This is a genomic window from Shinella sp. OV683, from assembly GCF_057787725.1.
The window spans coordinates 4,370,865-4,601,550 of sequence record NZ_CM173543.1 but is presented as its reverse complement, the minus strand read 5'-3'; the positions used below and the strand labels follow the sequence as shown (position 1 = coordinate 4,601,550).

At 60.3% G+C, this 230,686-nt stretch carries 213 protein-coding genes, 2 pseudogenes and 1 riboswitch (2 of these 216 only partly in view); of the genes and pseudogenes, 153 read left to right on the top strand and 62 right to left on the bottom strand.

What is annotated here, in order from left to right; all coding sequences use genetic code 11:
* The 6 genes from ACXHRN_RS22170 to ACXHRN_RS22145 form a co-directional block, all read left to right on the top strand.
* Positions 1-47, top strand: partial view of a hypothetical protein gene (locus ACXHRN_RS22170; protein WP_488638456.1) — the 3' end only. It extends 190 nt beyond the left edge of the window; the window shows 47 of its 237 coding nt (coding positions 191-237); its start codon lies off the left edge, out of view; it ends in the stop codon at positions 45-47.
* Positions 48-312: 265 nt separating this feature from the next.
* On the top strand, positions 313-516 hold the full coding sequence (locus ACXHRN_RS22165; RefSeq protein WP_488638455.1) for a hypothetical protein: 204 nt from the start codon (positions 313-315) through the stop codon (positions 514-516).
* Positions 517-979: 463 nt separating this feature from the next.
* Positions 980-2,017: a hypothetical protein gene (locus ACXHRN_RS22160; RefSeq protein ID WP_488638454.1), complete on the top strand. Its 1,038-nt coding sequence runs from the start codon at positions 980-982 to the stop codon at positions 2,015-2,017.
* Between the two features lie 296 nt (positions 2,018-2,313).
* The gene (locus ACXHRN_RS22155) at positions 2,314-2,745 is read left to right on the top strand and encodes an integrase core domain-containing protein (RefSeq protein WP_488638453.1); all 432 of its coding nucleotides are present in this window, start codon (positions 2,314-2,316) and stop codon (positions 2,743-2,745) included.
* Positions 2,746-2,811: 66 nt separating this feature from the next.
* The gene (locus ACXHRN_RS22150) at positions 2,812-4,455 is read left to right on the top strand and encodes an AAA family ATPase (protein ID WP_488638452.1); all 1,644 of its coding nucleotides are present in this window, start codon (positions 2,812-2,814) and stop codon (positions 4,453-4,455) included.
* On the top strand, positions 4,452-5,348 hold the full coding sequence (locus ACXHRN_RS22145; RefSeq protein ID WP_488638451.1) for an HNH endonuclease: 897 nt from the start codon (positions 4,452-4,454) through the stop codon (positions 5,346-5,348). Before ACXHRN_RS22150 ends, ACXHRN_RS22145 begins: the two co-directional genes overlap by 4 nt.
* A gap of 54 nt (positions 5,349-5,402) precedes the next feature.
* Here ACXHRN_RS22145 and ACXHRN_RS22140 read toward each other — a convergent pair whose 3' ends face one another.
* Positions 5,403-5,699: a helix-turn-helix domain-containing protein gene (locus ACXHRN_RS22140; protein ID WP_488638450.1), complete on the bottom strand. Its 297-nt coding sequence runs from the start codon at positions 5,697-5,699 to the stop codon at positions 5,403-5,405.
* A 58-nt stretch (positions 5,700-5,757) separates the two neighbouring features.
* Here ACXHRN_RS22140 and ACXHRN_RS22135 point away from each other — a divergent pair.
* From ACXHRN_RS22135 to ACXHRN_RS22100, 8 genes and pseudogenes are all read left to right on the top strand, one after another.
* Positions 5,758-6,140: pseudogene (locus ACXHRN_RS22135) on the top strand (DUF805 domain-containing protein); the annotation flags it as partial.
* 93 nt (positions 6,141-6,233) lie between these two features.
* Positions 6,234-6,422, top strand: a complete 189-nt coding sequence (locus tag ACXHRN_RS22130; protein ID WP_488641982.1) for an SHOCT domain-containing protein — start codon at positions 6,234-6,236, stop codon at positions 6,420-6,422.
* 93 nt (positions 6,423-6,515) lie between these two features.
* The gene (locus ACXHRN_RS22125) at positions 6,516-7,058 is read left to right on the top strand and encodes an SHOCT domain-containing protein (RefSeq protein WP_488638449.1); all 543 of its coding nucleotides are present in this window, start codon (positions 6,516-6,518) and stop codon (positions 7,056-7,058) included.
* Positions 7,055-7,576 (top strand): superinfection immunity protein, encoded by a 522-nt coding sequence (locus ACXHRN_RS22120; RefSeq protein WP_488638448.1) that lies wholly within the window; start codon positions 7,055-7,057, stop codon positions 7,574-7,576. Before ACXHRN_RS22125 ends, ACXHRN_RS22120 begins: the two co-directional genes overlap by 4 nt.
* Positions 7,573-7,752, top strand: coding sequence for a hypothetical protein (locus tag ACXHRN_RS22115; protein ID WP_488638447.1), 180 nt, complete (start codon positions 7,573-7,575; stop codon positions 7,750-7,752). The genes ACXHRN_RS22120 and ACXHRN_RS22115 overlap by 4 nt, the downstream gene beginning before the upstream one ends.
* Before the next feature lie 84 nt (positions 7,753-7,836).
* A complete protein-coding gene (locus ACXHRN_RS22110) occupies positions 7,837-8,424 on the top strand; it encodes a TerC family protein (RefSeq protein ID WP_488638446.1) in 588 nt (195 codons plus the stop codon).
* 142 nt (positions 8,425-8,566) lie between these two features.
* Positions 8,567-10,468, top strand: a complete 1,902-nt coding sequence (locus tag ACXHRN_RS22105) for a DUF262 domain-containing protein (RefSeq protein ID WP_488638445.1) — start codon at positions 8,567-8,569, stop codon at positions 10,466-10,468.
* Positions 10,469-10,653: 185 nt separating this feature from the next.
* The gene (locus tag ACXHRN_RS22100) at positions 10,654-10,950 is read left to right on the top strand and encodes a hypothetical protein (protein WP_488638444.1); all 297 of its coding nucleotides are present in this window, start codon (positions 10,654-10,656) and stop codon (positions 10,948-10,950) included.
* Positions 10,951-11,034: 84 nt separating this feature from the next.
* Here the strand turns inward: ACXHRN_RS22100 and ACXHRN_RS22095 are convergent, their stop codons facing one another.
* From ACXHRN_RS22095 to ACXHRN_RS22085, 3 genes are all read right to left on the bottom strand, one after another.
* Positions 11,035-11,904 (bottom strand): hypothetical protein, encoded by an 870-nt coding sequence (locus ACXHRN_RS22095; protein ID WP_488638443.1) that lies wholly within the window; start codon positions 11,902-11,904, stop codon positions 11,035-11,037.
* A 126-nt stretch (positions 11,905-12,030) separates the two neighbouring features.
* On the bottom strand, positions 12,031-13,032 hold the full coding sequence (locus tag ACXHRN_RS22090) for a hypothetical protein (RefSeq protein ID WP_488638442.1): 1,002 nt from the start codon (positions 13,030-13,032) through the stop codon (positions 12,031-12,033).
* Positions 13,033-13,044: 12 nt separating this feature from the next.
* The gene (locus ACXHRN_RS22085) at positions 13,045-13,389 is read right to left on the bottom strand and encodes a helix-turn-helix domain-containing protein (RefSeq protein ID WP_488638441.1); all 345 of its coding nucleotides are present in this window, start codon (positions 13,387-13,389) and stop codon (positions 13,045-13,047) included.
* 94 nt (positions 13,390-13,483) lie between these two features.
* Between ACXHRN_RS22085 and ACXHRN_RS22080 the strand changes: the two genes are divergently transcribed.
* Positions 13,484-13,831 carry a hypothetical protein gene (locus ACXHRN_RS22080; protein WP_488638440.1) on the top strand — a complete coding sequence of 116 codons (348 nt, stop codon included), beginning with the start codon at positions 13,484-13,486 and terminating at the stop codon, positions 13,829-13,831.
* On the opposite strand, the gene ACXHRN_RS22075 is transcribed toward ACXHRN_RS22080, so the two are convergent.
* Positions 13,828-15,033 carry a site-specific integrase gene (locus ACXHRN_RS22075; protein WP_488638439.1) on the bottom strand — a complete coding sequence of 402 codons (1,206 nt, stop codon included), beginning with the start codon at positions 15,031-15,033 and terminating at the stop codon, positions 13,828-13,830. The two genes, ACXHRN_RS22080 and ACXHRN_RS22075, sit on opposite strands and share 4 nt — an antisense overlap.
* Positions 15,034-15,388: 355 nt before the next feature.
* Here ACXHRN_RS22075 and recQ point away from each other — a divergent pair, with 355 nt between their 5' ends.
* Positions 15,389-17,263: a DNA helicase RecQ gene (gene recQ / locus ACXHRN_RS22070; RefSeq protein ID WP_488638438.1), complete on the top strand. Its 1,875-nt coding sequence runs from the start codon at positions 15,389-15,391 to the stop codon at positions 17,261-17,263.
* Between the two features lie 27 nt (positions 17,264-17,290).
* On the opposite strand, the gene ACXHRN_RS22065 is transcribed toward recQ, so the two are convergent.
* Positions 17,291-18,313: an LLM class flavin-dependent oxidoreductase gene (locus ACXHRN_RS22065; RefSeq protein ID WP_488638437.1), complete on the bottom strand. Its 1,023-nt coding sequence runs from the start codon at positions 18,311-18,313 to the stop codon at positions 17,291-17,293.
* Between the two features lie 96 nt (positions 18,314-18,409).
* Positions 18,410-18,616, bottom strand: coding sequence for a hypothetical protein (locus ACXHRN_RS22060; RefSeq protein ID WP_488641981.1), 207 nt, complete (start codon positions 18,614-18,616; stop codon positions 18,410-18,412).
* A gap of 316 nt (positions 18,617-18,932) precedes the next feature.
* Between ACXHRN_RS22060 and ACXHRN_RS22055 the strand changes: the two genes are divergently transcribed.
* The 3 genes from ACXHRN_RS22055 to ACXHRN_RS22045 all read left to right on the top strand — a co-directional run bounded on the left by ACXHRN_RS22055 (position 18,933) and on the right by ACXHRN_RS22045 (position 21,379).
* Positions 18,933-19,079, top strand: coding sequence for a DUF1127 domain-containing protein (locus tag ACXHRN_RS22055; RefSeq protein ID WP_488638436.1), 147 nt, complete (start codon positions 18,933-18,935; stop codon positions 19,077-19,079).
* Between the two features lie 730 nt (positions 19,080-19,809).
* Positions 19,810-20,508, top strand: a complete 699-nt coding sequence (locus tag ACXHRN_RS22050) for a FadR/GntR family transcriptional regulator (protein WP_488638435.1) — start codon at positions 19,810-19,812, stop codon at positions 20,506-20,508.
* A gap of 46 nt (positions 20,509-20,554) precedes the next feature.
* Positions 20,555-21,379: an inositol monophosphatase family protein gene (locus tag ACXHRN_RS22045; RefSeq protein WP_488638434.1), complete on the top strand. Its 825-nt coding sequence runs from the start codon at positions 20,555-20,557 to the stop codon at positions 21,377-21,379.
* A gap of 5 nt (positions 21,380-21,384) precedes the next feature.
* Here ACXHRN_RS22045 and ACXHRN_RS22040 read toward each other — a convergent pair whose 3' ends face one another.
* Complete coding sequence (locus tag ACXHRN_RS22040; RefSeq protein WP_488638433.1) at positions 21,385-22,164, bottom strand: SDR family NAD(P)-dependent oxidoreductase; 780 nt, start codon at positions 22,162-22,164, stop codon at positions 21,385-21,387.
* A 343-nt stretch (positions 22,165-22,507) separates the two neighbouring features.
* Here ACXHRN_RS22040 and ACXHRN_RS22035 point away from each other — a divergent pair, with 343 nt between their 5' ends.
* Entirely contained in the window at positions 22,508-24,601 is a 2,094-nt protein-coding gene (locus ACXHRN_RS22035; RefSeq protein ID WP_488638432.1) for a calcium-binding protein, read from the top strand.
* Between the two features lie 273 nt (positions 24,602-24,874).
* Here the strand turns inward: ACXHRN_RS22035 and ACXHRN_RS22030 are convergent, their stop codons facing one another.
* Positions 24,875-26,275: an MFS transporter gene (locus tag ACXHRN_RS22030; RefSeq protein ID WP_488638431.1), complete on the bottom strand. Its 1,401-nt coding sequence runs from the start codon at positions 26,273-26,275 to the stop codon at positions 24,875-24,877.
* A 119-nt stretch (positions 26,276-26,394) separates the two neighbouring features.
* Between ACXHRN_RS22030 and ACXHRN_RS22025 the strand changes: the two genes are divergently transcribed.
* The 4 genes from ACXHRN_RS22025 (at position 26,395) to ACXHRN_RS22010 (ending at position 28,979) form a co-directional block, all read left to right on the top strand.
* Positions 26,395-27,354 (top strand): LysR family transcriptional regulator, encoded by a 960-nt coding sequence (locus ACXHRN_RS22025; RefSeq protein WP_488638430.1) that lies wholly within the window; start codon positions 26,395-26,397, stop codon positions 27,352-27,354.
* Between the two features lie 246 nt (positions 27,355-27,600).
* On the top strand, positions 27,601-27,855 hold the full coding sequence (locus ACXHRN_RS22020; RefSeq protein WP_488638429.1) for a hypothetical protein: 255 nt from the start codon (positions 27,601-27,603) through the stop codon (positions 27,853-27,855).
* Entirely contained in the window at positions 27,852-28,064 is a 213-nt protein-coding gene (locus tag ACXHRN_RS22015; protein WP_488638428.1) for a hypothetical protein, read from the top strand. The genes ACXHRN_RS22020 and ACXHRN_RS22015 overlap by 4 nt, the downstream gene beginning before the upstream one ends.
* A 273-nt stretch (positions 28,065-28,337) precedes the next feature.
* Complete coding sequence (locus tag ACXHRN_RS22010; RefSeq protein WP_488638427.1) at positions 28,338-28,979, top strand: transglutaminase-like cysteine peptidase; 642 nt, start codon at positions 28,338-28,340, stop codon at positions 28,977-28,979.
* A 49-nt stretch (positions 28,980-29,028) separates the two neighbouring features.
* Here ACXHRN_RS22010 and ACXHRN_RS22005 read toward each other — a convergent pair whose 3' ends face one another.
* Entirely contained in the window at positions 29,029-29,331 is a 303-nt protein-coding gene (locus tag ACXHRN_RS22005; protein ID WP_488641980.1) for a winged helix-turn-helix domain-containing protein, read from the bottom strand.
* Between ACXHRN_RS22005 and ACXHRN_RS22000 the strand changes: the two genes are divergently transcribed.
* Positions 29,257-29,535 (top strand): hypothetical protein, encoded by a 279-nt coding sequence (locus ACXHRN_RS22000; protein ID WP_488642040.1) that lies wholly within the window; start codon positions 29,257-29,259, stop codon positions 29,533-29,535. The genes ACXHRN_RS22005 and ACXHRN_RS22000 overlap by 75 nt on opposite strands.
* 539 nt (positions 29,536-30,074) lie before the next feature.
* On the opposite strand, the gene ACXHRN_RS21995 is transcribed toward ACXHRN_RS22000, so the two are convergent.
* Positions 30,075-31,031 carry a LysR substrate-binding domain-containing protein gene (locus ACXHRN_RS21995; RefSeq protein ID WP_488638426.1) on the bottom strand — a complete coding sequence of 319 codons (957 nt, stop codon included), beginning with the start codon at positions 31,029-31,031 and terminating at the stop codon, positions 30,075-30,077.
* A 138-nt stretch (positions 31,032-31,169) separates the two neighbouring features.
* Here ACXHRN_RS21995 and ACXHRN_RS21990 point away from each other — a divergent pair, with 138 nt between their 5' ends.
* The 9 genes from ACXHRN_RS21990 (at position 31,170) to ACXHRN_RS21950 (ending at position 41,736) form a co-directional block, all read left to right on the top strand.
* Positions 31,170-32,567, top strand: a complete 1,398-nt coding sequence (locus ACXHRN_RS21990) for an amidase (RefSeq protein ID WP_488638425.1) — start codon at positions 31,170-31,172, stop codon at positions 32,565-32,567.
* A gap of 51 nt (positions 32,568-32,618) precedes the next feature.
* Positions 32,619-33,917, top strand: a complete 1,299-nt coding sequence (locus ACXHRN_RS21985; RefSeq protein WP_488638424.1) for an ABC transporter substrate-binding protein — start codon at positions 32,619-32,621, stop codon at positions 33,915-33,917.
* A gap of 85 nt (positions 33,918-34,002) precedes the next feature.
* Positions 34,003-34,803, top strand: coding sequence for an ABC transporter ATP-binding protein (locus ACXHRN_RS21980; RefSeq protein ID WP_488638423.1), 801 nt, complete (start codon positions 34,003-34,005; stop codon positions 34,801-34,803).
* Positions 34,800-35,525, top strand: a complete 726-nt coding sequence (locus tag ACXHRN_RS21975) for an ABC transporter ATP-binding protein (protein ID WP_488638422.1) — start codon at positions 34,800-34,802, stop codon at positions 35,523-35,525. Before ACXHRN_RS21980 ends, ACXHRN_RS21975 begins: the two co-directional genes overlap by 4 nt.
* A gap of 5 nt (positions 35,526-35,530) precedes the next feature.
* Complete coding sequence (locus ACXHRN_RS21970; RefSeq protein WP_488638421.1) at positions 35,531-36,418, top strand: branched-chain amino acid ABC transporter permease; 888 nt, start codon at positions 35,531-35,533, stop codon at positions 36,416-36,418.
* Between the two features lie 10 nt (positions 36,419-36,428).
* Positions 36,429-37,496: a branched-chain amino acid ABC transporter permease gene (locus tag ACXHRN_RS21965; protein WP_488638420.1), complete on the top strand. Its 1,068-nt coding sequence runs from the start codon at positions 36,429-36,431 to the stop codon at positions 37,494-37,496.
* Positions 37,497-37,505: 9 nt separating this feature from the next.
* A complete protein-coding gene (locus ACXHRN_RS21960) occupies positions 37,506-39,089 on the top strand; it encodes a GMC family oxidoreductase (protein ID WP_488638419.1) in 1,584 nt (527 codons plus the stop codon).
* A gap of 11 nt (positions 39,090-39,100) precedes the next feature.
* Positions 39,101-40,606, top strand: a complete 1,506-nt coding sequence (locus ACXHRN_RS21955; protein ID WP_488638418.1) for an aldehyde dehydrogenase — start codon at positions 39,101-39,103, stop codon at positions 40,604-40,606.
* A 26-nt stretch (positions 40,607-40,632) separates the two neighbouring features.
* Positions 40,633-41,736 carry a class II histone deacetylase gene (locus tag ACXHRN_RS21950; protein WP_488638417.1) on the top strand — a complete coding sequence of 368 codons (1,104 nt, stop codon included), beginning with the start codon at positions 40,633-40,635 and terminating at the stop codon, positions 41,734-41,736.
* A gap of 138 nt (positions 41,737-41,874) precedes the next feature.
* Here the strand turns inward: ACXHRN_RS21950 and ACXHRN_RS21945 are convergent, their stop codons facing one another.
* Both ACXHRN_RS21945 and ACXHRN_RS21940 read right to left on the bottom strand, forming a co-directional pair.
* Positions 41,875-42,474: a polysaccharide deacetylase family protein gene (locus ACXHRN_RS21945; RefSeq protein ID WP_488638416.1), complete on the bottom strand. Its 600-nt coding sequence runs from the start codon at positions 42,472-42,474 to the stop codon at positions 41,875-41,877.
* Positions 42,475-42,555: 81 nt separating this feature from the next.
* Positions 42,556-48,186, bottom strand: coding sequence for a hypothetical protein (locus tag ACXHRN_RS21940; RefSeq protein ID WP_488638415.1), 5,631 nt, complete (start codon positions 48,184-48,186; stop codon positions 42,556-42,558).
* A 1,984-nt stretch (positions 48,187-50,170) separates the two neighbouring features.
* On the opposite strand from ACXHRN_RS21940, the gene ACXHRN_RS21935 reads away from it, so the two are divergent.
* From ACXHRN_RS21935 to ACXHRN_RS21905, 7 genes are read left to right on the top strand one after another with little or no spacing between them, the layout of a single operon-like run.
* Positions 50,171-51,871 carry an ABC transporter substrate-binding protein gene (locus ACXHRN_RS21935; protein ID WP_488638414.1) on the top strand — a complete coding sequence of 567 codons (1,701 nt, stop codon included), beginning with the start codon at positions 50,171-50,173 and terminating at the stop codon, positions 51,869-51,871.
* 25 nt (positions 51,872-51,896) lie between these two features.
* Complete coding sequence (locus ACXHRN_RS21930; protein ID WP_488638413.1) at positions 51,897-52,880, top strand: ABC transporter permease; 984 nt, start codon at positions 51,897-51,899, stop codon at positions 52,878-52,880.
* Positions 52,877-53,779 carry an ABC transporter permease gene (locus tag ACXHRN_RS21925; protein WP_488638412.1) on the top strand — a complete coding sequence of 301 codons (903 nt, stop codon included), beginning with the start codon at positions 52,877-52,879 and terminating at the stop codon, positions 53,777-53,779. Before ACXHRN_RS21930 ends, ACXHRN_RS21925 begins: the two co-directional genes overlap by 4 nt.
* Positions 53,776-54,591, top strand: coding sequence for an ABC transporter ATP-binding protein (locus ACXHRN_RS21920; protein WP_488638411.1), 816 nt, complete (start codon positions 53,776-53,778; stop codon positions 54,589-54,591). The genes ACXHRN_RS21925 and ACXHRN_RS21920 overlap by 4 nt, the downstream gene beginning before the upstream one ends.
* A complete protein-coding gene (locus ACXHRN_RS21915; RefSeq protein ID WP_488638410.1) occupies positions 54,588-55,517 on the top strand; it encodes an ABC transporter ATP-binding protein in 930 nt (309 codons plus the stop codon). The genes ACXHRN_RS21920 and ACXHRN_RS21915 overlap by 4 nt, the downstream gene beginning before the upstream one ends.
* Positions 55,518-55,528: 11 nt before the next feature.
* Positions 55,529-55,999 (top strand): GNAT family N-acetyltransferase, encoded by a 471-nt coding sequence (locus tag ACXHRN_RS21910; RefSeq protein ID WP_488638409.1) that lies wholly within the window; start codon positions 55,529-55,531, stop codon positions 55,997-55,999.
* Between the two features lie 20 nt (positions 56,000-56,019).
* Entirely contained in the window at positions 56,020-58,035 is a 2,016-nt protein-coding gene (locus tag ACXHRN_RS21905; RefSeq protein ID WP_488638408.1) for a beta-N-acetylhexosaminidase, read from the top strand.
* Positions 58,036-58,038: 3 nt separating this feature from the next.
* Here ACXHRN_RS21905 and ACXHRN_RS21900 read toward each other — a convergent pair whose 3' ends face one another.
* The gene (locus ACXHRN_RS21900) at positions 58,039-59,235 is read right to left on the bottom strand and encodes an ROK family transcriptional regulator (RefSeq protein ID WP_488638407.1); all 1,197 of its coding nucleotides are present in this window, start codon (positions 59,233-59,235) and stop codon (positions 58,039-58,041) included.
* 58 nt (positions 59,236-59,293) lie between these two features.
* Here ACXHRN_RS21900 and ACXHRN_RS21895 point away from each other — a divergent pair, with 58 nt between their 5' ends.
* Positions 59,294-59,716 (top strand): FCD domain-containing protein, encoded by a 423-nt coding sequence (locus ACXHRN_RS21895; RefSeq protein WP_488641979.1) that lies wholly within the window; start codon positions 59,294-59,296, stop codon positions 59,714-59,716.
* Between the two features lie 22 nt (positions 59,717-59,738).
* On the opposite strand, the gene ACXHRN_RS21890 is transcribed toward ACXHRN_RS21895, so the two are convergent.
* The 7 genes from ACXHRN_RS21890 to ACXHRN_RS21860 form a co-directional block, all read right to left on the bottom strand.
* Entirely contained in the window at positions 59,739-60,332 is a 594-nt protein-coding gene (locus ACXHRN_RS21890; protein ID WP_488638406.1) for a DJ-1/PfpI family protein, read from the bottom strand.
* Positions 60,333-60,452: 120 nt separating this feature from the next.
* Positions 60,453-60,863 (bottom strand): carboxymuconolactone decarboxylase family protein, encoded by a 411-nt coding sequence (locus ACXHRN_RS21885; RefSeq protein WP_488638405.1) that lies wholly within the window; start codon positions 60,861-60,863, stop codon positions 60,453-60,455.
* A 24-nt stretch (positions 60,864-60,887) separates the two neighbouring features.
* Positions 60,888-62,402 (bottom strand): sugar ABC transporter ATP-binding protein, encoded by a 1,515-nt coding sequence (locus ACXHRN_RS21880; protein WP_488638404.1) that lies wholly within the window; start codon positions 62,400-62,402, stop codon positions 60,888-60,890.
* Complete coding sequence (locus tag ACXHRN_RS21875) at positions 62,402-63,451, bottom strand: NHL repeat-containing protein (protein ID WP_488638403.1); 1,050 nt, start codon at positions 63,449-63,451, stop codon at positions 62,402-62,404. Before ACXHRN_RS21875 ends, ACXHRN_RS21880 begins: the two co-directional genes overlap by 1 nt.
* On the bottom strand, positions 63,448-65,571 hold the full coding sequence (locus ACXHRN_RS21870; RefSeq protein ID WP_488638402.1) for an ABC transporter permease: 2,124 nt from the start codon (positions 65,569-65,571) through the stop codon (positions 63,448-63,450). Before ACXHRN_RS21870 ends, ACXHRN_RS21875 begins: the two co-directional genes overlap by 4 nt.
* Before the next feature lie 263 nt (positions 65,572-65,834).
* On the bottom strand, positions 65,835-66,860 hold the full coding sequence (locus ACXHRN_RS21865; protein WP_488638401.1) for a sugar ABC transporter substrate-binding protein: 1,026 nt from the start codon (positions 66,858-66,860) through the stop codon (positions 65,835-65,837).
* Between the two features lie 43 nt (positions 66,861-66,903).
* Complete coding sequence (locus ACXHRN_RS21860; protein WP_488638400.1) at positions 66,904-67,890, bottom strand: ABC transporter permease; 987 nt, start codon at positions 67,888-67,890, stop codon at positions 66,904-66,906.
* 357 nt (positions 67,891-68,247) lie between these two features.
* On the opposite strand from ACXHRN_RS21860, the gene ACXHRN_RS21855 reads away from it, so the two are divergent.
* The 6 genes from ACXHRN_RS21855 to ACXHRN_RS21830 all read left to right on the top strand — a co-directional run bounded on the left by ACXHRN_RS21855 (position 68,248) and on the right by ACXHRN_RS21830 (position 75,319).
* A complete protein-coding gene (locus ACXHRN_RS21855; protein WP_488638399.1) occupies positions 68,248-69,189 on the top strand; it encodes a MurR/RpiR family transcriptional regulator in 942 nt (313 codons plus the stop codon).
* Positions 69,190-69,193: 4 nt separating this feature from the next.
* A complete protein-coding gene (locus tag ACXHRN_RS21850) occupies positions 69,194-69,841 on the top strand; it encodes a cysteine hydrolase family protein (RefSeq protein ID WP_488641978.1) in 648 nt (215 codons plus the stop codon).
* Positions 69,838-71,160: a type I glutamate--ammonia ligase gene (locus ACXHRN_RS21845; protein WP_488638398.1), complete on the top strand. Its 1,323-nt coding sequence runs from the start codon at positions 69,838-69,840 to the stop codon at positions 71,158-71,160. Before ACXHRN_RS21850 ends, ACXHRN_RS21845 begins: the two co-directional genes overlap by 4 nt.
* A gap of 11 nt (positions 71,161-71,171) precedes the next feature.
* A complete protein-coding gene (locus ACXHRN_RS21840; protein WP_488638397.1) occupies positions 71,172-71,903 on the top strand; it encodes an N-formylglutamate amidohydrolase in 732 nt (243 codons plus the stop codon).
* A 33-nt stretch (positions 71,904-71,936) separates the two neighbouring features.
* Positions 71,937-73,529: a gamma-glutamyltransferase gene (ggt, locus tag ACXHRN_RS21835; RefSeq protein ID WP_488638396.1), complete on the top strand. Its 1,593-nt coding sequence runs from the start codon at positions 71,937-71,939 to the stop codon at positions 73,527-73,529.
* A gap of 83 nt (positions 73,530-73,612) precedes the next feature.
* Positions 73,613-75,319 carry a dihydroxyacetone kinase family protein gene (locus ACXHRN_RS21830; RefSeq protein WP_488638395.1) on the top strand — a complete coding sequence of 569 codons (1,707 nt, stop codon included), beginning with the start codon at positions 73,613-73,615 and terminating at the stop codon, positions 75,317-75,319.
* A 7-nt stretch (positions 75,320-75,326) separates the two neighbouring features.
* Here the strand turns inward: ACXHRN_RS21830 and ACXHRN_RS21825 are convergent, their stop codons facing one another.
* Positions 75,327-75,890: a cupin domain-containing protein gene (locus tag ACXHRN_RS21825; RefSeq protein ID WP_488641977.1), complete on the bottom strand. Its 564-nt coding sequence runs from the start codon at positions 75,888-75,890 to the stop codon at positions 75,327-75,329.
* Between the two features lie 188 nt (positions 75,891-76,078).
* On the opposite strand from ACXHRN_RS21825, the gene ACXHRN_RS21820 reads away from it, so the two are divergent.
* The 24 genes from ACXHRN_RS21820 to add all read left to right on the top strand — a co-directional run bounded on the left by ACXHRN_RS21820 (position 76,079) and on the right by add (position 100,390).
* Positions 76,079-77,500: an LLM class flavin-dependent oxidoreductase gene (locus ACXHRN_RS21820; RefSeq protein ID WP_488638394.1), complete on the top strand. Its 1,422-nt coding sequence runs from the start codon at positions 76,079-76,081 to the stop codon at positions 77,498-77,500.
* Positions 77,500-78,267 (top strand): ABC transporter ATP-binding protein, encoded by a 768-nt coding sequence (locus ACXHRN_RS21815; RefSeq protein WP_488638393.1) that lies wholly within the window; start codon positions 77,500-77,502, stop codon positions 78,265-78,267. Before ACXHRN_RS21820 ends, ACXHRN_RS21815 begins: the two co-directional genes overlap by 1 nt.
* A 7-nt stretch (positions 78,268-78,274) precedes the next feature.
* Positions 78,275-79,156 (top strand): branched-chain amino acid ABC transporter permease, encoded by an 882-nt coding sequence (locus ACXHRN_RS21810; RefSeq protein WP_488641976.1) that lies wholly within the window; start codon positions 78,275-78,277, stop codon positions 79,154-79,156.
* A gap of 26 nt (positions 79,157-79,182) precedes the next feature.
* On the top strand, positions 79,183-80,214 hold the full coding sequence (locus tag ACXHRN_RS21805) for a branched-chain amino acid ABC transporter permease (protein ID WP_488641975.1): 1,032 nt from the start codon (positions 79,183-79,185) through the stop codon (positions 80,212-80,214).
* Positions 80,215-80,312: 98 nt separating this feature from the next.
* Positions 80,313-81,653 carry an ABC transporter substrate-binding protein gene (locus tag ACXHRN_RS21800; protein WP_488638392.1) on the top strand — a complete coding sequence of 447 codons (1,341 nt, stop codon included), beginning with the start codon at positions 80,313-80,315 and terminating at the stop codon, positions 81,651-81,653.
* Positions 81,654-81,681: 28 nt separating this feature from the next.
* Positions 81,682-82,452 carry an ABC transporter ATP-binding protein gene (locus ACXHRN_RS21795; protein ID WP_488638391.1) on the top strand — a complete coding sequence of 257 codons (771 nt, stop codon included), beginning with the start codon at positions 81,682-81,684 and terminating at the stop codon, positions 82,450-82,452.
* Between the two features lie 46 nt (positions 82,453-82,498).
* On the top strand, positions 82,499-83,728 hold the full coding sequence (locus ACXHRN_RS21790; protein WP_488638390.1) for an acyl-CoA dehydrogenase family protein: 1,230 nt from the start codon (positions 82,499-82,501) through the stop codon (positions 83,726-83,728).
* Between the two features lie 11 nt (positions 83,729-83,739).
* Complete coding sequence (locus ACXHRN_RS21785) at positions 83,740-84,798, top strand: methionine ABC transporter ATP-binding protein (RefSeq protein WP_488638389.1); 1,059 nt, start codon at positions 83,740-83,742, stop codon at positions 84,796-84,798.
* On the top strand, positions 84,788-85,447 hold the full coding sequence (locus ACXHRN_RS21780; protein ID WP_488638388.1) for a methionine ABC transporter permease: 660 nt from the start codon (positions 84,788-84,790) through the stop codon (positions 85,445-85,447). The genes ACXHRN_RS21785 and ACXHRN_RS21780 overlap by 11 nt, the downstream gene beginning before the upstream one ends.
* Before the next feature lie 26 nt (positions 85,448-85,473).
* On the top strand, positions 85,474-86,286 hold the full coding sequence (locus tag ACXHRN_RS21775; RefSeq protein ID WP_488638387.1) for a MetQ/NlpA family ABC transporter substrate-binding protein: 813 nt from the start codon (positions 85,474-85,476) through the stop codon (positions 86,284-86,286).
* 83 nt (positions 86,287-86,369) lie between these two features.
* Positions 86,370-87,623, top strand: a complete 1,254-nt coding sequence (locus tag ACXHRN_RS21770; RefSeq protein ID WP_488638386.1) for an SfnB family sulfur acquisition oxidoreductase — start codon at positions 86,370-86,372, stop codon at positions 87,621-87,623.
* 232 nt (positions 87,624-87,855) lie between these two features.
* Positions 87,856-88,320: a YbhB/YbcL family Raf kinase inhibitor-like protein gene (locus ACXHRN_RS21765; protein WP_488641974.1), complete on the top strand. Its 465-nt coding sequence runs from the start codon at positions 87,856-87,858 to the stop codon at positions 88,318-88,320.
* A gap of 183 nt (positions 88,321-88,503) precedes the next feature.
* Positions 88,504-89,163 carry a phosphoribosyltransferase gene (locus ACXHRN_RS21760; protein WP_488638385.1) on the top strand — a complete coding sequence of 220 codons (660 nt, stop codon included), beginning with the start codon at positions 88,504-88,506 and terminating at the stop codon, positions 89,161-89,163.
* Between the two features lie 201 nt (positions 89,164-89,364).
* Entirely contained in the window at positions 89,365-90,579 is a 1,215-nt protein-coding gene (locus tag ACXHRN_RS21755; RefSeq protein ID WP_488638384.1) for an SfnB family sulfur acquisition oxidoreductase, read from the top strand.
* 179 nt (positions 90,580-90,758) lie between these two features.
* Positions 90,759-91,640: a helix-turn-helix domain-containing protein gene (locus ACXHRN_RS21750; RefSeq protein WP_488638383.1), complete on the top strand. Its 882-nt coding sequence runs from the start codon at positions 90,759-90,761 to the stop codon at positions 91,638-91,640.
* Positions 91,641-91,809: 169 nt separating this feature from the next.
* Positions 91,810-92,253, top strand: coding sequence for an SRPBCC family protein (locus ACXHRN_RS21745; RefSeq protein WP_488638382.1), 444 nt, complete (start codon positions 91,810-91,812; stop codon positions 92,251-92,253).
* Positions 92,254-92,263: 10 nt separating this feature from the next.
* A complete protein-coding gene (locus tag ACXHRN_RS21740; RefSeq protein WP_488638381.1) occupies positions 92,264-93,067 on the top strand; it encodes an FAD binding domain-containing protein in 804 nt (267 codons plus the stop codon).
* Positions 93,068-93,271: 204 nt separating this feature from the next.
* Positions 93,272-93,754, top strand: coding sequence for a (2Fe-2S)-binding protein (locus ACXHRN_RS21735; protein WP_488638380.1), 483 nt, complete (start codon positions 93,272-93,274; stop codon positions 93,752-93,754).
* A gap of 9 nt (positions 93,755-93,763) precedes the next feature.
* Entirely contained in the window at positions 93,764-95,131 is a 1,368-nt protein-coding gene (locus tag ACXHRN_RS21730) for a xanthine dehydrogenase family protein molybdopterin-binding subunit (RefSeq protein ID WP_488641973.1), read from the top strand.
* A gap of 4 nt (positions 95,132-95,135) precedes the next feature.
* Positions 95,136-96,143, top strand: coding sequence for a xanthine dehydrogenase family protein molybdopterin-binding subunit (locus tag ACXHRN_RS21725; protein WP_488638379.1), 1,008 nt, complete (start codon positions 95,136-95,138; stop codon positions 96,141-96,143).
* Between the two features lie 259 nt (positions 96,144-96,402).
* The gene (locus tag ACXHRN_RS21720; protein WP_488638378.1) at positions 96,403-97,278 is read left to right on the top strand and encodes an AAA family ATPase; all 876 of its coding nucleotides are present in this window, start codon (positions 96,403-96,405) and stop codon (positions 97,276-97,278) included.
* Positions 97,275-98,432, top strand: a complete 1,158-nt coding sequence (locus ACXHRN_RS21715; RefSeq protein ID WP_488638377.1) for a vWA domain-containing protein — start codon at positions 97,275-97,277, stop codon at positions 98,430-98,432. Before ACXHRN_RS21720 ends, ACXHRN_RS21715 begins: the two co-directional genes overlap by 4 nt.
* Complete coding sequence (locus ACXHRN_RS21710; protein WP_488638376.1) at positions 98,416-99,303, top strand: amidohydrolase family protein; 888 nt, start codon at positions 98,416-98,418, stop codon at positions 99,301-99,303. The genes ACXHRN_RS21715 and ACXHRN_RS21710 overlap by 17 nt, the downstream gene beginning before the upstream one ends.
* A gap of 55 nt (positions 99,304-99,358) precedes the next feature.
* Complete coding sequence (add, locus tag ACXHRN_RS21705) at positions 99,359-100,390, top strand: adenosine deaminase (RefSeq protein ID WP_488638375.1); 1,032 nt, start codon at positions 99,359-99,361, stop codon at positions 100,388-100,390.
* Positions 100,391-100,437: 47 nt separating this feature from the next.
* Here the strand turns inward: add and ACXHRN_RS21700 are convergent, their stop codons facing one another.
* Positions 100,438-100,842 (bottom strand): VOC family protein, encoded by a 405-nt coding sequence (locus ACXHRN_RS21700; protein WP_488641972.1) that lies wholly within the window; start codon positions 100,840-100,842, stop codon positions 100,438-100,440.
* Positions 100,843-101,048: 206 nt separating this feature from the next.
* On the opposite strand from ACXHRN_RS21700, the gene ACXHRN_RS21695 reads away from it, so the two are divergent.
* The 10 genes from ACXHRN_RS21695 to metH all read left to right on the top strand — a co-directional run bounded on the left by ACXHRN_RS21695 (position 101,049) and on the right by metH (position 115,729).
* Positions 101,049-102,008 (top strand): AraC family transcriptional regulator, encoded by a 960-nt coding sequence (locus ACXHRN_RS21695; RefSeq protein WP_488638374.1) that lies wholly within the window; start codon positions 101,049-101,051, stop codon positions 102,006-102,008.
* 110 nt (positions 102,009-102,118) lie between these two features.
* Entirely contained in the window at positions 102,119-102,892 is a 774-nt protein-coding gene (locus ACXHRN_RS21690) for a tryptophan synthase subunit alpha (protein ID WP_488638373.1), read from the top strand.
* The gene (locus ACXHRN_RS21685) at positions 102,885-104,366 is read left to right on the top strand and encodes a xylulokinase (RefSeq protein WP_488638372.1); all 1,482 of its coding nucleotides are present in this window, start codon (positions 102,885-102,887) and stop codon (positions 104,364-104,366) included. Before ACXHRN_RS21690 ends, ACXHRN_RS21685 begins: the two co-directional genes overlap by 8 nt.
* A gap of 40 nt (positions 104,367-104,406) precedes the next feature.
* Complete coding sequence (locus ACXHRN_RS21680; RefSeq protein WP_488638371.1) at positions 104,407-105,321, top strand: sugar ABC transporter substrate-binding protein; 915 nt, start codon at positions 104,407-104,409, stop codon at positions 105,319-105,321.
* Between the two features lie 24 nt (positions 105,322-105,345).
* A complete protein-coding gene (locus ACXHRN_RS21675) occupies positions 105,346-106,860 on the top strand; it encodes a sugar ABC transporter ATP-binding protein (protein WP_488638370.1) in 1,515 nt (504 codons plus the stop codon).
* Positions 106,857-107,789: an ABC transporter permease gene (locus tag ACXHRN_RS21670; protein WP_488638369.1), complete on the top strand. Its 933-nt coding sequence runs from the start codon at positions 106,857-106,859 to the stop codon at positions 107,787-107,789. Before ACXHRN_RS21675 ends, ACXHRN_RS21670 begins: the two co-directional genes overlap by 4 nt.
* An 8-nt stretch (positions 107,790-107,797) precedes the next feature.
* A complete protein-coding gene (gene trpB, locus ACXHRN_RS21665) occupies positions 107,798-108,985 on the top strand; it encodes a tryptophan synthase subunit beta (protein ID WP_488638368.1) in 1,188 nt (395 codons plus the stop codon).
* Positions 108,986-108,987: 2 nt separating this feature from the next.
* Positions 108,988-109,824 (top strand): tryptophan synthase subunit alpha, encoded by an 837-nt coding sequence (gene trpA / locus ACXHRN_RS21660; protein ID WP_488638367.1) that lies wholly within the window; start codon positions 108,988-108,990, stop codon positions 109,822-109,824.
* Positions 109,825-110,229: 405 nt separating this feature from the next.
* Complete coding sequence (locus ACXHRN_RS21655) at positions 110,230-111,777, top strand: calcium-binding protein (protein ID WP_488638366.1); 1,548 nt, start codon at positions 110,230-110,232, stop codon at positions 111,775-111,777.
* Positions 111,778-111,946: 169 nt separating this feature from the next.
* Positions 111,947-115,729: a methionine synthase gene (metH, locus tag ACXHRN_RS21650; protein WP_488638365.1), complete on the top strand. Its 3,783-nt coding sequence runs from the start codon at positions 111,947-111,949 to the stop codon at positions 115,727-115,729.
* 284 nt (positions 115,730-116,013) lie between these two features.
* Here metH and ACXHRN_RS21645 read toward each other — a convergent pair whose 3' ends face one another.
* The gene (locus ACXHRN_RS21645) at positions 116,014-116,451 is read right to left on the bottom strand and encodes an OsmC family peroxiredoxin (RefSeq protein WP_488638364.1); all 438 of its coding nucleotides are present in this window, start codon (positions 116,449-116,451) and stop codon (positions 116,014-116,016) included.
* A 164-nt stretch (positions 116,452-116,615) separates the two neighbouring features.
* Positions 116,616-116,817, top strand: a riboswitch (cobalamin riboswitch).
* A 125-nt stretch (positions 116,818-116,942) separates the two neighbouring features.
* Here ACXHRN_RS21645 and ACXHRN_RS21640 point away from each other — a divergent pair.
* The 11 genes from ACXHRN_RS21640 to ACXHRN_RS21590 all read left to right on the top strand — a co-directional run bounded on the left by ACXHRN_RS21640 (position 116,943) and on the right by ACXHRN_RS21590 (position 128,229).
* Positions 116,943-118,190: an aromatic ring-hydroxylating oxygenase subunit alpha gene (locus ACXHRN_RS21640; protein WP_488638363.1), complete on the top strand. Its 1,248-nt coding sequence runs from the start codon at positions 116,943-116,945 to the stop codon at positions 118,188-118,190.
* Positions 118,191-118,206: 16 nt separating this feature from the next.
* Entirely contained in the window at positions 118,207-119,313 is a 1,107-nt protein-coding gene (locus ACXHRN_RS21635; RefSeq protein ID WP_488638362.1) for an FAD-binding oxidoreductase, read from the top strand.
* 3 nt (positions 119,314-119,316) lie between these two features.
* Entirely contained in the window at positions 119,317-119,559 is a 243-nt protein-coding gene (locus ACXHRN_RS21630) for a hypothetical protein (RefSeq protein WP_488638361.1), read from the top strand.
* 204 nt (positions 119,560-119,763) lie between these two features.
* Positions 119,764-120,360 (top strand): FMN reductase, encoded by a 597-nt coding sequence (gene msuE, locus ACXHRN_RS21625; RefSeq protein ID WP_488638360.1) that lies wholly within the window; start codon positions 119,764-119,766, stop codon positions 120,358-120,360.
* A 25-nt stretch (positions 120,361-120,385) separates the two neighbouring features.
* A complete protein-coding gene (gene sfnG, locus ACXHRN_RS21620; protein ID WP_488638359.1) occupies positions 120,386-121,495 on the top strand; it encodes a dimethylsulfone monooxygenase SfnG in 1,110 nt (369 codons plus the stop codon).
* 91 nt (positions 121,496-121,586) lie between these two features.
* On the top strand, positions 121,587-122,501 hold the full coding sequence (locus tag ACXHRN_RS21615; protein ID WP_488638358.1) for an ABC transporter ATP-binding protein: 915 nt from the start codon (positions 121,587-121,589) through the stop codon (positions 122,499-122,501).
* Positions 122,501-123,397, top strand: coding sequence for a branched-chain amino acid ABC transporter permease (locus ACXHRN_RS21610; RefSeq protein WP_488638357.1), 897 nt, complete (start codon positions 122,501-122,503; stop codon positions 123,395-123,397). The genes ACXHRN_RS21615 and ACXHRN_RS21610 overlap by 1 nt, the downstream gene beginning before the upstream one ends.
* 3 nt (positions 123,398-123,400) lie before the next feature.
* Positions 123,401-124,447: a branched-chain amino acid ABC transporter permease gene (locus ACXHRN_RS21605; protein ID WP_488638356.1), complete on the top strand. Its 1,047-nt coding sequence runs from the start codon at positions 123,401-123,403 to the stop codon at positions 124,445-124,447.
* Between the two features lie 62 nt (positions 124,448-124,509).
* Positions 124,510-125,847, top strand: a complete 1,338-nt coding sequence (locus ACXHRN_RS21600; RefSeq protein ID WP_488638355.1) for an ABC transporter substrate-binding protein — start codon at positions 124,510-124,512, stop codon at positions 125,845-125,847.
* 338 nt (positions 125,848-126,185) lie between these two features.
* Positions 126,186-126,962, top strand: a complete 777-nt coding sequence (locus ACXHRN_RS21595) for an ABC transporter ATP-binding protein (RefSeq protein WP_488638354.1) — start codon at positions 126,186-126,188, stop codon at positions 126,960-126,962.
* Between the two features lie 25 nt (positions 126,963-126,987).
* Positions 126,988-128,229 (top strand): SfnB family sulfur acquisition oxidoreductase, encoded by a 1,242-nt coding sequence (locus ACXHRN_RS21590; protein WP_488638353.1) that lies wholly within the window; start codon positions 126,988-126,990, stop codon positions 128,227-128,229.
* Positions 128,230-128,283: 54 nt separating this feature from the next.
* Here ACXHRN_RS21590 and ACXHRN_RS21585 read toward each other — a convergent pair whose 3' ends face one another.
* Both ACXHRN_RS21585 and ACXHRN_RS21580 read right to left on the bottom strand, forming a co-directional pair.
* Complete coding sequence (locus tag ACXHRN_RS21585) at positions 128,284-129,147, bottom strand: alpha/beta fold hydrolase (RefSeq protein WP_488638352.1); 864 nt, start codon at positions 129,145-129,147, stop codon at positions 128,284-128,286.
* 110 nt (positions 129,148-129,257) lie between these two features.
* Positions 129,258-130,190, bottom strand: a complete 933-nt coding sequence (locus ACXHRN_RS21580; protein ID WP_488638351.1) for a LysR family transcriptional regulator — start codon at positions 130,188-130,190, stop codon at positions 129,258-129,260.
* Positions 130,191-130,289: 99 nt separating this feature from the next.
* Here ACXHRN_RS21580 and ACXHRN_RS21575 point away from each other — a divergent pair, with 99 nt between their 5' ends.
* The 6 genes from ACXHRN_RS21575 (at position 130,290) to ACXHRN_RS21550 (ending at position 134,977) form a co-directional block, all read left to right on the top strand.
* Positions 130,290-131,477, top strand: coding sequence for an acyl-CoA dehydrogenase (locus ACXHRN_RS21575; protein WP_488638350.1), 1,188 nt, complete (start codon positions 130,290-130,292; stop codon positions 131,475-131,477).
* Between the two features lie 235 nt (positions 131,478-131,712).
* Positions 131,713-133,008 (top strand): bifunctional sulfur transferase/dioxygenase Blh, encoded by a 1,296-nt coding sequence (gene blh, locus ACXHRN_RS21570; RefSeq protein ID WP_488638349.1) that lies wholly within the window; start codon positions 131,713-131,715, stop codon positions 133,006-133,008.
* A gap of 4 nt (positions 133,009-133,012) precedes the next feature.
* Complete coding sequence (gene bigR, locus ACXHRN_RS21565; RefSeq protein WP_488638348.1) at positions 133,013-133,351, top strand: sulfite-sensing transcriptional repressor BigR; 339 nt, start codon at positions 133,013-133,015, stop codon at positions 133,349-133,351.
* A complete protein-coding gene (locus ACXHRN_RS21560; protein ID WP_488638347.1) occupies positions 133,348-133,758 on the top strand; it encodes a YeeE/YedE family protein in 411 nt (136 codons plus the stop codon). Before bigR ends, ACXHRN_RS21560 begins: the two co-directional genes overlap by 4 nt.
* Entirely contained in the window at positions 133,755-134,186 is a 432-nt protein-coding gene (locus ACXHRN_RS21555) for a DUF6691 family protein (protein WP_488638346.1), read from the top strand. Before ACXHRN_RS21560 ends, ACXHRN_RS21555 begins: the two co-directional genes overlap by 4 nt.
* Positions 134,183-134,977, top strand: a complete 795-nt coding sequence (locus ACXHRN_RS21550) for a sulfite exporter TauE/SafE family protein (RefSeq protein ID WP_488638345.1) — start codon at positions 134,183-134,185, stop codon at positions 134,975-134,977. Before ACXHRN_RS21555 ends, ACXHRN_RS21550 begins: the two co-directional genes overlap by 4 nt.
* Before the next feature lie 231 nt (positions 134,978-135,208).
* On the opposite strand, the gene ACXHRN_RS21545 is transcribed toward ACXHRN_RS21550, so the two are convergent.
* From ACXHRN_RS21545 to ACXHRN_RS21520, 6 genes are all read right to left on the bottom strand, one after another.
* Entirely contained in the window at positions 135,209-136,945 is a 1,737-nt protein-coding gene (locus ACXHRN_RS21545; RefSeq protein ID WP_488638344.1) for a hydantoinase B/oxoprolinase family protein, read from the bottom strand.
* Positions 136,942-139,017, bottom strand: coding sequence for a hydantoinase/oxoprolinase family protein (locus ACXHRN_RS21540; RefSeq protein WP_488638343.1), 2,076 nt, complete (start codon positions 139,015-139,017; stop codon positions 136,942-136,944). The genes ACXHRN_RS21545 and ACXHRN_RS21540 overlap by 4 nt, the downstream gene beginning before the upstream one ends.
* A gap of 77 nt (positions 139,018-139,094) precedes the next feature.
* Positions 139,095-139,679 (bottom strand): amino acid synthesis family protein, encoded by a 585-nt coding sequence (locus ACXHRN_RS21535; RefSeq protein ID WP_488638342.1) that lies wholly within the window; start codon positions 139,677-139,679, stop codon positions 139,095-139,097.
* On the bottom strand, positions 139,676-140,260 hold the full coding sequence (locus tag ACXHRN_RS21530; protein WP_488638341.1) for an amino acid synthesis family protein: 585 nt from the start codon (positions 140,258-140,260) through the stop codon (positions 139,676-139,678). The genes ACXHRN_RS21535 and ACXHRN_RS21530 overlap by 4 nt, the downstream gene beginning before the upstream one ends.
* Positions 140,253-141,191: a UPF0280 family protein gene (locus ACXHRN_RS21525; RefSeq protein WP_488638340.1), complete on the bottom strand. Its 939-nt coding sequence runs from the start codon at positions 141,189-141,191 to the stop codon at positions 140,253-140,255. The genes ACXHRN_RS21530 and ACXHRN_RS21525 overlap by 8 nt, the downstream gene beginning before the upstream one ends.
* Positions 141,192-141,216: 25 nt before the next feature.
* Positions 141,217-142,707 (bottom strand): 6-hydroxynicotinate reductase, encoded by a 1,491-nt coding sequence (locus ACXHRN_RS21520; RefSeq protein WP_488638339.1) that lies wholly within the window; start codon positions 142,705-142,707, stop codon positions 141,217-141,219.
* Between the two features lie 257 nt (positions 142,708-142,964).
* Between ACXHRN_RS21520 and ACXHRN_RS21515 the strand changes: the two genes are divergently transcribed.
* The 4 genes from ACXHRN_RS21515 (at position 142,965) to moeB (ending at position 148,492) form a co-directional block, all read left to right on the top strand.
* On the top strand, positions 142,965-143,435 hold the full coding sequence (locus ACXHRN_RS21515; protein ID WP_488638338.1) for a MarR family winged helix-turn-helix transcriptional regulator: 471 nt from the start codon (positions 142,965-142,967) through the stop codon (positions 143,433-143,435).
* A gap of 203 nt (positions 143,436-143,638) precedes the next feature.
* Complete coding sequence (locus ACXHRN_RS21510) at positions 143,639-144,136, top strand: (2Fe-2S)-binding protein (RefSeq protein WP_488638337.1); 498 nt, start codon at positions 143,639-143,641, stop codon at positions 144,134-144,136.
* Positions 144,133-147,681 (top strand): molybdopterin cofactor-binding domain-containing protein, encoded by a 3,549-nt coding sequence (locus ACXHRN_RS21505; RefSeq protein WP_488638336.1) that lies wholly within the window; start codon positions 144,133-144,135, stop codon positions 147,679-147,681. The genes ACXHRN_RS21510 and ACXHRN_RS21505 overlap by 4 nt, the downstream gene beginning before the upstream one ends.
* A 49-nt stretch (positions 147,682-147,730) precedes the next feature.
* Positions 147,731-148,492, top strand: coding sequence for a molybdopterin-synthase adenylyltransferase MoeB (gene moeB / locus ACXHRN_RS21500; RefSeq protein WP_488638335.1), 762 nt, complete (start codon positions 147,731-147,733; stop codon positions 148,490-148,492).
* 168 nt (positions 148,493-148,660) lie between these two features.
* Here the strand turns inward: moeB and ACXHRN_RS21495 are convergent, their stop codons facing one another.
* Positions 148,661-149,665: a 2-hydroxyacid dehydrogenase gene (locus tag ACXHRN_RS21495; protein ID WP_488638334.1), complete on the bottom strand. Its 1,005-nt coding sequence runs from the start codon at positions 149,663-149,665 to the stop codon at positions 148,661-148,663.
* Positions 149,666-149,821: 156 nt separating this feature from the next.
* Here ACXHRN_RS21495 and ACXHRN_RS21490 point away from each other — a divergent pair, with 156 nt between their 5' ends.
* Positions 149,822-150,364 (top strand): SH3 domain-containing protein, encoded by a 543-nt coding sequence (locus tag ACXHRN_RS21490; RefSeq protein ID WP_488641971.1) that lies wholly within the window; start codon positions 149,822-149,824, stop codon positions 150,362-150,364.
* Here the strand turns inward: ACXHRN_RS21490 and ACXHRN_RS21485 are convergent.
* Positions 150,354-151,349: an adenosine kinase gene (locus ACXHRN_RS21485; RefSeq protein WP_488638333.1), complete on the bottom strand. Its 996-nt coding sequence runs from the start codon at positions 151,347-151,349 to the stop codon at positions 150,354-150,356. The two genes, ACXHRN_RS21490 and ACXHRN_RS21485, sit on opposite strands and share 11 nt — an antisense overlap.
* A 223-nt stretch (positions 151,350-151,572) precedes the next feature.
* Between ACXHRN_RS21485 and ACXHRN_RS21480 the strand changes: the two genes are divergently transcribed.
* Both ACXHRN_RS21480 and ACXHRN_RS21475 read left to right on the top strand, forming a co-directional pair.
* The gene (locus tag ACXHRN_RS21480) at positions 151,573-152,490 is read left to right on the top strand and encodes a DMT family transporter (protein WP_488638332.1); all 918 of its coding nucleotides are present in this window, start codon (positions 151,573-151,575) and stop codon (positions 152,488-152,490) included.
* A 97-nt stretch (positions 152,491-152,587) separates the two neighbouring features.
* On the top strand, positions 152,588-154,120 hold the full coding sequence (locus tag ACXHRN_RS21475; RefSeq protein WP_488638331.1) for a UxaA family hydrolase: 1,533 nt from the start codon (positions 152,588-152,590) through the stop codon (positions 154,118-154,120).
* Between the two features lie 187 nt (positions 154,121-154,307).
* Here ACXHRN_RS21475 and ACXHRN_RS21470 read toward each other — a convergent pair whose 3' ends face one another.
* From ACXHRN_RS21470 to ACXHRN_RS21440, 7 genes are all read right to left on the bottom strand, one after another.
* On the bottom strand, positions 154,308-154,574 hold the full coding sequence (locus ACXHRN_RS21470; RefSeq protein WP_488638330.1) for a hypothetical protein: 267 nt from the start codon (positions 154,572-154,574) through the stop codon (positions 154,308-154,310).
* A gap of 31 nt (positions 154,575-154,605) precedes the next feature.
* Positions 154,606-155,619 carry a GntR family transcriptional regulator gene (locus ACXHRN_RS21465; protein ID WP_488638329.1) on the bottom strand — a complete coding sequence of 338 codons (1,014 nt, stop codon included), beginning with the start codon at positions 155,617-155,619 and terminating at the stop codon, positions 154,606-154,608.
* Between the two features lie 66 nt (positions 155,620-155,685).
* On the bottom strand, positions 155,686-156,600 hold the full coding sequence (locus ACXHRN_RS21460) for an SMP-30/gluconolactonase/LRE family protein (RefSeq protein WP_488638328.1): 915 nt from the start codon (positions 156,598-156,600) through the stop codon (positions 155,686-155,688).
* Between the two features lie 30 nt (positions 156,601-156,630).
* Complete coding sequence (locus tag ACXHRN_RS21455) at positions 156,631-157,581, bottom strand: ABC transporter permease (protein WP_488638327.1); 951 nt, start codon at positions 157,579-157,581, stop codon at positions 156,631-156,633.
* Positions 157,578-158,522, bottom strand: a complete 945-nt coding sequence (locus ACXHRN_RS21450; RefSeq protein WP_488638326.1) for an ABC transporter permease — start codon at positions 158,520-158,522, stop codon at positions 157,578-157,580. The genes ACXHRN_RS21455 and ACXHRN_RS21450 overlap by 4 nt, the downstream gene beginning before the upstream one ends.
* On the bottom strand, positions 158,519-159,985 hold the full coding sequence (locus ACXHRN_RS21445) for an ATP-binding cassette domain-containing protein (RefSeq protein ID WP_488638325.1): 1,467 nt from the start codon (positions 159,983-159,985) through the stop codon (positions 158,519-158,521). The genes ACXHRN_RS21450 and ACXHRN_RS21445 overlap by 4 nt, the downstream gene beginning before the upstream one ends.
* A 95-nt stretch (positions 159,986-160,080) precedes the next feature.
* The gene (locus ACXHRN_RS21440; protein ID WP_488638324.1) at positions 160,081-161,097 is read right to left on the bottom strand and encodes a substrate-binding domain-containing protein; all 1,017 of its coding nucleotides are present in this window, start codon (positions 161,095-161,097) and stop codon (positions 160,081-160,083) included.
* A 269-nt stretch (positions 161,098-161,366) separates the two neighbouring features.
* Here ACXHRN_RS21440 and ACXHRN_RS21435 point away from each other — a divergent pair, with 269 nt between their 5' ends.
* Positions 161,367-162,590 (top strand): GAF domain-containing sensor histidine kinase, encoded by a 1,224-nt coding sequence (locus ACXHRN_RS21435; RefSeq protein ID WP_488638323.1) that lies wholly within the window; start codon positions 161,367-161,369, stop codon positions 162,588-162,590.
* Positions 162,587-163,309 carry a response regulator gene (locus ACXHRN_RS21430; RefSeq protein ID WP_488638322.1) on the top strand — a complete coding sequence of 241 codons (723 nt, stop codon included), beginning with the start codon at positions 162,587-162,589 and terminating at the stop codon, positions 163,307-163,309. The genes ACXHRN_RS21435 and ACXHRN_RS21430 overlap by 4 nt, the downstream gene beginning before the upstream one ends.
* Before the next feature lie 93 nt (positions 163,310-163,402).
* Here ACXHRN_RS21430 and ACXHRN_RS21425 read toward each other — a convergent pair whose 3' ends face one another.
* Complete coding sequence (locus ACXHRN_RS21425) at positions 163,403-164,020, bottom strand: hypothetical protein (RefSeq protein ID WP_488638321.1); 618 nt, start codon at positions 164,018-164,020, stop codon at positions 163,403-163,405.
* Between the two features lie 297 nt (positions 164,021-164,317).
* On the bottom strand, positions 164,318-166,855 hold the full coding sequence (locus tag ACXHRN_RS21420) for a DNA translocase FtsK (RefSeq protein WP_488638320.1): 2,538 nt from the start codon (positions 166,853-166,855) through the stop codon (positions 164,318-164,320).
* A 325-nt stretch (positions 166,856-167,180) separates the two neighbouring features.
* Here ACXHRN_RS21420 and ACXHRN_RS21415 point away from each other — a divergent pair, with 325 nt between their 5' ends.
* The 9 genes from ACXHRN_RS21415 to ACXHRN_RS21375 all read left to right on the top strand — a co-directional run bounded on the left by ACXHRN_RS21415 (position 167,181) and on the right by ACXHRN_RS21375 (position 176,102).
* The gene (locus ACXHRN_RS21415) at positions 167,181-168,065 is read left to right on the top strand and encodes a glycine betaine ABC transporter substrate-binding protein (protein ID WP_488638319.1); all 885 of its coding nucleotides are present in this window, start codon (positions 167,181-167,183) and stop codon (positions 168,063-168,065) included.
* A 79-nt stretch (positions 168,066-168,144) separates the two neighbouring features.
* Positions 168,145-168,762: an ABC transporter permease gene (locus ACXHRN_RS21410; protein WP_488638318.1), complete on the top strand. Its 618-nt coding sequence runs from the start codon at positions 168,145-168,147 to the stop codon at positions 168,760-168,762.
* A 10-nt stretch (positions 168,763-168,772) separates the two neighbouring features.
* Positions 168,773-169,414: an ABC transporter permease gene (locus ACXHRN_RS21405; RefSeq protein WP_488638317.1), complete on the top strand. Its 642-nt coding sequence runs from the start codon at positions 168,773-168,775 to the stop codon at positions 169,412-169,414.
* On the top strand, positions 169,411-170,343 hold the full coding sequence (locus ACXHRN_RS21400; RefSeq protein ID WP_488638316.1) for an ABC transporter ATP-binding protein: 933 nt from the start codon (positions 169,411-169,413) through the stop codon (positions 170,341-170,343). The genes ACXHRN_RS21405 and ACXHRN_RS21400 overlap by 4 nt, the downstream gene beginning before the upstream one ends.
* 50 nt (positions 170,344-170,393) lie before the next feature.
* Complete coding sequence (locus ACXHRN_RS21395) at positions 170,394-171,338, top strand: LLM class flavin-dependent oxidoreductase (RefSeq protein WP_488638315.1); 945 nt, start codon at positions 170,394-170,396, stop codon at positions 171,336-171,338.
* A complete protein-coding gene (locus ACXHRN_RS21390) occupies positions 171,335-172,654 on the top strand; it encodes an LLM class flavin-dependent oxidoreductase (protein WP_488638314.1) in 1,320 nt (439 codons plus the stop codon). Before ACXHRN_RS21395 ends, ACXHRN_RS21390 begins: the two co-directional genes overlap by 4 nt.
* A 24-nt stretch (positions 172,655-172,678) precedes the next feature.
* Complete coding sequence (locus tag ACXHRN_RS21385) at positions 172,679-173,680, top strand: ornithine cyclodeaminase family protein (protein ID WP_488638313.1); 1,002 nt, start codon at positions 172,679-172,681, stop codon at positions 173,678-173,680.
* Positions 173,677-175,152 carry an HAL/PAL/TAL family ammonia-lyase gene (locus ACXHRN_RS21380; protein WP_488638312.1) on the top strand — a complete coding sequence of 492 codons (1,476 nt, stop codon included), beginning with the start codon at positions 173,677-173,679 and terminating at the stop codon, positions 175,150-175,152. The genes ACXHRN_RS21385 and ACXHRN_RS21380 overlap by 4 nt, the downstream gene beginning before the upstream one ends.
* Before the next feature lie 65 nt (positions 175,153-175,217).
* Entirely contained in the window at positions 175,218-176,102 is an 885-nt protein-coding gene (locus tag ACXHRN_RS21375; RefSeq protein WP_488638311.1) for an NAD(P)-dependent oxidoreductase, read from the top strand.
* Between the two features lie 15 nt (positions 176,103-176,117).
* Here the strand turns inward: ACXHRN_RS21375 and ACXHRN_RS21370 are convergent, their stop codons facing one another.
* Complete coding sequence (locus ACXHRN_RS21370) at positions 176,118-176,519, bottom strand: YybH family protein (RefSeq protein ID WP_488638310.1); 402 nt, start codon at positions 176,517-176,519, stop codon at positions 176,118-176,120.
* A gap of 19 nt (positions 176,520-176,538) precedes the next feature.
* Positions 176,539-177,162, bottom strand: coding sequence for a TetR/AcrR family transcriptional regulator (locus ACXHRN_RS21365; RefSeq protein ID WP_488638309.1), 624 nt, complete (start codon positions 177,160-177,162; stop codon positions 176,539-176,541).
* A 114-nt stretch (positions 177,163-177,276) separates the two neighbouring features.
* Between ACXHRN_RS21365 and ACXHRN_RS21360 the strand changes: the two genes are divergently transcribed.
* The 12 genes from ACXHRN_RS21360 to ACXHRN_RS21305 all read left to right on the top strand — a co-directional run bounded on the left by ACXHRN_RS21360 (position 177,277) and on the right by ACXHRN_RS21305 (position 189,051).
* Entirely contained in the window at positions 177,277-178,359 is a 1,083-nt protein-coding gene (locus ACXHRN_RS21360) for an ABC transporter substrate-binding protein (RefSeq protein ID WP_488638308.1), read from the top strand.
* Positions 178,360-178,643: 284 nt separating this feature from the next.
* On the top strand, positions 178,644-179,507 hold the full coding sequence (locus ACXHRN_RS21355; RefSeq protein ID WP_488638307.1) for an ABC transporter permease: 864 nt from the start codon (positions 178,644-178,646) through the stop codon (positions 179,505-179,507).
* Between the two features lies 1 nt (position 179,508).
* The gene (locus tag ACXHRN_RS21350; RefSeq protein WP_488638306.1) at positions 179,509-180,297 is read left to right on the top strand and encodes an ABC transporter permease; all 789 of its coding nucleotides are present in this window, start codon (positions 179,509-179,511) and stop codon (positions 180,295-180,297) included.
* On the top strand, positions 180,294-181,376 hold the full coding sequence (locus ACXHRN_RS21345) for an ABC transporter ATP-binding protein (protein WP_488638305.1): 1,083 nt from the start codon (positions 180,294-180,296) through the stop codon (positions 181,374-181,376). Before ACXHRN_RS21350 ends, ACXHRN_RS21345 begins: the two co-directional genes overlap by 4 nt.
* Before the next feature lie 10 nt (positions 181,377-181,386).
* Positions 181,387-182,118, top strand: coding sequence for an MBL fold metallo-hydrolase (locus tag ACXHRN_RS21340; protein WP_488638304.1), 732 nt, complete (start codon positions 181,387-181,389; stop codon positions 182,116-182,118).
* Positions 182,119-182,221: 103 nt separating this feature from the next.
* Positions 182,222-182,956, top strand: a complete 735-nt coding sequence (locus ACXHRN_RS21335; RefSeq protein WP_488638303.1) for a GntR family transcriptional regulator — start codon at positions 182,222-182,224, stop codon at positions 182,954-182,956.
* Between the two features lie 9 nt (positions 182,957-182,965).
* Positions 182,966-183,985 carry an ADP-ribosylglycohydrolase family protein gene (locus ACXHRN_RS21330; protein WP_488641970.1) on the top strand — a complete coding sequence of 340 codons (1,020 nt, stop codon included), beginning with the start codon at positions 182,966-182,968 and terminating at the stop codon, positions 183,983-183,985.
* Positions 183,978-184,928: a PfkB family carbohydrate kinase gene (locus ACXHRN_RS21325; protein WP_488638302.1), complete on the top strand. Its 951-nt coding sequence runs from the start codon at positions 183,978-183,980 to the stop codon at positions 184,926-184,928. The genes ACXHRN_RS21330 and ACXHRN_RS21325 overlap by 8 nt, the downstream gene beginning before the upstream one ends.
* 55 nt (positions 184,929-184,983) lie before the next feature.
* A complete protein-coding gene (locus ACXHRN_RS21320; protein ID WP_488641969.1) occupies positions 184,984-186,036 on the top strand; it encodes an ABC transporter substrate-binding protein in 1,053 nt (350 codons plus the stop codon).
* A 302-nt stretch (positions 186,037-186,338) separates the two neighbouring features.
* Positions 186,339-187,208, top strand: a complete 870-nt coding sequence (locus tag ACXHRN_RS21315; RefSeq protein WP_488638301.1) for an ABC transporter permease — start codon at positions 186,339-186,341, stop codon at positions 187,206-187,208.
* Positions 187,205-187,996: an ABC transporter permease gene (locus ACXHRN_RS21310; RefSeq protein WP_488638300.1), complete on the top strand. Its 792-nt coding sequence runs from the start codon at positions 187,205-187,207 to the stop codon at positions 187,994-187,996. The genes ACXHRN_RS21315 and ACXHRN_RS21310 overlap by 4 nt, the downstream gene beginning before the upstream one ends.
* Entirely contained in the window at positions 187,996-189,051 is a 1,056-nt protein-coding gene (locus ACXHRN_RS21305) for an ABC transporter ATP-binding protein (RefSeq protein WP_488638299.1), read from the top strand. Before ACXHRN_RS21310 ends, ACXHRN_RS21305 begins: the two co-directional genes overlap by 1 nt.
* A gap of 99 nt (positions 189,052-189,150) precedes the next feature.
* On the opposite strand, the gene ACXHRN_RS21300 is transcribed toward ACXHRN_RS21305, so the two are convergent.
* The 3 genes from ACXHRN_RS21300 to ACXHRN_RS21290 all read right to left on the bottom strand — a co-directional run bounded on the left by ACXHRN_RS21300 (position 189,151) and on the right by ACXHRN_RS21290 (position 192,061).
* On the bottom strand, positions 189,151-190,011 hold the full coding sequence (locus ACXHRN_RS21300) for an EamA family transporter (protein ID WP_488638298.1): 861 nt from the start codon (positions 190,009-190,011) through the stop codon (positions 189,151-189,153).
* Between the two features lie 89 nt (positions 190,012-190,100).
* Complete coding sequence (locus ACXHRN_RS21295; RefSeq protein WP_488638297.1) at positions 190,101-190,955, bottom strand: MurR/RpiR family transcriptional regulator; 855 nt, start codon at positions 190,953-190,955, stop codon at positions 190,101-190,103.
* A gap of 56 nt (positions 190,956-191,011) precedes the next feature.
* Positions 191,012-192,061, bottom strand: coding sequence for a polyamine ABC transporter substrate-binding protein (locus ACXHRN_RS21290; RefSeq protein ID WP_488638296.1), 1,050 nt, complete (start codon positions 192,059-192,061; stop codon positions 191,012-191,014).
* Between the two features lie 166 nt (positions 192,062-192,227).
* On the opposite strand from ACXHRN_RS21290, the gene ACXHRN_RS21285 reads away from it, so the two are divergent.
* The 5 genes from ACXHRN_RS21285 (at position 192,228) to ACXHRN_RS21265 (ending at position 196,996) form a co-directional block, all read left to right on the top strand.
* Positions 192,228-193,319 (top strand): ABC transporter ATP-binding protein, encoded by a 1,092-nt coding sequence (locus tag ACXHRN_RS21285; RefSeq protein ID WP_488638295.1) that lies wholly within the window; start codon positions 192,228-192,230, stop codon positions 193,317-193,319.
* A complete protein-coding gene (locus ACXHRN_RS21280) occupies positions 193,316-194,212 on the top strand; it encodes an ABC transporter permease (protein ID WP_488638294.1) in 897 nt (298 codons plus the stop codon). The genes ACXHRN_RS21285 and ACXHRN_RS21280 overlap by 4 nt, the downstream gene beginning before the upstream one ends.
* 10 nt (positions 194,213-194,222) lie before the next feature.
* Complete coding sequence (locus ACXHRN_RS21275; protein WP_488638293.1) at positions 194,223-195,053, top strand: ABC transporter permease; 831 nt, start codon at positions 194,223-194,225, stop codon at positions 195,051-195,053.
* A 1-nt stretch (position 195,054) separates the two neighbouring features.
* Positions 195,055-196,188: a DmpA family aminopeptidase gene (locus tag ACXHRN_RS21270; protein ID WP_488638292.1), complete on the top strand. Its 1,134-nt coding sequence runs from the start codon at positions 195,055-195,057 to the stop codon at positions 196,186-196,188.
* A gap of 223 nt (positions 196,189-196,411) precedes the next feature.
* Entirely contained in the window at positions 196,412-196,996 is a 585-nt protein-coding gene (locus tag ACXHRN_RS21265) for a TetR/AcrR family transcriptional regulator (RefSeq protein ID WP_488638291.1), read from the top strand.
* Positions 196,997-197,002: 6 nt separating this feature from the next.
* On the opposite strand, the gene ACXHRN_RS21260 is transcribed toward ACXHRN_RS21265, so the two are convergent.
* From ACXHRN_RS21260 to ACXHRN_RS21250, 3 genes are all read right to left on the bottom strand, one after another.
* The gene (locus tag ACXHRN_RS21260) at positions 197,003-197,533 is read right to left on the bottom strand and encodes a gluconokinase (RefSeq protein ID WP_488638290.1); all 531 of its coding nucleotides are present in this window, start codon (positions 197,531-197,533) and stop codon (positions 197,003-197,005) included.
* Positions 197,502-198,263 carry an SDR family oxidoreductase gene (locus ACXHRN_RS21255; RefSeq protein ID WP_488638289.1) on the bottom strand — a complete coding sequence of 254 codons (762 nt, stop codon included), beginning with the start codon at positions 198,261-198,263 and terminating at the stop codon, positions 197,502-197,504. The genes ACXHRN_RS21260 and ACXHRN_RS21255 overlap by 32 nt, the downstream gene beginning before the upstream one ends.
* Before the next feature lie 168 nt (positions 198,264-198,431).
* Positions 198,432-199,241: a helix-turn-helix transcriptional regulator gene (locus ACXHRN_RS21250; RefSeq protein ID WP_488638288.1), complete on the bottom strand. Its 810-nt coding sequence runs from the start codon at positions 199,239-199,241 to the stop codon at positions 198,432-198,434.
* Between the two features lie 179 nt (positions 199,242-199,420).
* Between ACXHRN_RS21250 and ACXHRN_RS21245 the strand changes: the two genes are divergently transcribed.
* The 5 genes from ACXHRN_RS21245 to ACXHRN_RS21225 all read left to right on the top strand — a co-directional run bounded on the left by ACXHRN_RS21245 (position 199,421) and on the right by ACXHRN_RS21225 (position 204,382).
* The gene (locus tag ACXHRN_RS21245; protein ID WP_488638287.1) at positions 199,421-200,548 is read left to right on the top strand and encodes an ABC transporter ATP-binding protein; all 1,128 of its coding nucleotides are present in this window, start codon (positions 199,421-199,423) and stop codon (positions 200,546-200,548) included.
* Entirely contained in the window at positions 200,545-201,702 is a 1,158-nt protein-coding gene (locus tag ACXHRN_RS21240) for an ABC transporter substrate-binding protein (RefSeq protein WP_488638286.1), read from the top strand. Before ACXHRN_RS21245 ends, ACXHRN_RS21240 begins: the two co-directional genes overlap by 4 nt.
* Positions 201,703-201,931: 229 nt before the next feature.
* The gene (locus tag ACXHRN_RS21235; RefSeq protein WP_488638285.1) at positions 201,932-202,798 is read left to right on the top strand and encodes an ABC transporter permease; all 867 of its coding nucleotides are present in this window, start codon (positions 201,932-201,934) and stop codon (positions 202,796-202,798) included.
* Positions 202,795-203,619, top strand: a complete 825-nt coding sequence (locus ACXHRN_RS21230) for an ABC transporter permease (protein ID WP_488638284.1) — start codon at positions 202,795-202,797, stop codon at positions 203,617-203,619. The genes ACXHRN_RS21235 and ACXHRN_RS21230 overlap by 4 nt, the downstream gene beginning before the upstream one ends.
* A 1-nt stretch (position 203,620) precedes the next feature.
* Positions 203,621-204,382 (top strand): SDR family NAD(P)-dependent oxidoreductase, encoded by a 762-nt coding sequence (locus tag ACXHRN_RS21225; RefSeq protein ID WP_488638283.1) that lies wholly within the window; start codon positions 203,621-203,623, stop codon positions 204,380-204,382.
* A 9-nt stretch (positions 204,383-204,391) separates the two neighbouring features.
* On the opposite strand, the gene ACXHRN_RS21220 is transcribed toward ACXHRN_RS21225, so the two are convergent.
* Complete coding sequence (locus ACXHRN_RS21220) at positions 204,392-205,411, bottom strand: Ldh family oxidoreductase (RefSeq protein WP_488638282.1); 1,020 nt, start codon at positions 205,409-205,411, stop codon at positions 204,392-204,394.
* Between the two features lie 77 nt (positions 205,412-205,488).
* Positions 205,489-206,418: a dihydrodipicolinate synthase family protein gene (locus ACXHRN_RS21215; RefSeq protein ID WP_488638281.1), complete on the bottom strand. Its 930-nt coding sequence runs from the start codon at positions 206,416-206,418 to the stop codon at positions 205,489-205,491.
* A gap of 119 nt (positions 206,419-206,537) precedes the next feature.
* Between ACXHRN_RS21215 and ACXHRN_RS21210 the strand changes: the two genes are divergently transcribed.
* From ACXHRN_RS21210 to ACXHRN_RS21175, 8 genes are all read left to right on the top strand, one after another.
* Complete coding sequence (locus ACXHRN_RS21210) at positions 206,538-207,230, top strand: GntR family transcriptional regulator (RefSeq protein WP_488638280.1); 693 nt, start codon at positions 206,538-206,540, stop codon at positions 207,228-207,230.
* Positions 207,231-207,275: 45 nt separating this feature from the next.
* Positions 207,276-208,310, top strand: coding sequence for a trans-3-hydroxy-L-proline dehydratase (locus tag ACXHRN_RS21205; protein ID WP_488638279.1), 1,035 nt, complete (start codon positions 207,276-207,278; stop codon positions 208,308-208,310).
* A gap of 232 nt (positions 208,311-208,542) precedes the next feature.
* Complete coding sequence (locus ACXHRN_RS21200; protein WP_488638278.1) at positions 208,543-208,929, top strand: ester cyclase; 387 nt, start codon at positions 208,543-208,545, stop codon at positions 208,927-208,929.
* Between the two features lie 152 nt (positions 208,930-209,081).
* Positions 209,082-209,690, top strand: a complete 609-nt coding sequence (locus ACXHRN_RS21195) for a TetR/AcrR family transcriptional regulator (protein ID WP_488638277.1) — start codon at positions 209,082-209,084, stop codon at positions 209,688-209,690.
* Between the two features lie 48 nt (positions 209,691-209,738).
* On the top strand, positions 209,739-210,869 hold the full coding sequence (locus ACXHRN_RS21190) for an efflux RND transporter periplasmic adaptor subunit (RefSeq protein WP_488638276.1): 1,131 nt from the start codon (positions 209,739-209,741) through the stop codon (positions 210,867-210,869).
* A gap of 30 nt (positions 210,870-210,899) precedes the next feature.
* On the top strand, positions 210,900-214,049 hold the full coding sequence (locus ACXHRN_RS21185; protein WP_488638275.1) for an efflux RND transporter permease subunit: 3,150 nt from the start codon (positions 210,900-210,902) through the stop codon (positions 214,047-214,049).
* Positions 214,050-214,109: 60 nt separating this feature from the next.
* Positions 214,110-214,628: an antitoxin Xre/MbcA/ParS toxin-binding domain-containing protein gene (locus ACXHRN_RS21180; protein ID WP_488638274.1), complete on the top strand. Its 519-nt coding sequence runs from the start codon at positions 214,110-214,112 to the stop codon at positions 214,626-214,628.
* Complete coding sequence (locus tag ACXHRN_RS21175) at positions 214,625-215,290, top strand: RES family NAD+ phosphorylase (RefSeq protein ID WP_488638273.1); 666 nt, start codon at positions 214,625-214,627, stop codon at positions 215,288-215,290. The genes ACXHRN_RS21180 and ACXHRN_RS21175 overlap by 4 nt, the downstream gene beginning before the upstream one ends.
* A 42-nt stretch (positions 215,291-215,332) precedes the next feature.
* On the opposite strand, the gene ACXHRN_RS21170 is transcribed toward ACXHRN_RS21175, so the two are convergent.
* Entirely contained in the window at positions 215,333-216,364 is a 1,032-nt protein-coding gene (locus ACXHRN_RS21170; protein WP_488638272.1) for an SAM-dependent methyltransferase, read from the bottom strand.
* An 18-nt stretch (positions 216,365-216,382) separates the two neighbouring features.
* A pseudogene (locus ACXHRN_RS21165) lies at positions 216,383-216,644 on the bottom strand (DUF1295 domain-containing protein); the annotation flags it as partial.
* A 267-nt stretch (positions 216,645-216,911) separates the two neighbouring features.
* Here ACXHRN_RS21165 and ACXHRN_RS21160 point away from each other — a divergent pair.
* Positions 216,912-217,922 carry an alpha/beta hydrolase gene (locus ACXHRN_RS21160; protein ID WP_488638271.1) on the top strand — a complete coding sequence of 337 codons (1,011 nt, stop codon included), beginning with the start codon at positions 216,912-216,914 and terminating at the stop codon, positions 217,920-217,922.
* A 370-nt stretch (positions 217,923-218,292) separates the two neighbouring features.
* Here the strand turns inward: ACXHRN_RS21160 and ACXHRN_RS21155 are convergent, their stop codons facing one another.
* Genes ACXHRN_RS21155 through ACXHRN_RS21140 form a run of 4 tightly spaced genes read right to left on the bottom strand, consistent with a single transcriptional unit; the run spans position 218,293 to position 223,313 of the window.
* Positions 218,293-219,930, bottom strand: a complete 1,638-nt coding sequence (locus ACXHRN_RS21155) for an ABC transporter ATP-binding protein (protein WP_488638270.1) — start codon at positions 219,928-219,930, stop codon at positions 218,293-218,295.
* A complete protein-coding gene (locus ACXHRN_RS21150; RefSeq protein ID WP_488641968.1) occupies positions 219,923-220,750 on the bottom strand; it encodes an ABC transporter permease in 828 nt (275 codons plus the stop codon). Before ACXHRN_RS21150 ends, ACXHRN_RS21155 begins: the two co-directional genes overlap by 8 nt.
* Positions 220,751-220,756: 6 nt before the next feature.
* Positions 220,757-221,716: an ABC transporter permease gene (locus tag ACXHRN_RS21145; protein WP_488638269.1), complete on the bottom strand. Its 960-nt coding sequence runs from the start codon at positions 221,714-221,716 to the stop codon at positions 220,757-220,759.
* 13 nt (positions 221,717-221,729) lie between these two features.
* Positions 221,730-223,313, bottom strand: a complete 1,584-nt coding sequence (locus ACXHRN_RS21140; RefSeq protein ID WP_488638268.1) for an ABC transporter substrate-binding protein — start codon at positions 223,311-223,313, stop codon at positions 221,730-221,732.
* Between the two features lie 244 nt (positions 223,314-223,557).
* On the opposite strand from ACXHRN_RS21140, the gene ACXHRN_RS21135 reads away from it, so the two are divergent.
* The 4 genes from ACXHRN_RS21135 to ACXHRN_RS21120 all read left to right on the top strand — a co-directional run bounded on the left by ACXHRN_RS21135 (position 223,558) and on the right by ACXHRN_RS21120 (position 229,048).
* Positions 223,558-224,262, top strand: coding sequence for a Crp/Fnr family transcriptional regulator (locus ACXHRN_RS21135; RefSeq protein ID WP_488638267.1), 705 nt, complete (start codon positions 223,558-223,560; stop codon positions 224,260-224,262).
* A gap of 87 nt (positions 224,263-224,349) precedes the next feature.
* Positions 224,350-226,218 carry a CHASE2 domain-containing protein gene (locus tag ACXHRN_RS21130; protein ID WP_488638266.1) on the top strand — a complete coding sequence of 623 codons (1,869 nt, stop codon included), beginning with the start codon at positions 224,350-224,352 and terminating at the stop codon, positions 226,216-226,218.
* Positions 226,219-226,421: 203 nt separating this feature from the next.
* Entirely contained in the window at positions 226,422-228,731 is a 2,310-nt protein-coding gene (locus tag ACXHRN_RS21125) for an FdhF/YdeP family oxidoreductase (RefSeq protein WP_488638265.1), read from the top strand.
* Positions 228,728-229,048: a hypothetical protein gene (locus ACXHRN_RS21120; RefSeq protein WP_488638264.1), complete on the top strand. Its 321-nt coding sequence runs from the start codon at positions 228,728-228,730 to the stop codon at positions 229,046-229,048. The genes ACXHRN_RS21125 and ACXHRN_RS21120 overlap by 4 nt, the downstream gene beginning before the upstream one ends.
* Here the strand turns inward: ACXHRN_RS21120 and ACXHRN_RS21115 are convergent.
* From ACXHRN_RS21115 to ACXHRN_RS21105, 3 genes are read right to left on the bottom strand one after another with little or no spacing between them, the layout of a single operon-like run.
* The gene (locus ACXHRN_RS21115) at positions 229,002-229,301 is read right to left on the bottom strand and encodes a type II toxin-antitoxin system RelE/ParE family toxin (RefSeq protein WP_488638263.1); all 300 of its coding nucleotides are present in this window, start codon (positions 229,299-229,301) and stop codon (positions 229,002-229,004) included. The two genes, ACXHRN_RS21120 and ACXHRN_RS21115, sit on opposite strands and share 47 nt — an antisense overlap.
* On the bottom strand, positions 229,298-229,558 hold the full coding sequence (locus ACXHRN_RS21110; RefSeq protein ID WP_488638262.1) for a type II toxin-antitoxin system ParD family antitoxin: 261 nt from the start codon (positions 229,556-229,558) through the stop codon (positions 229,298-229,300). Before ACXHRN_RS21110 ends, ACXHRN_RS21115 begins: the two co-directional genes overlap by 4 nt.
* 60 nt (positions 229,559-229,618) lie before the next feature.
* Positions 229,619-230,215, bottom strand: a complete 597-nt coding sequence (locus tag ACXHRN_RS21105) for a DNA-3-methyladenine glycosylase family protein (protein ID WP_488638261.1) — start codon at positions 230,213-230,215, stop codon at positions 229,619-229,621.
* 141 nt (positions 230,216-230,356) lie between these two features.
* On the opposite strand from ACXHRN_RS21105, the gene ACXHRN_RS21100 reads away from it, so the two are divergent.
* Positions 230,357-230,686: the 5' portion of a glycosyltransferase gene (locus tag ACXHRN_RS21100; RefSeq protein WP_488638260.1), read on the top strand. It continues 807 nt past the right edge of the window; the window shows 330 of its 1,137 coding nt (coding positions 1-330); its start codon is at positions 230,357-230,359; its stop codon lies off the right edge, out of view.

The following is a 230,686-nucleotide window of genomic DNA, read 5'->3' as shown; positions in this document are numbered from 1 at the left end:
CCGTGACGGTTTATGTCCGTCGCAATGATAATGAAAACGGAGTGTAGATCGCGATGAACGGCATAGCGTGGTTTCTTTTGCTTCAATCGGGATTTTACGCCGATGGAAACGTCTCCAGTACGGCTCCAGAGTGAACCCGTGGAATGTCATGACGTATCAGGAGTGCGTTGACCTTCAAAAGGAGAAGGGTGGCCAGTGCATCGCGCAAGAGACTTCCTTCTGGACGCCGCGGTAGACTGCATTTTCAACTTCCGGGACTCTTTTCCCCGCGAATCCCAATGCGTAGAATCCTCCTCTTTTGGAGGATCTTGCATGTCGGCTATGGATGACCTCGAACGCTACATACCTGCGCTCCCCGTAGAAATGCAGGAGGCTGCAGGCAAGATGCTGGAACTGTGCCGCTCCCGCCCGGATGAGGACAGCGGGAACATGACGGCGGAAACCATGCTGAACGCTATTAAGTGGATAGTCTCCATGAAAGGGGGGAGCATGGAGGGGCCGGACACGCTGCAATAGGTTCTGGACATTTTGTCCACTGGCGCCCACGGGACTCCGCAGGGATATCTCAGCGGCCTGTGAAGCTTAACAGAAGATATATAGAGCATTGAGGGGACTCGGTGTCACCCTTGCGCACCCCCTGATTCTGGCGCAATCTGCGAAGCAGCAAGCAGCCTTTCACGTTTTCTTTTTGGTGAAAGGTGTGGCTATGCTCTTGACCTTTCTTGTGGGTGGGGCGGGCTACTTGACGGGGCGGACGATGGGTTTTTGGTAGGCCGCATAGGGGAGCAAAAATGGAATTTCGTGACGACGCGATGATCAAAGTTCTGGCGCCGCTCGCCTTCCGGGCTGCCGACAAGTTTTTCAAGTTCACGTCGTGGATGATAATTGGGACTAGCGCTGTTCGGGCAGGCCTTTTTGCCTTTCCGCACGCGACCCGGAAGATTTTAAGATACCCCCGCAATATCATACGGCGTCGCGGGTGATTCAGGTGATCCTTGGCTTTGGGCTGCTGTTCCTCATGGGCTCGCCGCTCCTTTATCTTGATACCGTGTCGACAATCTCGTGGCGATTAAGTGAGGGCCGCTCCGTGGTAATGAATGAGGTGGTGGACGAAGACGTAGCTGAAGCCGAGGAAACAGAAGTTGGGGTGAATAGCCTCGTCTGGATAACCTCGCTGCGAGAGGCTGAGCAAGGGGTCACCAATCGTATCCTCGAAGATTTAGTCCCTCACCTTGAAGGGCTTGGCGTCGGCTTCACCCGGTTCGAGCCCGAGTCCCGTGACGATCTCTACGACTTCCTCAACACGCTGCGGGTGAAGGCTGAGGGGACATTCCGCCCGATCATCCACCTCGATATGCATGGGCATGCCGACAATGGCCTGCATATCGTTGCCAGTGGCGAAAACGCACCATGGGCTGAGGTTGTTGAGCGCTTCCGTGAGATTAACGTAGCAACCAGTAATAGCCTCTGTGTGATATCGCTGGCCTGTTTCGGCTTCCACATCGTCAAAGACCTCGATATCACCAAGCCTACGCCATTCTATGCCCTTGTCGCTTCCGACCGGGAGATAGCAGCCGGCGACATCGAAGAGCGGGCTGTAAGATTCTATCAGCGGGTTTTCGAAGTGCAGGACTTGGGGCCTGTCTGCTATGAAATCTGGGAGGGTTCGCCGCGCCTATGGCTGGCTGAAAAATACCTATTCGAGCTGCTGGTCAACTACGTGATCAAGACCACTAAGGGCAAGTTCGCCCGGGAGCGCCGGGAGCGGGTTCTGACCTATGCGCGGCAAATGGGCCTACCAGCACACGAGATGAAGGCATACCGCCGCTTCGTAAAGGCGAACCTGAAGCCCCGTCCGAACCTCATTCACACCTATGGGAAACGCTTCTTCATCGACCGACCGATTGTATTCACTCTTAAGCAGGTTAAAGACGTGGCTGCGATGTTCGAAAGGAAGATAATGAACGTTCGCCCTCGGCCGGGTCAAGAGCCCTATTTCATGCTTGACAGGCACTAAAAAAGCCCCTCTCGGGGCTCGATGTCGCCAATACTGGTGGGTGACGTGCGAGTTAGACTCGAAGAAGTTGCCAGCTTGAGGATTAGCCCCCCTTGTTCAAAGCCCATGACGATCCCGCCAATGGCAATTGCGACGGCTGCGAGAAATACAAACATATTCAATATCCTTTTGTTGATTATTCACCAAGTAGGCTGCGCTCGTGAGGTATCCGAGACGCTGCGAAGCCACGATTCGAGATGCTTTTGAGTCCGGAACGCGACCGGCGGAGGATGACCGACCTCTTCCATGAATGCCGCATGATCAACACGTCCCTGCGTTACAAACCCGCGTGCAGACGTCAGGGCGCTACAAGCCTCCTCCATCCCTTTTTCTTCCTTTCCCTGCCGCTTCATTCGTTACTGGTCGTAAAAAGCGAGAAAATTCAGCCGCCTAATAGGGTGCACGGTTTCGGCTTCTGTCAAGCCAACGGCCTTACACCAGCGAGTCACTCATGGCACTTATCGCCAAATGCCATGAGTGAGATCTCGCGCGAAACGCTGTTCTCGTCGCTGACGCAGGCGGACATCACGGCATGGAACGGGGATTACAATCGAACCAGACCGCATTCATCGTTCAGAAATATCACGCCCTGCGAATTCGTAATGAAAATGGCTATGGAAAAACAGGCCGCACGACGCCAGATTGAAAACCAAAGACTCTCCCGAAATCTGGGGGAACTTGGATCTTAAGTCATTATCCATTTCCCAACTTGCAAACCCACGCGTACTTCTTGACTAGCCACTAGGAGAAGTTCCGTGCAGTTCGAAATCTATCCGCCGTCTAGGAAGCACCCAAGTTCAATAGCTGGCCGAGTAGCACTACAGCAGGACAATTGGGACGACTACAGTTTCAAAACCACGTATGGCCTTTATTATCAGCCCTCCAAGAGCCTAGATATTCTTTACGTTGGTGGAGTTAAGATACTGAAGCTCGGGCAAGAGGGATCAGAGCCCCTCCAGATTAGCGACCCCTTTGAGCGGCTTGATGATCAATGGTGTTCGGTTGGCGCTGATCTTGATTACTACGAGCGGCTTTCAAATATTAATGAAGGCGACCGTGACGAGATCTTAACAGCGCTCCGCGACGTCGTGGCCAGCCCTTCTCTCATTCCAGAGTTTCAAAATCAACGCGGATGGCGGACTTCCCTGTTCCGAGACAACGCGAGTTGGGAGCGCTTTCTTGATGATGCCGCCGCCGTTTACAACAAGGACTTTTCAAAATTAGCTAATCTGGAAACATCATTCTCGTTCAAACCGAACGATGACTCGGACGTTCTGACGTTCGCTTTCTCTGCTCCGCCCGTCATGGGCTACTACGGAAAAATGCGAGCGCTGGGCCCAAGTGGCAAAGAAGTCTTGTTGCCGCAGCGTATTATCGCGCTGATCGGGCGTAACGGTTCCGGCAAAAGCACACTACTTTCGCGGCTTTCACACGTTGCATTTGCATCCGGCTCAGCCCGCGAACAGAAGTCAATACGCAGCCTCGGCGTATTTGAACCGCCCGAGATCAACTTCTCCCGCATTATTACGATCTCCTACAGCGCCTTCGACAGCTTTGATGTTCCCGGGTTTGAAGGAAGGGACCGTGTTCAAATTGCCAAGGACATTGCTGTAGGGCAAGGCCGGTTCGCATACTGTGGCCTGCGTGATATTTCCGCCGAGACAGATGAACGCGAGAACGCTGACGTAAACGAAAATTCCTCGCAATCTGCTGCGCAAACGATCACGCGCCTCAAATCGATCGAGGCGCTCGCCCTTGAGTTCGAGCGTTATGTCACAATGATTAATAGCGGTGGTCGCCGTGCGCTTTTTCTTGCAGCTCTGGAACCACTGCTTTCTGAACCGTCATTTGCGCAGCGTGGTGACGACGGCGAAGCAGACTTCATCATCAATAATCCGAAGAGTTCGTTCCTACGCTGGAGCACAGGCCACAAGATTGCGTTGCATGTCGTTGCCTCGCTTACCGCGCGCGCGGCGCGAAAGTCGCTCGTTCTCTTTGACGAGCCTGAAATGCATCTTCATCCGCCACTCACCGCAGCTTTGATGCAGGCGATCAGAATCATTCTCGAAGAAGTCAACGCATTCTGTGTCGTCGCGACACATTCGCCGGTTGTTATTCAAGAGACGCTTGCACGCCACGTGCGCGTCGTGACGCGAGCCGGCGATACGCTTCACTTTAAGCAGCCTAGGCTCGAAACTTTCGGTGAGAACGTCGGCATTCTAACCTATGACATTTTCGGGCTTGTGGCGTCGGCCACTGACTTCCACGAGGTGCTCGATCTACTCGTCGAGGGTGGCTTTGACCTCGAGGCAATCGACAATCTTTTCACGCCAGCGTTGAGCGGGCAAGCTCGCGGTTACGTGCTTTCGAAACTCGCAGGACGTGCTAAGCAAAAATGAAAAACCTTCCGAAACCCTCGAAAGCGACTGCGGAAAACGACCTCAGAACGGTTCTTCACACCTATAATTGGAAGGGCGAGGTTAGAGGATACGAGCCAACTGATGCCGAGATTGATGCCGTCCTTGCGATCTATGATTTGTATGACCAAGCTTTTGGAATGCCTTCCGATGCGCTGAAAGGACCGGATCTCAATGCAGGATTGAACGGAGCCATCAGGCATGCATATCCACAGACCTACGAAAACGGCAAAATCCCTCACATTCGAGAGGCCGCGTTCGAGAAGGTCGACCTTTGCCCGATCTGCGGTATCGATCCTCCTGTCGAGCTTGATCATCATCTGCCTAAGGCGATTTTCAAGCCGCTTACGCTATATGCGTGGAATCTCATTCCGTTGTGCGAAGCTTGTAATGGGGACAAGCTGGCCGACGACGCTGGTAAGTTCGTCCACTCCTACTTTGACATATTACCTGACGTACAGTTTCTTCAGGTTGAGATTTCAATAGAGAGTGGAGGGCTCATCACCAAATATTCAATCGACGGCAATGCGGAGATAGCCGCCCCTCTGCTCGCCAAACTTGAATTCCAAATGAAAGCTCTATCGCTCAACGACAGGTTTCAGAAGGATGTGAACACCTATATCGTAGCCCACACGACCGGCCTACATATGGCCGCTGAATTTAATGGTAAGGTTGGGGTTCGGTATTATCTTGAAAAGCAAGCTACTGTCGAAACCGTCGCGTTCTATCGCAACCATTGGCGCCCAGTGCTTTTGAGCGCGCTTGCAAGCCATGAAGAGTTCTGTGAAGGCGGTTTCAGAACAGTCCTGCCGGATGGGCAGATTACAGCTGTTGCCGATAACCTCCTCACAAAGGAACCGGCAGAGTTAGTCTAGCTAGCCGGCGCCTCATCAATGCCAGCAGTTCATCGTTTGTGGCCGCGAAAGTCGCTAACGATCGGTGATGGCCTTAGATATCGGATCATGATTTTTCCATTTCCGCCCCGCCCTCATCGGCGGTGGTGGTGTTTCGCCTTTTTCGGGTTCAATCAGGAGGGCTGCTATAGGTACTTCAAGGGCCTTGGCGATCACCTCCAACGTGGAAATCGTGACATTCTCCGATCCCCGTTCGACCTTGCCGATATAGGTCCGGTCGATGTTTGATTCCAACGCCAAACGCTCTTGCGACCACCCCTTCGGCACCCGCAGTTTCCTCAAATTCCATCCGATGATTTTCTTGGCATCCATGCCGCCAAGAAACGTATTCTAGCCTTGACAATCGACCGTCTGATACGCCCATATTAAAATGAGGGAGCGCACGGGCGTCGTTGATCTCGATCGATCTGAGATCGCAGTTAGCACCCAAAAGTTGAGCGATATTTTTGGGAGAATGCCTGCGATGGGCTATTTTGATGCGTGGCGCCGATATTTCCGATTTTCCGGGCGCTCCACGCGATCGCAATATTGGTATTTTCAATTGGTCTTCGCGTCTCTGATCATTAGCGCGAAGATCATCGATGCCAATTCGGGCTGGTCAATCGATGAAACAGGAGAGGCCGTGAGCCGCTGGTTGGTTTGGTTTTGCTCACGCATATTGTGCCGGTGGTCAGCGTGACGGTTCGACGCCTGCATGACACCGACAAAAGCGGATGGTATGTGTCGTTACTAGCTACGCCCGCAATCGCATTTTTCCTCGCCATCCTATACGGTTGTCAGTCTCCGACACCCGGAACCAACCGATTCGGTCCACCTCCCCAACGACAAATACGAAATCCCGAAAGCGTGCTTTCGGACAGTAAGAGCGCATTTGCTGGCAGTGCAGAGATTGAATTCGAGAAAATTGCTCGTACTCAACTCCCTGACCCCGCTACGCTGTTGCATCACTTAAAAGCACTGCGGGACGATGGAATTATTTCGGATGAGGAGTTTGTGCGATTGAAGAAACCACTTCTCGATCAACTGCTGGGATGAATATCGTCAGACAAATTTACGACAACCCGGAGCGAGAGCGAAATCTGCTCTCGCTGGACAACAAAATTTTGTAAAAATGAATGGATGGACAAAATGACCGAGATTCTTGGTGTTGCATTGGATTTTCTAGTATATGCGTCTGAGTTCATCGGGGAAATGCTTGCGATGTGGATGTTTGGTTACGCCGTTTCCAAACTCGTGATTCGCGCGACTCCAATTAAGGATAGCACTATAGCATTTGCGGTAGGCATGGCGATCATGTCTCTCGTAGCTGGTTTGATCAGCAGCGCGGCGTCAGGGGAAACGTTCCTTCAAAAATGGATTTCATATTCGTGCGCAGGAGCCGCGGTGCTGGGCTTGTATCTTGTATTCATTTTGTTCCCTTTGCACCTCTGGACAATTTACGCGAGTTTTCCCCCAACATCAGGACCAAACAGGTATGGACCGGCGGCTCCGGCTCCGGTGCGCCAAAGAAAAGTCGACAAGCCCAATCAGCCCGTCGTTGTCGCACAACCGACAAGTTCTGGCGTGGATCTGGAAAAGCTCGAGAAGCTGGCGTCGCTTCGCGCAGCGGGTGCGATTGACGATCAAGAGTTTCAATCTTTGAAGGCCGGTATTATCGGTGGTGGTGTATGATGTTTATCGCCAGATTACCTTTCATGAGTTTGCGGCATTGGACCTTCAAAGTGCAGTTTGTAGCCGCTTGGCTCTACGGGCCTTCAGCCTATGCACAAACGCCTCAAAATACGGGGCAGGACGACACCGGCATCGTCGTCCTCCTACTCATCATCCTGATCGTGTATTTTATCCCGACTATCGTCGCCTTCAGCCGCAAACACCCAAACCGATGGATCATTGGCGTGATCAACATGGTATTCGGTGGCACCGGTTTGGGGTGGTTGGGCTCACTCGTCTGGGCCCTCAACGCGATTCACAAAAGTGGAGAAGGCAGCAATGGCGGTGAAAGCGGCCTTAACCTGTTTGTCAATGATACGACGAAGGTCGAGGTGACGCAAATTCCGACTGCGGTCCAAACTCAGGACGCCGCGTCGGATCAATTGCAAAAACTAAAAGCACTGCACGAACAGGGTATTCTCGCAGACGACGAATTTGCGCGGTTGAAAAAGCCACTTCTGGAAGCGCTGCTCAAATGACCAACGCATTCGTTGGGCCATCGCCGGTTTCCACGACGAGGCTCAACAACATCGCATCGCCCGACAAATCCATCACCGCCATCCATCATGCCAAATCTCCAGCTGTCGCCGAACACTTTTTGGCAGAAAGGCAGAAACCTCAATGGTCACAAACACGCAAAACCAATGGGATGTAGGCGGCGCATACTAACATCACTACGTCCACGATCTTGATGATCGACGCTTGCGTAGTCATGTTCAGGCAAAACAGGAGAAAATATATGATTTCATATGTAAACTTGGCAGCGTTTCTGCAGGTCAGTTTGATTGACATATTTCTTTGCTACCCCCTAATTTTCGGGGTTTCCGTGATATTCATTTGGATACCAAATATCGCAACCAAGAAAACAATCCTGTCTTCTTGTTTATTTACATCGGTTGCGAAAATGCTTCTGGTGGGCTCGGGTAGCGTCCTGCTTTCCGTTGTCGGATTCATGCTTCTGATGAGCTTGGCCACTCTCGTCGTCGCATGGATTCAAATCCACCGGCTTGCCGTTCACTCTCCTGACGAAACACAAATTTCGGCAAGGCGAGGGGTGATCGAAATATCCGCCGCAGGCGTCGGCATGTCATTCGCCTCGGTCTTGGCGCTGGCAGGGGCGTCAAGCCATCATATGCCGGCGCTTATTCTAGGCGTGTTTCTCTCGACGGCGATTATGATCCTTGCCGGTTATCTCCTCGGATTACTCCACAACCGTGTCCGTTGGACCGCTTGGATTGCGGCACTCCTCTTCATGCTTTTTGCATTGCGGGATGTCTATGAGGGCATCAACGAGATCGTCGGATATTCACTGCCCAAGCTTCCATAATAGCCGACCGTGAGCGTCAGGCGTGGCACCAAAACACAGGTTGCAAATAGTCGGGGAAACTACACCTTTTTCGTTGCAGAAAAGAGCCTCAAGAATAAAGCTCCGTCGAACCTTTTGCTTCAAATCTGGGGGCACGCGCGGAATGAAGCCTGATAAAATGTCTATTCATGACCTTTTCCATCGAGAACGCCGCTATACCGTTCCATTATATCAACGCGCCTATGTCTGGAACGAAGATGACCAATGGCAACCACTATGGGATGACATCGAGCGCCAAGCCGATGCCTGCCTTGCAGCGGAGAATGGTGTGCCACGCCGCGCCCATTTCCTTGGGGCCGTGGTGCTCAATGTGCAGAAAATCGTAGGCAGCGCGGTAGCCCGGTCGGAAGTCATCGATGGACAGCAGCGCCTTACAACACTTCAGATTTTCGTAGCGGCCTTGCGCGATTTCGCTGACGAGATCCAGTCCAGCTCTTTCAACAAAATAAAACGCCTTACGGTCAACGAAGACGAAAAGCCCGGCGCGGAGAGTAGCTTCAAGGTTTGGCCGACGAATGCAGACCGGCCTATGTTCCGATCGATCATGATGGCGGGCAGCACGGCAGCTCTCTTAAAACAACACGGTTTGGCCTCAAAGGACGAGCCGCCTCGGCTGATCGGCGCCTATATGTATTTTCGACGCCAGATCGAAAGCTATGCGGGAGGAGATGATCCAGAGAAAAGAGAGCAGCGCATTTGGGGGCTTTTGCAAGCTTTGAGAACGGGCCTGCAGCTTGTTGTAATCGAGCTTGAGGAAAACGACGATCCGCAGATCATATTCGAAACCCTAAATGCGCGAGGACAACCACTTCTCCCGTCCGACCTCATACGCAACACGATCTTTCATCAGGCGTCGGCGGACGCCGCACACGGCAGTAATCCGCATTATGCTGACGAATTATACGAGACGTACTGGCGGCCTTTCGACAATGACAGGACGAAAACCCCGGTTAATGGTGAAGACAGGTATTGGCATATCCCGGAGCGCCAAGGCCGACTCACCCGACCGCGTATCGACCTGTTCATCTTCCATTTCCTAGTGATGCAGACTGCCCGAGAGCTTTCCATAGGGCATATTTTTCAGGAATTTAGAGATTGGCGCGATCAATCGGATCAGACGCTAGAGGAGTTCCTCGGTGAGCTGAAACATTTTTCTGGAATTTTCAAGGATCTAATCTCACCATCTGGGACGGATCAGCTTTCTATTTTCGCAAGAAGGCTTCGCTCTCTAGATACTAGTACGGTATATCCACTTCTTCTTTTTATTGTCGGCTTGCCATCTGAAAAACTATCTCGCGTTGACAGGGATACAATACTTTCCGACATCGAAAGTTGGATGATCCGGCGGTTCGTGTGCCAGCTCACCAATAAGAATTACAACAAGTTTTTCGTGTCTATGCTTTCGAAGGTTCGCGACATAGTTTTCGCAAAGACACCTACGGATGATGAGGGCTCAATCGGCGGGAAGCTCGTTTCCGCTGTGCGCGAAGAGCTTAAACGGTCTCACGATGTTACGACGCGCTGGCCAGATGACAGTGAATTTGAAAAAGGATGGTTGAACAATGCTGTCTACGTGAAGTCACGCCCAGATCGCGCAGTCATGCTGCTGACGGCTATCGACAATGCTATGCGTACCAATAAGAATGACTACAAACACGCCCCGGAAAATTCGAGCGTAGAACATCTTCTGCCCCAGAATGGCAGCGTAATAGATTACCCCTATCCCCCGGAGCCAACCCAGCCCGATGGTCTTACGGCTTCCGCGAGAAGGCAGAATGCGATTCACGCCGTTGGAAACCTGACACTGGTCACGCAGCCTCTCAATTCTTTGCTCAGTAATGGACCTTTCTCGAAGAAGCGACCCGCGATCGCGCAGAATAGTGAACTTCGCTTAAACATTCGCTTCCAAAATCCCAATGCGACGCAATGGCTTGAACCAGACATATCGGCGAGAGGAAGAGAGATGTTTTCGTATGCAAAGGGTGTCTGGTCGTTTTCCAAATAAATATCACGCGCAAGAGACGACTTCACTCAGAGGACGAAGAACGATTTAGCCTTGCGAGCGAGCTATTTATGCTCGTTTTGCAAGCGCTCGGCGGTTGGCCCGAGTGATGAGGGACCGGACGCCGTAACGATGATCGGGGTTGCGGCGCATATTAGCGCTTCCGCAACCAACGCCGAGGCCGCCTGATGGCGACGATCACCCATGTCTTCAGCATCGAATATACCGCGAAAATGCTCGATGAGGATTGCGAACTGCTTCGGGCGATCGTCCGCAACGATGACAATCTCAGCTACGGCAACATCATCAGCGTCTACATCGGAGAAGACGAGGCGATAACTGCTCTCACCGATGACGGGATCGATGAACTCAGTCAAATGCTCTCTGACGCTCGTCGTTCAGCCGCCAAATGGAACGACTTCCTCCAAGACTTCGTCGACGACGAAGAACTCATCGCGCGCATCAAGGCAAAACTCCTGCGGTGACAATCGGACGGTTACCGCTAACCGTCGGGCTGCGTATTCCAGCGAAGCCGGGCGGTATCGCCAATTCCGAAGCCGTACCGCTAGCTATCCACCAGTCGGCATCAAATCATTCGCCGTGAGCAAGTTGTGCGCTCGTTTTAGGATCGCCTTCCTTAGCTTCTCGCCTCTGCCCCCTGCGATCATCAATTCATTAATGGTTCTCTTGCCGAGAGCTTTATAAATTTCGACGGCTTCGCCTTGCCGCAGGGCCCGCTTTTTGACCAACGTCTTGCCAGTCGGCAGCCGTACAATTTCGCCAGTTTCGCGGTCTACGACATCAGCCCTACGTGGGACGATGCGGTAACTGTTGACCGCGTGCTTCAACATGTACACTACCTGCTCGATGATCGTTTCGCCCTCGACTTTCTTGAAATGGAATGGCTTGCCGTCGGGGCGCAACGTAGTGTGATGTCCGTTTGTTGCCGCTCTGATGTCACGTAAGGCGTCACGCCCGATACCCCAAACAATAGCGTGGCAGTGCCAAGACAGCATGTTCGAATCTGCCGCATTGATTGCTTGCATGTTGGTAAAGTAGCCGGCTTCGATCGCTCCAAGGAAATCGAAGTCCGAGAAAGTGTCTGCCGCCCAATCTCGGATGCGCTTGGTGTCAAATTTCGTACCGTCCTTTATGCTGGTAACGTGGTCAGAAAACGCGACTGTCACGAAATAGCAAGTTCGCTTTTTCGCGCCGAATCTCGATTTAAGAACCTCGGTAGAGGCGACTGCCACGGCCTTACGTGCCGCCATGTTCGTTGCGTAAAGTAACGATGGTCGATCGTCGAACACGATCGACTTAATACGATCATTCACGGTTCTTCCGCGTTTGGTGTGAAAATAGGCGATCATCGTGGCCCTGAAGTCATCGTGAATGCGTATATACTCATCGATATCTCGAATTGGCTTTCTCTTGGGCATAGGTTCTCCATGTCATCACCACATCCGTATAATAGGAAAGGATGTGGTGATGAGTGTAAGGGGATATTGAGGATGGGATATGTTAGGTATCAGGAGGGATATTAGGTATTTAAAGGATACTTAACATTATCCTGAAACCTCGATAAGCTTGATTTGTATTCCAAGCCCCACTGCGTCATCTACGCTGATCTCCGCAACGGCGCTCCTTCCAATGAGTGAGGAAAGCTTATCGATCAGATGGCGTGGGACGGCCATGCTTGTTGCTAGGAACGGGCCTTCTTCATCACGCCGATGACCAGATGAGATAGATGAGCTAACTTCACGATCCGTCGTGGGGTCCAAGGGACCAGCGGCATTGTCGTCTGGCGGTGCCGCATCCAAATCTTCAGGCCGGTGCCTAGACATCGCCTCAAGCCCACCACGCGCCTCAATCTCAGCAATCAAGCTCGCTGCTGGCACGTGCGCGTTGAATAATGGACTCAAGGCCCTTGAGTATTTGTTAGCACGCTGGTTCCCTTCAGTTGTGACCATGCCGTAAACGAACCGGATTAGGTAGTGCAGGGCTCGTTCAGGGTTTTCATAGCTTGGAGGGTTCTTTCTGCCTTGCCAGTCTGGGGCTGATGTGAACAATCCCCATTGAATCTCATCAACCCGCCACGCTTCAGCGATGGTGTAGAGCTTTTGAAGAATGACGTAGATCGAAGTCCGATAGCCAATTTCCACGTTGTCTGCGACGTTTCTGATATGCTGAACTGTTGGGAATGTCGGGGCCTCGCTCATGAGGGTCGCCAATTGTGATTCCAAAGCTCCATCTGAAGGGCCAACACGTGGAAGGTATTCAGACAGATATCCTGAAGGGCAAGGGATACGGAAGTCGTTCAAGAACGATATGACGTCGCCTGCCCATGCGGCCGCGTTCGCGTCCGAAACATGGTCTGGTAGGCCGTGGAGTTGAATTGTGCGTAATAGCGCCGGGCGCAACCGGACCGCCTCGCGCCGTTCGAACAACTGATGATGGCGTGTGAATAGATGGCTCCTCGTAGACGCTTTCAGATCTAAAGTATGAACCAGACGGCCCGTATTATCGAGGACTTCGACCGATCGGTTTCGCGGATAAATGCTATTCATGGAGTACTCCAATTAGGCGGGTCGCTGAGAAGTGGATGTTCTTTGGGTGGCTTGCAGAAAAGAGGTCAGATCCGAGCGACGGTAGACCACCTTGGAACCATGTTTCTGAAACGGAGGGCCGCCAGTTCCCTTCCATCTCCACATCGCCAAAGTTTTGGGCGCGACGCCGAGGTATTTCGCTGCATCTTTTGCCCCGAATACGACTTGTTCGGGGGAGCTATTCGGTAGGCGGCTGATCAGGACGTCGGTCAGAACTGGGTCATCTAGTTCGAGATCCAGAGAGCTTGCTATCCGGAGTAATGCTTGCACCACTTTCTGGCGCCGTCGAATGGACGACTTCCCTCTTAGTTTTTTCATGTATGTTCTCCTTTTTTCGGTCACAGATAGGCCTCTCCGGAGATGAGTATTTCGTCTCCGGTTCTTAGATTTTCTGTTGTTTTTCAGTTGCTTAGTGCAGAAAAGATATAGCAAATTTCGCGACTTCTGTCATTCGCGAGATGTCTCGATTTTTCCAAATCTCAAACGTCGTAAAATCGAAAATAAAGGAAATGAGATTCAAGGGCTTACAAGGGCTTTTTTCAACGCAGCTGTTTTCCAAATTAAAACAATTACTTGCGCCAGAAAAAATGAGAACGGGCGAGCTAAAAAAATCAATAAAAACAATGATGTACTCATGAGTGCTAAAAAAAATTATACAGCCTATACAAGAATTCAAAACTTTGCTGAAAAATACACCGAATCGCTGCGGCCGAGTGAATTTACCAAGTCGGACGGTTGTAAAGACAGGGGAGCCGCTTAGGGCTTTTTCAGATGTTCATTCAGTTTCGATGACACAGAATCGGCGGTATCATGGAGCGGGTCGGCCGCCAAATGGGCATAGCGTTGGGTGGTCTGCGTTTGTGTATGACCTAATAATTTGCCCACGATATAGAGACTATTTCCCGACGAAACAGCAGAGCTTGCGAAATTATGGCGGAGGTCGTGCAGCCGGAGATCAGTCAGTTCCGCTGCCTCCCTTATCTTGGCCCATACCTTCTGGATGCTAATGGGTGTCATCCCTCCGGCGGCCGATGGAAAGACCAACTCGGAGCCACACACTTTGGGCAACAACTTCAGAAGTTCCATGGCTGCGGAACCTAGTAGAAGAGCCTTCTTGCCGGTCTTGCTATCCGGCAATTTTGCTAGGTTGTGATCGAAGTCAAGCCATTCCCAACGCAGAGTCAGCGCTTCATGGCGCCTGCATCCGGTCAAAATCAGAAACCGAATAGCAGCCACGACGTATGGACTTACACCGGCTTTTTCTGCATTCGAGAGAGCAGTTCCGAGACGATCCAATTCAGAGGCGGTGAGGTAGCGTTCGTGCTTCTCGAGCTTGTAGTGCTTAATGCCCTTGGCGGGATTGTCCGTTCGATGTCCCTCGTTCACCGCAAACGTTAGAATGGACGACAACAATGCTAGGGTGCGGTTTGCCGCCCCTTTGCCCCCGGTGACGATTGCCCGCCCCCGGGGCCGCGTCTTTACATCTGCTGCGGTCTTTCCCTTTGCGATGGAAACCTGAAATTTCTGGATATCTGCCCGAGTGAGGTCGATAACCTTTGATTTTCCTAAGAGGGGGGCAATATGCCGTTTTATGAGGCCGTTCTCAAAATCGATCGTTGATTGCTTTTTTTGTGATGTGCCCCGCTCGAGATAGTCTTCAATGAGCTGGTTCAGGAGGATCGCTTCTTGCCGGGCTTTTTTGGCAGTGCGCGGATCATTACCTTTACTCACCTCGGCAAGCAGTTGGACCGCTGCGTCCTTAGCCTGATCCAAAGACCACGGCCGGCCATACTCGCCAATGGTAAAGCGTCTCGCAACTCCCTCAATGCGCGCTTGGACAATAAAGTTCTTCTTGCCGCCCTTCGTCACCTTAACGCCGAACCCGGTCAAACCTTCGTCGAAGTAGAAGTTGTCTCTTGACGAGGGTGCGAGTTGGTCGAGAAAACGCTTGGTAATTTTCATGTCGATGGTGTCTCCGGCGAATATATAGTACTCGCACAGTACTCAGACTTGCGAGAACTCGCAAGTCTTTGAGGTCGGCAGAGCGAAAAATTATCGTTTAAAATCAGTGCAAACTGTGTCGAAAGAGATCAGCAGAGATACTGCACCGTAACATTCGTAATGATGGGGTCGCAGGTTCGAGTCCTGCAAGCGGCACCATATTTCCCTAATGCCTAGCGCTGCATCATCGAAGCACTCGATCACATCTTGGACATCACCCCGGCGCAAGAGGTTAATGTCCGAGCCGCTTGGGCAGGCACTCGCGGCGGCAGCTGGACATGTGCCATAATGCGGGTCTTCTCATGAAAGCGATTCCATGCCGCAGACCCAAAACCGCACCGATCCCCTGTTCGACAACGCCCTATCAGACAACAATGGTCCGAAAAATCCGCTTGCTATCCTGAAGCAGGTCTACGGTTATTCGGCCTTCCGGGGCAAGCAGGCTGCCGTGGTCAGCCAGGTCGTCGCGGGCGGCGATGCTGTGGTTTTGTTCCCGACCGGTGCCGGCAAGTCGCTGTGCTTCCAGATTCCGGCGCTCTGCCGCGACGGTGTCGGTATCGTTGTCTCGCCGTTGATCGCGTTGATGCGCGACCAGGTGGAAGCGCTGAAGCAGCTAGGCGTCCGCGCTGCCGCGCTCAATTCGTCCCTAACGCGCGAAGAGTTCGTCGATGTTCGGCGGGCCATTGCCAATGGCGATCTCGATCTTCTCTATGTGACGCCGGAGCGCATCGTTACATCCGCCTTCAAGGACATGATCGGCGATGCCCGGATCGCGCTGTTTGCTATCGACGAGGCGCATTGCGTGTCCCAGTGGGGCCACGATTTTCGGCCGGAATATCGTGAGCTCGGCCATCTCGCCGAGGCCTATCCCGGCGTGCCGCGGATCGCGTTGACGGCGACGGCCGATCCGCATACCCGCGAAGACATCATCGACAAGTTGGCACTTCGTTCGGCCGAGGTCTTTACGACCTCCTTTGACCGACCGAACATCGCCTATGAGATCGTCGAGCGCGACCAGCCGCGCCAACAGCTGCTGCGCTTTCTCGAACGCCACAAGGGTTCCAGCGGCATCGTCTATTGCCTGTCGCGCGCCAAGGTGGAGGACACCGCCGAATGGCTCAACGCCCAGGGGGTGCGCGCACTCGCCTATCACGCCGGCATGGATCGCGCCCTTCGTGACGCCAACCAGGATGCTTTCCTGAAGGAAGAGGATCTTTGCCTGGTTGCCACCGTCGCCTTCGGCATGGGCATCGACAAGCCGAATGTCCGCTATGTCGCCCATCTCGACCTGCCGGGTTCGGTCGAGGCCTACTATCAGGAAACCGGCCGCGCCGGGCGTGACGGACTGCCGTCCGATGTCTGGATGGCCTATGGCATGGCGGATGTCATCCAGCGCGGACGGATGATCGACGGCGGCACGTCAGGTGACGATATCAAGCGTGTCGAACGCGCCAAGCTCAACGCCCTGCTCGCCATCTGCGAGACACCCGGCTGCCGCCGGCAGGCGATCCTCGCCCATTTCGGCGAGGCGCATCAAGGTGGCTGTGGCAACTGCGACACCTGTCTCAAGCCGGTCGAGACCTGGGACGGCACGGATGCCGCCATCAAGGCGCTCGCGGCGATCTACCGCACCGGCGAACGCTTCGGCACCGGCCATCTCATCGACGTGCTGCTCGGCAACGAGAATGAGAAAACCACCCGCTTCGGCCATGCCGGCATGCCGGTGTTCGGGGCCGGAAAGGATATCCCGTCCAAGACGTGGCAATCGGTCTACCGCCAGCTTCTGGCGGCTGGGCTCGTCAGCGTAGATCATGAGGCGTTCGGCGCGCTGAAGCTGGAGCCTGAGGCCCGCGCCGTCTTCAAGCGCGAACGCGAGGTTCGCTTCCGCAAGGACCGCCCGACGACGGGCAAGGCCTCGAGATCGGCCTCGTCGAGTTCTGCAAGCGCCAGATCGGCACTCGAAGGTTCCGACATGGAGCTTTTCGAAGCGCTCCGCGCCGCGCGAACCGCCATCGCCAAGGAGCTTTCGGTCCCGCCCTATGTCGTCTTTCCCGACACCACGCTGGTTGCTTTCGCCACCGATCGGCCGATGAGCCGCGACGCGCTGCTCGGCGTCTCAGGCGTTGGGCAGTCAAAGCTGGAGCGTTATGGGGATATCTTCTTGAAAGTGATCCACGCACATCAGCGATAAATGCACCGGCGCGCCTTTGGAAGCGCGTCAGCGCCAGCCGAGGCCGGGAGCGACATGGGTCAGGATCGCCTCGATGACATGCGCGTTATAGTCGACGCCGAGCTGGTTGGGCACGGTCAACAGCAGAGTGTCAGCCTCGGCAATGGCCTCGTCCTTTGCCAGTTGCTCGATGAGAGCATCCGGCTCGGCTGAATAGCTGCGGCCAAAGATGGCGCGGGTCTTCGCGTCGATGAATCCGATCTGGTCTTCGCCCTCATTTCCGCGGCCGAAATAGGCGCGGTCGCGGTCGTCGACCAGTGCAAAGATGCTGCGGCTGACCGATACCCGCGGCTCGCGCTCGTGGCCGGCCGTCTTCCACGCTTCCCGGTAAGCCCTGATCTGGTCGGCCTGCTGGACATGGAACGGCAGACCGGTTTCGTCATCCTTGAGCGTGGAACTCTGCAGGTTCATCCCCAGTTTTGCTGCCCAAACGGCTGTCGCGTTCGAGCTGGCGCCCCACCAGATGCGATCGCGCAGGCCCGCGGAATGCGGCTCAAGGCGCAGCAGCCCGGGCGGATTGGGAAACATCGGTCGTGGATTGGGTTGCGCAAAGCCCTCGCCGCGCAATACATCGAGCAGCGCCTCGGCATGACGTCGGCCCATATCGGCATCGCTGCCACCCTCGGCTGGTTCGTAGCCGAAGTAGCGCCAGCCGTCGATCACCTGCTCGGGAGAGCCGCGACTGATGCCGAGTTGCAGGCGCCCGCCGGCAATCAGGTCGGCAGCACCGGCATCCTCGGCCATGTAAAGCGGGTTCTCATAGCGCATGTCGATGACTGCCGTGCCGATCTCGATACGGCTGGTTTTCGCGCCGGCGGCGGCCAGCAGCGGGAACGGCGAGGCGAGCTGGCGAGCGAAGTGATGCACCCGGAAATACGCCCCATCGGCGCCGAGTTCCTCGGCAGCGACGGCGAGATCGATCGACTGCAGAAGTGCGTCCGATGCCGAGCGCGTCTGCGACTGCGTCGAGGGCGTCCAGTGCCCGAACGATAGAAAGCCGATCTTCTTCATGGTGATACAACGCTCAGATATGTGTGTGTTTACGCTTCATGGCACAATTCCGGCTTTGGATACAGCAGGGAATCCGTGCTTGAAAGCACTTCCGATTTATTCCGCGATTAGGCCGTCAAACACTTCAAGCATCGCATCGTCAATTGCTTTGCCGAGGTCGGATGCGGTGGTCGCCAGTGCATCCTCATTCATGTCGCGCGCCGCAATGGCGAAGGCGGCACCCTCAATCGTGATGATCTCCTGCGCACGCTGAATTGCCCAAAGTGCAAATTCACTCCGGCTGCCGATCTCGGTCGTCTCCATTTTTCTTCTCCTGATTTGCTTTTGTGATTGGCTTATATCCGACTTGGCTGTCGAACAAAGCCGTTCCAGACGCGATCCTGCATCGTGGTAATCCTTGTTATCTGCGCATGGAAATCTCTGCGGCATTCAACTGCTCCTGAGCCTGAACAAACCTTCCGTCGATTCAAATCAACCACCTATGCATCCATTGCATGGGTGGCATGAGGAGTTACGACTTTTACGGGATGGTCGCGTCGTCTATATACCAATCATCGAAACGACGCCGGAGCCAAACAAAGGTTGCTGACGTCAGACAGCCCTCAGAAAGGGGATTATCATGAACGTCGCCCGCTCTTTCACCAACTGGGTGAAATTCCGTCAAACCGTTGCCGAACTTGGCCGCATGTCCAGCCGCGAACTGCAGGACCTCGGCATCGAACGGGCCGATATCCGCCGCGTAGCCCAGGCTTCAGTCGCTCTCTAACAGCGACATCTCTGCCAAGCATTTGCAAACGTCCGCCTCGTCAGCGGGCGTTTTTTGCGTTGAGGGACAGGCTTGAACATTAGTTGTATTTAATACTTGTGGCGACCAATGGTTGACAGGTCAGAATTCCACGTACATGAAGGATTGTTCACCAGATCAGAGTTGCAAGGAACAATTATGGTTCGGAAGTTTCTTTTAAGTGCCGTCGTCTCGGTCAGCGCTTTTGTGTTTGCAGGGTCGGCATACGCCGAGGTCCTGAAGGGCATATGCACAGTGTCGGCATCCGCTCACGGCGGAAAAAGATTCGCAACGTTGAAATGCTCCAAGGCATCCGAACCCGGCGATTACACGATCAGGTCAACAATCTGGGAGAAAGACGATCGTGCAGCCTATGGAAAATTGGCCCGCTTCGCAGGACGCCGGTTTGCCTGCAATTTGACCCAGGGTGGCACAGTAAGAGACGGTTGGATGGAAAGCACCCATTATCAGCTAACGAACTGCAAGTAGCCAGGCGAATTGCTTTCGCTCGGCTGCAAAAGGCCTCGCGGCGCATTCGTCCGCTTATCATCACACATCCCTGTCTCTAGTCGATGATCCTCACCCTCTCCAAGCCAGCAATTGACAGCGCGGGGATTATTCATATTATTAATACTAATAATGAGTCCCACAGAGGGTGGCCGGCAATATGCTTTTACAGGGTCCGCGAGCAAAAGGCTCCGCAGGAATTAGCTTGCATGCGAAGCTGTTGGACCAGCTTGGACAATCCATTGTGCGGGCTGAGCTGGCGCCCGGCGACCCCTTGCCGAATGCTGACGACTGGAGTGCCGCTCACGGCGTCAGCCGCACCGTCCTGCGTGAAGTGATCAAGGTTCTCGCCGGCAAGGGAATGGTCGAGTCCCGCCCAAAGATCGGCACGCGCATTCGCGACCGTAGCGACTGGAATTTCCTCGACCCGGATGTGCTGGCATGGCGCTATGGCACGACGACGGATTTCAATGAGGCGCGCTCTCTGTTCGAGCTGAGGCGGGCGATCGAGCCGATGGCCGGCAGCCTTGCTGCACAGCGCGCCGATAAGGCCGAGATCGCAAAGCTCGAGCAACTCTATGGGAAAATGGAGCTGTATGTCGACGACAACGATCGCTTCGCGGAAGCCGATCTCGCCTTCCATCAAGCCATCATGCGCATGACCGGCAACGAGCTCTTCGGTTCGCTGGCGGCGCTGACCGAAACGGCAATGCTGATCAGCTTCAGACTGTCGGATGACAACCCTTATGGCCAGCGGCCCTCCCTGCCGCTGCATCGGCGTGTCTGCGATTGCATAGCGGCTCGCGATCCGGCCGGGACGAGTGCGGCGCTGATCGAGCTGCTGGATCTGGCGGAGGCCGACGTCAATCGCTCTCTGGCCGCCCGGCGCAAGCCGCGTGAATAGACTTGCTTCGCGGTTCTGACGCAAACTCCAGTTGGGAAAATGGCCGATGACGCCGGTTGAAGTTGCCGCCCGATACGAGTTTGCGCAAAGATTGGCTCAGGGTGCCGGACAGATCGCGGCGAGCTATTTTCGCAAGCCCACGGCCTTGAACATACGCGAGAAGGGGCTTCACGACCTGGTGACCGAGGCCGATCTTGCGATCGATCGCTTTCTCGCCGACGAGATCGGGCGCGCTTTTCCCGCCGATGGGACCGTCACGGAGGAGTCGGGCGGAGAGTGGACGGAAAGCGTCTGGGTGATCGATCCCCTGGACGGCACGCAGAATTTCGCCCGGGGATTAGGCCATTTCGCCATCTCGATCGCCTTCCATCAAGCGGGTAAGACAGAGATCGGCGTCGTCTACAACCCCGTTTCCGGTGAGATGTTTGCAGCCCGCCGTGGTTTCGGCGCTTTTTGCAACGGTGAGCCCATTGCTGTGCGTCCGACCGCATCACCTCGGGAAGCGGTCATCGATGCCGGCTATTCCAGCCAGCGGCCGGTCGCCGACTACATTGCCTTGCTGTCGCGCCTGACCGGCGCCTCCTACGGCTTCCTCCAGAACGGATCGGCAGCCATGGGGCTGGCGCATGTCGCCAGCGGTCGCATCGACGGCTATTGCGAACTTTTCCTCAACAGCTGGGACGTGCTGGCCGGTGCGTTGCTGGTGGAAGAGGCGGGCGGATGGGTCAGCGATTTCACAGCTGATGACGGCTTGCGGCGCGGCAACGCCATTCTGGCTTGCGCTCCGCTGTTAAGAGGCTCGCTGCAGGCCTTGACGGAGATCGGCCGAGCGGGCCAGCCGGAAACGGTTGCCTCGCCACTCGCGATCTGAAAAGCTTAAACCCAGCCACCGTCGACGATGAACTGCTGGCTGGTGCACATCCGGCTGTCGTCGGCGGCCAGAAACAGCGCCATTCGGGCGATGTCGTCCGGCTGCAGGCGTTGTGGCAGGCACTGCCGCTCCTCGATCTGGCGTTCGCCCGCAGGCGTCAGCCAAAGCCGCATCTGCCTCTCGGTCATCACCCAGCCGGGGACGAGGCAATTGACGCGGATATTGTGCGGGCCGAATTCGCGGGCAAGGGCCCTGGTCATGCCGTAGATGGCTGCCTTTGCCGTGACGTAGGCTGGACAGTCTGCATCGCCTACCATCCAGGTGATGGAGCCAAAATTGACGATCGAGCCGCCGCCCGCGTTCTTCATGTGGGGTAGCACGGCCTGCGCGGCAAAGAACTGGTGGCGCAGGTTCACGGCCATGCGGTCGTCCCAATAAGCGACGTCGATATCTTCCGTTTGATGCCGATCGTCATTGCCGGCATTGTTGCACAGCGCCTCGATGGGGCCGTTTTGGCGGCACGCCTCTGCGATTGCCGCCCGCAGTGCCTCTACGTCTCGCAAATCGCATGGAATGAATAGAGGTGCCGGAGCGCCGGCAGCCCTGACGGATTCGACAACCGCACGCGACGCCTCTTCCGCAATATCGACGAAGGCCACCCGGCTGCCCTGCAGGCAGAAATGACGCACCAGGCTTTCGCCGATTCCGCTGCCCCCTCCCGTGACCAAAACGCTGCGCCCTGCAAGGCTTGGATAGGTGGCGTAGTTTTGCGGATCTGCGGGCATGGCTGCGGTCCTCGTTGCATTGTCCTCCGGTTCTTAGCTGCCGTGTTTGACAGTTCTTCCATCGCTCCCCGCCATGACCGTCAGTGCTTGTGCACATGTCGCTTTCGAAAGCTGAAATCGGCGATAATCTATATAGTATGAATAATATGAACATTGTCATTCCGCTGTCATTGTCGGTGATTAACAAATCCCGGACATCGACGGCTGGACCTCAGCGACAGGACGCCCGCATTGGCTGCGGGAGCCCGCCCGGGAGCAACCGCCTGAGACAAACATTTCACCGCCGCGCCAAACAGGCCGGGCATATCTCTCAAATTGTACGCCTTGAACAAGGAGCGATTAAATGACCACTTGTCCCAGCGAAACACTCTCCGGAACATCCAGTTGGATCGTGGAAAGCTATGCCGATTTCCGTTACCTGGACACGAACACGTCCGGCCTTCGGTTCAGCCAGGGCCTAGTGTGGAATGAAGACGCCGGCGAGTGGATTTCTTCGTGGCAATACGGCCTTGCGCGCCTGGATTCGAACTTCCAGTTCATGCAGACCACGGGTTCGGTGGACACCTCGACCTTGAGCATTACCAGCGGCATCCCGCAGGTGCTGGCCGATATGGGCCTCGATCACATCGGCGATATCGATTACTACAACGGCAAGCTGTACATCTCCCTCGACAATTCTGAAGTCGATTACCAGACCGGCTATGTCGCGGTCTTCAACGCCAGCGACCTGAGCTATACCGGCACATTGTACGAGCTGGTCGGCGCTCCGAGCAACCCGCACAACGACGTCGCAAGCTGGGTCGCCATCGATGCCGAAGCCGGGCTTGGCTATGGCAAGGAATACCAGATGGGCAATACGATCAACATCTACAGCCTTGAGGACTGGAGCTTCCAGGGCACGCTCGAGATGGACCAGAGCCTGAAGAGCATTCAGGGCGCCAAGGTCCTGGACGGCATGATGTATATGTCCTCCGACAATAACACGCGGTCGGTCTACAGCGTTGATATGACGACCGGCCACGTCACTGAGCTTTTCCAATTGCCCGGTGTGGCCGGCACCGACATGGAGACCGAAGGCCTGGAGGTCCGCAAGAACGCCGACGGCCAGGTGGAGATAACGGTTGAACTGATCGTAGACCCCGAAGGCGACATCTACGCCGACACCTATACGCGGGTGTTCACCTATGTCCTGAGCGAAGGTTCGAGCGTACCGCTGACCCATACCTGGACCGTCAACTCAGCCGGCGACACCACCAATGCCAACGATCTGTCCCTGACCCTGCGCGAAGCCATCGCCAAGGCGGACGCCGGCGACACCATCACCTTCGACGCCTCGCTGGCCGGCGATACGATTACCCTCGGTGACGTGGAGCTCGCACTGTCGAAGAACATCACCATCGAGGGCGATCTCGACGGCGACGGCAAGAGCGACATCACCATCAGCACCAGCGGAACGTCCCCCGTGTTCCACGTTACCGGCGGCACGACGATCCTCAACGGGCTCCTTGTCACCAACTCCGAAGAAAGCGATGGCAGCAGCGTCGTGGTTGACGCCGACGGGGCGCTCACCTTCACCAACGGTGCGACGACAGATCTCCAGACTCGTGGCGACGACATTCTAACCGGCGCAAACGGCTTCGATGCCATCCATGGCGGCGCTGGAGACGACATCATCCAGGGCCTTCGCGGCAAGGACCTGCTCTACGGCGAGGCCGGCAACGACCTGCTCATCGGCGGTGCGGGCGGCGACACGATGGTCGGCGGCGCCGGCGACGACACCTATATCGTCTCCGAGGACGGCGACGTTGTCACGGAACTCAAGGATGGCGGTACCGATCTCGTCAAGGCCTCATCCAGCTACGCGCTGGGTGACGCCGTCGAGAACCTGACCCTGATGGGAACAGGCGACCTCAACGGCACCGGCAATGGCCTTGCCAATGCGCTGACAGGCAACGCGGGCGCCAACACGCTCTCCGGCCTCGCCGGCAATGACAAGCTGATGGGTTGGGCAGGTGACGACACGCTGAATGGCGGGTCTGGTGGTGACACGCTGAATGGCGGCGATGGCGACGACACGCTCAACGGCGGCGCCGGCAAGGACGCCTTGTCGGGTGGCGCGGGTGCGGACCGTTTCGTCTTTGCGTTTGGCGACACATCTGCGTCGAAGTCCAAGGCCGACACGATATTCGACCTGCAGGGCAACAAGGGCGACATGATCGATCTGCATCTGATTGATGCCAAGGAAAGCAAGGCTGGCGACCAGGCGTTCAGCTTCATCGGCACCGACACGTTCTCCGGGCATGCGGGTGAATTGCGCTACGAAAAGGCCGGCGGCGAGACCTACATTTATGGCGACACCGACGGCGACAAGAAAATCGACTTCGCCATCCATCTCGATGATGCCATGAACCTCAAGGCCGATTATTTCGTGCTTTAAATCTCGGCATGAAGGTCCTTGCGCTGGACCATGCCTTGTCGATGACCGCCAACCGGGCAAAGGTCGTTGCTAGCGATTGAGGATGATGAAAACACCCCGTCCGGCCAGCCGGATGGGGTGTTTCGTCAGTGCTATTGAGGAAACCTGAGATGGAATCCTGCGAGGAACGTCGTCGCGTTTTCAACCACGCGGATTGCAAACCACCACCGCTTCGTGATCGAAAGCGTCATCATGCGGGAAGCCCGCGCCAGGATAGACGCGGGCGAGAGTTGCCTACTCTGCAGCCTGATAGGCGGTCGAACGGCGCGTTTGGCGTCTTGGCCCGAGGGCGGCCAGCAGGGTGATAAGGATCGCAAGCAGTGAGACGAAGGTGATCGCCGCGACGTAGGGATCCCATCCGAAACGGCCCGACGCACCGAAGATCGCCGACGTGGCCGCAAGCACGATGCCGCCGCCGATCTGGAAGGCGGCGAAAAGCAAGCCAGAGGCCAGGCCTGACTTGTCGTCCTCGACATCCGAAAGTGCAGCGACCTGCACGCTTGGGTAAGTCATTGCATAGCCGATGCCAAGCGGGATCTGCGACAACGCGACCAGCAGGAAGGGATTGACGTGGCCGAGCGCAGTCACCCAGAAGATATAGCTTGCAGCTTGCAATGCCACGCCGAGCGTCATGAGACCTGTCGCTCCACGGTTTTGGGCAATGGTCGCGAAGCGTGGCGCCAGAAACATCACGGCAACGCCTCCGAAGGCGAAGCAAAAGCCAGTGACGAAGGCCGACCAGCCAAAGACATTCTGGTAATAGAGCGTTGCGATGAACTGGAAGCCGACATAAGCGCCCTGGAACAGCGCGGCGATTGCATTGGCATGGCTGAGTTTGGCCCTGCGGAACATGGAGAGAGGCACCATCGGCTCGGCGTGCTTTGCTTCGACTGCCAGGAACAGCAGGATCAGCACGAGCGCGGAAACAAGCGCGCCCCAGGTTGCAAACGCCTGCCAGCCTTCGGCTGCCGCATTTGTGATGCCGAAGACGAACAGCAGCAGGCCCGGCGTAATCGTCAGCGCGCCGGCCCAGTCAAACTTGGCGCGCGGCCCTGTCCGCCGCACATCGCTTGGCAACGCGAAAAAGGCGACCGCGAGCGCCAGAACAGCGACCGGCGCGCCCATGACGAGGGTCGCGCGCCAGCTGAAAACGGTCGCGGCGCCACCGAGAACCATGCCGAGCACGAAGCCTGTGGCACCGGTGGAGGCGAAGACGCCGAGTGCTTTTGCCCGCGCTTCTCCTTCTCCGAATACCGAAAGTAGCAGCGCCAATGCCGCCGGTGCCGTGAATGCCGCCGCAATGCCCTTGACCAGCCGTGCGGCAATCAATGTCGGGCCGCTGTCGACGAAGCCACCGGCAATGCTGGCGACCGCAAAGACGCCGAGTGACCAGAGGAAGACACGCTTGTGTCCGAACAGATCGGCGACGCGACCGCCGAGCAGCAGGAAGCCGCCATAGCCGAGCACATAGGCGCTGACAGCCCATTGCAGCGACGTGGCCTTCATCCCCAGTTCTGCCTGGATGGCTGGCAGTGCGACGCCGATCGTCGAAACGTCCATGGCGTCAAGGAAGTTGGCGGCGCAGAGCAGTAGCAACGCTAGCCCGGCGCCTTTTCTGGATTGAGATTTTGTCATTGAATCGTTCCTTTCTCAGCCGCATCCCGCTTGGGAGAGCGAGGCGGCAGGGAACGAGAAAATGTACACCGAACAATCATATTGCAAATTGATAGTAGCCATGCCAGATATTGCTGACGATGATGAATGATGCGACCCTTCGAAAAATAGACCTGAACCTGCTGCTTGCATTCTCCGTGTTGATGCAGGAGCGCAATGTCAGCCGAGCCGCCGAGCGGCTGCTGCTTGGCCAGCCCGGCTTGTCAGCCGCACTCAGGCGCTTGCGCGACGCGCTTGGCGACGAATTGTTCGTCCGGGTGGGACGCGGTCTTCAACCGACGCCCAGGGCTTTGGCCATTGCTCCGGCAATCGAGGATGCGCTTTCCGGCCTAGAACGCGCGATCCGGCCGCCTGCGGCCTTTGATCCCGCAACCTGGGAAGGCGAATTTCGCATCGGCATGTGCGACAATCTGGAATCAGCATTCTTTGGCCCGCTTGTTGCCCGTCTGCGTGAGCACGCGCCTAAAGCCCGGCTGGTCAGCATCGCTTCCGACAAGCGCGATTCGGCACGCCGGCTCGACGAAGGCGCCTTTGATATCAGCGTTTCAGTGCATGACGAGCCGGCGTCTTGGCATATCCGTACACTGCTGTTCAACCAATGTTCGGTCTGCGTTTATGACCCTCGGCAATTGACGCTCAAAATGCCGCTCAGTCTGGATGATTTTGTCAATGCACCGCATGTGGCGATATCATTCGAAGGCTATTCCATGACCAGCATCGATGTTGCGCTCGGCCTGATCGGCCGCAGCCGGCAGGTCGTGGCGACGGTACCCCGTTATTCAGCCGTTCCACCGGCCCTGCGGGCCTTGCCGGCAATCGCCACGGTGCCGGAGTCGATAGGACGCTGCATGGCACAGTTGCATGGCCTGACGGTTTCCGTTCCACCTCTCGAATTGCCCGCCGACCCGATTTCGATGCTTTACAGAAGAGTGGACAAGGCCGATAGTCGCGCCATCTGGTTCCGCCGCCTCTTTGTCGATGTAGCGGCTGACGCGCTCAAGGCATCGGGTTGCCTGGTGGGAATTGACAAGGCTGCGTGATGCCGTCGGCGACGGATCCTGCAATTCTACAACAGCTGCGAGACTCTGCGGATCACAGGCGTTGGCGTCATTGAGAGCATCGCACTTCGGTGTCTTCTAGCGAGGTAGGCGTCGCGACGCCGCTTGGCCGAACGCTCGCTGCTGTCCCGCAGGGGGCTGATTTAAGCCGTCAGGTAGCCGAAGGGGCCGGCGAGTACAGATGTCTCGGCCGGCCTGCTGAGACGCGATCGACGACACGATGTCGCCATGATCGCAAAAGTCACAAGCGGTCTCAACCGCTTTGCCATCTATTTATCCACACAACCAGGGAGCGCAAGTCTCATTCCGGGACATTGTTGTGCTGTGCTGAACTGGGCGTTCTGCTTGGTTGTGGCCGATCTCAATAAACGACGTTTACAAAGACTTAAGCATGCTGGCGGAGGGCGTAAAGGAGTTCTTAACAATCACATTTGTGGCGCCAATAATGGCCTCACAGATGCAACCGAGGAACGATTCGGATGAACAACCTTCGCTCAGCAGCAATCGTCATCGCCGGTGATTCAACGCTTTCCGACAATGTAATACATTTGGCCCTGTCCCGTATTCGCGAGCAATTGCACGATAATGCGCTGAGCACCAACCTACTTCCGTTGCACGCCTATCGGACAAAGCGGGTGCTCGAAATTGCTGCCACCATGCGTACCCGTGCGAATGCGACTGAGCGCCCATAGAGTGCGGCGGCATGGCCAGCCACCCTGATCTCGCACTGGTCCACGCATCGCCGCTTCTATCCGGCGCTTGTCCGGTCTCACCGTGGGAATGGCCGTTGCGACCAATCCGCAAAGGTTTTCGCCCTTAGACAGACAGCCCCGCCGCAGGGTCGGGCACCAGTGTTTTTTAAGTTAGCAATAGCTTATAAGCTGGCGGAGGGATTCGCGTCCAGCTGTCATTCGTCGAATCTTTCACCCGGTTGCAATGATTGGCAACGAACAGGACACGCCGGTATGCGGGCTATTTTGACGCCTGGATACGCTCACGCCTGTCTTGCCAAGCGAGATGTTGTTTTGCAGGAAAAGCTCACAGGCAAGCGCAGGCACTTAATTGGTTTTGTGGCTGTCGTATTCTCACTTGTCGCATGGGACAGCATTTCCGCTCCCGTCAATGACGACGCTGGTTACATGACCCCAAGGCGTCGCGTGGTTGCGCCGTTTGCCCACGTCGTCTTCTGCACTCGTCACCCCGCAGAATGCAAGTCGAGCGATGCCGCGCCGATGATTACGCTCGATGAGCAGACAGTGCGGAAACTCGAAACCGTCAATTTGGCTGTCAATCGCTCGATCAGGAGCGTCGACGAACCAGTGGACGATTGGGAGATCAACGTGCAGTCCGGCGATTGCGAGGACTACGCTCTTACGAAACGCAACCATTTGATTGCAATGGGTTTGTCCCCGCGTGCGCTGCGCATTGCCGTCGCACTGACATTCGCGGGAATAGGCCACGCGGTTCTCGTGATCCGAACTGATCGCGGTGACATCGTGCTCGACAATCGCACGAACCAGATAAAGCACTGGAGCAGAGTCGATCTCCACTGGCGGATGATCCACTCGGGCGAAAATCCGCGGATATGGTACGAGCTTCCCGATTAACCGAGGTGGGAACCTGACGCCATTTCCCGTCTTTCGCGTCTGGCCGTGATTACGGCTTGGGAATCCGCACGCCTCTTATCGGATCGAGAAAGCGTATTGAGGCCGCGAGATAGGCCTCCGCCATCAATGCGCGGGGAATGCTTGAGCGAGACGAGCGTTCCGAGGCGAACAGATAACCCCGTTTCGGCACATTGACCACGATCCTTGCGTCAAGATCGTCGATCGATCGCCGGACATCTTTAATGGTTTGCACCAGGGCATCGTCGGTGACGATCATATGACCCCATACATTTTCGAGAATCTCGTCTTTGGAGATAACCCGGTCAGAATTTGCGGCAAGGAAAGCCAGCAAAGCAAAGGACTTTGCTCGTATGGGAACGATCTCGCCGTTTCGCTCCAATACCCTTCTTTGGAAATCGAGCGTAAACCCGGAAAAGCGCACAAGGTCAGTGGTCATGGCGCAACAAAGCCTCCAATTCGGAAAGACGATCAAGAAAGCAAGGGAGCGCCTGGTTCTTTTCGACCAATCCCGTCAACTGGAGGGATGCAGATCTGACCCACATGTCAGCGGATGAAATCCGTTTAACGCTCGGTGCAACAGGTATATTTCAGTACTGTTTCAGTCGAATGTCGTTTTTCGTAGGGCATCCAGAATTGCACTTATCCAGCAGTTCCTGCGCCGCAGGTTGCCTCTTTCAAATTTGCAAGATTGCTCTGAGGCTCTCTGACTCCAAACCTGCTCGCCGCCAGGATTGCGGGGCGGCAGTCGAAAATCGCGGCACTGCGACTGCTTCACGAGATCCCCCGTCAGCATCCGATTGCGGCGCTCGCTCGGAGGCAAAAATTCGTAAGTCGTTGATAATTAAGCAATGCGACACGCTTCCACCTCAAGTGGCGGCAGTTCCGTGAACGACCGGGCGGGCTTATCAACAAGGCCTGGACCTGTAGCGCATTGGTCGCTTATGCCCTTCACGTTGAGCAGCGGGACATTCAAATCAGCGCCCTTTCTACCTGCGCCAATATCGAGGCAGCCGACTGCGAGGACATGCGCACGCTGCGTTGGGAGACTGTTTCATCTGAATGGCGGCACGGCAGTCATTGCCAAAGCAACGACCGCTCCTTCTCCGGAAGCGTGACCGAAAAGCCCGACGGCCCGACCTCCTCGAAGAAGCGTTTGAAGATCTCGATGAAGAGGCGCACGAACAGCGGCTTGGCGTTGCCGTAGAGATCGATGACGATCACCGAGGGCGGCGGAAGCTCGTCGAGGATCGGCCGGCGGGCGATGGCCTGCCCATCCGCCGTTGCCCTGCCGATCGGCCGCATGTTCAGGATCGACATGCCGAAACCGGATGCGACTGCCGAGCGCACCGTTTCGTATGAGCGGGTGTGAAAGCGTACTTCGGGCCGCTTTGCCAGAATATCGAACAGTGTCAGCAGATAGGTTGCGGTCTGCGGCATATCGAGCAGGATGAATGGCCGCGTCGAAATCTCCGAAAGCCAGACCGCATCCTTCTCCGCAAGAGGATCGTCGACGTGTAGCACGGCATGCGCCGGCACCTTGCAGATGCGGGTGATACTGCCGGTATGGATCGGTCCGATATCATAGAGAATGGCCAGATCGATCAGCCCTTCCGCGAGCCAGGCCTGCAACTGGACCTGATCGCCCTCCAGCAGGTCGATCTCGACATCGCCGACGCTGTCCACATATTTGCGCAGCATCTCGGGCATGAACAGCGCGCCGAACGGCTCGAAACAGCCAATGCGCAGCACCTTCGGGACACGGTCTGTCAGGTCGCCGATGGCACGGTTGAACTCGGTGGCCGCCGACAGCATGACGCGCGCCGCGCTGACAAAACGTTCGCCTGCCGGCGTGATCTGCACCCCGCGCGCGGGGCGGCGTTCAAAAATGCGGGCACCCATCTCTCCCTCCGCGAGCGTGATCGCGGCGAGGATGGAAGATTGCGAAATATAGAGTGATTTCGCCGCCGCCTGGACGCTGCCGAGACGTGCGACCTCGCAGACATAACGCAGCTGGCGGACGGTCAAATTCATGGGAAACCTCAAACTTCCAGAAAATGTATAAAGTTACATAAAAGAATACATTTTATAGAAGCGCAAGAACACTCCACACTCTTGTCCAGACAACCTGCCGACAGATGCAGGTGGGAACTAAAATCGGGATCATCAGGAATGCCATTGAAAATGCCTCTGGAAGGGGCGGCGGACGCGTGCCTTTTGAGCGCCGCCGAACTCGCATCCGCCTATCGCCGGCGCACGATTTCGCCCGTTGAAGTCGCGACCGCCGCGATGGATCGCGCCGAAGAGACCAATGCGAAGTTCAATGCCTTCACATTCGTGGACCGCAAGGGCGCGCTCGCAGCCGCGGCAGCGTCCGAACGTCGCTGGCGGGATGGCGCACCTCTGTCCGAGGTCGACGGCGTGCCGACCACGCTCAAGGATATCGTTTGGGTCAATGGATGGAGCGTCCGCTACGGCAGCAAGACCACCGTCGTCCGGCCCTATGAGCAAGACGCGCCATCCGTGGCGTTGCTGCGCAACGCCGGCACGGTATTCATCGGGCAAACGACGACGCCGGAATTCGGATGGAAGGCGATCACCGACAACGCCTTGTTCGGCATTACCCGCAATCCCTGGAATGCCGACAAGACGCCGGGCGGATCGTCAGGTGGTGCGGCGGTTGCGGCAGCCGTCGGGGCTGGGGTCTTTCATCTCGGCACGGATGGCGGCGGCTCGATCCGTATCCCCGCATCGTTCACCGGCATCGTGGGGCTGAAGCCGACCTTCGGTCGTGTGCCGGCCTATCCGGCAAGCCCGTTCGGCACGGTTGCGCATGTCGGGCCGATGACACGCAGTGCCGCCGATGCGAGCGCAATGCTGAAGGCCATGTCGGGTCGCGATATCAGCGACTGGGCACAGGGGGCAGGCGAGCTTGCTGCATTGGATGAGGCGCCAGTCGATCTGGCGGGCAAGCGCGTCGGCTATTGGTCCATGCCTGCGGCAGGTAACCTTGACCCCGGGATCGAAGCCGTTGTCTCCAAGGCTGTTGTCAGGTTGACAGCGGCTGGAGCAATCGTTGAACCGATCGCACTGCCCGGAGACGATCTTCTCGATCTCTTCCACCATCATTGGTTTACGGGTACGGCCGCGCGTCTGTCGCAGATTCCGCTCTCCGAATATGGCTTGCTCGATCCGGGGCTGGTTGAGGTCGGGCGCGCAGGGGCTGCCATCACGTCGACGGCGCTGGTTGCGGCCCAGATGCGGCGAGCAGAGTTCGGCGCCGCCATGGATCGGCTGCTGGTGGACTACGATTTCATCGTTTCACCGGGAGCAGCCTTGCCGGCATTCAACGCTGGTCTCGAAGTGCCGGAAGGCAGCGAATTCAAGCGCTGGACGGAATGGGCAGGCTTCAGCTTCCCGATCAATCTTAGCCAGCAGCCGGCCTGCGTCATTCCATGCGGACTGACCGTGGATGGATTGCCAGTCGGTTTCCAGATCATCGGAGCGCGTGGCGAAGATGCCCGCGTTCTTTCTGCCGCCGCGAGCCTGGAGGTGCTGTTTTCCGGGTAAGCACAGACTGACGCATGACGACCACAAACAAACATAAGAGGGGTAACCGTTATGATAAACAGACGTGCAATGCTTCAAGGGGTTCTGGGAGCCGGCGCAGCCGGTGGAGCACTTCTTGCCGATATGAACAATACGGCGCAAGCGCAGGATGCGACGCCGATTCCTGTGGGGTCGGCGCTGCCGATGTCCGGCTTTGCCGCCGCCGACGGTATCGAATTCAAGAACGGTCTTGAACTGGCGGCAGAAGAGATCAACGCTGCCGGCGGTATTCTCGGCCGGCCGATCGAGCTTCACATCGAAGACACCAAGGAAATGGGCGCCGACCTCGTCACCCAGTCCATGCAGCGGCTGATCGACCGCTATAACACGCCGGTGCTGATCAACGGCTACAATCTCGGCACCAACATGGCCGAGATGGATGTCGCCGCCGACAACGACATCATCATGATGCATTACAACACGCTGATCTCCCATAATGAGAAGTTCAAGACCGATCCGGAGCGCTATTACGGCTCGTTCCAGGGCGACCCGCCGGAATACTGGTACGGACCCGGCTGCCTGAACTTCCTCAAGACGCTTTCCGAAAGCGGCAAGTGGAAGGCCCCGAACAAGAAGATCGCCATCATTCCCTCGGCCAACGAATATTCGATCGTCATCGCCAATGCGATCCGTGACAAGGCCAAGGAGTACGGCTTCGAAGTCAGCCTGTTCGAGACCGTGCCGTTCCCGACCAACCAATGGGGTCCGACGCTTGCCAAGTTGCGCCAGGATCCGCCAGCGGCCATTCTGGTCACCCACTTCCTGCCGCAGGACCTTGCGCAGTTCATGGTGCAGTTCCTGGCCCAGCCGATCAACAGCCTGGTCTACATGCAGTATGGCCCGTCGCTGCCGGCCTTCCGCGAAATCGGCGGCGAAGCGATCAACGGCGTCGTCTATTCGACGGTGGTTGGCTGCCTGCCGGACGATTTCTCCAAGCCGTTCCGTGAAGCCTATCGCGCCAAGTTCGGCCCGAAGTCGGCTTACATCACAGGTTCGCAGACCTACGACGGTCTGTGGATGTGGGCGTTGGCAGCGGCGATTGCCGGAGGGCCAGGCGAGCCCTTCAAGAAGGAGCAGGTCCAGAAGGTCGCCTCCGTCATGCGCCGCAACGTCTATCGCGGTGTCAATGGCACCTATCGTGCCGACCCGGCCGGCCAGTCGGCCTATTGCTACCCGACCCAGGTCGCAGACCCGTCGCTCGGCATGCCACACCAGTTCCTGCAGCATCAGGATTACAAAACCGACCCGAAGCTCATCGCGCCGGTCCTCTACGCGACGGATGAATTCATCCTGCCGCCGTGGATCAAGTAATCTCAGGCTGACGGCCGGGAACTGCATGTCATTGCTATGGCGCTGGCCCGTCTCCGGCCAGTGCTCGGCAACAAGGAGCGGGATAATGGGTGACGAGAACGGTACTCTTCTCGATTGCAGCGACGTCGTGAAGCGTTTTGGATCGCTGGCGGCGGTGGATGGCCTTTCGATGACCGTCAATCCGGGCGAGATCGTCGGCATCGGCGGGCCGAACGGCGCCGGCAAGACGACGTTCTTCGACGTCGTGACCGGCATCACACCGGCGACCGAAGGGCGCATGCTCTTCGATGGCAACGATATCAGTGGGCTCGGCGCCGATCGGATCTGCCAGCTCGGTATCGCGCGCACATTCCAGCTCAACGCCGCTTTCGATAGCCTGACCGTGCGCGAGAATATCGACATTGCCGCCTATTTTGGACGCCACAAGCGGCCGGTCCCCGGCTTCCGGTTTGGCAAGGATGTGCGGGAGCAGACGGAAGAGGCGCTGGCTTTTGTCGGCCTTTCCGACAAGGCGGACGAGACGGTGGCGCAGCTGCCGGTGCTGGATCGCAAGCTCTTGATGATAGCCGGCGCAATCGCCACCAAGCCAAAGCTTCTGTTTCTCGACGAACCTGTCGGTGGACTCAACACCACGGAGATCGACCATATCATGGATCTCGTGGTTCGCCTGAAGGGCGACGGGCTGACGGTGGTGCTGATCGAGCACGTCATGCGCTTCCTGCTAGCGCTGTCCAGCCGGGTTATCATCATGCATCACGGCAAGAAGATCTTCGAGGGATTGCCCAATCAGGTGGCCGAAGATCCGGTCGTCGTGGAAACCTATCTCGGCGAAGGGACACAGAAGCGGCTGAAGACCTACTTTGCCGAAGGGGAGGCGCATTCGTGAGCGCAGCCCAGAAACCTCCCGTTCTCAGCCTCAACAATGTTGTCTCTGGCTACAACGAACTGAAAGTCCTCAAGGGCGTGTCTTTCGATGTCTTGGCTGGCGAGTTCGTCACCGTCGTTGGGCCGAACGGCCACGGCAAGTCGACGCTCCTGAAGACGATTTCCGGCCTCGTGCCGCTGCGCGGCGGCTCGATCAGCATCAACGGCCAATCGATCGTCGGCAAGCCGCATGCTGTGGCCGCACTGGGCGTCGCCCATGTGCCGCAGGGTGACATGCTCTTCCCGGAGATGAGCGTGCTCGAAAACCTGCTGATGGGCGCCTATCTGGCGCCAAACAAGGTAGAGATCGCCCGGCGGCTTGAAGAAGTCTTCACGCTTCTGCCGAAGTTGGCTGATCGCCGCCATCAGATCGCCTCGACCCTGTCGGGCGGCGAACGCCGCATGGCCGGTATAGGCCGTGGCCTGATGATGGGTGGCGCGATCCTGTTGATCGACGAGCCTTCGCTTGGCCTCGCGCCGCTGATCATCGAACAGATCTATGGCGTGATTTCAGAGCTTAGCAAGGCAGGGCGGACGATCCTGCTGGTCGAGGAAAATCCGGCCCGCGTCGCTGATCTCGCCGATCGCCTGCATCTGCTCGACGATGGCGAAATCATCTGGTCCGGTCCGCCGGCCGAACTTCTTGCCCGCGACGAACTGCTCGCAACCTATCTCGGAGGCTGACCGGCATGCTCGATATTCTGATGTCCATCATCGTCGCCGGCCTGACCACGGGCGCGCTCTATGCGCTGGCAACCGTCGGCCTGTCGCTGGTCTGGGGTTCCATGGGAATGCTCAACATGGCGCATGCCGCCATGCTGACGCTCGGGGGCTATGCTGCTTTCACGGCCTGTACCGCCATGGGATTGCCGATCGCCTTTGGCTTCGTCGCGGCGATCCTGATCGGCGCCATAGCCGGCGGATTGCTCTATTTTCTCATCGTCCGCAATCTCTTGAAAAACGACAAGGCGACCTTCGAGTCCAACGTGATGATCGCCACCGTCGGCATCGGTATCGCGCTCGAAAACGCGATCCTTCTCACCTATGGCGGCCAGCCGCTGAAGCAGCCGATTTCGATGGCGGGGTCTTTTTCGCTGGGGCCACTTAATTTTCCCTACCAGAATTTGGTGATCATCGCCGTCGTCGTCGTGCTGATGGTGCTGCTGGGACTTCTTCTCGCCAGAACCCGGATGGGGCGGGCGATCCGGGCCACAGCGCAGAACAGGGATGCCGCTCAGCTGATGGGCGTTGCCGTCAACCGCGTCTATCTGCAGGTGCTGGTCCTGTCGGGGGCGCTTGCCGGCGTCTGCGGTGTTATGGTCAGCTCGATGACTCAGCTGTCGCCGCCGCTCGGCAACGATCCTATGCTCAAGGCCTTTATCATGTGTGTGGTGGCCGGGCTCGGTAACCTGCCGGGTGCGGTCGCCGCCGCCTTCGGGCTGGCGCTGCTGGAAGCCTTTATCCAATATGTCGCCGGTGCGCGCTGGGGTTTTCCGTCGCTACTGTTCGTTGTCATCGCCGTGCTGATCTGGCGGCCATCCGGCCTGTTCGGTCGCGCACAAATCCGCCGTATGTGAGGAGCTCAAGGTGACAAAAGCAACAAGCTCCAAGGGCATTTCCGGCTCCACGAAACTCGACATGGCGATCTCGCTTCTGCTGATCGCCCTGGCCATCGCACTGCCCTTCTTCGTCGACAGCCGCTACGTCCTCGGTCAGGTGGTGCTCGCGCTGTTTTATGCCACCATCGCCTCGCAGTGGAACCTGCTGTTCGGCTTTTCCGGCATCTTCTCGCTGGCGCAGATGGCGATCTTCGCGTTCGGCGGCTACGTCACGGCGATGCTCTGCTTCTATTTCGGCTGGAATGTCTGGGCAGCACTGGTGCCCGGCGCGCTTGCCGCGATGGTTTTTTCGCTGATCGTCGGGCTCGCCTGCCTGCGGCTCACGGGCGTCTATGTGGCGCTGCTGACGCTGGCGATCGCTCAGACCATGTATCTGCTTATCGTCACCGACACCGAATGCTTTATCATGGTCGGCTCGATCTGCCGGCAGTTCACGGGTGGCGCGGTTGGCTTTGCGCGCTTTGGTGATCTCGGAACGCGGGCGCTGCTGAAAGGGCACTGGCTGGTCGGCAACTACGCCATCATCGCCATACTCTTCGCCGTGACCATGCTGTTTACCTATGCGGTGGTCAAAAGCCCGATCGGCCTGGCCTTCCGGGCGCTCAAGGACAATCCCGGCTACGCGGTCGCGCGTGGCGTCAATCGCTTTCAGGCGCAGCTTCTGGTGTTCGGCATCTCGGCTTTCTTCACCGGGTTGGCCGGCGGCTTCTATGCTGCGCATTTCCAGGCGATCGGTCCGGGAATGCTGTCGATGTCGCAGCTGATGTTCATCATCGCCATTGCCGTGGTAGGCGGTGTCGGCACTTTCTGGGGCCCACTGGTCGGCACCATCGTGCTGGTCGCGGCCGATGAGCTGATGCGCGAGGCGGGCGAGTTCCGCACCTTCGGGCTCGGCATCATCATCGCCGTGTCCATCGTGCTGATGCCCAAGGGATTGGTCGGTCGCGTCAGCGATCTCGTCGGCTGGATCCGCAGGCGCAGAAATTCAGACCCGAAGACGAAACTTGCACAAAGCCCGGCACCGGCCGGGGAATAAGGGGTAGATATGTTCGACACCATCATCATTGGCGCCGGCTCGGCCGGCAGCGTGCTCGCCAATCGCCTGAGCGCTGATCCCAACCGCAAGGTGCTGGTTCTCGAGGCTGGTCGCGCAGCCCCCGTCGCGTCGGACATTCCGTCGGACTGGGTGACGATGTTCAACACCGCGGCCGATTGGGGCTACTATACCGAGCCGCAAGCCGGTTGCCGCGGGCGACGCATCTTCTGGCCGCGCGGCAAGATGATCGGCGGTTCCGGTGCCTTGAATGCGATGATCTATATCCGTGGCCTGCCGTCGGACTACGACGCCTGGGAAGCCATGGGTTGCACCGGCTGGGGCTGGAAGGATGTCTTTCCGGTGTTCCTCGCCTCCGAGGGCAATGCCGACATCAAGGACAGCCCCTATCACGGCAATGACGGCCCGCTGCATATCGGCAATGTCCCCTATGTCGACAAATACGAACTGATGTGGATCGAGGCGGCCAAGGCTGCCGGCCATGCCTACAATCCGGATTACAACGGCGAAACGCAGGAAGGCGTCGGCCTCTTCCAGTTCACCATCAAGGATGGCGAGCGCTGGGGCACGTCCAAGGCTTATCTCCGCCCGGCGCTGGAACGCCCCAACCTGACGCTGACATCCGGCGTATTGGTCACCGGCCTGATCATTGAGGGCAGCCGTGTCAAGGGTGTTCGATATCTCGTCGATGGCGTGCCGGAGATCGCCTATGCCGATTGCGAGGTCGTGCTGTCGTCCGGTGCCATCGGCTCATGCCAGCTGCTGATGCTCTCCGGCGTCGGTCCTGCCGCCGAACTCGAAGAGGTTGGGGTCAAGGTCGCGCATGACTTGCCGGGCGTCGGCAAGGATCTGCAGGATCATCTCAATATCCCGGTCAGCTTCTACACCAAGGAAGAACTGGGCATCGGCGCCTGGACCGACGAAATCATCAATGACAGTTTTGCCGAGTGGCAGGACAAGCGCACCGGCATCCGCACCTCGCCATGGGTTGCCTCGGGCGGGCATGTCTGCACGCGGCCGGGCGTCGAGCCCGACCTGCAGCTCTATGGCGCGATAAGCCCGCATCGCGACTATGCCCGCTTCCTCGGTGGCCAGTCCGGCATCACCGGACACAGCACCTTGCAGCGTCCCAACAGCCGCGGCGAGATCAAACTGCGCTCGGCCAATCCGATCGAACATCCGGCGATCGATCCGAAATATTTCAGCAGCGACCCCACCGGCCTCGATCTCGCAACCATGATCGCCGGCGTGCGCATCAACCGCAATATCATTGCCCAATCGCCGATCAAGGACCTGATTGCCTACGAACTCTCGCCCAGCGCCGAATGCCGGACCGACGAGGAAATCGGCAATTATGTCCGTGGCCACATGACGACGCTCTATCACCCGTCGAGCACCTGCCGCATGGGCACGGACGCCAAAGCGGTGACCGATCCCGCGACGCTGAAGGTGCATGGTCTCGAAGGTATCCATGTCGCCGATGCCTCGGTCATTCCCAAGATGGTGTCCGGCAATCTCAACGCGCCGACGATCATGGTCGCCGAGCGGGCCGCGCAGATGATCTTGGCTGGTTAAGGAGAATCGAAATGAACATCGCTCAATCCGCAGGAAACTGGCACGAAAAGGCTGGCAAGCTCGCCATCGAGACCAGGCTGTTCATCGATGGCGCGTTCCGGGAAGCCGCGTCCGGCGCCAAGTTCGACACCATCAATCCATCCAATGACAGCGTTATCGCGACCATCTCGCGTGGCGATGACGCCGATATCGACCTTGCGGTGGCTGCGGCGCGCAAGTCGTTTAAATCGGGTGCATGGTCGCGGCTTGCCCCGCGCGCCCGCATGGCGGTGATGCTGCGCTTTGCCGACCTGATCGAGGCGCATGCGCATGAATTCGCGCTGCTCGACACGATCGACATGGGCAAGCCGATCCAGGAAATGCTGACGGTCGATATTCCGCTGGCGCTGACCTGCCTGCGCTTTACCGCCGAATGTATTGACAAGATGGAAGGCACTGTCGGTGCGACCTCCAATGAGGTACTGAGCTATGTGCTGCGCCAGCCGCTCGGCGTTGTCGGCTGCATCGTGCCGTGGAACTATCCATTGCTGATGACGATGTGGAAGATCGCTCCGGCGCTGGCGGCCGGCAATTCCGTCGTGCTGAAACCCGCCGAGCAATCGCCGCTCAGCGCGCTGCTTCTGGCGCGCCTGTTCATGGAGGCCGGCGGCCCCGCTGGTGTGCTGAACGTCGTCAACGGCTTTGGCGCCGAAGCCGGCAAGGCGCTGGCGCTGCACAACGATGTCGACAAGATCGCCTTTACCGGTTCGGCCGAAGTCGGCAAGCTGATGCTGATCTATGCCGGCCAGTCCAACATGAAGAAGGTCGGCACAGAATGCGGCGGCAAGTCCCCGCATGTGGTGATGGCGGATTCCGAAAACCTGCAGACCGCCGCGTGGTGGGCGGCGATGGGTATTTTCGGCAATCAGGGCGAGGTCTGCTGCGCGGGCTCGCGGATCATTGTCGAAAAGTCGATTGTTCCGGATTTTCTCGATGCATTGAAAGCGCAGGCCAAGGCCGGCTACATCCCCGGCGACCCGCTCGATAATGCAACGACGATGGGCCCGCTGGTGGCCCGCGAACAGCAGAAGCGGGTTCTGGATTATATCGAGATCGGCAAGCAGTCGGGCGCCGATTGCATCCTCGGTGGCCGCGTGCCGGAGGGGCTTGAAAATGGCGCCTATGTCGCGCCGACCATCTTCGCCGGCGTCGGCAACGACATGCGCATCGCTCGCGAGGAAATCTTCGGGCCGGTTGCCACCGTCATTCCGGTGTCCGGCTATGACGAGGCGGTGGCCGTCGCCAACGACACAAATTTTGGTCTCGCGGCGGGCATCTGGACCAGCGATCTCGGCAAGGCGCATCGCTTCGCCAGGGATGTCGAGGCCGGCATGGTCTATGTCAACAGCTACATGAACGGCGACATGCAGCTGCCCTTCGGCGGCTGGAAGGAGTCCGGCAATGGCCGCGACAAATGCATGGATGCGATCCTCTCCTACACGCAGAGCAAGGGCGTGTGGGTGACGATCGGCAATTGAAAAGACGAAAACAGGGAGTAGATGCGGTGAAGACTGGCTGGAATTTCCATGAACTCTATCTCTGGCACGATACCGGGGCGGCAGCGCAATTCTTCCCGGCCGGGCTGACGGTCGAACCCGGCGAGCACGCGGAAAATGCCGCGACCAAGCGTCGTTTCAAGAACCTGATGGAGGTCTCGGGGCTGACCGACCAACTCATCAAGATCAACTCGACGCCGGTGACCGAGGACGATCTCGCCCGTTTCCACACCCGCGATTATGTCCGTAGCATCAAGGCGCAAAGCGACGACCGGGGAGGGGATGCCAGCTATCTCACACCGTTCGGACGCGGTAGCTACGAGATTGCCTGCCTGGCGGCGGGCGGTACGTTTGCTGTCATGGATGCCGTCCTGAGCGGCGAACTCGACAACGGCTATGCGCTTGTTCGGCCGCCGGGGCACCACGCCGAAAGTGACAAGGGCATGGGCTTCTGCCTGTTCGGCAATATCCCCGTCGCAATCATGAAGGCCCGTACGAAACATCAGTTCGAGCGCGTGGCGACGGTCGATTGGGACGTGCATCACGGCAACGGCACGCAGGCCGCGTTTTACGCCGATCGCGGCGTCTTGACGATTTCGCTTCATCAGGAGCGGCTCTATCCGCATGACAGCGGCGACCGTGAGGAGCGCGGGACGGGCGCCGGCGAAGGCTACAATATCAATGTGCCGCTGCCGGCCGGCAGTGGTCATGGCGCGTACATCGCGGCATTCGAACAAGTGGTGCTGCCGGCGCTCACGGCCTACAAGCCGGACCTGATCGTGGTGCCCTCGGGCTTCGACGCGTCTGGCGCAGACCCGCTCGGCCGCATGATGCTCCACAGCGATACCTATCGCGAAATGACGGGGATGTTGATGGAGGCTGCGGATGCCCTGTGCGGCGGTCGCTTGATGATGTCGCATGAGGGCGGCTATTCCGCGTCTTACGTGCCCTATTGCGGGCTGGCGGTCATGGAACAGATGTCCGGCATCAAGACCCACATCGACGATCCATTCCTGCCGGTCTTCCAGAATTACCATGGACAACAGATCCAGCCGCACCAGCAGGCGGCGATTTCGGCGGCCGGTGAGTTGTTGTCAGGTCTCGGCCGGTGAAGTCGTGGCCGACTTGATCTGACGTTCCGAACCGGTAAACGCGCCCTTGCAGCCTCTCGACAGGAGACAGCAGCGCCAAGCCGCATAACCATCGTCAGAAGGCGGGGCGGAGGACGCTCGCCGCATTCCGGCGACCGTTCAAACACCCGCTTCCCCGATGAAATTTATCTCCGGCAAGGATGATGGTGCGCCAAAAACAGTGTCCGGAAGCTTGCGTATTTCGTCGATGAATTCCTGCACATGGTCGGCCGTCGATTGCCATATGTCATGGTTGAGAACCACAGCTGTGTCTCCGGCAGCCTTGATGCCCTTGATGCCCAGCGGAATCCAGACCTTCGAATCCTTGCTGAGATAGTCCTGGGTATCGACATTCCATTTGAAAATGCCGAATCCCATCTCGCCCGCCACCTGTCGGACAGTGGCATCAAGTTCCCCTTGGGGAGGACGGAACCATTTTTTATAGGTGGACAATTGACTGAGCTGGGCATCCGCCTTCGATATTTCGTCGCGGATCTGGCTTGCAGGAAGTCCCTTCACCACCCTATGAGTATAGGTATGGTTGCCAATCAGGTGGCCATCCTGCGCAACTTTTTTGGCGGTCGCCATGTTCTTCTCCGCTATGTCCCCCACCATGAAAAATGTGGCCTGAATATTGTTGTCCTTGAGACATTTCAGAACTGTTGGGGTTTTCGCCGGATTCGGGCCATCGTCGAAAGTGAGCCAGACTGTGCGTGTCATGTTGCCTATGCCTTTCTTTGGTGTTGAGGCCGGTTTGAAACAGCTGCTGTTGCGATGAAACAGCCTTGTCTGACCGTCTCCCTAGAGATTGAACGGTTTCATGAAATCGGCCGTTTTCTCGCAAATCTGCCCGCCCCCGGGACGGTCGATTTTCACAAGGCCGGCAAAGGCCACCCCAGGTTTTATGCGCGTGCGGGCAGCAAATGCCCATTCGAACAGTGCGCGTCTGCGGACATGACCCCGCGCCAGATCCCTCACCAAATCTACGAACTCGATGCGCTGCGGCAGCGGCGCCGATGCCGTGAGAACAGGTGTCGCCGTGAAAGCCTTCGAGTTGGTTTTGTCATCGAGTTGGTCAAGGGTTACGACGACAAACACCGACGACGGCGGCGCGACGACCGGCTCGGCTACGATTCCGACGGAGACCGAGATTGAATTGACGGGCGCACCGCTGTCATCAATTTCTGACACGTTCAGCACGATGCGGTCACTCGCCCTGATTTCGACGTCTTTTCCGCCCTTGGCGCTGACCAGGGCTTTGATAGCGATGGCGTAGGCAACACCACTTTGCAGCCCCGCGAGTGATTCCACGCCTCTTAAAGCCAATGACAGTTGCAAAGGCTCAGCCGTACCTGCGCCTTCGCGAACGAGCGTAATCGTCAGCGTCCGCGCCTCCGCTTTGTCATCGAAGGGTGGCGCGTCCTTATTTTCTTTCGCCGGCAGGTCGAAGGCCACATTTCGCCTCCCGAACACGAGGTGGATCGTCTCGCCCGCATCATATTCAAAACGATCGACTGCAAGGCATGTTGTCCCGTGGGCATCGATTCTTTCTGCTGATAGCGCCGGCCCAGCCAACTCCCGGTCATAGGCAGGATCGCCAAACATCACCGTCGCTGTTTCAATCGGCAACCAAGGGCGCCTGGTTGGGATTAAGGGCAGCGGCAAGGCAAGTGTGATGGGTGGCCCGCCGACGAGTTTTCCAACCGGTGAGCTTGCGAGGGCAAATGGTTTGTCCGGCTCAGCGCCTTGTTTGCCACCGGTGCCAAACCGCAGCAAAAGCCGCGCATCGGTGTCGGCATCCGCCTGCGCAAGCGCAACCCGCAGTGATTCTCGTGCACCGCCAGCCAGTGACATCAAGAACAGCGTGATGGTGTCGCTATCCGTCGCCGTGTACACCGCCTGCTCGAAGGCAACGGTGGTGTCTCCGACAATCAGCTCGCAACGCGGCTCGTTCTCTCTCAGCAATCCGAGCAGCATCAGCCTCGTGGCAAGCGGCTCAGTTCCCTTGGGCATATTGTCTGATGGGCGCTTAAAGGAAAGATCGATGGTACCCCTGAAATCCGGACCAAGCCGGCCGAGTGCCGGACTTGCAACTGATACGATGATGGCAATCGACTCACCGGAGTCGAGACTATAGCGTATCGTGGTGCCGGGTCCGCGCGTCAGCACGAGCGGCGCCAACTGCGTTGTCTCGTCAGCCGTAGGCACGGGAATGCGAATATTCTCGCCGATATAGGTGCGCCTGCGCTCAGCAAGATTGTTGGTCTTGGGAAGACCGGTTGACCTGGGAGCACGGCCTTGCGTCCAAGTAACAGGAGCGCGGTCTGCCGGGGTGCCAAAGCGCGCGACTTGTGAGTCAAAAGCCAACGCCTTTTCAGCTCTGACGATGACACCGGCATGTTCCATGACCAGCACACCCGGTCTCACGCCCGTGGAGATCACCTCGTACTGTCCGGGCAACATGGCCGCACCCGGAATTGGCGTTTCGCCCGAAGCGGGCGGGACAGGCGCCCGGACACGTGGCGGCACTGGAATAAGCGCACGGTCTGACGGCGATCGAGTCTTCGTCGCACCTTCTCGCTCGAACAGGACGTGTTGGCCGATAGCGAGGAACATTTGTTCTGTGGGACTGTGCAAACCCGTATCACGATGCAAAGCCCTGACATGCCCACCGAAGCTGCGCGCCCGTCCGGCCCACGCCACCGTGGCATCCTGAAGCGGCTGCTCGTCACCGATCGAAAGCGTGTGTACCTTTGTTGACCCGACCTGGGAGGCTTGCGGCCAGCCAAGCGCGGGCGAAGCATAGACGGCGGTCTTCACATTGCGCAGCGGTTTGACTTGTGCGCCGCCGGCCGCCGCTGGCGCGCCAACAACACCGCTAAACTGGTCGTGGCAGCTAAAGCCGTTGTCAACGGAGCGGACGCGCGCCAAAACGATCGCAAGCGGCTCAGCAACGCGCTCGGCGGCCAGGATGCCGAGCGGTCTGGCGCTTCCGGCGTCATCTCGATCAATACCTGCAACCGAAACCGGCATGACAAACGCCTGCTTGCGGCCAAGGATGCAGAGATCGTAGTTTCTTGTCTCATCCGTATCAGGGGTTCCGCCTGTACTCAGCTGCGCGGTGAAGCGCGCGAGCCGCCCTTCATTCCCGACAGCGAGTAATGTCGCTGCGTCGATACCGACGCCGTCAGCCGCTTTGGGAATCGCTGAAGCATAGGCGATCGCGTTCAATGCCATGATGGCCTGCCAGAAAACCGGCGTTTGAAGGATCGTTTTGGCATCGATTTTGCCGATGATGTTTTCACCAAATGCCCTGTCGACTGCCCGTGTCGCTTCCTTCACGCGGTCTCCGAATCGCGTCTGTAGCGCGCTTTGAACCTCTGCGATCGTGCCCCTGCCAAACGAGAAATTGATCGGCAACGCATCATCAAGTTCACTTGGCAATCCGGCGGCGATGTCGAAGGCCGCGAGCGCAAAGCGCTTGTCGCCTGAAGGAAGCTGCGTGAAAGTGCTGAACGGCGTCAGCTTTGCGGCAGCGACCGGCACGATCCAGGGAAGTGCGAAGACGAGTCCGCGACGCAGTCCGCCGCCGGATTGCGATGTCGTGACTTCGAGCGTGGCGCTTCCAAAAATAGCAAGCTGCTTGCTCGCCGCAGCCTGTCTAACGACCTGCGTTAGCACGTAGTCCAGCGGTCCGCTTTCGGTGATGCCGGCACTGACGAATCTGGAGCTATCACTGTGATAACCTGGCGAAAAGGCATAGGTGGCATCCTTGCCCAGGTTTTCTTTCAGCACAGCGAGGTCTGCGATTGCGACGTCATCGATGCTTGTCCATGCGAACGCTGTTTCATTTTCTTTCTTAAGGGCATGCTGAGTGAAAGCTTTCGCCCGCAATGCCTTTCCGAGAACCCAGTCTGCACCGGCCCGATTGAGAAACTCGATGGGAATTTCCAAATCCAGGATCTTGGATGTGACGTGGTGCTTGAGAACGGCAGGCTTCAAAAGCGGTTTCTCGCCCTGCTTCGGTTGGCCTTTGAAGTAGCCGTCGAGATAGGGCTTTATCGATGCCTCATCGACGTCGGGCCACCCGATCGAGCATTCGCGCGCTGTCTCGGGCAGCGAGATAACCAGTTGATCCCTGGCCGTCTTGTCTTTCTTGTCGTCCGTGGAAGGATGGATTGCCCGGTAGTTCAGGACGCTATTATCGAGGTCGTTGGCGGAGTAGGTCGCATTGAACTCGCAATAGGCTGCAGTGATATCTATCGAGGCGTCATTGCCGGATGAAGTCTCGAATGCCAACGCAAGGGCACCTTCAAGCTTCGAAACCTCCAGCGGCAGCCCACGAATGACCTCGAACGTTGAACTCTTGCCGAACACGCCTGCACTCAGCACGCCGGAGGCATGATCGACTATCAGGCCCCTCCAGTCGGCGGCGAGCTTCCAGGCAAGGATCGAGATACTTCCATCGAGACCGATCTGAATGGGGAAATTGGCAATGGTCGTGCCATCTGGTCTCGGTGTGCCGAGCCCTATCGTTCCGCCGATTTCGACAGTCGGCTGGATGCCGAGGGCGCAGGAAAAACTCGTCAAACTCAGACGGGGCGTTGTGTTCGTATCCTTTCCAAGGGCCGTCGTGATCGTCCATACCGCATCACTATCGGTCGCGACCGTGGCGATGGCAGCCTTGATCCTGCTGCCAAACAGACGCGTGCTGAGCGATCCTGCGGCATTCCTGGGTGCGAGTTTCCCATCCTTGATCTCGAGAATCAACTCGACACTAGCCCAACAAGGCGACTTTTCCGATCCAAGAATGGGGCTCGAATGCGCTTCAAAATCCAGAATGATTGCGGCCGTGGTTGGATTGGTTGGTTTCGGATCGACGATCTTGTCTGCGAAGACGTTTCTGACCGCGCTGGGCTTCAATACGCCATCCTTCATCACATAGGTAACGGCTATCGGGTTACCGGTTTCATAGCTCGCTTCTTGTCCAAAGGGAGTATGCAAATCTGAAGCCGCGCTGGTCGCCAAGGTCACGGAATAGGCGATGATCGCTCCCACCGCATCGCCCGTGCCGGTATCGATATCCAGTCCAAGCAGGCGCAACGGGCGCAACCTCAGCGGTCCAAATTGGAGATCGAAAGCCGGCGTTACCTTTCCGTCGAGTTCCTCAAAAAGCCTCCACTCATAAACGGCCTTTGGCAGGATCTGCCGTTCGAATACTTTCTGGTCCGGACCAGGGGCATTCTCGGGCGTGCCGTCAGGAGCAAAGGTGTAGAGCTTATTCTTCAAGTCCATCGGCAGATCGCGAACTTCCAGCGAAATGGCCGATCCATGGTTGGACAGTTTGATCGGCGCATTGGTGGTGAGGAGCCAGCGCGGCACCTGGGTCCCTACGACTGCCCTGAATATTGACGGGCGCGTCGTGAATTTCGTTTCGACGGTCGGGTCCGCCGCCAGACCGAAACCGCGTGTATCCATGCGGTACTGGTGGCCACCGCTCGAGTAATCGTAGGGCTTGACCGCAAAGCCCGTCACCTCGATCGAACCATCCTTGTCCTCAACGATATACTTGTCATCAGCCGCGGCGGGCAGCGTGAAGGTTCTGTGCTTGTCGGCAAGAGCTGCTTCGCCCGCAAATCCGTCGCCGAGTTGGTATTGGCCCAGTGGCAACCCGTCCACATCGGCAACGACCTCGAAATTCGTCTGCCATGCAAATGGCTCCACGAGAGCATCGACCAATGTGGATTTCCAATCGGTGGCACGGTGCGATTGTGTCCCGGCGAGCTTCAGCCGGCGAGCGGAATCGTTCCATGTGCCCTGTAGGGCGTCCATATCAAGCGCTGTTACGATGGGCTCGGCGTTCAAAGTGCCTGAGGCGGCCACGCGGCTCGGCGCTTGCGCAGCGTGGAATTCATCCAGCAATGGCAGGTCGAAACGGAGAGAGGCGTCCCAGGCGGTTGCCGGCTTTATGTCCTCCGTGGAGAATTCTATGCCCGGCAAAGTCACCGCCACCATCGGCATATCGCGCGGGCTGTCCAGTCCCCAGCCACGTTTCGCAGAGGTTCCGCCGGTTATGCCAGCGACCTTTGGCAGCGGCATGTCGTCGAAATCAAGCGATATGCTGACGGGTTTGCCATCAGCCATCTTGTAGATTGTGGGCACAAGATCACGCGTCAGTGATGGTGACGTCGCATTGCGGGCCGTTCGCGTCATGTTCATCGCAGCAACAAGCGCCATGGCTTCGAAGCTGGCTGGTCCCCAATGAACGATGCTTCGGCCTTCTAACGCTGGAACAACGATCTGGACGTCGCCGACGGCGTCGTCCGCGATCTTTGCGGTTGCTCTCCAGTCGGATGCAATGGGCGGGGAATTGCCGAAAGTAACCGGCAGGGAGGATAGCGAGATCGGCCCTGCGGCCAGCGTCGGCAGCACTTCCTCAGCCGTGGGCGATCTCTCCGCGCTCCACAGCACACCGTCGAGGACGCCGATCGCATTGCCGAATTGCGCGACGATGGACGAGATCTTGTCGTTTTCGAAAGCAACGCTGATCGCCGTGTGACCCGCATCATCGACGAGAATGGCCGGTCCGCACGTACCCTAATAACCGGCAAGTCCAACTCGAACGGAAAGTCCTCGGAAATCGAAGTCAGGTCGAGGGGAATGTCTCGCCCGCGTGTGATTGCGGTCGGTGTCAGGGTTCCAGCGAGTGCAAGTCCGCCAGCATCAAGAGTGATGGCAAGACCGGCAATCCCACCCAGATCTTGTCCATCGTAGGTAATCGTTCCAACGCCGGGCGTCGTTGTTGCAATCGTCAGCGTGCCTGATTGGACCTGCGCAGCAATCACCGGAACGGTGGACCAGTTGACTTTGACATTTGGAGATCCAGCCGGAAAAGGGTTCTTGAACGCAAAATCGAGCAGATCGTCCAGCGGCCCGAAAGGGAAGCCGGAAATTGCCAGGCTCGGCATCCAGATTGGCGGCAGCGAGATTTTCGGGAAGGGAACCGCGTTGAGCCTCGGCAGACTGATGGACGGCGTGAGTTTGAACAGTTGATCGGAATAGGGCGCGTCGATGTCCGCGAGCGTTATGGCAACCGTAAGGTTGATCTCTCCAGCCACCGTGAAAAGTGGGTTTGTGACGATCAGCGCGGCCTGAAAAGAGCCGGTCAACAGGGTCTTGTCGGTCTTGCCTGAGTCCAGAAGATCCTGCAGCGCGTCGCCATTTAGCGCGAGTGTCGCCCTGGCCTTGCCGGTTCCACCAACGCCGGTCACACCGAAGAAGCCTTGCGATGTCAAATCAACGCTCATCGAGCCGAACGCCGCAGCCAGCTTGCCGCGCTCCTGCTGGATCAACGTGATAGCATTGCGGATTTCTTCCTTCAGTGCAGCCGTCGCGCCTTGATTGGCGCTGCTCTCGATTTGCGCCAGATCCGCTTCGATTTCGCTTCGATTTCTAAGGCGAATATTTCCGGTACTTCCCGTCAAGAATACGCCTGGCAGCGTGAATTTGCCCATTGCCAGGGTTGCAGCGTAGTGAAGGGAGGTGAGGCCTAATTCGTCAGCATCGAACTGCTGGTCGAATAGACTGCCTTTCAAGCCTATTTTTTCAAGTAGCCGCTTGATTGCCCCTGATGCGCCGCCTTCTGGAACAGCAGCAAGGCTGCCTGACAATTTCAGGACAAGTGAACTCGACTGAACCAGCGTGACCGATTCCATGAGGTGCCCCACTACGGCGCGCTGTGCAACGTGGCCGTGTTGCACATTAAGGATGCTATTGATTCAAAATGCAATCAAATTTTTGCAGACAGGCAGGTCTTTGACTATTATTCACAAGGATTCGCCTGGGTTTCAGTCATTTATTCTTATCTCTCTGCCTGAATAGCAGTCGTATCACAGGTGATAAGCCTTTGAATAATATATAATCAATATGCATAAATGTAACGTCGTTGCTTCAGCGGGATTTGATACCTAAAAATGCAAGAAAGCAGAAAACTATGCGTGATTTACACGTGTTATTTGGCCGGTTGTATCGAATTATTATTGAAATTAAGAAAGAAAGCCAACGGTTTCATTGCGTTCCCTGGAGCGATTTAATCTCGAATTTCGTCTGCGGTTGCCGCAAAATACAACCATGAAGTTTAGTAGATAGAAAATCCGGCTGCTAGGCTGTCGATGCGACGAGCATCCTCAAAACGCCGTACCCTTGCCGCGTCAGGAATGGCTGACGGCTTTCACGATTTGAGCGGGCACTTATCGGCGCGCCCGTCATCTCTGATTGAACTTCACGCCCACCGGGGTCGCCAAAACAGAGCGAACAACAGATTTTTGTCGAGCCCGGATTGACCGCCGCTGAAAATCAATGTTTGATTAAATCAATTTGATTGACTCTATAAGATCAAAACGAAGAGGGGAATAAAATGAGCATGAAAACAAATGGTTACGCCGCGGTTACCCGACGCACGCTGCTTCTGGCGGCTACCGCGGTCGGTGCATCACTGGCTTATGGCGGCGCGTTCAGTGTCGCTGCCAAGGCCGAATCCGTACTCTCGATGCATATCGAGGAGCAGACCAGCTGGGTGAGGAACTTCAACCCGTTCGATCTCGGCGGCCGCCGCCAGAGCACCTTGGACTTCATCTACGAGCCGCTGGTTATTTTTAACGCCGACGATGGCGGCAAACCAATTTTCCGCCTCGCGACGGCTTTCAAATTTTCCGACGATCTCAAGTCCATCACCTACACGATGCGCCCCGGCGTGAAATGGTCCGACGGCAAGCCGCTGACCTCAGCGGATGTGAAGTACACAATCGACCTGATGCTCAAAAATCCGGCCACTGACACAGCCGGCGTCGGCGAGACCGTTGCATCGGTGGAGGCCCCGACACCTGAGGAAGTCAAGATCAACCTCAAGGATATCAATTCTGAATTTCCGGCATCGCTTGCCGATCTGGCTGTCGTGCCCGAGCATATCTGGAAAGACGTCGCTGATCCGATCGCATTCAAGAACGAAAATCCTGTTGGCTCCGGGCCGATGACCGAGATCCGCCGTTTTACGCCGCAGGTCTATGAGCAATGCCGCAATCCCAATTACTGGGATGCCGCCTCGCTGCATGTCGATTGCCTGAAGCTGCCGCAGATCGCCGGCAACGACCAGATGCTTGCCCTTTTGCCCGAAGGCACGATGGACTGGATCGGCTCGTTCCTGCCCGAGATCGACAAGACTTTCGTGGCTCTCGACCCCGAACACAACGGCTATTGGCAGCCACCGGCCGAGACGGTTGCTTTCCAGATGAACCTGAAAAGCAAGAATGCCGGCAATGCCGAGGCCTTTAACGACCTGAATTTCCGGCGCGCTTTCAGCCTGGCGATGGACAGGACCTCGATGGTCGATATTGCCAGCTTTGGCTATCCGAAGGTCAATCTTCACGCCAGCGGCCTGCCGCCGCGCTTCGAAGCTTGGCGCAACACGGCTGCCGAAGGTCCAAAGGATGAATGGATGGGCTTTGACGTCGCCAAGGCCAACAAGATCCTCGACGATGCCGGCTACAAGAAAGGTGCCGACGACTTGAGGACCACGCCGACCGGCAAGCCGATCGCGTTTACGATCGTCATTCCGAACGGCTGGACCGACTGGATCGACACAGCCCAGATTGCTGCGGAAGGCCTGCGGGCCTCCGGCATCAACGCATCCGTGGGCACGCCGGAATATGAACAGTGGCAGAAGCAACTGCTCGACGGCAGTTTCGACGTTGCGCTGCAATCACGCGGCGACGGCTCGACACCGTTCCGTGGCTATTATCAATCGATGTCGACGGCGTTTGCCGGCCGCGTTCCTACGGCTCCGTCGCGTTACTCCAATCCCAAGCTCGATGCGATTTTCAACGCCTACCGCAAGGCAACGGCTGACGCGGACCGCAAAAAGCTGTTCGATGAGGTTCAAGTCATCGTCGCCGACGACATGCCAATGGTCCCAGTGTTCAATGGCCCGACCTGGTATCAATATTCGACCAAGCGGTTCACCGGTTGGGTGACCTCGAAAGAGCCGGTGATGAACCCGGAAAACCACGACAACAACCGTATGCGCCTGATACATTTGTTGCGTCTGAAGCCCGTGCAATAAGCAACGGCCGAAGGAAGCAAACGGAATGTATATTTCCCCCAGACGCCTTGGCGTCTACGCGGCCGCGCTTGTGTTCGCGATCGTCATGAACTTCACGATTCCCCGGCTCATGCCGGGGACTCCCGTGGATGCGATGATTGCACAGTTAGGATCGCGCGCGACACCCGCCGCGATCGAGGCGATCAAGGCGCGGTTCGGCGCGGTCGACATGTCGATCTCCGGCCAGTTCATCGATTATGTCAAGGGACTTGCGACGCTCGATCTCGGCGTCTCGGTCAAGTACTATCCACAGACCGTGGTCGAAGTGCTCAGCCGCTCGACGCTGTGGACCCTGTTCCTGGTCACCACCGCCATCATCTTTTCCCTCTGCGTCGGCACGACGCTGGGCGCCATCGCCGCATGGCGGCGCGGCGGTCGGTTCGACACGATCGTTTCGCCGCTATCGGTGGTGATGATCGCCGTTCCGCCGGTGATCGTCGCACTGACGACGCTGTTCGTGTTCGGCGTGTCACTGCGCTGGTTTCCGGTCGGCTATGCCTACGATCCCAGCCTCGATCCCGGCCTGAATTTTACCTTCGCAAGCAGCGTGTTCTTTCATGCCATCATGCCGGTGCTGACATTGTCTCCCTATCTGATCGGCGAGTTCCAGACCACCATGCGGTCGTCGATGATTTCGGTGCTCGGCGAGGACTATGTGACCATGGGCAGGGCCAAGGGGCTGAGGGCCAGCACAGTGATGTTCAGCTACGGCGCGCGCAACGCCATGCTGCCGGTCCTCACAAATCTGGCACTGATGCTCGGCGCCGTCTTCGGCGGGTCGATCGTCACCGAAATCGTCTTCAATTATCCCGGTCTCGGCCTGACACTGTTTACCGCCAGCGTCGCGCGTGACTACCCCGTCATTCAGGGACAGCTTCTGCTGATGACACTGGCGACCCTAGGTGCCAACCTTCTCGTCGATATCGTCTACGGTCTCGTCGACCCCAGATTGCGGGATGCTGCCGAATGATGTCGGGTCTCAAAATTCTCCTGCAGCAGAAGAAGGCGGTCGCCGGCATGGTGATCATCTGCGCACTCTGCCTCATGGCCATCTTCGCCCCGATCATCGCGTCCGGTGCCCCGGGTGCCCGCGTCGGTCGCTCGCATCAGCCGCCAACCGTCGAGCACGTTTTCGGGACGACCAAGATGGGCCGCGACGTCTACACCCAGTTCGTGTGGGGTTCGCGGACGTCGATTTCGGTGGGCTTTGCCACGGGCATCGCCATCACCCTCATCGGCACGGCGATAGGGCTGATCTCCGGCTATGTCGGCGGCCGCACCGACGCACTGCTCGATCTCGCCACCAACGCAGTGCTGGTGATACCCAACATACCGCTGCTGATATTACTGGCCTCGTTTGCCGGCACGGTCGGGCCGCTGTCGATCATGACCATTATCGCCCTGACCTCATGGCCGTGGGGTGCGCGCATGACGCGGTCACAGACCTTGGCGCTGCGCAACCGTGATTTCGTCACTGCCGCAAAAATGATCGGCGAACCGCGCTGGCGCATCATCTTCGTCGAATTGCTGCCCAACCTTCTGCCGCTGATCGGCATCAACCTCGTCGGCAGTATCATCTATGCGATCGTCGCCCAGACGACGCTGGAATATCTCGGCTTCGGCGACCCCTTGTTGGTCAGTTGGGGGACGATGCTCTACAATGCCCAGAATTCCTCGGCGATCATCCTCGGTGCCTGGTGGGATATCGGTGCGCCCGCCGCAGGCATCGCGCTGATCGGCCTTGGCCTTGCACTGGTGAATTTCACCTTCGACGAGATTGCCAATCCGCAATTGCGCTCGGGCCCGGCGCTTAGCCGCTGGCTCCGGCTCAGCCGCGCCCGCAACCGCAATCTGGGGGCCGTGCGATGAGTGACGACCTGCTGCAAATCCGCAATCTCGATGTCGACTACCTCCTGGACAAGGGCGAGTTCCGGGCCGTCAAGAATGTCTCCTTCAATATCGGCCGGGGCGAGTTGTTCGGCCTCGCAGGCGAATCCGGCTGCGGCAAGAGCACTATCGCCTATGCGATCACGCGGCTTGCCAAGGCGCCGGCCTGGGTCGCGGGCGGAGAGATCATTCTCGACGGTCAGGACCTGCTGAAACTGCCGGAAGGCGAGATGCAGAAGGTCCGATGGAAACGGGTCGGCATGGTGTTCCAGAGCGCCATGAATTCGCTCAACCCGCTGATGCGGGTCGAGGCCCAATTTCACGATGTGCTCCACCGGCACGCGGGTTGCTCCCGAAGCCAATCGCGAGAAACGGCGGAGGCGATGTTCCAGCTGGTCGGCATTCCCGTCAGCCGGGTTTCTGATTATCCGCACCAATTCAGCGGCGGCATGCGCCAGCGCATCGTCATCGCCATCTGCCTGGCGCTCAGGCCTGAGCTGATCATCATGGACGAACCGACGACGGCGCTCGATGTCGTGGTTCAACGCGAAATCCTCGAACAGGTCATCGACTTGCAACGCACCTACGGCTTCTCGGTGCTGTTCATCACCCATGACTTGCACCTGATGGCGCAGCTTTGTCATCGGATCGGGGTGATGCTGAAAGGTGAATTGGTCGAAGTCGGCGATGTCCGGCAGGTCAGCCAATCGCCCGCGCACGAATATACAAGGAAGCTCTGGAATGCCATTCCGCAGCTTCCGACCCGGCCCCGCCTGACCGGAGAGATAGCATGAGCGTCGCTCCCCACTTTCCTGTCGTTGACGCCGAGCCGATCATCCAGCTTGAAGGTATCGAGCGTCGCTTCGGTCCCGTTCAGGCGTTGCGCGGCATTTCTCTGTCACTGACCCCGGGCAAAGCCCTCGCTCTGGTCGGTGAATCCGGCTGCGGCAAGACCACCTGTGCCCGCATCATTGCCCGGATGGATCAGCCCACGGCGGGCCACCTTCGTTTTCGCGGGCGGGAGTTCACCTCAATCGGCACGACGAGTGACGAGCGCGCCTATCGCCGCGATGTCCAGATGGTGTTCCAGGATCCGTTCTCCTCGCTCAATCCTGTGTTCTCGATCGAGCATCATCTGTCGCGGCCGGTCATCCTGCACGGCCATGCGATAGGAAAGGCTGACATCTCCGACGCAGTTTCCGAGCTGCTCGCAAATGTCGGCCTCGACCCTGCTTTAACCCGCAGAAAGTTCCCGCACGAACTGTCCGGCGGCCAGCGGCAACGCGTCAACATCGCCCGGGCGCTGGCCGTGCGGCCGAGCGTGCTGGTCGCCGACGAGCCGACATCGATGCTCGATGTGTCGATCCGGCTGGGCGTGCTGGAACTTCTCGCACGCATCAAGCGCGAACAGAGCCTGGCACTGCTCTATATCACCCACGATATCGCCACGGCGGCCCATGTCGCGGAGGAGATCGTTGTGATGTTTGCCGGCCAGATGGTGGAATGGGGCGACACCAATGCCGTCATCGGCGAGGCCCGCCATCCCTATACGCAACTGCTGCTATCGGCTGTCCCCGATGGCAGCCGTCCCTTCGTCATCGGTGAAAGCGCGCGCTTCCTCGAGCAGGCAGAGAAAGTCCGCGCGCTGAGCCGTCCGACCTCGGCCGGGGTCGCACAGGTCGGACCGAACCATTTCGTCCGCGCGCTCGCGGCCAGCTAAAGGAATTCATCATGGATTATCTCGTCAATCTCTCGCACGTCGGCCCTGACGCCGCCCTCGTAGACAAGATGAAGACAGCTGGCGTCACCATCCGCAGGGCGCTCGCTCCGGAAGCCATGCTCGTGACCAGATGGGTCGCCGAGAAATTCGGCGAGGGCTGGGCAAGCGAAACAGCCATCGCCCTGACACGCCAGCCGCCGACATGCTTCATCGCCACGCGCGACCAGAAGCTCATCGGCTTTGCCTGCCACGAATCCATAGCCCGGAGCTTCTTCGGTCCAACAGGCGTCGAGAAGGAAGCACGCGGTCTAGGCATCGGTCACGCGCTGTTGCTCGCCTGCCTGCTCGATTTGAAGACGATGGGCTACGGCTACTCGATCATCGGCGATGTCGGCCCCTCCGCGTTCTACGAAAAAACAGTCGGCGCCATGCCGATCCCCAATTCCGCACCCGGCGTCTATGCCGGCCTGCTCAAAGTCTGACCCCGTTCAAAGAGAATATCATGTCGACAATGCTCCCCTCTGCCTTGCAGCTCGAGACGTCGTGGAGGCCAGCCTCGGACGACCGCGCGCCGGCCTATGCGCTGAGCCTGAAAAACCTGTCATCGCAGCCGCTCTCTCGCTTCAGCCTATGCGTCAGCGGCCCCGGCCGCGTCGATCCCTCGGTCCAGATCGACGGTGGCACGGTCAGCGAGAGGCTGTCGAATTTCACCGAATTCCTGCCGCCGGAGGATTTCGTGCTGGCGACCGGCGAAACGTGGACGATCTCGGTCCATGCCCTGAGCTGGCCGTTTCGCCATTGGACGGATGGCGCCCGAAGTGCCTATGTCGCATTCGACGACGGCAGTACCCTGTCGCTCCAAACGACGCCGACACGGCTTTTCGGCAGCAATGTCGCACCGAAGCGGGGAGCGGAAACTTATCCCGTGCCTCAAACGCCACCGGCGCCCCTGTCGATCGTGCCATGGCCGAACCACGTCTCCATATCCGGCGGCCGTCCTGTGCCGGCGGGCCTTGCGCTCAGCGCTGTCGATCCCAAGGCCAAAGCTGCCGCGGATGCTTTCACTGATTTGACCGAACAGTTGTTTGCCGTCGAAGGCATCGTGCGTGGCGCGTCCGAAGGTGGACTGCCGGTCACCCTCCGGTTGACAGACGGCCATGCAGCGGAAGCCTACGAATTGGTCTTCTCTCCCGAAGCGGTGACGATATCGGGCAGTACGCAGACGGGATTGTTATATGGTCTGGTCACCCTTGGCCAGATCTGGCGGGGCGCGCGCTTCTACCCGCACGCCTACAGTTTTCCGCGCACTGGTGAAATCCGCGACGAACCGGCGATGGGCTGGCGCGGCCTTCATCTCGACGTGGCCCGCCAGTTCTACGGCGAGGCCGAAATCAAGAAGCTCCTCGCCATCCTGGCATGGAACAAGCTCAACCGTTTCCATTGGCATCTGTCGGATGACGAGGCGTGGCGTGTCGAGATCGACGCCTACCCTGCGCTCACCGAGATCGGCGCCTGGCGGGGCCACGGACTGGCGGTGCCGCCGCTGCTTGGCACGGGTCCCGAAAGAAGCGGCGGCTATTACACCAAGGCCACCATCCGCGAGATCGTTGCTCATGGACAGGAATTCGGTATCGAGATCGTGCCGGAAATCGACGTTCCCGGCCATTGCTTCGCCATGCAAAAGGCCATTCCCGAACTTCGCGATCCCGACGAGATCGGCAGCTATTATTCGGTGCAGGGCTTCCCAGACAACTGCGTCAATCCCGCCCGCGAACAGACCTACCAAATTCTCCAAACCATCCTGCTCGAATTGATCGAACTGTTTCCGTTCAAGACCATTCATATCGGTGCCGACGAGGTGCCTTTGGGCGCATGGTCCGGATCGCCGGAGGCATTGGCGAAACTGCGCGAGATCGGCGGCGAGGCGATGGCCGAGGCCCATGCCAAGCGCCTCAACGTCATCACCAACACCCACGGCGCCGACGACATCAATGGATCGGGCACCGCTATCCTCCAGGCCCTCTTCCTTGAGAGAGTCCAGAAGTTCCTGGCCGCGCAAGGCTGCATCACCGGCGGATGGGAAGAGGCCGCGCACGGCAATGTCATCGACAAATCCAGGAGCTATCTCTGCGGCTGGCGCAATGTCGAAATCTCGGCAGCGTTGGCAGGTGAAGGCTACGACATGGTCGTCTGCCCCGGTCAGGCCTATTATCTCGACATGGCCAATAGCCCCGATTGGGACGAGCCCGGCGCCTGCTGGGCCGGATGGTCCGCGCCGGAAATGACCTACAATTTCGATCCGACGGAAGGCTGGAGCGACGCGCAGAAACAGAAGCTGCGCGGCATACAGGCCTGCATCTGGTCGGAGGCCATGACGGACCGCGCCGTCTTCGACCGGCTGGTTTTCCCACGCCTTTCCGCTATCGCCGAAAGCGCCTGGACACAGCCGGAAGACAAGTCGTGGGACCGCTTCAAGGCGGCCGCCGGCCTGATGCCGGTGCTCTACGACTATCCCTGAAACCTAACCGACGGGCTTTTGCAGCACATCGAATTGCGGGTTGGTCTCTGAAAAGACCGGCAATGCCGCGGCGCCCAGTATCGCCGTATCCTTGCCGGTCGCCCCCACCATGATGCGCGGTATGATCCGCTCCGCGGTCGGGTTGACCGGGGTGTAAAGCGGTTCCAGCCGCCGGGCCAGGCTCTTCAGCAGCGGCGGCGGCATCGGTCCTCCAAGCACGACGGTCTGGGGATCGAAGGCGAGTTCGAGAAAGTCGATCGTCTGCCGCATCGGTTCAACCGCAGCATCCAGCCAGCCATCCAGCGCTGAACCGATTGTATTGATCGGGTCGTCGCTCTCCGCTGCGGAGTATTTTTCCGGCGGGCGGATTCCCAGATGTTCGTAGGCGGAGCCAAGCGACACATATCTGTCAAGGCAGCCGCGCTTGCCGCACGGACATGCCAGTCCATTGGGGACGACGATGATGTGTCCGATTTCGCCGGCATTGTTTCGGCTGCCTCGGTAGAGGTGCCCATCCAGGAACATGCCGGCCCCGATGCCTCCGCCGAGGAAGAGATAAATAAAGCTGCTGAGGCCGCGGGCAACGCCATAGAGCCGTTCGCCTATGGCCGCGGCTGTTGCATCGTTTTCCACCAGCACCGGCACCCCAACCAGACGCCGCAACTCCGCCGCCACCGGAAAGTCCTGCCATCCCTGCAAAGCAATCGGCGTCAGCGAGGTTACCCCTTCCGTTGCGTAGCGCCCTGCCATGGCAATGCCAACCCCGAGAAGGCGATGACGGTCGAAGCGATAGCTGCGCTGCAACTCTTCGGTAATTTCGGCGAGGATGGGAATTGCCTCTGCCGGTGTCGGCCGGTCGATCGGCCGCAGGATCCTGGCCCGCACGGTTCCGGAGAGATCCGTCAGCACACCGGCGGCGTGGTCGCGTTCCAGTTCGAGGCCGATCGAATAGGCGCCGTTTGGATTGATGGAATACGGGATGATCGGCTGTCCCCGTGCCAGCCGCTGCTGGGCGTCAGCCTGCAACAGCTTCGAACTCTCCAGTTCCTCGACGATGTTGGACACCGTTTGCGCCGTGAGCGCTGTCAGGCGGGCAATCGCCGCGCGCGACAAGGGGCCATTGGTCCTTATTGCCTCGATCACGACGCGTCGATTGTGGGATTTCGCCTGCGCGAGATTTGTGCCTGAAATTGATTTCATGTCTCGACTTATACATCGGATCGGTTAGCGCGGGAATTCGTGCTTTTGCCTATATCGCATAAGCGGTTACGGCGACGATAGCCAGTATGCCGGTCACGCAAATATCAAACGGTCGGGTAGCGCCTTGGCTGCACGGTCGGCCGCCTATGGCGCCACAGATCTCGAGGCGGCCAGCCGTGCCAATCGCGACTTCCACTTCCGGATTCTGCAATATGCCGACATGCCCTACGTCGAGTCCATCTGTGAGAATATGTGGACTCTGATGGGCCCGTTTCTCAGGACATTCCACGAGGAAATCCCGGTGCGGCAACTGACGGCCAGCAACCACAGGCACTTCCAGTTTATCGAAGCGCTAAAGCAGCGCAATCCGGAAGCTGCCCGCGAGGCCATGCAGCAGGATATCAAATGGAGCGATGTGCTGGTGACGGCCCAGGAGAAAGCGGCCTTCGAAGAAGCGAAGGCCAGCCGGGCGCGTAAGTAACGCCGCTTGACCGCCGATAATGCTAGCTATGTCTGATCTCGGTGCCGAGTACTTTGAGACATTCGCGGATGAAGGCGGCAAGACCTGTCCAACCCTTGGCAGAAACCATCGTGCCATCGACATAGGCTTCGGTCGGCGACACATCGATATAGGTTCCTCCGGCAAGCTCGACTTCCGGCGCGCAGGCGCCAAGTGCTGCCACCTTCTTGCCTCTGACGACGCCATCGACAGCGATCAAAATCTGCACACCGTGGCAGATGGTGAAGATCGGTTTTTTCGCATCGTGAAAATGGCGGACGATGCCCTGCACGCGCTTGTCGGTTCGAATGTATTCAGGCCCGCGGCCACCGGCGCAATAAACCGCATCATATTGCCCGGGATTTGATTCCGCTTCCGAGAAAGTCTTGTTGATGGTGAAGTAGTGGCCCATTTTTTCGGTATAGGTCTGATCGCCCTCGAAATCGTGCAATGACGTCTTGATCAGATCGCCGGCCTTTTTGTCCGGGCAAATGACATGGACGGTGTGGCCCACGGCCTCCATGGCCTGCTGATAGACGAAGATTTCGTATTCTTCGGTGAATTCCCCCGTAAGCATCAATATTTTCTTGCCTGGCATGTACTATCCCTCCTCCTGGATCTCAAAAATTTACTGGCTATAAAGTGCCTCCACACTTTATGCTCAAGAGATACTGTCTTCCGTCGAGCGATGGAAGCAATTCTTCAGGCGCTATATTTCTCAGCCCTTCACCTCGAACTCCTGATCCACAGGGATCTGCATTGCGGTGACCAGATGGTTGGTCTGTGCCGCAAGCCCGATCACGGCGAAAAGCTCGGCATGCTGCGCGTCGGTCATGCCGCGCGCCCTGGCGGCGGCGGTGTGCGAATGGACGCAATAGGAGCAGCCATTGGCGGTCGACACGGCGATGTAGATCATCTCGCGCACCAGCGGATCGAGCGCGCCTTCCACCGCCATCACTGCTTTCAGGCCTTCCCACGTGCGTTTCAGCAGCGGCGGGTCATTGGCAAGCCCGCGCCAGAAATTGTTGATGAAATCGGATTTGCGCGTCGTGCGGATATCGTCGAACACGGCCTTGGCGGTGGGAATGGCGTCGACCTCGGCCTCGGTCAGCAGTTTCACGGTTGCCATGGCTATTCCTCCTTGTGCCGGTTGTCAGTGAACAGCGGCATACATGATCTTTTCTTCAGTCGACTCGGTCGGCGAGAACTCCTCGACAATGCGCCCCTGCCGGCAGACTAGGATACGGTCGGACAGGTTCATGATCTCCGGCAGATAGGAGGAGATCACCACCACTGCCAGCCCCTGGTCGGCAAGGCCATTGATGATCTGGTGGATTTCGGCGATCGCCCCGACATCGACGCCGCGGGTCGGCTCATCGAAAATCACGATGAGCGGCTTCTGCACCAGCCCCTTGCCGATCACCACCTTTTGCTGGTTGCCGCCGGATAGCTCGACGACGCGGGCATTGTCGTTGATGGCGCGGATGTTCAGCATTTTGCTCCACTCGGCCGACACCGCATGCATTTCCTTCATGCTGATGATGGCGCTCTTTTCGCGCCCGGCCGACAGCAGGCCGGAGAACATGTTCTCGGCAATCGACATGGTCTCGAAGAAGCCCTCGCTCTTGCGGTCCTCGGTGACATAGACAATGCCGTCGTTCACCGCCTCGCGCGGCACGGTGTAGCGCACCGGTTTGTCGTCGAGCTCTATCGTGCCGCCGCGATTGAAGTCGCGCTTGTAGATGCCGGACACCACCTTGAACGTCTCGGTGCGGCCCGAGCCGATCAGCCCGAAGACGCCGGTGATCTGGCCCTCGAAGATCGAGAACGAATTGTTGCGCACGACATTGCTCATCGAAATATCCTGCACCGACAGGACCTTTTTGCCGGGCTTGCGCAACGTCGCCTCGTTGCGTTGACGGTAAAGCTCGCCCGACAGCGTGCGGCCGACCATGGCGGATATGATTTTCTCGCGGTCGAAATCCTTTGTCTCGCCCGAGGCCACCAACTCGCCGTCGCGCAGAATGGTAATCCGGTCCGAGAGCAGCAACGCCTCCTCCAGCGCATGACTGATGAAGACGATCGACACGCCGCGCGCCTTGAGGCGTCGGACCAGCGCGAAGAAGTGGCGTTTTTCTTCCGGCGTCAGCGTCGCGGTCGGCTCATCGAAAATGATGATCTCGGCGTTGTGATGCACGGCGCGGGCGATCTCCACCATCTGCCGCTTGGCAGCGCCCAAAGTTTCGACCATCGCCGTCGGATCGACCGGGAAATTCAGCGATTGCAGGAATTGCTGCGCCGCGATGTAGATGCCGCGCAGCCGGTTGAGAAAGCCTTCGGACCCGAGATAAAGGTTTTGCGCCACCGTCATGGACGGCACGAGGCTGGTTTCCTGGAACACCATGGCGATACCGGCATCGAGTGCCGCATGCGGCGTCGCGTAGGCGATTTCCGCGCCGTGATGAAACATCTTGCCCGAGGTCATGTCGACCACGCCGGCAATGATCTTCGTTAGCGTTGACTTACCAGCGCCGTTTTCGCCAAGCAGGGCATGGATCTCGCCCTTGCGCAGATCGAAGCTGACATTCTTGACGGCCGGCACGCCGCGATAGGCCTTGGTGACGTTTTCAAGCCGGACGATGACATCGCCGATAGCGGTGGTCTCCATCAGAATGCCTCCACAAGATCGATCGCTAGGATGCAATCGCCACCCCTCGAGGCGACCAGCAATTTGCCGTCAATTTCGATAGCGCTTGTTGTGCCGTGACGGGTGCCATTGGCACGGCTATGGACGCTTGAAACCGGCCACAACGACGCATCGAGCTTGACCGCCATGCCGTAGGACCGTGTCGGCGACCACGGCTTGTGTACGCCCATCGAGCGGATCGCCCCGCATTGTAGCGGTTCCAGAAAGCTGCGGCTCGAGGCGAGCGAAGGCGCGATCCAGAACTCGCGCTGCACGCTGTCGATCATGTCCTGCCGATAATGGGTTTCCTGTAGCACGAATTCGATCAGCCGGTTGCGCGGCGCAAATATCGACAGCCACGCCCCGCCATCGGCAGCTGGCGACAGACGGGAAGGGTAACCCGGCAGATGGTCGATCACCACCTTTCGGTCACCCGAATTGCCGATGCCGACAAGACGATGACGCCAGCTTTCGCTGACCACCACGCCATCAGCCTCGACATGAAGGCCGTAGGGAAAGGCGAGTCCATTGGCGATTTCGCGGAAGCTTGAAGCACCCCCGTCGCGTTTCCAGATGCTGCCGGAGGAACCTTTCTGCATCAGGTCGGCAGCCCAGGCGGAAGGCGAATGATGCGCCGAGCCATTGGCCAGCCAAAGCGCGCCATCCGGACCGAAGGCCAGCGCCGTGATGCAACGAATGGAGGGCGGCAGTTCTATTTCGCGGCCAGCGACCGACAGCTTGCCGGTGTCAAGACCAACGGCTATCTCGCCCGAAGGAGATATCGCGAGCGCGGTCACCGGCGATTGATAGGTTTCGACAACGACAGGCTCGTTCCCAGCCACGATCGAGAACACGGCGTTGCCACTGGACGCCAGCAGCCCGCCATTGCGGACTAGGAGACTATCGACTTCGGAGAGATCGGCAACCACGTCCGCATCATCCAGCACTGTGTTCGGACGAAACGCCCCATCAAGCGGCGGAATGGTCACGGCCTTGCCGCGAAAGAGATCGAGGATCGGATCAAAGATCATTTCGACGCTCCCCAATAGGAGACCGAACCGGTCCAGGTGGGATCTGCATCCGGCAATTTATAGCGGCCGACGCGATTGTTGAGGATGCCGCCGACGAACAGGTAGCCCTTGTGCTCGCGCATCGAGGTCACCGAGGGATGGGAGACGCCGGTCATGTCGCCGAGCGTGCCGATGATCTGGCCGGTCTCGTTGAATTTTACCACGCCGCCGGTATTGATGTTGGGGAACAGCCATTCGTCCTGCGGCAGGCGCCGCGTCATGCGTTTGCGCATGTCGGGGTGGCGCAGCGACAGGTCGAAACTCGGCGTGCGCATGCCGAGCCAAGCCATCCAGTAGCCGCCATCCGAAGCGCGGTTGATATTGTCGGGGTAGCCCGGCATGTCCTTGATGACGCATTCGGCCGTGCCGGCCTTCGGACCTTCCAGCCAGTAGCGATGCACGCGGCAGGCCCAGCTCTCGGCAAAGAACAGCGACCTGCCGTCATGGGCCATGCAGACGCCGTTGGCATAGCGATAGCCGTCGAGCAGGGTCGTGGTCGAGCCGTCCTTGGGATCGTAGACCAGCAGGCGGCCGGTGGCGCGGTTTTCGATCGAATCCAGCGCCCAGTCATGCGCGTCGTAACGCTTGGTGGAATCGGTGAAATAGATCCGGCCATCCGGCGCGATGTCACAATCGTTGGGGTCGCGCAGGCGGGCGTCATCGACCACGGAGGTCCAGGAGCGCGATGTTTCAGCCGACAGTTTCACCACCTCGCGGTCCGGAGAGATCGAGTAAAGCCCCATGGCGCCGACGCAGCTTATCAGGTTGCCTGTCTTGTCGAACGCCAGCCCCAACGGAAAACCGCCGACATGGGCAAAGACCTCCGACTTGACGTAGTCCGGCGCGAAGAACCGGACGATCTCACCATGCCTTGTGCCCGCATAAAGATGGTCGTCCCGGTCGAGGATGACGTCTTCGGGACCTTCGAGTTCGCCCAGCCCGATATAGTCTGTCTTCGACAGCGCATTGTTGAGGGCATAGGGCGTGCCCGAGCCCGGTTCGGCCGATTGCGTCTCGCCCATCTTGAGATAGACGGGGGCGACATAGACCTCGTTAAGCACCTTGTGACGGTTCTTCAGCCAGCGGATGTCGATGGTGACGGCCACCGCCAGCATCAGGCCGAGCACCATCTGGTTGGTGCCGGTGCCGTAACCTAGCCGGATCAGGCCGTTGGTCATGACCAGCACGATAATCGCGCCCATCAGCCCCTTGACCACCGAGCCGCGCCCGCCGCCGAGCGAATTGCCGCCGACCACAGCCGCCGTCAGAGCGAGGATTTCGAGATTGAGCCCGGTGCCAGGTCCTGCGCCCGACAGGCGGCAGGCAAACAGGAAGCCGGCGATCGACGCGCAGAAGCCGGAAAACACATAGGTCATGAACACGGTCTGCCGCACCTTGATGCCGGCATTGTGGGCCGAGCGCCGCGAACCGCCGACGGCAAGCACATGCCAGCCAGGCCGCGACCGAGTCAACGCGATATGGGTGACGATCGCAAACACGATCGCCGTCAGCACCGACGCGGAAATGCCGAGGAAGGTGCCGTCGCCGATGAAATCCCAGATATCCGACATCGCCATGGACATCTGGATCTGGGCGGCGAAATTGACCACGAGGATATCGTAGACGGCGCGGCCGATGATGAAAGTCACCAGCGTGGTGAGGAAAGCGCGCAGGCGCAGGTAGCCGACGAGATAGCCGTTGATGGCGCCGCAGGCGATGCCGGTGGCGATGCAGGCGGCGAGTGCCACCCACACCGGCAGGTCGAAGATGAAGAACACCGAAACGCCGGCAAAGCAGGCCAGAGCAAAGATGGAGCCGACCGAAAGGTCGATGCCGCCGCCGAGCATGACGACCGTCAGCCCGGTGACGACAATCGAGAACTCACCGAGCTGGCGGGTGGAATCCTGCAAGGACGTGAGCTTGAAGAAGCCGGGAATGGCGGTGCCGAAGCTCGCAACCACGATCACCAATGCGAGAAACGGGATTGCATTGTCCGTCCAGCGCTTGGTCAGGATCTCGCCGACCAGATGATCGGGGATCAGATTGTAGCGCCATGCCTGCAAGCGTTCACGAAATGTCATCTGCCGTATTTTCCGCGTCGGATTTAATTTGCTGAGGCAGGTGATGCCCTGCCTCGTTGGTCGCAAGCCCCCTCATCCGACCCTTCGGGCCACCTTCTCCTCGCTGGGGAGAAGAGGGAGCTTGCTTTGATGCCTCCCGACCCTCACCGCCTCGACGAGGCTCAAGAGTTTCAGCAGTGGATCAACGAATTACCTCTTCTCCCCAACGGGGAGAAGGTGGCCCGAAGGGTCGGATGAGGGGGCGCTCCGCATACAAGCTTTAGCTACTTCGCAGCCGCCTCAGCCTGCAGTGCCTTCAGGTCCCAGCAGCTGTCGGGCTTCAGGTCTGCCTTTGTGGTCGCCTTTTCGAGCGTGTAGATGAAGGTCTTGGAGGCGCCGGCCGGCTGGCCGCTCTGCAGCAGGAACTTGACGATGGCGTTGATATCGCCGGATTGCCTGTGCAATTCGGTCATGACGACGGCGCCATAGGTGCCATCGGCGAGGCGGTCGCAATCGGCTGCCTTTTCGCCGCCGCCGGTGGTTACCAGGAACACTTTGTCCTGCAGCTTGGCGTCGCGGATTGCGGCAGCTGCGCCGGTCGCGTCACCATCCCAGAAATCGATGATGCCGCACAGGTCCGGATGCTGCTGCAACATAGTGGTGGTCACGTTGCGCGAGGTCGTGGCATCCCAGTTGGAATCGGGCTTGGCGGCAACTGTGAAGTCCGGGTTCTTGGCCAGAACCTTCATGATGCCTGCATATTGATAAAGGCTCGAGGCATTGACCTGGTCGCCCTGAACGAGGCCGATCTTCTTCGACGAGTTCGGACCGCAGCCCTTGATCACCGCTTCGGCTTCAAGCTGGCCGAGGCGGTCCCAATCCGAGCCGACAAACGCATCGGCGGGGAAGTTGGCGGGATTGTCGATCAGCACCACGTAGGTGCCGGCGGCCTGCGCCTTTTTCAGCAGCCGTGCATAAGAGTTGAGGTCAGGCGAATGAACGATCAGCACGTTCGGGCGCGTATCGGACGAAATGGCTTCGGTGATTGCCTGGGCGCCGGCTTCAACGCTCCAGTTCGGATCGCGGGTCTCGAACGTGCCGCCGAAGGTCTCGACTTCCTTCTTGATGTAATGGGCCCAACCCTGCGCCAGGTCAAAGCCCATGGCCATCGGCACCAGCATCACACGCTTGCCTTTCAGCGCCGCCGAATAGGCCGCGGGGCCCGGGTCTTCCTGCGCCATCGGCGCGGTCGCAAACATGGAGATAGAGAGCGTGGCTGCGGCAGCAGCGAATACCTTCACATATTTCATGGCGTTTTCCCTGTTTTGGTTGGGCGTGATTGTTTCAGAGCAGTCAGATGTCTCCCTGTTGCGCGGTCTGCTCGTCGCGCGGATTGAGCACGCCGTCGATGATGATCGCGGCGAGTAGAATCGTCGACTTGATGAGGTTCTGGTAAATCAGCGGAATATCGATGATGGTCATGGCGTTGAGCATGATGCCGATCAAAGCTGCGCCGAACAGCACGTTGCGGACACTGCCCTTGCCGCCCGACAGGCCGATGCCGCCGATGACCGCCACCAGCACGATGTCGTAGAGCAGCGTCGAATTGACCACGCGAGTGTTGATAGAATGCAGGCTGGCGGCTGTCAGCAGGCCGGCCACGAAAGCGATCAGAGCCGAGATCACATAACGTAGCACCAGCATTGGCCGCACCGGCATGCCGACATTGCGCGCCGCCACCGGATTGTCGCCGGCGTAATAGACGTAGCGGCCCCATTTGGTGAAGCGCAGGAACAGGAAGATCAGGAATGCCAGCGCCAGGAAGATGAACACTTCGACCGGAATGTTGAAATAGCGCACGCCGCCGAACAGTTCGACCCAATGGCCGGGCGGCACCGGCACCGCATCCTGGGCAATCAGCTGAGAGCGCACATAGCCGAACACGAACGAGCCGCTGGCGAGCGTCACGAAAATCGCCGGCACATCGGCATAGGCGACGAGAAAGCCGTTGAGCACGCCAATGAACAGCACGCCGGCCAGCACGATCGCCAGCGCGTAGATATCAGGCGTGCCGTCATTGAGCAGCTGCAGGTACCAGGCGACCGACATCGCCATGATCGCCACCGCAGAGAGATCAATGCCTCGGCCGATAATGACGATCGCCATGCCGAGCGCGAGAATGCCGAGCACGGACACCGAGCGCACGATCGAGACGATGTTTTCGGAGGTAAAGAAGCCCGGCAATGCGATCGAGGCAGCGATGAAGATCAGCACTGCTATGGCGAAGACGATCTTCTCCTGACTCAGAGTCCGGATATTGCCCCAATTCCTACCGCTCATATGGCCCAGACGTCCCTTGCTGATAGTAGGTCCATTCTGCACACCCGGAGAGAAGGCTGTCGACGCTCGATCTTGTCAATTTCTATAGCGTCTCTAGATCTTTGTTCCCCGGCCGATCGAAACCCAAGTCGTTTATTCCCGAGCAGCAAAATCCGAAAAAAACAGGCAGCCACAGAAGCGTCAAAAATCCAACGTCCTCAAAGCGATGCGATGCTGTTCCCGGCAGTCTCTGCTGCATTGCGCAAAAGTTAAATCCAGATTCATCTTTCTGTCAACAATTCTTCACGATTGACGAGAAAAGATTTATCTGTAAGTTTTTCTTCATGAATGCGATCCCTGTTTTTGAGGAGGTGAGGTGTGAGCCTGAGGGACCTGTTGCTGCGTAGCGGCCTTTCCCTGACGCCGTCTGAGGAAAAGATCGTGCACGTGCTGCTTGCCGATTATCCAACGGCCGGGTTCGGCACGGCGACCGCGTTGGCCAAGCGGGCGGGGGTCAGCGATCCAACCGTTGTCAGGCTGGCCGTCAAGCTCGGTTTTCAGGGTTATCCGGATTTTCAGTCCAGGCTATTGGCCGAAGTCGAGGCCCGGCTACACTCGCCCTTGCTGATGATGGAAAGCAAGCTGCACGGCGGTCAGGCCGATCAGCAAGAGCCAACGAGCGCCTATCTGCGCTCAGTCATTGCAGGGCTGGAAAAAGCCGTTCTCACGACACCGGCGGCGACCTACGATCGGGCGGCGAAGCTGGTAACCGACCCGAAGGCGCGGCTGACGCTGCTCGGCGGGCGCTTCAGCCGGCATCTTGCAGGCATGCTTGGCGGCTATCTCATCCAGCTCAGGGCCGACGTCCGCGATCTCGGCGTTTTGTCGCCGCAGGCCTTCGATCTGTTGGTTGATATGGACCGGCGCGACGTGCTCGTCGTTTTCGATTACCGGCGCTACCAGAACGATGTCGTGGAGTTTGCCCGCCAGGCCGCGGCGCGTGGGGTGCGCATCGCGCTATTTACCGATCCATGGCTGTCGCCGATTGCCGAATTTGCGGAAGTGACGATCACCAGCCCCATCGAGGCCGCATCACCCTATGACACCCTGGCACCGGCGCTGGCGCAGATGGAGGCCTTCGTGGCCCATATCCTCGCCGGCATGAACGAGACCATACGCAACCGCATCGAACGGCTGGAGGACATTCGCCGCGCCAATGCGGTGACCCTGGACCACGAGACCATCGACGACAAATCCGGGACGACGATCCGCGATTTTCCCGGTCCCAAAACAAGTAAGCCAGCCAGCAAGCAAGGATGAGATGATGACGCAGACCCTCCTCAGGCGCGATGCGCCCTATGCTCCAGGCGAAACCGCCCTGCTGCTGGTCGACATGCAGCGGATCTGGCTGGAGCCGGGTCTCGATCCCTCCCATCCAGAGCGCGGCCCGGATCACTATTTCTACAGGCAGACCGCTTCGGTCACCATTCCCAACAACGAGCGGCTGCTGGCAGCGGCCCGCGCCAATGGCATCGAGGTGATCCATACCATCATCCAAAGTCTGACCGAGGATGGCCGCGATTGTTCGCTCGACCACAAGCTGACGCCGATCCATATCGCGCCCTCGCGTCCGGAAGGCCTGCCACCCAAGAATCTCGGCCCCGTCGGCGATGAGATCCTGATCCCCAAGACTTCGTCGGGCGTCTTCAACTCGACCAATATCGACTACGTCCTCAAGAATCTCGGCATCCGCTATCTCATCATCACCGGCATCATGACCGACCAGTGCGTTGACATGGCGGTGCGCGATGCTGCCGATCGAGGCTACTACGTCACCTGTGTCTCGGATGCCTGCTGCGCTGCCTCGCAGGAGCGCCACGACGGCGCTTTGAAAGCCTTCGGTGGCTATTGCTGGGTCGCCGACACTGACACCGTGGCTGGTCGCATGAGCGCGGTGAGCAAAGCCGCATGAGTGAACTCTATGAACCGCTCACCGGCATTGTCACCACCGATATTTCGGCGGTTACGCGTGGACGCTTTGTGGCTACCAGCCGGATCGAAAAGATGCGCGAGACCGGCATCGGCTGGCTGCAGGCCAATGTGTCGCTGACACCCTTCAATTCGATCGCTGATCCCAATCCCTGGGGCTCGTCGGGCGATTTGCGCCTGCTGCCGGATCTCGATGCGCGGTTCCGCACTGAGAATACAGGCTCGGCAACTGCGTTCGACCTGGTGCCCGGCAATCTGGTCGAGCTTGACGGCACGCCGTGGTCCTGTTGTACGCGAACGATGCTGCGCAACGCGCTGGCTGACCTCAAGGCGGCAACCGGGCTTACTCTGCTTGCCGCCGTCGAGCAGGAGTTCCAGATTTTTGGCGCCGATTTGCCGCCCGCTCATGTCCTGTCCTTCGAAGGCTTGCGGCGCGCCGATCCATTCGCCGCCCAGCTCATGGGGGCGTTGAGCGAGGCCGGCGTTTCGCCTGAGGTGATCATCTCGGAATTCGGCCTCGACCAATTCGAGGTGACGCATGCGCCTTGCGATGCGCTCGCCGCCGCCGACCGCGCTGTCGCCATCCGCGAGATCACCCGCGAGATCGCCCGCAATCGCGGTTGGAAGGCGAGCTTTGCCCCGAAGACTGCGCCAAACTCGGTCGGCAATGGCGTGCATATCCATTTCAGCCTGCTCGATGCGCAGGGCGAACCGGTGACCTACGACAGGAATGGCACTGCCGGGCTGTCTGCGGCTGCGGGCGCGTTTTGTGCAGGCGTGCTCAGTCACCTGCCAGCGATCACGGTGCTGACCGCTTCGAGCGTCTCATCCTATTATCGCCTCAAGCCGCACAACTGGAGTTCGTCTTATACCTGGCTCGGAGACAAGGACCGCGAGGCGACGCTTCGCATCTGCCCGACGGTGACGATCGGCGGCCGCGATCCGGCGCGCGCCTTCAATATCGAATACCGGGCAGCCGACGCCACCGCCAATCCTTATCTGGCCCTGGCGGCGATCATCCGCGCCGGGCTTGAGGGATTGCGGCAAAGCCTGCCGGCGCCCCCCATCGTGTCGGGTGACCCTTCCGTCATGAGCGAGGAGGAGCTGAAATCCAACGGCCTCGTACGGTTACCCGAAACGCTGCCCGCAGCGCTCGATGCACTCAGATCCGACGAGACCGTCACCGGCTGGTTTTCACCCGTCTTCATCGAGTCGTTCTGTGGCGTGAAGGCCGAAGAGATGAAGGCACTCGACGGCCTTGACGAGGCCGCGATCTGCGAGCGTTACAGGCAAGTCTATTGAGGGCGCCTGACATGGAGTGGCCGCCGGCGGTCGAGGTGCTGAACGAACATGGCACGTCCGACATCGTGCTGATTTGCGAGCATGCGTCCAACCACATGCCGTCAGAGTTCAATGGGCTGGGCCTGCCTTCTCACGAACTGACACGCCACATTGCCTGGGATATCGGTGCCGAAGCCGTGGCGCGCGGGTTGTCGGCTCGGCTTGACGCGCCTTGTTTTCTCGGCACCTATTCACGCCTGCTGATCGACCTGAACCGCCCGATCGACAGCCCGACCAGCATCCCGGTCCGCTCGGAAAGCACGGATATTCCCGGCAACGCAGATCTTTCCGATCCCGAGCGGCAACGCCGCATCGACGTGATGTTCACGCCCTTTCATGATTGTGTCAGCCGCTATCTCAACGGGCGCAATAAGCGGGGATCGAAGACAAGAATCGTCGCTATCCATTCGTTCACACCAATATTTCTCGGAGAGGCTCGGCCCTGGCATGCCGGTATCCTCTTTAATCGCTCCAGGCATTTCGCAGAACACGTGATCGCACACCTGGCCGAAGACAAGACGCTCAACATCGGTGCCAATGTGCCCTATGTGATCGATCGCATCAGCGACTATGCCATCCCGGTGCATGGGGAGGATCGCGGCCATCCCGCCATTCTGGTCGAAATCCGCAACGATCTTATCGCTTCGGAAAAGGGGATTGCGGAATGGATCGAGCGGCTTGCGGTTGCGCTCTCCCACCCCTAAACATGGCTGTCCGAGATGCTGGGAGGAGTGACCATGCGCGATTTCGAGAAACCTTCCAGATCCGCCGTTGTCGCCCGCGATGCAATGGCGGCAACCTCGCACCCCTCCGCGACACTCGTGGCGATCCAGATCATGGCTGCGGGAGGCAACGCCCTGGACGCGGCAATTGCCGCCTGCGCCGTGCAATGTGTGGTCGAGCCGGGCTCGACCGGCATCGGCGGCGATTGCTTCGCGCTTTTATCTCGCAACGGCTCGGCCGATATCATCGCCTATAACGGCTCGGGCCGGACACCAGCGGCGTTGACGCAAGGCTGGTTTGCCGAGCGCGGCCTGACCGAGATCGAGCGGCATTCCCCCGCGCCCGTGACCATCCCTGGTGCCATCGACGCTTGGACACGCCTGCATGCCGATCATGGCCGCATGCCATTCGCAGAAATTCTGGCTCCCGCGATCCGGTTTGCCGAGCATGGCTATGCTATCTCGCCACGCGTGCATCGCGACTGGTCTCTGAAGGAGCAATTGCTGTCTTCGGACCCCACTGCCAAGCGCATCTTTCTGCCCAACGGCCGTGCGCCAGCGATCGGCGAAGTGCATCGCCAGCCGGAACTGGCCGAGACGCTGAAAGGCATCGCCGCGCGGGGGCGGGACGCTTTCTACACCGGTGCTGTCGCCGAGGACATCGTCTCCTATCTGCGAAGCCTTGGCGGACTGCACACGCTGGATGATTTCGTCACTGCGCACGGTGAATATGTCACCCCGATCAAGACGGCGTTTCGCGACCATGACGTTTACGAATGCCCGCCTAACGGCCAGGGCGTTATCGCGCTGATGATCCTGAATATTCTCTCGCGCTTCGAGGCCAAGGGCGATCCGCAATCGGCCGATCGACTGCATATCGAAATCGAAGCGACGCGGCTTGCCTATGCGGCGCGCGATTCGCTTCTGGCCGATCCGGCCAAAGCTCATGTGCCGGTCGATTATCTCCTGTCGGACGGGTTGGCTGACCGGCTGGCCGGCATGATCGACCTCAAGCGAGCGATAACCGATCTGCCGCCCTTCCAGGCGCCATTGCATCGCGACACGGTCTATATCTCGGTGGTCGACAAGGATCGCAATTGCGTCAGCTTCATCAACTCGATTTTCGATAGCTTCGGCACCGGTCTTGTCGCGCCGAAATCCGGCGTGATCCTGCACAATCGCGGCCAGAGCTTCTCGCTCGAGCCCGACCATCCCAATGTCGTCGCGCCGGGCAAGCGCCCGCTGCATACGATCATTCCTGGAATGCTGGTCAAGGACGGTCGCGCGGTCATGCCGTTTGGCGTGATGGGTGGCCATTATCAGGCGATGGGCCATGCTCATTTCCTGTCAAAGGTGCTCGACTACGGGCTGGACGTGCAGCAGGCGATCGACCTGCCACGGCTCATGCCCGTCTCGGGAACCATGGATGTGGAGGCCGAACGCACATTGGACCCGAACACAGCAGCTGAACTGGAGCGACGCGGCTTCCGCATCGTCTCGTCGGAAGGGCCCATCGGTGGAGCACAGGCCATCCATATCGATTGGCACAACGGCACGCTGAGGGGCGGTTCCGAGCCGCGCAAGGACGGCTGCGCCATCGGTCTTTAGTCGGGTAACCAGCTTCCCAAGCCCGCTTGCTTATGGATATCATGCAGCTGATAGACGCCCAGACCGCACGAGGATGCTAGCAATTGACCAGGATATTCGACGCAGCCGAAGACTTTGCCACGACAGCGCTCGCCGGTTTCGCCGAGATCTATGCCAGCCACGTGCGGCTGGTGAAGGGCGGCGTGGTGCGGGCCGCAAAGGCGCCCAGGGGCAAGGTCTCGGTGGTCGTCGGTGGCGGTTCCGGGCACTATCCCGCCTTTGCCGGCTATGTCGGTCCAGGCATGGCCGATGCGGCAGTCGCCGGTGACATCTTTGCCTCGCCATCCACCGCGGGCGTCGCGCGAGTCTGCCGCCATGCCGATCACGGCGGCGGCATCCTGCTTGGCTTCGGCAATTATGCCGGCGATGTCCTGAATTTCGGCGTGGCCGCGGAGCGCTTGCGCGCCGAAGGCATTGACGTGCGCATCGTGCCGGTGACCGACGACGTCGCCAGCGCGCCGGTCGAAACGCCGGCACTTCGTCGTGGCATCGCTGGCGATCTCGTCGTCTTCAAGGTCGCCGGGGCTGCGGCAGAGGCCGGGCTTTCGCTGGATGAAGTCGAGCGTGTGACACGCCACGCCAATGCGCGCACCGTATCCTTCGGCGTTGCCTTTGATGGCTGCACGCTGCCGGGTGCCACAAATCCATTGTTTACCGTGCCCAAGGGCCAGATGGCGCTCGGTCTCGGCATCCATGGCGAGCCGGGGATCAAGGAGGAGGCTGTCGTCACCGCCCATGAGCTGGCAAAGCTGTTGACCGGCAAGCTGCTTGCCGAACGCCCCGAGGGAACGATCCGCGTCGCTGCACTGCTGAATGGGCTGGGCGCCACCAAATACGAGGAACTGTTCGTGCTCTGGACGTCGGTCTCGGCGATCCTCAGAAATGCCGGGCTGGAGATCGTCGCGCCAGAATGCGGGGAATATGTCACCAGCCTCGACATGGCCGGCTGCTCGCTGACGTTGATGTGGCTCGACCACGAACTTGACACCTATTGGACTGCGGCCTGCGACACGCCCGTCTTGCGCCGGGGTAGGGCCATCGACACGGAACCCGCGACCGATGCTCTTGCGGATGATGAAGGTCCGCTCAGCTACCCCACAGCCAGCGAGGCCTCCCGGCAAAGCGCCAAATGCATCGGCACCCTGATCGCTGCCATTGCTGGAATGCTCAGGGACGCGGAGGCTGAACTTGGACAACTCGACGCGATCGCCGGTGATGGAGATCACGGCATGGGCATGCGGCGTGGATCGACTGCAGCGCTGGACGCTGCAAACGCCGCCATTTTAGCGGGTGCCGGCGCGGCGAGCACGCTGGCCGCCGCGGGCGATGCCTGGGCAGACCGTGCCGGTGGCACATCCGGGGCGCTTTGGGGGCTGATGCTGCGCGCCTGGAGCAATGCGCTGTCTGACAACGATGCGATTGGCGATGCCGCTGTGGTCAGTGGCGCAAAGCTGGCGCTCGAGGGTGTCGCAAGGCTGGGTCGCGCTAGGCTGGGCGACAAGACGCTGGTCGATGCGCTGGTGCCGTTCGTCGATACGCTCGAAGCATCCCACAAGTCGGGTAACTCGCTGGCCGCCGCCTGGAGTGCTGCGGCGGACGCTGCCGCCAGCGCCGCTGCGGCGACATCAGTGCTTTCGCCGAAACTTGGCCGCGCGCGGCCATTGGCGGAAAAGAGCATCGGTCATGCCGATCCCGGTGCCACGTCGCTTGCGATGGTCGCCAAGATCGGCGCAGCATTCCTGGCGAAGTGAGCAGGCGTTATTTGCTGTCGGGATGCTTGTGGATAGGATCGACCCAGTAGACCGATTCCGGCTTCTCCACCGGATCGACATCGGTGATGTTGACCACGACCGCCGTGTCGTCCGAGCGAACCAGCACGCATTCCAGCGGTGAGTCGGGATCAGCATTGATCTCCTGGTGCGGCACATAGGGCGGCACGAAGATGAAGTCGCCCGCATCTGCCTCGGCGACGTATTCCAGCCGGTCACCCCACCGCATCCGCGCCTTGCCGCGTACGACGTAGATGACGCTTTCAAGTGCGCCGTGATGATGCACGCCGGTCTTGGCGTTCGGCTGGATGGTCACGGTGCCAGCCCAAATCTTTTGGGCCCCGACGCGGGCATGATTGATCGCCGCCTGGCGATACATGCCCGGCGTTTGCGGCGTGTTATCGTCGAGCTGGTTGCCCTTGATGACACGTACGCCATTGTGCTTCCAGTATTCACTGTCGTGGTGGTGGTCGCCGTCCTGATGATCGGTGAGGGGGGCTGCCGAGCTGAATGTCCCGGCATCATCGCGGCGCAGAACCCGGTCGCGATGCATTCGGTCGAAGCGTTCCGACACGTTTTCGCGTGGTACCCTTCCCCCTTGCGGCCCGCATCCTAAACATTCGCCCTTTCGCGGAAATTTATTTCTCTATATAATACATATAAAATATCGATTAACTGTTGCGAGACCCCGGCAACGACTAGCTTTGCGTCGTTCGGCCAACAGGTAATTCGGAGCACATAATGACCAGGCAAATCCGTTTCAACGCTTTCGATATGAACTGCGTCGGCCATCAATCCCCAGGCCTCTGGAAGCATCCTCGCGACAAGTCCTGGAAATACAAGGATCTGGACTATTGGCAGGATCTTGCTCGCACCCTGGAACGCGGCATCTTCGATGGTATCTTCATTGCTGACGTCATCGGCTATTACGATGTCTACAAGGGCTCGAACTATCACGCCATCGAGCAGGCGACGCAGATCCCGGTCAATGATCCCTTGCAGCTCGCAGCACCCATCGCGCTCGCCACCGAACATCTCGGCATTGGCATCACCGCCTCCACCTCGTTCGAACATCCCTACACATTTGCCCGGCGGCTGGCGACGGCTGACCATCACACCAAGGGGCGCGTCGGCTGGAACATCGTTACTTCCTATCTCGAAAGCGGCGCCAAGAACATCGGCCAGGGCGGCTTGAAGAGCCATGACAACCGCTACGAAGTCGCCGCCGAATACGTCGAAGTCCTCTACAAGCTGTTTGAAGGCAGTTGGGAGGAGGGCGCGGTGCAACGCGATCCGATCCGCGGCATCTTCACCGATCCGACCAAGGTCCATGAGATCGGCCACAAGGGCAAGTTCTTCGAGGTGCCGGGCTATCATCTCTCCGAGCCTTCGCCGCAGCGCACGCCGGTCCTCTATCAGGCAGGCGCTTCGGGTCCCGGCAAGGCATTTGCGGCGGCGCATGCCGAATGCGTCTTTGTCGGCGCCCCGACCAAATCGTTGCTCAAGGCCTATGTTTCGGAGATCCGCGCCAAGGCAGCCGCTGCGGGCCGCGATCCGAAAAAGGTGCTGATCTACAATCTCACCACCCTGATCATCGACGAAACAGACGAGAAGGCGCAGAAGCGTTTCGAGGAATATCAGAGCTACACATCCTATGACGGCTCGCTTGTATTCATGTCGGGTTGGAGCGGCATCGATTTCGGCCAATATGCGCCGACCGACGACATCAAGAAGGTCGAGACCAATGCCATCGTCTCGATGGTCGAGCACTTCGCCGGCAAGGACAAGGCCTGGACGGTGGAGGAACTGGCCAAGTGGGGCGGCATCGGTGGTGTCGGTCCGGTTTTCGTCGGTTCGCCCAGCACCATCGCCGATATCCTGCAGGAATGGGCCGAGGAGACAGATGTTGACGGTTTCAACCTTGCCTATGCGGTGACCCCGGAAAGCTTCGAAGCGGCCGTCGATCTGCTCGTGCCGGAACTGCAGAAGCGTGGCGTCTACCCCACGGCCTACAAGCCGGGTACCCTGCGCGAAAAGCTGTTCGGCGAAGGACCGTACCTCCCCAGCAATCACCCTGCGGACCAGTATCGCGACATTGAAGCCGTCAAACGTCGCGATGCCGAACGAGCATCGGCACCACATCTGAAAACGGTTGGCGCGTGATGAGCGGCTTGCTAGAGCTTCACGATGTCTCCCTGTCCTTCAAGGGCGTGCGCGCGCTGAACGCGCTGAGCTTCAGCGTCGCCAAGGGTGAAATCTGCGCCCTGATCGGCCCGAATGGTGCCGGCAAGAGTTCGCTGCTCAATGTCATCAACGGCGTCTATCGCGCCGATTCCGGCGATGTCGTGTTTGACGGATTGCGCTTCGAGGCGATCCATCCGCAGAAGGCGGCTTTCCTCGGCATCGGCCGGACGTTCCAGCACAACGCGCTGTTCCGACGCTTGTCGGTACGTGAAAACGTGCTGGCCGGCCTCTCCCGCCATGGCACGGCAAGCTTCGTCGAAAACATCTTCCGGCTGGGTCGCGATGGCGAAGAGCGCCGCGCCTTTCTCGCGCGTGCCGAACGGATCATCTCCTTTCTCGGTCTTGATCGCCATGTGGATAAGATCGTCTCGACGTTGCCCTATGGGCTGCAGAAGCGCGTCGATCTCGCCCGCGCGCTGGTGGCGGAACCAAAGCTTCTGCTGCTCGACGAGCCCATGGCCGGGATGAACCAGGAAGAGAAGGAAGAGATGAGCCGCGTGATCCGCGAGGTCAATCGCGCCTTCGGCACCACGGTCGTGCTGATCGAGCACGATGTCGGCATCGTCCTCAGCCTGGCAAGCCATGTCGTCGTGCTCGATTACGGCCGCAAGGTTGCCGATGGCGCACCCGACGAGGTGCGCAGCAATCCCGATGTCATCGCCGCCTATCTCGGCACGGTTCACTGAGGAACTCATGTCCTATTTCTTCGAAACGCTGGTCAGCGGCCTGTTTGCGGGGGTGATGTATTCGCTCGTCGCGATCGGCTTCGTGCTGATCTACAAGGCATCCGGGGTCTTCAACTTCGCCCAGGGCGCGATGCTGCTGTTTTCGGCGCTGACCTTCGTCACCCTGATCGAAAAAGGCATGCCCTTCGCGCTGGCCTTCATCGTCACATCGCTGGTGATGGTCGTCATGGCGGTGCTGATAGAATGGCTGGTGTTGCGGCCGCTTAGAAACCGCGATGCGCTGACTTTGTTTATGGCGACCTTGGGTCTCAGCTTCGTCATCGAAGGCTTTGCCCAACTGCTGATGGGCATGGACGTCCATATGCTCGATCTGGGCATACCCGACATCGCCATGCAGGTCGGCGGCATCTATGTCAGCCAGTTCGACATCATTGCCTCGCTGATCGCACTGACGCTCGTCGCCGTGCTGGCCGTGGTGTTCAACAAGACGCGGATGGGCATTTCACTCCGCGCTGTCGCCGACGACACGCTTGCCGCCCAGTCGATCGGTATCCGCCTGCCGGTGATCTGGCGCATCGTCTGGAGCGTGGCGGGCGTCGTTGCCCTGGTCGCCGGCCTGGTCTGGGGCTCACGTCAGGGCGTGCAGTATTCGCTTTCGCTGGTGACCTTGAAGGCGCTGCCGGTGCTGATCATCGGCGGCTTCTCCTCCATCCCCGGCGCCATCATCGGCGGCTTGCTGGTCGGCGCGACCGAGGCTCTTGCCGACATCTATATCGGCCCGCTGGTCAATGGCAGCGTCTCCACCTGGTTTGCCTACATTCTCGCCGTCGCCTTCCTGCTCATCCGTCCTGCCGGCCTGTTCGGCGACCGTGAAATCGAAAGGGTCTGATCATAACCACGCTTCAGGAACCCGCCCTGTCTGCGCCGATCCGTCAGCCCGTCGGGCTCAGCGCAATCGCTCTCATCCTCGGTCTGGTCGCTGCTTTCGCTGTACCAACTGTTGCCGATGATTACTGGCTGAGCTCGATCATCATCCCGACAGTGATCATGGGGTTGGCCGGCATCGGCCTCAATCTTCTTCAGGGTTATACCGGGCTCGTCTCCCTCGGTTCGGCTGCCTTCATGTCGATCGGCGCATTCTCGACCTATAATCTGCTGCTGCGCGCGCCCTTCCTGCCCCTGCCGGTGGTTCTGATCATAGCGGGCCTGATTGCGGCGATTGCCGGCGTGATCTTCGGGCTGCCGTCGCTCCGCATCAAGGGCTTCTACCTCGGTGCTTCGACGCTCGGTGCGCAGTTCTTCTTCGAATGGCTGTTCACCAATTTCAGCTGGTTTTCCAACGACAGCCAGTCGCTGACCATCTCGGCTCCGCGACTGCAGATCCTGGGTTACGACCTGCAGTCGGCCGCCGGCCGCTATTATCTGGTGATCGCAACCACGGCATTGCTGATCGCGCTCGCCTTCGCCGTCGTCAAAAGCCGAGTCGGGCGAGAATTCATGGCCATCCGCGACATGGATACGGCAGCCTCCGTGATCGGCATCCGCGTTGCACGCCGCAAGCTGCTTTCCTTCGGCATCAGCTCGTTCTTCCTCGGCATCACCGGTGCGCTCTGGGCGTTCGCCTATCTCGGCACGTCGGATGCACATGCCTTCAATCTCGATAAGTCGTTCCAGATCCTGTTCATCGTCATCATCGGTGGCGTGGCGACGATCTTTGGAAACTTCCTCGGCGCCGCCTTCATCGTGCTGACGCCGATCCTGCTCGATCGGCTGTCGCTGGTGATCGACCTGTCGGTCCTTGGAGACCAGGGCGCGCTTGCCAACCTGCAACGCATCATTTTCGGCACAATCATCATCGTACTGCTGATCAAGGAACCTGATGGCTTGTCCAGGCTGATCCGGCGCGGGGTGGAAGCACTTCGCCCCAAGGCCAAGTCATCCGGCTGAACCGCCAGACAAGGCGGAACGCCTCGGCGCCGGGTATTCCGCCTCCTCCCAAGCATCCGGCGCCACTTTTTTGAAACCACGCACACAGGGGGTGCACAATGTCACTGTTTACCAAGACCATGACGCTCGCGGCTGCGGCCACGATGGCTGTCACGTTGATGAGCAGCCCATCCTTCGCCGAAGACGGCACGGGCCAGCAGCTCTATCCGCTGTTTACCTACCGCACCGGACCCTATGCACCGTCGTTCATTCCGTTCGGCGCCGGCAATATCGACTATCTCCGCTACATCAACGAAGTCGAAGGCGGCGTTGATGGCGTCAAGATCCTGGTTCAGGAATGCGAGACGGCCTACACGATCGAGCGCGGCATCGAATGCTACGAGCGCTACAAGAACGGCTATAATGGCGCGCTGACTGCAGCCATCTATCCGCATTCGAGCGGCCTCGACGTCGCGCTGACCGACAAGGCGCGCATCGACAAGATCTCGATCGTCAGCCCGGGCGGCGGCCAGAACATCGCCACCGACGGTCGCGTCTTTCCGTACCAGTATCCGCTGGTGTTCGACTACTGGAGCGAAGCCCAGATCATCGTCGATTACATCGCCCAGCAGGCTGGCGGTTATGAGAAGCTCAAGGGTGTGAAGATCGCCACGCTCTATCATGACTCCGGCTACGGCCGTGACACGATCGAGCCGCTCGGCATCCTCGCCAAGAAGTATGGTTTCGAGGACATCCAGATCCCGGTTCCACATCCCGGCGAACAGCAGCAGGCGCAATGGCAGCAGATCCGCCGTGCGGGCGCCGACTGGGTGTTCCTGCGTGGCTGGGGCGTCATGACGCCTGTGGCGATCAAGACCGCCGCCCGTGTCGGCTTCCCCGCTGACCGGATCATCGGCGATATCTGGAGCGGATCGGAAGACGATGCACGCCCGGCAGGACCTGCCGCCAAGGGCTACCTCGCCGTCTCCGTCTTTCCGCCGGGCACCGACTACGGCATCATCAAGACGCTGAAGAAGGACATTATCGACACAGGCAAGTCCGACCTCAAGGACAATTCGAAGTTCGGCACGGTCTACTATAATTACGGCGTGATCGAAGCCATCACCTTCGTCGAGGCTCTGCGCACCGGCCATAAGAAATTTGGCAACCGGCCATTGACCGCTGCCGAAGGCCAGTGGGCGCTCGAAAATCTCAACATCGACCAGAAGCGTATCGCCGAGCTGGGTGCCGAGGGTCTCATCAGCCCGCTGAAGACCTCGATCGACAATCACAAGGGCGAAACCATCGCTGCCAAGATCATCCAGTGGAATGGTCAGTCCTGGGACACCAAGACCGACTGGATCAAGGCCGATGCCTCGCTGTTTGCCGACGTGATCAAGGCCAAGGCTGCTGCCTACGCCAAGGAAAAGGGCATCCAGCCCCGCGAAGCGCAGAACTAACATCGACCAGTACAGACAGGATCGTACCATGACCATTCCGGCAAAAGGCTTCCTCGATATCCAGAATATGGAAGCACTCTATGGTCAGGCGATCCTGGCTGTCCGTGACGTGTCGCTAAAAGTCGAGCAGGGCAAGATCGTTGCCCTGCTCGGTGCCAATGGCGCGGGCAAGACAACCACCCTGAAGGCGGTTTCCAACCTGCTGGGGCCTGAACGCGGCAAGGTCAGTCGCGGCAGCATCCTCTGGCAGGGCGAGCCAGTCAGCGGCCTCTCGGCCTCGCGGCTTGTCGCCAAGGGCGTGGTCCAGGTGCTCGAAGGCCGCCATTGCTTTCCGCAATTGACCGTCGAGGAAAATATCCTCTCGGGCGGTTTCGTCCGCAAGCCGAGCCGGGCAGATCTCCAGCGCGATGTCGAGCAGATCTACACCTGGTTTCCGCGTCTCAAGGAGAAGCGCAAGGTCAAGACTGGCCTGACCTCCGGCGGCGAACAACAGATGGTCGCCATCGGCCGCGCGCTGATGACCAAGCCCAGTCTCGTATTGCTGGACGAACCCTCGATGGGTTTGGCACCCATCATCGTGCAGGAAATCTTCGAGATCATCCGCACGCTCAATTCAGAGCAGGGCGTCAGCTTCCTGCTCGCCGAACAGAACGCCAATCTGGCGCTCCGCTATGCCGACTACGGCTACATCCTCGAAAACGGTCGCGTTGTCCTCTCGGGAACGGCCGAGGAACTCCGCGCCCGCGAGGACGTCCATGACTTCTATCTCGGCGGTGCCAACGCCGCCAAACCGCACTGACCGCCCCGCGCAACGGAGCGGATTCTAACTCCAAGGAAATGCATAGATGACACAGATCGATTTGGCCTGGGGCGCTGGTCCCAGCGCGCGCTACGAGGAACTGGCTGCACGCTTTCGGCCGATATTTGCGGAGATTTCGACCGGCGCGATCGAGCGGGAATTGACCCGCACCTTGCCGGTGGCCGAGATCGTCAAGTTGAAAAAGGCTGGCCTCGGCGCGCTGCGTGTTCCCGAGGCGGAAGGTGGTTTCGGCGCAACGCTTCCGGAACTCGCCAACATCCTGATCGAGCTCTCCGAAGCCGATTCCAATATCACCCAGGCGCTGCGTGGCCATTTCGGATTTGTCGAGGATATCGTCAGCAAACCAGGCGGCGAGGCCCGCAGGCGTTGGGCTGAGCGCATCGCGCGTGGTGAGATCGCCGGCAACGCCTGGACCGAAATCGGCAATGCCAAGCAGGACGCCTTCTCGACACGTCTTTCGAAGAAGGACGGCAAGCTGGTCGTCAACGGCACCAAATATTACACCACCGGCTCGCTTTATGCCGACTGGATCGATGTCGGCGCCACGGGCCTCGAAGGCGAGGGAGTCGGCATCCAGGTTCGCCGGGATCATCCGGGCGTCAACGTCATCGACGACTGGGACGGTTTTGGCCAGACCCTGACCGCAAGCGGCACAACGACCTTCACTGACGTTTCCGTCGATCCCGACGACGTCGTGATCGATGAAGCAAAGTTCCGCTATGGCGCTGCGTTCTACCAGATCGTCCATCTCGCCACATTGGCTGGTATCGGCCGGGCGATCGCCAACGAAACAGCCGCTGCCGTTGCTGCGCGTACGCGCAATTATACAAACGCCGCCGGTCCACGGGCGAGTCAGGATCCGCAGGTGCTGCAGGTGATAGGCCGCATCCGCAGCAACGCCTATGCTGCTGGCGCCATCGTCCTGCAGGTCGCGCAAGCCATCGAGCGCGCCCATCAGGCGCATTTCGCCGGCGACGCCGATGCGGAGGAAAAAGCCAACGCCATCGCCGAACTCGAGACATCGCAGGCCGTGACGGTCGTCACCAACCTGATCCTCGAAGCATCGACAGTCATCTTCGACGCTCTGGGGGCATCCTCGACGAGGAAGCCGATCGGCCTTGATCGCCACTGGCGCAATGCCCGGACGCTGTCGTCGCACAATCCGCGCATCTACAAGGATCGCATCATCGGCGATTATGCGGTCAACGGCACGCCGCCGCCCTATCAGTGGCGTATCGGCCAGGCTCCGGGCTGAGCGGCGAGGCGATGATCAGGCTCGAAAACATCACCAAGAGCTTTCCAACCAAGGGCGGGGCCGTTCAGGCCCTTTCCGGGATCAGTCTGGCTATCGGGCAGGGCGAGATTTTCGGCATCATCGGTTCCTCCGGTGCCGGCAAGTCGACGCTGGTGCGGTTGATCAACCTGCTGGAACGGCCGAGCGGCGGTGACGTTCATGTCGATGGCACCCGTGTCACCCATTTCAAGGGCACGCAACTGCGCGCTCTTCGCCGCAAGATCGGCATGGTCTTCCAGCATTTCAACCTTCTGAATGCCCGCACTGCGGCCGCCAACGTCGCCTATCCATTGGAGCTTGCCGGCCTTCACGACCGGCAGGAGATCGATCGTCGGGTCGCCAGGCTGCTGGAGCGCGTCGGTCTGACGACGCATGCCGACAAGTATCCGCGCCAGCTTTCGGGCGGCCAGAAACAGCGCGTTGGCATTGCGCGTGCTCTGGCCTCGGACCCCTCGGTACTATTGTGCGACGAGGCGACAAGTGCGCTCGATCCACAGACGACGATTTCGGTGCTCGATCTGCTTCAGGAGATCAATCGCGATCTCGGCGTAACGATCGTCATCATCACCCATGAGATGGATGTCATCCGCCGCGCCTGCGACAAGGTCGCGGTGCTCGATCACGGCAAGATCGTCGAGACCGGACCGGTGGCAGATGTCTTCCTGCATCCAGGCCATGAGGCAACGATTAATCTTCTGCGCGAGGCCGAACCGGATCAGGCCGTGGCAACGGACAAGCCCGTTGTGGTACAGGCGGCCCGGCTTGTGCGGCTGACGCTTCTGGGCAAGACGGCGCATGAACCGATCCTTGGCCAGATCGCCCGCGACCATCAGGTCGACTATGCGATCCTCTCCGGACGCGTCGGTCATATCCGCCAGACGCCCTATGCCCAGTTCACGATTTCGCTTTCCGGGCGCGATATCGGAGGCGCCATTGCCAGTCTTGAGGCCAGCGGCGTGACCGTCGAGTTGATCGACGGGGCGAGTTCGCCGGCCCATCTCCAGGCGGGGAGGCTTGCCCGTGTCGTTTGAAAATATCTATTGGGGCGATATCTCGGCAGCACTCCTGCAGACGCTGGCCATGGTCAGCGGCGCGCTGGTTCTCACCGTGCTGCTCGGGCTGCCGCTCGGCATCCTGCTGTTTCTGACCGGTCGGCGGCAACTGTTCGACCAGCCGCTCGCCTATGGCGCGCTGTCGGTCGTCATCGGCGTCATCCGCTCGGTGCCGTTCATCATCCTGCTGATCGTGCTGATGCCCGTCACGGTGATTGTCACCGGCACTTCGCTCGGCATTCGCGGGGTGATCTTTCCCCTGGTCATCGGCACCGCGCCCTTTTTCGCGCGCCTTGTCGAGACCGCGTTGCGTGACGTCGATCGCGGCATCATCGAGGCGAGCGAAGCCATGGGCGCCACTACGTTGCAGACCATCCTGCGGGCGGTGTTGCCCGAAGCTCTGCCGAGCCTTGTCGCCGCCGTCACGGTCACGGCCATCGTGCTGGTCGACTACACCGCCATGTCCGGCGCCATCGGCGGCGGCGGCCTCGGCGACCTCGCCATCCGCTACGGCTATCAGCGGTTCCAGACGGAAATCATGCTGGTCTGCGTGGCAGTTCTGGTGGTGCTCGTTCAGCTCATCCAGGCGAGCGGCAACCATCTCGTCACCCGCTTTTCAAGAAAATAAACAATAAACCTAAGGAGAAACACCCTATGAACATCCTCAAGTCCATTACGCTCGCGGCCACCTTCGCGCTCGGCCTGACCCATGGCGCATGGTCTGCCGAAAAGCTCGTGGTTGGCGCCACAGCCATTCCGCACGCGGAAATCCTGGAATTCGTCAAGCCCATCGTCGCCAAGGAAGGCCTCGATCTCGATATCCGCGTCTTCACTGACTACATCCAGCCCAATGCACAGCTGGTATCCGGCGAACTCGACGCCAATTACTACCAGTATCGGCCGTTCCTCAACGATTACAACAAGCAGCGCGGCACCAATCTCGTGCCGATCGTGCCGGTGCATATCGAGCCCTTCGTTGCCTATTCCACAAAGATCACGGCGATCGACCAGCTTGCCGATGGCGCGACCGTGGCGATCCCCAACGATCCGGTCAATGGCGGTCGCGGCCTTTTGCTGCTTCAAAAGCTAGGCCTGATCAAGGTGAAGGGCAAGGGCGTGCTGACTTCGCCCGACGACACGCTGCCGACCATCAAGGATATCGTCGAGAACCCCAAGAACCTCAAGATCGTCGAGCTTGAATCCGCCATGCTGCCGCGTGCGCTCAGCGAGGTCGATCTGGGTGCGCTTAACGGCAACTACGTCTTCGAGGCCAAGCTCGACATCAGCAAGGCGCTGCTCGCCGACCGTGGTCAGGATGGTTACAACGTCTGGAGCGAATATCTCGTCACCCGTCCGGAAACCAAGGATGATCCGCGCATTAAGATCCTTGCCAAGGCGTTGAACAGCGACGAGACGCGCAACTTCATCAAGGAACATTACAAAGGCCAGATCATCGCGGCCTTCTGATCGCCTCGAAATCCAGCTTCAAATTTCGGCGGCAGGCCCACACCCGCCGTCATTTGCCTATCCTGCCGAGGAGAAAATCGATCATGAGCACCACCGCGACCGCAGCCGCCGTCCCCCTGGCCGGAGAGCCCGGCTGGCTCCCGCTAAAGCCGTCCAGCCCCGCCCATATTATTACGACGGACGCCGAAGCGATCGACATTGCCGAACGGCTGAAGCCACTGTTTGCCGCCGGTGCCAGGGAACGCGACCGCAACAGGCTGCTGCCGTTTGAGGAAGTCGATCTTTTCTCCCAAAGCGGTCTCTGGGGTATCACCATCCCCAGGGCTTATGGCGGCGCAGGGGTATCGCAGGTCACGCTGGCCAGGGTGTTTGCGACACTTGCCTCCGGCGATCCCTCGCTGACCCAGATCGCCCAGAACAGTTTCGAGATCATCGATGTCATCCGACTGACGGGCAGCGAAGCGCAGAAGCAGGATCTGTTCGGCAAGGTGCTGGCGGGCTATCGACTCGGCAACGCCTTCTCTGAGTTCAAGGGCAAGAATGTCGAGGCATTCGAGACCAGGATCGTGCGCGATCGCGACCACTACACAGTCAGTGGCCAGAAGTTCTATTCGACCGGTGCGCTCTTTGCCCATCTCGTGCCGATCGTGGCGCTTGACGAGGAAGGTCATGTCGTCGTTGCCGTCGCCGACCGCGAAGCACAGGGATTGACCGTTGTCAATGACTGGTCGGCCTTTGGCCAGCGCACCACGGCCAGCGGCACGGTCGAGCTCGACAATGTCAGGATCGAGCCGTCGCGGCTGTTGCCCGCCCATATCGTCTATGAAAACCAAAGTGCCGTCGGTCCGCAGAGCCAGCTGATTCATGCCGCCATCGACGCCGGCATAGCCCGTGGCGCGCTTGAAACCACGATTGACTTGGTGAAGAACCACGCGCGTCCATGGATCGACAGCGGGCAGGATCGCGCCTCGGACGATCCGTACACGATCGCTACCGTCGGTGACATCGCCATACGCCTGCATGCTGCCGAAGCATTGCTTGACCGCGCTGGCCGCCAACTCGATACCACGATCGCCAACCCGACGACCGAAACGATCGGTCTTGCCAAGATCGCCGTTGCCGAAGCCAAGGTGTTGACCACTGACGTTGCACTTCTCGCCGCCTCGAAGCTATTTGAATTGGCGGGCACGCGCTCAACACTCGGCGAGCATAATCTCGACCGCTTCTGGCGGGATGCCCGCACACATACGTTGCATGATCCGGTGCGCTGGAAGTATCACGCTGTGGGCCAGTACTATCTCAACGGCATCGAGCCGCCGCTGCATTCCTGGATCTAGAGCCTCCGGTCTATCGCAAGCGCGCCCGTTGGCCTCCGGAACTTCCGGCTCTGTCCATCCGTGGACTTGAAGCGCCAACGTCCATTTATTAAATATTAGAAATATCGCGATTTGCGGGAACATCTCTTGTTCCCAGCTGTTTTTCCTTCGCCCGGCGAGAATCTGAAAAGCGGGCGTTGCAAGGGTTCGGACAGGCAAGCGGAAAATTTCAAACAAAACGGTTAGAGGAGGCATCTCGATGAATCTCGTTAGCCCCGCCTTCGCGGAAGGCGCTCAAATACCGCAGAAATTCTCTCGACTGGGCGACAATGTTTTCCCGCCGCTGAAATGGAGCGGGGCGCCAGTCGAGGCTCGCAGCTATGTGCTGATGGTAGAGGATCCCGATGCGCCGAGCGGTACGTTCCGTCATTGCGGTGTCTTCAACATTCCCGCCGACTGGACCGAGTTGCCCGAAAGCGCCGATACGATGTCCGGCGCTGCACCACGCTTTGCCGAAAATGATTTCGGCAACATTCACTACGATGGCCCGCAGCCGCCAAAGGGCCATGGCGTCCACCACTACCATTTCCGCATTGCGGCGCTGGATGTTCCCGATCTCAGCGTACCGGCATCCGCCGGCGTCGAGGCGATGTGGCGCGAGGCCAAGAAACACACGCTTTCCCAGGCATCGCTGATGGGAACCTTCGAAGTCCACTGATCATCGAAGAGCAAGGGAGACTGTCATGCACGCAAAATCTGCAGCGCAGCAGACCCGCAAGGACAAGCCCGAACACAAATCGAAGCACTGAGACGTGCTGAACGCGCGCCGGGAGGCAGGCATGACACTATTGGACTTCCGGCCTCGGGGTGCTCGGGAAACCAGTGCTTTCGGGCGGTGACGATGCAAGCCGGGCCCGAATTTGTCGATCGTGCCGACGCGGGTCGGCAGCTCGCGGAAGCGATCGCGAGCTCTGGCCCTCTGGAAAATCCCATCGTGCTGGCGTTGCCGCGCGGCGGCGTACCGGTTGCTCACGAGATTGCCTTGCGCCTCGACGCACCCCTGGACCTTCTTTTCGTGCGCAAGATCGGCGCACCCGGCTATCCGGAATATGGCATCGGCGCGGTGGTCGACAGCCGGCATCGCGAAACGGTTGTCAACGAAGACATGCTGCACGACAGCGGCGCGACCTTGGACTACGTCAAGGAGGAGGCGAAGCGGCAGTTCCTGGAGATCGACCGCTTGCGAGGACTCTATCTCGCTGACCGCAAGCCGCTCGAGCTTTCCGGTAGAAACGTCATTCTCACCGATGACGGTATTGCCACTGGTGGCACCGTGCGTGCTGGGTTGAAGGGGCTACGCGGCGCGGGAGTGGAGAGCATCGTGCTCGCGGTGCCCGTTGCGCCCCATGCAGTGATCGATATGCTGCGTGCGGAAGTCGATCGCCTCGTTTGCCTTCATGCACTCGCTCATTTCCGGGCGGTGAGCATTCACTATGAGAAATTCCCTCAAGTCAGGGATGATGAAGTCGTAGCACTTCTGAGCGATATCGACGCACGCTGAGACGTTGACGCGGGGTCGACCCTATGTTTGCGTTGCGCCGCTCCGCAATTGTGATCGCATTCCATATTGGCCTCTGTTCGCCGAAAAGTTTCCTGCCATTGTTCGCGACATTGGACAATCGGTGCTGTCATTTCCAAAATATCTATATAAATTATCGATTATATGTTTTAGTTGCGCCTCAATCCGACACGAAGGATAGTCATGTCCAACATATCAACGCTACAAAAACCCGCAATATCCGCCGACCGGATTGCCACAGAGGCCGAGGCGCTGATCGTCGCCCGGGCGCTTGCCACCGAGTTCGCCAAGCGCGCCGCCGAGCGCGATCGCGATCGCCTGCTGCCGCACGAGGAGCTGGCCACGCTCGCCAAATCGGGCTTGCTGGCGATCACCGTGCCGGTCGCCTATGGCGGTATCGATGTCTCCAATTCGGTGCTCGCCGAGGTCACGGCCATTCTCTCGGAAGCAGACAGCTCGATCGGCCAGATCCCGCAGAACCATTTTTACATTCTCGAGGCCCTGCGGATCGACGGCACCGAAGCGCAGAGGAAGTTCTTCTTCGGCCGCGCACTGGCGGGCGACAAGTTCGGCAATGCGCTTTCCGAGATTGGCACCAAGACGGTCGGCCATTACAACACGAAGATTACGCCGGATGGCGCGGGTTTCCGGATCAATGGCAAGAAATTCTACTCGACCGGCGTCCTGTTTGCCGACTGGATTGTCGTCTTCGCCAACGATGCCGACGACAAGCTCACCATGTCTTTCGTACCCAAGGGCACCGAGGGTATCGAGATCGTCGACGACTGGGACGGCATCGGCCAGCGCACCACCGGCAGCGGCACGACGCTGATCAACAACGTCTATGTCCAGGCAGACTCTGTCGTGCATCATCACAAGGGTTTCGAGCGACCCAGCACGATCGGCTCTGTCGGCCAGATCATCCATGCCGGCGTCGATCTCGGGATTGCGCGTGCCGCACTCAGCGACACCGTCGAATTCGTCAAGACCAAGGCCCGCCCCTGGACGGATTCGGGTGTCGAGCGTGCGTCGGACGATCCGCTGACCATCACGCGCATCGGCCAGCTGGCGATCCGCATCGATGCGGCGACCGCACTGCTCGATCAGGCCGGCCGCAAGGTCGACCTTGCCCAGGTCAGCCCGGTCGAGGACAATGTCGTCGCAGCAACGATTGCGGTCGCCGGCGCCAAGGTGCTGACCACCGAGATCGCCATCGAAGCCACCAACACGCTGTTCGAACTTGCCGGCACGCAAGCGGCGCGCCAGGGGCTGAACTTCGACCGTCATTGGCGCAATGCCCGTACCCACACGCTGCATGATCCCGTCCGCTGGAAGTATCATGTGGTTGGAAACTATGTGCTCAACGGCGTAACGCCGCCGCGCAACGGCGCTCTCTAGCCCCTGCGGACGCCGTACCAATCGATCAGTCTGAAATTCCGGTCTCCAACATGCTGCAGCCGGTTCGTGCTGCAGCAACCGGGTTGACGAGAGCGGGGACTGGTCGCACACTTCTCTTGCGAATGACGGCAGGCGGTGACGCATGCCGAAACGGGAGGTCTCATTCGCAGGAGGAACAGATGACGGAATCCATCCGGCTCTTTCGCGGCAGCTTCGGGCACGTCTCGATTCTGAATGTCTGCAGCAATCTGGTGACGCATGCGCATCCGGAAGTGCACATGATACTCTGGCTGTCCGGTTCGCCCGGACGGATGACGGTGGGCGACGAGACCATCGATCTTGATCCCTGGTCAGCAGTGGCGATCAATTCGTTCCAGCCGCATAGCCATGTCTTTGCCGACAACGAGGAGCCAGGCAGCTTCCTGGCATTCTACATCGACATGCCATGGCTGGCAGAACGCCGCAGGATCCCTGCCGGCGCGCCGGTCTTTGCCGGACCGCTGATCCCGCTTGAAGGCTGGCTGATCGAGATCGGCGTTGCCATTGCCAACCGGCTTTGCGATTCCGTCGAGGACTACGATCTGCTGGCTTACGAGATCGAGCGCTACATCGACTGTCTGATCGATGCCGCCGATGCGCAGAAACCGATCAATGTTGCCAGTCAGCGCGCCGGTCGCGATTACCGCATCCGCAAGGCAATCGCGCTGATGGAGGCCAATGTCGGCGAACGAATCTGCTTTGATCAGGTCGCCCGCAGTGTTGGCCTGTCGCGGCCGCATTTCTTCGCGCTCTTCAAGGAGCATATGCATCTGACGCCGAACGTCTTCTGGAACACGCTGAGGATTGCCGAAGCGGTGCGCTGTCTTCGTGCGTCCGATGAGCCGTTGATATCGGTCGCCTGCAATCTCGGATTTTCGACCCAGGGCAACTTCTCACGCTTCTTTCGCGAGCACACCGGCGTGCGGCCGACAATCTATCGCTCGGCGATCTCCGAAGGTCTTGCCGCCTTGCCAGCCCAGCGTGTTGGCCGCGACGGCGCAGAAAACGGGCTCTGTCGCTGATCTCAGCTTTTTCAGACTGGTCGATAAGCAAAAGCCGGGCATTGCGATATGCTCAATTTCATAGAATCCCGCTTCAGGGATTGGCATTGCAACAACTCATCGGCGCTTGATCCGCTCGCGATATCGCGTGCGCAATTGGAGATCTGTGCGCCAAATTTGGAGTCAGCCCATGGTCACCGCTACCGTATCCTCCGTCATTGCCGCGCCTATCGAAAAAGTCTGGGAGAAGATCCGCGACTTCAACGGTTTGCCGACCTGGCATCCGCGCATGGTGGAAAGCGAAATCGAAGGCGGCTTGCCAGCCGACCAGATTGGCTGCGTCAGGAAATTCAAGCTGGTGAGCGGCGTGACGATCCGCGAAAAACTGCTGGCGTTTTCCGATGCGGATCATCTTGTCAGCTACAGCATCCTTGAAACGCCGCAGCCGATCACCAATCACAAGGCGACGCTCAAGTTGACGCGGATCACCGATGGTGACCAGACATTCGCGGAATGGACCGCGACCTTCGATGCACCGCCTGCGGAAGCAGATGCGGTGGCGGCTGGCATGGGCACCAACGTCTTTCAGGGCGGCTTCAACGCCTTGAAGGGTATTTTGGTCGGTAACGGTTGAGGACACGGTCATGGGATTGAGCCTCAAGACTTACTCCACACTCGCAGAAGCCGAGACGGCAGTGAAGGCTGACGCCGCGGCGCGCTATCTCGGCGGCGGCACGCTGGTGGTTCGCGATGCCAATGAGGGCGACATATCCTTTTCGACTTACATAAGGTCAACCGATTCAGCGCTTTTCGAAATCTCGGTCGGCGCCGGAAAAGTACGCATCGGTTCCGGTGTCACGATGTCTGCCATTGCCAGGCATCCGAGCCTGGGTTTCCTTGCACCGGCAGCAAAAGCGGTCGGTGGCCCGGCGATCCGCAACATGGCGACGGTCGGCGGCAATCTCTTTGCGCCTGCGCCTTATGGCGATTTCGGTGTTGCACTGCTGGCGCTCGATGCCTCAGCGGAGATCGGCCCGGGGAATGCGCCGATTGCGGATTTCTTTGCCGCCCGCGACGGCGCGCTGACGAACTCGCTCGTCAAGTCCGTTAGTGTTTACTTACCGAAAGAGTGCAGCTTTCGCTTCATGAAAGCCGCGCGTGTCAGGCCGAAGGGCGTCTCGGTGGTCACCATAGCTGCTGATATCGAGGAGCAAGACGGCGTGATAGCCAGGGCGCGCGTTGCCTATGGTTGCATGGCAGATCGGCCGATCCGCGCACATGCGGTCGAGGTAGCGCTCATTGGCAAGCCGCGCACGAGAGAGGGCATCGCCAGTGCCCTGGCGGTCGCGACCGAAGGGACGGCGCCGGTGACGGATGCGATTGCCAGTGCCTGGTATCGGACCGAAGTGCTGCCGGTCCATCTCGGACGGTTGTTGCTCGGCGGATAGTGAAGCGTCCTCTTCTCCCCTTGGGGAGAAGGTGGCCCGAAGGGCTCAGCGCAACAAGTTGCGCGGGGATGAGGGGTTCTCACCCTGGTTAAAACCCCTCATCGCCTCGCATGCGCTCGGCACTTCTCCCCAAGGGGAGAAGAGGGAGCAACAAATGCTGCGCTCGGCAGCAAAGCAATTCGGACTGGGTTACGGGAGGATGCGATGACCAAGGTTCCGGTACAATTTGTGCTCAACGGGCTGGAAAAGGCGGAATTCGTCGAGAGCGGCACCACGCTGCTTGAAGCGCTTCGCGACAAGATCGGCGACCTCTCGGTCAAGGCAGGCTGCAGGCAGGGCACCTGTGGCAGTTGCGCGGTGATTGTCGATGGCGATCTGCATGTCTCCTGCCTGACCCTCGCCGAGACCTGTGGAGGGTGCGAGATCCAGACGACGGCCGGACTGGCGGATGCTGGCGTCCTCCATCCTCTCCAGTTGGCTTTCACCGAGCATTTCGCCACCCAATGCGGCTTCTGCACCCCGGGCATGATCATGGCGGCTAAGGTGCTGCTAGACAACAATTCGCAACCCTCGCGTGACGATGTCATCGAGGCGATCTCGGGCAACATCTGTCGCTGCACCGGCTATGAGCCTATCATTCAGGCGATCCTCGCGGCGTCGCGCGCGAACTCGCTGAGCGCGGCATAGGAGAGCATGATGGAACTCCGCAAGCAATATTTCGCCAATGAGCGCAAGGACGATCTGCACGAGATTGGCCAACCGCGCCTGCGCTCCGATGCGCTCGGCCACGTCACCGGCACGTCAATTTATTTTGCCGACCACATCCTGCCGCGTCTGCTGCATCTGAAAATGGTGCGCAGTCCGCACCACCATGCCCGCATCAGGAGCATCGACCTGTCGGAAGCCGAAAGGCATCCGGGTGTCGTGCGCATCCTGACGGCAGCGGACGTGCCCCACAATGTCTATACGATCCTGACGCTGATCCAGGTCGGCCCGGAAGACGAGACGGTGCTCGCTACCGACAAGGTGCGGTGGAAGGGCGAGGCCATTGTTGCCATCCTCGCCGAGACCGAGCGCGCCGCCCACGAGGCCGTCGCCAAGGTCAAGGTCGATTACGAAGTGCTGGTGCCGGTGCTCAGCATCGACGATGCGCTCGCCCCCGGTGCCCCTGTCGTCAACGAATATCACGGCCAGAACTATTATCGCTATGACAGCGGCATGGCTCGCAAGGTGCGGTTCGGCGATGTCGAGCAGGGCTTTGCCCAGGCCGATCACATCCTCGAACAGACCTATTCCTCCGGCCCGATCGAGCACGCGCCGACCGAAACGACCGGCTGTCTGGTGGTGCCCGAGGGTAATGGTCGCTTCACCTGCTACACCAACACCCAGGCAATGTTCTTCACGCTCGACAACACGTCGATCATCCTGCAGATGGAAGGCGCCAAGCTGCACATGGTCGGGGGCACTGTCGGCGGCGGTTTTGGCGGCAAGGTCGATGTCATCGTCGAGCCGATTGCCATTCTCGGCGCCAAGCTCACCGGCCGGCCGATCTCCTTCATCTACAGCCGTGAAGAGGAGATGCAGATTTCCTCGCCGCGCGCCGCCGAAAAACTGGTGATCAAGGATGGCGTGATGAACGATGGCCGCATCGTCGCCCGCTATGCCAAGGCCTATATCGATGCCGGCGCCTATTCCCGCCATTCGCCCTATGGTGCGCAGAAATCGGCGGCCCACTTTCCGGGGCCCTACACGATCCCGAATGTCTGGGTGGACAGCCACTGCGTCTACACCAACCGCACGCCGTCGAGCGCCATGCGCGGCTTCGGCGTGACGATCGGCGATTTTGCGCTTGAGGTGCAAATGGACAAGCTGGCGCGGCTGATCGGCATGGACCCGCTGGAATTCCGCTTCATCAACGCCTATCGCGACGGCGACATGAAGGCGCATCGCCAGCCCACTGAGGGTGCCGCGCTGATCGAATGCATGCAGGAGGCGTCACGCGTCGCCAACTGGCCGGTGGCGGAGAAGTACTTCAAGCTGTCGTCCGCAACGAGGGAGGGGTGAGATCATGGCGCTCAAGCGAGGCCGCGGCGTCGCCGCGATCAACTACCCCACTGGCATGAACCTCGGGGGCGACCCCACCCAGGCGCTCGTCCACTCGACCCCCACCGGCAATTTCATGGTATCGTTGTCGTCTGTCGATCTCGGCCAGGGCATGAAGCAGATCATGGCGCAGATCTGCGCCGAGACGATCGGCGTGCCGACCGACCGCGTCATTGTCGATACCGCCGACACTGATACCGGCCCGCATTGCATGGGCACATTCGCCTCTCGCGGCACCCACCGCGCCGGCAACGCCGTGATCCAGGCTGCGAAAGAAGCACGGCAGGTGATGCTGGAGGTCGCGGCCGAAGAGCTTGAAGTGAATGCCTCCGACCTCGACACCGACGGCCAGGGCAACATTCACGTCAAGGGCGCCCCACAGCGTTCGATCTCGATCTTCGACACTGCCCTTTCCGCGCATTTCAAGCGCGGTCGCTCGATCTCCGGGCGTGGCATGTTCCTGATCCCGCGCTCTTATCCGGACATGGAAACCGGGGCGATGAAGCCATCCACTTGCTATGCCCATGCCTGCACGGTGGCGGATGTCGAGGTCGACGACGAGACGGGCGAGGTCAACGTATTGGCGGTCAAAAACGTCTTCGAGATCGGCCGGGCGCTGAACCCCAAGATGGTCGAGCAGCAGCTGGTCGGCGGCTCGTGGATGGGTATCAGCCACGCGCTCTACGAGACCACAGAACCCTATTATCCCAGCCGCGAGCATGGAGGGCGCGATTTCAACGAATACCTGATGCCCGGACCGGGCGATCTCGCCGAAACCGAGATCTATGTGCTGGAGCGGCCGGCCGCGGACGGTCCCTATGGTGCCAAGGGACCGGGCGAAATGTGCGCGAACCCGCAGATCCCGGCGGTCGCCAACGCCATCTTCGACGCCGTCGGCGTGCGCATCGACACGCTGCCGATCACGCCCGAGCGCATATTGCGGGCGCTGAAAGCGCGCGATCAGGCGACGTAATGGGAAGAAAGGGCAATCGCATATGGAATTGTTGGCGAGGTAATGGCTTGCTCCCTCTTCTCCCCTTGGGGAGAAGGTGGCCCGCAGGGCTCAGCGCAACAAGTTGCGCCGGGATGAGGGGTTGCGCGAAGCGCCGAAGGTGTTTCTGAAAACCCCTCATCGCCTCGCAAATGCTCGGCACTTCTCCCCAAGGGGAGAAGAGGACGTTCGCGGCAACAGGCAGAGTTCCATATGCAATTGCCCTGAGTAAGGAGCCGATATGGCCCATGCCTTGACCGAGATCGCATCGCCGGAAGCGCTGGCCGACAGGCTGGCCGCGCGCCGTTATATCGCCGACGAGGGTTTGGCGACGGCGGTGTTTCTCGCCATCCATCTAGGCAAGCCGCTGCTGCTGGAGGGTGCGCCCGGTGTCGGCAAGACGGAGGCTGCCAAGGCAATATCGGCTATCCTCGGCCGCGATCTCATCCGCCTGCAATGCTACGAGGGGATCGACGCGCAACATGCGCTTTATGAATGGAATTACCAGCGCCAGCTGCTGGCCATCCGGCAGGCGGGGGAGCGCGAGGTCGATATCTATGCCGACCGCTTCCTGATCGCGCGGCCGCTGCTGCAATCGCTGCAGGCGCCGGGCCAGACCGTGTTGCTGATCGACGAGATCGACCGCTCCGACCATGAGTTCGAGGCGTTGCTGCTGGAGTATCTCTCGGATTTCCAGATCACCATTCCCGAGCGCGGCACGATCAGCGCAGCTGTCCGGCCGATCGTCATCCTCACCTCCAACCGCACCCGCGAAATTGCCGAGGCGCTGCGCCGCCGGTGCGTCTATCACTGGATCGCCTATCCCGACGCGGCACGAGAAGCCGCGATCATCATGGCCCGCGCCGGCGACGTGGCCGAACGCACCGCCCGTGCCGTGGCCCGCGCCGTCAACGCCATCCGCGCCCGGCCGCTCGCCAAGCCGCCCGGCATTTCCGAAGCCGTGGAATGGGCGAATGCCGCAACTGTGCTGGAGAAGGGCGGTAGTCCGTGGCCGGAAGCGTTCCGCCGGGCGATCGGCGTGCTGATCAAGGACGAGGAGGATCTCACTTATCTTGCACCCGAACTGGATGGGATTGTAGAGGAAGCGCTGGCATGAGCGCGGCCATCCACTTGCCACGGGCGGCAAAGCCCTTCCTGGAGTTTGCCCGCGAACTGCGCGCGCAACAATTCGCAGTCGCCCCGGAGCAGATCAGGTCGTTCCTCTCGGCGGTATCTCTGCTTGGCCCAAGAAGCATCGAGGATATAAGGCAGGCAGGACTCGCGACGCTCGCGCCGCCACCCGGTCGCCACGGTGCCTATGATGCGGTGTTCAGGGCGGTGTTTCTGGGCGATACGCCGAGCATCGCCGAAGGCGGCGAGGAGGACGAGGAAATCCGCGTCAAGGACAGCGGCGTTCAGCAGCAGCGGGAAGAGAGTCTGAGACAGGAAAAAGGCGGCGCCCTGACGTCGGCGATCGAGCAACTCTCCCTGCGCGATTTCGAAGCGCTGTCCGTCGAAGACAGGCTCTCGCAGTTTCGCCGCGATCTTCCGCAGGCCTTGCCGGTGCGGCGTTCGTTCCGCAGTAACCGCGCCAAGTCTCGTGGCCAGATCGATCTCCGCCGCTCGCTGCGCGAAATCGTCCAGTCCGATGGCGACGTGCCCCGCCCCCTGCTGCGCAAACGGCAGGCGGTGCCGCGGCGGATCGTTGTTCTGATCGACATATCGGGCTCGATGAAGCTGCATACGCAGGATTACCTTAAGCTTGCCCACGCCGTGGTGCAGGCAACTGGCAATGCCGAGATCTTTACCTTCGGAACGCGACTGACGCGCATCACCCGCGCGCTCCGCATCCGCGACGGGGACATGGCACTTGCCGCAGCCGCCAAGGGCGTTGATGATTGGGACGGCGGCACCCGCATTGGCCCTGCGCTGCTCGCCTTCCTTGCCGTGCCGCGTTATGCGGCGATGGCGCGGGGAGCGGCCGTGGTGATCCTGTCGGATGGGCTTGAGCGCGGGGATCACGCCGACATGGAGCGGGCGCTGCGGCGGCTTTCGGCACGCGCCTTCCGGCTGTCGCTGTGCACACCGCTGGCCGGCGATGTCCGGTTCCGGCCCGAAACATCGGCGCTCAAAGCCGTGCTGCCGCTACTCGATGATCTCACCGACGGTTCCTCTATCGAGCGGCTGACATGTTTCATTCTCTCGCTCGGAAGGGCCGCGCCGCCCGCTGAGACGATCTGGCGGAGGCAGCCCAATGAGCACGATCGTTGACTCCCACTTTCATATCTGGCGGCAGAAGGATCTGCCCTGGCTGAACGGCCCGATGGTGCCGCGTATCTTCGGCCCGTATGAGCCGGTGCGAAGGGATTATCCGATCGAGGAATATCTCGGGGACCTGCAAGGTCTTGGTATCGACAAGGCGGTGTATGTGCAGACCAATTGGGCCAAGGCCGATTTCGAAAAGGAGGTCGCCTGGGTCAGCGATACCGCCAGGGAGGTCGGTTGGCCGCATGCCATCGTCGGCTATACCGATTTTACCGTCGATGATATCAGGCCGCAACTTGACCGGCTCAAGACTTATCCGTTGCTACGCGGCGTGCGCATGCAACTCCACTGGCATCAGGTGCCGGAATATCGCTTCGCGCCGGACGCCAGGCAGGTCATCGATCCGGTGGTTCGAAGGAATATCGCGCGGCTCAAGGATTATGGCCTCGCTTTCGATTTGCAGCTGTTTCCGGACCAGATGGCGGATGGCGCCGAACTGGTGGCGGAGAATCCGCAAACGGAGTTCGTCATGACCCATGCCGGCATGCTCGTCGACACACAGCCCGCGACGGTCGAGGCCTGGCGCAACGGCTTGCGGCACTTCGCCGGCATGAAGAATTTTTCGGCCAAGCTCTCCGGCCTCGGCACCTTCGTCCATCGCAACGATCCGGCGCTGATTTCGCTTATCGTCGACAATGCGGTGGAGATTCTCGGGAGCGATCACCTGATGTTCGGCTCGAATTTCCCGATCGAAAAGCTCTGGACCGACTATCCGACATTGTTTGCCACGCACAAGGTGGCTGCTGAAAAGCATGGCGCCGGCAAGGCAGCGGATATGCTGGGCGGCACGGCCACGCGGGTTTATCGTCCCGCATAGCGCTTGCACTTTTTTGCCAACTGCGACAGCTTGGGTAAAAACAGGGGGACCCGTCATGTCGCTCGAAACCTTCGTCAGGAAGCTGCCCAAGACCGAACTGCATCTGCATCTCGAAGGCGCGGTCGCACCCGGCACGCTGGCCGATCTCGCCAAAGCCAACGGCGTCGAGTTACCGCCGCACACCGATCCGTTCGAGCTTTTCAAGTTCGACGACCTGCCTTCCTTCCTCAAGGTCTACGATCTGGTTTGCGCCTCGATCCGTACCGCGCCGGATTTCCAGCGCACGACATTCGAGGCGCTGGAACGCTGCGCCAGAGGTGGCGCCCGCTATGTCGAGCTGTTCTTCTCGCCGCATGCGCATCTCGCCCACGGCGTGAAATATCCCACGATGCTCGAAGGCATCATTGCCGGGTTCAGGCAGGCTGAAAAGCAGTATGGCGTGAAGGCCAACCTCATCCCCGCCCATAGCCGCGAGCTCGGTCCCAAAGAGGGCGAGAAGTTCGTCGACATGGTGCTCGCCGATCGCATCCCTGAAGTCGTCGGTATCGGCCTCGACTACAACGAGGCACCGTTCCCGCCCGCGCCATTCAAGCAAATGTACGCCCGCGCTCGCGCCAACGGTCTCAACGTCACGGCCCATGCCGGCGAAAGCGGCCCGGCGGAAAATGTCCGCGACAGCATCGACATCCTGCATGTCAGCCGCATCGACCACGGCTATCACGTTACCGACGATCCGCAGTTGGTGGAGCAATGCCTGATATCGCAGATATGCTTCACTTGTTGCCCGAGCACGACGCTATACACCACGGTGTGGCGGGATCTTGCTTCACCCGATCACGCGATCCGCAAGATGATCGAGGCAGGTCTCAACGTCACGATCCATTCGGACGATCCGACGATGTTTGCCACCACGCTCGATCATGAATATCTGCTGGTCGCGCAAAATTTCGGCCTGTCACCGCAGACGCTCAAGCAGATGGCGCTGGCCGGCGTGGCTTCGTCCTGGCTCGACGACGCGACCAAACAGGCGATGATCGCCGAATGGTCCGCCGAGATCGATAGCCTGATCGCCAGCGAATTGGCCTGAGGCAGGACGCGCCGGCAGCGTTTGCCGCCGGCGGTCACTTCAATGGCTCACTTCACCGGCGCGTTCATCGACCAGAGCACGCCGAATGGGTCGCGGACCTGGCCGAACCGATCACCCCAGAACATCACCTGCACGGGCGAGACAACCTCGCAGCCGGCCTTCACCGCGCGGTCGAACCAGAAGTCGATGTCATCGAGAATGAGCTGCAGCGTATAGCCCTGCGGCGCCTCGAGCGAATGGCCGTATTCCGGATAGGCGTCGCACAGCATCAGCGAACTGCCGTTGACATAGAGATGCAGATGCATGGTGCGGCCCTGTTCGTCGCGTGGCACGCAGAAGGCTTCCTCGGCGCCAAAGGCGGCCTTGTAGAATTCGCCGGCCTTGCCGGTATCGATAGTGAGATAGGGCACGAGGCCGCCTTTGGCGGCGGGCATGGCTTGCTGGGTGTTCATGGCAGCTTCGTTCACGGTAGATCTCCTCAACGCTCGAATAACTGGCCTTTTTCCTGTTGGCCTGACCCAAGGACGAGGCAGAAGATGTCATCCCGACAACCCCGCGAAAAATATTCTGGGCCATCGGCAGCCACCGCGAGGGGCTTGCGCCTGGGCTGGCCTTGGGAAATACTCCCGCGTCGCCTCGGGAGGCAGTGGAATTGAACATGGAGCAGGCACAGCAGCGCATTCGCCAGACGAGCTCGACAGAGTTCGCCGACGCCGAAGCGCATCTGTCGATGTCCTATTGCGACCATCATCTAGAGCCCGGACCCAATCGGTCGGCGCTGGATTTTCGCCACGCGTCGCTGGCTCTCGATCGTTCCGGTTTCAACCTGCTGCAATATGGCGAGGAAGTCTCGATCGCCTCGAGCTTCGAGAATTTCTACATGCTGGAAATGCCGGTAGCAGGCGGCGTGGACATCCATTTCGGCGCCGAAACACTTCAGTCAGGCGCTGGCGTGGCACTGCTGCTCTCGCCCGGCCCACGCTTTGTCTCGCGCTGGCGGGCAGGTACCCGGCAGATGATGCTGCAGATTGACCGGGTAGCCCTGGAAGAGCGTTTTGCCGCCCTGGCGCGCCGCCCGCGCGCCGAACATCCGATCTTCAACCCGGTGATATCATTGAACTCCGCCCATGGGCGCTACATCAAATCGGCCTTTTCCGGATTGGCCGAGGCGCTCGCCGATCCCCAGGTCGCGGCACAGGACGATCTCGAAGCGGTCGTGCCCGCACTGATCGACGAACTGCTGCAGAATATCGCCTATCGCCAGGGCGCGTCGATCGTGCCCGAGCGGCTTCATGCGACGCCGCGCCAGGTGAAGCTGGCCATCGATCTCTTCAAGGCGCGCTATGCCGAACGGTTGATGATGCCGGCAGTCGCCCGCGAGATCGGCATTTCCGAGCGGGCCCTTTATGAGGGCTTCCAGCGTTACTACCAGCGCGCGCCTTATGACATCCTGACCCGTATCCGCATGGAAACCGCCCGCCGGCTGATGAGGCAGGATGGGCTTTCGGCAGCGGAGGCGGCGCATCGTGTCGGTGTGCGCCATCTCGGTCGATTCTCCGCGACCTACCGCGAGGTCTTCGGCATTCTGCCCTCGCAGGACGCCGCCCTGCCGCACTGAGCTGGCCTCCACTATCCACATCCTGCAGAATTCAAATCGTCCGTGCCTGTAGCCGGATGACAGTTCTGTGACGCGCTACTAACACTATGTCGAATTCTTCGGAGTGAGACATGCAGTTCAGTGCGAACAGACAGGGCAGCGGTGCGCGGGCGGTTTCGTCCCGGCCATGGCTTGCCTGTTATTTTCCGGTCGGCGATCCCAGGGTGGCCGTCGATCTTCTCGATGTCTATGCCGGCGAGGGTGTCGATGTCATCGAGCTTGGACTGTCGTCGCCCGACCCTTACCTCGACGGTCCTGACGTCAGGAATTCCATGGCGCGCGCCGACCGCGGATCTGCGAGGACAGATCTCGATTCTATCGTGCAACGACTGGATGGCCAGTCCACGCGTCCTGCAATGCTGTTGATGACCTATGCCGATGCAGGCCATCCCGCGCGATCCAATCCGGATTTCTGGTCGAGCCTCGATGGCCTGCTGGTGGTCGCATCCGCTGCCGATCCAATCCGGATCGAACTGGAAGCCGGCGCGCGCGCAGAAGGCGTCGCCGTTTCGACTTTTACGCCGTTGCCACTAACCCCTGCCGACATGGAAGCTGCAAGATCAGCCGATTACTACGTGATGCTGCAAGCCGCCGAAGGCGTTACTGGCCCGCGCGACACGGTAGACAGCGAAGGCAAATCTCGGATCGAGATGCTTCGCCAAGCTGGTGTCGAAACCCCGATCCTGCTCGGCTTCGGCATTTCCAACGGTGATCAGGCGCGTGCGGCAATCGATCTCGGCGCTGATGGTGTGGTGGTCGGTTCCGAAGTGTTGCGCGCCGCATTGGATGGCCGCGAACGGCTGACCTCTCTGCTTCGCGATCTGCGGAGGGGCCTCGATGGCTGAGGGTAACCTGATCATCGGCTTCGACATCGGCACGACTTCGGTCAAGGCTGGACTGTTCGACATGAACGGCACGGTCGTCGATCACTGGGGCCGTTCTTATCCGACCGAGCGACCCGGCGGCGGGCTGGTCGAACAGGATCCGCAACATTGGCTGGATGGCGTTCGCGATGCGATCGATGCGTTGCTGGTCGGGCGCGATGCTGCGTCGATAGCAGCCGTCGGTCTTTGTAGCCAGGTCAATACCGACGTATTCGTCGATGCCGGCGGTAGGCCGCTGGCCCCGGCTATCGTCTGGCAGGATGTGCGGGCAGCGGCCGCCGCAGCCGCAATCGATGCGAGGATCACACCACAGGACAAGCAGGCCTGGTGGGGTGCCGAAATGCCGATCGGCGCCAGCCATGTGCTTGCCAAGATGGCCTGGTTTGCCGAGCACCATCCCGATCTCTGGGAAAAGACGGCCTATGTCTTCTCGCCCAAGGATTTCTGTCTCTTTCACCTGACCGGCAATGCGGTCGCCGACCCCATTGCCGCCTTCGGCCATGTTGGGCTGGACCATGCCTATGTCACGGATCTGGTCGCCCGCGTGCCGGGTGCCGCCGAGCGATTGCCGCCACTGCGGGCGATGATCGCACTTGCCGGGGAGATGCGGCTGGGCTCGTCAAACCGTAAGGTGCCCGTGGTCACGGGCACGATGGATGCCTGGGGCAACCTCTTCGGTTCGGGCGTTTTTCGCGCCGGCCAGGGCATGTATGTCAGCGGCACCAGCGAGATCCTGGCGCTGGCCGGCGCAAACCGTATTGGGGCGCCAGGCGTCGTGACCTTCCCGACCGTCGATGGACTGGTGGTCAATGCCGGCCCGACCCAGAGTGGCGGCGACTCGCTGCGCTGGTGGGGGAATGCGACCGGCACCGAACCGTTGGATGTGCCGAAACTGGCTGAAGGTGCCGACCGTCACGACCGGCCGATCCTGTTCTTGCCGCAGCTGGAAGGTGAGCGTGCTCCTCTCTGGGATTCGGAAATCCGTGGTGCCTTCATCGGCCTCGACAGCCGCACGGCGGGGCCGGAATTCGCGCTTGCCGTTCTGGAAGGTGTCGCACTCTCCGCCCGGCATCTGCTCGGGTCGTTGATCGAGGCCGCTGGCTACCGGCCCGATCGCCTTCTCTATGGCGGCGGCGGCTCGCGTTCCGATCTCTGGAGCCAGATCCGCGCCGATTGCCTCGGCATTCCGCTGCATCGCTTCGCCTTTGCCGATGTCGGCTGCCTTGGTGCCGCGATCATGGCTGCCGTCGGCATTGGTGCGTTTCAGACCATTGCCGATGCCGTACCGGCCATGACCAGCGTCGAGCGGATTTTCGAGCCAGACCCCAGCATGCAGCCACGCTATGACGCGATGTTCGACGCCTATATCAGCGCAATCAATGCGCTACGCCCCATCGGCCTGATCCGTACGGACGGGCTGGTTCCAGGAAAATAAGAAAACCAGTGAAACCACCATCCAGTTGAGGAGCAGGAAAATGAGACTTTCAATGATATCAGCGGCCATCGCCGCGCTACTATCGACCACCGCATCGGCATGGGCGACCGACGTGTCGATCCTGACGCCCTATATCAGCTCGATCCCGACCAACGAGATGGCGCAGGCCTTCAAGGCCGATGGTGAAAAGCGCGGCTGGAAGGTGACCATCATCGACACCCGCAACGATTTCGGCCAGCTCGCCTCGCGCATCGAGGACACGGTCAATGCCAAGGCCAGCGCGATCGTGCTGATCTCGACCGATCCCGCGCAGGTGCAGGATCAGGTGGCGCTCGCCCACAAGGCCGGCATCCCGGTGATCTCGCTCGACGGCGCCAAGAACGCTGACGTCGCCGTCAATGTCACCTCCAACAATTTCGATCTCGGCGTCCAGCTGTCGGAAACCCTGATCAAGGCGATCGGCGGCAAGGGCAACATCGTCAAGTTCTACCACTCGGCTCATCCCGGCGTGCATCAGCGCGAACTCGGACTCGACGAAGTGCTGAAGAAACATCCTGATGTGAAGATCATCGCCGATCACTTCGTCAAGGTTCCAGGGCCGGTCGATGATGGCCGCATCGCCATGGAAAACATCCTTCGCCAGCATGGCGACGAGATCGACGGCGTCTGGGCGGCCTTCGACGATCCCGGCATCGGCGCGGAACTGGCGACTGACTCCGAGAAGCCGGATTCCACGCTGATCATCATGGGCATCGACGGCAATGCGCAGGCGGTCGACATGATCAAGTCCTGCACTCATTACAAGGCGACGCTGCGCCAGGATTTCCCGAAGATGGCGAGCGTTGGCGCTGAGCAGCTCGAAAAGATCCTCGCTGGTGGCAAGCCTGAGAAGGATGAGATCTATGTCCCCGCCGTGCCGATCACGCCGGAATCGCTCGGCGTGAAGTGCCCGTAAGCGCGTACTGAAGGGACAAGTCCGATGCTACTGGAAATCCGTGCACTGGAAAAACGCTTCAGCGGGGCGAGGGCGCTTGCTGGCGCCGATCTCTCGGTGGAAGCCGGCTCCGTGCACGGGCTTCTGGGGGAGAATGGCGCAGGCAAGTCGACGCTGATCAAGTCGCTCTCGGGGCTTGTAACGCCCGATTCCGGCGAGATCCGTATTGATGGCAAGGCCGAGGCGATTACCAGCGTCCGGCATGCCGAGGATCTCGGCTTTCGCTTCATTCATCAGGAGCTCAGCCTCGTGCCGCATTTCACGGCCGTCGAGAACGCCTTTGTCGGCCGGCCCTATCCCAAGCGCGGACCGTTCATCGACCGCGCGGCAATGCATGCGAAAGTCGCGGCCACCGCGCGCGATATTGCGCCGGACCTGCCGCTCGATATTCCCGTCGGCCGCATGGCGACCGGCCAGAAACAGCTTGTCGAGATCATCCGGGCGCTGATGAACGAACCAGCGCGTCTTGTCGTCATGGACGAGCCGACGGCGTCCCTGTCCGATGGCGAGGCCGAGCGCCTGCACAAGGCCGTCAAGGCGCTGTCTGCCCGCGGGGTTGCCGTCGTCTTCATCTCCCATCGCCTCGATGAGGTGCTGGACATCTGCGATCGCTACACGGTGCTGCGCAACGGCGCCACAACGGGCACGGGTGCCATTGCCGATGTCACCCGCAGCGATCTGGTGAAATTGATGTCGGGGCATGACGAAATTCGTGGCGGCAGGGCTGCCACGATCACCGGCGGCAAGCCGGTACTCGACGTGCGGGACCTGCCTTTTGGCCGACGCGGTTCCAAGGTCTCGCTTGAGGTGCGCGAAGGTGAGGTCGTGGGTCTCTACGGTCTTGTCGGCGCCGGCCGTTCCTCCTTCATGACGGCCTTGTGGGGTTCGCGGACCACGGAAGGAGGAACGGTTTCCATCGATGGCGCGACAATGCGCTCGGGCGATATCGGCGCCCGCATTGCTGCTGGCGGTGCCTATGTGCCGGAGGACCGGCGCGGCGAGGGGTTGATCACCGTTCGCAGCATCGCCGAAAACCTGGCGATCACCAATCTCGCCTCGGTGCGGTCCTCGCCCGGCCTGCCGCTGACCAGCAGCAGGCAACTGGCGGCCCGCGCGCTCGATATCAAGCAGCAGCTGTCGATCAAGATGGGCTCGCCCTGGGCGCATCCGCTGACGCTGTCTGGCGGCAATCAGCAGAAGCTGCTGTTCGGCCGCTGGTTCGGTGGCAAGATCCGCCTGCTGATCCTTGACGAACCCTCCCGTGGCGTCGATGTCGGGGCCAAGGCCGAGATCCACACCATCGTCCGCCGGCTCGCCTCCGAAGGCGTGGCTGTGCTGATGACCACAAGCGACATGGATGAACTGCTGACGCTGGCAAACCGCGTTCTCGTGCTGGCCAATGGCGAGTTCACCGCCGAACTCACAGGCGAAGAGCTTTCGCCACAGCGCATCGTTGCCGCAGCCTTTTACCAAGACAAACAGAAAGAGCCTCTCGCATGACCGGCCTTGCCAGGAAATATGGCACGCTGATCGCCCTGATCGCGATCGTCGTCGTCTTCTCTATCGCTTCGCCGGGCGCATTCGGCACGCCGAGCAACCTGATCAACATCACCCAGCAGATGTCGCTGCTGGCCATCGTCGCGATTGGCGCGACGATGGTGATGGCGGTTGGCGAGTTCGACCTCTCCACCGCAGCCCTGGTCTCCTTCGGCGGCATCTGCATTGTCTTTCTCTTCAAGCTCGGTGTGCCCGGGCCAGTCGCCTGTCTCCTCGTGCTGGCTGCGGCCGCTGTCTTCGGCGCGATATCCGGCTATATCGTCGCTAAGTTTGAAGTGCTGTCCTTTATCGCAACACTGGCGGCCGGCACCATCATCGGCGGTGTCACCTTCTGGCTCTCCGATGGCGCGACCCTGTTCGGCGACATCCCCAACGGTTTCCGCGATCTGGCGCGCGGTCACACCTTTGGCATTCCGACACTGACATGGTGGCTGATCGGTGTTGCTGTTGTCGTCTGGCTGCTGCTCGACAAGGTCGAATTCGGACGCAGGCTCTATGCCATCGGCGGCAACCGTGAAGCCTCACGCCTCGCCGGTGTCCGCATCGTGCCCAACACCATGGTCGCCTTCATCCTTTCGGCCATGCTGGCAGCATTGGTCGGAATGTTGCTCACGGGCCGCATCGGCAGCGCCAATCCCACCGGCGGCGGCGGATACCTGCTGTCGGCCTATGCCGCAGTCTTCCTCGGCATGACCGCCTTCCGCGAGGGCGAGGCCAACGTGCCGGGCACGCTGGTGGGCGCAGCCATCATCGCCGTCATCGGCAATGGCCTGACCATCCTCGGCGTCTCGACATTCCTGCAGGACATCATCACCGGCACGATCATCCTCGCAGCCGTGCTCGTCCGTCGCATCGGCAAGCAGGGAGCATAGAGGTGGGCGTGCAAAATCTAACCGCTGCAAAGTCAAAGCCGGGCCGCTATGGGGCTTTCGGTGGCCAGTTCGTGGCGCCGGTGTTGCTACCGGTGCTCGACAGGCTGGAAGCGGCCTTCAACAACGCTTGGGCCGATCCAGCCTTTCATGCCGCCTTTGACGATTTGCTGCAGCGTTTCGTCGGCCGGCCGACGCCGATTTTCGAGGCGAGCCGACTGATCGCGCCGGAGCGCGGAGCGCGCATTTTCCTCAAGCGCGACGACCTCACCTTCAACGGCGGCAACTACGCCAATTCCGCGCTCGGCCAGTGCCTGCTTGCGCAGCGCATGGGGCTCGCCAGCGTGGTCACCGACACTGGCTCCGGACAGAACGGCATCGCCACTGCAGCCGTTGCCGCCCGCTTCTCGATGCCCTGCACTATCTATATGGGCGCCAAGGATGCCACCCAGCAGCCGGCGGCGGTCAAGAAGATGCGTGCCTTCGGCGCCGATCTGCGCGTGGTCGAAGACGCTGATCGGACCCTGCACGCCGCAACATCGGCAGCCATCCGCCACTGGATGGGGTTCAGCACCAGCACCGCCTATGTCGCCGGTGCGCCAATCGGAGCGCATCCCTATCCGCAGATGGTAGGCGCCTTCCAGGCGGTGATTGGCCGCGAAACCCGCCTGCAGATGATCGAGTCCGGCATGCTCCCGGCAGCCATCGTCTCGGCAGTCGGTGGTGGTTCGTCGACCATAGGAATATTTTCCGCATTCGGGAGCGACCCGCAAATCCGATTAATCGCAGTCGAGGCCGGAGGTTCTGGCGAGGCAGGCGCGGTGCATTCCGCGCGGCTGGCGCACGGCCGGCACGGCATTTTCCATGGCGCAGAGACGCTGGTGCTATGCGACGAAAACGGCCAGATATTGCCGACCGGCTCGATCGCGCCGGGGCTGGCCTATCCGGGGTCGGCGCCGGAACTCGCAAATCTGGTTGCCTCGGGTCGCGCCGAGACGGTATCGATCAACGATAAAGCCGCCCGCGACGCCGTGCGCCATCTGGCCGAACGCGAAGGCATTCTCGTGTCGCTCGAGGCTGGCCATGCGGTTGCAGCCGCTGAGACGATAGCGCTCGCTTTGCAGCCGTCCGAGGTCGTCGTGGTCATGGTGCCGTCATCAGGCGACAAGGACCTCGACATCATCTGGCCGGAGGCATGACGATGGCGAACAAGCAAGCGAGCCGCATCGATGCCATGTTCGACCGACTGGCTGCCCAGAAGCGCAAGGCGTTCGTGACCTTCACGGTGGCGTCCGATCCGTCCTTCGAAGAGAGCCTGGAACGCCTCAAGGCCTTTGCTGCCTCGGGCATCGATCTCATCGAGATCGGTCATCCCTATTCCGATCCGATCCTTGATGGCGCGACGATCCAGAAGGCCAACCGCCGCGGTCTGGCGGCGGGTGGCAACCTGTCGCGAACGCTCGATCTCGTCGCCGCCTTTCGCGAGCATGACAATGTCACCCCGGTCATCCTGATGGGCTATGCCAATCCGATTGCGGTGATGGGCTACGAAGTCTTCGCAGAACGGGCAGCGAAGGCAGGTATCGATGGCGTGATCGCGGCCGATTTTCCGATCCGCGAGGCCGGCAGCCTGCTCGCCGCCTTCGCCCAGCACGGGCTTGTGATGATCCCGCTTGCGGCGCCCACGCTGTCGCCCGAGGACTTCACGGTCGAAAAGCCGGGGATCGGCGGCTTTCTCTATTGTATTCCGGTGGCGGGGCCGACCGGCGGACCGTCAGCATCGCTGGAAGCGATCGCCGAAGCCGTGGAGCGCTGCCGCGCAGTATCGAGCCTGCCTGTCATGGTTGGCTTCGGCGTCAAGACGCCGGAAATGGCGGCGGGTGTCGCCACGATCGCCGACGGCGTCATCGTGGCCACCTCACTCATCGATCATTTCGAGACGCTGAGATCGGAATTGCCGGCGGATGCGTTCGAGGATGCATTGACTGCCGCCATTGTGGAGTATCGCGCTGCGATCGATGCGGCGACTGCCGGTTAAGACAGGTTCCCTCCCACCAAGGCTGAAGATTCCCCTCCCCAACCCCTCCCCACAAGGGGGAGGGGCTTGTCTGCTGCAGCCACTTGCTCAATCACAACATTTCAAGATTCACAGAGTTTACATTCGGGATTGTGAGCCGGCTGAGGCTTGGCCCCCCTTGTGGGGAGGGGACTTAACCTCCCTGTCATAATGAACCGCAAACGATCACGCCCTGTCATCTGGCTGTCATCAAACTGTCAAGACCACGTCATTTTCCCTGTCGATAAAGCCGTCACGCATCTGCTGGGATCATAAATCCGCGGCCTGCGACATTGCTTCGCCATTAGCCGGGCATGCCCGGACAATCCATTGTTTCGGTCGTTTGCGCTTTTCGCGCCCGCCGAGCCGCCATGTTGGGAGAAGATCATGACCACCATCACCACGCCGGTTTTTGTCACCGGCACCGATACCTACACGATCGCAGTTGACGACATCCTTGATGTCACGGGCGATGATGCCATCACCTGGTCTGGTACCGACACCGCCGTCACCGTCATCAACAACGGTACGATCAGCGATTCGGCCGACCAGTCGCTGATCTCGGTCGCGGGCACCACCGGCACACTGACCTTCACCAACAATCTCGGCGCGCTGGTCGACATCGAGATGAAGTTCAAGAACCTGGGCACCGGCGCGACCGTGACGGTCGAAAACTACGGCCTGATGAGTGGCCGCGACAACAATGCACTGGAACTCTCGACGGCTGGCGCCACTTTCATCGTCAACAATTATTCCACCGGCGTGATGACCCAGGACGATGCCAGCAAGGACATCATCAAGGACGCCTCCAACCTGACGCTCAACAACTGGGGCAAGATCATCGTTTCCGGCGATGAATACGATGCCAATGGCGACCCCAGCGAGACCGGCGGCGACGGCATCGATCTCGGCGAAGGTACCAGCAACAGCATTCACAATTATGCTGGTGCCATCATTGAGGGATCGCGCCACGGCATCACAGCCGATATCGGCATGACAATCGTCAACGACCTTGGTGGCAAGATCGTCGGCCGCAACGGCGCCGGCCTGAACTTCGACAACGATGCCACCAGCACGCTGACCGTCACCAATTACGGCACGATCCTCGGCGAATCCAAGACATACGCGGACAGCGACGGCGACGCGGTCGATGCCGATGGTCTGCTCGATCTCGACAATTACGGCTTTATCGGCGGTATGGGTGCCAATGGCGAACATGACGGCGGCACCAACCATTCCGAGGCCATTGCGGTCGGTGGCGGCACGATCAACAACTTTGCCGGCGGCACGATCTTCAGCGTCCAGCGCGGCATCCAGGTCGATGACAGCGCTGAGGGCAACGCCCTAGCTGCAACGACGATCTTCAATGCCGGCATCATCCAGGCGACTGACGAAGCGATCAAGATCGTTGGCGACTGGGCTGACACGCTGACCAACAAGGGCACGATCATTGGCGACATCGTCATGGGCGGCGGCAACGACACTGTGACGTTCAAGGCTGGCTCGAACGTCATCGGCGATGTCATGCTCGGTGATGGCGCCGACACCTTCAAGGGTTCGAGCGCAGCCGAGAACGTCTATGGCGGTGCAGGCATCGACAGCCTGACCGGTGGCGCTGGTGCCGACACCTTCTTCTTTGCGCTCGGCGACACCGGCAAGACGAATGCCAAGGCCGACACGATCTTCGACTTCAATGGCAAGTCGGGCGATACGATCGATCTCTCGGACATCGATGCCAATATCAGCAAAGGCGGAGACCAGGCATTCAAGTTCATCGGCGATGCCGCTTTCCATGACAAGGCCGGCGAGCTGCGCATCGTCATGGAAAAGAGCGACACCTGGATCTACGGCGACACCGATGGCAACGGCAAAGCCGACTTCGCCATCCATCTCGACGATGCAGTCGCCCTGAAGGCCGGCTACTTCGACCTCTAAGCTCCGACGAGTGCCTTGCTCGTTCCCTTGCCGCCGTTGGTTCGCCAACGGCGGCTTTTTTCGTTGCGCGTATCTGCGAATTCAGCTTGGCGCAAATTGAATAGTTGTCACCGCAACGAAAATAATATAAACACATAACGATATCTTTATGTGAATACGGGAGTGCGCCATGTCGGCTGCGTTGAACGAGCTTTTCGACAAGACCCCAAACAAGCAAACCCTCAATGCCCGTGACGCGCTGATGTCGGCAGCGCGCGAGCGTATTCTCATTCTCGATGGCGCGATGGGCACCCAGATCCAGGGTCTCGGCTATGCCGAAGATCACTTTCGCGGTGAGCGCTTCGGCGGCTGCGCCTGCCACCAGCAGGGCAACAATGATCTGCTGATTCTCACCCAGCCCGCTGCGATCGAGGAGATTCATTTCCAGTACGCACTCGCTGGCGCCGACATCATCGAGACCAACACCTTTTCTTCGACCTCCATCGCCCAGGCCGACTACGGCATGCAGGACATGGTCTATGAGCTGAATCGCGATGGCGCCCGGCTGGTTCGGCGGGCGGCAATTCGCGCCGAGGCGATCGACGGCAAGCGCCGCTTCGTGGCCGGCGCGCTCGGTCCGACCAACCGTACGGCCTCCATGTCCCCGGATGTCAACAATCCCGGCTATCGCGCGGTCACCTTCGACGATCTCCGCATCGCCTATGGCGAGCAGCTGCGCGGCCTGATCGATGGCGGCGCCGACCTCATCCTGATCGAGACGATCTTCGATACGCTGAATGCCAAGGCGGCAATCTTCGCCTGCAAGGAGATCTTTGCGGAAAAGGGCGTCGACCTGCCGGTGATGATCTCCGGCACCATTACCGATCTCTCCGGGCGCACGCTGTCGGGCCAGACCCCGACGGCCTTCTGGCATTCGGTGCGCCACGCGAACCCCTTTACGATTGGCCTGAATTGCGCGCTCGGTGCCAACGCAATGCGTGCGCATCTGGACGAACTCTCCATTGTCGCTGACACATTGACCTGCGCCTATCCCAATGCCGGCCTGCCGAATGCGTTCGGCCAATACGACGAAAGCCCGGAATTCATGGCCGCGCAGATCGAGGAATTCGCTCGCGACGGCCTCGTCAACATCGTCGGCGGTTGCTGCGGTTCGACGCCCGATCACATCAGAGCGATTGCGGCGGCGGTGGCCAAATATCCACCGCGCCAGGTTCCCGAGCATGGGCCGCTGATGCGGCTGTCTGGCCTCGAGCCTTTCACGCTGACCAAGGAAATTCCGTTCGTCAATGTCGGCGAGCGCACGAACGTCACCGGCTCGGCCAAGTTCCGCAAGCTGGTCACGGCGGGCGACTATGCTGCAGCACTCGACGTCGCGCGCGATCAGGTCGCCAACGGTGCCCAGATCATCGACATCAACATGGACGAGGGCCTGATCGATTCCAAGCAGGCGATGGTCGAATACCTCAACCTCATCGCCGCCGAACCCGATATCGCCGTCGTTCCCGTCATGATCGACAGCTCCAAATGGGAAGTGATCGAGGCCGGCCTGAAATGCGTTCAGGGCAAGCCGTTGGTCAATTCGATCTCGATGAAGGAGGGCGAGGAAGCGTTCCTGCACCATGCCAGATTGGTCCGGGCCTATGGCGCGGCCGTCGTGGTCATGGCCTTCGACGAGCAGGGCCAGGCCGACACCCATGCCCGCAAGGTCGAGATCTGCACCCGGGCCTACAAGCTGCTGACCGAAGAGGCCGGTTTCCCGCCCGAAGACATCATCTTCGACCCCAACATCTTCGCCGTCGCCACCGGCATCGAGGAGCACAATAATTACGGCGTCGATTTCATCAATGCGACGCGCGATATCACCGCCACGCTGCCGCATGTGCATATCTCCGGCGGCGTCTCGAACCTCTCCTTTTCGTTCCGCGGCAACGAGCCGGTGCGTGAGGCGATGCATGCCGTGTTCCTCTACCATTGCATCCAGGCTGGGATGGATATGGGCATCGTCAATGCCGGTCAGCTGGCGGTCTATGAATCCATCGATCCGGAACTGCGCGAGGCTTGCGAGGACGTGGTGCTCAACCGCAATTCCAACGCCACCGAGCGCATGCTGGAACTTGCCGAGCGCTACAAGGGCACGGCCGGCAAGGAGGCCAAGGAAAAGGATCTGAAATGGCGTGAATGGCCGGTCGAGAAGCGGCTAGGACACGCGCTGGTCAACGGCATCACCGAATTCATCGACCTCGATACCGAGGAGGCCCGCCAAAATGTCGAGCGTCCGCTGCATGTCATCGAAGGGCCGCTGATGGCCGGCATGAATGTCGTCGGCGACCTCTTCGGCGCGGGCAAGATGTTCCTGCCGCAGGTGGTCAAATCGGCGAGGGTCATGAAACAGGCGGTGGCGGTACTGCTGCCTTACATGGAGGCGGAGAAGCTTGCCAATGCCGCCAACGGAATCATCGGCGAGCGTGAGACCGCCGGCAAGATCCTGATGGCTACAGTCAAGGGCGACGTCCACGACATCGGCAAGAACATCGTCGGCGTCGTGCTCGCCTGCAACAATTACGAGATCATCGATCTCGGCGTCATGGTGCCGGCGGCGAAGATTCTGCAGATCGCGAAGGACGAGAAGGTCGATATTATCGGCCTTTCCGGCCTGATCACGCCCTCGCTCGACGAGATGGTGCATGTCGCCTCCGAGATGGAACGGCAGGGTTTTGACATCCCCCTGCTGATCGGCGGCGCGACCACCAGCCGCGTGCACACGGCGGTAAAGATCAATCCGCGCTATGAGGCGGGGCAGACGGTCTATGTCACCGATGCGTCGCGCGCCGTGGGCGTCGTCTCCAGCCTGCTGAGCGCAGAGATGAAGCCCGGCTATGTCGAAACCATCCAGGCCGAATATCGCAAGGTGGCCGATGCCCATCACAAGGCGGAGTCCGCCAAGCAGCGCGTCTCGCTTACGGCCGCGCGCGCCAATGCCCACAAAATCGACTGGACCCACTATACGCCGCCCAAGCCCTCGTTCCTCGGCACGAAAACCTTCGATGGCTGGGATCTCGCCGATCTCGCGCGCTATATCGACTGGACGCCGTTCTTCCAGACCTGGGAGCTTAAAGGCCGCTATCCCGCCATCCTCGAAGATGAAAAGCAGGGTGCTGCAGCCCGGCAACTGTTTGATGACGCGCAGGCGATGCTGAAGCAGATCATCGAGGAGAAATGGTTCGCGCCCAGGGCCGTGATCGGTTTCTGGCCTGCCAATGCTGTTGGCGACGACGTCAGGCTGTTCACGGATGAAACGAGAGCCGAGGAATTGGCGACCTTCTTCACACTCCGACAGCAACTGACCAAGCGTGACGGCAAGGCCAATGTCGCGCTTGCCGATTTCGTCGCACCGGTGTCTTCCGGCAAGGCCGATTATCTCGGCGGTTTCGTGGTCACGGCCGGCATCGAGGAAGTGGCCATTGCCGAACGCTTCGAGCGCGCCAACGACGACTATTCGTCGATTCTGGTCAAGGCGCTCGCCGACCGCTTCGCCGAGGCGTTCGCCGAGCGCATGCACGAAGTTGTGCGCAAGGAGTTTTGGGGCTATGCGGCTGACGAAACGTTCCAGCCCGAAGACCTGATCGGCGAGCCTTATCAGGGCATTCGTCCGGCGCCGGGCTATCCCGCGCAGCCCGATCACACCGAAAAGGCGACGCTGTTCGAGCTGCTGGATGCTGAAAACGCGGCCGGCGTCAGCCTGACGGAGAGTTATGCGATGTGGCCGGGATCCTCGGTCTCGGGCATCTACCTCAGCCATCCCGAAAGCTACTATTTCGGCGTCGCCAAGGTCGAGCGGGACCAGGTCGAGGACTATGCCGCCCGCAAGAACATGCCGATAGCTGATGTCGAGCGCTGGCTTGGGCCCGTGCTGAATTATGTGCCGGCTCCTGTGGCGCTGGCTGCGGAGTGAGAGCGATACGTTGGCAGGGGAATTTACCCCTCACCAACTCCGGCCAAGGGTTCGCTACGCTTACCCGGCCTTCGTATCCTCCCCCACAAGGGGAGAGGTAGGCTCGCGAAACTGTCTTGCCTCAAGCAAGGGCGAAGCTTGTGGCACGCTACCTCTCCCCCTGTGGGAGAGGATAGCAAGTCCGTGAGAGGCGAAGCCGATCACTGGACGCGCTTGGTGAGGGGTGAAATGCGGCAACGATAAGGGGCGATAGATTGTCCCTCGGTTCGCAGCCTTTTCAAAACTCACCCCAGCTTGGCATCCAGCCCGACCTGGATTGCGCCGAGCGCCCGCGACACCGGGCAGCCGGCCTTGGCTTTGTCGGCCAGTTCCTTGAACTTTGCCTCGTCTATGCCCGGCACGGTGCCGACAAGCGTGATGTTGCTCGACTTGATCGACATGCCGCCGCTTGCATCCGGCTCCAACGAGACGGTGGCCGTCGCGTCGAGCTTCGTCGCCGGCGTGCCGTTTTCGGCCAGGAAATGCGAGAGCTGCATGGCAAAGCAGCCGGCATGCGCAGCCGCGATCAGCTCTTCGGGGTTGGTGCCGGACTGGCCGGATTCATCGACGAATCGACCCTTGAACGAGTAGGGCAGGCTGGAAAGTGCGCCGCTGAGCGAGCTTAGGGTGCCACTGCCTTCGGTGAGAGTGCCCTGCCAGATTGCCTGTGCGGTTCTTTTCATGACGTCCTCCATTGGGTTTGATGGGCGGTAAAGCCGACGAAACATAACGCATAAGTTGGCAAATTGGTTGGGCCTCGCGCCAGCTATTTTCGCATTCTATAATTTTGTTTCCACGGCGCCATCTCGATGTCGCAAATGCACCGCCGATGTCGCAATGCCTATGGTCATATCAACGTCATCGAGGTGCTGGGCGGGTTGGATCCGCTCGGAGAATTGGGAAGCCGGTGTAATTCCGGCGCTGCCCCCGCAACGGTAGCGAAGTGTGCTTGCAACGGGAGTCCACTGGGTGAAAACCTGGGAAGGAGTTGCAAGGGTCCGGCCGGACCACTTCGGAGCCCGGAAACCAGCCTCGGATTTTGAACTCGACTGATCGCGGTGGGCGGTCAAGAGACGGATGACCTGTGACTGCCGGATGTCTGTCCGGCCTGTTTGCGGGCGCTCGTTTCCCTCAAGTCCACCATGCCCAGTCCTTGCAATAACGAGGACCGACCATGGACATTCCATCCGAAATGCTCTCGCGGCTCAGAGCCCGCAAACCCGGCTACAGCCTTGATCAGCCCTTCTATATCGATCCGGCCTATCATCAGATGGACCTCGAGCAGATCTGGTACAAGGACTGGCTGTTCATCGGCCACGATTGCGAGATCCCCAATGCCGGCAACTATATGACGGTGCAGGTGGGCGCCTATCCGGTGGTCATCGTCCGCGGCAATGACGGCAAGATCAATGCGCTTCACAATTCCTGTCGCCATCGCGGCAGTCGCGTCTGCCAGGAGCATCGGGGTTCGACTGCAAAGCTTGTCTGCCCCTATCACCAGTGGACCTACGAGCTCGACGGACAGCTGCTCTATGCCCGCCAGATGGGCGACAATTTCGACACGTCGAATTTCAGCCTCAAGCCCGTGGCCTGCGAGAACGCCGGCGGCTACATCTTCATCTGTCTTGCCGACGAGCCGATGGATTTCGCGCCGTTTGCCAAGACGATGGAACCCTATTTCCTGCCGCATCGCCTGCGCGACGCCAAGATCGCCTTCGAGAGCACGATCATCGAAAAGGGCAACTGGAAGCTCGTCTGGGAAAACAACCGCGAATGCTACCATTGCGCCGGCAACCATCCCGAGCTTTGCAAGACCTTCCCCGAGGCGCCCAGCGTCACTGGCGTCAATGGCGCTGCCGAAGATCCGGAAATCGCTGCGCATTGGGAGAAATGCGAGGCCGCCGGCCTGCCGAGCGCCTTCGTGATCGACGATCGCGGCCAGTTCCGCACGACGCGTGTTCCGCTGCTGCGCGATGCGATCAGCTACACGATCTCGGGCCGCAAGGCCGTGCAGATGCGGCTGTCCGACCAGGTCAACATGGATCGCATCGGCTCGTTGTTGCTGTATCACTATCCCACGACATGGAACCATGTGCTGAGCGACCACGCCATCACCTTCCGGGTCATGCCGATCAGCGCCACCGAAACGGCTGTGACCACCAAGTGGCTGGTCCACAAGGATGCAGTTGAAGGCATTGACTATCGCCTCGAAGAACTGACCCATGTCTGGACCGAGACCAACGACCAGGATCGCCAGATCGTCGAGGAAAACGCTTTCGGCATCCATTCGCCGGCTTACCAGCCCGGCCCTTATTCGGAAGTGCATGAAGGCGGCGTCGCCCAGTTCGTCGAGTGGTATTCGAGCTTCATGGAAGACCGCCTCGCCGGCTTGGGCAAGCCCGCCCTGCGCTCCGTCGCCTGATCGATAGGAGATGGCGATGAACGTGATGAGCACCGTTTCGGCACCGACGCATCTCGATGAGATGCAGCCCTGGAATTCTGCCCGCCAGATGCTGGTTTGCACCGGCGTCATCGACGAGGCGCCTGACGTCAAGACCTTCACCTTCGCGGTGGAGGGCGGCGGCTGGTTCCGCTACATGCCGGGGCAGTTCATCACGGTGGAACTCAGGGCCAAAGGCGGCGACCTGCATCGCACCTACACGATCTCGTCTTCGCCCTCGCGGCCCTATGCCATCGCCATCACCGTCAAGGCGCAGCCGAATAGCATCGGCACGCGCTGGATGTTCGACAACGTCCGGGCCGGTAGCCGCGTACGCGCCTATGGACCGAGCGGGCATTTCACCCTGGGCCGCAGTCCCGCCAGGAAATATCTGTTCGTCTCGGCCGGCTCGGGCATCACGCCTGGCATGTCGATGCTGCGCTGGCTTGCCGATTGTGCACCGGGCACCGACGTCACGTTCATCAACTCCTCGCGTCGGCCGGAGGACATCATCTTCAGAGGCGAGCTCGAACATCTCGCCACCCGCATGCCCAACCTCAAGCTCGGCTTCCTGCCTGAGACGCGGTCGGGCGTCACGCCCTGGGCTGGCCTGATGGGACGCATCGACATCCAGAAGCTCGCGATGCTGGCACCCGACTTCATCGGCCGGGAGATCTTCTGCTGTGGTCCCGACCCCTTCATGAAGGCGGTGAGTAACATCGTGCGCGCCGAAGGCTTCGACATGGGCCGCTATCATCAGGAAAGCTTTGGCGCCACCGCACTCACAGAGACCGCGCAGAAGCCCGCCAATGACGATGCGGTCGAAGGCGAGGAGATCGGCCTTCGGCATTCCGTCAGCTTCCTCGGCTCTGGCGAACAAGCGCTTTGCGCGCCGGGGCAGACGGTTCTGCAGACGGCTCGAGCGGTCGGAGTGCGAATCCCGGCAGCGTGCGAATCCGGTCTCTGCGGCACCTGCAAGGTCAGGAAACGTTCCGGCGAGGTGGAGATGAACCACAATGGCGGCATCTTCGATCGTGAGATCGAGGACGGCTACATCCTCGCCTGCTGCTCGCGACCGCTGACCGCGGTCGAAATCGAGGCGTAGAGCATGGATGTGGCGGCAGACCAGCTGGATAGTCACAAGTCGGCGTCCTCCGAGGATCTGTTTCTCGCCTGGTTCTTGCGACTGCCGCATAACGCCGATGTCGCCCAGGCCGCGCGCAGTGAAATCGTGGGGCTCAATCGCCTCGAACATATCTGCGAGACCACGCTTCGCCTCAGAACCATGCTGGAGCAGGCAAGCCATTTTCCATCGCAGGCCCGGCCTTCCCGCCGCCGGTTGCAGCACTGAAATGTGTAAACCTCTGGTCTGAATGGCATTTTTTGACCACAGGTCGCTGCGCGACGGAATGCGCTCTTTCGGTAATTTTTTTCTTTAAAGCCAAATTTCCGCAACAAAGGTCCCGTCATCCCCGGGTCGGCTGGAATATTTTCGTTTGCCAATAAAATCTATTAAATATATGTATTATGTGAATTTGAAACTGGAACCGCATTGATGCAGCGCCTTAAGATCCTGGGTATCTCCGGAAATGTCCGCACGCCGTCGCGCACTGCATCATTGGTGGATGCAATTTTGCTGGCGATCGAAAACCGCTTCGGGATCGAGACGCGCAAGATCGATTTGATCGATGCCGCTCCTGTCCTTTTCAAAGCGTTGCGCTCGGACCAATTGGACAATGCAGGCAAGGAAATCGTCGCGGCAGTCGAAAGCGCCGACATTCTCGTGGTCGGTTCCCCTGTCTATCGCGCCTCCTACTCGGGCGCGCTCAAGCATCTCTTCGATCTCGTGCATTTCGAGTCGCTGATCGGCAAGCCGGTGATTCTCGCCGCAACCGGCGGCACCCCGCTGCATGGGCTGGTGACCGAGCATCAGCTCCGGCCACTGTTCGGTTTCTTCAAGGCGCTGACGCTGCCCACCGCCGTCTATGCACTCGAGAGCGACTTCGACGCCTATGCAGTCAAGAATCCCGAAATCGCCAAGCGCATCGAAGCCGCAGTGCGGGAACTCGACGCCATCGTGCCAGCAACGCCGGGCCTGATCGCCCAGGCCAATTCGGAAGGCCCGGTTGGGCAAACGCGTCTCCGGGCGTGAACTTTAAGTGTGGATGGAGAAAGCTATGACGCAGCTCAAGAAAGAACCGTTGAAATTTGCCTACTGGGTGCCGAATGTCTCCGGCGGGCTGGTAATCAGCTCGATCGAACAGCGCACCAGCTGGGATATCGACTATAACCGCAAGCTGGCGCAGATCGCCGAGGCCTCGGGCTTTGACTATGCGCTCAGCCAGATTCGTTTCACCGCCGGCTACGGAGCCGACAATCAGCATGAATCGGTGTCCTTCTCGCATGCCTTGCTGGCCGCGACGGAAACACTCCGCGTCATCGCCGCCGTTTTGCCGGGTCCGTGGACGCCGGCGCTGCTCGCCAAGCAGATCGCCACCATCAGCCAGCTCACCAATGGCCGCGTCGACATCAATGTCGTGTCCGGCTGGTTCCGGGGCGAGTTTGCCGCCATCGGTGAGCCTTGGCTCGACCATGACGAGCGCTACCGCCGCTCGGAGGAATTCATCCGCGCCGTTCGAGGCATCTGGAGCGAGGACAACTTCAACCTGCGCGGCGACTTCTATCGTTTCACCGATTACACGATGCGCCCGAAGCCGCTCGGCGACCTGCCGCAGGTCTTCCAGGGTGGCTCGTCCCGCGCCGCGCGAGACATGGCCTCGCGCGTCTCCGACTGGTACTTCACCAACGGCAACACACCGGAAGGCTTGCAAGCCCAGGTCGATGATATCCGCACCAAGGAGAAGCAGTTCGGCAAGCCCTGGAAGACGAAGATCGGCATCAATGCCTTCGGCATCGTCCGCTCCTCTGAAAAGGAAGCGCAGGAATTGCTGGCCGAGATCATCGACAAGGCCATTCCCGATGCGGTCAAGGGCTTCCATCATGAAGTCCAGAATGCCGGTAATGCTTCGCCTGAGAAGGAAGGCAATTGGGCGAAATCCACCTTCCAGGATCTCGTCCAGTACAATGACGGTTTCCGCTCCAACCTGATCGGCACACCCGAACAGGTGGCCGAGCGCGTCATCGGCCTCAAGAATGCTGGTGCAGACCTGATCCTGCTTGGCTTCCTGCACTTCCAGGAAGAGGTGGAGTATTTCGGCAAGCACGTCATCCCGCTGATCCGCGAATTGGAAGCCGAGGAAGAACGGACGCTGGCCGCAGCCGAGTAACAGAGTTTCCGACAGGAATTGAAAAGGTGGTTCGCGCGCCTGCGCGAACTGCGACGGCGGAGCCTTGCTCCGAGCGATGTGGGAGAACGAAATGCTGGACGCGCATTACACATTTTCGGCCCTCGATGGCACGGCGACGCTGCGCGAATATCCTTCGCTGCCGCATGCCGAGCCGAGAGCTCGGACGGTCGAGAAGGCCGAGGCGGTCATTCTTCAGGAACGACCAGTCCTGGCGCTTGAGGACATCACGATTTCCTTCGGCGGTGTAACGGCGCTGTCGAATGTCGATCTCGCCGTCAAATCCGGCGAGATCCGCGCCATTATCGGCCCGAACGGTGCCGGCAAGAGTTCGCTCGTTAATATCATGTGCGGGCTTTACCAGCCGGATTCTGGCCGCGTTCACATCAATGGCCGCAGCTTTCGTCAGGTGCCGGCGCAGAAAGCCGCTCGCCTGGGCATCGCGCGCACATTCCAGAATCTGGCGCTGTTCAAGGGGCTGACGGTTCTCGACAACATCATGTCCGGCCTGGCCTTCGCTCGTCGTTCAACCTTCCTTGGCCAGGCCATCGGCATAGGCCGCGCTCGCCGCGAAGAAAGAGAGGCGCGGGAACGTGCCGAACAGATCATCGAGTTCCTCCATCTTGGCGATGTCGCAGAAAAGCTTGCTGGCGCGCTGCCCTATGGCCTGCAGAAGCGGGTCGAACTCGCCCGGGCGCTGGTTCCCAATCCGCAGATCCTGCTGCTCGATGAGCCGATGGCCGGCATGACCGCCACCGAAAAGCAGGAGATGGCCGGCTTCGTCCGCGCCGCCCGCGAAAGCTACGGCACGACCGTCATCCTGATCGAACATGATATCGGCGTGGTCATGGGCCTCTCCGACAGCATCGCCGTGCTCGATTACGGCCGAAAGATCGCCGACGGCACGCCGGATCAGGTCCGCAACGACCAGGCCGTCATCGACGCCTATCTCGGCATCGACCGCGAGCATGAAGAGGATGACCTCTGATGGCCGATTTCGACTATCTTTTCTTCCTCGAAGTGCTCACCGGCGGCCTGCTGTCCGGCGTCATGTATTCGCTGGTCGCGATCGGCTTCGTGCTGATCTACAAGACCTCGGGCGTGCTGAACTTCGCCCAGGGCGCCATGCTGCTGTTTGCAGCGCTGACCTTCGTCTGCCTGGTCGAGCGCGGCGTGCCCTTTGCGCTGTCGCTGATCATCACCTTCGGCATCATGGTGCTGATGGGCATTGCGGTCGAGCGGACGGTGCTTCGGCCCCTGGTCAACAAGCCGCCGATCACGCTGTTCATGGCCACGCTGGGCCTCTCCTACATGATCGAGGGCGCTGCGCAGCTGATATGGGGAACCCAGGTGCATGGGCTCGACCTCGGCATCGAGGATGTGCCCTTCGAATTCTACGGCATCTTCATCTCGAAATTCGACCTCTTCGCTTCAGGCGTGGCGGCGGTCATGGTCGCCGGATTGACGTTGTTCTTCCGCTACACCCGCGTCGGCCTCAGCTTCCGAGCGGTCGCTGACGACCAGTTTGCGGCCCTTGCCGTCGGTCTCCGCCTGCCACGCATCTGGGCGACTGTCTGGGCGGCGTCGGGCTTGGTGGCGCTGGTGGCGGGGCTGCTGTGGGGCGCGCGTCTCGGGGTTCAGTTCTCGCTCTCGCTTGTCGTGCTCAAGGCGCTGCCGGTTCTGGTGCTGGGCGGCTTTGACTCGATTGCGGGCGCCATCGTCGGCGGCCTGATCATCGGTGCGTCGGAAAAGCTCGCCGAGGTCTATATCGGCGAATATTTCGGCGGCGGCATCGAAGGCTGGTTCGCCTATGTGCTGGCGCTTGCTTTCCTGCTCATCCGTCCTTCGGGCCTGTTCGGCCAGAAGCTCGTGGAAAGGGTCTGACCGATGGCCATAGTCGTTTCCACATCCGTCGAACCGCAGAAGCTGCCGACCTGGCTGCTGCCGGCTGGCGTGCTCGCCATCGCCTTCGGTATCGTTCCGTTCTTCTCGTCGAGCTACCTGATCGAGGCGATCCTGCTGCCTTTCCTGGCGCTTTCGCTGGCTGGCGTCGGGCTAAACCTCCTGACGGGCTATGCCGGCCAGGTTTCGCTCGGCAGCGCTGCCTTCATGGCCGTCGGCGCTTTCGCAGCCTTCAATTTCAACCTGCGCATCGATGGCTTGCCGTTGATTATCAGCATCATCGCGGCCGGTGTCGTCGCCGCCGGTGTCGGCATCATCTTCGGCTTGCCGAGCCTGCGGCTGCGCGGCTTCTATCTCGCCGTCTCGACACTCGCCGCGCAGTTCTTCGTGCAATGGGCGCTGACCAAGTTCGGCTGGTTCTCCAACGACAATCCGTCCGGCGTCATCGATGCCCCGGCACTGATTGTCGCCGGCGTCGATTTCTCCGGCTCGATCGGCCGCTATATCTTCGCGCTTAGCGTCGTCACCGTACTCACCTACCTCTCCTGGCGCATCGTCACCTCGCAGACCGGGCGCAATTTCATCGCCATCCGTGACAACGAGACGGCCGCCAAGGTCATCGGCATCCCGGTGCTGCGGACCAAGTTGCTCGCCTTCGCACTGTCCTCGTTCATCATCGGGGTGGCCGGAGTGCTCTGGGCCTTCGCCTATCTGCGCACCGTCGAGCCGGCGGGCTTCAACCTCGATCGCTCGTTCCAGATCCTGTTCATCGTCATCATCGGTGGACTGGCGACCATTCGCGGCGCCTTCTTCGGTGCGGCCCTGATCGTGGTCTTCCCGGTGGTGCTGTCGCGGATCGGCTCTTTCCTGCTGGGTGATCTCTTCGACTCCGGCGTGCTGGATATGAGCCAGCGCATCGTTCTCGGGGCACTCATCATTGCATTCCTGATCCTCGAGCCGGATGGCCTGGCTGCTCTGGGCAGCCGTGCCGTCCGGTGGGTCAGGGTCAGACTGGGCGGCGTGGCCGCTTAGAGGACACGCATTCATCAATTCAATCGGCCGGGGTGTCCGGTCCACTACCAAGGAGCATGCCGATGCCTACACTGAAAACCACGTTGAGAACGGCCGCGGCCGCGCTCGCTCTCACCTCCGCTGCGAGCCTCGCGCCCGCCCATGCGGACGAGCAGTACTTTCCGCTCCAGAGCTATCGCGTCGGGCCTTATGCTGCCGGCGGTACGGGGTTCTTCGGCGGGTTCATCGACTATATGAACCTGATCAACACTCGCGACGGCGGCGTCAATGGTGTCAAGCTCACCTGGGACGAGTGCGAAACCCAGTATGAAGTCGAGCGTGGCGTCGAATGCTACGAGCGCCAGAAGAGCCATCCGGCCGCCGCAGCCTGGAATCCGCTGTCCGTCGGTATCGCCTATGCGATGATCGATCGCATCTCGGCCGACAAGGTGCCGTTGATCACCGTCAACCACGGCCGCACGGACTCCACTGACGGTCGCGTCTTCCCTTATGTCTTCCCGCTGCTGCTCAACCCGTACAGCGAGACCTCGGGCATCATCAACTATCTCGCCTCCAAGGAAGGCGGCCTGGAGAAGCTCAAGGACAAGAAGATCGTCGTGCTCTATCACGGCTCGCCTTATGGCAAGGAAACCATTCCGATCTATGAACTGCTTGCCAAAAAATATGGCTTCACCGTCCAGCAGATCGAAGTGCCGCATCCCGGCAACGAACAGCAGTCGCAATGGCTGACCATCCGTCGTGCAAAGCCTGACTACGTCGTTCTGCGTGGTTGGGGCGTGATGAACCCTGTGGCCCTGAAGACCGCCCAGAAGGTCGGTTTCCCCGCCACCAAGATCGTCGGCAATGTCTGGTCGAATTCGGAAGAGGACGTAATCCCGGCCGGCGAAGCGGCGATCGGCTACACCGCCATCACCACCCAGACATCGGGCGCCGAGTATCCGGTCGTCAAGGAGATCGTCAAGACGCTCTATGACAACGGCAAGGGCAACCTTGAGGACAAGAAGCGTATCGGCTCGGTCTACCACAATCTCGGCATCGTCAACGGCATTCTCAACGTCGAGGCAATCCGCATCGCCCAGGCGAAATTCGGCAAGCGCACCCTGACAGGCGATGAAGTCCGCTGGGGCTTCGAGCACCTCAAGCTCGACGAAGCCAAGGTCGCCGCGCTCGGCGCCAAGGATCTGTTCCACTCCATCAACGTCACTTGGGACAACCATGAAGGCGATGGCTACGTGACCTTCCAGCAGTGGGACGGCAAGAAGTGGAACGTTGCTTCCGATTGGATCGCACCGGACTGGAAGCTGCTGCGCCCAATCATCGAAAAGTCCGCCGAGGCCTATGCCAAGGAAAAGAACATCAAGCTGCGCACGGCGGAAGATGCCGAGCAGGCGACGAACTGATTGGCGTCGGGCGGTTACCCCCTCACCAAGCGCGTCCAGCGATCGGCTTCTCCTCTCGCGGACTTGCTATCCTCTCCCACAAGGGGAGAGGCAAGGATGAGGGATCGCCGCGAGTTTACCTCTCCCCTTGTGGGAGAGGATACGCAGGCCGGGTAAGCGTAGCGAACCCATGGCCGAAGTTGGTGAGGGGTAATCTCACACCACATAAACAAGATGGCCATCAACTGGTCATTCACCCTAAGGCCTGAAAGGGCCTGAGGCATGCGGGGTCCCGTCACCCACACTTCGCGCTCCCGCATGCCGACTTTTTTCGCCGCTCCGGTGGCATGGAGACCACAATGTCGAATGAGATCCTGCTGGAAGCACAATCCGTCTACGCGACCTACTCCCAGACGATCAAGGCGCTGAATGGGGTGAGCTTCGCTCTTCGCCGTGGCGAGATCCTGGCGCTGCTGGGTTCCAACGGCGCCGGTAAATCGACGACGCTGAAGGCCGTATCCAATCTGCTGCCGGCCGAGCGCGGCCAGGTGACATCGGGCCAGATCATCTTCGAGGGTCGTGACGTTCGCAGCTCAAGCCCGGCAGAGCTGGTGCGCGCCGGCCTCGTGCAGGTGCTGGAAGGACGTCACTGCTTCAAGAGCCTGTCGGTCGAAGAGAACCTGGTATCTGGTGGTCTCGGTCGCAGTTCCTCCCGGCGCGAAATCGCCGATGATCTTGAAAAGGTCTATGTGACATTCCCGCGCCTCAAGCAGAAGCGCCACACATCCTCGGGCCTCACCTCGGGTGGCGAGCAGCAGATGACCGCGATAGGCCGCGCCCTGATGTCACGCCCGCGCCTGCTGGTACTCGACGAGCCCTCGATGGGGCTGGCGCCACTGATCATCAAGGACATTTTCCTGTCGCTCAAGCGATTGAATGCGGCTGAGGGACTGTCCATCCTTGTCGCGGAACAGAATTCGACGGTCGCGCTGAAATATGCCGATCACGCCACCGTCATCGAAAACGGCGTGGCCGTGCTGTCGGGCCCGGCATCGGAATTGCGCCAGCGCGCCGACATCAAGGCTTTCTATCTCGGTGAGGCCGCAGCCCTCGCCACCGACAGGCCCGCAGCCTGAACCAGTTTTCCATGGGAGAAACGACATGAATATCCTCGCCAAGAACACCAGCGTCGTCGGCGTGCCGGCGGTGGAGCGTCCTTCCGAGTCGGCGCACATCATCAAGTCGGATGCCGAGGCGATTGCCATCGCTCACAAGCTGGCGGCGGAGTTCATCAAGGACTCCGCCCAGCGCGACCGCGAACGGATCTGGCCGCAAGCAGAGCTTGATGCCTTCTCGCAGAGCGGCCTTTGGTCGATCAATGTGCCGAAGGAATTCGGCGGCCCGGAAGTCTCCTATGCGACGCTTGCAAAAGTGGTCGAGATCATCTCGGAAGCGGATTCGTCGATCGGCCAGATTTCCCAGAACCACCTGGGCGTCGTCGCTGCCATTCGCACGGTCTCCGACAAGGCGCAGCAGAAGCTGCTGTTCGGCGAGGTGCTCAAGGGCACTCGCTTCGGCAACGCGTTTTCGGAATTTGGCTCCAAGCGCGCCGCTGATTTCGAGACCAAGTTCACCGATCACGGCGACCATGTTGTTGTCAACGGCCAGAAATTCTATTCTTCTGGAGCGCTGCTCGCCCATAAGGTGCCGATCGTCGCGCTCGATGATCAGGGTCGCGCCTGGTATGCGATCGCCGACCGCGATGCGCCGGGACTGACGGTGGTCGACGACTGGTCGAGCTTCGGCCAGCGCACCACGCTTTCCGGCACCGTCATCCTCGACAATGTCAAGGTCGACAAGGCATGGGTCGTGCCAGGCTACAAGGGCTACGACAAGCCGACGGCCGACGGCGCCATCTTCCAGATCATCCAGGTGGCAGTCGATACCGGCATTGCCTCTGCCGCGATCAAGGAAACCGTCGACTTCGTCCGCACCAAGTCGCGCGCCTGGGTCGATAGCGGCGTCGATAACGCCTGGGATGATCCCTACACGATCCAGGCTGTCGGCACCCTGAACCTTCGGCTGCATGCGGCGCAGGCGCTGTTGGAGAAGGCAGGCTACGCCATCGACCGTGCCGTCGCCAACCCGACCGCCGAGACAGTCGCCGAAGCCCAGATCATCACCGCCGAAGCCAAGATCCTGTCGACCGAGATCGCCATCGAGGCCACCAACAAGCTGTTCGAACTCGCGGGTACGCGTTCGACCCTCGCCGAACACAATCTCGATCGCCATTGGCGCAATGCCCGGACACACACGTTGCATGATCCGGTGCGCTGGAAATACTCCATCCTTGGCAAGTACTACCTCAACGGCGAGAAGCCACCGCTCCACGCCTGGAGTTAAGCGAAAGAAGGGGCTGCGACCTGGCAGCCCCTTCACGACTTCATCTCTCCTCATTTATTGAAACATACCCTTCGGCGTCTCGCCCTTCAGGAACGGTTCGATAAAGCCCATCAGCAGGTCGGTCTGGTCGATGACTGCGGTGTGCGAGGTGGCGGGCAACACGGCGAGTCGCGAGGCGGGCAGGGGCTTGCCCATATCACCCATCTCGCCGCCGCCGAGCAGACGGAACAGTTTGACCGTATGTTCAAGCGTCGCGACATCCGAGTCCCCTGAGATGATCAGGATGGGCATCTTCAGCTTCTTGACGTCTGCTTCCCAGGCCATCGGCTCCTTTTCCAACGCGATCAGCTTGCGCACCAGTTCCGGGAATCCATCGGGATTGGCGGCGAGCTTCTTATATTCCTGCGCAAACGGCATGTTGACGAACATCTCTACGCTCATCTGCGGAATGAAGGCCCTCATTGCCGGCTGCCAGCCCGTTTCGTCATAGGCGACCGATGCTAGGATGAGTTTGTTGATCTTCTCGGGATGCCTGATCGCCAGTTGCAGGCCGGCGGCGGCACCCATCGAATAGCCGAACACATCGGCTTTCTTGACGCCGACCGCGTCCATGAAGGCAGCGACGTCATCGGCAAGATTGGGGTAGGTGATGGGTCGGTCGATATCCGTGGTGCGGCCATGGCCTTGGAATTCGAGCGCATAGACCTTGTGGTGCTCCGCGAGCCTGGGGATGATCGCCCCCATCGCCGGGATGTTCATATAGGCGCCGTGCAGCACGATCAGCGGCTCGCCCTGGCCGGAAACCTCATAGTACATCTCCATGCCATTGACCTTTACCCGGTTACCCACCGGTTGAGACTGGGCGAAGGCCGGACCGGCAACAAGCATGGCCATGACAATCAACAAGCGACGAAACATGAATTCCTCTCCTCTTTTTCAGCGCGGCCTGTGCCGGCGATGACTGAAAGACGAACAACATCTGCCGATGCCGACAATGCCTCAGCATGTTTTTTCTGGTGGCGAAAAGACTACCAGGCGATGACGCTGTCGGTGCTGCCCTCTGCTTCGAATGCCTCAGCCTCCTCCATCAGCCAATTAGAAAAGGCCATGACGGGTGGGTAGGACACTTTGCGCAGTGGCCGGACGAGATAATAGGCGCTCAGGCTTTCGACCGGATGATCGTAAGCGCGCACCAGCTGTCCGCTCTTCAATTCTGACGCTATGAGGAAGAGTGGCATCAGCGCCACGCCAAGGCCGGCAATGCAGGCCTGCGCGACGTTGGAAAACTGCTCGAACCGCATGCCGCCGGCAAGCCTTGCCTCAATGCCGAGGCTCGCAAACCAGTGTTCCCATGCGCCCGGCCGCGAGGCAAGATTGATCAGTGGCAGCGACAACAATCGTTCAGGTGAACGCACCGGATTGGCGCGCAGAAATTCCGGGCTGCAGACCGGCGCCACCATTTCCTGCATCAGCAGGTCGCATTTCGCATCCGGCCAGTCCGGCCGGCCGACATGGATCGCCGCGTCGATCTCCTCCGCCTCGAAATCGACGCGGCCAATGCGGGTGGCAAAATTGATGATGATATCGGGGTTTTCACGCACGAAGCCGGGCATGCGCGGCATCAGCCAGCGCGTCCCGAAGGTTGGCGGGATGGCAAGGCTGAGCGAATTGGCCGGCCCCTTGGCCATGGCCTCCAGCGTCAGCGTGCGGATACGGCCCAGCACCTCTTCTATGCCTTTTGCGTATTCCCGGCCGGTCGCGGTCAGGCTCACGCCACGGCTGTTGCGGTCGAAAAGCGCGATGCCAACCTGGTCCTCCAGACCAGCGATTTGCCGGCTGATCGCACCCTGCGTCAAGGAAAGCTCGGCAGCCGCAGCCGAAAAGCTGCCCAGCCGCGCTACCGCGTCGAAGGCGGTGAGCGAGGAGATCGAAGGCAAGAGACGGCGCTGGATGGATGACATGGGGTATTACTAAACCTCATGGCGGCATGAGTAAATATGGTTTGTCTTGCCCTGCCATCGGGTCCATAAATGCACAACACTTCTCCAAAGGATCCCGCCATGAGCAAGCCCGCCGCCTTTACCTGGAACGACCCTTTCCTGCTGGACGACCAGCTCACCGAAGAAGAGCGGATGATCCGCGACTCCGCCGCGGCCTTCGCCGAGGCTGAGCTGCTGCCGCGCGTCAGCGAGGCTTATCTCAACGAGCACACGGATGCCGAACTGTTTCGCCTGATGGGCAAGGCCGGCCTGCTCGGCGTCACCCTGCCGGAAAAATACGGTGCTGCCGCTGCCAACTACGTCGCCTACGGACTTGTTGCCCGCGAAGTCGAGCGCATTGACTCCGGCTATCGCTCGATGATGAGCGTGCAGTCGTCGCTGGTTATGTATCCGATATATGCCTATGGCTCCGAAGAGCAGAAGGACAAGTACCTGCCGGGTCTCGTCTCGGGCGAGTTGATCGGCTGCTTCGGTCTCACCGAGCCGGATGCCGGCTCCGACCCCGGCGGCATGAAGACCCGCGCCGAGAAGATCGCGGGCGGTTATCGCCTGCGCGGTTCCAAGATGTGGATCTCCAACGCACCGATTGCCGATGTCTTCGTCGTCTGGGCGAAGTCCGAAGCCCATGACGGCAAGATCCGTGGCTTCATTCTTGAAAAGGGCATGAAGGGTCTTTCGGCCCCGAAGATCGGCGGCAAGCTGTCGCTGCGCGCCTCGATCACCGGCGAAATCGTCATGGACGGCGTCGAAGTTACCGAAGATGCGTTGCTTCCGAACGTATCGGGCCTCGCAGGCCCATTCGGCTGCCTCAACCGCGCCCGCTACGGCATTTCCTGGGGCGTGCTGGGTGCTGCCGAAGATTGCTGGTTCCGCGCCCGCCAATACGGCCTCGATCGCATCCAGTTCGGCAAGCCGCTCGCTGGCACCCAGCTCTTCCAGAAGAAGCTCGCCGACATGCAGACGGAAATCACGCTCGGCCTGCAGGGTAGCTTGCGCGTCGGCCGCCTGATGGACGAGCACAAGTTCGCGCCGGAAATGATCTCGATCATGAAGCGCAACAATTGCGGCAAGGCGCTCGACATCGCCCGCCAGGCCCGCGACATGCACGGCGGCAACGGTATCCAGATCGAATACCACGTCATGCGCCACGCCCAGAACCTCGAAACGGTCAATACCTATGAAGGCACGCATGATGTGCATGCGCTGATCCTGGGCCGCGCGCAGACGGGGATACAGGCGTTTTTCTGAGAAGGTTAGCTGGGTAAATTGATGGGACCGGCCCGGTGGAAATCGGGCCGGCTTTTTGTTGGCTCTTGCCTCTGATTTTCACTCACACGTTCATGTCTGCTTTGCGCCGCCAAAAGGAGACGCGGGTACGCGGAAGTCCGATTGCACGCGCTTGTCGTTGAAAATGGTCGCGCCGCCCCTTGACCATCTATTATTATATATTATATAATAATGTATATTGAAGTAGGAGAAGACGATGTCCCTCACTCGGATAACAGATCAGTTTTGGGTCAGCGCACAGCCAAACGTGGATGAGTTCGACCAGTTTCGCGGCCAAGGTTTCAAAACTTTAATCAACGTGCGACCCGACGGCGAAGACGCCGACCAGCCCGGTAACGCCATGGAGAAGAATTCAGCACATCGCGCCGGAATGGAGTACGCCTTCATTCCGGTCACTGGTCCATCTATCACCGAAGCCGATGTGTGCGCCTTCCAGAAGGCTGTCGCCGATGCGGAGGGCAAAGTGCTGGCCCACTGCAAGTCTGGCACCAGAGCGTTGCTTCTCCACGTCATCGGCGAAGTCCTGGATGGACGCATGGAACTGCGCGACGTGGCGGAATTCGGCCGGGAGAACGGCTTCGATCTTTCAGCGGCCGAAAAATGGCTTGCACGGCGCCACTCTACGAGGCCCGAGGTAAAAGGCTTCTTCGATCCCCGCACATGGAGCGTCCAATACGTGGTTTCGGACCCCGCCACGGGCAAATGCGCGATTGTCGATCCGGTTTTGGACTTCGACGAAAAATCCGGAGCAACGGCAACGAAGAATGCTGACGCCATCCTCGAATATGTCTCGGCGAAAGGACTGCAAGTTAAGTGGATTCTCGACACCCATCCGCATGCGGATCATTTCTCCGCCGCCCAGTACCTAAAATCGAAGACAGGCGCGCCGACCGCGATCGGCGAACGCGTGGTGGATGTCCAGAAACTATGGAAGGGCATCTATAACTGGCCGTCTCTGGCGACGGATGGTTCTCAGTGGGACAAGCTGTTCGCCCATGGCGAGGAGTTCACGGTAGGGTCGATCAGAGGACGCGTGATGTTCTCGCCGGGGCACACGTTGGCGTCGGTGACCTATGTGATCGGCGACGCGGCCTTCGTCCACGATACGATCTTCCAATCCGACAGCGGCACGGCTCGCGCCGATTTCCCGGGTGGAAACGCATCCGAACTCTGGAACTCGATCCAGGCGATCCTTGCGCTCCCGGACGAGACGCGACTGTTCACCGGGCACGACTATCAACCGGACGGACGAAAGCCCAGATGGGAAAGTACCGTCACCGAACAGAAGCGGCAGAACCAGCACATTGCCGGGCGCGATGCCGCGAGCTTCGTCAAGATCAGGACCGAGCGCGACAGGACGCTACCTATGCCGAAGCTCATCCTGCACTCGTTGCAAGTTAACATCCGCGGCGGGCGGCTACCGGAGCCGGAGGACAACGGAAAGCGATACCTCAAGATACCTCTGGACGCCTTGGACGGCGCAGCTTGGTGACGACATGAACCGCACGAAAGCAAACAAGCGCTTGGTGGACCTCACCGACCTGCAAGATAGGGCGTCGGAGGTCTCAGAACTTCTGAAGACACTCGCCCACCCGATGCGGCTAATGATCGTCTGCACTCTCATTCAGGGAGAACATTCGGTCGGCGAACTCGAAGAGAAACTCGACATCCACCAGCCCAATCTTTCGCAGCAATTGACTGTGCTGCGGGAGGCGGAGATCGTCGAAACCCGCCGGGAAGGCAAGCAGATTTACTACAAATTGACGGCACAGAAGGCTGAGCGACTCGTTGGCGCGCTCTACGACATCTTCTGTGCCCCCGGAGATACGGAATGACTGAATTTCTCCCATCCTTGGTGGGCGGCATGCTCATCGGCCTCTCGGCGTCGATGCTCCTGCTCCTCAACGGCCGGATCGCTGGTATCAGCGGCATCGTCGGGAAACTGGTGCAGGGCTCGCATGTCGGCACGAACGCCGTCTTCGTAGCCGGGCTCATCTTCGGACCGATCGTCTATAGCCTTGTGGCGGGCGAGCCGCCTGATTCTACGATCACCGCGTCATGGCCGCTGCTTATTCTCGCAGGCCTGTTTGTCGGCTTCGGCTCCCGCATGGGGTCCGGCTGCACCAGCGGCCATGGCGTTCTCGGCCTCGCCCGCCTATCGCTGCGCTCCTTCGTGGCCGTTGTTACCTTCCTGACCGCTGGCGTCGTAACCGTCAGTCTTATCAGAGGGGTTTTGTCATGAGGAACAGTGTTCCAAGACTGGCGACGGCCCTGGTTTCCGGTTTGATATTCGGACTGGGTCTGTCGCTCTCAGGCATGCTGAACCCCGTGCGCGTGCAAGGTTTCCTCGACGTATTCGGCGCATGGGACCCGAGCTTAGCTTTCGTTCTCGGCGGCGCGGTTATCGTCGCTTTCCTCGGCGTCGTCGTCTCCGGTCGTCTTTCGAGGCCAGCTTTCGATGACGAGTTTCATCTGCCTGGAACGCGGAGGATCGATCGGCGTCTCGTGGCTGGTTCCGCTCTGTTCGGCGTCGGTTGGGGTATTGCAGGGTTCTGTCCCGGCCCGGCGATCTCAGCGCTCGCACTGGGAAAGATGGAGGTCGTTGTTTTCGTGCTCGCGATGGTGGTCGGAATGATCGCCCATGACAGGTGGTCGAGGCAAGTCACATGAGCACAAGCTTCATTGCCGCCGTCGGCTCGGGCGGTCTGGTCGGTTTCGTGCTGGGTCTGCTCGGCGGGGGCGGCTCGATCCTTGCCACCCCTCTACTGCTGTACGTCGTGGGGGTCACCCAGCCGCATATCGCGATCGGAACAGGGGCGCTTGCGGTGTCGGTAAATGCGTTCGCAAACCTCGCCTCTCACGCGATGAAGGGCAAGATTTGGTGGCGCTGCGCCTTGGTGTTCGCCACCATTGGATCGATCGGAGCGCTCGCCGGGTCGTCACTGGGCAAGGCCACAGATGGCTCACATCTGCTGTTCTTCTTCGGCCTCGTGATGGTCGGGGTTGCGACCCTGATGCTGCGCGGACAGAAGGCCGCGCAAGCCGCGTCGCGGCCCGTTGATGCAAAGATGTGCCTGACCACCACTGCCGTTGCGCTTGTGTCCGGTCTCGCATCCGGGTTCTTCGGCATAGGCGGAGGGTTCCTGATAGTGCCGGGCCTGATGGCAGCCACCGGCATGCCGATGATCAGCGCTATCGGGTCCTCGCTGCTCGCAGTGGGCGCGTTCGGGTTGGCCACCGCATTCAACTATGCGACGTCGGGATTGGTCGACTGGGTATTGGCGGCGCAGTTCATCGGAGGTGGTGTGGTCGGAGGTGGTGCAGGTATGCTCCTCGCGACGAGGCTCGCGGTTTACAAGAACCTGCTCAACAGGCTCTTCGCGATGCTGATTTATGCTGTCGCCGCGTACATCCTTTATGAGAGCGGTTCTGTGTTGTTGGGCGCGATGCGCCTTTCCTAGGAAACCCCACGAGCCCACCTCGACGGGTCGGTGGCTCTTCCGTTGAGCTCACCTTGTGGACCCTTTCTCCGAGACTAAGGGAATCAATTGACGCGCCTCTTTAGTCGTCATGGCAACTTCAAGCCAACGCCAATTTTTTTCTCACCCCTTCATCCCCGCCCTTTCCACCTGGTTTATAATGCTACACACATCTCCCCATCGGGCCGAAGGTTCTGAAGCCGGGCGTCGGGCCTATTGGCCCCGCAACCCCTCCGTCCCGACCACATCCACTTGCCCCTCGGCCCCAATCGCCACCCCGAACAGCGCCTTCGCCTGCTCGGCCGTATACCGCTCCAGTCGCACGTCTTCCGCCACAGCGGCCGGATCTCGCGTCATCGGGTCGCCATAGCCACCACCGCCTGGGGTGCCGACGCGCACACGGTCACCGGGCTTGAGTGGAATGTCCTGCGCCTTGGAGAGATGTTCCGGCACCATCGCCTTGCCGTTCTGCCAGACGACAACCGAATTCGGTTTGCCATCCCGCCCTCCGAGCGCGCCCGGAGGGCCGAAGCGGCCGTGATCCATCACGAAGCTCGCGGTTGCCTCGCCGCGGCGGAGTTCCACCTCGTAATCCAGCCCAAATCCGCCGCGATGCCGGCCGGCGCCGCCCGATCCCTCGCGCAGCGCATAGCGGTGGTAGAGCACCGGAAACTGCTGTTCCATGATCTCGACCGGCGGGGCCTTGGAAATACCTATGGTCGAGCAACCATTGGCCAGCCCGTCATGGTCGGCATTGCCGCCATAGCCGCCGCCGGAAATCTGGTACATGACGAAGCCGCGATTGCGCTCCGGATCGTGGCCGCCAAGCGCGAAATTGCCCGAGCTGCCGGCTGGAGATGCGGTCACCCGGTCGGGCAGCGCCTCCACCAGTGCGGCAAACACGGCTTCGGCTATACGCTGGCTGACCTCGGCAGCGCAGCCCGACACCGGGCGCGGATATTGCGCATCGAGGAAGGTGCCGACCGGTGTCTTGACCCTGAGCGGCTCGAAGGCGCCGGCACTGATCGGCACATCCGGGAAGATATGGCGCATGGCAAGGTAGACCGACGATAGCGTCGTCGCCAGCACCGAATTCATCGGCCCGATGCAGGGTTTCGACGAACCGGTGAAGTCGAAATCCAGCAATCCGTCCTTGGCATGGATGGCCAGGCGGATCTCCAAGGGCTCGTTGACCACACCGTCGCTGTCGACATAGGCGACGGAATTGTAGGTGCCGTCCGGGATCAGCTTGCAATTGGCGCGCATCTGCTCGCTGGCCCGCTTGCGCAACTCTTCGATGGCTTCCTTCACGGTCAGGTCGCCATAGCGATCGAGAATGCGGGTGAGCCGCCTTTCGCCCACCAGCAGCGCCGCCGCCTGTGCCTTGACATCGCCGATGCGCTGGTCGGCGACGCGGATATTCGAGCAGATGATCGCGTAGATTTCCTCGTCGAGCAGGCCCTGTTTGAAGAGCCTGACGGGCGGAAGCCGCAGCCCTTCCTGCTCGACCGAAGTCGCCGACGCCGAAAATCCACCCGGCACCGCGCCGCCGGTATCTGGCCAGTGGCCGGTATTGGAAAGCCAGCAGTAGATTTCGCCGTCGCGATAGACGGGCATGGCAAAGCGCACATCCATCAGATGCGTGCCGCCGAGATAGGGGTCGTTGACGATATAGATATCGCCCGGCTTGGGTGCGGCAGCCTTCCCAGTGGCGATCATCTCGATCAGCACCCGCGTCGAATATTGCATCGTGCCGACAAAGACCGGCAGGCCGGTCGACCCCTGCGCGATCAATGCACCGTCGACGGCCGAATAAATGCCGTCCGAACGGTCGTTTGCCTCGGCTATGACGGGCGAGAAGGCGGCACGCGAGAACGAGAGATCCATCTCGTCGCAGACCTGCTGCAGGCCGGACTGGATGACGGACAGCGTGATCGGGTCGAGGCTCATGCGACGTCTCCCAGTGTGATGATGATATTGCCGTCATGGTCTTGGCGTGCGATGTCCCCGGGCTCGATGATGATCGTTGTGTCCATCTGCTCGACGATGGCCGGACCGGTGATTTCAGCGGTGGCCGGCAAGTGATCGCGCCAATAGACCGGCGTCTCGTGCCACGCCCCGAACCACACCTGGCGGCTGCCGGTCTGTGCCTCGCCAAGCGTCGCCCTGCGGCCCTTGGGATCGATCAGAACAGACAGGTCGATCTCGGCGCGGCGGCCGATCACCGATGTATTGACGTTGACCAGATTGGCCCTGATTTCCTTGAGCTCGACATGGAAGCGGTTGAAATAGGCTTCCTCGAAACGGGTCTGCAATTCGGCAAGCGTTGGCATTGGACCGGGCAGGGGAACCCGCAGCAGGTGTGTCTGGCCGATGAACTGCATGTCGACCGAACAGATCTCGCGGATTTCCCGGATGGCCACGGCTTCCTTGCCGATCAGCCGTCGGCCCTCTTCGGACTGATGGGCAAACAGCGCATGTACGGCATCGATATCGACAGAAGCCAGCGGCCGGTTGACCGTGTTGACGAAATCGTGCCTGAGGTCGGCCACCACGCAACCCAGCGCGTTGGTGATGCCCGGCCGCGACGGCGCCAGCACCTTGGGAATGCCGAGTTCGCGGGCGATGGCCGATGCATGCAGCGGCCCCGCGCCGCCGAAGGCGAACAGCGCAAAATCGCGAGGGTCTTCACCCAGGCTGACCGACACCATCCGCACCGCATCCGACATGCGGGCGTTGGCAATGCGGATCACCGCATCCGCCGCGCCGATCGCATCCAGCCCAAGCTTGTCGCCGAGTTCGGATTTGAAGATCGTCTTGATGTCATCGAGCGACATGCCGCCTGGTACCGAGTTCAGCCGTGCCGGCTTGAGCCTACCAAGAATGAGATTGGCGTCCGAGATCGTTGGCCGCATGCCGCCGCGACCATAACAGATCGGGCCGGGCGAGGCGCCCGCACTTTCCGGACCCACCTGCAGCAGCCCGGCTGATGTGACCTTGGCGATCGAGCCGCCGCCGGCACCGACCGTGCGCACATCGACCATCGGCACATGGATCGGCATCGCATATTCGATTTCGATCTCGTTGGAGACGGCGGGCTCGGCATTGCGGATCAGCGCCACGTCGGTGGAGGTGCCGCCCATGTCGTAGGTTATAAGGTTCGGGATGCCGGCACGACGGCCGGTATAGGCCGCTGCCATGACACCGGACGCGGGACCGGACATCACGGTCTTCGCCGCTTCTTTGGCCACATGTCGGGCCGACACCATGCCACCATTGCCGTTCATCACCAGCACGTCATGGCGATAGCCGCGCGACGCCAGCTGGTCGGCGAGCCGCTCGACATAGCGGCGCAGCAGCGGCTGCACCGAGGCGTTGACGGCGGCAGTCACGCCGCGTTCGAATTCCCGGCTTTCGGACAGCAGTGCATGGCCGAGGGTGATATTTTCGTTTGGCCAGATCTCGCGGGCGATTTCCTCGGCGCGCAGTTCATGCGCGGGGTTGGCGTAGGCGTGCAGAAAATGGATGACCAGCGCTTCGCAATCCTTCGCGATCAGGGCCGTCACCGCAGCGCGCAAAGCTTCCTCGTCCAGCGCGGTCAGAACCTTGCCGGAGGCATCCATGCGCTCAGGCACTTCAAGGCGCAGGTCGCGCGGGATGATCGGCTTGAACTCGCCCTTCATGCCATAGGGCTGCGGCCTCGTGCGGCGGCCAAGCTCCAGCACATCGCGAAAACCCATCGTGGTGATCAGCCCGGTCTTGCAGAGATTGCGCTCCAGCACGGCATTTGTCGTGGTGGTGGTGCCGTGGACGATCAAGTCGAGTGCGGCAATATCGGCCTCGGCGGCATCGAGGGCGTTGAGTACGCCGGTGGCTTGGTTATCCAGCGTCGTCGGGGTCTTGGCGAGGCGCACAGTGCCATGAACAGCGTCGAACAACACGAGATCGGTGAATGTGCCACCGACATCTATGCCTGCCACCTGGCTCTGCGAAGGAGCATTTTCCATGGAGGTTTCAGGCATGTCAACGTCCCCGCATTATTGTTTGTGTACAAACGAATTTGACGACGAATATGGCCGCTGTCAAGCGGAGAGATGGCCTACCGTAAGCCGTCCTTGCCCTCGATCTCGCTGGCCTTCAACCCGCCAACACGCGCCAATGGCCGGCCCGATGTGGTCACGGCCACAGCCACCATGATCTCGCCCGCGCGCGGGCTATCGTTCAGCCAGACATCCATGCCGTCGAAATGGCTGCGCACATAGGCTGCGTCCTTGTGGCCGAGCGGAATGTCGAGCATCTGGCCTAGCCCGCCACGGCGCTTGGAAGAAGGCACCAGCGCAGCGCCATGCTCCACAGCCTCGCGCAATGGCTTTCCCATCGAGGGATGCAGGATCGCGGCGGCGTGTTCGAGTTCGCCGTCTTCGCCGACCATCGCAGATTTGCCGTAGCTCTCGGTCTCGCTCGGGTAGACGCCCAGTGCCTCGACGCATCTCCGGCCCAACAGCGCTCCGAGTTCCGCGCCGATCTCCATCAATCCGCTGAGATCCTCGACATAGAGTCCGGCATACGGATTGCGGATCACCGCAACGGCGGCCGCTTTTCGCGTCGGCGGGCTGATCGCCCGGCCCATTTCGCTATGGACCTCTTCGACGAAGACGGCGAGCTTGCGGATTTCCGCCTTCACCGCAGCCCGTCCTCGCCCTTGATGGCGTCGGCGCTCAGGCCGCCGACGCGGGCATGGATGCGCGCGCCGGTGGTCATGACAAGCGTTACCACGATCTCGTCGGCGCGCGGTGCATCCGGCACGCCAACTTCCATTCCGTCGAAATGACTGCGCACATAGGAGGCGTTGATATGGGTGACGGGGACATCCAGCCGCGTACCGGGACCACCGACCTTCTTGGTCGAGGGCACGATCGCCTTGGCGTCGCCGAGCGCTTCGCGCATCGCGTAGCCGCCCGGAACGTGCCAGAGCGCACCGTGCTCAAGCTCGCCGGCCTGGCCGACGATGGCGCCCTTGCCGTAACCTTGTATATCGTTCTTGTCGCCGCCCAGCGCTGCGATCAGGCGATTGGCCATGTCGAGGCCGAGCGGCTCGAGATCCTTCATGAAGGGAGAAATCTCTTCGTGATACTGGCCTGCGAAGGGGTTCTCGATCACCGCCAGCACCGCGCCACGCTTCAGCGGCTTGTCGGCCACGGGGCCGCCCTCATGCAGGATTTCCTCGACAATGGTCAGGAATTTGCGGACCTTGGGCTCAGGCATGGCGTCTTGTCTCCAGATATGGGTCGGCAATCTCGCCGGAATGAATTTCGACATCAGCGATGGGCGCAGCAACGACGCGTCCCTGATTTTTGAGGAAGATCGCTGCCTTCTGGATCAGCCCGCCGATACGCAGCCGCTCGGCTTCGTCGACGCCGCGTTCGAGCGCGATACCGATGTCCCGATCCGTCAGAGTTCCACAGCTGCGAACCACCAGCCGCTTGCCGAGATCGCTGTCATCGACCACATCGCAGGCGCGTGCCCGAACAACCGCCGGATGGCCGGGAAGATCGACCGCATTGGCGACGATCGTCGCTGCAGCATCAGCTTCGGCGGCATTGCGGGCGAGAATGGTGACGGAATCAGCAATCCCCATCGACAGGCTGCGGCCGCCACGTCCGGACGTGGCGATGCCACGCGTCGGACTCTTCCAATCCACCGAGAAACTGCCGAGTTCGGTGCGATCTTCCCGCGACATGCCGATATGGAACTCGGCAGCGTCGTCGAGGTGAATAGCGATATCGCCGCCATTGTTGACATAGATACGCCTCGGCCGGTTCTCTGATGTAAAGCCCTCCAGCATCGCTGCCAGCACTTCATCTGCAACGGCGCCGGCAACGGCGGCCATCGGCGTGATGAAATGCGTGTCGGCATAAGGCAGCACCGCCGCCATCATTCGCCGCGCGGTCGATCCGTCGGGCTGGTGGCTATCCGGATGCGCCTGGCTTTTCAGCAGGGGCAGTTCGGACACCAGTTCTTCGAGAATGGTCTTGAAACGACGATTTGCCAGCGCGAAAGCATGCGTCCGCTGGTAGGCTTCCAATTCGAGCGAAATCGCTCCGTCAACGCCGATCATCAGATCGATAGGGCCGTGCTGCAAATGCAGCCGGCCGTTCCTGTCTCCATCGAGATAGTTGCCTACGGGACCGGTCATCGGTCGAACACTTCCTGCATCCGGGTCACGCACCCCATCTGAAATTCTTCTCGGCCATCGGCCACGCTCCGCTTTGCGGCGCGACCTTGCGTTCGGCCACTTCGATTGCCTGCTCGATTGGCACGATCGCTTCCATATGTCCACCGAGCGCACGATAGTCCTCCATGCGCATGGTGAACTCTATGGGTGCAACGATTGCTGGCGTCGGCACATAACCGAAAGAGTTGGATGGCATCTGCGTGACATCGGCCATGACCGTGATGCCGCCACCGGGCCAGACATAAGCGGGCGCGCCGCCGCAGGATACATGGGTCAGCGCGTCCTTGACCGAGCGCGTCAGGCGCACCGGATTGGTGGTGACCCCAGCGCGAAGGCTGCCGCCGGCGCCGCCGATAAACAGCACGGAGGCCAACGCCGGCTCGCAATTTTCGGCGATGATATCAACAGATTCCTGCAGCTTGGCCGGCAGGATGGTCTGCAGTTCGGGCCGCAGGTTCTCGTCGAGGATATAGTAGGCGTATTGTTCGCCGGTGGTCGACACCATCAACATGCGCAGGCCGGGATAGGCGGTCTTGGGATCGAAGTCGTTGAGGATGGTCAGCGGGTCGCTGATGTTGGTGCCGCCCCAGCCGGTACCGGGTTCGGCGACCTGAAAATAGCGGCCGGGCGTCGAGCGGCGGCCCTTGATCTTGATGCCGGTGCCGGCAATGTCCAGCAGCTTGCCGGCCTGGTGCTCGGAAAGCACGCCGGTGATGTGGTCATCGACCACGACGACTTCGTCGACGTGATTGAGCCACTGCTTGGCGAACATGCCGATCGTCGCCGAGCCGCAGCCGACCCGCATGCGCGTCTCTTCGGCGTCGTTGATGATGGGTGCCTTGCCTGCCTGTACAACGATTTTTGCCCCACCGTCGATCGCAAGCTCGACGGCTTCGCTATTACAGAGTTTTAGGATCGTATCGCAGGTGAGGCGGCCCTCCTTCTTGGAGCCGCCGGTGAGGTGATGCACACCGCCGACCGACAGCATCTGCGAACCATACTCGCCGGTCGTCACATGGCCCACCGGTTCGCCGTCGACGCGGATCACGGCCGTTTCGTGCCCAAGAAAGCGGTCGGTATCGATCTTTATCTTGGCACCGCAATAGCTGAAGATGCCCTCAGTGACCACGGTCACCATGTCGACGCCGTTCGCTTTCTGCGAAACGATGAAGGGCGCAGGCTTGTAGTCGGGATAGGTGGTACCGGCGCCAACCGCGGTAATGAACTGGCTCTTGGACCGGACGAGATCGCCGTCCCAGTTGTCCTCGCCGCCATCCGGCATGAAGGGCACGACCTTGCCGCCCGCAGAGACGCTGTTTTCAATGATCGTCAGGGGATCGACGCGGATCAGCTCGCCGTTTTCATTGGCATAGCGATCGCAGGCGCCGGCTCTGCCGTCGGCGATGTAACACATCACGGGACAGGCATCGCAACGGATCTTGCCGTTGACTGCGCTTTCGACTTGCTGCTTTACCATGCGGAGCCTCCTGTCATGGACTGCGGCGTCGTGGCGGCAAACGAATATGTTCGCTGCGCTCGCTTATTCATTCGCATACGAACAAGTATTCGCCCAAGATCCGCCTCTGTCAAGCGGTCGCCCGCAAAATCGCGAGAATGGGGCTTGTGCCGGACACCTGCCCCATGAAATCACGCTTGCACGAATTCGGGGTTGCCCATCTGCTTGCATGTTTATACCCTTTGCAAAACACGCGGCAAGGCCGAACGGGAATTGGCATGACATTGACGACGGGCAACGAACAGGAGACCGAGACCACCACGGACGATGGTGGTGCGCCCACTTACCGCGTCGATCAGCAGGTGGGCTTTTTTCTGCGCCAGGCAAACCAGCGGCACGTGTCGATCTTCACAGGCATGATGGGTGACAGGCTGACGACCACCCAATGGGCTGCTTTGATGAAGCTCAGCGAGATCCAGCCCTGCTCGCAAAACCAGCTCGGCCGCGAGACGGCAATGGATGTCGCCACCATCAAGGGCGTGATCGACCGGCTTGTCGCACGCGATTTTGTGGCCACAGAGCCCGATCCAAATGATGGCAGAAGGCTGGTGCTCTCGGTCACAGAAGAAGGCTTGGCCGCGATCGAACGCAACATCGACACCGCCCGCGCAGTCACCGAAGAGACGCTTTCTCCGCTGAGTTCGGCCGAACGGATGATGTTGATCGAGCTGTTGGTGAAGATCAGCTGAGCCAAAAGCACGACGTTTTGATGCTGTTGCTTTAAACCCAAAATTCGTTTGCATGCCAATGGATCTTGAATAAGATGGGCGGCAATGAGTGCTCGAAAAAAGAAGCATAAGGGGAACGTGACATGCGACGTGCCGAGGCTGTGGTTCCCGGCAACGGCGGCATTCTGCGTCAAGCTGGCGTCTGACGTGGGGCAGCTTTGAGCATGGCCACGCGCGCGATTTCGCTTGATGTCAATGGCAGCCAATACGCCGTCGAGGCTGCGGCCGACACGCCGCTGCTCTATATCCTCCGCAATGATCTCGGTTTGAATGGCCCTAAATTCGGCTGCGGTCTGGGTGAATGCGGTGCTTGTGCCGTGCTTGTCGAGGGCAGGGCGGTCCGGTCCTGCACCACCAAGGTCGGTGCCGTCGAAGGTCGGGCGGTGACGACGCTGGAAGGTCTCGGCTCGACGCAGCATCCCCATCCGGTGCAACAGGCTTTCATCGATATGCAGGCGGCCCAATGCGGCTATTGTATCAACGGCATGATCATCGCCACGGTCTCGCTCATCAATCGTGCGCCCGATCCCGATGAAGCTGCCATCCGCAAGGCGCTGAGCCGGCATCTCTGTCGCTGCGGCACGCATATGGAAATCCTGGCCGCTGTGCGCCATGCCGTCGGGCTGATGCGGGATACCAGCCAGGCGGAGCCGGCTGCATGAGTGCTCCGCAGGATATTTCTCGCGACAGTTGGCTGGAAGCGTCCGATGTGTTGCTGGTGATTCGCCGCGGCTCGGACAACAATCCGGAAATCCATCTGGCCATTGATGGCCAGGGCAAGGTCACGGCCTTCAACGGCCACGTTGATCTGGGCACCGGCATCCGCACAGCGCTTGCGCAGATCGCTGCCGAAGAACTCGACGTTCCCTTCGAGGCGGTTACCATGGTGCTTGGTACGACGACGGTCACACCCGACCAGGGCGCGACAATCGCCAGCGAAACAATTCAGGTGACGGCCAAGCCACTCAGGCTCGCAGCCGCTACCGCCAGGCATTATCTGCTCGGCCGCGCGGCCGAATTGCTCGATGTCCCGGTCGTTGAGCTCAGTGTCGAAAGTGGCATTATTCACCACGCGACGGCGAAGTCCATCGGCTATGGCGAGTTGGTCAAAGGCCAGCACGATCGTATCGAGATCGACCCGGAAGTATCACCGAAGCGCGTTCGCGATTACCGCATCGTCGGCCAATCCCAGAAGCGCAACGATATCGCGGCCAAGACCACCGGCGAATGGACCTATGTGCATGACGTTCGCATTGCCGGGATGCTGCATGGCCGCGTCATTCGGCCGCCCTATGTCGGCTACGATCATGGCGAGATGGTTGGCCAGAGCCTGATCTCTGTCGATGAGAGTTCAGTCGCAGATATAACCGGGCTGGTGGGCGTCGTCGTTGCTGGCGATTTCATCGGAGTTGTCGCGACGCGCGAGGAGAATGCCATCGAGGCGGCCAGGCGGCTCAAGGTTTTGTGGCACGAGCAGCCCGCGCGGCCGGACCTCAACCGGCCCGAGGAGGCGCTGCGCAACAACCCATCGACCGCGCGCGTTCTCGCCAACACCGGTGACGTCGAGTCAGCGCTTGCCGGCGCCTCGCCCGAAATGCAGCGGACATATGTCTGGCCGTATCAGATGCATGGCTCGATCGGCCCCTCCTGCGCGGTGGCGGACTGGAGCGAGGAGCGGCTGGTCGTCTGGTCCGGCACGCAAAATCCCTATCCCATGCGGCGCGATCTGGCGCTGCTGCTCGATATGCCGGAGGAGCGGATCGAGGTCGAGCGGCTGGAGGCGGCCGGTTGCTATGGCCGCAACTGTGCCGATGATGTCACGGCAGATGCAGCACTTCTGTCGCGCGCGGTCGGCAAGCCCGTGCGCGTGCAATTGACCCGCGAGCAGGAGCATGGCTGGGAGCCGAAGGGCGCGGCTCAGGTCATCGATGTGCGCGGCGGGCTCGATCTCGAAGGCGGTCCGGCAGGCTATGATTTCGAGACGCGTTATCCCTCCAATCTTGCGCCGACGCTGGCGCTGATCCTCACCGGACGCGTCACCGGTCCGCCGATGACGACAGAAATGGGCGACCGCACGGCCATCCCACCTTATGCCTTCGGCAATATGCGGGTGACTGTCCACGACATGCCGCCGATCGCCCGCGCTTCATGGCTTCGCGGCGTCTCGGCGATGCCGAATTCTTTTGCACATGAGAGTTTTATCGATGAGTTGGCCTTTGCCGCCGGCGTCGATCCGGTGGAATATCGGCTGCGCTATCTCACCGATACCAGGGCGATCGATCTGGTCCGGGCCGTCACCGAGAAAGCCAAGTGGACGCCACGCACCAAGTGGGGCACCTCGGGCGGCGAGGGTGATCTGCTTTATGGTCGCGGCTTTGCCTATGCGCTCTATGTGCATGGCAAGTTTCCGGGCACGCCGGCCGCGTGGTCGGCATGGGTCGCTGACGTCGCGGTCAATACCCGGACCGGCGAGATCGCGGTAACCCGCATCACGGTGGGCCAGGATAGTGGGCTGATGATCAATCCGGATGGCGTGCGCCATCAGATCCACGGCAATGTTATCCAGTCGGTCAGCCGGGTGCTGAAGGAAAAGATCGATTTTTCCGACACTGCGGTCGAAAGCGCCGAATGGGGCGGCTACCCGATCCTCAGCTTCGAAGAGGTGCCCGAGATCGACGTGCTGATGCTGCCGCGACCGGACGAGGAGCCGCGCGGCGTCGGCGAATCCGCCTCGGTGCCGAGCGCTGCAGCCATCGCCAATGCGGTCTATGACGCCATCGGCATCCGCTTCCGGGAGTTGCCACTGACGCCGGATCGTGTGCTGGCGGCGCTGGAGGGCCGGCAATACCAGCGCACATTACCGCCGGCAGGAGGTATCCGCAAATCTCGACGCTGGTGGCAACTCGGTCTTGGCGCAGTCGGCCTTGCTGGCATCGCCGCCGGTGGATTGGCCGTCATATCGCCATGGCGCGGTGCCTATCCACAGATCCCACGACCGGACCCGGCCGTGTTCAGTGCCGCCACTATCGAACGCGGCCGCCTGGCCGCCGCGGCAGGCGCGTGCAACACCTGCCACGTGGGCGCCGATGGTGCGGCCTTTGCCGGTGGCCGTGCATTCGAGACCCCGTTTGGGACGATCCACGCGACCAATATCAGCCCGGATCCGGAAACCGGCATTGGCAACTGGTCCTATCCGGCCTTCGAGCGGGCCATGCGCCAGGGCATTGCCCGCAATGGCCGCCATCTCTATCCGGTCCATCCCTATACGTCGTTCACCCATGCCGAGGATGCTGACCTTCAGGCGCTCTACGCCTACCTGATGAACGGCACGCCGGTGGCCAACAATCCGCCGAAGAATGAGCTGTCCTTCCCTTTCAACATCCGCTCGCTGATGGCTGGCTGGAATACGCTGTTCCTGCGCGCCGAGCCTGTGGCGCAGAATGTGACCAAGAGCGAAGCGTGGAATCGCGGCGCCTACCTGGTTGAAAGCCTGGGCCACTGTTCGGCCTGTCACAACGAGCGCAACGCGCTGGGCGCGGAACTGACAGGCAAGGCGCATCTCGCCGGAGGTTTTGCCGACGGCTGGGAAGCACCGGCGATCCTGGGTCAAGGTAAAGGACCGGTCGGCTGGAGCGAGGCGGCACTGTTCGACTATCTGCGCCACGGCCATTCGCCCGATCACGGCAGCGCCGGTGGACCGATGGCGGCGATGGTGGAGTCCCTGTCAGCACTTCCGGATGAGGATATCCGCGCCATGGCAACGTATCTCGCCAATGGAACAGTCACCGAAGAAATCGTCGCCACACAGAAAAATGCTGCGCTTACCGCCGCAAATGCTGCAATCCCGAATGCAGCAAAAATCTCGCCGGAGGGCGCACGATTGTTCGAAGGTGCGTGCTCGTCATGCCACGAGGATGGCTCGCTGCTGCCGAGCCTGGCACTGAACACGAATATCCACAGCGACCGCCCCGACAATCTCCTGCAAGCCGTACTGACGGGAATGGATGCACCCGCCGCGTTGGCGGCGAAGGCTGAGGGCAATGATCTCGAAATCATGTCGATGCCGGCCTTTGCACAAAGCTTCAGCGACCGCCAACTTGCCGACCTTGCCAGCTATGTCCGGGCTCGTTTTGCGCCAAGCAAGCAGGCATGGAGCGGTCTGCAGGACGCCGCCGCGGTGGTTCGTGCCTCGCCGGCATCACATTGAATTCGGATGGCCTCTTCAATCCTGTGCTGCCGCTTGCTACATCCATTACATGACCGATGACGCACCGCTCTCCTCGCCGGAAATCTCGCGCTACATGCGCCACATCCTGCTGCCCGAAATCGGCGGCCCCGGCCAGCAACGGCTGAAGGCGGCGCGCGTGCTGGTAATCGGCGCCGGCGGGCTTGGTTCGCCCGTGATCGAATATCTCGCCGGTGCTGGGGTCGGCACGATCGGCATTGCTGATGACGATGTCGTGTCGATTTCCAATCTGCAACGGCAGATGATCCACACAACGGACTCCGTCGGTCGGAAGAAAATTGACAGCGCCGCCGCGCGGGTCTCCGCCCTCAATCCGCATATAAAGGTCGTCGCGCACGACATGCGCTTCGACACCGCCAACGCTGCCGACCTGCTTTCCAGCTATGATCTGCTCATCGACGGTTCCGACAATTTCGCCACCCGCTATGCCGCCGCCGATGCTGCCGAAGCCGCCCGGATCCCGCTGGTCACCGGTGCCGTCGGCCGCTTCGATGGCTCGCTGACAGTATTGAAACCCTATGAGGCTGGCCCGGATGGAAAACTCTGGCCGCGCTACCGCGATCTCTTCCCCGAGATCCCCCCCGACGGCATGCTGCCCGTGTGCGCCGAAACCGGCGTGGTCGGCGCGCTGACAGGTGTCATTGGTACGTTGATGGCGATGGAAGCGATCAAGCTGATCACCGGCGCCGGCGAACCCCTGCTCGGCCGGTTGATGATGTATGATGCACTGGCGGCACGGTTCGACGTGATTAAGTATAAGCGCAGGGGTTGATGAAGACCCCTCCCCAACCCCTCCCCACAAGGGGGAGGGGCAACCTGCAGCAGCCTCAAAGCCAAACAATTGCCTCCAGAAATTCGAGGACTTTGTTTGAGCCAAGACGTCAACGCGAGTTAACCCCTCCCCCTTGTGGGGAGGGGTTGGGGAGGGGTCTTTCGATCTTTAATCCCGCCCCGGCAACACCCTGTCCGGTGGGCGGTGGCCATCGAAATAAGTGCGGATGTTGATGATCACCTTTTCGCCCATGTCGATGCGGCCCTCGATCGTCGCCGAACTCATATGCGGCAACAGCACCACCTTGTTCTCATGTGCGAGCTTCAGCAGTTTCGGACTCACCAGCGGCTCGTTTTCAAACACGTCGAGCCCGGCGCCAGCGATCTTGCCCTCGCGGATGTATTTGATCAGCGTCGTCTCGTCGATCACCCCGCCGCGCGAGGTGTTGACGATATAGCTCGTCGGCTGCATCAGCGCCAACCGTCTGGCTGACAGCAGGTGGAAGGTGGCGGGCGTCGATGGGCAATTGACCGAGACGATGTCGACGCGAGCCAGCATCTGGTCGAGGCTGTCCCAATAGGTGGCTTCGAGCTGTGCCTCGGTTGCAGCGCTGACGCGATGGCGATTGTGGTAGTGGATCGACAGGCCGAAGGCCTTGGCGCGGCGGGCAACCGCACTGCCGATGCGGCCCATACCAATGATGCCGAGTCGCTTGCCCCAGATGCGATGTCCGAGCATCCAGGTGGGCGACCAGCCCTCCCAGTCACCCTTGTTGTCGGTCAGCACGCGTGCACCCTCAGCGAGTCGGCGCGGCACGGCCAGAATCAGCGCCATCGCCATGTCGGCGGTGTCCTCGGTCAGCACGCCGGGCGTGTTGGTGACGGTGATACCTTTCTTGGCAGCGGCCTCGACATCGACGTGGTCGATACCGTTGGAGAAGCTTGAGATCAGTTTGAGTTGAGGCCCCGCCTGCTCGATCAGGGCTGCATCGATCCGGTCGGTCACCGTTGGCACCAACACATCGACCCGCTTGATGGCGGCGATCAGCTCATCACGGCTGCGCGGCGCATCGGTGATGTTGAGCTCCGCATCGAACAGCTCGCGCATCCGCGTCTCGACGACGTCGGGTAGCTTGCGGGTGATATAGACGGTCGGTTTTTTCTTTGAAGTCATCCATCCCACCGCATTTGTTGACTGCACGTTAACCAAGATGAGCGACACTCCCCCGGTAAGTATATTCTTAATCAGACGCGCAACCGAAAACAATCGCTTCCTTGATCCCTCCACGTGGCAAGCGATGGTCTCGCGGCTGACAGGGGACCCATGATGATGTCGCCATACAAAAAAATTTCCACGCTTGGCCTGGCAGCTCTCGTGCTGCTGTCGCCTCTCGCCAGCACAGAGGTTTTTGCCCAGGCGACCAAGGGGCCTACAGGCCTGCCATTGCCGCGTTTCGTGTCGCTGAAATCAAAGAAGATCAATCTGCGTGTCGGCCCGGGCAAGGACTACGCCGTCTCCTGGCGTTTCCTCAAATCCGGCCTGCCGGTCGAGGTCATCCAGGAATATGACAACTGGCGCCGCATCCGCGATGCCGATGGCACGGAAGGCTGGGTGTTCCACTCGATGCTGTCGGGCGATCGCAGCGCACTGGCCGCCCCATGGATGAAGGGCAAGGGCGAAGGTGTCTTCGTCAACATGCGTGCCGATTCCCGCGACACCGGCACGGTCGTTGCCCGGCTGCAGCCGGGCGTCGTCGTCAAGATCGATGAGTGCAATGGCAGCTGGTGCCATGCCGAAGCGTCCGGTGCGGAGGGATGGCTGAGCCAGGCCGAGATCTGGGGCGCCTATCCCGGCGAGGCCTTTACAAAATAAAGCCAGCCTCGACTGCGGCCTGCTTCAGCGATGTCTGCACACGCGGACCGATCTGCTGGATCACCAGGCCCGCCGCCAGGCTGCCGAAACGGCCGCAATCGGCAAGCTCGAAACCATGCGTATAGCCAAACAGGAAGCCGGCAGCATAAAGGTCGCCGGCGCCCGTCGTGTCGACGACCTGCTCGACCTTCAGTGGCTTGACCGGAATACGACGGCCCTCATGCAGGATTACCGAGCCCTCTTCGCTCATCGTGACGGCGGCAAGCGCGCAATCCTGGGCGAGCAGGTCCAACGCCGTGTTGAAATCGGAGGTCTGGTAAAGCGCCAGTACTTCAGCGCGGTTGGCAAAGACGATATCGACAGTCTTTGAACGCATCAGCTCAAGGAACTCATCGCGGTAACGGTCGACGCAAAAACTGTCCGACATCGTCATCGACATCTGCCGGCCGTTTTCATGGGCGATGCGGGCGCATTCACGGATCGCCTGCTTGGCGCGCGGCGGATCCCAGAGATAGCCTTCGAAATACGTGACCTTGGAATCGGCGACCACGGATGGCTCCACATCTTCGATGCTGAGCTCGATGCAGGCGCCAAGATAGGTGTTCATCGAGCGCTCGCCGTCCGGCGTGACGAAGATCATCGAACGCGCCGTCGGCGGAAAGCCCTCAAGCGGCCTGGTTGCGAAATGAACGCCCTGGGCGCGCATGTCGTGGGTGAAGATCGAACCCAGCTGGTCCGCCGAGACCTTGCCGAAATAGGCGCCCTTGCCGCCGAAGCTCGCAACGCCCGAAGCAGTGTTGCCGGCACTGCCGCCAGAAGCCTCGATTGCCGGTCCCATGCGGGAATAAAGCAGCTCGGCGCGTTCTGCGTCGATCAGGTTCATCGCGCCCTTGGTGATGGTATTGTCGACGAGGAAATCTTCCTCGCAGCGCGCGATGATATCGACAATCGCGTTACCGATTGTCAGGACGTCGTATTTCGTCATTTCCAAGCCTTGGCATGATTTTTTTCGCTCCAGCTATGGCGTATTTCGCTGGCGCGGAAAAGGCTGAAATGCAGGGAATCTGCCGATATTCAGGGAATTTCTGAGCCGCGATTGGCTGTTACGGGCATCTGCGAACGCTCGATGCTTCAAATAATCTGCCAAACCGATTGCCAATCGCACCAAATCACCTCAAGAGCGGAAGCCAATCCAATCAAGGTCTACCATGTCCGCCCCCGCCTCCCAGCCATCCGCCGTATCGACAGCCACAGGCACAGCGGTTCTCGCCATGCTGCTTGGCATGCTGCTGTTTTCGCTCAATGACACGATCGGAAAATGGATGGTGACGACTTACTCGGTCGGCCAACTGCTGTTCCTGCGCAGCTTGGTTGCGGTCATCGTGCTCTTGCCATTCATGTGGCGGATCGGTCTGAAGCAGGTGCTGTTCGTGGAGCGGCCGGTCCTGCAGATCATCAGGGTCATTCTTTCCACCGCAGAGGTTTACGCCTTCTATTTCGCCGTGTCCTATCTGCCGCTTGCCGATGTGATGACGTTCTGGCTCGCCGCGCCGATCTATATTGCGGCCCTTTCCCCGTTCTTTCTCGGCGAGCATGTAGGCTGGCGGCGCTGGACGGCAATCGTAATCGGCTTTCTCGGTGTTCTCATCGCGTTGAAACCATCGAGCGCCATGTTCACGCTACCAGCAGTGATTTCGATTTTCGGCACCATGGCGTTCACCATCATGCTGATGCTGGGGCGTTCGCTGCGGAAGACTCCCGGCAGCGTGCTGGTGTTCTGGCAGATGGCTGCTGCCACGATCGCAGGGCTTTGCACGACGCCGTTCCAGTGGGTGACACCCACGTCGGTCGATCTGTCGCTGATGGCCGTTCTCGGCGTCGTCGCCATGCTGGCGCATGTGCTGATGACCTATTCGATGAAAAACGCGCCCGCTGCCAGCGTCGCACCCCTGCAATATACGCTGCTGTTCTGGGCAATCGTGTTCGGCTGGCTGGTGTTCGGCGATATCCCATCGGTGCCGGTGATAATCGGCGCAGCCCTGATCGTCGCATCGGGCCTTTATATTTTCTTCCGGGAGCGGGCGCTCAAGAAGACCGAATCGGTCCTCCCGGCCGTCCCCGAATAATTTGCAGCTTTCGTTGCAGCGGATAGAATTGGGCTTGACCCCGAAGGCAAAAGGTAATTTGTCCTTTGCGTGCAATAGTCATTTTAAAGGCGCCGCAATGACCGAAATGAATTCACCCGCCATCCTCCTTAATCCGATCGATGATGTCGCCGTGGCGCGCCGATCGATCCAGAAGGGTGGCGCGACCGGCATCGGCGAGCTCAATGCCATCGATCATATCGGCCGCGGCCACAAGGTGGCCCTGAAACCGATCAAGGCAGGGCAGGAAGTCCATAAATTCGGCCAGGTCATCGGCATCGCCACATCGGATATTTCGCCCGGCCAGCACATCCACCTGCACAATCTGCAGATGATCGAATCCGCGCACGAGCATCATTTCGCCACCGGCAGCAAGGACGAGCACCTGCTCCCCGTTGCCGAGCGCCGCACCTTCATGGGCTATGATCGCGGCCCAGGCGGCGTGGGCACGCGTAATTATATCGGCATCATTTCCTCGGTGAACTGTTCCGCCACGGTGTCGCGCTACATCGCCGAGCATTTCAATCGCTCCGGCGGGCTGGACGGTTTCGACAATGTCGATGGCGTCGTGGCGCTGACGCATGGCGGCGGCTGCGCAATCAATTCAAAGTCCGAGGGGTACCGCATCCTCACCCGCACCATCCAGGGCTATGCGCGCCATCCGAACTTCGGTGGCATCCTGATGATCGGGCTCGGCTGCGAGACCAACCAGATCGCGCCGATCCTTGAGCATTACAAGCTGGCCGAAGGCGCGCTATTGAAGACGATGACCATCCAGCAGACCGGCGGTACACGCAAGACGATCGAGGCTGCACAGCAGATCATTCGCGAGATGCTGCCGGTGGTCAACGCCGTCAAGCGCACCGAACAGCCGCTGTCGACGCTCAAGCTGGCGCTCGAATGTGGTGGATCGGATGGCTATTCCGGCATCTCGGCCAACCCGGCATTGGGCGTTGCATCTGACATGCTGGTCCGCCACGGTGGCACCTCGGTGCTGGCCGAGACGCCTGAAATCTATGGTGCCGAGCATCTGCTGACCCGCCGTGCGGTCACTCCGGCGGTCGCCGAAAAACTGATGTCGCGCATCGATTGGTGGCGCGATTACACCGCCCGCAACGGCGATGAACTCAACAATAATCCCTCCTATGGCAACAAGCAGGGCGGACTGACGACCATCCTCGAGAAGTCGCTGGGCGCCGTCGCCAAGGGCGGCACGATGCCGCTCAAGGCCGTCTACGAATATGCGGAGATGGTCACCGAGAAGGGCTTCGTCTTCATGGATACGCCGGGTTATGACCCTGCGGCGGTAACCGGCCAGGTTGCGGGCGGCTGCAATGTCATCTGTTTCACCACCGGCCGTGGCTCTGTCTCGGGCTTCAAGCCGGCGCCGTGCATCAAGATCGCCACCAATACCGAGATGTACGAGCATATGGACGAGGACATGGACATCAATTGCGGCGGCATCGTCACCGGTGACGACACGATCGAGGCTGCCGGCAAGCGGATCTTCGAGGACATCATCGCGGTGGCCTCCGGCAAGAAGACCGTCAGCGAAGTCTACGACTACGGCGACAACGAATTCGTGCCATGGCAGGTCGGCGCGATTACGTGACCAGCGACTGCGGCTGAACACTCCGGTGTTCCTAGCTGTCTGATGACGCCGCCGCTTACTCCCTCTTCTCCCCAGCGGGGAGAAGTGCCGAGCAAAGCGAGGCGATGAGGGGGTAAGCTCCGAGCAAGAGCGCCCCCTCATCCGGCCTTCGGCCACCTTCTCCCCGCTGGGGAGAAGAGGGAGATCCTCACCCCGCACATGGAAACGCCGCCTTCAAATTCGCCGGCGCATCGGCGGAGCAGGACGCTTTGGAAAGCGTAGCCTTACATTTTGGTGACAGCGCGCCGGCATTCTTGATGAAGCAGGCAAGGGGCCGTCCTCCGCCGGGGATCACGCCTTTGCAAAGCGTCGTGAAATCCCCTTTGCAGGCAGCGCGCACTTCAGGCGGCACGTCGGCGGCCATCGCCGCGGACGGCAACATAAGTGAAAAAAGAATAGCTGCATGAAACTTCATAGTCGGCCTCCGCTTGGAATGAACCTGCTGCTTACTTCCCCTCGACGATATAGTCACAAGGCACCGGTTTCTGCGAAATCCGCACCTCGGCGGCACGCGCAGCCACGCTTGGCATGGAATTGCTGATATGGGCGCGCATGGCCGTTCGGGCGGCATTCAAGTCACCCCTCTGAACGGCTTCAAGAATGCCGATATGCTCGCCGAGGAACGGCTCAGACGCCGGCATTTTCACCTGGAAACCCAGCACATGCTTGCTGAGCGTCAGCACGGCATGGGTCCGCTTCAAGGCGCTCAACATCTCACCATTGCCACAGGCACCAACTGCTCGGACGTGCAGGTCCACTTCGAGCTCATAAAGCTGGCCGGTGCTGACGTCCGGATAGAGAGCGAGCGCCTCCTTCAGCCGTTCGAGCATGCCGCCAATATCGGCTTTGTCCAGGCGGCTGGTCGCTTCGGCGATGGCTTCCGGCTCGATAAGCCCGCGCAACTGGTAAAGATTGCGGATCCTCACATCGTCGAGTGGTACGATCGACCATCTGAGTTGCTCGTCTTTCTCGACGATCCCGAGCGACTCAAGCCGGATCAGCGCATCTCGCGCCACAGTCCGGCCGACCTTGTAATGGCGTGCCATCTCGATCTCGTTGATCCGATAGCGTCCGAAGAACGAGTGGAAGACGACGCGTTTTTCGACGTCCTCATAGAGGGTCTGCCAACCGAAGCTCGTGCGTACGGGCTTTGTCTCGCCAGCAAACTCTCCCGGTGGCCGATTGCGATCCACTGTTGTGCCGGGTGCGCCGACGACGTAGCCGCGCCCGTCGAAACGACTGACGACATCGTCTTTTTCCAAGAGCTTCAGCGCCTGTCGCACTGGCGCACGGCTGCAACCGAATTGGGTGGCGAGCGGGCCTTCGAGCAACACCGTCCCAGCCGCGATTCGACCGGCCGCGATCGCCTCGCCCAACCGCGCAGCGATCTCGAGATAGCGCTTGGTCTTTTCAGGGCCGCGCGCATCCTGCGCGCCTGCCGCCGCCTGCCAGATATTCATCCCCATCCCTCTGCCTGCACTTCTATAAACCGGAATGCGGCTCAAGTGAAAGGCAGTGGAGCGGGATCAGCAATATTGCGCACCCGTGGTCGCCAGATAGACCGCATAGAGCGATTTCGTCGCCGTTATGAACAGGCGATTGCGGCGCGGGCCACCAAAGGTCACGTTCGACACCGTCTGCGGCACGAGGATCTTGCCGAGCAGCGTGCCGTCCGGGGCAAAGCAATGCACGCCGTTGGCGGCACTGGTCCAGATATTGCCATCGATGTCGACACGGAAGCCATCGGGCAGTCCGGCATCGACGTTGCAGAACACGCGCCCATTGGCGAGGCTCTTGCCGTCCACGACATCGAAGACGCGGATGTGGCGCGGCCAGTTCGCGTCATGGCTCGAGGCGGAATCGGCGATATAGAGCTTGGACTCATCCGGCGAGAAGGCTAGGCCGTTCGGCTGGCCGAAATCGTCACAGACCACGGTCAGCTCGCCTGTCTTTGCATCGAGCCGATAAACGTTGCGCGTCGCCTGTTCGGGCTCGGATTTGAAGCCCTCATAGTTCGAAAGGATGCCGTAGCTGGGATCGCTAAACCAGACGCTGTCATCGGACTTGACGATGACATCGTTGGGTGAGTTCAATCGCTTGCCCTGGTAGGAGTCGGCAAGAACGGTCAGCCTGCCGTCGATCTCGGTGCGCACGACACGACGGCCGCCATGCTGGCAGGATACCAGGCGGCCCTGCCGGTCGCGGGTATTGCCGTTGGTGAATTGCGACGCCGTACGGAACACCGATACATCGCCGTCCTGCGAGTAGCGCATCATGCGCTCGTTTGGGATGTCGCTCCAGATCAGGCAGTTGAGGTCGGCAAACCACACCGGCCCTTCGGCCCAGCGGCAACCGGAATAGAGTTCGTCCAGAGCAGCACTGCCGACCGTCAGGTATCGGAACCGCGGATCATGGATTTCATAGATCGATTTATCCGTCATGATGTTTCCTCCCCAAGGCTTCTTGTTGAATTATCGCGCGTCACGCGGCTTGCCGCGTGCCACGAGGATCACCGCAATGATGATCAGGCCGGTCAGCACCAGTCTTATGCCGGCACCGAATCCATAGGTGTTGAGCATCGAGACAACAAGGAACATGAACAGCGACGCGCCCCAAATTCCCGGCACGTTGGAATTGCCGCCCGCCACCGCCGAACCGCCGATCACGACAACCGCAATCGACATTAGCAGGTATTCCGCCCCCATGTTCAAGGCTGCGCCGCCTGAAAAGCTCGCAAACAGATAGCCGCAGACCGAAGCCAGCACGGCACACAGCACATAGGTGACGAAGCGCACGCCGTCGACCGGAATGCCGGCCATGCGGGCGGCGAACAGGCTTTGGCCGATAGCCGAGATCCAGCGACCGTAAATGCTCTTTTCCAGGAGCAGCCATGCGGCGGCCGCGATCAGCAGCGCGACGATGGCAACATTGGGTATGCCGAACACATCAGACGTGGTGAAGCTGGCAAGCGCATCCGGTGGCTTGATCCTCAGGCCTCTGTTATACCAGATGGCGGTAGACTGGACGATAAAGCTCATCGACAGCGTCGCAATGATCGGTGGGATGCGCAGGATCTTGATCAGCGCGTAATTGCCGATGCCGACCGCAATGCCGATCGCTATGGCGATCAGCAGCCCCGGAATGATCATCGCCTCGTTGCCGTCCATGATCTTGAGCGCGATCGTGCCGGCGAGTGTCATGGTCGCAGGTACGGAAAGGTCGATATTGCCGGGACCCAGCGTGATGACGAACATCTGGCCGATGCCGACCACAACGGAGAAAGCCGCAAAGGTCAGCGCCGCCTGTGACAGGCCTGCCGAGCTTGCTCCGCCCGTAAACAGTACGGTGATGACCCATACGATCAGGACGGCAAGATAGGACCAGAGCCACGGTTTGGCGGCAAGCGCGCGAAGCGGGTTCATCGGGCTTTCTCCCGCTTTTCGGCGCGATTCAGTAGCAGGCGCAGACCGAGCACGATAATCAGGATCGCACCCTGCGCGCCGATCTGCCAGTCAGGCGATATCCGCAGGAAGGAGAGGAAGGAGCCCGCGAGTGTCAGCGTCAGCGCGCCGATGACGGCGCCCACCGGCGATACGCGCCCGCCGACGAACTCGCCGCCCCCAAGAATGACACCGGCAATCGATAGCAACGTGTAGCGCAGCGCAATGTTGGCATCGGCCGAGGTCGTCAGCCCGACGAGCAGGATGCCGGCGAGGATCGCGAGGAAGGCGGCGCTGGCATAAGCACCGGCGCGGATCGCCAGCACCGACCAGCCCGCACGTTCCACCGAGCGGACATTGCCCCCGACGCCCCGCACCAGCACCCCGAAGGTCGTGCGCATCACGACGAAATGGGCAATCACGGCGATGATGAGCGAGGCGATGATCGCCATCGGCACTAGCGGCGGCTTCGACGTCATCAGCCAGCGCGCCAATTCCGGTGCGGTGCCACCCGGTGCAGGCAGGATCAGCACGGCCAACCCACCCCAGACGAAGCTCATGCCGAGTGTAACTACGATCGACGGCAGGTCGCGCAGATGAATGACGACACCGAGACCGGCATAGACCAGTATCGAACCGAGCAGCATGGCTATGCCGATCAGCGGGTCGGTCTGCAGCCAGGTTGCCGCGACGCAGGCCGCGAAGCTGACATAGGTGCCGATGGAGAGATCGAGGTCATTGACGGCGATGATCATCATCTGGGCGATGGTCGCGAGCGCGATCGGCACCGCCAGATTGAAGAGCAGATTTAGCCCGACATAGCTCATGGCACGTGGTTGAAGATAGAATACCGCAGCCAGCAGCACGGCCAGCGATAGGGCTGGCACGATCTGGCGGATGGTGTTGGCGGAAATGCCCGTCATGCGGCCTCTCCCTCGAATGAAGCTGCCAGCACATTCTCCTCGGTCACGTCTTCCCCCGTGAGTTCCGTGACGATCGCGCCATCGCGAAAGACGTAGACGCGATCGCAAAGCCGGATCTCGTCCATTTCGGTGGAATACCAGATAAAGGTCCGGCCGCCGGCCGCCTCGCTGCGCAGGATGGAATAGACCTCTTGCTTGGTGCCGACGTCAACGCCACGCATGGGATCGTCCATCAGCACCAGCGATGCCGTGGTTGCAAGCGCCCGCGCAAACAGCACCTTCTGCTGGTTCCCGCCCGAAAGCGACAGGATGGGATTGTCCATATCGGGCGTACGGATCTCGATGCGTTTCTTCCAGTCGGCGCCGAGCGTTTCCTCGCTGGTCGAGTTCACCAGGCTTGCCTTGGACAGCCCACTGAGCGAGGCGACCGAAAGATTGCGCAGAATGCTCCAAAGCGCGAAGGTGCCGTTGAGGCTGCGGTCACCGGCGACGAAGGCGACGTTCCTGTCGCGGCCGGGGAACCAGTCACTGGATAGGCCGCGGTAGAGGTCGAGCAGCATCTCGGTCTGGCCATGGCCGCCGAGGCCGGCGAGCCCGATGACTTCGCCCTTGTAAGCCTTGAACTCCAGCCCATGGCCGCGACGCGGTGGTGCTTTGAGGAGCGGCTTCGCGCCGGCCGCATTGGCCGCGCGTGCCTGTCTGCTCTGCTCGCGCACAACGCTGCCCATTGCTTCGACCAGGCTCTTGGTGCCGAAGCCGGCCGCCGGACGGCTGGCCACCACCTTGCCATCCTTCATCACGATGATGCGGTCCGACGTCGACAGGATCTCGCCGAGAATATGCGAGATCAGCAGCACCGAGCCGCCGGTGGCGACGAATTTTCTGACATAATCCATCAACTGCTTTGCAAGGCCGGCATCAAGCGATGAGGTCGGCTCATCAAGGATGACCAGCCTTGGTGCTTCCGTGACGGTGGCAAAGGTGATGGCAATTTCCACCATCTGCCGCTCGGCGATCGACAACTCGCCCACCGTGCTCCTGGCGTCGATGTGATGGCCTGGAAAGACTTCGCCGAGCTTGGCCCGGATGATGCCGAGTGCCTTGGTGCGCCAGTTCCAGCCCCTGAGCTCGGAATGCATGATGCGGGTGTTTTCCACCACTGTCAGGTTGGGCGACAGCGACAGTTCCTGGAACACGCAGCGGACGCCGCTGGCGCGCGCAAGGGCGATGCCATGACCACCATGGCCGCCGCCATTATAGCGGACGTTGCCCTCATGGGCGGTCAGCCCGCCATTGATCACATTGACGATGGTGGATTTGCCGGCGCCGTTATGGCCGACGAGGCCGACACATTCGCCGGGCATGATAGCCAGATCGACGCCGTCGAGCGCCTTGACGGCACCGAAATGCACCTTCACGCCTTCGGCGGCAACAACGGCTGGCTTTTGCGCAATATCTGTCATGAAATCAGTATGACGCCCGCAACAGGAACTGGACAAGGAAATACCGTCCGGCGGCGCGGTCTGCCGCCGGACGGTTCATGTGGGAAAGCCTTCGCTTACTTGGCGCCTTCAATCACCTTCTGGGCGTCTTCCAGCGAGTATTCGACATTGGCGACGCCACCCTTCTGGGTATTGGCGAGGTTGGTCTCGAGATTGTCCTGATCGATGCGCAGGAACGGCACGACGAGGTCCTTCTTGACTTCCTTGCCGTCCAGCACCTGCTGGGCAACCCAGAAGGCCAGAGTGGAGACGCCCGGCGCGATCGAGACGGACATGGTCTCGTACTTGTTGGCGTCCTTCTCCTTCTTCCACCATTGCAGTTCATCTTCGCGGTTGCCCATGACGATGGTCGGCGTCGGGCGCTTGGCGGCCTGGAAAGCCTGCGCGGCCCCATAGCCGTCACCACCCTGGGTCACCACGGCAGCGATCTCGGGCAGGCTTGGGAGGATGCCTGCCACGGCGCGCTGTGCGACGTCTTGCGCCCAGTCGCCATGCACGGAGCCGACGATCTTGAACTGCGGGTATTTCTTGACGCCTTCGTGGATGCCTTCGGAAATCGCGTCATCGACGAACACGCCGGCGAGGCCACGGATTTCCAAGAGGTTGCCGCCCTTCGGCAGCTTGTTGGCGAGATATTCGACTTCACTGAAGCCCATCGCCTTGAAATCGACGGCGATGCGGTAAGCGCAGGGTTCGGTCACGATACCGTCGAACGAAACGACGACGATACCGGCGTCACAGGCTTCCTTGACCGCACCGTTGAGCGCGGTGGGCGACGCGGCGTTGATGACGATGGCGTCATAGCCCTGCAGGATCATGTTCTGGATCTGCGCAGCCTGCTCCGTCGCCTGGTTTTCAGCCGTGGTGAAGGGGTCGGCTGCGGCAACGACGCCAGCCTTGACGGCTTCCTTGGTCACCTTGTCCCAGCTGGTCAGCATGGCCTGGCGCCAGGAGTTGCCGGCATAATTGTTGGAAAGGGCAATCTTCTTGCCGGAAGTCTCTGCGGATGCGGTAAGCGGCATGGCGGCGCAGACGAGTGCAGCCGACGCCAGGAGTATCGTCCTGATCTTCATTGTCTCTCTCCCTTTGGACCGGCCTCTCCAAGGCCGGCTTCGGCACCGTTCCTCCACGGCGACGAATTTGTTGTTGCACTGAGGGTCTTGCGCTCAGTAAAAGTATGATGGATGAGATCGTTCGGGATGTATAGGCGGTTCGCGGCACTCGCATTGCGGGTTGCCGCACAAAAAATGCGGGATCCCGCAAGACGCGGCGCCTGGCTTTTCGATTAAATAGCATTCGAGGGGTCAGCGTCGCCGCCCTTCCGCGTGGGAGGACGCGACAGATGCTCAACCAGCCATCGCTGCTCAGCCAATACCTGACGATTTCGCGCCTGCTTGCCGGGCAGCTGGATTTCCATTCCGTCATCCGCGCCGTGGCGGCGGAAGTCAAGCACATCATTCCGCATGACCACATGGATGTCTGCATTATCACGCTCGATGGGAAATACCACACCGCCCATGAGAGCGGCTTCGAGACGGATTGGGGCACCAGCGCTCCGGCCCCGATCTCGGGCAGTCCGATACGCCCGGTGCTGTATGGCGAAGTCGAGACCATGCTGACCGATGACGCCTGCACCGACCCGCGCTTTCTCTACGAAGGTGCCTTTTCCGGCCCGATCACCGATCACAATCTCCGCGCCCGGCTGCATGTACCGCTCAAGGTGCAGGGTGAGATCATCGGGGCGCTCAGCTGCTCCAGCCACGAGGTGGGGATTTACACCGAACAAGATGTCGACAAGGCCCGGTCGATCGCCGATCTGCTCGCGCCGTATTTCTTCGCATTGCGCGCCGCCGAACAGGCCAAGCGCTCGGCCATCGTCGAGGCCGAGGCCCGCGCCCGCGAAGAAGGTTTGCGACTTGGTGCGTTGAAGCTTACTGAGGCGCTGGAAGCTGAGCGACAACGCATCGGCATGGACCTGCATGACCAGACGCTCGCAGACCTGACCAGGCTGGCCCGCCGGCTTGAGCGGTTGACGCATACACCCGATGTGACGGGCGAAACGCTGGAACCACTATTCCGCAGCCTGCAGCATTCGATGCACGATCTCCGCCAGATCATCGAGGAGGCACGACCTGCCGTACTCCAGCTTTTCGGCTTTGCGCAGGCGGTGGAGAACCATCTCGACCGCTCGGTGCGCGACAGCGGGCTGACAATCGACTGGCGCATTGCCGACGACACGTCCGGCGCCATTGACGGGCTGGAACAGCCGGTTGCCACGGCACTGTTCCGCATCGCCCAGGAGGCGATCAACAATGCCATCCGCCACGCGCATGCCAGCCGCATCGTCGTCCGGTTGAGGTCGAGTGCCAAGACCGTCGGCATCGAAGTGCTGGACGACGGCATCGGCATTCCATCGACCACCCGGCGTCCCGGCGGCGGCATCGACAATATGCGAACGCGTGCCCGGCTCATCTCGGCGCGGTTTGAAATCGGCAAGAACAAGGAGGGCAGCGGCACGTCGATCAGCGTCACGTTGCCCCATAATGCGCAAGGAATCGAGAAATGAAGGTGCTGATTGTCGAGGACGATCCGCTACACCGTTCCTATCTCAACGAAGCGGTGCATGCGGCGCTGCCGGAATGCGAGTCCGTGATCGAGGCGGAAAATGGCGTGGCTGGCGAAAAGCTCGCCCGCGAACATAAATCGGCACATGTGGTGATGGACCTGCAGATGAGCCCGCGCAACGGCATCGAGGCCGCACGCACCATCTGGAAGGAACGGCCGGACACCCGCATCCTGTTCTGGTCCAACTATGCCGACGAAGCCTATGTGCGCGGCGTCTCGCGCATCGTTCCGGAAGGCGCGGCTTACGGATATGTGCTGAAATCGGCGTCCGATGATCGACTGCGACTGGCCTTGCGCTCCATCTTCATCGAAAGCCAATGCGTCATCGACCGCGAGGTGCGTGGCCTGCAACAAAAGAGCCTCGGTCATGCCAACGGCTTCACCGACAGCGAATACGAGATCCTCGTCGACATCGCTCTTGGCCTCACCGACAAGGCGATTGCGAAACGCCGCAACCTGTCGCTGCGCAGTGTGCAGAACCGGCTGCAGCAACTCTACGAGAAGCTTGATGTCTATCAGCCCTTGGGTGCGGAGAGCGAGGAGGGTGGCTTCAATTTGCGCGCTCGCGCGGTCACCGTGGCCTTCCTCCGCAAGCTGCTGAACTACTCGTCGCTCGAACGTGCGGAATCGGAGCTGAGCGACTGGCTGAAAGCGCGATAGCGGTTTGGCCTCGGAAATCCATGTGAGATCATGTGGTCGGCGGGGCAGAGCCCTGGAGGCTCGCCACCCCGCCGCACCGTGGCAGGCTCTGCGTCAGGCGACCTTGGCCTCGGCCTCTGCGGAAGCCGAAAGTGACGCCAGCAATTGTTGCAGGGCAACGTCCTGAGAACCCATGTCAGGCGCGCCGCCCGGAGGGCCCATGTGGCGGCCATCCGCTCCACCGTGGTCACCCTTGTTCTGCATGCTATCCGCCAATTGCTGCTCGGTGATAGAACCGGTGCCCTCAGTGTCGATCGAGTTGTAGAACGATGTCGCTTCTTCCTCGCTGGCATGCTCGGGACGCGCGGCAACGAACTCGTTCTTGGAGACCGAGCCGTTCTTGTCACTGTCCATCTTGGTATAGAGATCAGCGGCAGATGGCCGCTCGCCGCCCTCGATATCGCCATCCGGCGGCGCCATGCCACCCTGCGAAAGCTGCATCAGCACCGACATGACGGCACTGGAAATCTTGCCTTCCGGCGGCCTGCTTTCTTCCCATCGTGCTCTCTTGCCATCGCCGCCATCGGCCTTCGCGTTGGCATTGGAGGTCTGCTGGTTGTTTTGCGAGTCTGCTGCCGCGATCTGGGCCTTCAGCGTGGTGATTTCCGCGTTGAGCTTGGTCTTTTCGTCGTCGGTCTTTGCCTGCTCCAGCGCGGTTTGCTTGGCCGCCAACTGCGCCTTCAATGTTGCGGTGTCAGTGCTCGTAGATGTCGAAGCCGACGTGGTTGATGTAGTGAGTGTCGATGTTCCTGAAATTGCCCCTACCATGATGTCCTCTGGGTTTCTTGAGTCGATGGGGCGAGGTTAATACAGACAAATTAAAGTAACTCACCGGGGGTGTGAGTCTCCGTTAACCATGTTTGTGCGTTAGTAATCCTGCAGGAAACATCGAGGGCAGGCGCCGCAAAACATCAGCGAACGGACATCGGTTGGATGCCCGTTCGGGATAAGGAAATGGCTTGATGACGATCAATCGTCGCCGGACATGCCGCCGTCGGAGAAGCTGTCGCGATTGCCGCTGATGATCTCGCGCTTGCCGACATGGTTGGCGGAGCCGACCAGGCCTTCCTTCTCCATGCGCTCCACCAGCGATGCCGCCTTGTTGTAGCCGATGCCGAGACGGCGCTGGATATAGGATGTCGAGCACTTCTTGTCGCGGAGGACCACCTTGACCGCCTTGTCATAGAGGTCGTTGCCGTCTTCCGCGGCCATGTCGGATTTGTCGAATACAGCCGTGTCCTGATCCTCGGCGTCGTCCTCTTCCTCGTCGGTGGTCACCGTCTCGAGATATTCCGGCCGTCCTTGCGTCTTCAAATGGGCCACGACCTTTTCGACTTCCTCGTCGGACACGAAGGGGCCGTGCACGCGGGCGATTCGGCCACCGCCGGCCATGTGCAGCATGTCACCTTGGCCGAGCAATTGCTCGGCGCCTTGTTCGCCAAGAATGGTGCGGCTGTCGATCTTCGAGGTCACTTGGAAGGAGATGCGGGTCGGGAAGTTTGCCTTGATCGTGCCGGTAATGACATCGACGGAGGGGCGCTGTGTTGCCATGATCAGGTGGATGCCGGCGGCGCGCGCCATCTGCGCCAAGCGCTGGATGGCGCCTTCGATCTCCTTGCCGGCGACCATCATCAGGTCGGCCATCTCGTCGACGATGACGACGATGTAAGGCATCGGCGCGAGATCCATTTCCTTGTTCTCGTGGATAGGCTCGCCGGTACCCTTCTCGAAGCCGGTCTGGACGATATGGCTGATGCTTTCGCCCTTTTCACGGGCCTGCGCAGCGCGAACATTGTAGCCGTCGATATTGCGGACGCCGAGCCGCGACATCTTGCGATAGCGATCCTCCATCTCGCGCACGGCCCATTTCAGCGCCATGACGGCCTTCTTCGGATCGGTCACGACAGGAGTCAGCAGATGCGGGATGCCGTCATAGACCGACAGTTCCAGCATCTTCGGATCGACCATGATCAGCCGGCATTCCTCCGGCGTCAGCCGGTAGAGCAGCGATAGGATCATGGTGTTGATGGCAACCGATTTGCCCGAGCCGGTGGTGCCGGCGACCAACAGATGCGGCATCTTGGCGAGTTCGGCGATCACGGGCTCGCCGCCAATCGTCTTGCCGAGGCACAGCGGCAGCTTGAAGCCAGTCTTGGAGAAATCCTGGCTGTCGATCAATTCGCCGAAATAGACGGTTTCGCGGGTCGCGTTCGGCAGTTCGATACCGATGACATTGCGGCCGGGCACCACGGCGACACGTGCCGAAAGCGCTGACATCGAGCGGGCGATATCGTCGGCGAGACCGATAACGCGAGAAGATTTGACGCCCGGCGCGGGCTCGAACTCATAGAGGGTCACGACCGGACCGGGACGGACGTGAATGATCTCGCCGCGGATACCGAAATCCTCGAGCACGCTTTCCAGCAGGCCCGCATTACGCTCCAGCTGCTCCTGCGTCATCACGAACCCGACGGTTTCGGGTGGGTCCTGCAGCAGGGCGCGCGGCGGAAACTCGTATTCGCCTTGTACCTTGCGGAGGTGGGAGATCTGCTCGATCTTGAATGGTTTTGTGATCGCGACGCCGGTCTGATCGGCGACGACCGGCTTGGATTTGATTGGCTCGATCACGGCGATCGGCAGGGCAGGCGCCTCGGTCAATTCTTCCGGAATGGGATCCTTCGCCAGCGTTTCCTTTACCTCCGGCTGCACGGCGACAGCCGGTTGTTCGACAGTCGCGAATGTGATGCTCGGAGCCCAGTTCCAGATCGGCAGATCCGGCATCACGCCGATATTGTGGACCTGGGGCATCGGATAAAGCAGCTGGGTGAAATCGGGCATGCGCAATGCCTGCGGTACGCGGCATTCCACGGCACGGTATTTTGATACGATCGAGATCGCCGGATCCTGAGCGGGATCCTTGGCAACCGGCACCGCCATGACGGAAGCAATCTGGCGAAGTGATGCCGCCGCGTCAGGCTCTGACTCCGCGGCAAAATCCATCGATTCCCAGAAGGCGAAATCCGAGAGCTGCGCGAAAGCCGTAGACGGCTTGGCAGGTTGAGCCGCTACGGGCACGACAGCAGCTCCCATCGCGGGTGCTACCGGATTGGCATTGTCGTTGATCGGTTGGGCAGGTGGCGCGGAAGCTCCTGCAGTACCCATGTCCATGCCGCCCTGCAGGATCATCATTGTCGACAGCACCTCGCGCAACTGTTCAACGGATGGCGTCTGGTCGGAATGATCCGGCTGTTTTTCGCCCTGTGCCGATTCGCTCGTTGTCGGTTGGACAGCCGTAACGTCGCGGTCGGGCGTGCGGGTGAAACGGACATTCGGTGCCAGGAAGAAATGGCTCTCCCAGTTCGCATCGTCCGGGTTACCCGCACGTTCGCCCATGGCCTTGAGGCGCCGCAACGCGGCCCTCTCCTCGACAGCCATCGGCTCATTCGCGGGCCGGGAATTCGTGTCGTTGAAGGCGGCGGGCGGCAAATTTGTTCGGGAAATACGCATGATACCTTCAAGCACAGGAGGGACGACTTGCTTACCCCAACGAATAGGAAGGGAAGGTTAAGAATCCCTTGCTGCGGCGATTAAATTGCTGTGTATAATTGCGCCTCGAAATACATAAAATATATGTCTTTCAAAGTGATAAGTGACAATTGGTTGATTTTGCTCTCGCGCTTTCGCAGTGTCTCTCGAAGAGATTGCGCCGATCGAAACCGCCCCCTCGATTGGCATGCTTTTCCAAGATTGATCGATCATTTGGGATAATTTCCCACGCCTGTAGACTGGTTCGTCTATAGAGATAATAGAAATTCAGAGAGAAGAGGGTTTCATGAAATTCACCAAGCTATTCGCCACCGCAGCGGGTATTGCCCTGTCGGGTCTGTTGGCCTCCGCCGCCCTGGCCGAGGACGTCGTCAAGATCGGCAGCAAGAACTTTACCGAACAGTTCGTGGTTGCCGAAATCTATGCCCAGGCTTTGGAGAAGGCCGGCATCAAGGTTGAACGGCGTCTGAATCTTGGCACGACGCAGGTCGCCCACACCGCGCTGATAAACGGCGATATCGATTTCTATCCGGAATATACCGGTACGGCGCTCGCCGCCGTCGTCAAGGGCGACCTGTCCGGCTCCGCCGAAAAAATCTATGGCGAGGTCAAGGACTACTACGAGAAGAACCTCAAGCTGACGCTGCTTGAGCCCACCAAGATCAACAACGGCTATGCGATCATCCTGCTGCCGGAAACCGCCGAGAAGTACAAGCTGAAGACGCTGACCGACCTCGGTCCGGTCTCCAAGGATCTGACTTTCGGCGCCGAAGGCGGTTTTGGCGAGCGCAAGGACGGTCTGCCCGGCCTGAAGAAGGTCTACGGCATCGAGTTCAAGGAATTCAAGATTTTCGCCAAGCTTGGCATCCGCTACAGCGCCGTCACCAGCAAGCAGCTCGACGTGTCCTACGGCTTCACCACCGACTGGCAGATCGCCGAGAACAAGCTGGTCGTGCTCGAAGACGACAAGCACCTCTTCCCTCCCTACTTCCTCGTGCCGGTTGTCCGTCAGGACACGCTTGCCAAGAACCCGAAGATTGCCGAAGTGCTCAACAAGGTTAGCCCGCTTCTCAACAACGAGAACATGCGCGGCCTGAACGCCAAGGTCGATCGCGACAAGGAAGAGCCGGCCGACGTTGCCGCCGAATTCCTGAAGGAACAGGGAATCTGATTTTTCCCTTTTTCCGACGCAATAAAGCGGCGAAGCTCTGAGGAGCTTTCGCCGCTTCTTTATCGACAGGATTGGCCGTTTGAACTGGGCTCCAAAACATATTCCCGAAATTGCGCTGGCGCTTTGGCAGCACCTCGTCCTGTCCGTGTCGTCCGTGTTGATCGGTCTGGTAATCGCACTTGTTATCGGCATTCTCTGCGCGCGGCGGCCAAGGCTCTATGCTGTGGCCCTGACGATCACCAACATCATCTTCGTCATTCCCAGTCTGGCGCTGTTTGCGCTGCTGATCCCGTTCCTGGGATTGGGCGTGAAGCCGGCTCTCGTCGGGTTGTCTTCCTATTGCTTGCTGATCCTGTTGCGCAATGTCGTCACCGGCCTGCGCGGTGTGCCGGCCGATGTGCTCGATGCCGCCGATGGCATGGGATACAGCAAGTGGCAGCGACTGATCCGCATCGAGCTACCCCTTGCACTGCCACTGATCATTTCCGGCTCACGCATCGCGTTGGTGACGGTGATCGGCATCGCTACGGTCGCAGCCTTCATCGACGGTGGCGGGTTGGGCACGATCATCCTGATCGGCATCGACCAGGAATACGCCGAAAAGATCCTGGTCGGCGGCCTGCTCACCGCAGCGCTCGCGATTATCTTCGATCTCATCCTGACCCGGGCTGAAAAAGCCCTGGTCCGCTGGCAGTGAGGGCGCGTTGATGTTCAGCCAAGCCTTTTTCTGGATCGTCGATCATCAGGACGTGTTCTTCCGCGCGCTCGGCCAGCACCTCATCATGTCAGGTGTCTCGCTGGCGATCGCTCTTATCGTTGCACTGCCCCTGGCGGTGCTGATCGTCAATCGCACCGGCCTTGCCTTCGGTGTCATCAACACCGTCAACGGGTTGCGGACTATTCCTAGCCTTGCGATCCTTGCCATCATGATGCCGTTGCTGGGCATCGGCCTGATGCCATCGATTGTCGCGCTGACCGTGCTGGCATTGCCGCCGATCCTGCTCAACGCCTATGTCGGCCTCAGGGATGTCGATCCCGATTCGGTCGAAGCGGCGATTGGCATGGGCATGAGCCGTGGTCAGGTGTTGCGCAAGATCCGCATCCCGCTTGCCGCCCCCGCGATGTTTGCCGGCGCCCGCACCGCAGCCGTGCAGGTGCTCGCGGGCGCGACATTGGCACCGTTCATCGGTGGTGGCGGTCTTGGCGACTTTATCGCCACCGGCGTCGGCATGATGGATATGTCGCGACTGCTGGTCGGCGCCGTGCCGATTGCACTTCTGGCGCTGTCGGCCGAATTCATCCTCGGCCGCGCCGAAAAGATCCTGTTTGCAGAAAGAGCCACCGCATGATCCGCATGGAAAACGTCACCAAGCGCTATGCCGAAAGCACAGTCGCTTCGGTCGACAACCTCAGCATGGAAATCCCGGAAGGCTCGACGGTTGCGCTGATCGGCCCGTCCGGCTGCGGCAAGACGACGACGATGCGGATGATCAACCGGCTGATCGACCCCAGCCAAGGCAAGATCTTCGTCAATGGCGAGGACGTCACCAAGGCCGATCCGGTGCTGCTGCGCCGGCATATCGGCTATGTCATCCAGAATGTCGGCCTGTTTCCTCACATGACGATATCAGAGAACATCGCCTCGGTTCCCCGGTTGCTCGGCTGGGACCAGCCACGCATCGACAAGCGCACCGAGGAACTGTTGCATCTCGTCGGGCTCGATCCGAAGGAAATGCTGCGGCGCTATCCGCGCCAGCTCTCGGGAGGCCAGCGGCAGCGTATCGGCGTTGCTCGTGCGCTGGCGGCCGATCCGCCTGTACTGTTGATGGACGAGCCATTCGGCGCCATCGATCCGATCGCCCGCACCCGCCTGCAGGATGAGTTCAAGCAGATCCTCAAGCGGGTGCGCAAGACTGTGGTGCTCGTCACGCACGACCTCGACGAAGCGATCCGCCTGGGCGACCGCATCGCCATCATGCGATCCGGCAAGATCGTTCAGTACGACACGCCGGATACTATTCTCTCAAAGCCAGCGGATGAATTCGTTGCCAATTTTGTCGGCATCGATCGGGCGATCAAGAGACTGAGCCTGTTCGCCGTTTCCGATGCGATGGAAGCGGGCGCAGCCTCGCAAGACACCGGCACCGTGCGCGCTGAGGTCAATCTCCGCGATGCCCTGTCGTTGATGGTCGCACACAACAGCAACGAACTCGCAGTCGTGGACGAAGCAGGACTGACGGTTGGCCGACTGACACGCAACGCCATTTTTTCGATTTGAAGTCGGGCTAGGCCAATGCCTATATTCGTCCTTTCATTTGAGTCTTGCGCATGATGCATCTTGGATTTTCACTTTCGCCTTTCGGTCACGATGCCTCGGCTTGGAAGGCATCCGCCACGCGCGAGCCACTTGGCTTCGACGGTCTCCTGAAACAGGTCGTCCGGGCCGAGCAGGCGGGCTTTGACTTCGTCCTGCTCGCCGATCAGCAGGGTAGGAGGCCGAACGACACGCTTTCTCCACTTGCCACGCCGTTTGAGCCGACGACGCTGGTTTCTGCCCTGACAACCCACGCGAGGAAGATCGGCTTCATCGCGGCAGCGGCGACCTATCAGCACGAGCCGTACAATCTCGCCCGCCGCCTTGCCTCGATCGACTCGATCAGCGGCGGCCGTACCGGCTGGGCCATCATTGGCGGTGACAACCTGTCGCGTGACCGCGAATATGTCGATGTCGTTTCCGCCTTGTGGGATAGCTGGGAAGACGCCGCTTTCATCTACGACAAGGCGAAGGGCCGGTTCTTCGTGCCGGACAAGATGCATGTGCTCAATCACAAGGGCGATAATTTTTCCGTGCGCGGTCCGCTGAACGTCAATCGCTCGCCACAGGGCAAGCCGGTGCTGGCAGCATACGCCGATGCGCCAATAGCAGATCAGGCCGAAGTCGTCTTCGCATCGGATATGGCCGCCGCCCGTCATGTCGCGACACAAAGAGGACGAGGACGGTCCGACATCCGCATCCTGGCTGAAGTCACCGATTTCACCGGTTCGCCTGCCGACATTGCCGATAGACTTCAACGCGATTTCGAATCCGGCGACGTCGACGGCTTCATTCTTGCCCCGCCGACGACAGCCGCATTCCTGTCCTTCGCTGACTCCGTTGCACCCGAATTGCAGAGACGCGGCTTGATCCGCACCAGCCACGCAGGCTCGACGCTGCGCGAACATCTCGGCCTGCCTCGACCTGCCCATCCCGCCAGTCTGGAGCGCGCCTCATGAGCCAGCGCAAAATGAAATTGGGCGCCTTCCTCATGGCGGGCGGCCACCACATTTCGGCCTGGCGACATCCGGATGCCCACGCCCCGGCTGGTGTCGACATCGAACATTTCATCCAGTTGGCCCAGATCGCCGAGCGCGGTAAATTCGACATGCTGTTTGTCGAGGATGCCGCTGCCATTCGCGAGCGCAATCCTGATATGGCGAGCCAGGCGGCGCGCTCGACCGGTTTCGAGCCGTTGAGCCTGCTCGCTGCATTGGCCGTCAACACGTCCAATATCGGCCTCGTGGCCACGGCCTCGACGACATACAACGAGCCCTATGGACTGGCGCGCACCTTCGCCTCGCTCGATCAGTTGAGCGGTGGGCGGGCAGGCTGGAACCTCGTAACGTCTGCGAGCGATCTTGAAGCCGAGAATTTTGCCAGCTCCGGCCTCAGGCCACATGCGCAGCGCTATGAACGCGCCGAAGAGTTTGCCGATGCGGCGCTGGCGCTTTGGGATGGCGTGGAAGACGACGCCTATATGCCCCAAGGTGCAAATGGTCCGTTCGTCGACCAGCAGAAGCTGCATCCCGTTCATCACCACGGCACACATTTCACCGTCGATGGCATTATCGAGAGTCCGCGCTCTCCGCAGGGACGGCCGATCATGGTGCAAGCCGGTGCATCCGATGTCGGCAAGGAGCTTGCGGCGCGCACCGCAGATGTGGTTTTTGCCGCATCCCAGACCATCGCCGAGGCGCAAGCCTACTATGCCGATGTCAAGGCGCGGCTGGCCAAGTATGGCCGCCAGCCGGATGACATCAAGATCATGCCGGGCATCTCGCCGATCGTCGCCGCCACCGAGGACGAGGCGAAAGCCAAGTATCGCGCGCTGCAGGAACTGATTCCCGATGCGGTCGGCGTGGCGCTGCTGGCCAGCTATCTCAGCGTCGGCGATCTTTCCGGCTACCCCATCGACGGCCCACTGCCGGACCTGCCGCAGACCCAGGCGATGCAAAGCCGCCAAAAGCTGATCGTCGATCTCGGCAAACGCGAAGGTCTCTCGATCCGCGAACTGGCGCGCCACTTTGCCGGCGCACGCGGCCATTGGCAGGTCATCGGAACACCCGCGCAGATCGCCGACGCGATGGAGGAACGCTTTGCCAATGGCTGCGCCGACGGCTTCAATGTCATGGCGCCGCTGTTTCCGAGCGGCCTGATGGATTTTGTCGATTTGGTGATTCCGGAACTTCGTCGCCGTGGTCTCTTCCGTGACGCGTATGAAGGCCGTACGTTGCGTGACAATCTTGGCCTGCCGGCGCCTGCCAAGCGATAATGCGAGCCAATAAGTGAGAATGGCATGAACCCTATCTATATCGACTATCTCAACGCTTTCGACATCGAAGCCCTCGATATCGGTAATGACGAGATTCTTGCCGCGATCGAGACCTCGCTGGGCGCGCAGGGCAAGGGCGAAACGGTCATCGAGCCGCGCGTGCATCTTGAGCCCAATCCGGATTTCCACGGCCATTTCAATGTACTGCGGGGCTATGTAGCGCCATTGGGGCTGGCGGGCGTGAAGATCGTCGGCGATTTCGTCGATAACTATAAACTCAACTACCCCTCCGAGTTCGGCGTACTCAATCTCTTCGATCCGCGCACCGGCGTGCCCAAGGCGATCATGGACGCAACGGTGATTACCGATATGCGCACCGGCGCGGTGACCGCCATCGGTGCAAAGCATCTGGCGCGCAAGAACTCCAAGGTGCTCGGCCATATCGGCGCACGCGGCACCGCCTACTGGAACGTGCGGCTGCTCGATCACCTCTTCGATTTCGATGAAATCCGCGTCCACTCCCGCCGTCCGGAAAGCCGTGACACGTTCGGCGCCAAGCTCGAAGCCGATCTCAGCAAGAAGATCACCGTGGTCGACAATTGGCGAGATTGCGTCGAGGGCGCCGATATCGTCGTCGAAGCCTCGCGTCTCAACGAGCCGACGCCGATGCTGAAGACCGCATGGATCAAGCCGGGCGCCTTTGTCGTGCCCTATGGCACGATGAGCGCGGTCGAACTGTCGCTGACCGATATTATGAGCAAGCTTGTGGTTGATGATTGGGGCCAGTGCAAGGGCGGCAAGTTCGGTTCGCTGCGTGCCCATGTCGAGGCTGGCAAACTATCCGAACGGACCTTGCATGCAGAGCTCGGGCAGATTGTTGCCGGATTGAAGCCGGGGCGCCAGAACGACGACGAGAGCATTCTTTTTTGGCATCGCGGCCTCTCGCTCAGTGACATCGCACTCGGTTATGCCCTGCTTGAAAAGGCGCGTGCTGCCAATATCGGCCAGCGGCTGCGCTTCGCATGACCACCGTCCGGCTTCAGGGATCCGGGATTGCTATCGGTGATATCGTCGCGATCGCCCGATTGGATGCCGCAGTCGAAGCCACACCCGAAGTCTTCGACAAGTTGACGAAAGCCAGGACAATCCTTGAAGCCGCAGCCGCGTCCGGCCAGCAGATCTACGGCATGAATACCGGCCTCGGCGCCAATCTCAAGACGGCCGTGGAGGGTGATTACCAGGCGTTCCAGCGCCAGCTGGTCAGGGGGCGGGGTGTTGCCGTCGGCCCGCCTCTGCCGCGCGACACGACGCGTGTGGTGATCGCTGCTCGGCTTTCCATGCTCTCGGTTGGCGGTTCAGGCATTTCGCCTGAGGTGTTTTCCGCTTTGCTGGCCATGCTGAACGCTGGCGTCCATCCCGTCATGCCTTCCGTCGGTTCTATCGGCGCTGGCGACCTTGTGATGCTGTCCGCCATGGCGCGTTGCCTGATTGGCGAAGGCCGTGCCGAATATCGCGGTGAGATTTACGAGGCGGGCGAGGCGCTGAAACTGGCGGGACTGGAGCCGGTCGTGCTCCAGCCGAAAGATGGCATTTCACTGCTGAATGCGTCGGCGGTTTCGGTCGGCAATGGCGCGCTGGTGCTGCATGATGCCGGGCGCCTGCTGGATGCGCAGCGCCGAGCAGCGGCCTTGAGTTTCGAGGCCTTGGGAGGCAATCCGCTCATCCTGACTCCAGCGATCCAACGGGCGCGGCCGGCTGCCGGCCAAGTCGATGAAGCCGCTGCGATTCTGGGGGAACTCGACGGTTCCTCGCTGTTCGAATCCACGGTCGCCATACAGGATCCGCTCAGCCTGCGTTGCGTGGCACCCATCCACGGGGCGCTGTCGGCCGCGCTCGCACATGCCGAGCACGTCGTCCAAGTCGAACTGAATTCCACGCCTGACAACCCGCTTGTGATTGTCGAGGAAGAGCGAGTGCTCTCGACCGGCAATTTCCACACCCCGTCGCTGTCGCTGGCCTTCGAGACACTCGGCCTAGCCATCGCGCAGGCGGCCATGGCCTGTGCTGCGCGGTTCATCCAGCTGACCGGCTCCGGCCGCAATGGCCTGCCGCGCTATCTCTCGCCCGCCGGTGGCGCATCCGCAGGTTTCGTGCCGATGCAGAAAGTGGTCGCCGCGCTTGCCGCGCAAATCCGCCACAAGGCCAATCCCGTGATGCTGGATTATCTCGCTGTCTCCGAAGGCGTCGAGGATCATGCCACCCAGTCGGCGCTGGTTGTCCAGAAAAGCGCGGAGATGCTGGATCTCTGGCGGCAGCTGATCGCCTGCGAAATGCTGGCGGCGGCGCAGGGTGTCGATCTGCGTCCCGGCCACCGTTGCGGGCAGGGCACCTTGCGCATCCACGCCTTTGTCCGTAGCCTCGCTCCAAAGCTGGACGAGGACCGGCCGCTCGGGGAAGACGCGATGCTGATCTCCGAGCATCTGCTCGGGGACGAATGATCGACGGACCCCCGGCGCCTGGTCCCGTGCACCAGCACGAGTTTTTCAGCATATAGGGAACGGATATGAGCAAGGAACGAATCGGATTTATCGGCGTCGGCCTGATGGGCCACGGCATGGCCAAGAACATCGTCACCAAGGGCTGGCCCCTCGTTGTCATGGGTCATCGCAATCGCCAGCCGGTGGAAAACCTTGTGTCACTGGGCGCCACCGAAGCAAAGACCCCGCGTGAGATGGCCGAGAAGGTCGATGTCGTCGTGCTCTGCGTCACCGGATCGCCGCAGGTGCAGGCCGTCGTCAACGGACCCGATGGACTCGCCGCTGCCGGCAAGCCGCTGGTCATCGTCGATTGCTCGACGTCGGATCCCTCCGTGACCGTCAGTCTCGCGGTGGAGCTCGCGGGCAAGGGCATCATCCTCGTCGATGCACCTCTGGGCCGAACGCCGGCAGATGCGGAGGCAGGAACGCTCGACGTCATGGCCGGCGGTGCGGACGACACCTTCGCCCGTATCAAGCCAGTTCTGGAGGCCTTCGCAGGCCGCGTCATCCACACCGGCCCGACGGGCTCGGGCCATACAATGAAGTTGCTCAACAACTTCCTGTCGATGGGTTATGCGGCGCTGTATTCCGAAGCGCTCATGCTGGCCGGCAAGACGGGCATCACGCCGCAGGTGTTTGATGGGGTCATCCGCGGAGGCCGGATGGATTGCGGCTTCTACCAGACTTTTTCCAAGTGGTTCCTGGACAAGGATCCCAACGCCCACAAATTCGCCATCAGCAACGGCTTCAAGGACATGAGCTATCTTGCAAGCCTTGCATCCTCGCTGGGGGCGCAAAATCCGTTGGGCGCCGCGGTCCGCAATTCCTTCGGGCTTGCAGTCGGCCTTGGCCACGGCGACGATTATGTACCGACACTGACCGATATCATCGCCGACGCCAACAAGGGTTAGCGCGTGCGCCAGCAGTTAAGCGGCCACGGGCATCGCCGAAAGGTGCTCGTGGATCGCCTGCCATTCGCCCGCATCGTTTCGTGAAAAGACGATCGTTTCCCGTTCCAGATTGGTTACCTGCTGCTCGCCGAAGGCCACGTCGGTCTCTACGGTATGGCTGAAGATTGCGGCGTCGCCGGCCATTGAAACAACGCGATCCGTCGACTTGCAGCCCATGACTCGAAACCCGTCGCGGCTCTCCCAGAGCTGCCATTCCGCCTCATATTCGGCGCGGGTTCGCAGCACACGGTCGAGATTGTAGAAGATGAAACTGGCGTCCGGTGCGAAGGCAGCGAAGTAGGCTTTGGTATCGTGGTTGCCAAAGGCTTCAACCAAACGGTCGGCGGCAGCCAGGACACTCGTTGGAGTGTGGTTCATTCATTCCTCCCGGATTTTGTTATCGATTGGGGCTGCTGATCAGGGTGGCCAGCGGCCTGTTCTGGCGGGCGACATCGTCCTTCAGCTTTTCGAGCGGCATGGTTTCGTCGCGGACGAACTCGGTGAACATCATGTTGAGATTGTTGAAGACCATGCTGCCGACGGCAGAGGTGTCGATGCCCATCAGCACCGCGCCCTTCTGCTGCAGCTTCTGCACCAGCGTCGAGACCTGCGCGCACAGCGTCCGGTCGAGCTCGGTGTAGCGCTTGCTGAAAGGCGTCTCGGGCTGTTGAATCGAAATGGCCATCGCCGTTCGCCACATCTCCTTGCTGAGATAGACCAGCGAATGGTCGTAGTACTGATTGATCAGCGCCGTGATCGCACCCAACACATCGAGTGGAGGATTGGCCACGATCGGCTCGCCGGCATCGAGTACTTCCTCGACTTCCATGGCCACCGTCGCCAGCAGCATGTCGCCCTTGTTCTGGTAGTAATTGTAGAAGGTGCCGACGGAGACTTCGGCACGCTCGGCGATGTCTTCGATGCGGGCGGCGTCATAACCAACTTCCCGGAAGAGCTTGGTGGCGGCTTCGAGTATGCGCCTGTTCTTGTCGGCTTTTTGTTTTGCGCGAAGTCCTGTCACCCGCGTTCTTCCTTATTTTGAATGCCCTCAATTTTGATATTGACTTAAAAAATGAATTCATTCAATCTTTTTGTGAAGGCACCGAGATGAGTGCCAAAAACAGAGGGTAGAACGATGACCACTCCCATTTCGGGCAGTTTCGCACGCCGTTTATTTGCATCCGTTGCCGCAACCGCGCTCATGGCCGTGGCGTCAAGCCAGGCTTTTGCCACGGAAGAACTCAATGCACTTGTCTGGTGCGATCATACCGACCCGACGCTGATCGAGCCTTTCGAAAAGGCCAATGACGTCAAGGTCAACCTCAAGGAATATGAGGGTACCGGCGCCGGCATCTCGATCCTCGAACAGTCCCAGCCCGGCGATTGGGATGTGATGGTTGTCGATGCCGTCGATGTCCATCGCCTCGTCGACATGAGCATGCTGGGCGAGATGCCCGCCAGTGCACTGCCAAGCGCCGACATGTTCCCGGAAGTGCGCATGGAAGCCAATAACTCCAAGGACGGCAAGATCTACGCCGTCACCGAGAAGTTCGGCTACAACACAATCTCCTACGACAAGACCAAGGTCGATCCGAAGGACATGGAAGACCTCTCGGTGATCTGGTCGGACAAGTACAAGGGCCGTGTCGCGCTCTATGACTATTACCTGCCGATGATTGGCCTTGTGCAACTCGGCCTCGGCAAGAAGACCGCCGAGCTTTCGGATGCCGACATGCCTGCGATCGAGGAAAAGCTCGCGGCGATGAAGAAGGTTTCCAAGCAGGTCAGCGACGTCGTTTCCTCGCAGACCGCTCTGGCGACCGGCGAAGTCGACATTCTCGTCGGAGGCGGCGAATGGATCACCGCATCGCTTTCCAAGGACAAGCCAAATCTCGACTGGATCGTGCCGAAGCAGGGTGCCGTGCGCTGGGCCCAGTCGATCGGCGTCATGAAGGATTCCAAGAAACAGGATCTGGCGCTCAAGTTCGTGCAGTATATCGTCAGCCCAGAAGGCCAGGCGCGGCTGGCAACCTCGTCGTGCTATTGGGGCATGCCGACCAATCAGAAGGCTGGCGAGCATCTGACGGCCGCCCAGAAGACGGCGCTTCGCTGGGACGACCAGTCGGGTTATCTCAAGAACACCCAACTCTATCCAATCCCCAGCGCCGAACTCGACAAGAAGATGCAGGACGCCTGGACAAATATGATGCAGCAGTAAGGGCATTTGCGTGAGGGGGCTTACCCCTCACCAACTTCGGCCAAGGGCTCGCTAAGCTCGCCCGGCATTAGTATCCTCTCCCACAAGGGGAGAGGTAAACCCGCGGCGTCGCGGTGCCAAACGTGAGGGCAGCGCTTGTGGCAACCCTACCTCTCCCCTTGTGGGAGAGGATAGCAAGCCCACGTGAAGCGAAGCTGAGCGCTTGGGCGCGCTTGGTGAGGGGGTAACTGTCTCGCAGACCTCAAGCATCCATCGATATCGACGATCGAAAGTATTTGACTGCCATGACCGCTGCCACCCTAGAAGATGCAGATCGCCGCAAGGCTTGGGGCTTTGTCGCCCCGGCACTGCTCTGGACGCTTGCATTCTTCGTCGTGCCGTTCCTGTTCATGGCAGCCATGAGCCTGTGGACGCGCGCCAGCGGCAAGATTGTCCAGGTCTGGAACCTCGATAACTACGCCCGCTTCTTCTCCGAAAGCGCGCTCTTCAAGGGGCTGACCAATTCGCTCGAGATCACGCTGACGGTCACGGTGCTTTCTATCCTGCTTGCCTATCCGCTGGCCTGGATTATCGCCGAGCGAGTGCCGAAACGCTTCCAACGCATGGCGCTAATACTGGCGATCCTGCCGTTCTGGACATCCTATGTCGTGCGCTCCTATTCCTGGCTGCTGGTGCTGTCGAAAGGCGGCGTCATCAACAATGCGCTGATGGATATCGGCCTGATTGCCGAGCCCTTGGAGATCGCCAGCAATCGCACCGCCACCATCATCGGCTTTGTGCATTTCTTCGTCATGCTGCTGACGCTGACCATCTATTCCAACCTCATCCAGCTCTCGCCAAACTATCGCCGTGCGGCGGCCGATCTGGGTGCCAATGCCTTCCAGACCTTCTGGCATGTGATCCTGCCGCTGACGCTGCCGGGCATCATGACCGGCGCGTTCCTGACTTTCGTGCTCTGCATCGGCGACTACATCACCCCGCAGATCCTCGGCGGCAACAACGAATTGGTGCTGCCGCAGATCATCATGCTGCAGATCGGCCGGCGAGCAGATTTTCCCATGGCGGCGGCGTTGTCGATCATCCTCATGCTGGCAGTGACCTTGGCCTATGTCGCCTGCGCCCGCTGGCTGAAGATCGAGAGGGCGTGAAATGAACAAGGCTCTCGGATCAACGTTCAGCTGGCTCTACCTACTCGTCATTTACGGTTTCATCTTCCTGCCGGTCGCGGTGCTGGTGCTGTTCTCCTTCCAGGACGGTCGCTTGCCGGTACCGCCCTTCAACGGCTTTTCGCTGCAATGGTACGAGGCGGTATTTGCCGACCGCAAGCTGATGGCGGCGCTGACCAATTCGTTCTTCGTCGCCTCGATATCCTCGCTGGTCGCCTGCCTGCTCGGCTTCCTCGCGGCCTATGCGCTGGCGCGCTACAAGCTACCGGGTTCGGCCTTGCAGCGTGGCCTGCTGATCGCGCCGATGACGGTGAGCTACCTCATCATCGCGCTCGGCCTGCTGACCTTGCTCAACACGCTGCATATTCCGCTGTCGCTGTGGACGGTGGGCATCGGCCATGTGGTGATCAACCTGCCGCTCTGCTTTGCCATCATCTATGCCTCGATGGGCGATCATCACATCAATATCGAGCGTGCGGCACGCGATCTTGGCGCCAATGATTTCAAGGTCATGACGCTGGTGACGGCGCCGATGCTGATGCCGTCGATCCTTGCCGCCTTCTTTCTGTCCGTCACCTTCAGCTGGGATGAGTTCATTATCGCCTTCCTGCTGTCGCGCTTCGACGTGACGCTACCCGTCGAGATCTGGAGCATGCTGCGCTCCGGCCTCAACCCCAAGACCAATGCCATCGGCTCGCTGGTGTTCCTCGTATCGGTGGCCGTGCTGCTGGTCCTTGAACTCGGCCTGTTCGGCAGGAGCCGCAAATCATGACCGCATCCGTATCCGTCACCAACGCCACAAAGACGTTCGGCAGTTTTACCGCGCTGGACAATGTCTCGCTCGATATTGAGGCCGGCGAGTTCATCGTCCTGCTTGGGCCATCCGGCTGCGGCAAGACCACGCTGCTGTCGATCCTCGGCGGCTTCATGACGCCCACCTCCGGACGAATCGCGATCGGCGGCAAGGACATGGCAGGCGTCGCACCCGCCAAGCGCCCGACCACGACAATGTTCCAGGACTATGCGCTGTTTCCGCATATGCGATTGATCGACAATGTCGGTTTTGGCCTGCGCATGCGGGGGCTTGCCAAGGCTGAGCGCGACGAGAAGGCACTCGGATTTCTCGATCTCGTCGGGCTCAAGACCTCGGCCGAAAAGAAGCCGCATGAACTGTCCGGCGGCCAGCGCCAGCGGGTGGCACTGGCGCGCGCGCTGGCCGTCGATCCCGATGTTCTGCTGTTGGACGAACCGCTCGGCGCGCTCGATCTCAAACTGCGCCGACAGATGCAGGATGAGTTGAAGGCCATTCAGAAGCGTGTCGGCACTACCTTCGTTCACGTCACCCACGACCAGGAAGAAGCGATGGCCATCGCTGATCGCATCGTCGTGATGAACCAGGGTCGGGTGGAAGATTTCGGTCCGCCGTCGGATATCTACATGCGGCCGAAATCGCTGTTTTCCGCCGGCTTCATGGGCGAGGTGAACTTCCTCGACGGCAAGGTGAAATCGGCCGGCAGCGGCTCGGCGGAGGTCGAGACGTCGGTAGGCCCTGTGACGCTTCCATCGACGAATTTCACCGCCGCGAAGCCGAATGCCGGCGACAAGGTCACGCTCTGCATCCGCCCCGAACATTTCTGTGCGGAAGGCGATACGTCCGCCGTCGCGTTAGGCCAAGCCCGTATTACCGGCAGTGCGTTTTTCGGCACGCATTTCCGCTGCCATCTGGCGCCGGACGCAGCCAACGATCTCAGCCTCGTCGCCCACATGCCGCAATCGGCGAGAATCTCGACCGGCGACCGTATCGCCTTGTCGGTCGATCCGCAGGGCGTTACCGTACTGCCAGCAGCGTAAGAGGGTGAACATGCACCGCATTGCAGCGAAGGACTGGTATTCGGTCAGGCGTCTGGACAACGACGTCACCTATATCAGCGAGCCTTACATCCAGGAATTCTATCGTTGCAACATCTGGCATATCCGTGGTCGCGATCGCGACATGCTGGTCGATAGCGGCATGGGCGTCGTCTCCCTGCGCGAATGGGTGCCGCTGGTCACCGAGCGTGCACTGTTGGCGGTAGCCAGTCACACCCACTTCGACCATATCGGCTGCCATCACGAATTCGAATGCCGTGCCGTCCATTCCGCCGAAGCCGAACTGCTGGCGCATCCGACGCGCGAAAATACGCTCGCCGATCCCTATGTCACAGATGATATCTTCGATGCCCTGCCGCCCGAACCCTACTGCTCGAAATGCTATGCGGTAAAAGGGGCGCCAGCGACCCGCATTCTCGAAGACCGCGATGTCATTGACCTCGGCGATCGCGTGTTCGAAGTGGTGCATACGCCCGGCCATTCGCCGGGCGGCATCGCGCTTTGGGAAAAGGCGACGGGTATCCTGTTTTCCGGCGACATCCTTTACGATGGGCCGCTGATCGAAGACACGTATCATGCCAATGCTGATGATTATTATGCCTCGATGAAACGCCTGCTCGACTACCCCGTGCGCGTCGTTCATGGCGGGCATTTCCCGAGCTTTTCCGGCACCCGTTACCGGCAGCTGATCAAGGACTGGCTGGACGAAAAGCAGCGCGCCTGACCTCGCAAAACCCTAAAAATCGCCCTTGAGAAAACCGCTTGACAGCGGCTCATCTTGCTCCAATATTGAACAGGATTAGACAGGTTCAATAAACAGGTCTCAAATGGCAAGACGGGCTGATCTGAAGACGCAGCTAAAGCCGGGTGCCCCCAAGCCCGAGCAGATCGCTTCCGTGCTCGAACAGGAGATCCGTTCCGGCGTGCTCGGCTTCGGTGATCGTTTGCAGAGCGAGAGCGAGCTGGTTCAACGCTTCTCCGTCAGCCGCAATACGCTCCGCAAGGGCCTCGAGGAGCTGACCAGCCGTGGCCTGATCACCACCAAGGTGGGCATCGGCTCATTTGTCACCTTCAATGGGCAGACGATCAATGACGCCATTGGTTGGTCGAGAGCTCTGGCCGATGTCGGTGCCGACACAGAGACGCGCACACTCCGCATCGAATTGATTGACGATCCGGAGCTTGCCGACTTTCTTGAACTGCCCAACACGACCTTCATCGCGGTTGACCGGCTGCGATCGCTCGCAGCAACGGGCAAAGGCATTTCGATCGAACGTAGCCGCATGCCGCTTTCCATTGAGCTTGAGGATGTGCCCCTCAAGGGGCTGACCTCGGGCTCCTTGCAGGAAACGCTACGCAATGCTGGCCTGATCACTGACCACGGCGAAGAATGGTGCGACATCGAGATGCTCGGCGAGGATGATGCCGGTCTGCTCGGTGTTGCCGTGGGCACAGCGTTCCTGCGCACCCGCCGCCTGACGCGCGGCGCCGACAACAGGCCGATCGAATATGTGACCAGCCTGCTCAACTCAGCGTTTTTCGCGTTGCATCTGGAGTTTTAGGGAATGAGCATGCCCGGCGATCTCAAATTCAATCGAGCACTGGGCGCACTTCTCGGCGGGGCCTTGGGCGATGCCATGGGTATGCCGACCCAGCTTCTGTCGCCAGCCGAGATCAGGCAACACTATGGCCATGTCGATGATTTCGTCGGACCGATAGACGAGCACCCCGTTTCCAAGGGGTTGGTCGTCGGCACGATCACCGACGATACCGAGCAAACGCTGTTGCTCGCCTCCGCTCTGTTGAAATCCAACGGCAACCTCGATCATCACGCATGGGTCAATGCCTTGATCCGCTGGGAGGAAGAGATCAAGGCGCGGGGCGGCTATGACCTGCTAGGCCCGTCAACCAAGCGGGCGATCGACGCCATAAACAGCGGCATTGCACCCGAAGATGCCGGCCGCTATGGCGACACCAATGGCGCGGCCATGCGCATCGCTCCTGTCGGCATCATGGTGCCTCCGTCGTCCGGTCTCATCGAAGTCGTGGCCGAGACCTGCCGCGCCACCCACAACACATCCATCGCCATCTCGGCGGCAGCGGCGGTTGCCACCGTTATCAGCCATGGCGTCGATGGCGCCGACTGGCAGCAGGCGCTTGGCCATGCCGTAACTGCAGCGCGAGCCGGCGAGAATGAAGGCCGCTGGGTTGCCGGCGGCAGCGTCGCAGCCCGCATCGAATGGGCGCTCGATCTCGTCGAAGGCTGCACGCTGGAAGAGGGTATTTCGCGAATCTTCGATCGTGTCGGCACCAGTGTCGCCTCGCAGGAATCGGTGCCGGCGGCTTTTGCGGTGCTGAAACTTGCCAAGGGCGATGCGTGGCAAGCCGCGGTCATCTCCGCAAATCTCGGAGGCGACACCGATACGATCGGCGCGATTGCAGGCTCAATGGCTGGCGCCTGCGCCGGTTATGACAGCCTGCCGAAGGACAAGATCGAACGGCTGGTCGGCATCGATCTGGAAGAGGCCGACCGTCTGGCACATGACCTCGTTGACGCCCGGCTGGCAGGGAAGGGCGCGCAACATGGCTAGTCCCCGCCTCATCCATATCGGCAGCGCCGTGATCGACTTCATCTACCGGCTCGAACACCTGCCTGCACCGGGCGACGATCTCACGGCCTCGACATTCGCTGCATTGCCCGGCGGCGGCTTCAACATGATGGTCGCGGCCCGGCGGAGCGGCATGACGGTTGCCTATGGCGGCAAGATCGGCGATGGGCTGTGCGGCGCAATGCTGACGGTCGCTTTTAAAGCCGAGAACATCGACTGTCTGCAGCCGCCGACCAACGGCATCGACAGCGGCACATGCGTTGTGCTGATCACCAGTGACTCTGAGCGCACCTTCGTCTCGAAGCCCGGAGCAGAAGGCGTCATCTCGCCCGCCGATTTCGTTCATATGCAGCCGAAGACCGGCGATTGGGTGTTCACGTCGGGCTACACGCTCGCCTATCCCGGCAGTCGCGACAGCCAGGCGCAGTTCATCTCGCAATTGCCATCGGACACCATCTTCACCTTCGATCCGACCGGCATTGTCGGCGAAATTCCGCGCGACCTTCTCAAGACCGTGCTCGCCCGCACCGACTGGCTCAGCTGCAACCGCGCCGAGGCGGCCGTGATCGCGGGTCTCGGGTCCGACGAGGAACTCGCAAGCCGGCTGCTGACGGAGCATTGTCCACAAGCGGCGGGCGTCGTCATTCGGGCTGGTTCGGCCGGCGCGCTTCTGGCGTTGCGCGGGTCGCAGCCTGTCTTCGTGCCGGCCTTCCAGGTCGAGACAGTCGATACCAATGGTGCCGGAGATACCCATGTCGGCGCCTTCGTCGCGGCCCTGAGCCAGGGCGAACCACCTGGCGAGGCGCTTCGCTATGCCAACGCGGCCGCAGCCATCTCGACGATGCGCCACGGCGGCTCGGTGGCTCCGACCACGCAAGAGATCAATGAATTCCTGAGACGTGCCCGGGAAAAGAATTCCGCTTAGCGGAACGCAAGGGAACAAGGCACGCGGTGAAAAACAGAGAGGAACTGTCATGACCATGCATAAAGCAATCGCAATGACGACCACCGCCGCATTGGCTGTGTTGATGGCCGGCACGGCCATGGCTGCCGATATCCATGTGCTCAACTGGAAGGGCTACGGCACCGACGAGCCCTGGGCGGTCGAGGCTTTCGAGAAGGCCACCGGCAACAAGGTCATCAACGACTATTTCAACTCCGAACAGGAGATGCTGACCAAGCTCAGGACCAATCCGGGCGTCTATGACGTTGTGATGATCAATGCCGCCTTCAACGACCAGGCGACAAGCGAAGGCCTGATCGCGCCCATCGATACCGCCAAGATTTCGAACTATGCCGATATCGGCGCGGAAAAGGCGAAATCGCCGATGCTCAATCACGACGCCAAGGTTTATGGCGTACCGTGGGTCTGGGGCCTGACCGCGCTCGCCGTCAATGACAAGTCGTTCGACAAGACCCCGACGTCCATCCAGGTGATGTGGGACCCGGCTCACAAGGGCAAGGTCGTGCTGCGCGACGATGCAGTCGAAGCCATCCAGTTCGGCGCCATCGCCACCGGCCAGAATATCAACGAGATCAAGGATCTCGATGCGGTCAAGGCAAAACTCACATCGTTGATGCCGCAGATCCGTACCTTCTGGAGCGCTGAAAACGATTGGAACCAGATGGTTGCGTCCAACCAGCTCGATGTCGGCACCTATTGGAGCGGATCGGCCTCGCGCGCCAAGAAGAATTTCAAGCTGCCGGTGACCTTCGTGGTGCCGGAAGAGGGCGCGGTTGGCTGGCTCGATGCCTTTTCCATCCCCAAGGGCTCCAAGAATGTCGAGGGGGCCGAAGCCTTCATCAACTACATGATCGACCCGAAATTCTATGTCGAATGGGACAACAAGGTCGGCGCACCGGTTTCTGCCAACACCAAGGCCGTCGCCGAACTGCCGGCGGATGCCTTCAACCGCGTCGTGATGGGCGATCCGAAAGTGGCCGAGCGCATCCAGTTCCAGAAGCCGATCTCCGATGCCAACCGCGAGAAATGGCTGGCGATCTGGCAGGAACTGAAGGTCAACGTGAAGTAAGGGCGGCGTGGTGGGTGAGGTTGGGTATTTCATTGCAAGTGCCCGTCCTCGCGGCGCCCCCCTCATCTGCCCTACGGGCATCTTCTCCCCGCTGGGGAGAAGAGGTCGCTTGTTGCGCCGGTCGCGCATGGCCGCATGAACTGCAATCGCAACGACCATTGAGTTGGTATGACGGTGCGGCAACTTCTCTCTTCTCCCCTACGGGGAGAAGGTGGCCCGTAGGGTCGGATGAGGGGGGGCGGCAACCGGAGAGCTTTTAGAGAATTTTCAAAGATCACGACAACAGGGAGGCAGGCAAACACATGGCGGGCATCGCACTCAATCCGCGCCGATCGGGTCTCCGCAAGGCCATGCCATTGCTGCTCCCCGCCTATCTCTGGCTCGTCGTGGCGATCTTCCTGCCGCTCTCGGCCATGGTGTTCTTCAGCTTCATGACCGACCTGCCATTGTCAGGCAAAAGCTGGTCGTTCACGCTGGAAAACTATGCGGCCTTCTTCAGCATCGGCGTCTATGCGACGCTGTTGTTGTCGTCGCTCAGGCTGGGGCTGGAGGTAACCTTCTGGTGCATCGTGCTCGGCTTTCCCTCGGCTTACGTGCTGGCCAAGGTGTTCAAGGGCCGCAGCCGCGAGGCGATCTTTCTGCTGGTCATCCTGCCCTTCTGGAGCAACGGGTTGGTGCGAATATTTTCCTGGGCGATGGTGCTGCGCGAAGGCGGTATCCTCGACACCTGGCTCAACGCCGTACTGCCGTTCAGGATCAATATCGACCTGATGTATTCCTATCCGGCTGTTATCATCGGGCTGGTGCATTCCTACGTGCCCTACATCGTGCTGACCTGTTATCTCAGCTTGCAGGCGATCGATGACAGCATCATCGAGGCGGCTCGCTCGCTCGGCGCATCGCGGCTCACGGTGTTGCGCCGGCTGATCCTGCCCCTGGCCGTGCCGGGCATTGTCGCGGGCGCCGTTCTGGTATTCGTGCCGGTGGTCGGCTCTTTCATGGAGCCGCGCATCCTCGGCGGTCGCACGGGCACATTCTACGGCACGGTGATTGAGGACCAGTTCGTCGCGGTGTTCAACTGGCCGCTGGGGGCGGCCCTGTCCTTCATCCTGCTGGCCGTGGTGCTGATCATCCTCGCCGCGGCCTCGCCAGTCCTGAGGAGAGCCGAATGAGCCCCGTCACGCGAATGCTGAATGGCGCCGGCAAGCTCTATGTCATGCTGCTCCTGGCCTTCCTCTATCTGCCGATCATCATCATGGCGCTGATGTCGTTCAATGCCTCGCCGTTCTATCAATTGCCGCTGGAATGGTCGACGACCTGGTACCAATCCTTCTTTCATAATAGTCAGCTGATCGCGGCGACGTGGAACAGCCTGTTCATCGCGGTGCTGACAACGATCATCGCCTCCATCCTCGGAACGGCCGCCTCGCTGGCGCTGTTTCGCTACGAGTTCACTGGCAAGAAGGTGCTGCAGGCGCTGCTGTTGCCGCCGATCGCCATTCCCTGGCTGATCACCGGCACTGCCATGCTGATCTTCTTCTTCGGTGTCGGCATCGGGCGTGGCCTGCATGCCATCATTCTCGGCCATGTGGCGCTGGCGCTGCCCTACGTCATCATCGTCGTCAATGCGCGGCTCAAGACCTTTGCGCCGGAGCTTGAGGAAGCTGCCCGCTCGCTGGGCGCCAGCCAATGGCAGGTGACGCGTCGGGTGACATTGCCGTGGATCGCACCCGGCGTCATCGCAGGCGCACTCTTCGCCTTCGCGGTGTCGTTCGATCAGTTCGTGGTGTCCTATTTCCTCGCCACGCCGGGCCAGACGACGCTGCCGGTCGAGATCTATGCGGCCATCCGCAAGGGTTTTACCCCGGAGATCAACGCCGTTTCCACCATCATCATTGTGTTGTCTATGGCCCTGATGCTGTTCACCGCGCGATTCTACAAATTCGGAGGCGAGAAATAATGGCAAGTGTCGAGGTCAAGAACCTGTCGCGAAGCTTCGGCATCCACAAGGCGCTCGATGACGTGTCGGTCCGTTTCGAGGATGGCGGCTTCTACGCGCTGCTCGGCCCCTCGGGCAGCGGCAAGACAACGTTGCTGCGGATGATCGCCGGCTTCGATTTCCCCGATACCGGCAGTATCGAGATGGACGGCGAAAGCGTCGAGCGCGTGCCGCTGGAAAAGCGCCAGATCGGCATGGTGTTCCAGAACTACGCGCTGTTTCCCAACATGTCGGTGGAACAGAATGTTGCCTTCGGCCTCGACGTGCGCGGCATGAAACGCGACGAGATCGCCGCCAAGGTGCAGGCGGCGCTCGATCTTGTGCAACTCGGCAAGCTCGGCGCGCGCCGTCCGCATCAATTGTCCGGCGGCCAGCGGCAGCGCGTGGCGCTCGCTCGCGCCTTCGTCATCAATCCGCGCGTGCTGCTATTGGATGAGCCGCTCGGAGCACTCGACAAGGCTCTGCGCGTCGACATGCAGGTGGAGCTCAAGCGCATCCAGCGTGAAATCGGCATCACCACCATCTTCGTCACTCACGACCAGGAAGAAGCGCTGACGATGTCCGACAGGATCGGCATTCTCAAGGACGGTAGGGTCATCGAAGAGGGTCGGCCGGAAGAAATCTACAACAGGCCGCGCAGCCTGTTTGCCGCGACCTTCCTGGGCGACGCCAATATCCTCACCGGCACCTGGAACGGCCAGGCCATGGCACTCGCCGATGGCACGGTGATTCAGATCGACAGTACAGATGGACTGAGCAAGGGCGATCCGGTGACGTCAGCGATCCGGCCGGAGCGCATCCGCATTCTTGGCGCCGACACCGCCCCGCGCGACAATGTCGTGCATGGCAAGATCATCCGGCGGATGTTTGCCGGTGTCAGTTCGACACTGTTCGTCGAATGTCTTGGAATGACCATGCGCGTGCTGGTGCCGAATGCCGGCATGGAACTGTTGCGGGATGGCGAGGAGGTCAGGCTCACCTGGTCGAAGGAAAGCACGATCCCGGTGCGCGGCTAAAGCGCGCCACGATCCTCAGGATTCGTTTGTCGCGCTTTAGCTCTTTGTTTGGCGCATGTTGTAAGCGCAAAACCGCAGCACACTTTTGCGCAACATGCTTTACGCCGGCGCGGGTTGACGCACCGAAAGTGTCGTGCCGATGGAGGCGGTGACGATCAGCGCGATCGCCAGCCACTGCATGCTGGTCAGGCTTTCGTGGAGATAGACGAGGCCGATGAGCGCACCGATTGCCGGCTCGATGCTCATCAGCGTGCCGAAGGCGCGCGCCGGCAGGCGGCGAAGCGCAAACATCTCCAGCGTGAACGGGATTGCACTCGTCAGAACAGCGACCGCAAGAATGATCGGCAGCAGCTTGGCGTCCAGCAGCGTCGTACCGGCTTCAGCAACGCCGAAAGGCAGCGCGACCACTGCGGCGATCATCGTTCCCAGCGGCGCAGTGTACGTTCCGTGCTGCGCGCCGGCCTTCTTGCCGAAGACGATGTAGAACGCCCAGCAGGTGGCGGCGCCGAGCGCCCATATTATGCCAAGCGGGTCGAGGCTGTGAACAGATCCAGCCAGCGGCGTCAGCAACAGCAGCCCGATTGCCGCCAGGCCAACCCAGGCAAAATCGGTCGGCCGCCGCGAATAGATCACCGCGACCGCAAGCGGTCCCAAAAATTCGAGCGCCGACGCAATGCCCAGCGGCAAGCGGTTGACCGCCAGATAGAACATCAAGTTCATCGCGCCCAGCACCACGCCGTAGACCGTCAGTGCCTGCCAATTGCGGCTGTTGATCTCGGCACGCCATGCCCGCAGCATCACGAACATGATCGTCGCCCCGAAAACGAGACGCACGACGGTCGTGCCCTGGGCGCCGAGGATCGGAAACAGGCCTTTGGCGATCGATGCGCCGAACAGGATCGACACCATCGATACCAGAAGCGCGCAGACGGGAATCAAAACGGGAAAACGGTTGTTCATTTGGGTCACTTGTCACGCCTGGCGGGATCGAGGCTGGCCCAATCCCGGCGCACCGGGACGCAACCGGGCGGCAGAGCCGGCCTTCATCGTCAGCTCTCGAAATCGCCGAACACGTCCTGCAGCCGTGTCAGCAACTGGACGCGATCATCGACCTCGTTGCCGAGCAAGACGATGATGTTGCTGAGCAGCAGATCCATGACGGCGGTCATGGTCGCCGCGCCATCCCAGAGCGGGCCGTGCGAGCCGGGCACGACAAGCGCGATATCGCAGGCTTCCTCCGCCCATGGGCAGAATTCGTCGGTGAGTAGGATGACCTTGACACCGGCGCGGCGTGCCTCGTCCGCCAGTGGGCGTGCCTTTGCGGCAAAGCGACGAACGTCATGCAGGAACAGTACGCGGCCTTCGACCGAACCATCAAGCAACTCGGCATAGGTGCCATTGACGCCATCGACGAATTGCACCCGCGGCCGCGTATAGGAGAGCTGGCTGGCGAAATACTGGGCGATGCCGCGGACGTTCTGGTAGGCGGCGACATAAACCTCGCTTGCCGAAATCAGCGCGTCGATGCTCTGCTGCCATTCGGGCGCTGCCGTCAGTTCGTAGATTCGCCCGAGATTGTCGATCTGCTGCTGCAGGAGGCCGGCGAGAAACTTGCCGTCGCGCAGATCTCCCTGGAAGCGGTCCATCGACCCTTTGATCTGCCAGGCGGGGTTGGATACGCTTTGCCGAAGTGCGGCCTTGAGATCGTCGAGGCCTTCGAAGCCGAGACGCCGTAGGTAGCGGCCTACCGTCATCTGCGAGATTTCAAGCTTGGTAGCGATGGATTTCGCTGTCTCGAAGGGAAGATCGCGAAGATTGCGTCCCAAATAATTGGCGATCAGCTTGTCGCTCTTCGACTTTCGCATCTCCATGCTCTGGATGCGCCTGAGGATATCTTTCGACAATTTCCTGCCCCGTTGAAACTCCGCCCGGCAAGCGGGCGGAGTATTTTTGGCTGATGTTACTGCGCAGTCTTGACCTTGGTCCATACCCGGTCGACCTGGCGAAGGCCGGCGCCGAGATCCTGGAAGATCTGCAGTCGCTTCATGGTCTCGTCGGTCGGATTGATCTCTTTGCTATTCTTGATATTTTCGGGCGTCAATTGCCGCGCCGGTACATTCGCCGTGCCATTGGTCTGCTGCGACACATTCAATGCGGCAATTTCCGGCTTGGTGTAGAACTGCAGGAACTTGATGGCGTTGTCCTTGTTGGGCGCCGTCTTCAGCACGCAGATGTCCTCCTGGTACATGGTCGCGCCTTCCTCGGGGATCACATAGCCGAGATCCCCAGGGTTGCCGAACACATCAACCATCGCGCCGACGAAGAAATGCGCCGCGGCAACATCGCCGGACGCGACCATGGGGCGGGAGTCATAGGTAAATGCCGCGACGTCGGGCTTCATGGCAATCACTGTGTCGGCCGCCTTCTGCAATTCCTTCGGATCGGTCGAGTTGACGGAATAGCCGTTGAGGATCAGGCCGACGGCCATGACTTCGCGCATATCGTCGAGCAAGGTGAACTTCAGGCCCTTCGCCTTGACGGTGGCCAGCAAGTCCTTCCAGCCGGTGATATCCTTGCCGAGCACCTTGCGGTTATAAAGGATGCCGACCGTGCCGAAGGCGTAGGGCAGGCAATACTCGCCCTTCGGATCGCTCTTGGTGCGCAGGAACTGCGGATCGATGTTCTTGAAGCCTTCATAGGTGTTGATGTCGGTCTTCTCGAGCAAGTCGAGCTTGGCCATGATGTCCTGCATGTGTACGGACGGAAAGACGATGTCATAGCCGGTGGCGCCGCCCTGGATCTTGGCCAGCATTTCCTCGTTGGAGGAATAGGTCGACAGGTTGACCTTGATCTTGGTCTCTTCCTCGAATTTCTTCAGGACCGCCGGGTTGATATACTCACCCCAGTTATAAATGTTGAGTTCGTCGGCCATCGCAGCGCCAGCCGGAATGCAGATTGCGGTGAGCGCGATCAGGCTCAGGCGCCGGAGAGCGCCCTGAAAGAGTGTCATTTTTAGTTCCCCTTATATGGATTTTTCCACCCCCGGTTCAGTTGAGATTTCACGTTTAGGACATTGAAATCGCTGAGCCGGCGGGGCGTTGACTTCGACAATAAAATGATATCAACATATCTAAATCGCGCAAGAGTTAATTTAATAACATTTCGGGGAGCGGTGCATGCGAGATGCAATCGTGCGGCTGGACAAGGCCGCCAAGGCGTTTGCCACGCCTGAAGGCCGGCAGGTCAAGGCACTGGACGGAATAGACATCGAAGTCGGCCGCAATGAATTCATCACCCTTCTCGGACCTTCAGGTTGCGGCAAGACAACGCTCCTGCAGGCCATCAGCGGCTTCGCCGAACTCGATTCCGGCCGGATCACCATCGATGGCGAGGACATGACCGACCGGCCGCCCTACAAGCGTCCGGTCAACACCGTCTTCCAGAATTACGCGCTGTTTCCGCATATGACGGTCGGCGGCAATGTCGCCTATGCGCTTGAGGTCGCAGGTGTCGCCAAGGCCGAACGGGTCGAGCGCGTCAAGGCGGCTTTGCGCATGGTCGGCCTCGAGGGCATGGAAGGCCGGTTGCCTCGCCAGCTGTCTGGCGGTCAGCAGCAGCGGGTCGCGCTCGCCCGCGCCATCATTGCTCGGCCCAAGGTGTTGCTGCTCGACGAGCCGCTCTCGGCGCTTGACAAAAATCTCCGCCAGTCGATGCAGCTGGAACTCAAGACGCTGCAGCACGAACTGGGCATCACCTTCATTTTCGTGACCCACGACCAGCAGGAAGCCCTGACTATGTCGGATCGGGTGGCGGTGCTTTCAAACGGCCGCATCCAGCAGCTCGATACGCCGCGCACGATCTACGACCACCCGGCCAGCACCTTCGTCGCCAATTTCGTCGGTGCCAGCAACCTGTTCGAAGGCCGCGCCGATGGAGCGACGTTTGTCACCAATGACGGAGCGCCAATTCAGCTGGCTTCGGCGAGCACGGCGGGTGGCGCCACCGCGCTGATCCGGCCGGAACAATTCTTCCTTACCTCGTCAACCGACGGCTATCCGGCCATTGACGTCACTGTCGAGCAGATCGTCTTTGTCGGCTCGTCCTTCGAACTGTTCGGGCGCACCGCCGCGGGTCGGACGCTGGTGGCGGAAATCCCGGCGACCCAGCGTGCCGCCGTCGGGGCACTCGATACAGGCAGCCAGGCGCGCTGGTACTATGATCCGGCCACGGTGCATGTCATCTGCGCGCAAGCGGAGGCGCTGGCATGAGCATTGCAAGCCGAAGACGCTTCCAGCTCGGCCTGCTCCTCGGGCCGGTGACACTGTTTCTCTTGATCTTCTTCGTGGTGCCGCTTGCTATCATGGTGGTCACCAGCTTTCTGGCGCCAGGCCTCTATGGCGGCGTCGAATGGAGCTTCTACCCCGATAATTTCGGCCGCATCCTTGGCTTCGCCAATCCGGAATTCGAGGAATACGACCCGGTCTATGTCTCCATCTTCCTTCGCTCGGTGAAGATCGCGCTGCTGACGGTCGCCGTCACCCTGCTGGTCTGCTATCCCGCCGCCTTCCACATCAGCCGGCTGTCGGAGAAGTCCAAGAACTTCTGCCTGTTCCTGATCACCCTGCCGTTCTTCTCCAGCCTGATCGTGCGGCTGTTCGTCTGGGTGCTGATCCTGCGGCAAACCGGGCTGGTCAACGAAGCGCTGCTGGCGACAGGCGTGATCGATCGGCCGCTGCAGATGATCTACACCGACGGCGCGATCATCCTCGGCATGGTCTATGTTTTCATCCCGTTCATGTTCATGCCGGTCTATGCCAGTGTCGAAAAGCTCGACTGGCGGCTGGTGCAGGCCTCGCTTGATCTCGGCGCTGGACCCATCCGCACCTTCCTCAGGATCATCCTGCCGCTGACGGCACCAGGCATCGTCGGCGGCTTGGTCATCGTCTTCATCCCGGCACTCGGCAATTTCGTCGTGCCCGCTGTGCTGGGCGGGGCCAAGGTGATGATGCTCGGCAATCTGATCGAAGCGCAGTTCCTGTCGGCGCGCAACTGGCCGTTCGGCTCGGCGCTGGCGATGATGGTCATGGCTGTCATGCTGGTGCTGCTGGTCGCCTATGTCATCGTATCCGGTCGGCATGGTGCCGCCGCGCTTGCACGCTGAGGAGGGGATAATGAAACTTGCACAAACCCTCTTTCGCGGCGGCCTCACACTCTACACCGTGCTGTTCTTCGCATTCATCTACATTCCGCTGGCGTTGATCGCCGTCTATTCCTTCAATTCCAACCCGGTCAACATGATGACCTGGAGCGGATTTACGACGGAATGGTACGCACAGGTACTCGGCTTCAAGACCACCATTTCGGAAAATGCGCTCTATATCGAATCCACTGACCAGCTGGTCGCTGCAGTGACGAATAGCCTAAAGATCGCGGCGGCGACGACGCTGATTTCCACGGTGCTGGGAACGGCGATTGCCATCGCGCTCCACCGCTTCAACTTCCTCGGCCAGCGCTTCTATCAGGTTTCGATGTTCATGCCGATGCTGATGCCCGACATCGTGCTGGGCATCGCGCTGCTGATCTTCTTCGTCAATGCCGGCATCCATCTCGGTCTCGCGACAATCATCATCGGCCAATGCACCTTCCTGATCTCCTACGTCTTCATCGTCGTCTCGGCGCGGCTGGTCGGCATGGACCGGACGCTCGAACATGCCTCGGCCGATCTGGGCGCCAACGAGTGGATGACCTTCCGTCGCGTGGTTCTGCCACAACTGATGCCCGGCATTGTCGGCGGCGCGTTGCTCGCCTTCATCATCTCGATGGACGATCTGGTGATCACCTATTTCATCGCCGGCGTCGATGTGACGACGCTGCCGATGTTCATCTTCGCGATGCTGAGGCGCGGCATCAAGCCCGAGATCAATGCGATCGCCGTGATGATGCTGACCTTCTCCTTCCTTGTGGCCTCGCTTGGCCTCTACCTTCGTTCCCGGCAGAAATGACATGAACATATCCTCACCAATCCTCAAGAAGCCTCGCGGGCGCGAGCTCGGCCTGCCTTTTGCGGGCCGAACGGGACCGAACAATGCGATCACCGATGTCGCCGGCATTGGCGTCGGCTACCGCACTATCCTCGAAAACGAGCCGCGACCCGGCCGCAAGCGTCCGGTTCGCACCGGCGTCACCGCCATCCTGCCGCATATGGATTCGGAAACTCCCGTGCCGGTCTATGCGGGCGTGCATCGCTTCAACGGCAATGGCGAAATGACCGGCACGCACTGGATCGAGGACGGCGGCTCCTTCCTCGGCCCTGTCGTCATCACCAACACCCACGGGGTCGGCATGGCCCACCACGCCACGATCAAGTGGATGATCGACCGCTATGCCTCGACCTACCAGACCGATGATTTCCTCTGGATCATGCCGGTCATCGCCGAGACATATGATGGCGTGCTCAACGACATCAACGGACTGCACCTGACCGAGGCGGATGTGAAGACTGCACTGGATGCGGTGGCGACCGGCCCGGTGCAGGAAGGCAATTGCGGCGGTGGTACCGGCATGATCGCCTATGGCTTCAAGGGCGGCACGGGCACGTCCTCGCGCCTGGTCGAACTGGGTGGCGAGACCTACACGATCGGCGTGCTCGTCCAGGCCAATCACGGCCAGCGCGATTGGCTGACGATCTGCGGCGTCCCAGTCGGCCAGCACATGTGTGACGGCACGCCGCAAAGCCAGTTGCAGGAGCGCGGCTCGATCATCGTCGTCATCGCCACCGACCTGCCGTTGGCTCCACACCAATTGAAGCGGGTGGCGCGCCGGGCCTCGATCGGCATCGGCCGCAACGGTACGCCGGGCGGCAACAATTCCGGCGATATCTTCCTGGCTTTTTCCACGGCTAATCCGCAGCCGATGGCGCATCGCGCGCCGGCCCGTGTTGAGCTTGAAATCGTTAATGACGAGTTGCTCGATCCGATTTACATGGCCGTCGTGGATAGTGTCGAGGAAGCGGTAGTCAATGCGATGCTGGCCGCCGAGGATGCGGGCGGAACGGTCCATGATCGCTTTCGCGTCGATGCAATACGCCACGAACCGCTGATGGCATTGATGCAGCAATATGGACGGCTGCCGGGATAGGCATCTCGACCATTCCGTCTTGATGGATCACCTTGCAACGGCGGCTTCGGCCGCCGTTTCGTTTCGGGTTTACAGTCAGCACAGTTCTGACCATGATGCCGCCGAAACCGGCATTCGACCGACAAGAACAAGGACCGCGCCGCTGAAAGCTCCTTCCAGATCCACAGCGAAAGCGAGAACGCGCGGTCGCCCGACTCCGGAGGTGGCTTCGGAGCTCACCGTCATGATCGTCGACGTCGCGCTCGAGCTATTCAAGCAGCAAGGCTACAAGGCCGCCTCGATCGACGAGATCGCCAAGCAATGCCAGACGTCCAAGCACAGCATTTACCGGCGCTTCGCCAGCAAGGATGTGCTGTTTGAAGCTGCCGTCGCCAAGGACCGGCAGAAGATCCTCGACAGCATTGGCAAAGTCGACATCGACAGTGACGATGTGCTGGCGGCATTACGCGACACGGCGCATGCAATCTTCGAGATCGCGGTGTCTCAAGGCAGCGCCGACCTTTACCGCATGTGCATCGGCGCCATTCCGCGCTTTCCCAATATCGGCGCGCAGTTCCTCGCTGGTGAAAAACTGATCCGCGATATTCTCGAGCCGTTGATCATCAAAGCACAGCAGGCGGGATTGCTGAAGCACGGCGACTCCCGGCGTCTGAGTGGCCAGCTGCATTTCACGACCGTTGGCGAAATCTGGTCACGGGCATTGCTCGGCGAGGCCTATGTCGGCAATGCCGAGAGCCAGGCCGATCTGTTCGAGGCCAATTGGCAGCTATTTCTGCACGGTGCCGCAGCAGATAGGCGTAGGCCTTGAATCGCCTCACTGTCCCAATGCAATTGCTTCGAGTGTGCGTTCCGCAACATCCCGGGATGTCCCCGATATATCGACTGTGATGACATCAGGCTCTTCCGAAGGATCCTCCAATGTCGCCAACTGGCTCTTCAGCAGTGACAGCGGCATGAAGTGACCCTCCCGGCGCGCCATTCGCTCGGTCAGCAGTTCCTCCGAGCCCTTGAGAAAGATGAAGGTCAATGGCTCCTTGGCAAAGCTGCGCAGCCGGTCGCGATAGATCTTCTTCAGCGAAGAGCAGGAGACCACCAATCCGTGGCCGTCAGCCTCGGCGATGCGAGCACCGATGCGGTCGAGCCAGGGAAAGCGGTCTTCGTCGTTCAGGGGAATGCCCTGCGCCATTTTCTCGACATTGGCTGGCGGATGCAGCGCGTCGCCCTCGATGAATTCAAGCCCGAGATCAGCAGCAACGGCTTCGCCGACCGAGGTCTTGCCGCAGCCGGAAACGCCCATGACCACGTAGATGGGTTCAGAGCGCTGTTGTGATGCCACCGTCGACATAAAGCATGTGTCCATTCACGAAAGAAGAGGCCTTGCCGGCCAGGAAAACGGCCGCACCGACCAGTTCTTCGACATCGCCCCAGCGGCCTGCCGGCGTGCGCTTCTCCAGCCAGCCGGAGAACTCGGCGCTGTCGACCAGCGCCTGGTTGAGCGGCGTACGGAAATAACCCGGGCCGATGCCATTGATCTGAAGGCCGTATCTCGCCCAGTCGGCGCACATGCCGCGGGTGAGGTTCTTCACCGCGCCCTTGGTCGCCGTATAGGGCGCGATCGATGGCCGCGCCAGCTCGCTTTGCACTGAGCCGATATTGATGATCTTGCCGGCTCCGCGCTTGATCATATGCCGCGCCACCGCCTGGCCGGTGTAGAAGACGCTGGAGATGTTGGTGCGCAGCAGCTCTTCCCACTTGTCGGCGGGAAAGTCCTCGAGCGGCGAGCGAAACTGCATGCCGGCATTGTTGACAAGGATCTCGATCGGTCCGATCTCGCGTTCGATCCTGTCGACGCTTTCGCCGACGGATGCATTGGTAACATCGAAGGCGGCGCCGAAAGCCGCGTAACCCTTGGCGTTCAATGCCTGCACGGCCTTCTCGACCTTGGCAGCATCGCGGCCGTTGATCACCACGCGGGCGCCATGCGCTGCAAGGCCCTCCGCCAGCGCAAGCCCGATGCCCTGGCTGGAGCCGGTGACGAGCGCGAGCTTGCCGCCGAGATCGAAGAGATCAGACATGAAATCGGTTCCTCCAGTCAGTCCTGTATCTGCAATTTGGTCATGAGACCTCAGCGGCGCCAAGTCAAACCATCAATGCTTCCAAGGCTTGAGATGTGCCGACTGAATGTATGTTGTCGACAATATTTTCAACTCTTGGCGAGCAGGTTCTGGGAGGACAGCGCCCAATCAGCCAGCTTCGCCGCCGCGCGCATTCAGGCTATCGAGGTAATGGGACATCAGCTGTGTCTGTGAAGAGATGCCGAGCTTGCGGTAGATGTTGCGGCGATGGACCTTGACGGTGCCGGTGGCCACGCCGAGCCTGAGCCCGATCGATTCCGAGGAGTGGCCCTGCAGCACCAGTTCGATGATCGCCTTTTCGCGCTCGGTGAGGTTCTTGTTGGCCCAGGCGCGCGCCGCCGTGGTCTTCGAACTATTCTTCTGCCTGGCGATGCGGCTGTCGAAACGCTGCGAAAGGCCGCGCCAGTGGGTCTGCAAGATGGCACTCACAAACGGTGCCGCTTTGCGCAGCAATTCATGCTCGGCAGGCTTGAATGCCCCCGTCGTTTCACTGCGCATCAGTGAAACGACCACAGTCACGTGATCGCCGACCGGCACGAAGAAGCCGATCTCTTCGGAGAGTCCGGTCTGGATGTAATAACTGCGATAATATTCGCTGGCATAGAAGCGATCAGGGGCCAGTTCGCGCATCCGCCAGATCCCGGGTTTCGGCAGAGTTGCAGCGCTGTAGAAGGGATCCAGCAGGTAGGGGCCTTGCTGGTAAAGCCGCACGAAAATGTGGTATTCCTCGTCGTTGAAGGTGGAGTAGAGATCGAGCGGCCGCTCGTCGTAGCGATAAGCGAAGGTCACCGAATAGTCGAAGACCACCAGTGCCTGCAGCATCTCGACGACAGTCTTGCCGATCTCGGCATCCGATCGCTCCGCACCGCTGACCAGCCGGGCCGCGGCTTCGAAAAAGCGTTCGAAATCAACCCGCAATGATCCGTCCTCCGCGCAAAGTCGTTCTACTCCCCAAAACGACCTTTTTCTAACGCAGTACCACCTTCGGGGTATATACCCCAAGAGCGGTATTTGAGTAGTCTTGGCGTTGACGGGGCATAGAATGGCATCGAAGAATGCCGATAAAGACAAGCCGCGGGGAACTCTGAGTGAATGTAATGTCCGAATTCGATGTGGAATTCCGGGCTGTCAGCAAGCTGTATGGCAATGTGACCGCCGTTACCGATATCGACCTCAAGCTGGAGCGTGGTGCTTTCGTCGCTCTCCTCGGCCCATCCGGCTGCGGCAAGACCACCTGCCTCCGGATGATCGGCGGCTTCGAGCAGCCCTCGACCGGCGAGCTTTGGGTCGGCGGCCGGCCGATGCAGGGCGTTCCGTCCTACCGCCGCCCGGTCAATATGGTGTTCCAGCACTATGCGCTGTTTCCGCATTTCGATGTCGAGACCAACATTGCCTATGGCCTGCGCCAGATCCGGCCGAAATTGTCCGACGCCGAGGTGATGCGCCGGGTCGGCGAAGTGCTCGAACAGGTGCATCTCGAAAAGTTCAGCAAGCGCCGTATTCACGAAATGTCGGGCGGCCAGCAGCAGCGTGTGGCGCTGGCACGCGCCATCGTCAACAAGCCACGCGTATTGTTGCTAGACGAGCCGCTGGCGGCACTCGACAAGAAGCTGCGCACCGCCATGCAGATGGAACTGCAGAACCTGCATCGCGACCTTGGCATCACCTTCCTGCTGGTCACCCACGACCAGGAAGAGGCGCTGTCGATGAGCGACCGGGTCTGCGTCATGAATGCTGGCAGGATCGTCCAGTTTGCCAGCCCGCAGGAAATCTACGACAACCCCGCCGATCTGTTCGTCGCCGATTTCGTCGGCAAGACCAACAAGGTCGTGGCATCCATCGAGACGGTCGATGGCAAGGCCGGCATGGCCCGGCTTGAAAATGGTGGCGTGGTGATCTTGCAGAAGCAGTCGGGCCTGACAGGTGGCAAGGTAACCCTGTCGATCCGCCCCGAAGCCATCACCCTTTCATCGACGAGATCCCAGACGCATGCAGATGCGCTCAAGGGCAACGTTACCCATAGGATATTCCTCGGCTCGTCCGTTGAATATTCCATCTCCGTGCCCGGCGTCGGCGGCATCCTGGTCATTGCGGACCGGGACGCGGGCGGACCCGCCGAACTCTTCGAACCGGGCGCCGAGGTGGAATTGCGCATCAAACCGAATGCGCCGCATGTCTTTAGCAGTGAAGCATCAGAACCACAAAACAAGGGAACACAACGATGACGAACAGCAGTGACAACAAGACGATTACCCAGAAACAATTTGCCGACGAATTGATGCGCTTCAAGAAGGGCTCGGTCACCCGCCGCCATTTCCTCGGCGTGACCGGTCTTGGACTGGCGGCCAGCGTGCTCGGCGGCCGCACCGGCGTGATGGGCTCGCCAGCTTATGCGGCCGATCTCGGCACCCAGATGTCGATCGCCACCTGGCCGAACTACCATGACCCGGCAACGTTCGATGCCTTCACCAAGAAGACCGGCGTTGCCGTCGAGGTCAATGTCTTCGGCTCGAATGAAGAAATGCTCGCCAAGCTGCAGGCCGGCGCGTCGGGCTGGGACCTGTTCGTGCCGACCAACTACACGATCTCGACCTATCACAAGCTCGGCCTGATCGATGAGCTCGACCTCGCCAAGCTGCCGAACTTCTCGCCGTCGACCGAGAACCAGCGCTTTACCCATCAAGGCACGATCGACGGCAAGACCTATGCAGTGCCGAAAAACTGGGGCACCACCGGCATCGCCTTCAATTCCTCCAAGATCAAGACCCCGGTCACTTCGTGGAAGGATTTCTTCGACATCGCCCAGGGCGAAGCCGACGGCCGTGTCATGGTGCACGACTACCAGCTCACCACCATCGGCAATGCGCTGGTGGCGCTCGGCTATGGCTTCAATTCGATCAAGGCGGATGAACTGGCCAAGGCCGAAGAACTGCTGATCAAGGTCAAGCCGCATCTCTTCGCCATCAATTCGGACTACCAGCCGGGCATGCGTGCGGGCGATGCCTGGATGACGATGTGCTGGACCAATGACGGCGCCCAGCTCAACCGCGATGTGCCGGAGATCAAGTTCGTGCTCGGCAAGGATGGCGGCGAGATCTGGTGCGATTTCTACGCGATCCCCAAGGATGCCGCCAACAAGCCGGCCGCCTATGCCCTACTTGATTACCTGATGACGCCGGAAGTCGCCGTCAAGGAGCACATCTTCAACGGTGCGCCGACCACGGATTCGCGCGTTCTGGCGCTGCTGCCGAAGGAAGTGACGTCCAACCTGATCGTCTATCCCGACGAGGCATCGCTGACGCCGCTCGAATTCGGCGCTGCCGTGACACTCACCGACCCGGCTCGCGCCGAAGTGATGGCGCGCTTCAAGTCGGCTTGAGGTGGTTGGAAAAATGCCCGCAGCGATCGTGATGGAAATGAGCGCTTGCGGCCTGCTCCCTCTTCTCCCCGGCGGGGAGAAGTGCCGAGCAGCGAGGCGATGAGGGGGCGCGGCAACCGATGTCGGCAAAGGCCCCCTCATCCGACCCTTCGGGCCACCTTCTCCCCGCTGGGGAGAAGAGGGAGCCAGGCATTCGGCGCCGGGCAACAATGAACCGCTGAAAGAGACGATGACCACAGCACTCGACAGACGCAAGCACATGATCACCGCAGGTCTGATGGCCCCGGCGGCGCTGTGGCTGCTCGTCTTCCTGGTGCTGCCCTTCATTGCCATCGTCGTCTTTGCCTTCGGCGAGCGTGCGCCGGAAGGCGGCTATCAAGCGGCCTTCACATTCGCCCAATTCGCCAACCTGCCCGCCCGCGCCACTGCCTTCTGGAACACCATGCTGCTGGCGCCGGCCGGTGCCTTCATCTGCCTGCTGGTCGCCTATCCCGTCGCCTATTATCTGGCGATCAGGGCTGACCGCCGCTATCGCCTGCTGCTGGTGTCGCTGGTGGTCGTGCCGTTCTGGACAAGCCTGCTGGTCCGCACCTATGCCTGGATGTTCATCCTCGGCTCGCGCGGCATCCCCAATCTGCTCTCGATGATCGGCATCGACGATGTCAGATTGATCAATACGCCCTTCGCCGTCATGGTTGGCATCGTCTACGGCTATCTGCCGCTGATGATCATGCCGATCTATGTCAGCCTCGAAAAACTCGACCGGCGGCTGATCGACGCCTCCTCCGATCTCGGCGCCAACCCGGTCACCACCTTCTTCAAGGTCACGTTGCCATTGTCCCTACCGGGCGTGATGACGGGTGTCGCACTTGTGACGATCCTGCTGCTGGGCGAGTATTTGATCCCGCAATTGCTCGGCGGCGGCAAGGTGTTCTTCATCGGCAATGCGCTGGTCGATCTCTTCCTGCAATCGCGTAACTGGCCATTCGGCTCGGCAATCGCCGTGACGCTGGTGGCCGTCGTGGTGCTGGTGCTGCTGGTCGCCATGCGCATCGCGTTCCGCATCGCCGGCACCAAACAGGTGGATCTGATATGAGGGCGCTGGTCACATCGGTCTATCTGTTCCTCTACGCGCCGATCGCGCTGGTCGTGCTGTTCTCGTTCAATGCCGGTCGCAACGCCTCCGATTTCACCGGCTTTTCCGTCGAATGGTACGGTAAGGCCTTCACCAACCGCTTCCTGCTGGAAGCGCTGCAGAACTCGCTGATCATCGGCCTCGTATCCGCCAGCCTCGCCGCCGTCTTCGGCACGATGGCGGCGCTCGGCATGGAGCGGATGAGCGCCCGGACCCGCACCATTTTCGATGGGCTGTTTGCCGCCGCCATCGTTGTCCCGGGCGTGGTGATCGGAATCGCAACGCTGGTGGCGCTGGTGGCCGTATTCGGCGCCATCAACCCGGTGCTTGCCAGCCTGTGGCCCTCGGAACATCCGCCGAAACTCGGCCTCGGCTATCCCTCGATCATCGCGGCCCACGGCCTCTTCTCGCTGGCGCTGGTGACGATGATCGTCAAGGCGCGCGTCGCAAGCCTCGGCCGCGATATCGTCGAGGCATCCAGCGACCTCAACGCCACGCCGTTGACTACATTCCGCCAGATCGTGCTGCCGCAGATCATGCCGTCCGTTCTCGCAGGCTTCCTGCTGGCCTTCACCTTCTCGTTCGATGATTTCATCATCGCATTCTTCGTGGCTGGCTCGAAGACGACGCTGCCGATCTACGTCTTCGCGTCGATCCGCCGCGGCGTGACGCCGGAGATCAATGCGATTGCGACCTCGGTGCTGGTGGCATCCCTGTTTCTCATTGGCACTGCGCGCTTCCTGATGCGCGAAAAAACCACTCGTATGGCTGACGGTGAATGACATGATCCTCAAAGACAGAGTTGCCATAGTCACAGGCGCCGGCTCAGGCATCGGCAGGGCAGGGGTGCAGATCATGGCCCGCGAAGGCGCATCCGTTGTCATCTTCGATCGCGATGCAGATGGCGCCGCCGAAACAGTCGAATTGATCAGGACCGAGGGAGGCACGGCCGAGGCTGTCGCGCTCGATGTCACCGACGACGCTGCATTGACCGAAGCCATTCATGCGATCCACGCCCGCTACGGCCGGATCGACATTCTCCACAATCACGCCGGCGCGCAGGTCGAGGGCAATCTCGAAGATGTCAGCCTTGAAGGGTTCGACCGCTCGTGGGACCTGAATGTACGCGCGCATTTCATGGCAACGCGTGTGGCGGTGCCGTTCATGAAGGCGGCCGGTTCAGGCGTGATCCTCAACACCTCGTCCAGCTCCGGCATCCTCTATGATCGGGAGATGATCGCCTACACCACCACCAAGCACGCCGTCATCGCCATGACCAAGCAGATGGCCGGCGACTACGCCAAGTCAGGCATTCGCGTCAACGCGTTATGCCCCGGTTGGGTGGATACACCGTTCAACGAGCCCTTTATCCGCCAGGTGGGCGGCCGCGATGCGATCGAAGCCTATATCAAGGCCAAGGTGCCGATGGGTCGCTGGGCCGACGTCACCGAGATCGCCGAGCCCATCCTGTTCCTCGTCTCCGACCGCTCGTCCTACATCACCGGCCAGATCCTGGTTTGCGATGGCGGCGAGACGGTCTCTTGATTTCGGCCTCTATTGCGGCAAGTGCGCCTTGAGGTCTTCGTAAAGCGCCTTGGGAATATCGACACCGTTCTTCAGGCTACGCTCCCGCGCCTCGTAGCGACGCTGCGAGGGCAGGCGGGCGCCCTGTCCGATGATGGCGTCGAAGAGGAGTTCGGCCCGATCGAGATTTGCGGCCATCGCCCCACCTAGGAAAGTGGCCGGGTCGAGCGCGATGATCAGCTCGCCATGCAATGGGGCGGCTCCCGCGCCATTGTCGAACTTGATCGATTCCATGCTCATCATATCGCCGATCAGCGGCCCGGCGAGCAACTCGACCATGGCCGACAGGGCGGAGCCCTTGTGGCCGCCAAAGGTCAGCATCGCACCCTTGAAGACCTCCAGCGGATCGGTGGTCGGCTGGCCCTCGGCATCGATGCCCCAGCCCAGCGGCAACGGCTTGCCTGCGCGACGATGCAACTCGATCTCGCCGCGCGCCGTGGCACTCGTGGCAAAATCGAACACGAATGGATAGGTGTTCGGGCGCGGCCAGGTAAAGGCGATGGGATTGGTGCCGAACACCGGCTTGGTGCCGCCGGCAGGCGCCACCCAGGCGTGGCTCGGCGTCATCGCAAGACCTGCAAGCCCGGCCGCGCCGATTTGCTCGACCTCTGGCCACAGCGCTGAAAAATGGAAGCAATTGTTAATGGCCAATGCAGCGATGCCCTGCGTCTTGGCCTTCTCGATCAGCACCGGCAGGCCCTGCTGGAACGCCAGCAGCGAAAAGCCGTGCTTCGCATCGACCTTGACGATTCCCGGCGCAACATCGGTCAATTCCGGCACAGCCTTGGGATCGACCTTGCCGGCCTCCATGGTCTTCATCACGCTCAACACGCGATAAAGCCCATGCGAATGGCACTCGTCGCGCTGGCCGGCAACGACGATGTCGGTGATGGCGCGCGCATGCGCCTCGCTCAGCCCGGCGCCGATCAATATGCGATGGCTGAGATCATCGGCCTCGGCCAGAGTGAGATGAACGGTGTCGTCAGCCATGCGAAGCCCCTTGGTAAAACCGAAAATTTCGGGCGGCTTGCGCCGCCCGTTTGGATGATCGTGTGACTGTTTCAGGTTCAGGCGGCGCGGTCGAGGCCGACGTCGGGGAGAACCGGACGGTTCTTCAGCGCCTCGTCCATGATCTTCCTGACATAGGCTTGCTCGGACTCGGTCAGCGCCAGGCGCGGCGGGCGGGTCAGTGCCGAGCCACGGCCCATCAGCTCTTCGCAGAGCTTGATGCACTGGACCAGATCCGGGCGCGCATCGAGATGCAGCAGCGGCATGAACCAGGCATAAAGTTCGAGCGCTTCGGCATAGCGGCCGGCCTTGGCGAGGCGGAAGAGCGTTTCGCCTTCCTTCGGAAAGGCATTCGACATCCCGGAAATCCAGCCGACGGCGCCGAGCATGACGCTTTCGACCACGGTGTCGTCGAGGCCCGCAAACAGCACGAAACGATCGCCGGCCATGTTCTTGACGTCGGTGAAACGCTTGGTGTCGCCCGAGGAATCCTTGAAGCAGACCACTGTGTCGCAATCGGCCAGCGATACCAGGATTTCCGGGGTGACGTCATTCTTGTAGATCGGCGGATTGTTGTAGATCATCACCGGCAGGTCGGTGGCCTTGGAGACGGTACGGAAATGTTCGGCGGTCTCGTGCGGCTTGGAGGAATAGACCAGCGCTGGCATGACCATGACGCCATCGAGGCCGACACGTGCGGCTTCCTTGGCGACTTCGGTGGCGCTCTGGGTGGTGAATTCGGCAACACCGCAGATCACCGGCACGCGGCCCTTGGCAACATCTTTGGCCGCTTCCATGACCGCGATCTTTTCGCTCCGCGTCAGCGACGTGTTCTCGCCGACCGTGCCGCAGACGATCAGGCCGGACACGCCGTCGTCGATAAGATTGCCGAGCACCTTGCGGGTTGCGTCGATGTCGAGGTCGAAATTGGATTTGAACTGCGTGGTGACTGCGGGGAACACGCCCGACCAGTTGATTTTCGGCGCCATCGGGAAACTCCTCTTTCGGCTTGCATTGGGATAATGTAGATTGTATAAAATATGCAATGTCAAGAGCGAATGTCGAAATCCCCTATACGAGGCCCCCTGTGCTGAGGTATCAATCTCGAATGGACGACACCAATTCCACGCGAAGCGCACCTGTCAGGAAATCTCTCCAGCATCGGACGATCTCGTCGGCGGTCGGCGACGAACTGCGTCAGCGGATACTGGACGGGACGTTCAAATCCGGTTTCCAGCTCCGCCAGGATGCGCTGGCCGATGAGTTCGGTGTCAGCCGCATCCCCATCCGCGAGGCACTGATGCAGCTTGAGGCCGAGGGGTTGGTCAAGATCCATCCGCATCGCGGCGCCATCGTCTCGGAGCTGTCGATCGCCGAGATTGATGAGCTGTTCGAGCTCCGTGTCATGCTGGAACCCCGACTGCTGAAACTCTCCGCACCAAAGCTGACAGCCGGCGATTTCGCCGAGCTCAGGGCAATCCTCGAGGACTACAATAGCGAGCTCAACGCCAAGCATATCAGCCGCTGGGGCGAGCTCAACACCAAGCTGCATATGCTGATGTATGCGCACGCGGAGCGGCCGCGCTCGGTGGCGTTGGTCGCCAATCTCTTGCAGGAATGCGATCGCCACACCCGTATCCAGCTATCGCTGACCGGCAATGTCGAGCGGGCGCGCGAAGAGCATATCGAACTGGTCGAACTCTGTGCCGCCGGCAGGGTCACTGAAGCCTGCAGCCTGTTGAAATCCCATATCGAGCATGCCGGCAAGTCGCTGCGCGACTTTCTGCGCGAGCGTGCCTGAACCTATCTGCGCAGCATATCTACCGCTACTTTCCAGGGGGCAAAAATGCGATCCAGCAAAGTCATTCACATCGTCGGTTGTCATGCGGAAGGGGAGGTCGGGGATGTCATCGTCGGCGGTGTCGCACCGCCGCCGGGTGACACGATCTGGGAGCAGTCGCGTTTCATCGCGTCTGATGAAACCCTGCGCAATTTCGTGCTCAACGAGCCGCGAGGCGGCGTCTTCCGGCATGTCAATCTGCTGGTGCCGCCCAAGGATCCGCGCGCACAGATGGGCTGGATCATCATGGAACCCGCCGACACGCCGCCGATGTCTGGCTCGAATTCGATGTGCGTGGCAACAGTGCTGCTCGACACCGGCATCATCCCGATGCAGGAGCCGGAAACGAGGATGATCCTCGAGCCGCCCGGCGGACTGATCGAGGTGACGGCAACATGCAGGGACGGCAAGGCCGAGCGGATCAGCGTGCGCAACGTGCCTTCCTTCGCCGACCAATTGGATGCGACGATCGAGGTCGAGGGTCTCGGCACCCTGACCGTCGACACCGCCTATGGCGGCGACAGCTTCGTGCTGACCGATGCCAAGGCGCTCGGCTTTGCGCTGACGCCGGACGAAGCCCGCGATATCGCCGAAACCGGCATGAAGATCACTCGCGCCGCCAACGAACAGCTCGGTTTCCGCCATCCCGAAAGGGACTGGAATCACATTTCCTTCTGCCAGATGACGGCGCCGGTCGTGTTGGAAGACGGCATTTTGACCGGACTGAACGCAGTGGCGATCCGGCCGGGCAAGATCGATCGCTCGCCTTGCGGCACCGGTTGCTCGGCGCGCATGGCGGTGCTGCATGCCAAGCGGCAGATGCAGGTCGGCCAGCGCTTTACCGGCAAATCGGTGATCGGCACAGAATTCCATTGCATGATCGACTCCAACGTTTCCGTCGGAGGCAAGCCGGGTATCGTGCCGATCATTTCCGGCCGCGCCTGGGTCACTGGCACCAGACAGCTGATGCTCGATCCCTCTGATCCGTTTCCCGGCGGCTACCGGCTGTCGGATACCTGGCCGATGCCGAAGAGTGATTAGCAGGCAGTCAGTGATTAGGTTTGAACAGAGCTTCCGGATCCCCTCATTCCTGTGCTGGTCACAGGAATCCAGTGCACTCAAGTCCTTGAGTGCAAAAGACTCTTCCGCGCAGCCGACGCGACGCTGCTGGATTCCCTGCATGAGGCAGGGAATGAGGGAGGATAGGTTTGTGCCTCAAAAACAGCTACCACTGCATCTCCAGCCTGCCAGGCTATGAACGTGGAGAATTTCAGTGACGAAAGCCGAGCTCTCCGAGATCTACCGCGATTACATTGCCTGCCTGAACCGGCAGGACTGGCAGAGGCTCGGAGAGTTCGTCGATGACGAGGTGTCCCACAACAATCAGCCGCTCGGCCTGTCGGGTTATCGTCGGATGTTGGAGCGGGATTTCCGCGAAATCCCGGACCTTCACTTCGAAATTCAGCTACTGATTTCCGATCCGCCTCACATCGCGGCCAGGCTGGGCTTCGACTGCACACCTGTGGGAACGTTCCTCGGTTTGCCCGTAAGCGGCAAGAAGGTTTCGTTCGCTGAGAACGTATTCTACGAGTTTCGGGACGGCAAGATCTGGCGCGTGTGGTCGGTCATCGACAAGGCTGCCATCGAAGCCCAGCTCTAGCCGGAAACCAAGATCTATTTTCCATTCCAGAAACTGGCAGCATGCCCGCACCCCCTCTCGCCGTTGCGAAGGTTTTGCGTTGACAGTTCATGAGTTTTGATTTACGACTGACGAAATTCAAAATTCGTCAGTCGTAAATCGGAATACGTCACATGGTCGATACGCTTGAAACTCCGCTCGACATTCAGCGCCAGGAAACCGTCACAAGGATCCTGGATAGCGCGGAGCGACTGTTCCGCCACTACGGCTACGCCAAGACCAATGTCGCCGATATTGCCAAGGACCTTGGCATGTCGCCGGCCAATATCTACCGTTTCTTTGCCTCCAAGACCGAGATCCATCAGGCGATTTGCGGACGAATGCTCAACGCCTTCGTCGAACAGGCGAAGGTTGTTCTCGGCCAGAAGATCAGTGCCAAGGAGCGTTTGCGCCAATGGGTGCATGCGCAACACAAGATGACGCTTGAGACCATGCTGGACCATGAAAAGGTCCACGAGATGGTCGTCGTGGCGATGGAACGCGACTGGCATGTCATCGATGCCTTCATCAATCGCTTGCATGACCTTGAGGCTGAAGTCATCCGCGAGGGGATCGCCGCCGGCGAATTCCCCGAACAGGACGCGCATTTGGCTGCGCGCTGCTTCGGGGCAGCAACCATAATTCTCTGCCACCCGCAAATGGTGGCGCAGTGCCTTGCCAAGACCAATCGTGCCACCCCCGACGAACTCATCGAGTTCGCCCTGCGCGGCCTGCAGAAATAGGCATACGCCTTCGGGCGCCAATAAACAGAACCAATCAGGAGTGCGAAGATGTTTTCGCTCGAAACCGTATTTCTCAAGCGGGCAACCGCAGTTGGCGTTCTCTTTCTCGGGCTTGGTGTGATTGCCGGCTGCACCGAGGAGAAGGTCGAGGCCCAGCAGGTCATTCGCCCGGTCAAGGTCGTGGAAATTGCCCAGACCTCCAATATCCGCGAGCTGCAATATTCCGGCTCGGTCAAATCACGCACCGAGATGAATCTCGGCTTCCGCGTTGCCGGCAAGATCACCGAACGCCTCGTCAATGTCGGCGACCTCGTCAAATCAGGTGATGTGTTGTCGCGCATCGATACGACGGACTACAAGCTCGCGGTCACCTCGGCGGAAGCCAATCTCGCGGCGACCGAAAAGGCCGTCGAGACCGCCGATCTCGTCAACAAGCGCGCGCATGTGCTGTTTGAGAAGAACGCCATGCCCAGGGCACAGGTCGAGCAGGCACAGCTTGCTTATGACCAGGCGGTTTCCACTCGGATTGCAGCGGCGTCCTCGCTCGATCAGGCCAGAAACCAGCTGGGCTATTCCGACCTCAAGGCCGATCGCGAAGGCATCGTCACGGCGATCAATGCCGATGCCGGTCAGGTCGTTGCCGCCGGCACGCCGGTGCTGACGGTGGTGGCCGAAAACGAGAAGGAAGTCGAAATCGCCGTTCCGGAAAACGACATTGCCGGCTTCAAGCCGGGCAAGGCGGTCAAGGCCAGCTTCTGGTCCGACGACAAGCTGGTGCTCGACGGCAAGGTACGCGAAGTCTCGGGCAGTGCCGATCCGCAATCCCGGACATTCTCAGTGCGCGTCAGCCTGCCGAACGACCCCCGCGTCCTGCTCGGCATGACGGCCACCGTGGAGGCCGATGTCAGCGATGTCGCCGGCGGCGTTACCGTGCCACTCAGCGCGCTTGCCAAGAAGGATGGCGGCCAGATCGTCTGGACCGTCGACCGCAAGGGCGAGACAGTGCATTCCCGCCCCGTCAAGCTTGCCGATTTCACCGATGACGGCGTGCGCGTGGCGGAAGGCTTGAAGCCAGGCGACGTGGTCGTCGCGGCCGGCACGCAGTTCATGACCGAAAATCTCAAGGTCAAGCTGCCGACTGAATTCCTCGCGCAGGTCGCCACCCAGCTCCTGCAGTAAAACCCGATCCATCAACGCGGAACCACGCCGATGAACACCTCCAATGAAGGCAAGCAACCCTTCAACCTGTCGCGCTGGGCTATTGGTCACCCATCCATCGCGCGGTTCCTGTTCGGACTGATCATCCTCACCGGCGTGTTCGGGTTGATGAATATGGGCCAGAAGGAAGATCCCGACTTCACCTTCCGCGTCATGGTGGTGCAGGCCGTCTGGCCGGGTTCATCCATCCAGGAGATGGAGGATCAGGTCGTCAACAAGATCGAGCGCAAGCTGCAGGAAGTGCCACATCTCGATTGGGTCAAGTCGTTCACTCGTGCCGGCAGCGCCATCATCACGCTGCAGGTCAAGGGTGACACCAATTCCGCCGAGGTTGCCGACGCCTTCTATCAGGTGCGCAAGAAGGTCGGCGATATCTCCAGCGAGTTGCCGCAGGGCCTGCTCGGTCCCTATTTCAACGACGAATTCGGCGACACCTTCATCACGCTCAATTCGCTTTCGGGCGAAGGCTACTCCTATCCGGAGCTGAAGAAGTTCGCGATCCAGGCACGCGACATGCTGCTGACCACGCCCGGCGTCGAAAAAGCCGTCATCATCGGTGACCAGCCTGAAAAGCTCTATATCGACATCTCCTCCAAGGCGCTGGCAGAGCGCGGCCTGACGCTGACTGATCTGCAGAATGCCATCAAGGGCCAGAACAATGTCGATCCGGCTGGCTCGGTTGATACCGGCACGCGCTCGGTGCGCATCTCCGTCCAGGGCGATGTCGATCGCATCGACGACATCCGCAATCTCAAGCTTCGCGCTGGCGACCAGGTGACCCGCCTCGGTGATATCGCCACCGTTTCCTCCGGTCTTGAGGATCCCTATCAGCGCAAGTTCCGCTTCAATGGTGCCGACAGCGTCCAGATCGGCGTCGTCATGGCCAAGGGGTTCAAGGTCACCGATGTCGGCAAATCCGTCGAGGAGACCTATCAGCGCTTCCAAGCCTCGCTGCCCTATGGCGTCAAGGTCGACCAGATCTCCAACCAGCCAGAAGTCGTCACCGAAGCCGTCGGCGAGTTCATGAAGGCGCTCGGCGAAGCCTTGGTCATCGTGCTGATCGTGTCGTTCCTGTCGATCGGCTGGCGTTCCGGCTTGGTCATCGCCATCACAATTCCCTTGGTGCTCGCGGCCACCTTCGCCATCATGTACGAACTCGGCATCGACCTGCAGCGTATCTCGCTCGGCGCGTTGATCATCGCGCTTGGCCTGTTGGTCGATGACGCGATGATCGTTGTCGAACTGATGGAGCGCAAGCTCGAGGAAGGCCTGCACAAGGTCGATGCTGCAAGCTTTGCCTACTCCTCGACCGCCTTTCCGATGCTCACCGGCACGCTGATCACCACGGCCGGCTTCATTCCGGTCGGCTTTGCGGCTTCCACCGCCGGCGAATATGTCCGGACGTTGTTCTACGTGGTCGGAATTGCGCTCTGCGTCTCGTGGTTCGTGGCCGTTTACTTCACACCATGGCTCGGCAACATGATCCTCAAGCAGCGAGCCCATGCTGGCGAACACCATGATGTCTTCGACACGCGGTTCTATCGCGGCCTGCGCGGCACGGTCTCATGGGCCGTGCGCCACCGGATCATCGTGCTGTCCATGACGCTCTTCACCTTTGCGGGCAGCCTCTGGGCGTTCCAGTTCATCCCGCAGAACTTCTTCCCGCAGTCCTCGCGGCCTGAAATCCTCGTCGACCTCTGGCTGCCTGAAGGCACCAGCATCAAGGAAGTCGAGACCCAGGCCAAGGCGCTGGAAGCCAAGATGGCTGACGACAAGGACAAGAAGTTCATCGCCACCTATATCGGCGAGGGCGCGCCGCGCTTCTTCCTGCCGCTCGACCAGCAGTTGCGCAATCCGAATTTCGCCCAGCTGCTGATCATGGCCAATGACGAACCGGCCCGTGAGCGGCTGATCACCAAGCTGCGCGGCATCCTCGCCCAGGACTTCCCCTCGATCCGCGGCAAGGTCGACCGCCTGTTCCTCGGTCCGCCCACCGGCTGGCCAGTGCAGATGCGCGTCATCGGTCCCGATCGGGCCGAAGTGCGGGCAATTGCAGACAAGGTGAAGGCGAAGTTTGCCGAGAACCCGATGCTGGCGGCAATCCACGACGATTGGCTTGAGCCGGTGCCGGCCATGAAGCTGGTCATCGACCAGGACCGCGCCCGCGCCCTCGGCGTCACCTCGCAGCGCATCCGCCAGATGCTGCAGGCCTCGATGTCCGGTGCCCCGCTCGACGATTTCCGCGATGGCGAGGAGACCGTGTCGATCGTCGCCCGCGAGCCCGACGCCAGCCGTCATCTGCTCTCGGCCGTGGATTCGGTCTATGTGCCGACCGACTTCGGTGGCTTCGTGCCGCTCTCGCAGGTCGCCAAGGTCGTGCCAGTGCTCGAACAGGGTATCGAATGGCGCCGCGACCGCCTGCCGACGATCTCGATCCGTGCAACGCTGCCGGATGGCATCCAGTCGCAGGATGTCGTGACCAAGCTGTTCAACGAGCTGAAGCCGCTGCGTGACAGCCTGTCTGCCGGTTACAAGGTCGAGATCCAGGGCGGCGCGGAAGATTCCGCCGAAAGCCAGGCCTCGATTGCCGCCAAGGCGCCGGTGATGCTGGCGATCATCGTCATCCTGCTGATGGCGCAGCTCCAGCATTTCGGCAAGGCCATGCTGGTTCTGGCCACCGGTCCGCTCGGTATCATCGGCGCGGCGGCTGCGCTGTTGATCAGCGGCGCGCCTTTCGGCTTCGTTGCCATCCTCGGGGTCATCGCACTGCTCGGCATCATCATGCGCAACTCGATCATCCTCGTCGACCAGATCGACCAGGATATCGCCACGGGCATGGAGCGATCCGAGGCAATCATCGGCGCAGCTGTCCGGCGTTTCCGCCCGATCGTGCTGACCGCAATGACGGCAGTTCTGGCCCTGATCCCTATCTCGCGCGGCGTGTTCTGGGGACCACTAGCTTACGCGATGATGGGCGGCATTCTGGTTGCGACGGTGCTGACCATCCTCGTCCTGCCGGCTGGTTATGCGCTGTTCTTCGGCCGCGAACCGAAGAAGAAGGATACGACGCCGGAAACGACGGAAGGCGAAACACCGGAATCCAAGGCCAACGTCTATCCCCTGCCGCAAGCTGCCGAATAGCTGTCGCTTGAAGTTTGTCCAGATCTGGACTATGTTCAAGTCTGGACAAAGGAGATATCCATGGTAGCGCGAGCAGTCAGGCAGGTTGAGGCGGGTCCGCAGATCCTCGATCAATCGCGGTTCTCGGCCGCAAACCGCAAGCGCATCAGTGGCCCGGCACTGCGCACGTTCCTCGCGGTAGCCGACCTCTGGAACCTCAATGAGGAGGAGCGCCGCCTCGTTCTCGGCCTGCCGCCGCGCTCGACTTTTCACAATTGGTGCCAGAAGGCTCGCCAGCACGGCGACGTGTCGCTCGACGTCGATGTGCTGCTGCGCATTTCAGCTGTTCTCGGCATCCATCAGGCGCTTATCGTGCTGTTCGGCCAGGAGGCCGAGGGCGTAAAGTGGCTGAAGACGGCGCATCATTCGCTGACCTTCGGCGGCCAGCAGCCGATGGCATTCGTCACAAGCGGTACGCAGGACGGCCTGATGACGGTGCGCCGCTTCCTCGATGCGGCTCGGGGTGGCGTTTACATGCCGCCGAATGCGATCGATGTGGATTTCCAGCCATACGAAGACAGCGAGATCGTTTTCCGGTGAGCGCGTTCGCCGCAGCGCCGGTTCCGGCCTATCGGCTGATTCCGTCGCAGTTTCCGCCCATCGGCCTGTTCGATACGGTGGCAACGACGGCTGATCTCGAGGCGGTGCTGGAACTGGTCGGCTGGACCAATGACCGGCTGGTGGCTGAGCGCGTTCGCCGCCTGCCGGACAGCCAGTGGCCGCTGGGCGTTGCCAATGCCAGCATCATCATGGCCTCGTTCCTGCATGTCGCGCCGACCGGCATGCGGTTCAATGGCCCGGAACTTGGCGCATGGTATGCCGGCGATATGGTTCGCACCTCGGTCGCCGAAGTCGCCCATCACCTCAGGCGCGAAGCCGTCGCCATCGGCACCGACCGGATGTCGCGTAAGTATCGCTGCTATACGTCGACATTGCTCGGCGACTACCGTGATATCCGCAGTATGCAAGCGACCTACCCCGACGTCTATTCCTCCAGCGACTACACGGCATCGCAGGTCTTCGGAGAACAGGTTCGCGCCAGAGGCGAGGCGGGCATCCTCTATGACAGCCTGCGCTACAAGGGCGGCTGCTCCGTCGTCGCCTATATTCCGAAAAATATCACCGATGTCCTGCAGACCGACCACTATGAGATCACCGTCACCGCACAGTCGCGCCGCATCGATGTGACCAGGCTGAGCTAGCTTCCTTTCGGGACATCGCTGCGCTGCCTGCCGTCATTGCCTTCAGGCCGCGACCGGTTTCAGGCGATAGTGGCCGACGCCCCATTCCTCGCCATCGGCATGGCCAAACAGTCCCGCCGTCGCCAGGAAGAGCAGGCGCCAGCGGCGGCGCCAGAGCGAGGCGTCGGCGCCGTAGACGTCGCGCAGGATCGGCTCGATCTTGTCGAGATTGGCGTCGAAATTCGCCAGCCAGTCCATCGCAGTCCGCTGATAGTCGGTGCCCGACCAGCGCCATTGCTGCTCGACCTCGAAGAGATCCCTGAAGCGGTGCGGCAGGTCGAAGGCCGGCATGATACCGCCGGTGAAGAAGTGATGGGAAATCCAGTCGGCGGGGTCGCCGTGGTCGAAGCGGTAGGAACGGTTGCGATGCGTAAACACATGCATGAACAGCCGCCCTTCCGGGTTCAGCCATTCGCGCGCCCGCTCAAGCAGGATCTGCCAGTTGGACATATGCTCGAACATCTCAACCGAGACGATCCGGTCGAATGTCTTCTCCGGCGTGAAGACATTCATGTCCCGGGTGAGTACATCGAGATTGGACAGCCCGCGCGCCGCAATCTGGCTTTCGATATAGGCACGCTGCGAGGCCGAATTGGAGACCGACATGATTCGTGCATAGGGAAAATGTGCGGCAAGATAGAGCGACAGCGAACCCCATCCACAGCCAAGTTCGAGAATGGTCTGCCCGTCCTGGATATCGGCATGCGCGACTGTCTCGGCCAGCGCCACCATTTCGGCCTGTTCGAGCGTCGTGGTCTTGCTGGGATAGTGGCAGCAGGAATATTTGCGCTGCGGGCCAAGCACCGGCTCGAAGAACTCGGCCGGCACTTCGTAATGCTGGGCGTTGGCCTCGCCCGTATGGGTCGCCACCGGATAGTATTTCATTGCCGTGGTGAAGGCCGCCTCGGTTTCATCCGGCACCAGGCTGAGGCGCCGCTTGGTACGGCCGCAGAGATAGTCGATGCCCGCAAGTGTCAGGCTGTCGGGGAGGGGCGTCCGTTCGGCGGCGTCGATAGCAATTGCAAGAATATTCATGACCGGCTCCTCAACTCATCAGCTATGCATCGTTGATTTTGTGACGTGGACCGGGAAGAAGGCGTTGACCCGGAATTGCAGCGACCGGAATGCTTCGCCTCGTGATTCTAGCATATATGCCTCCAGGGGTGGAATACCCGAGACATGGACAAGCAGAAGATACATGAGGACAGACGCAAGTAACGCAACCCAGCCCCAGGGGTGTGCCGGAGAGATCGATTGCCAGGAGCGGCCAGTTGCACCAACCGAACCACTCGAAGAAATAGTTGGGATGCCGCGAGGCGACGCTCAAGACTTGGTCGACTGTTGTGACTCTGGCTGATCTTGCCGTGGGGCACGGTCTTGTCAGGCACCGCCGCGACGGTCGGCTTCCGGTTTGTCCGCTACTTCACAAACGGCTGAATTCACTTCTCTTTGAGCGACGTGATCGGGTGCAAACAGAGGGCTGCGGTTGCCGGCCAACCACTATCCTGCCTTGACATTAGCGGAGCTTGGGCCAGACTTTGCATTGGCGTCAGGCCGCGCAGGCATTTTGGGGAGGATTGTCATGACGAACTATCAGGCTTTGATCGACGACGAGACCTGGGCGTTCATCGACCGTACCAATTCCTTCTATCCGCCCGATACGATCGACTACACCATCGTCCAGCAGCGCGAAGTCTATGATCGCATGTGCCGCGAGTTTTTCTCGGGCTATCCGGATGGCGTCTCTGCCGAGACCAAGGAGATCAAGGCACCCGACGGCCACAAGATCCCTATCCGCCGCTATCGCGCCATGCGCTACGATACCCATGCCTTGGTGTTGTATTTCCACGGCGGCGGCTTTGTCGTCGGCGGGCTCGAAAGCCATGACGACGTCTGCGCCGAGATTTGTCATCGCACCGGCTACGAGGTCGTCTCGGTCGATTACCGGCTGGCACCCGAGCACAAGCACCCCGCATCCTTCGACGACTGCATGACAGCCTTCAAATGGGCAGCCGAAGCCTATTCGCTGCCGATGGTGCTGGCCGGCGACAGCGCCGGCGGCAATCTCGCCGCAGCCCTGACGCATCGCACCCGCAATCATCCGCGCAAGCCGATCGGCCAGATGCTGATCTATCCCGGCCTCGGCGGTGACACGTCGCGGGGATCCTACGTCACCCATGCCGAAGCGCCGATGCTGACCATGCGCGACCTGATCTTCTACAAGGATATCCGCACCGGCGGAAAGGACGTCTCGCGAGATGTCTCCTATATGCCGCTCGTCGATAGCGACTTCTCCAATCTGCCGCCGACGATCATCATTTCAGCCGAATGCGACCCGCTGTCATCGGATGGCGAGGCTTATCGCGACCGAGTGCTGGCCGCCGGCGGCAAGGCGTGGTGGCATGAGGAGGCCGGGTTGGTGCACGGTTATCTCCGAGCCCGCCATTCGGTGGCGCGGGCACGGGAAAGTTTTTCGAGGATCGTTGACGGCATAAAAGCGCTGGGGCGGAAGGAATGGACGCATTCGCATCATGCACCGGTCGATCCGGCGAAGATCAGGGCTGCGGCTGAGGTGGTACATCCTGTGGATTGAGGGCCGATGGACTCGAAAACCGAAAAGATAGGAAAGGGATATGGGTTTATCCTGCGGCCTGCCGTTTTGGATCGGTCATTGCAAGCAGCCGGATTGTCGATTGATACATACCTTGTTCGTGGGCCGGGAAAGCGGCTTTTCGATGCGCATTTTTGGCCACCGAACCCGAATGTCGGATACGAGCGGCTATACGTCAGTGTGGGTGCAGTAAGAATAGACCGTCTGCCCGAGCTTCGCGCCGAAGCAGAAGGACTGGCACTGACCAGGCTCATGGAGTGGATTTCCGGGATCATAGCGCTCGACGCGGCATCGCCAACACGACGTGAGCCACAGTCGATCACATTGATATCGCATCTTGGGTGCTAAACCCTCAATTCCCCGCACTCGCCATCTTGCGCCCCGAGATCGCCTTCTCCAGCCAGCCGATTTCCATCTCCGGCACGGACGACAACAGCAGGTCGGTATAGTCGTCGAAAGGCGGGGTCAGCACCTGACTCTTCGACCCATAGCGCACCACCCTGCCGCGATACATCACCGCGATCGAGTCGGCGATCGAGCGCACGGTTGCGAGGTCGTGGGTGATGAAGAGGTAGGCGACCTGCTCGACCTTCTGCAGATTGAGCAGCAGCTTGAGGATGCCGTTGGCGACCAGCGGATCGAGCGCCGACGTCACCTCGTCGCAGATGATCAGCTTCGGCTTTGCCGCCAGCGCCCGCGCAATGCAGACACGCTGCTTCTGTCCGCCGGAGAGCTCGGCTGGGTAGCGATCGATGAAGCCCTTGCCCATTTCGATCTCTTCGAGCAACTCGGCGACGCGCTTGTCGCGTTCGGTACCCCTGAGCCCGAAATAGAAGGTCAGCGGCCGGCCGATGATCGTGCCGACCGTATGGCGCGGATTCATCGCCACATCGGCCATCTGGTAGATCATCTGCAATTCACGCAGATCATTCTTCGTCCGGTCGGAAAGCCGGCGTGATAGCTTGCGCCCATCAAAGGTGATCTCGCCATCCGACGGCGGCAACAGGCCGGTGATGGCGCGTGCCAGTGTCGATTTGCCTGAGCCGGACTCGCCGACCACCGCCAGCGTCTGGCCGGGATGGATATCGACCGTGACATTGTCGAGCACCTTGACGATGCCGCGGCCATAGGATGCGGTGACATTTTTCACCGACAGGATCGGCTTGGGCGAAGGCTGCTTTTCCTCATGCTCGATCCGGTGCACGGCGACCAGTTGCTGCGTGTAAAGCTGCTTCGGTTCCTTGATGATCTCGTATGTAGTGCCCTTCTCAACCAGCTTGCCATGCCTGAGCACCATGATTTCGTCGGCCACCTGCGCCACCACGGCCAGATCGTGGGTGATGTAGAGTGCGGCCACATGCGTGTCGCGGATCGCATCCTTGATGGCCGCCAGCACGTCGATCTGGGTTGTCACGTCAAGCGCCGTGGTCGGCTCGTCGAAGACGATCAGATCCGGTTCTGGGCAGAGCGCCATGGCCGTCATCACCCGCTGCAACTGGCCGCCCGAGACCTGGTGCGGATAGCGCCGGCCGATGTTTTCGGGGTCGGGCAGGCTGAGCTTCTTGAACAGTGCAATCGCCCGCTTTTCGGCTGCGGCACGATTGGCAACGCCGTGCTTGAGCGCGGCCTCCACCACCTGTTCCATCAGCCGCTGGGCGGGATTGAAGGCTGCGGCCGCCGACTGCGCGACGTAGCAGACTTCCTTGCCACGCAGCTTGCGGATGCCGTTCTTGCCCTGCTTGAGGATGTCGCGGCCATTGAGGATGACCTCGCCGCCGGTGATCCGCACGCCGCCACGGCCAAATCCCATCGAGGAGAGGCCGATGGTCGACTTGCCCGCGCCGGATTCGCCGATCAACCCCAGCACCTTGCCTTTTTCGAGCGTCAGCGACACGTCGTCGACGATCAGCACGTTCTTGGGCAACTCGCCGGGTGGATAGACCGTCGCCTCGATGCGGAGGTTGCGGATGTCGAGCAAAGTGTCAGCCATTGCCGCGCCCTCCCTTGAGATCGGTGGTTCGGTTGAGGATCCAGTCGGCGACGAGGTTGACCGAGATCGCCAGGATGGCAATCGCCGCCGCCGGAATCAGGGCTGCGGGAATGCCAAACACGATACCGTCCTTGTTTTCCTTGACCATGCCGCCCCAATCCGCTTCCGGCGGCTGGACGCCGAGACCGAGGAACGACAGCGCCGAAAGAAACAGCACGGCATAGATGAAACGCAGGCCGAGTTCGGACACCAGTGGCGACAGCGCATTAGGCAGGATCTCGGCAAAGATCACCCAGATCTTGCCTTCGCCGCGCAGTTTCGCTGCCTCGACGAAATCCATGACATTGAGATCGACGGCGACCGCCCGCGACAGGCGATAGACACGTGTGGAGTCGAGCACGCCCATCACCAGGATCAGCGTGACGATGTTCGACGGCAGCACCGACAGCACCACAAGGCCGAAGATCAGCGTCGGGATCGCCATCAGCAAATCGACGAAGCGCGACACCAGCATGTCGAACCAGCCACCCATGACGGCGGCCGCAAAGCCGAGAATCGCGCCCATCGAAAACGACAGCGTGGTGGCCAATATGGCAATCAGGATGGTGGTCTGGGCGCCATAGATCATCCGCGACAGCAGGTCGCGGCCGAGATTGTCGGTGCCGAACGGGAACTTCGCCGACATCGGCTCCCAGACGCCGCCGGCGATGTCGCCGAGGCCATAGGGCGCGATGAATTGGGCGAAGATCGCCACCAGCAGGAACAGCGCGGTGATGACAAGACCGATGAGCGCGCCGGGCGGGATACGTCTAAACATCAGCCGCCCTCACTTCGGATGCCTGAGACGCGGATTGGCGAGAATGGACGCCACATCAGCAATCATGTTGAGAAGGATATAGACCGAAGCAAAGATCAGCCCGACTGCCTGCACGACCGGTACGTCACGCTTGGCAACGTGGTCGACGAGATATTGGCCCATGCCGGGATAGACGAAGATCACCTCGACCACGACAACGCCAACCACGAGATAGGCGAGGTTCAGCATCACCACATTGATGATCGGCGCGATCGCATTTGGGAAGGCATGCTTGCGGATGATCTCGAAGGCGGTGAGCCCCTTGAGTTCCGCCGTCTCGATATAGGCGGACTGCATGACATTGAGGATGGTCGCCCGCGTCATGCGCATCATATGCGCCAGCACCACCAGCGTCAGCGCCGCAGCCGGCAGCGCGATCGCCTTCATCTTTTCGATGAACGGCATGCCGTCATAGACCGTCGAGATACCGGGAAAGAGTTGAAATTTGACGGCGAAGAAATAGACCAGCAGATAGCCGATGAAGAATTCCGGCACCGAGGTGGAGGCCAGCGCGACGCCGGTGATCAGCTTGTCGACCGGGCCGTTGCGATAGCGCACTGCCGTCAACCCGAGGATGATCGCCAGCGGAATGGCGACGATGGCCGCCCAGAACGCCAGGAACAATGTGTTCCACAGCCGCTCCTTGATCGACTTGGCAATATCCAGCCCGCTGGTTAGCGACTTGCCGAGATCGCCATGCAGTATGCCCCACAGCCAGCGGAAATACCGGACATAGGCCGGATCGTTAAGCCCCAGCGATTCACGCAGGTTGGCGAGCGCCACAGGGGTCGCGGACTGGCCGAGGATGGATTGTGCCACGTCGCCCGGCAGGATCTGCGTGCCGACGAAGATCAGCACCGAAACGGCGAACAACAGCAGGATGCCCAGCGCGACGCGCTGGGCAATGAGTCTCACGATAGGAGAGGACATGGGCGCACGGCCATCAAGCCGCGAGCCAGCACTTGGAAAGTGCGTAGCCGCCCATCATTTCCTGGTTGCCATCGGCCGTCCAGCCGCCGACCTGCGGACCGGTTGCGTCGATGAAGTCGTTGAACATCGGGGCGATCACGCCGCCTTCCTGGTTCACGATCGTGCCCATGTCGGCATAGATCTGTTTGCGCTTGTCCGGGTCGAGTTCGGCGCGTGCCGCAAACAGCATCTTGTCGAACTTTTCGTTGAAGAAGCGTGTGTCGTTCCAGTCGGCCTTGGAGTAGTAGGCGGTGGAATACATCTGGTCCTGGGTCGGACGGCCGCCCCAATAGGAGGCCGAGAAGGGCTGCTTGTTCCAGACTTCCGACCAATAGCCGTCGCCGGGTTCGCGCTTGACTTCGATGGTGATGCCGGCCTTTGCAGCGCTCTGCTGGTAAAGCTGGGCAGCATCGATGGCGCCCGGGAAGGCGACGTCGGAGGTGCGGAACAGCACGGAACCCGAATGGCCCGACTTCTTGTAGTGGAAGGCCGCCTTGTCCGGATCGTACTTGCGCTGTTCCATTTCGGTAAACAGCGGATAGGACTTGTTGATTGGCGTGTCGTTGCCGACCGAGCCGTAGCCCATCAGGATCTTCTGGACCATTTCCTCGCGGTCGACAGCGTATTTCAGCGCCAGCCTCAGGTCGTTGTTGTCGAACGGTGCGGTGTTGCAATGGGCGATGAACACATAGTGGCCCTTGCCAGCGACGTTCTGGATGGTGATGCCCGGCACGCGCTTGATCAGGTCGACGATCTTCGGCTCGACGCGGTTGATCATGTGCACCTGGCCGCCCTGCAACGCCGAGGTGCGGGCAGTGGCGTCATTGATGACGATGATTTCGATCTGGTCGGCATGGCCACGGTCGTCACGCCAGTAGTTGGCAAATTTCTCGCCGACAAGGCGGACACCGACATTGTTCTCGGCGATCTTGTAGGGGCCTGTCCCGATGCCTTCGGTCGGATTGTCCTTGCCGCCATTCGGCTGGATCATCAGGTGGTAGTCGTCAAGCAGGAACGGCAGGTCGGCATTGGCTTCCTTGAGCGCGAAGACGATGTTCTGGCCATCGACGGACACCTTGTCGATACCCTGCATGATGCCCAGTGCGCCGGACTTGGACTTGGCGTCCGAATGGCGCTCCATGGTCGCCAGCACGTCGGCCGGGGTCATTTCCTTGCCGTTGTGGAACTGCACGCCCTTGCGGATCTTGAAGGTCCAGACCTTGGCGTCCTTGGATGCGCCCCATTCTTCGGCGAGCGCCGGCTGCACGACGCCCTTGGCATCGACCTGCACCAACTGCTCGGCCCATTGGCGACCGTAGAAATACGGCACCTGGCTCTGCCACGATGCCGGGTCCAGGCTGTCTGTCGCCGAGCCACCCTGCATGCCGGCCTTCAGGATGCCGCCCTTGACCGGGCCGGCGGCCAGAGCCGCGGTCGAGATCAGCCCGTTGGCGAAGGCTGCGCCGACGCCGAGCGCTGCGGCGCGACCGAGAAAATCACGGCGGCTCAGTTTGCCCGATACGACGCGGCGGCTGAGGTAGGAAAGTTCATCGGTCATTGTTGTCCCCTTGTTTAGGCTCGACCTTTTGTGGGAGCTTCAGCTCCGCTTTGCCTGTCCGGGATAGTGGGACCCGCGGCAGCCATCAGCAATTCTAATCGCGCCATTCGCTGTTGCAATACCGAACATGAAATTATGCAGCGATTTAGCATAGATGCATGAACGACCACGCCGAATTGCACTTAACATTTTCCGTGCCTCCTGTAGTCTTGGCAGGCGGGTGCGACAGGGGGATGAAGACGACATGGCAGAGATCAACAAGAGCCCGGCTTTCTGGCGCTCGTTCCCAATCTTCGAGGAATTCACCAAGGAACTGGTGGCCGAGGTCGCCGCACTGGCGCAGTGGCGTCGGTGGACGGCAGGCACCGTGATCTTCCAGCGTGGCGACGACGGCAACTACATGATCCTGGTCACCGAAGGCCGCATCAAGCTGTCGCTGATCACCGCCCAGGGCAAGGAATTGTCGCTGCGCCATCTCGAACCCGGCACCCTGCTGGGCGAAATGGCCGTGCTCGACGGCGAGCCCCGCTCGGCCGATGCGACAGCGTCGATCGCCACTGAGGGCTATGTTATCGGCAAGAACGAGTTCATGGCGCTGATCACCCGCAATCCGGATGCGGCTGAAGCCGTGATGCGCTATCTCTGCAAGCGGCTGCGCGAGACCACCGATCAGCTGGAGACGATCGCACTCTACGATCTCGATTCCCGCGTGGCCCGCTTCTTTCTGGCGACGTTGCGCCAGATCCACGGCGAAGAACTGCCGGATCACGCCAACTTGCATATCGCGCTCAGCCAGACCGAGATCGCCGGCATCCTTGGTGCGTCGCGTCCCAAAATCAACCGCTCGATACTTTCCCTCGAAGAACACGGCGCCATCAAACGTCAGGGCAATGTGATAGATTGCAATGTGGGCCGGCTGTTGCACCTTGCCGAGCCCGACGACGACTGACATACGCTTTGAGCGAGGCTAGCGGGGGCGCATGGGAACTGACAAATACAATCGGCAATTCACCGGCACAGCGTGTAAAAACGTCCGATGAACTTTCGCGTCCGCCCGCTTCATATCGGCATCCTCGCAAGCATCGTTGCCGCGTTTCTGGTCGCCTTCGTGCCGGAGACGTCGCTCGAGGGTAGCCGCGAACTGTATTTCGACCGCCTGACGCAGCTCTTTCCGCTCGAACAAAGCACCGACATTGCCGTCGTCGATATCGATCGCAAGGCCTTCTCGCTGGCTCAGGACCAGAAGTGGCAGCGCATCGACACAGCGTCCCTTGTGGAGAAGATCGCCGCACAGAAACCGGCAGTCATCGCCTTCGATCTGATATTCTCCACCGATTGTGACGAAAGTTCTCGCGCCAACCAGTCGCTGGCCGCCGCGCTCGCCAAGGCGCCGACGGTGCTTGGTTTCCTGCTGTCGGATGTCGAGGGAAAACCGCCCCAGCCCCTGCCGCCGCTGGCCATCGCCAAATCATTGACCGTGCCGGAAATCTGGTTTCTGGGCGGCGCTGAAGTCTCCTGCCCGATCTTCCAGAAGTCGGCCAAAAGTGCTGCCGCTTCCTTCTTGATCGGTGACGAAGATTCGCTGGTCCGCCGTGCCCAGGCCTTTTCCATTCTCGGTGCCGATCCCTTTCCTGCGCTCGGTGTCGAAGCCGTTCGCCGGCTGATGAAGGTCAAGACGCCGATCCTCGGCGGCACGCCACCATGGCTGAAGCTTGGCCGCGAACTCTATAGTCTCGCCGAGGATGGCAGCCTGCGCTTCGTGGCGAGTGATCGCGCCGCCATCGCCAAGCGTACCGTTTCGGCCGCCGATGTCATGGCCGACAATCCGCCCAAGGATTTCTTCAAGGGCAAGATCGTCTTCGTCGGCTCGTCATTGCCTAATCTCGGCGGCCTGCGCTCCAGCGCGGCTGAACCCCTGGTCGCCTCGGTGCAATTGCATGCCGACCTCGCCAATTCGCTGATCGAGAATTTCGTCCCCACCCGCGACGACATGTTCCTCGATTTCGAGGCGGGTTTCGTGTTGCTGGCTGGCCTGGCCATCGCGCTGCTGACCGTGCGTTTCCGGCCCTGGACAATCGCGCTCGGAGGTCTCGTCGTCATCGCGCTGTCGATCGGCATTTCGCTGGTCGTCTATGCGCGCACCGCCTGGCTGATCGACGGCTTCACCGTGGCGCTGGCGCTGGTGCTGGTGCTGCTGGTCACCGCGTTTTCGCAATTTGCCGAGACAAGGCGTGCCGAACGCACCGCCCGCCAGCGCTTCGCGCAGTATCTGCCGCAATCGGTCGTCGATCGCTATATCGACAATCCCAATGCCAAGCCGGCAACCGGCGAGGAGCGTCAGGTCACGGCTCTGTTCACCGATATCGAAGCGTTCTCGAATCTCGCCGGCCGGGTGCATCCGCAGGTGCTGGTCAGCCTGCTCAACGTCTATTTCGCCGAGGTCACCAAGCTGGTGTCGGATCATGGTGGCATGGTCGACAAGATCGTCGGCGATGCGGTGCACGCCTTCTTCAATGCTCCGCAGGATCTCGATGACCACGTCAACAAGGCCATCGAATGCGCGCTGACCATTTCACGGCTGACCGAGGAGATGCGTCTGAGGCTGGACTTCAAGGTGCAGGAGTTCGGCCGAACCCGCATCGGCATCGAGACAGGCCTGGCGGTGCTGGGCGAGGTCGGCATGGCCGGCAAGCTTGACTATACCGCCCATGGCAATGCCATCAATCTCGCCGCCCGCCTGCAGGACGCCAACAAGTTCCTGGGCACCACCATCTGCATCGGCCCGGCAGCGGCCAAGGAAAGTTCGCGCACGCTCCGCCCTCTCGGCGAACACGAGATCCGCGGCTTCGGCACGATGGAATTGTTCACGCCGGACGATTTCATTGGCAAGGTGACGGTAAAGTAAAGGCGCTCTCGCCAAAACCCTTCTGATAATACTCATGTTTTAACGCATTTGCGAACTGTGCAGCCGCAGGCAGGCGAGAGCCAAGGAACAATCGCGCGCATATATCCGCGTCAAAGCGTTGAAAAAGTACCAGAACTCCTTCATCTCAGCGCATTCCTGCACTATATTGCAACGCACAATCTCCTGCTGAAAGGCTGTCCCGCATGTCCAATTCCGACTTCATCGGCAAGCGCTCTTCCGCGGCAGGTGGCTGGGGCGCGTTGAAAAGCTGCGGCAAGCGGCTGATGGAAAGCGGCTCGCCGCTCGCAGGCGCCCGGACCATGCTGAAGGCCAACCAGCCCGACGGCTTCGATTGCCCGGGCTGCGCCTGGGGCGATCCGGAACATGGCTCGTCGTTCGAATTCTGCGAAAACGGCGTCAAGGCCGTGGCCTGGGAAGCGACGGAAAAGCGCGTCCGCCCCGACTTTTTCGCGTCACACACCGTCTCTGAACTGCGTGGCTGGAGCGATTATGATCTGGAGCACGAGGGCCGGTTGACGCATCCGATGCGCTATGACGCGGCCACGGACACCTACCAGCCGGTTGCCTGGCAGCAGGCATTCGCCGAGATCGGCGGCATCCTCAATGGTCTGGACCATCCCGATCGCGCCGAATTCTACACCTCCGGCCGCGCCAGCAACGAGGCAGCCTTCCTCTATCAGCTGTTCGTCCGGCTCTACGGCACCAACAATTTTCCCGATTGCTCGAACATGTGCCACGAGGCCAGCGGCGTGGCACTTCGCCACTCCATCGGCATCGGCAAGGGCACCGTCACCCTCGGCGATTTCGAGAAGGCGGACGCGATCTTCGTCATCGGTCAGAATCCCGGTACCAACCATCCGCGCATGCTGGGCGATCTGCGTCGTGCTGCCATGCGTGGCGCCCGCGTCGTCGTCTTCAATCCTGTACGGGAACGTGGCCTCGAGCGCTTCTCCGATCCGCAGAGCAAGCTGGAAATGCTGCGTGGCGGTTCCACCGAGATCGCCAGCCATTATTACCAGCCGCAACTGGGCGGCGACATGGCTGCCGTTCGCGGCATGGCCAAGGTCGTCTTCGCTGCCGATGATGCCGCCTTGGCAGCCGGCAAGGCCTCGGTCCTTGATCATGCCTTCCTGGCCGAGCATACCGCCGACTTCGCGGGCTACCGGGCTGCAGTCGAAGCCACAAGCTGGGAGCAGATTGTCGACCAGTCCGGCCTGACGCGTGAACAGATCGAAGAGGCTGCTGCCGTCTATCTCGCCGCCGACAGCGTCATCTGCACCTGGGCGATGGGCGTCACCCAGCATCGCCATTCCGTCGCGACGATCCGCGAAATCTCCAACTTCATGTTCCTGCGCGGCAATGTCGGCCGTCCCGGCGCCGGCGTTTGCCCGGTCCGCGGCCATTCGAATGTCCAGGGCGATCGCACCGTCGGCATCAATGAGAAGGCGCCGCCGGCCTTCCTCGATGCGTTGGAGCGCGAGTTTGATTTTGCCGTGCCGCGCAAGAATGGTCACAATGTTCTGGGCGCCATCGGCGCCATGCTCGATGGTTCGGCACAGGCTTTCATCGGCCTCGGTGGCAATTTCGCCCGCGCCACCCCCGACAGCGCACTGATTGCCAAGGCACTGTCATCGCAGAAGCTGACCGTTCACATCGCCACCAAGCTTAACCACTCGCATCTGTTGCCGGGCGAGTCCGGCTACATCCTGCCGTGCCTGGGCCGCACCGAGATCGACAGGAATTCCAAAGGCGTCAGCCAGATCGTCACCGTCGAGGATTCGATGAGCATGGTGCATGGTTCGGGCGGTATCAACAAGCCGGCCTCGCCGGAGCTGCGCTCGGAAGTGCAGATTGTCGCCGGTATTGCAGCCGCCACTGTCGGCTCGGCCAAGGTCGATTGGGCGGCGGTTTGCGACGACTATGACCTCGTCCGTGACATGATCGCCCGCACCATTCCGGGCTTCGAGGACTACAACACCCGCGTCCGCAAGCCGCGCGGCTTCCACCTGCGCAACTCGGCCGCCCACCGCGAATGGAACACGCCGGCCACCCGCGCCACCTTCTCGACCGTTGCCTTGCCGGAAGCGACCGAACACCAGATGGCACGCGGCGAGGACGGTGTCTTCGTCATGCAGACCTTCCGCTCGCATGACCAGTATAACACTACGATCTATGGCATGGATGACCGCTATCGCGGCGTCTATGGCGAGCGCCGCGTCGTCTTCGTCAACCCGAAGGATCTCGACCAGCTCGGCGCCAAGGCCGGCGACCGGGTTGATGTCATCGGTAAGCACGACGACGGCATCTCGCGCATTGCAGAGGATTTCCGGCTGGTGCCTTATGACATTCCGCGCGGCTGTGTCGCCGGCTATTATCCCGAGCTCAACGTGCTGGTGCCGTTGTCGACCTTCGGCTCGGAAAGCGATACGCCGGCTTCGAAGTCGGTGCTGGTGTCGTTCCGCGCCCGCGCACAGGCATCCGTCGCCGCATGAGCGATGACGGCGCTGTGGCCGCCTACATGGCCGAGGTCGAGGCGTTGATGCAGGCCGACGGTCGCCTTTCGTCGCTTGCAGCCGGGGTGCTGGCCGCGATCCGGCTCGATATCGCCCATGACAGCATCGCCTTTGCCAAGGCGCTGGACGTCAGCCACGCGCTGGTGCTGCGCCAGGTGGAGACGTTGTCATCCGATTTGGGGCTGATTGCGGTGACGAAAAGGGATGCCAGGACGCAGAGGTGTTTTTATGCGCTGGCGGCGGACGGTGCTATTCTTCAGGAAAAAGTCTCCGCACATAATCCACCGAACCGTTGATGATATGCAGGATGTTGATTGCATCCACATCGATCCGATAGAAAATCAGGTAATCCTCGTGAACAAGACGGCGGATATTGGTATGTTCGTAACGTGGCACCAATGGAAATCTGCGCGGCATATCCGACAGGCCATAGCAGCGATCTACCAGTTCTTTGACAAAGGTTGCGCTACGTTGCGGGTTGTCAGCGGCAATGTAGTCCGCGATCGCTTCAAGATCTGCTTCGGCTTCGTCGGTGATAACAACAATCATCCGCCGCGCTCGTCCGCCATACGTTGGTATTTTGCCATCAGGCGGTCTGCGACTTCACGAAGCGGCTTGACCCGCCCCGCCTCGACATCCGCCAATCCTCTGGCAAGCGCCGCGTCCAGGGCGGCGAGGCGCTTCTCGCGCTCCTCGACAAGACGAACGCCTTCCCGAAGAACCTCGCTTTTCGAATTGTAGCGGCCGCTCTCGACGAGCTGCGTTACCACCGCCTCCAGATTTCCAAGTTCAACACTGTGGGCCATGCGATCACCTCTGGCGATTAATATGAGCTGACCAATAATAGTTATCAAGAAGAAATTGAACTATTCAATCGGCGCGGCGTCCAGATGCTGCCACAAATACCAGGAAGCGATCGAGCGATAGGGCGCCCAGCGATCCGCAACGTCAGCCAGCGTCTTGTCCTCGCCATAGAGCAAACGCACGGCGCGCTGCAAACCGACATCGCCGTGCGACAGTACGTCGGGCCGCTTGAGCCCGAAGATCAGGAACATCTCCGCCGTCCACCTGCCGATGCCGGGAAGCGTGACCAATTCCTTGATCGCCACCTCATCGTCCGGCTCCGCCGCCATGGCATCGAAATCCATCGTGCCGGCTGCGATGCGCTCGGCCAGCGCCCTTATATATTTGACCTTGGCGTTGGAAATGCCGCATTCGCGCAGGCGCTCCGGCTCGGCGGCCAGGATGCCATCGGCGCTCCAGCATCCACCGATCACGTTGAGCACACGCTTCTCGATCGTGTCGGCAGCCTTGACCGAAAGCTGCTGTCCGACGATCGCGGCGGCAAGCGTCTCGAAGGGCTGGTAATCCCGAGCCATCAGCGTGCAAGGGCCATGACGGGCGACCAGTTCGGCCATCACCGGGCAATTGGCGCTGAGGTGTTCTTCCGGGCTTTTCATCATCCTGTCTCTCATTAACACGATAGCAGTTGCGTCGAGCAAGAAGGCTGATCTGTATCGTCGGAATAATTCCGTAGCGCATCGCCGCTCGCTCGGCTAGATTAATGCTGCAATGCACACATTGGATGGGATGGCTGCTGTCGAATGAATGAATCTGGAAAAACCGGCGATCGCGCCACGATATCGTTCTCCTTCATTTCAACCACACCACAGAAGATAACGGGACTGTCCAGCTACACGGAAAGCCTTGTCTCGGCCTATGCGACGCTTCATGCCGACCGCAAAATCCTGTTTCTCACCAATGCGGTAGGGGAAATCTTCCCGGCTTTCACCAAACACCCGAACATTGAAATCGTGCCGATTTTTGTGCGCGGATCCATTCCGTTCAAGATCTACAGCATCCTCGCGCATGTCGTTGCCAGCTTCAAGGCAAGGTCACGCAAAGCAAGGGACTATATCTCGACCACGCCACAG

Bases quoted from the DNA above. Each gene is read 5' to 3' on its own strand.
- ACXHRN_RS22165 (WP_488638455.1), top strand. From the start codon at position 313: ATGTCGGCTATGGATGACCTCGAACGCTACATACCTGCGCTCCCCGTA.
- ACXHRN_RS22155 (WP_488638453.1), top strand. From the start codon at position 2,314: ATGATCAACACGTCCCTGCGTTACAAACCCGCGTGCAGACGTCAGGGC.
- ACXHRN_RS22145 (WP_488638451.1), top strand. From the start codon at position 4,452: ATGAAAAACCTTCCGAAACCCTCGAAAGCGACTGCGGAAAACGACCTC.
- ACXHRN_RS22140 (WP_488638450.1), bottom strand. From the start codon at position 5,699: ATGGATGCCAAGAAAATCATCGGATGGAATTTGAGGAAACTGCGGGTG.
- ACXHRN_RS22125 (WP_488638449.1), top strand. From the start codon at position 6,516: ATGACCGAGATTCTTGGTGTTGCATTGGATTTTCTAGTATATGCGTCT.
- ACXHRN_RS22120 (WP_488638448.1), top strand. From the start codon at position 7,055: ATGATGTTTATCGCCAGATTACCTTTCATGAGTTTGCGGCATTGGACC.
- ACXHRN_RS22115 (WP_488638447.1), top strand. From the start codon at position 7,573: ATGACCAACGCATTCGTTGGGCCATCGCCGGTTTCCACGACGAGGCTC.
- ACXHRN_RS22110 (WP_488638446.1), top strand. From the start codon at position 7,837: ATGATTTCATATGTAAACTTGGCAGCGTTTCTGCAGGTCAGTTTGATT.
- ACXHRN_RS22105 (WP_488638445.1), top strand. From the start codon at position 8,567: ATGAAGCCTGATAAAATGTCTATTCATGACCTTTTCCATCGAGAACGC.
- ACXHRN_RS22100 (WP_488638444.1), top strand. From the start codon at position 10,654: ATGGCGACGATCACCCATGTCTTCAGCATCGAATATACCGCGAAAATG.
- ACXHRN_RS22095 (WP_488638443.1), bottom strand. From the start codon at position 11,904: ATGCCCAAGAGAAAGCCAATTCGAGATATCGATGAGTATATACGCATT.
- ACXHRN_RS22090 (WP_488638442.1), bottom strand. From the start codon at position 13,032: ATGAATAGCATTTATCCGCGAAACCGATCGGTCGAAGTCCTCGATAAT.
- ACXHRN_RS22085 (WP_488638441.1), bottom strand. From the start codon at position 13,389: ATGAAAAAACTAAGAGGGAAGTCGTCCATTCGACGGCGCCAGAAAGTG.
- ACXHRN_RS22075 (WP_488638439.1), bottom strand. From the start codon at position 15,033: ATGAAAATTACCAAGCGTTTTCTCGACCAACTCGCACCCTCGTCAAGA.
- recQ (WP_488638438.1), top strand. From the start codon at position 15,389: ATGCCGCAGACCCAAAACCGCACCGATCCCCTGTTCGACAACGCCCTA.
- ACXHRN_RS22065 (WP_488638437.1), bottom strand. From the start codon at position 18,313: ATGAAGAAGATCGGCTTTCTATCGTTCGGGCACTGGACGCCCTCGACG.
- ACXHRN_RS22060 (WP_488641981.1), bottom strand. From the start codon at position 18,616: ATGGAGACGACCGAGATCGGCAGCCGGAGTGAATTTGCACTTTGGGCA.
- ACXHRN_RS22055 (WP_488638436.1), top strand. From the start codon at position 18,933: ATGAACGTCGCCCGCTCTTTCACCAACTGGGTGAAATTCCGTCAAACC.
- ACXHRN_RS22045 (WP_488638434.1), top strand. From the start codon at position 20,555: ATGACGCCGGTTGAAGTTGCCGCCCGATACGAGTTTGCGCAAAGATTG.
- ACXHRN_RS22040 (WP_488638433.1), bottom strand. From the start codon at position 22,164: ATGCCCGCAGATCCGCAAAACTACGCCACCTATCCAAGCCTTGCAGGG.
- ACXHRN_RS22035 (WP_488638432.1), top strand. From the start codon at position 22,508: ATGACCACTTGTCCCAGCGAAACACTCTCCGGAACATCCAGTTGGATC.
- ACXHRN_RS22030 (WP_488638431.1), bottom strand. From the start codon at position 26,275: ATGACAAAATCTCAATCCAGAAAAGGCGCCGGGCTAGCGTTGCTACTG.
- ACXHRN_RS22025 (WP_488638430.1), top strand. From the start codon at position 26,395: ATGATGAATGATGCGACCCTTCGAAAAATAGACCTGAACCTGCTGCTT.
- ACXHRN_RS22020 (WP_488638429.1), top strand. From the start codon at position 27,601: ATGATCGCAAAAGTCACAAGCGGTCTCAACCGCTTTGCCATCTATTTA.
- ACXHRN_RS22015 (WP_488638428.1), top strand. From the start codon at position 27,852: ATGAACAACCTTCGCTCAGCAGCAATCGTCATCGCCGGTGATTCAACG.
- ACXHRN_RS22010 (WP_488638427.1), top strand. From the start codon at position 28,338: ATGCGGGCTATTTTGACGCCTGGATACGCTCACGCCTGTCTTGCCAAG.
- ACXHRN_RS22000 (WP_488642040.1), top strand. From the start codon at position 29,257: ATGACCCCATACATTTTCGAGAATCTCGTCTTTGGAGATAACCCGGTC.
- ACXHRN_RS21995 (WP_488638426.1), bottom strand. From the start codon at position 31,031: ATGAATTTGACCGTCCGCCAGCTGCGTTATGTCTGCGAGGTCGCACGT.
- ACXHRN_RS21990 (WP_488638425.1), top strand. From the start codon at position 31,170: ATGCCATTGAAAATGCCTCTGGAAGGGGCGGCGGACGCGTGCCTTTTG.
- ACXHRN_RS21985 (WP_488638424.1), top strand. From the start codon at position 32,619: ATGATAAACAGACGTGCAATGCTTCAAGGGGTTCTGGGAGCCGGCGCA.
- ACXHRN_RS21980 (WP_488638423.1), top strand. From the start codon at position 34,003: ATGGGTGACGAGAACGGTACTCTTCTCGATTGCAGCGACGTCGTGAAG.
- ACXHRN_RS21970 (WP_488638421.1), top strand. From the start codon at position 35,531: ATGCTCGATATTCTGATGTCCATCATCGTCGCCGGCCTGACCACGGGC.
- ACXHRN_RS21960 (WP_488638419.1), top strand. From the start codon at position 37,506: ATGTTCGACACCATCATCATTGGCGCCGGCTCGGCCGGCAGCGTGCTC.
- ACXHRN_RS21955 (WP_488638418.1), top strand. From the start codon at position 39,101: ATGAACATCGCTCAATCCGCAGGAAACTGGCACGAAAAGGCTGGCAAG.
- ACXHRN_RS21945 (WP_488638416.1), bottom strand. From the start codon at position 42,474: ATGACACGCACAGTCTGGCTCACTTTCGACGATGGCCCGAATCCGGCG.
- ACXHRN_RS21935 (WP_488638414.1), top strand. From the start codon at position 50,171: ATGAGCATGAAAACAAATGGTTACGCCGCGGTTACCCGACGCACGCTG.
- ACXHRN_RS21930 (WP_488638413.1), top strand. From the start codon at position 51,897: ATGTATATTTCCCCCAGACGCCTTGGCGTCTACGCGGCCGCGCTTGTG.
- ACXHRN_RS21925 (WP_488638412.1), top strand. From the start codon at position 52,877: ATGATGTCGGGTCTCAAAATTCTCCTGCAGCAGAAGAAGGCGGTCGCC.
- ACXHRN_RS21920 (WP_488638411.1), top strand. From the start codon at position 53,776: ATGAGTGACGACCTGCTGCAAATCCGCAATCTCGATGTCGACTACCTC.
- ACXHRN_RS21915 (WP_488638410.1), top strand. From the start codon at position 54,588: ATGAGCGTCGCTCCCCACTTTCCTGTCGTTGACGCCGAGCCGATCATC.
- ACXHRN_RS21910 (WP_488638409.1), top strand. From the start codon at position 55,529: ATGGATTATCTCGTCAATCTCTCGCACGTCGGCCCTGACGCCGCCCTC.
- ACXHRN_RS21905 (WP_488638408.1), top strand. From the start codon at position 56,020: ATGTCGACAATGCTCCCCTCTGCCTTGCAGCTCGAGACGTCGTGGAGG.
- ACXHRN_RS21900 (WP_488638407.1), bottom strand. From the start codon at position 59,235: ATGAAATCAATTTCAGGCACAAATCTCGCGCAGGCGAAATCCCACAAT.
- ACXHRN_RS21890 (WP_488638406.1), bottom strand. From the start codon at position 60,332: ATGCCAGGCAAGAAAATATTGATGCTTACGGGGGAATTCACCGAAGAA.
- ACXHRN_RS21885 (WP_488638405.1), bottom strand. From the start codon at position 60,863: ATGGCAACCGTGAAACTGCTGACCGAGGCCGAGGTCGACGCCATTCCC.
- ACXHRN_RS21880 (WP_488638404.1), bottom strand. From the start codon at position 62,402: ATGGAGACCACCGCTATCGGCGATGTCATCGTCCGGCTTGAAAACGTC.
- ACXHRN_RS21875 (WP_488638403.1), bottom strand. From the start codon at position 63,451: ATGATCTTTGATCCGATCCTCGATCTCTTTCGCGGCAAGGCCGTGACC.
- ACXHRN_RS21870 (WP_488638402.1), bottom strand. From the start codon at position 65,571: ATGACATTTCGTGAACGCTTGCAGGCATGGCGCTACAATCTGATCCCC.
- ACXHRN_RS21865 (WP_488638401.1), bottom strand. From the start codon at position 66,860: ATGAAATATGTGAAGGTATTCGCTGCTGCCGCAGCCACGCTCTCTATC.
- ACXHRN_RS21860 (WP_488638400.1), bottom strand. From the start codon at position 67,890: ATGAGCGGTAGGAATTGGGGCAATATCCGGACTCTGAGTCAGGAGAAG.
- ACXHRN_RS21850 (WP_488641978.1), top strand. From the start codon at position 69,194: ATGACGCAGACCCTCCTCAGGCGCGATGCGCCCTATGCTCCAGGCGAA.
- ACXHRN_RS21845 (WP_488638398.1), top strand. From the start codon at position 69,838: ATGAGTGAACTCTATGAACCGCTCACCGGCATTGTCACCACCGATATT.
- ACXHRN_RS21840 (WP_488638397.1), top strand. From the start codon at position 71,172: ATGGAGTGGCCGCCGGCGGTCGAGGTGCTGAACGAACATGGCACGTCC.
- ggt (WP_488638396.1), top strand. From the start codon at position 71,937: ATGCGCGATTTCGAGAAACCTTCCAGATCCGCCGTTGTCGCCCGCGAT.
- ACXHRN_RS21825 (WP_488641977.1), bottom strand. From the start codon at position 75,890: ATGCATCGCGACCGGGTTCTGCGCCGCGATGATGCCGGGACATTCAGC.
- ACXHRN_RS21820 (WP_488638394.1), top strand. From the start codon at position 76,079: ATGACCAGGCAAATCCGTTTCAACGCTTTCGATATGAACTGCGTCGGC.
- ACXHRN_RS21815 (WP_488638393.1), top strand. From the start codon at position 77,500: ATGAGCGGCTTGCTAGAGCTTCACGATGTCTCCCTGTCCTTCAAGGGC.
- ACXHRN_RS21810 (WP_488641976.1), top strand. From the start codon at position 78,275: ATGTCCTATTTCTTCGAAACGCTGGTCAGCGGCCTGTTTGCGGGGGTG.
- ACXHRN_RS21800 (WP_488638392.1), top strand. From the start codon at position 80,313: ATGTCACTGTTTACCAAGACCATGACGCTCGCGGCTGCGGCCACGATG.
- ACXHRN_RS21795 (WP_488638391.1), top strand. From the start codon at position 81,682: ATGACCATTCCGGCAAAAGGCTTCCTCGATATCCAGAATATGGAAGCA.
- ACXHRN_RS21790 (WP_488638390.1), top strand. From the start codon at position 82,499: ATGACACAGATCGATTTGGCCTGGGGCGCTGGTCCCAGCGCGCGCTAC.
- ACXHRN_RS21785 (WP_488638389.1), top strand. From the start codon at position 83,740: ATGATCAGGCTCGAAAACATCACCAAGAGCTTTCCAACCAAGGGCGGG.
- ACXHRN_RS21775 (WP_488638387.1), top strand. From the start codon at position 85,474: ATGAACATCCTCAAGTCCATTACGCTCGCGGCCACCTTCGCGCTCGGC.
- ACXHRN_RS21770 (WP_488638386.1), top strand. From the start codon at position 86,370: ATGAGCACCACCGCGACCGCAGCCGCCGTCCCCCTGGCCGGAGAGCCC.
- ACXHRN_RS21760 (WP_488638385.1), top strand. From the start codon at position 88,504: ATGCAAGCCGGGCCCGAATTTGTCGATCGTGCCGACGCGGGTCGGCAG.
- ACXHRN_RS21755 (WP_488638384.1), top strand. From the start codon at position 89,365: ATGTCCAACATATCAACGCTACAAAAACCCGCAATATCCGCCGACCGG.
- ACXHRN_RS21750 (WP_488638383.1), top strand. From the start codon at position 90,759: ATGACGGAATCCATCCGGCTCTTTCGCGGCAGCTTCGGGCACGTCTCG.
- ACXHRN_RS21745 (WP_488638382.1), top strand. From the start codon at position 91,810: ATGGTCACCGCTACCGTATCCTCCGTCATTGCCGCGCCTATCGAAAAA.
- ACXHRN_RS21740 (WP_488638381.1), top strand. From the start codon at position 92,264: ATGGGATTGAGCCTCAAGACTTACTCCACACTCGCAGAAGCCGAGACG.
- ACXHRN_RS21735 (WP_488638380.1), top strand. From the start codon at position 93,272: ATGACCAAGGTTCCGGTACAATTTGTGCTCAACGGGCTGGAAAAGGCG.
- ACXHRN_RS21730 (WP_488641973.1), top strand. From the start codon at position 93,764: ATGGAACTCCGCAAGCAATATTTCGCCAATGAGCGCAAGGACGATCTG.
- ACXHRN_RS21725 (WP_488638379.1), top strand. From the start codon at position 95,136: ATGGCGCTCAAGCGAGGCCGCGGCGTCGCCGCGATCAACTACCCCACT.
- ACXHRN_RS21720 (WP_488638378.1), top strand. From the start codon at position 96,403: ATGGCCCATGCCTTGACCGAGATCGCATCGCCGGAAGCGCTGGCCGAC.
- ACXHRN_RS21715 (WP_488638377.1), top strand. From the start codon at position 97,275: ATGAGCGCGGCCATCCACTTGCCACGGGCGGCAAAGCCCTTCCTGGAG.
- ACXHRN_RS21710 (WP_488638376.1), top strand. From the start codon at position 98,416: ATGAGCACGATCGTTGACTCCCACTTTCATATCTGGCGGCAGAAGGAT.
- add (WP_488638375.1), top strand. From the start codon at position 99,359: ATGTCGCTCGAAACCTTCGTCAGGAAGCTGCCCAAGACCGAACTGCAT.
- ACXHRN_RS21700 (WP_488641972.1), bottom strand. From the start codon at position 100,842: ATGAACACCCAGCAAGCCATGCCCGCCGCCAAAGGCGGCCTCGTGCCC.
- ACXHRN_RS21695 (WP_488638374.1), top strand. From the start codon at position 101,049: ATGGAGCAGGCACAGCAGCGCATTCGCCAGACGAGCTCGACAGAGTTC.
- ACXHRN_RS21690 (WP_488638373.1), top strand. From the start codon at position 102,119: ATGCAGTTCAGTGCGAACAGACAGGGCAGCGGTGCGCGGGCGGTTTCG.
- ACXHRN_RS21685 (WP_488638372.1), top strand. From the start codon at position 102,885: ATGGCTGAGGGTAACCTGATCATCGGCTTCGACATCGGCACGACTTCG.
- ACXHRN_RS21680 (WP_488638371.1), top strand. From the start codon at position 104,407: ATGAGACTTTCAATGATATCAGCGGCCATCGCCGCGCTACTATCGACC.
- ACXHRN_RS21675 (WP_488638370.1), top strand. From the start codon at position 105,346: ATGCTACTGGAAATCCGTGCACTGGAAAAACGCTTCAGCGGGGCGAGG.
- ACXHRN_RS21670 (WP_488638369.1), top strand. From the start codon at position 106,857: ATGACCGGCCTTGCCAGGAAATATGGCACGCTGATCGCCCTGATCGCG.
- trpA (WP_488638367.1), top strand. From the start codon at position 108,988: ATGGCGAACAAGCAAGCGAGCCGCATCGATGCCATGTTCGACCGACTG.
- ACXHRN_RS21655 (WP_488638366.1), top strand. From the start codon at position 110,230: ATGACCACCATCACCACGCCGGTTTTTGTCACCGGCACCGATACCTAC.
- metH (WP_488638365.1), top strand. From the start codon at position 111,947: ATGTCGGCTGCGTTGAACGAGCTTTTCGACAAGACCCCAAACAAGCAA.
- ACXHRN_RS21645 (WP_488638364.1), bottom strand. From the start codon at position 116,451: ATGAAAAGAACCGCACAGGCAATCTGGCAGGGCACTCTCACCGAAGGC.
- ACXHRN_RS21640 (WP_488638363.1), top strand. From the start codon at position 116,943: ATGGACATTCCATCCGAAATGCTCTCGCGGCTCAGAGCCCGCAAACCC.
- ACXHRN_RS21635 (WP_488638362.1), top strand. From the start codon at position 118,207: ATGAACGTGATGAGCACCGTTTCGGCACCGACGCATCTCGATGAGATG.
- ACXHRN_RS21630 (WP_488638361.1), top strand. From the start codon at position 119,317: ATGGATGTGGCGGCAGACCAGCTGGATAGTCACAAGTCGGCGTCCTCC.
- msuE (WP_488638360.1), top strand. From the start codon at position 119,764: ATGCAGCGCCTTAAGATCCTGGGTATCTCCGGAAATGTCCGCACGCCG.
- sfnG (WP_488638359.1), top strand. From the start codon at position 120,386: ATGACGCAGCTCAAGAAAGAACCGTTGAAATTTGCCTACTGGGTGCCG.
- ACXHRN_RS21615 (WP_488638358.1), top strand. From the start codon at position 121,587: ATGCTGGACGCGCATTACACATTTTCGGCCCTCGATGGCACGGCGACG.
- ACXHRN_RS21610 (WP_488638357.1), top strand. From the start codon at position 122,501: ATGGCCGATTTCGACTATCTTTTCTTCCTCGAAGTGCTCACCGGCGGC.
- ACXHRN_RS21605 (WP_488638356.1), top strand. From the start codon at position 123,401: ATGGCCATAGTCGTTTCCACATCCGTCGAACCGCAGAAGCTGCCGACC.
- ACXHRN_RS21600 (WP_488638355.1), top strand. From the start codon at position 124,510: ATGCCTACACTGAAAACCACGTTGAGAACGGCCGCGGCCGCGCTCGCT.
- ACXHRN_RS21595 (WP_488638354.1), top strand. From the start codon at position 126,186: ATGTCGAATGAGATCCTGCTGGAAGCACAATCCGTCTACGCGACCTAC.
- ACXHRN_RS21590 (WP_488638353.1), top strand. From the start codon at position 126,988: ATGAATATCCTCGCCAAGAACACCAGCGTCGTCGGCGTGCCGGCGGTG.
- ACXHRN_RS21585 (WP_488638352.1), bottom strand. From the start codon at position 129,147: ATGTTTCGTCGCTTGTTGATTGTCATGGCCATGCTTGTTGCCGGTCCG.
- ACXHRN_RS21580 (WP_488638351.1), bottom strand. From the start codon at position 130,190: ATGTCATCCATCCAGCGCCGTCTCTTGCCTTCGATCTCCTCGCTCACC.
- ACXHRN_RS21575 (WP_488638350.1), top strand. From the start codon at position 130,290: ATGAGCAAGCCCGCCGCCTTTACCTGGAACGACCCTTTCCTGCTGGAC.
- blh (WP_488638349.1), top strand. From the start codon at position 131,713: ATGTCCCTCACTCGGATAACAGATCAGTTTTGGGTCAGCGCACAGCCA.
- bigR (WP_488638348.1), top strand. From the start codon at position 133,013: ATGAACCGCACGAAAGCAAACAAGCGCTTGGTGGACCTCACCGACCTG.
- ACXHRN_RS21560 (WP_488638347.1), top strand. From the start codon at position 133,348: ATGACTGAATTTCTCCCATCCTTGGTGGGCGGCATGCTCATCGGCCTC.
- ACXHRN_RS21555 (WP_488638346.1), top strand. From the start codon at position 133,755: ATGAGGAACAGTGTTCCAAGACTGGCGACGGCCCTGGTTTCCGGTTTG.
- ACXHRN_RS21550 (WP_488638345.1), top strand. From the start codon at position 134,183: ATGAGCACAAGCTTCATTGCCGCCGTCGGCTCGGGCGGTCTGGTCGGT.
- ACXHRN_RS21545 (WP_488638344.1), bottom strand. From the start codon at position 136,945: ATGAGCCTCGACCCGATCACGCTGTCCGTCATCCAGTCCGGCCTGCAG.
- ACXHRN_RS21540 (WP_488638343.1), bottom strand. From the start codon at position 139,017: ATGCCTGAAACCTCCATGGAAAATGCTCCTTCGCAGAGCCAGGTGGCA.
- ACXHRN_RS21530 (WP_488638341.1), bottom strand. From the start codon at position 140,260: ATGCCTGAGCCCAAGGTCCGCAAATTCCTGACCATTGTCGAGGAAATC.
- ACXHRN_RS21525 (WP_488638340.1), bottom strand. From the start codon at position 141,191: ATGACCGGTCCCGTAGGCAACTATCTCGATGGAGACAGGAACGGCCGG.
- ACXHRN_RS21520 (WP_488638339.1), bottom strand. From the start codon at position 142,707: ATGGTAAAGCAGCAAGTCGAAAGCGCAGTCAACGGCAAGATCCGTTGC.
- ACXHRN_RS21515 (WP_488638338.1), top strand. From the start codon at position 142,965: ATGACATTGACGACGGGCAACGAACAGGAGACCGAGACCACCACGGAC.
- ACXHRN_RS21510 (WP_488638337.1), top strand. From the start codon at position 143,639: ATGGCCACGCGCGCGATTTCGCTTGATGTCAATGGCAGCCAATACGCC.
- ACXHRN_RS21505 (WP_488638336.1), top strand. From the start codon at position 144,133: ATGAGTGCTCCGCAGGATATTTCTCGCGACAGTTGGCTGGAAGCGTCC.
- moeB (WP_488638335.1), top strand. From the start codon at position 147,731: ATGACCGATGACGCACCGCTCTCCTCGCCGGAAATCTCGCGCTACATG.
- ACXHRN_RS21495 (WP_488638334.1), bottom strand. From the start codon at position 149,665: ATGACTTCAAAGAAAAAACCGACCGTCTATATCACCCGCAAGCTACCC.
- ACXHRN_RS21490 (WP_488641971.1), top strand. From the start codon at position 149,822: ATGTCGCCATACAAAAAAATTTCCACGCTTGGCCTGGCAGCTCTCGTG.
- ACXHRN_RS21485 (WP_488638333.1), bottom strand. From the start codon at position 151,349: ATGACGAAATACGACGTCCTGACAATCGGTAACGCGATTGTCGATATC.
- ACXHRN_RS21480 (WP_488638332.1), top strand. From the start codon at position 151,573: ATGTCCGCCCCCGCCTCCCAGCCATCCGCCGTATCGACAGCCACAGGC.
- ACXHRN_RS21475 (WP_488638331.1), top strand. From the start codon at position 152,588: ATGACCGAAATGAATTCACCCGCCATCCTCCTTAATCCGATCGATGAT.
- ACXHRN_RS21470 (WP_488638330.1), bottom strand. From the start codon at position 154,574: ATGAAGTTTCATGCAGCTATTCTTTTTTCACTTATGTTGCCGTCCGCG.
- ACXHRN_RS21465 (WP_488638329.1), bottom strand. From the start codon at position 155,619: ATGAATATCTGGCAGGCGGCGGCAGGCGCGCAGGATGCGCGCGGCCCT.
- ACXHRN_RS21460 (WP_488638328.1), bottom strand. From the start codon at position 156,600: ATGACGGATAAATCGATCTATGAAATCCATGATCCGCGGTTCCGATAC.
- ACXHRN_RS21455 (WP_488638327.1), bottom strand. From the start codon at position 157,581: ATGAACCCGCTTCGCGCGCTTGCCGCCAAACCGTGGCTCTGGTCCTAT.
- ACXHRN_RS21450 (WP_488638326.1), bottom strand. From the start codon at position 158,522: ATGACGGGCATTTCCGCCAACACCATCCGCCAGATCGTGCCAGCCCTA.
- ACXHRN_RS21445 (WP_488638325.1), bottom strand. From the start codon at position 159,985: ATGACAGATATTGCGCAAAAGCCAGCCGTTGTTGCCGCCGAAGGCGTG.
- ACXHRN_RS21440 (WP_488638324.1), bottom strand. From the start codon at position 161,097: ATGAAGATCAGGACGATACTCCTGGCGTCGGCTGCACTCGTCTGCGCC.
- ACXHRN_RS21435 (WP_488638323.1), top strand. From the start codon at position 161,367: ATGCTCAACCAGCCATCGCTGCTCAGCCAATACCTGACGATTTCGCGC.
- ACXHRN_RS21430 (WP_488638322.1), top strand. From the start codon at position 162,587: ATGAAGGTGCTGATTGTCGAGGACGATCCGCTACACCGTTCCTATCTC.
- ACXHRN_RS21420 (WP_488638320.1), bottom strand. From the start codon at position 166,855: ATGCGTATTTCCCGAACAAATTTGCCGCCCGCCGCCTTCAACGACACG.
- ACXHRN_RS21415 (WP_488638319.1), top strand. From the start codon at position 167,181: ATGAAATTCACCAAGCTATTCGCCACCGCAGCGGGTATTGCCCTGTCG.
- ACXHRN_RS21405 (WP_488638317.1), top strand. From the start codon at position 168,773: ATGTTCAGCCAAGCCTTTTTCTGGATCGTCGATCATCAGGACGTGTTC.
- ACXHRN_RS21400 (WP_488638316.1), top strand. From the start codon at position 169,411: ATGATCCGCATGGAAAACGTCACCAAGCGCTATGCCGAAAGCACAGTC.
- ACXHRN_RS21395 (WP_488638315.1), top strand. From the start codon at position 170,394: ATGATGCATCTTGGATTTTCACTTTCGCCTTTCGGTCACGATGCCTCG.
- ACXHRN_RS21390 (WP_488638314.1), top strand. From the start codon at position 171,335: ATGAGCCAGCGCAAAATGAAATTGGGCGCCTTCCTCATGGCGGGCGGC.
- ACXHRN_RS21385 (WP_488638313.1), top strand. From the start codon at position 172,679: ATGAACCCTATCTATATCGACTATCTCAACGCTTTCGACATCGAAGCC.
- ACXHRN_RS21380 (WP_488638312.1), top strand. From the start codon at position 173,677: ATGACCACCGTCCGGCTTCAGGGATCCGGGATTGCTATCGGTGATATC.
- ACXHRN_RS21375 (WP_488638311.1), top strand. From the start codon at position 175,218: ATGAGCAAGGAACGAATCGGATTTATCGGCGTCGGCCTGATGGGCCAC.
- ACXHRN_RS21370 (WP_488638310.1), bottom strand. From the start codon at position 176,519: ATGAACCACACTCCAACGAGTGTCCTGGCTGCCGCCGACCGTTTGGTT.
- ACXHRN_RS21360 (WP_488638308.1), top strand. From the start codon at position 177,277: ATGACCACTCCCATTTCGGGCAGTTTCGCACGCCGTTTATTTGCATCC.
- ACXHRN_RS21355 (WP_488638307.1), top strand. From the start codon at position 178,644: ATGACCGCTGCCACCCTAGAAGATGCAGATCGCCGCAAGGCTTGGGGC.
- ACXHRN_RS21350 (WP_488638306.1), top strand. From the start codon at position 179,509: ATGAACAAGGCTCTCGGATCAACGTTCAGCTGGCTCTACCTACTCGTC.
- ACXHRN_RS21345 (WP_488638305.1), top strand. From the start codon at position 180,294: ATGACCGCATCCGTATCCGTCACCAACGCCACAAAGACGTTCGGCAGT.
- ACXHRN_RS21340 (WP_488638304.1), top strand. From the start codon at position 181,387: ATGCACCGCATTGCAGCGAAGGACTGGTATTCGGTCAGGCGTCTGGAC.
- ACXHRN_RS21335 (WP_488638303.1), top strand. From the start codon at position 182,222: ATGGCAAGACGGGCTGATCTGAAGACGCAGCTAAAGCCGGGTGCCCCC.
- ACXHRN_RS21330 (WP_488641970.1), top strand. From the start codon at position 182,966: ATGCCCGGCGATCTCAAATTCAATCGAGCACTGGGCGCACTTCTCGGC.
- ACXHRN_RS21325 (WP_488638302.1), top strand. From the start codon at position 183,978: ATGGCTAGTCCCCGCCTCATCCATATCGGCAGCGCCGTGATCGACTTC.
- ACXHRN_RS21320 (WP_488641969.1), top strand. From the start codon at position 184,984: ATGCATAAAGCAATCGCAATGACGACCACCGCCGCATTGGCTGTGTTG.
- ACXHRN_RS21315 (WP_488638301.1), top strand. From the start codon at position 186,339: ATGGCGGGCATCGCACTCAATCCGCGCCGATCGGGTCTCCGCAAGGCC.
- ACXHRN_RS21310 (WP_488638300.1), top strand. From the start codon at position 187,205: ATGAGCCCCGTCACGCGAATGCTGAATGGCGCCGGCAAGCTCTATGTC.
- ACXHRN_RS21305 (WP_488638299.1), top strand. From the start codon at position 187,996: ATGGCAAGTGTCGAGGTCAAGAACCTGTCGCGAAGCTTCGGCATCCAC.
- ACXHRN_RS21300 (WP_488638298.1), bottom strand. From the start codon at position 190,011: ATGAACAACCGTTTTCCCGTTTTGATTCCCGTCTGCGCGCTTCTGGTA.
- ACXHRN_RS21290 (WP_488638296.1), bottom strand. From the start codon at position 192,061: ATGACACTCTTTCAGGGCGCTCTCCGGCGCCTGAGCCTGATCGCGCTC.
- ACXHRN_RS21285 (WP_488638295.1), top strand. From the start codon at position 192,228: ATGCGAGATGCAATCGTGCGGCTGGACAAGGCCGCCAAGGCGTTTGCC.
- ACXHRN_RS21280 (WP_488638294.1), top strand. From the start codon at position 193,316: ATGAGCATTGCAAGCCGAAGACGCTTCCAGCTCGGCCTGCTCCTCGGG.
- ACXHRN_RS21275 (WP_488638293.1), top strand. From the start codon at position 194,223: ATGAAACTTGCACAAACCCTCTTTCGCGGCGGCCTCACACTCTACACC.
- ACXHRN_RS21270 (WP_488638292.1), top strand. From the start codon at position 195,055: ATGAACATATCCTCACCAATCCTCAAGAAGCCTCGCGGGCGCGAGCTC.
- ACXHRN_RS21265 (WP_488638291.1), top strand. From the start codon at position 196,412: ATGATCGTCGACGTCGCGCTCGAGCTATTCAAGCAGCAAGGCTACAAG.
- ACXHRN_RS21260 (WP_488638290.1), bottom strand. From the start codon at position 197,533: ATGTCGACGGTGGCATCACAACAGCGCTCTGAACCCATCTACGTGGTC.
- ACXHRN_RS21255 (WP_488638289.1), bottom strand. From the start codon at position 198,263: ATGTCTGATCTCTTCGATCTCGGCGGCAAGCTCGCGCTCGTCACCGGC.
- ACXHRN_RS21245 (WP_488638287.1), top strand. From the start codon at position 199,421: ATGTCCGAATTCGATGTGGAATTCCGGGCTGTCAGCAAGCTGTATGGC.
- ACXHRN_RS21240 (WP_488638286.1), top strand. From the start codon at position 200,545: ATGACGAACAGCAGTGACAACAAGACGATTACCCAGAAACAATTTGCC.
- ACXHRN_RS21235 (WP_488638285.1), top strand. From the start codon at position 201,932: ATGACCACAGCACTCGACAGACGCAAGCACATGATCACCGCAGGTCTG.
- ACXHRN_RS21230 (WP_488638284.1), top strand. From the start codon at position 202,795: ATGAGGGCGCTGGTCACATCGGTCTATCTGTTCCTCTACGCGCCGATC.
- ACXHRN_RS21225 (WP_488638283.1), top strand. From the start codon at position 203,621: ATGATCCTCAAAGACAGAGTTGCCATAGTCACAGGCGCCGGCTCAGGC.
- ACXHRN_RS21220 (WP_488638282.1), bottom strand. From the start codon at position 205,411: ATGGCTGACGACACCGTTCATCTCACTCTGGCCGAGGCCGATGATCTC.
- ACXHRN_RS21215 (WP_488638281.1), bottom strand. From the start codon at position 206,418: ATGGCGCCGAAAATCAACTGGTCGGGCGTGTTCCCCGCAGTCACCACG.
- ACXHRN_RS21210 (WP_488638280.1), top strand. From the start codon at position 206,538: ATGGACGACACCAATTCCACGCGAAGCGCACCTGTCAGGAAATCTCTC.
- ACXHRN_RS21205 (WP_488638279.1), top strand. From the start codon at position 207,276: ATGCGATCCAGCAAAGTCATTCACATCGTCGGTTGTCATGCGGAAGGG.
- ACXHRN_RS21195 (WP_488638277.1), top strand. From the start codon at position 209,082: ATGGTCGATACGCTTGAAACTCCGCTCGACATTCAGCGCCAGGAAACC.
- ACXHRN_RS21190 (WP_488638276.1), top strand. From the start codon at position 209,739: ATGTTTTCGCTCGAAACCGTATTTCTCAAGCGGGCAACCGCAGTTGGC.
- ACXHRN_RS21185 (WP_488638275.1), top strand. From the start codon at position 210,900: ATGAACACCTCCAATGAAGGCAAGCAACCCTTCAACCTGTCGCGCTGG.
- ACXHRN_RS21180 (WP_488638274.1), top strand. From the start codon at position 214,110: ATGGTAGCGCGAGCAGTCAGGCAGGTTGAGGCGGGTCCGCAGATCCTC.
- ACXHRN_RS21170 (WP_488638272.1), bottom strand. From the start codon at position 216,364: ATGAATATTCTTGCAATTGCTATCGACGCCGCCGAACGGACGCCCCTC.
- ACXHRN_RS21160 (WP_488638271.1), top strand. From the start codon at position 216,912: ATGACGAACTATCAGGCTTTGATCGACGACGAGACCTGGGCGTTCATC.
- ACXHRN_RS21155 (WP_488638270.1), bottom strand. From the start codon at position 219,930: ATGGCTGACACTTTGCTCGACATCCGCAACCTCCGCATCGAGGCGACG.
- ACXHRN_RS21145 (WP_488638269.1), bottom strand. From the start codon at position 221,716: ATGTCCTCTCCTATCGTGAGACTCATTGCCCAGCGCGTCGCGCTGGGC.
- ACXHRN_RS21140 (WP_488638268.1), bottom strand. From the start codon at position 223,313: ATGACCGATGAACTTTCCTACCTCAGCCGCCGCGTCGTATCGGGCAAA.
- ACXHRN_RS21135 (WP_488638267.1), top strand. From the start codon at position 223,558: ATGGCAGAGATCAACAAGAGCCCGGCTTTCTGGCGCTCGTTCCCAATC.
- ACXHRN_RS21130 (WP_488638266.1), top strand. From the start codon at position 224,350: ATGAACTTTCGCGTCCGCCCGCTTCATATCGGCATCCTCGCAAGCATC.
- ACXHRN_RS21125 (WP_488638265.1), top strand. From the start codon at position 226,422: ATGTCCAATTCCGACTTCATCGGCAAGCGCTCTTCCGCGGCAGGTGGC.
- ACXHRN_RS21120 (WP_488638264.1), top strand. From the start codon at position 228,728: ATGAGCGATGACGGCGCTGTGGCCGCCTACATGGCCGAGGTCGAGGCG.
- ACXHRN_RS21115 (WP_488638263.1), bottom strand. From the start codon at position 229,301: ATGATTGTTGTTATCACCGACGAAGCCGAAGCAGATCTTGAAGCGATC.
- ACXHRN_RS21110 (WP_488638262.1), bottom strand. From the start codon at position 229,558: ATGGCCCACAGTGTTGAACTTGGAAATCTGGAGGCGGTGGTAACGCAG.
- ACXHRN_RS21105 (WP_488638261.1), bottom strand. From the start codon at position 230,215: ATGATGAAAAGCCCGGAAGAACACCTCAGCGCCAATTGCCCGGTGATG.